Origin of the sequence: Streptomyces sp. NPDC007157 (assembly GCF_040634235.1) — a bacterium.
Lineage (GTDB): Bacteria > Actinomycetota > Actinomycetes > Streptomycetales > Streptomycetaceae > Streptomyces.
The window spans coordinates 1-230,686 of sequence record NZ_JBEYFE010000001.1 but is presented as its reverse complement, the minus strand read 5'-3'; the positions used below and the strand labels follow the sequence as shown (position 1 = coordinate 230,686).

Genomic DNA, 230,686 nt, shown 5'->3' with positions numbered 1-230,686 from the left:
CCGTGGAGTCCGCACTGGTCAACCCGCTCTCCCGGGAGCTTTTCCACCAGCGGGCCCGGCCCGGCGAACACATCGAGATCGAGGCCGTGGACGGTCAGGACGAGGCGTACACGCTGAAGGTACGACGATGGATGTGAGCGACGACGGCCGTACGGGGGCGCGGCCCGCGCCGGAGCCGCCGGGACCCGTGCTGCGGGTGTCCCAGGTGCTCGGGCCCGTCACCGCACTCGGGCCGGGCAGGCGTCTCGGCGTGTGGGTGCAGGGCTGCCCGCTCGCCTGCGCCGGCTGCATGTCCCGGCAGACCTGGGATCCGCGGGGCGGCCATGACGTGGAGGTCGAGTGGCTGGCACGGCTGTGGCGGCGCAGCCTGGCCGAGGGCTACGACGGGCTGACCGTCAGCGGCGGTGAGCCGCTGGAGCAGCCGGCCGCCCTGGCCGCGTTGCTCGACGCGGCCGACCGGGAGCGCCTCGCCGCGGGCCGGGCCGATGCCGACCTGCTCGTCTACACCGGCTGGGAGGACGCCGAGATCGCCGCCTCGCCCGAGGCCACGGCCGTGCTCGACCGCGCGGACGCCGTCATCACCGGGCGGTACCGGGTGGGCGAACCGACCTCACTGGTCTGGCGCGGCTCCGCCAACCAGCGGCTGATCACGCGTACTTCGCTCGGCGGTCGTCGGTACGCTCCCCATCTGCGCCGCACGGCCGACCGGCCGGAACTCCAGATCCAGGTGACGGACCGGGCCGTGCACATCGTCGGCGTGCCGAGACCTGGTGAACTCAGCGCCCTGGAGCGGGACCTGTCCGCACGAGGGGTGACCTTCCGGGAGAACACATGGCGACCGTGACCACCCGCTACCGCTGCCCGGTGACCCCGGACGAGTGCCCGTCGTCGCCCCGGCGCGGCTTCTGCAAGGTCCACGAGTGGGAACAGCTCGTCGCCGAACGGGTGTACGTGACGGCGGAACCGGAAGACGCGCCGGGGAGCAGCGATCCCGCTGGACCCGGCTCGCGTTCCGAGGCGGGTGCGGGTGCGGGTGCGGGTGCGGGTGCGGGTGCGGGTGCGGGTGCGGGTGCGCCGGGCGGCTCGGGCGTCCGTCCCGAGGCGGGCGCCGGTGCGCCGGGGCGATCCCGGGTCCGTCCCGAGGCGCCCGCCGACCGGTCTCGGGACCGCACCCCCCGACCCACGGCCGACGCGAACCCGCGCGCGCCCCGCGACCGCACCGCGGCACCTCCCACCCGGCTGCAGTCACCGCCGGCGTCCGGCCGGGGGGCCGCCTCCGCGCCCGCCGCCCCCTGCCTCGCCCTCGTGCTCGCCGGCGCCCTCGTCCCGGTACGCGCCGAGGGCCAGGGCGCCACCCGGCTGGGGCGGGACGCCCCCGACTGCGCCCATGTGGCCGGCCTGGCCGGCCTCGACCAACTCTCCAGGAATCACGCCGAGTTGACCTGGCGCGCGGGCCGGCTCTACATCACCGACCTGGGCTCGTCCAACGGCACGTACGTCGACGGGCAGCTCGTCACCCGCCCCGCCCAGCTCTGGCCGGGCGGCCACCGTCTCCGGCTGGCCGAGGACGTGGACGTGACCCTCGTGGAACTGGACGAGTACGGCGCCCCCCGGTGACGTGACCCGCCCGCCGCCACCGCACCGGCTCCGAACTCCCCGCACCACCGCCACCCATACGACGCCCGCCTCCGTGGCGGACACCCAGGACGCTTCGAGGACCCCGCATGGCCGACAACCCGACCGAGGAACCCGCGGGCCCCACCGACCCGCCGCGCAAGCCCGCGAGCCCACCGACCCGTAAACAGCGGCGGCCCAGGGCCACCCCGCCGAGCCCGCGGACGCGGGACGAGCGGCAGGATCCGGCTCCGCAGAGTCCTCCGACGCGCCTGCAGCGCCCGAATCCGGCCCATCAGAGTCCGCCGGACCCCGCGGCCACACCCGCGTCCGCGACTTCGCAGAGTCCGCCGGACCCCGCGGCCACGCCCACACCGGCGACGGCGCAGAGCCCGCCCACCCGCGTCCAGCGTAAGGACCCCACACCCCCGCCCCGGACACCGCGAGCCCGGTCCGCGGGGACCCCCTCGGAAGCCCGGACACGCCCCACCCGCCCCGCGGATCCGCCCACCCGCCGCGACCCCACCACCGCCCATGCCGAGTTCCCCCAGGCGCTCCGCGACCGCTACGAGCCGCACGGCATCGCGGGCGCCGGCAGCGAGGGCACGGTCTGGCACGTGCGCAGGCTGGCCGACGGCACCGACGCGGCGGTGAAGATCGCCCACCCGGGCCAGGCCATGGACCTGGACACCCTCGAACACCTCGCCACCCCCGACTTCCGCCGACACGTCCCGGGCATCCACGAGTTCGGGGACATCGCGGTCGGCGGGACGGTGTGCGGCTGGGTGGCGATGGAGTACCTGCCGACCACGCTGGAGGACCACCTCAGCCGCAGGCTCCGCGACGGAAAGCCGCGCGAGGAAAGGGCGCAGACGGAGCGGACCGTACGCGAACTCGCCGATCTGCTCGACTTCTGGCAGACCCGGATCGACCGCAACCCGCTGGACCTGAAGCCCGCCAACATCCTCGTCAGGCAGAGCCACGGCGGCACCAGGAAGGACAACAACGGCCAGTTCCAGCTGGTCGTGGCGGACTTCGGCGGCGTGGCCAAGTTCACCGCCAGCCAGAGCTACCGCGACTTCCAGATCACCGCGCTCTACATGGCGCCCGAGCAGATCGTGAACCAGAACCTCAAGGCCACCCCGTGGTGGACCATCGGCCTTGTCCTGTACCAGGTGTTCACCGGGCGCCCGCTGTACGTCCTCGGCGACGACGCCCGCATCACCGACGAGGCGTGGACCCGCGCCCTGATCGTCAACCACGAGGTCGATCTCTCCGCCGTCACGGACGCGCGGCAGAACCTGCTGCTCCAGGGCCTGCTCACCAAGGACCCCGACGACCGCTGGACCGCGGCCGAGGTGCGCCGCTGGCTCAAGGGCGACACTCCGCAGGTCGTCCGACCCGCGGCACCGGACGCCGCGCCCGCCGCCGCCCGGCACGCCAACAGCCCCATCACCTTCCGCGGCATCGCCCACCACGAGGCGGAGAGCCTCGCCGCGGCGATGGCCCAGCACTCCCAGGAGGCGGCGGACTGGCTCGCCGCGGAGGGCGGGCAGCGGCTGGCGACCTGGCTGCGCAAGGACCTCAAGGACACCTCGTACGACAGCGGGCAGCTGCTCGACCTCCAGCGCGGACAGGACCGGCCGGTCCGCGCCGCGGTGGCCGCGCTCGCCTTCGTCGCCGTGTTCGCGCCGACCGCGACACCGCAGTACCGGGGTCGGCGCGTGGACGCGGACGGCATCGCCCGGATCGCCCAGGGGCAGGGCGCGGTCGCCTTCATCGACGAGCTGCTGAAGGCGAACGTGCCGACGGTGGCGGCCGGCTTCCACTGTGAGCACGACGAGTGCGCGGACGGGCGCTGCGAGGTGCTGCTCGCGCTGGCCGAGCAACTCCCGCGCACGATCGAGGACGTGCGCGCCCGGGCGCGCACGCTGGGCCGGCGCACCGGAAACAACGGTGGCAGCGGTGGCAGCCTCGACAAGCGGGAGACGAACGCCGCCTACGGTCTGGCCGCCGCGCTCGTCGTGCACCCGGAACAGCGCGGGCGGGCCCTGCTTCCGCTCGCGGGACTGCCCGGTCCGCTGGCCACGTTCCTCGCGAAGGCCCCCGTGGGCGTGCTCGCCGTGCTGGCCCAACTGGGCGCGCTGCGCCACCGGGTGGGCGCGTTCCTGCGCAGCCGGGGCGCGGACGCCGGATTCCTGCGGCGCTGGGCGGAACTGCACCGCCGGGCGGCCGCCGGTGATGTGCGGACAGTCACCGGGCGGGCGGCCCTGGTCGCCGCGGCCGTGCTGCTGCCGCGGGCGCTGCGCGCCGACGCGATCGGGCAGGACCACGCGGTCACCCTCGCCGAGTGGTGGTCCACGGCCTGGCGCCCGCTGGCCCGTCGGCTGGCCGCGGGGGCCGCCCTGTTCCTGGCGTTCTGGCTGCTGATCTGGTCCGGCGCGATGCTTCGCTTCGTGCACGACGGCGGGCTCGGCGGCGATGCCCTCGACCCCGCCGACCGGCTCGTCGCCCCGCTCGCCCACGCCGCCGACCTCGCGTCCGCGGCCCAGGCCGGGCTGTGCGCGGTCGCCCTGGTCGGCGCGGTGGCGTTCGCGGCGGCCACCACCCGGATCTCCGGGTGGCTGCTGGTCGCGGGGGCTGCCCTGGCGTCGTACGTCGGCTACGCGCGCTCCGACCTTCCGCCGCTGGACCCGATGCACGCTCCCGACTGGGCGACCGAGCGCATGCGTTACTTCCTGGGTGGCTGGAAGAGCTGGAACGGTGTCACAGGCCTGGTGCTCGTCCCGCTGCTCTGTGTGCTGCTGATGGTCCTGGCCCGCCGGCAGCTGGGCCGGGCCCGTGCCGCCGAGGAGGAACAGGCCCGGCTGCGGAGCGAGCGGGCCGAGCAGCGCCGGGTCGCGGCCGGGCTGCCCAGGCGCCCGTACGAGAACCCGACGCGCTGGCGCACCGGCCCGCGCGGCACCCGCGACCGCGCGCTGTTCGCCGGGTCCGCCCTGCTCATGCTGCTCACCTTGCTGTGGGCGGCGGTGGAGGTCCGGGTCGCGCTCGACGGCGACCATCCGACGCTCGCCTCGTGGGGGACCGGGCAGCAGGGTGCCTCCTACCAGTCGCAGTACGCCCTGGCCTGCGCGGCGGTCTGCGCGCTGGCCGCGCTCGCCTCGCCGGCGCTCGCCCGCCGGGTACTGGGGTGGGCGGCGGCCGCGGTGATCGCGCTCGGTCTGTGGCCCCCGCCCGTGGAGCCCGCCCGCGCGCTGAGCCTGCCCGTGGCGCCCGACCTGTTCACCGGGTTCGCGGAGACCTGGGGGCACGCGGCCTTCTGGGCCGCGCTGCTGCTCGCCCTGCCGCTGAGCCTGTACGCCGCGGGGTTCGCCGTGCGCCGGACCCGGCGCGCCGCGCGATGACGGCCCCCGCCGCCGCACCCGACGCAGGACCGCTCGAACTCCTCGACCACGCCGAGGACCTGCTCGAACAGCACGACGAGCAGGACCGGCCCGAGGAGGCGGGCGACTCCTGGCAGCGCTGCCGTGACGTCCTGCTGCGCGCCCGCGACCTCCTGGAGGACCGGGCCGCGGAGGCCGACCCGGCGGCCCTGGCCCACGCCCGGTTCCTGCTGGGCCTCACCCTGTCGGTGGGCTACTGGCAGGCCGTGGCGGGCCACGGGCGGGCATACGGCGTCCAGGACCCGCACGGCCTCCGCGACCGGGCGGCACCCCTGCTCGCCCTGGCCCGCGCGACCCTGCCCCAGGACACGGAGGCGTACGCGACCGCCTGCGTCCGCCTGGGCCTCCTGCTGCACGCCCGGCACGAGGACGCACAGACGGCCGAGGAGGAGGGCGAGGGCCCTGCCGCCGACGAGGACGAGGCGGCAGCCGGAGCCGACAACCTGGGCGGCGCCCGTGCCGATGCCGTCGGCGGTGTCCGTGCCGGTGTGTCTGGCGGCGTCCCTGACAGCGCCCGTGCGGGTGACCTCGACGAAGCGCTCGCCGCCTTCGACGACGGGCTGCCGCTGCTCGGCGACGACGTCCACCTCGGTCTCTTCGTCAGCTACGGCTGCGCGCTCGCCGACCGCTACGACCGCGACCGGGCTGCCGACGATCTGCGGGAGGCGGCCGCGGCGCTGGAGGCGGTGCTGGAGGCCCTGCGGCCCTTGGGGTGGGAGCCCGCGGAGGACGGCGGGGGCTCCTGGGCGGACGAGGCCGACGAGATCGAGACCGAGGCCCGGGTCCGGCTGGCCCGGTTGTTCCTGGAGCGCTCCGACACCCCGGAACTCGCCCACCCACACCTGGAGTTGCTCGCCGCGACCCTGCCGGAGGAGCACGGCTCAAGGATCTTCGCCGCCGCGCACCTCGTCGACGTCTACCGCGAGCGCGGCGACGGCCGGGTCGGTCCCGAGGACCGGCCCTCCTACCTCGCCCGGCTGCGTGACCTGTACCGGCTGCTCGACTCCGGGAGCCCGTACCACGCTCAGGCGACCTCGATGCTCGGCGCGGCGCTCGCGGAGCGGGACGAGTCCGCCGGACCCGGGACGGCACCGACCGCGGAGAACGAGGAGGCGGTCGGGCTGCTGCGCGAGGCGCTCGACACCCTCGCCGAGGACGACGACCGGCGTCCGCCGACCCACGCCGTCCTCGGCTGTCTCCTGAACTCCCTGCGCGAACGCCATCCCGAGCGGTACGACAACGACGAGGCCCTGCGTCATCTGGAGCGGGCCGTCGAGCTGTACCCGCCCGACGACCCGATGCGCAGCGACCTGCTCAACCAGCTCGCCCACGCGGCGATCGTCCGGGACGACCGGCGCCGCGGCGACCTCGAAGGCGTCGACCGCACGATCGCGCTGCTCAACGAGTCGATGCGGGTGCCCTCGCACACCCCGGGCTTCGGTTCGCAGGCCCATGGCGCGTACGCCGCCGCGCTCAGCCAGCGCCACGCGCTGTCCAACTCCGCCGACGACCTGGACGAGGCGATCCGCCATCTCACGACGGCGTTCCGCCAGACCGCACTCGACGACGTGAACCGGGTCGTGTACCTCCAGAACCTGGCCGTCAGCCTCTACCAGCGCTACCAGACGGGCGGCGACCTCCAGGACCTGGAGACCGCGGCCCGTTACATGAAGGAGGTCAGCGCCGTCCTGGACGGCGGCGACACCGGCGTGTCCATCGACCTGTACCTGATCGAGCGGGACCGGCCCCACCTCGAACACGCCCTGGCACAGCTCCAGTTCATGCTCGCCATCACCTCCCGGTCCGAGCTCGCGATGGCGGCGGCCGTCGACTCGATGCGCCGACTGCGGGACTCCGTCCACGAGGACGACCCCGAACGCCTGACGCTGGACGCGGACTTCGGCCTGATGCTGATGGTGCGGTCCTTCTACGGCGGCAGCCTTCAGGAGCGCATGGAGGGCCTGGTCCTCATGTCGGAGACCGTGGACGCACTGCCCGAGGACCATCCCGAGCGGCCCCGGCTGCTGCTGCGCACGGCGGGCGCGGTGCTGATGACGTCGTTCTCGCCGTACAACAGACGGGGCGTCGAGTCGGCCGAGAAGATGCTCCGGAACGTCCTCGACACCGTGCCGCCGGAGAGCCAGGAGGGCCTCAGGGCAAGCGCGTTGACCGCGATGCTGAACCACAACCGCTTCCTGCACGGGCGCGCCCCCGCCGACGCCGACCGGGCGGTCGAGGTGGCTCGGGCCGCACGCGAGCACCTCGCCGACCGGCCCCCGTCCCCGGTGGGCGCCCTCCTCACCAACGTCCTCGCCGACTCCCTGCGGCTGCGCTCGGGCCCCGGCGACGACGCGGACGGGCGGCGCACGGGCATCGCCGGGCTGCGCGAGGCGGCGACCGTCGTGCTGCTCCAGGCCGCCGCGGAACCGGCGCTCCAGATGGCCCGCACCGCCGCCGACCGGGCGTTGCACATTGCGCGCTGGTGTCTGGCGGACGGCGATCTGGCCGCCGCTGTGGAGGCGTTGGAGCTGGGGCGCGGGCAGGTGCTGCACGCCTCCACGACCACCGCCGACGTGCCCGCGCTGCTGCGTGAGGCCGACCGGGCGGACCTCGCCGAGGAGTGGGAGGGCGGCGGCAGCCGCGGGGCACCGGTTCCGGCCGACCTGGCGGCGCTGCTCGACGGCCCCGGCTCGCTGCTCGGCACGCTCGGCGAGGGCGCCGAACTCCCGCTCCCCGACGATCTGCGCCGGCGCACGCTCACCGCGCTGGCCCGCTCCCGGGCGGGCACGGCCCTGATGACCCCGCCCACGGTCGACGAGATCGCCGCCGCCCTTCGAAAGGCCGGCGCGCACGCGCTGGTCTACCTGCTTCCGCCGGGCGGCCCGGGCGCCGGCACGGCTGTGCTGGTGACCCATGAATCCCGCCTGGACACCGTCGAGTTCGGCCTTCTTCGGCGCGACGGCCTGGACGTTCTCACGACCTACCGGGCAGCCCACCGCAACCGCCAGGAGGCACTGGACACCTCCACCGACCCGGACGTCCACGAGGCCGCGCACACGCGCTGGCGTGCCGCGCTCGCCGAACTCTGCGACTGGGCGGGCCCGGTGGTGATGGCCCCGCTCATCCGCTCACCCCTCATCCGCGCGGCGGCCCCCGAACCCCACCTGGTCCTGGTGCCGTTCGGCGACCTCGGCGGCATCCCCTGGCACGCGGCCCTGCTCAGCAGCGGCCTGCGCGACGGCGGCCGGCCGGTGCGCGCGCTGGAGCGCCTGACTCTGTCGTACGCGGCCTCGGGCCGCCAGCTGCACGAGGTACTGGGCCGCCCGCGCCTGCCGTTCGACGCCCGCCCGGTGATCGTCGGCAACCCCGACGGCACGCTGCCGGGCGCGACCACGGAGGCTCGCCAGATCCACACCGCGTTCTACCCGTCGGGCCGGCTCCTCGGCAAGGTGCGCCGAGCGGCCGGTCCGGGTACGCCCGCCGAGGTCCTGGCTGCGCTCCCGGGCGCGGCGGGAACGGGAGCCTCGGTGCTCCATCTCGCGTGCCACGCCCGCCCGTCGGGCAACTCCCCGCTGGACGCGTGCCTGTTGCTCGCCTCACCATCGGCCGGGGGGACGGGACGGCTGCCGGTCCGCGAGATCCTCCGGCAGGCCCGTGGCCGTCCGCCCGGCGCGCCCGGTGGCCTGGTCGTGCTCGACGCCTGCGTCAGCGACCACACCACGGGAGACTTCGACGAGGCGCTCACGCTCTCCACGGCGTTCCTCGCCGCCGGGGCGACGGGGGTCGTCGGCTCCCGCTGGGAGGTCCCGGACGGCCTGACGGGCCTCATGATGTACGTCTTCCACGACCGCCTCCGCACCGGCGCGACGCCTGTACGGGCCCTGCGCGAGGCCCAGTTGTGGCTCCTGGACCCGGACCGCGTGCTCCCCGACGGCATGCCCCGCCCGATCGCGGACATACTGCACGACGGGGATCCTTCGGCCCTGGACATGTGGGCGGCCTTCGCCTGCCAGGGGCACTGAGCTCAAGGGGCGGGACGGGGGAGGGCGCGCGATGGACTCGGCCGTGACGGGCCTGCTGGCGGCGGTGGTCGGCGTGGGCGGCACGCTCGGCTCCGCCTGGCTGACCCAGCGCCGCGGTGACACCCTGCGGCGCGAGGAGTGGGACCGGCTCGAACGTGCCCGGATGGCCGAACTCGCCGCCCAGCGGCAGCAGTCGGGACGCGAGGCCCGCCAGGCGGCGTACACGGAGTTCAACGCCGCGGCCCGCCACTACCTGGCGACGCTCAACGACCACGCGCATGTGCTGCGCATCGGGGGCGACCCGGGGGAGTCCCTGCAGGCGGTGGAGGCGGCCCGGGTGGACTACCGCCGCCGGTATGCCGAGGCCCAGATGATCGTGCCGGACATGGTGCTGGCCGAGGTGAGAAAGGTCGACAGGGGACTGGGCTCGGTCTACGGCAGCCTGGCCCGCGTCACCCGCGACAGGGCCCGCGACGGCGACGACCTGGACAGCGTCCGCACGGTGATCAAACAGGGCTGGCGGGACCTGTCGGGCACCCGGGCGGCCATGCGAACGGACCTGGACGTGACGGGCCCGACGTACGACTGAGCCCGGCGAACGCCTCCCGGGCGACGGCCTCGACGAGGATGACAGGCGACCTGCTGGGCCGGGCCGTCCGTGGGTAGTCTGCTGCGTGATCAGGGCGATCGGAGCCGAGCTGAAACCTCCCGGACCCTCCCCGCGGCGGGTCCGGAGGACTGTCCGGCCCGGCCTACGCGCGCACCCACCGAGGTGAGAGATGCACTTCACCACCCGACCCACGCTTCAGGGATCCTTCGGCATGGTGTCGTCCACGCACTGGCTGGCCTCCCAGTCGGCGATGGCGGTCCTGGAGAACGGCGGCAACGCGTACGACGCGGCCGTCGCCGGCGCGTTCGTGCTGCACGTGGTCGAGCCGCACCTCAACGGACCCGCCGGGGAGGTACCGATCCTGCTCGCCCCGGCCGGCGGCGAGGCGCGGGTGCTGTGCGGGCAGGGAGTGGCCCCGGCCGGTGCCACGGTCGCCCACTACCGGGGGCTCGGCCTCGACCTGGTCCCCGGCACCGGCCCGCTGGCCGCGGCCGTCCCCGGCGCCTTCGACGCCTGGCTGCTCCTGCTCCGCGACCACGGCACCAAGCCGCTGGACGAGATCCTGGCGTACGCCGTCGGATACGCCGAGCACGGGCACCCACCCGTGGAGAACGTCGGCGCGACCGTGGCAAGCGTACGGAAGCTGTTCGAGACCGAGTGGACCTCGTCGGCGGAGCTGTACCTGCCCGGCGGCCGTGCGCCCCGGCCCGGCGAGTTGTTCCGCAACCCGGCCCTCGCAGCCACCTGGCAGCGGCTGCTCGCCGAGACCGCGGGCGCCGGGGACCGGGAGGCGCGGATCGACGCGGCCCGGGAGGTGTGGCGCACCGGCTTCATCGCCGAGGCCCTGGTCAGGCAGGCCGCCCGCCCCACCATGGACACCAGCGGCGAGCGGCACACCGGCACCCTCACCGCAGCCGACCTGGCCGGCTGGTCCGCGAGCTACGAGGCCCCGGTGTCGTACGACTGGAACGGCTGGACCGTGTGCAAGGCGGGCCCCTGGAGCCAGGGCCCGGCCTTCCTCCAGCAGCTGGCCCTGCTGCCGCCCGAGCTGTCCGAGCTGCCCGAGTACGGCTCCGCCGACTACATGCACCTCCTGATCGAGGACTGCAAGCTCGCCATGGCCGACCGCGAGGCCTGGTACGGGGACGCGGCCGAGGTACCGCTCGCCGAACTGCTCTCCGACGCGTACAACGCCGGGCGGCGCGGCCTGGTCGGCGCCAAGGCCTCCGAGGAACTGCGGCCCGGCAGCCCAGGCGGACGCGTGCCCCGGCTGCCCGGGTACGCAAGCGTGGAGGCCGCGCGGAGCGGCGCCTTCGACCCGCTGGGCGCCGGTGAGCCGACGGTCGCGCAGGTCGCCGCCGACGGCACCACCCGGGGCGACACCTGCCACCTGGACGTCGTCGACCGCTGGGGCAACATGGTCGCGGCCACCCCCAGCGGCGGCTGGCTCCAGTCCAACCCCGTCGTCCCCGAGCTGGGCTTCCCGCTGGGCACCCGGCTCCAGATGGCCTGGCTGGAGGAGGGCCTGCCGAACTCCCTCACCCCCGGCCGCCGCCCCCGCACCACGCTCACCCCCTCGATCGCCCTGCGCGACGGCGTCCCGGTGCTGGCCTTCGGCACGCCCGGCGGCGACCAGCAGGACCAGTGGCAGCTGCACTTCTTCCTCGCCGTCGCGCTGCGCGGCGAGGTGCGCGGCGGCCTCGACCTCCAGGGCGCGATCGACGCCCCGAACTGGCACAACGACAGCTTCCCCAGCTCCTTCTACCCGCGGGGGAGCCGCCCCGCGAGCGTGACCGTCGAGTCGCGGACGGACCCCGAAGTGGTGGCCGAGCTACGGCGGCGCGGCCATGACGTGACGGTCGGGCCGGGCTGGTCGGAGGGGCGGCTGTGCGCGGTGGCCAGGGACCCGCGGACCGGGGTGCTGTCGGCGGCGGCGAATCCGCGCGGGATGCAGGGCTACGCGGTGGGGCGCTGACGCCGACGTGCTGATGTCAGAGCGCTGACCTGGTACGTCCGTCGACGGCCTGCTGATCGTCGGCACCGGTTGTTCGTCCGTATTCCATGTCCCGTACATCCGGGCGGCGGGGATTGTCAGCGGCGCGTGCTCTCATGGAGGCATGATCGAAGCAACGGAGACCATCGACGAGTTTCTCCTCCAGCACGCCGGTGACGTCGAGGACGCCCTCCGCAAGGCCGCCCGGACCGAGATCCTGCCCCGCTGGCGCCGGCTCGCCGACCACGAGGTCGACCAGAAGAGCGGGCCGCACGACCTGGTGACGGACGCCGACCGGCTCGCCGAGAGGTACCTCACCGGGGCGCTGGGCGCCCTGCTGCCGGGTTCCGTCGTGGTCGGCGAGGAAGCGGTGCACGCGGACCCGGAGACGTACGAGGCGCTCCAGGGCGACGCGCCGGTGTGGATCGTCGACCCGGTCGACGGCACCCGCCAGTTCGTGCGCGGCGAGGACGGCTTCTGCACGCTGGTCGCGCTCGCCCACCGGGGCGTCCTGCTCGCCTCCTGGACCTTCGCCCCGGCTCGCGGCCAACTCGCCACGGCGGTACGGGGGAAGGGCGCCTTCCTGGACGGCGTACGGCTGCACGCCGGACCGCCCGCCGCCGACCGTGACCTGCGGGTGGCCACCTCCCACCCGGACTACACGACGGACGCCCAGAAGCGCGCGCTGTTCGCCCTGTGGGTCGACGGCGTCGCACCGCGCGCGTGCGGCTCGGCGGGCCTGGAGTATCTGGCCGTCGCCCGGGGCGAGTTGGACGCGACGGCGTTCTCCTGGGAGGCCGCGTGGGACCACGCGGCCGGACTGCTGCTGGTCGAGGAGGCGGGCGGCGCCCACCTCACGCTCGCGGGCGAGCCGTTCCGGATCACGGGGGACAACGTCCTGCCGTTCACCGCGGCCCGCGACGCGGCCACCGCCCACCGGGTGGTGGACCTGCTGCGAAACCCGCACTGGTAACCCCGGACGAGGGGGATGTCAGTCCTGCGGCATATCCTGAACCCGAGTGGCCAATCGGCTGACGAAGGGGTGCGAAGGTGCCGTCGATGCTCGATGCGGTCGTGGTGGGGGCGGGGCCGAACGGCCTGACGGCCGCCGTGGAGCTGGCCCGGCGCGGCTTCTCCGTCGCCGTTTTCGAGGCGCGCGACACCGTGGGCGGCGGCGCCCGCACCGAGGAGCTCACGCTGCCGGGCTTCCGGCACGACCCGTGCTCCGCGGCGCACCCGCTCGGGATCAACTCGCCCGCGTTCCGCGCCCTGCCCCTGGAGCGCTACGGCCTGGAGTGGCTGCACCCCGAGCTGCCGATGGCCCACCCCTTCCCGGACGGCGGGGCCGCCGTACTGGCCCGCTCGGTCGCCGAGACGGCGGCCTCCTTCGGACCGCGCGACGCCGGCACCTACCGCAGGCTGGTCTCGCCGTTCCTGCCCAAGTGGGACACCTTGGCGCGGGACTTCATGTCCCTGCCCATGACCGCGCTGCCCCGCGACCCGGTCACTCTCGCCCGCTTCGGCCTGGTCGGTCTGCCGCCCGCCTCCCTGCTGCTGCACCGCTTCCGCGACGAGCGGGCCAGAACCCTCTTCGCCGGTCTGGTCGCCCATGTCATGGCCCCGCTCAGCGGGATCGGGACCGGTGCCGTCGGCCTGGTCTTCGCGCTCGCCGCGCACGCCCGCGGCTGGCCGGTGGCCCGGGGCGGCTCGCAGGCCATCTCCGACGCCCTCGCCGCCTACCTCAAGGACCTCGGCGGCGCGATCCACACCGACTACGAGGTCAAGCGGCTGGACGACCTGCCGCCCGCGCGGTCGTACGTCTTCGACACCTCGCCGACCGCCCTGGCCCGCATCGCCGGCCTCGGCAACTACTACCAGGACTACCGGTACGGCCCGGGCGTCTTCAAGATCGACTACGCGCTGGACGGGCCGGTCCCCTGGACCGCCCCGGAGGCCCGCCGCGCCGGGACCGTGCAGATCGGCGCGGACAGCGCGGAGATCGGCACCGCCCTGCGCGCCGCCTCCCGCCAGGGTCGCGCCCCCGACCGGCCGTTCATGATCACCGTGCAGCCCGGGGTCGTGGACCCCTCCCGCGCCCCCGAGGGCAAGCAGGTCTTCTGGGCGTACGCCCATGTCCCCAGCGGCTGGACGGGTGACCTCACCGACGTGATGGAGCGTCAACTGGAGCGCTTCGCGCCGGGGTTCCGCGACCGCGTGCTGGCCCGTGCCACCGCGGGACCCGCCGAACTCGCCGCCCGCAACGCCAACTACGTCGGCGGCGACATCGGCACCGGCGCGGTCTCCGGCCTGCAGATCCTGCTGCGGCCCAAGCTCTCCCTGTTCCCGTACGGCACCCCGCATCCGGCCGTCTTCATCTGCTCGTCGGCCACCCCGCCCGGCCCGGGCGTACACGGCATGTCGGGGCACAACGCGGCCAAGGCCGTGTGGAGGAGGCTGAGACAGCCATGACCCGCATCACGCTCGTCCAGGGTGACATCACCCGGCAGACCGCCGACGCGATCGTCAACGCGGCCAACTCCTCGCTGCTCGGCGGCGGAGGCGTCGACGGCGCCATCCACCGGCGCGGCGGCCCCGCGATCCTGGAGGACTGCCGCAAGCTCCGCGCCGGGCACTACGGCAAGGGCCTGCCCACCGGCCAGGCCGTCGCCACCACCGCCGGCGAACTCGACGCCCGGTGGGTCATCCACACCGTCGGACCCGTCCACTCCACGAGCGAGGACCGCTCCGAGCTGCTGGCCTCCTGCTATCGCGAGTCCCTGAAGCGCGCCGACGAACTCGGCGCCCGCACGGTCGCGTTCCCCGCCGTCTCCACCGGGATCTACGGCTGGCCGCTGGACGACGGTGCCCGGATCGCCGTGGCGACCGTCCGGGAGGCGGACACGGCCGTCGAGGAGGTCCGGTTCGTGCTCTTCGACGAGCGGGCCTACGAGGCGTTCGCCGCACAGCTGACCTGACCGCGGCTGCGCATACCGGCTCCCGGGATCGGGTCGTCTGCTCGGGTGCTCATACCGGCGCCCGCGTCGGGTCGTTCGCGCGGCTGCTCATACCGGCGCCCACGCTCGGGTCGTCCGCGCGGCTGCGCACACCGGCGCCCACGCTCCGGTCGTCCGCGCGGCTGCTCATACCGACTGACTCCCTGACGATGATCCGCGCCGGGACCGGTACCAGGCCCGCCGAGTCGAGCCCCGGCGCGGTGCGCGCCGCCCGCCGGCCATGGGCCTCCGCGTCGGTGCGCACCGTGGTCAGGGCAGGGCTTCCGGCCGCTCGGTCCGGGCAGCGCCGACCGGGACCAGATGGGCCTCGGCCGCGCGCCGGAACGCCGGCAGCAGGGGATGGCGGTCGCCGGCCCGGGTGGCCAGGACGACCTGGAGGGGATCCCCGTCCACGACCGGTACGGCGACGATGTCCGGTCGCAGGTTGCCCCGGAAGCCGGCCGGCGCCAGCGACACCACCTCACCGCTCGCCACCAGCTCCAGCTTGTCCTCCAGCGTGTCCACCAGGGCGCCCAGGTTGGTGTGACCGGCGGGATTCGCGCCGATCCGGTCGGCGCCGGTGAAGCGGGGCAGCGGCTCGTCGGCGAAGTCGGCGAGCGTGACCGACTCCTTGCCCGCCAGCCGGTGGCCGAGCGGGACCAGCAGCACGCGCGGCTCGTCGTACAGCACCGTGATGTCCAAGCCGTCGGCGGTGAACAGGAACCGGGTCACCACCACGTCGACCCGGTGGTCGAGCAGCGCGTCGCGCGGTTCGTTCCAGTCCACGTGCAGGGTGCGGACGTCGGCCTCCGGGTGGCGGTGGCGGACGTCCCGGACGGCCGGGGTGACGATCTGATGGGTGGTGTACCCGACCGTGAACGGGCCCTGCGCGGCGGCCGAGCGCGCGCTCGCGGCGGCCCGGGCGGCGCTCCGCAGCAGCTCCCTGGCCTGCGGCAGAAAGGTCTCGCCGGCCTCGGTGAGCCGGGTGCCGCGCGGCGTGCGGTCCAGCAGCCGGACGCCCAGCTCCCGCTCCAGACGCCGGATCTGCCGGCTCAGCGACGGCTGGGCCAGATGCAGCGCGTCGGCCGCCCGGCCGAAGTGCAACTCCTCGGCGACCACGGTGAAGTAGCGCACCAGACGGAGCTCCAGGTCCACCGGCGGTACGAAGGAATCGGGCACCTCTCGACTCTACTCCCGCCGCCGTGAGCTGCGGTCATGACCGGACAGGCATCGCCGGGTGCGGAACGGGTCTTGGACCCGGCTGCCGGGCCGGACGCAGGCTGGAGTCGTCCCAGCCATTCACTCTCCGTGAGGTGATCTGTCATGCGTGTGTTCGTCACCGGCGCCACCGGGTTCATCGGCAGCGCGGTGGTCCGCGAACTGCTCGGCGCCGGGCACCACGTGCTCGGCCTGGCCCGCTCGGACGCGGCCGAGGCGGCCCTGAAGGAGGTGGGAGCGGAGGTGCACCGCGGCGACCTGAACGACGTCGACGGCCTGCGGGTCGCGGCGGGAGCGGTGGACGGGGTGGTCCACACGGGGTACAACCACGACTTCTCCGACATGCCCGGCGCTCTCCGTACCGAACTCGACGTGCTGAAGGCCCTCGGTGACGCGCTCGCCGAGTCCGGCCGGCCCCTGGTCGTCACCTCCGTGACCGGCCTCCTCGCCCCGGGCCGCCTCGGCACCGAGGAGGACGCGCCCGACCTCGCGGGCCCCGGCGGCCACCGGGCCGAGGCGGAACGCTCCGCCCTGGCCCTGGCCGACCGCGGGGTGCGGGTGTCGGCGATCCGGCTCCCTCAGGTGCACGGAGCAGGCGACCACGCCTTCGTCCCGTTCCTGATCGGCGTCGCCCGCGACAAGGGTGTCGCCGCCTACGTGGGGGACGGCACCAACCGCTGGTCGTCCGTGCACCGTCTTGACGCCGCCACCCTCTACCGCAAGGCCATCGAGACGGCCCCGGCCGGGGCCGTGCTGCACGCGGTCGCCGACGAGGGCGTCCCGGTCCGCGGCATCACCGAGGTCATCGGCCGCCGCCTCGACGTGCCGGTCGTGTCCCTCGCACGGGAGGAGGCGTCCGACCACTTCGGCTGGATGGTGGCCTTCGTCGCCAACGACAACCCCACATCCGGCGCCGCCACCCGCGAGCGGTACGACTGGCGGCCCGCTCAGCCTGGCCTGCTGGCCGACCTCGACCAGGACCACTACTTCGGCTGACGGCCGTGAGGGGCCGGACCTTGGAGCCCTGAAGGTCAGCCCACCCTCGTGTCGGATTTCCGCCAGCATCGGCCCCGCCCGGGGGCCGATGCTGGACCCATGCAGAAAGGGACGAACCTCGACCGCGAGCACTGTGTACGGGCCGTGCAGTCCAAGGACGCACGGTTCGACGGCTGGTTCTTCACGGCCGTCCTGACCACCCGCATCTACTGCCGGCCCAGCTGCCCGGTGGTGCCGCCCAAGCCCGAGAACATGACGTTCTATCCGAGCGCGGCCGCCTGCCAGCAGGCCGGCTTCCGGGCCTGCAAGCGCTGCCGCCCCGACACCAGCCCCGGTTCCCCGGAGTGGAACCAGCGCGCCGACCTGGTCGCCCGCGCCATGCGGCTGATCGCCGACGGGGTCGTGGACCGCGAGGGCGTGCCCGGCCTCGCCGCCCGCCTCGGCTACAGCCCCCGGCAGGTCGAACGCCAGCTCCTCGCCGAACTCGGCGCCGGCCCGCTGGCCCTCGCCCGCGCCCAGCGCGCCCAGACCGCCCGCCTGCTGGTCGAGACGACCGCCCTGCCGATGGCGGAGATCGCCTTCGCAGCCGGTTTCTCCTCGATCCGCACCTTCAACGACACCGTCCGCGAGGTCTTCGCGCTGTCCCCGAGCGAGTTGCGCGCGCGGGCCCCGAAGAGCGCGTCGAGCGCTCCCGGAGCGCTGTCCCTCCGGCTGCCCTTCCGCGCCCCCCTCAACCCCGACAACCTCTTCGGGCACCTCGCGGCCACCGCCGTACCCGGCGTCGAGGAGTGGCGGGACGGCGCCTACCGGCGGACCCTGCGGCTGCCGTACGGCCACGGCATCGTGGCCCTCGCCCCGAAGCCCGACCACATCGCCTGCCGGCTCACCCTCAGCGACCTGCGGGACCTGCCGGTGGCCATCAGCCGCTGCCGGCGGATGCTCGATCTGGACGCCGACCCGGTCGCGGTCGACGACCAGCTGCGCACCGACCCCGTGCTGGCTCCGCTGGTGGACAAGGCGCCCGGACGCCGGGTGCCCCGCACGGTCGACGAGGCGGAGTTCGCGGTGCGGGCCGTGCTCGGCCAGCAGGTCTCCACGGCCGCCGCCCGCACTCACGCGGCCCGCCTGGTGACCGCCCACGGCACCCCGGTCGACGACCCGGAGGGCGGCCTCACCCACCTCTTCCCGACCCCCGAGGGGCTGGCCGAACTGGCCCCCGACTCCCTGGCGATGCCCCGCACCCGCCGTACCACCTTCACCACCCTGGTCGGCCGACTCGCCGACGGCACCCTCCACCTGGGCGTGGAGAGCGACTGGGCGCAGGCCCGCGCCAGGCTCCTGGAACTCCCCGGCTTCGGGCCCTGGACCGTCGACGTCATCGCCATGCGTGCCCTCGGCGACCCCGACGCCTTCCTCCCCACCGACCTCGGCATCCGCCGCGCCGCCCTGGACCTGGGCCTGCCCGGCACCCCGGCCGCCCTCACCGCCCGCGCGGCCGCCTGGCGCCCCTGGCGGGCCTACGCGGTCCAGTACCTGTGGGCGACCGACAGCCACCCGATCAACTTCCTTCCCGTGTAAGGACCCTGCCGTGAAGAACCACACCGTCTCTGACAGCCCCTACGGCCCCCTCACCCTGGTCGCCGAGGACGGCACCCTCTGCGGCCTCTACATGGAGGACCAACGCCACCGCCCGCCCGAGGAGACCTTCGGCGCCCGCGACGACGACCTCTTCACCGAGGCCGAAGAACAGCTGACCGCCTATTTCGCGGGCGAGTTGAAGGAGTTCACCGTCGAACTGCGCCTGAACGGCACCCCGTTCCAGCGCAGTGTCTGGGAACAGCTGCGCCGGATCCCCTACGGCGAGACCCGCTCGTACGGCGAACTCGCCGACGCCCTCGGCAACCCCCAGGCCTCCCGCGCGGTCGGCCTCGCCAACGGGAGGAACCCGGTCGGCATCATCGTCCCCTGCCACCGCGTCATCGGCGCGAGCGGCAGCCTCACCGGTTACGGCGGCGGCCTGCCCCGCAAGCAGCGCCTGCTGGACTTCGAGCGGGGCGCGGGCCTCTTCTGACCGCCCTCGCCGGCGTCCGGCCACGGGCCGCTAGCCGGCCCGCAGCTCCGCGAGGAGCTTCGGCAGCGCGGTTCCGATCGGCTCGCGGACGATCTCGTCGGCCCGGTCGTCGTACGGCGTCGGGTCGGCGTTGACGATGACGAGCCGGGCGCCGTGGTCGGCGGCGACTCCGGCGAGGCCGGCGGCCGGCTGGACCTGGAGGCTGCTGCCGACGGCGATGAAGACGGTGCAGGCCTTGCTGATGGCGAGGGCCTGGCCGAGGACGACGGGGTCGAGGTTCTCGCCGAACATCACGGTCGCCGACTTGAGAATGCCGCCGCACTCCAGGCACAGCGGGTCCTCCTCGCCGGCCTCGACGCGGGCGATCGCGTCCACCATCGGCCCTCGCGTATGGCACTTGGTGCACACCACGCTGCGTGCCGAGCCGTGCAGTTCGAGCACCTTCCGGGCGGGCATCCCGGCGAGCTGGTGCAGACCGTCCACGTTCTGCGTGATGACCCGCACGGGGATCCCGGACCTGTCGAGCTCGGCGACGGCGAGATGGGCGGCGTTGGGCTCGGCCTTCAGCGTCCGGTTCGTGCGCCGCATCTGCCAGGACCGGCGCCGAATCTCCGGGTCGCCCATGTAGTAGTCGTAGGTCACGAGCTTCTCGGCCTCGGGATCCCGCCGCCACAGACCGTTGGGCCCGCGGTAGTCGGGGATCCCGGAGTCGGTCGAGATGCCGGCGCCGCTGAGGACGGCGACGAGGGGCTTGGTCATGTGTTCGAGGGTAGGGCGGCCCCGGTGCGGGCGGCGAACGGTTATCGACCGCCTCCGGGATCACCCCGCGCGGTTGCCGTTCTCCAGTTCCGCCGTGCCCGTGCCCTCTCCCAGTACGTCCAGCGCGGCCAGCACGCGGCGGCCCAGCGAGCCCGGCAGATACGTGGCGAGTTCGGCGCGTGGGACCAGCCGCCAGGAGAGCAGTTCCTCCTCCTGGAGCCGGATCGCCCCGAGGTCGGCGTCGGTGACGACACCGCCGTCGTACAGATAGGCGACGATCGGCGGCCGGCCGGTGCCGTGTACCCAGTCCACCGCGAGCAGCCGGCCCATCTCCCGGTCCAGGCCGATCTCCTCCAGGGTCTCCCGGCGGGCGCCCTGACGCGGGGTCTCCCCGTCGTCGGACTCGACGGTCCCGCCGGGCAGCGCCCAGCCCTCCCGGTAGTTGGGTTCCACGAGCAGCACCCGTCCCTCGGCGTCCCGGAAGAGCGCGGCCGCCCCGGCGAGGATCCGGGGGAGGCTCGCGATGTACGTGGCGTAGTCGTCAGTCGTGGTCATCCAGGAAGGGTAACCAGCGCGGGCTCGGGGCCCGTCCGGGCGAGCCGCACGGTGCGCTCCGCCAGGTCGCTGATGCGGGCCCCGTCGAAGCCGAAGACCGCGCTGCGGACCGTGTCCTCCAGCGGGTCCTTCCACTGGTCCGGGATGGCGGCCGCGCCGGTCAGCACCCCGGCCACCGAGCCCGCCGTCGCGCCGTTGGAGTCGGTGTCCAGGCCGCCGCGCACGGTGAGGGCGACGGTCCGGGTGAAGTCGCCGTCGCCGTAGAGCAGCCCCGCGGTGAGCACGGCCACGTTCGGGACGGTGTGGATCCAGCCCAGGCCCGCGGTCTCCCCGGACACGGTGGCGAGGGTGTCCTCCCAGCTCAGCCGGGTCTCGTGCAGGGAGACGACCCGGCGTACGGTCCGCGCGAGGCGGCAGCTCGCCGGTACGACGGTGAGCGCGCTGTCGATCGCCTGCCGTACGGTCGGCGCGGTGAACGCCGCCGAGATCAGCGCGGCGGCCCACATCGCGCCGTAGACCCCGTTCCCCGCATGGGAGAGCACCGCGTCCCGGCGGGCCAGGGCGGCGGCCCGGTGCGGGTCGTCCGGGCAGGTCCAGCCGAAGATGTCGGCGCGGATCAGGGCGCCGATCCACTCCTGGTAGGGGTTGTCGTAGGTGGCGGTGAGGGGCGGTTTGAGGCCGTCCGCGAGGTTGCGGTAGGCGGCCCGTTCCGCCGTGAAGGTCTGGAGGTACGGCAGCCGCAGCAGCCACAGCTCGCCGACCTGCTCGGTGCTGAAACCGAAGCCGTGGGTCTCCAGGAGGTCCAGGCCGAGGATGGCGTAGTCGACGTCGTCGTCACGGCAGCTGCCGTGGATCCGGCCGCGCACGCACCGGCGCCACTCGGGGCGCAGCGCGAGCGCGTCGCTCTCGTCCGCGGGCTCGGGGAGGTAGTCGGTGAGCGGCAGGGCGGCGGCCCGCCGCAGATAGCCGTCGATGCGTTCCCTGGTCCACACGTCGCCCCGCTCGACCGGCTTGCCGAGCATGTTGCCCGCGATCCGGCCGAGCCAGCCGCCGAGCACGCGGTCGGCGAGGTCCGGACCGGCGGTGCCGTCGTTGCCCATGGCTGTGGTGTACCCGATTTCCCAGGCGGCTCCCAGGCCTTTCCCAGGCTTCGGTCGGGGAATGACGGCGAGGGTGTCCTCCGGTTAAGGTCACAGCGGCGCGACTGGCCTTGACATGCGCGAGGCCCGGAGAGCAAGGGGATACAGGTGACACAGCGCGTGCTCATCGCCGCGGACAAGTTCAAGGGCTCGCTGACGGCCGTGGAGGTCGCCGAGCGGGTCACTGCGGGGCTCCGGCGGGTCGTGCCCGGCCTGGAGGTGGCGGCGCTGCCCGTCGCGGACGGCGGGGACGGCACGGTTGCCGCGGCGGTCGCCGCCGGCTTCGAACGCCACGAAAGGCTGGTCGCCGGGCCGCTGGGGCAGGAGGTCGGCGCCGCGTTCGCGCTGCGCGGCGACACCGCGGTGGTGGAGATGGCCGAGGCGAGCGGACTGCAACGGCTGCCGGCCGGTGTCTTCGCGCCCCTGACGGCCTCCACGTACGGCTCGGGAGAGCTGCTGCGGGCCGCGTTGGACGCGGGCGCCCGCACGATCGTCTTCGGCGTCGGAGGCAGCGCCACCACCGACGGCGGCGCCGGAATGCTGTCGGCGCTCGGGGCACGGTTCCTGGACGAGGACGGCGAACCGGTACCGCCGGGCGGCGGCGGCCTCACCGACGTGGCCCGCGCGGACCTGTCCGGCCTGGACCCGCGGCTGTCCTCGGTCGACCTGGTTCTCGCCAGCGACGTCGACAACCCGCTGACCGGCCCCAAGGGCGCACCGGCCGTGTACGGCCCGCAGAAGGGCGCCTCGCCGGACGACGTGGAGGTCCTGGACGCCGCTCTCGCCCACTTCGCGAAGGTCCTGGAGGCCGAGGTCGGCCCGCGCGCGGCGGAGTACGCGGTGGCGCCGGGCGCCGGGGCCGCCGGTGGCATCGGATACGGCGCGCTGCTGCTCGGCGCCCGCTTCCGCCCCGGCATCGAGGTCATGCTCGACGTCCTCGGCTTCGCGCCCGCCGTGGAGCGGGCGTCGCTGGTCATCACCGGCGAGGGCTCGCTGGACGAGCAGACGCTGCACGGGAAGGCGCCGGCGGGGGTGGCCGCGGCCGCGCGTGCCGCCGGCAAGGAGGTCGTGGCGGTGTGCGGGCGCCTGGCCCTGCCGCCGGCGGCGCTCGGCGGGGCGGGGATCCGGCGGGCGTATCCGCTGACGTCCGTGGAGCCGGACGTGGCGAAGTGCATCGCGGACGCCGGACCGATCCTGGAGCGTGTCGCGGAACAGATCGCCCGGGATTTCCTGACCTGAGCCGCCGCCCGTGGGCTCCGCCCTGGGCGTGGGTACAGCAGAGGGCCCCGGACCGAGGTCGGTCCGGGGCCCTCTGGCGTCGTGGTTACGGCAGCTGCGCCGCCCTCGCCTCGCGGCGGTTGTCGCGGATGTTGTTCACCCGGCGGGCCGTGGCGAACAGGGGGATCACCGCGCCCATGACCAGCTGCAGCGCACAGCCGGTCTGGAGCAGGAGCTGGCCGCCGGGGGCGTCGAAGGCCCAGGCCGCCAGGAGCCCCATCGAGAGGACGATCCAGCCCAGCATCGCCCCGGCGAGGCGGCCGCGCGGCTTCGGGTACTCGACCCGGCTCACCATCAGCCAGGCCGTGCCGAGGATCGCAAGGAGCGTCGCGAAGAAGGGCAGCTCCAGGAGCACGATCGAGACGACCGTGAGCGCACCGAACGGCGACGGCATGCCCTGGAACATGCCGTTCGGTGGGGTCACGCAGCTGAAGCGGGCCAGCCGCAGCACCACCGCCAGCAGCACGACCACCGCTCCGACCGCGGCCACCTTCTGGTACGCGTCGTCGGCCACCATGCCGTAGACGAGCACGAAGTACGCGGGGGCCAGGCCGAAGCTGACCAGGTCCGAGAGGTTGTCCAGCTCGGCGCCCATGGGGGAGGAGCGCAGCTTGCGCGCCACGAGGCCGTCGAACAGGTCGAAGACCGCCGCGCAGAGCATGAGGATGACCGCGGTGGCGGCGCTGTGCCGCGCCATGCCCGCCGACTGGTCGTCCCCGGTGAGGTGCGGGATGAGGATGCCGGTGGTGGTGAAGTACACCGCCATGAAGCCACACGTGGCGTTGCCCAGCGTGAGGGTGTCCGCTATCGAGAGGCGGAGAGAGAGCGGCATCTCCTCCTCGTCGTCGCCGGCCTCGTCGGCCTCGGGCACCCAGCCCGCCTGGGTCTCCGGATCAATCACGGTCAATGCGAGTCACCCCAGCCACGGTCTTCTGCCCGACCTCGACCGCGACCTCCACGCCCTCGGGCAGGTAGACGTCGACGCGCGAGCCGAAGCGGATCAGACCGATGCGGTCGCCCTGCTCGACCTTCGTGCCCTGCGGGATGTAGGGGACGATGCGACGGGCCACCGCGCCGGCGATCTGGATCATCTCGATGTCGCCGAGTTCGGTGTCGAAATGCCAGACTACGCGCTCGTTGTTCTCGCTCTCCTTGTTGAAGGCGGGAACGAAGCCACCGGGGATGTGCTCCACCGACGTCACGGTGCCGGACAGCGGCGCCCGGTTGACGTGGACGTTGAGCGGGCTCATGAAGATCGCGACGCGGGTGCGGCCGTCCTTCCACGGCATGATGCTCTGCACCACACCGTCGGCGGGGGAGATGACACGGCCCTGGGCGATCTCACGCTCGGGGTCGCGGAAGAACCACAGCATGCCCGCCGCGAGCGCGGTGGCGGGCACGGCGACGGCCTTCGCGGCGCCGGAGCGACGGGCGCGCAGGAGGCTGACGGCTGCGGTGGCGACGGTCGGGAGAAGCCACGGCGATGCTCCGCGCGCGAGGCGTACGCCGGCCAGGCTGTCTCGATGTGCAGAGGTTTGGCTGTGGGGCATGGATGACCTTCGTAGCGGATGATGCCGCGCGGGAATTGGGGACGGCGGCTTTCCGGGATCGTACCGGGCGCGGGCCACAACTGGGCAAGCCAGGATACCGAGTCGGCGGCCGAAGACCGTTGACGGGGTGTGATCTTCTTCTCGAAGAAAACACCCCGCACCCGGACAATCAGCCCTGGAACCGATACTCTTCGAGCAACCTTCGCCCGATGATCATTTTCTGGATCTCGGCGGTACCTTCGCCGATCAGCAACATGGGCGCCTCACGGTAGAGACGTTCGATCTCGTACTCCTTGGAGAATCCGTAGCCGCCGTGGATCCGGAAGGAGTCCTCCACGACCTCCTTGCAGTACTCGGAGGCGAGGTACTTCGCCATCCCGGCCTCAAGGTCGTTTCGTTCCCCGGAGTCCTTTTTGCGTGCCGCGTTGACCATCATGGCATGCGCGGCCTCGACCTTGGTGGCCATCTCCGCGAGCTTGAACTGGATGGCCTGGTGCTGGGCGATCGGCTTGCCGAAAGTGTGACGCTGCTGGGCGTACCGGACACCCAGTTCGAACGCACGCTGCGCGACACCGCAGCCACGCGCCGCCACGTTGACCCGGCCGACCTCGACTCCGTCCATCATTTGGTAAAAACCTCGGCCGGTGACCCCGCCGAGCACCCGATCGGCCGGAATCCGGAGCCCGTCCATGATCAGCTCGGTGGTGTCGACGCCCTTGTAGCCCATCTTGTCGATCTTGCCCGGGATGGTGAGGCCGGGGCGGACCTCTCCGAAGCCGGGCTCCTTTTCGACCAGGAAGGTCGTCATCGACTTGTGGGGCGCGGTGCCCTCGGGATGGCCTTCGTCACTTCGCACGAGGACGGCGACGAGGGACGACGTGCCGCCGTTCGTCAGCCACATCTTCTGGCCGTTCAGGACGTACTCCTCGCCGTCCTTCACCGCCTTCGAGGTGATCGCGGACACGTCGGAGCCGAGCCCCGGCTCCGACATCGAGAACGCGCCCCGGATGTCGCCGGCCGCCATGCGCGGCAGGAAGTGGTCCCTCTGCTCCTGCGTGCCGTGCTGCTTGAGCATGTACGCCACGATGAAGTGCGTGTTGATGATCCCGGAGACGGACATCCAGCCCCGGGCGATCTCCTCGACGCAGAGCGCGTACGTCAGGAGGGACTCGCCCAGGCCGCCGTACTCCTCGGGAATCATCAGGCCGAACAGGCCGAGTTCCTTGAGACCGTCGACGATCGCCTGCGGGTACTCGTCGCGGTGCTCCAGCTCGGTGGCGACCGGGATGATCTCCTTGTCCACGAAGTCGCGGACGGTGGAGAGGATCTCCTGCTGGACGTCGGTCAGACCGGCGGTCTGGGCGAGACGGGCCATGGCTACTTCTCCTGCTCCCTGAGCTCCGGGCGGCCCGGCTGCTCGCCGCCGCGCTCCTTGATGTACGTCTCGGTCGGCACCATCACCTTGCGGCGGAAGATGCACACCAGCGTGCCGTCCTGCTTGTAGCCCTTGGTCTCGACGTAGACGATCCCGCGGTCGTTCTTCGACTTGGAGGGCCACTTGTCCAGCACGGTCGTCTGGCCGTAGATCGTGTCGCCGTGGAAGGTCGGCGCCACGTGCTTGAGCGACTCGATCTCCAGGTTGGCGATCGCCTTGCCCGAGATGTCCGGCACGGACATGCCCAGCAGCAGCGAGTAGATGTAGTTCCCGACCACCACGTTCTTGCCGAAGTCCGTCGTCTTCTCGGCGTAGTTCGTGTCCATGTGGAGCGGGTGGTGGTTCATGGTGAGGAGACAGAACAGGTGGTCGTCGTACTCCGTGACCGTCTTCCCGGGCCAGTGCTTGTACGTCGCGCCGACCTCGAACTCCTCGTACGTGCGTCCGAACTGCATCGCGCTCAGGCCTCCGGGATCTCGAACTTCGACGTGCGCCGCATACCGGCGGCCCGGCCCTTGCCGGAGATGACCAGGGCCATCTTGCGGCTGGCCTCGTCGATCATCTCGTCGCCGAGCATCGCGGAGCCCTTCCTGCCGCCCGCCTCGGACGTGTAGTAGTCGTACGCGTCCAGGATCAGCTCGGCGTGGTCGTAGTCCTCCTGGGACGGCGAGAAGATCTCGTTGGACGCCTCGACCTGACCCGGGTGCAGCACCCACTTGCCGTCGAAGCCGAGGGCCGCGGCACGCTGGGCGACCTCGCGGTAGCCCTCGACGTTGCGGATCTGGAGGTAGGGGCCGTCGATCGCCTGGAGGTTGTTGGCGCGGGCGGCCATCAGGATCTTCATCAGGATGTAGTGGTAGGCGTCCGCCGGGTAGCCGGGCGGCTGCTCGCCCACGACCAGCGACTTCATGTTGATGGACGCCATGAAGTCGGCCGGGCCGAAGATGATGGTCTCGACACGCTGGGACGCGGTGGCGATCTCGTTGACGTTGTTGAGGCCCTGCGCGTTCTCGATCTGCGCCTCGATGCCGATCTTGCCGACCTCGAAGCCCATGGTCTTCTCGATCTGGGTGAGGAGCAGGTCCAGCGCGACGACCTGCTGGGCCGTCTGCACCTTCGGCAGCATGATGCAGTCGAGGTTCTGGCCGGCGCCCTCCACGACCGTGACGACATCACGGTACGTCCACTCGGTCGTCCAGTCGTTGACACGCACCACCCGTGTCTTGCCCGTCCAGTCACCCTCGTTGAGGAACTTCACGATGGTGTGCCGCGCCTCGGGCTTGGCGAGCGGCGCGCACGCGTCCTCCAGGTCCAGGAAGACCTGGTCCGCCGGGAGACCCTGGGCCTTCTCCAGGAAGCGGGGGTTCGAGCCGGGCACAGCCAGGCAGGAGCGCCGCGGGCGGAGCCGGTTGACGGGCGTGGTCATGCGGGGACCTCCAGGGGGTCGAGCTTGTTCGCTTTCCGGATCTCGTCGACGATGCGGCCGATGATTCCGGTGATGTCGAAGTCCTTCGGGGTGAAGACCGCGGCCACGCCGGCTTTCCTGAGCTGCTCGGCGTCACCATTCGGGATGATGCCACCGGCGATGACGGGTATATCTGTGGCACCGGCCACACGGAGTCGTTCCAGGACGTCCGGGACCAGCTGGGCGTGCGAGCCGGACAGGATCGACAGGCCCACCGCGTGCACGTCCTCGGCGAGGGCCGCGTCCACGATCTGCTCGGGTGTCAGCCGGATGCCCTGGTACACCACTTCGAAGCCGGCGTCCCGGGCCCGTACGGCGATCTGCTCGGCCCCGTTGGAGTGCCCGTCAAGTCCCGGCTTGCCCACCAGGAACCTCAGCTTGCCGCTGCCCAGGTCGCGGGCGGTGGCGTCCACCCTGGCCCGCACCTCGGCCATCGCCGACCCGGCTTCGGCGGGCACGGCCACCGGTGCCGAAGAGACCCCGGTGGGCGCCCGGAACTCGCCGAACACCTCCCGCAGCGCGCCCGCCCACTCGCCGGTCGTGACCCCGGCGCGGGCACACTCCAGGGTGGCCTCCATGAGGTTGCCGGTGCCCTTGGCGGCCTCCTTCAGGCGCTCCAGCGCCTTGCAGGGGCGCGGGTGGTTGAACGGCGGCTGGTAGCGCGTGTCGCGCCAGCGGCCGATCGCCGCCACCACCCGGGCCTCGACCGCCGGGTCGACGGTCTGGATCGCGGTGTCCAGGTCGGCCGTGAGCGGGTTGGGTTCGGTCGTCTCGAAGATGTTGACGCCGACGATCTTCTCCCGCCCGGACTCGATCCGGCCCCGGCGCTCCGCGTGCGAGGCGACCAGCTGCGACTTCAGATAGCCGGACTCGACGGCGGCCATCGCGCCGCCCATCTCCTGGATCCGGTCGATCTCGGCCAGGGAGTCCTCGACCAGCTGGCCGACCTTCGCCTCGATGACGTGCGAGCCCTCGAAGATGTCCTCGTACTCCAGCAGGTCGCTCTCGTGGGCGAGCACCTGCTGGATACGCAGTGACCACTGCTGGTCCCAGGGCCGGGGCAGGCCGAGGGCCTCGTTCCACGCGGGCAGCTGAACGGCACGCGCGCGGGCGTCCTTGGACAGCGTCACGGCGAGCATCTCGAGGACGATCCGCTGGACGTTGTTCTCCGGCTGCGCCTCGGTCAGACCCAGCGAGTTGACCTGGACGCCGTACCGGAAACGGCGCTGCTTGGCGTTCTCGATGCCGTACCGCTCACGGGTGACCTTGTCCCAGATGCGGCCGAACGCGCGCATCTTGCACATCTCCTCGACGAAGCGGACGCCCGCGTTCACGAAGAAGGAGATCCGCGCGACCACATCGCCCATCCGCTCCTGCGGCACCTGGCCGGAGTCACGGACGGCGTCCAGGACCGCGATGGCCGTGGACATCGCGTACGCGATCTCCTGGACCGGCGTGGCGCCCGCCTCCTGCAGGTGGTAGCTGCAGATGTTGATCGGGTTCCACTTCGGCAGGTGGGAGACCGTGTAGGCGATCATGTCCGTCGTCAGCCGGAGCGACGGTCCCGGCGGGAAGACATGCGTCCCCCGGGACAGGTACTCCTTGACGATGTCGTTCTGGGTCGTGCCCTGGAGCTTGGTGATGTCGGCGCCCTGCTCCTCGGCGACGACCTGGTAGAGCGCCAGCAGCCACATGGCGGTGGCGTTGATCGTCATCGAGGTGTTCATCTGCTCCAGGGGGATGTCCTGGAACAGCCGGCGCATGTCACCGAGGTGCGAGACGGGTACGCCCACCCGGCCGACCTCGCCGCGGGCGAGGATGTGGTCGGGGTCGTAGCCGGTCTGCGTCGGCAGGTCGAACGCCACCGACAGGCCGGTCTGGCCCTTGTCGAGGTTGCGCCGGTACAGCTCGTTGGACGCCTCGGCCGTGGAGTGCCCGGCATACGTGCGCATGAGCCACGGCCGGTCCTTCTCCCTCGGCGCCTGCGGCACGGAATCCCGCCCGCCGTCGGCGATCTGACGCTCAGTCATCTATGACCTCGGGTGTCTCAGACGTTGCGGAAGCGGTTGATGGCGTCGAGGTGCTTGGCGCGCGTCTCCTCGTCGCGCACGCCCAGGCCCTCCTCGGGGGCCAGGCACAGGACGCCGACCTTGCCCTGGTGGAGGTTGCGGTGCACGTCGTAGGCGGCCTGGCCGGTCTCCTCCAGGGAGTAGACCTTCGACAGCGTGGGGTGGATCTTGCCCTTCGCGATCAGCCGGTTGGCCTCCCAGGCCTCGCGGTAGTTGGCGAAGTGCGAGCCGATGATCCGCTTCAGGGACATCCACAGGTAGCGGTTGTCGTACTCGTGGTTGTAGCCCGAGGTGGAGGCGCAGGTGACGATCGTGCCGCCCTTGCGGGTGACGTAGACCGAGGCGCCGAAGGTCTCGCGGCCGGGGTGCTCGAAGACGATGTCGACGTCCTCGCCGCCGGTCAGCTCGCGGATGCGCTTGCCGAAGCGCTTCCACTCCTTCGGGTCCTGCTCGTGCTCGTTCTTCCAGAACTTGTAGTCCTCGGCGTTGCGGTCGATGATCGCCTCGGCGCCCATGGACCGGCAGATCTCCGCCTTCTGCGGGCTGCTCACCACGCAGATCGGGTTGGCGCCGCCGGCCAGCGCGAACTGGGTGGCGTAGGAGCCGAGCCCGCCGCTGGCGCCCCAGATGAGCACGTTGTCGCCCTGCTTCATGCCGGCGCCGTTGCGGGAGACCAGCTGCCGGTAGGCGGTGGAGTTGACCAGACCCGGAGCGGCGGCCTCCTCCCAGCTGAGGTGGTTCGGCTTCGGCATCAGCTGGTTGGACTTGACCAGCGCGATCTCGGCGAGGCCGCCGAAGTTGGTCTCGAAGCCCCAGATGCGCTGCTCGGGGTCGAGCATGGTGTCGTTGTGGCCGTCGGAGGACTCCAGCTCCACGCTCAGGCAGTGCGCGACGACCTCGTCACCGGGCTTCCAGGCGTTGACGCCCGGGCCGGTGCGCAGGACGACGCCCGCGAGGTCGGAGCCGATGATGTGGTACGGCAGGTCGTGCCGCTTGGTCAGCTCGGAGAGCCTGCCGTACCGCTCCAGGAAGCCGAAGGTGGACAGCGGCTCGAAGATCGACGTCCAGACCGAGTTGTAGTTGACGCTCGACGCCATGACGGCGACCAGGGCCTCGCCCGGGCCCAGCTCGGGCAGGGCCACCTCGTCGAGGTGGGTGGACTTGCGCGGGTCCTTGTCGCGGGTCTCCAGGCCCGCGAACATCTCCGTCTCGTCCTTGTGCACGGTGATCGCGCGGTACGACTCGGGCAGCGACAGGGCGGCGAAGTCGGCCGGCGTCGAGTCCGGCGACTGGATCGCGTCGAGAATGGCCTGAGTGGTCACGGTGTTGCCTCCGGCGGTCGGCGCCCCTTGAGGGAAGGGGCGCTGAGGGTTACGTCGGTGCTGCTGAGGGTTTTGGGAGGGTGCCGTCGGTTCGGCGTGGGTGGTGCTTCGGCAGCGCTTTGTGGCGCGGGAGGTTGCCTGTGACGCAGGCGTCCGGCGGGCGGGCTGGTGGGCTCGCCGGGACAGGCCGGACACCCATCAACGTATGACACCGCGTGTCAGGTGGCAAGGCACTGAGTGCCAGAACTTGCTCTCAGATGAAATCTTTACGTAACAAATGAGCGATGATCGATCAAAGCTACTGACGGGTAGGCCAAGGTGTGCCGAGTTGCGGGGCTCGTCCCGATGTCGGAGCCGCCACCCGGCACGCAGTGCCATCGCGCCGGGAAAAACCCGCGGTGCCATTGCGCCGACAAAAACAACGACGCGCCCCCGGGAGGGGGCGCGTCGGCTGTATCCGCCTGCGGCTCGCGCTCAGCGCTCCTTGAGCGCCTGCTCGATGGTCCGCATCACCTCGTCGAGCGGGGCGTCGGTCCGGGCCACCGTCACCAGCACCTCGCCCTGGGAGGCCACGGTGGCCGGCGCGGTGGACCGGGGCGGGGTCTCCCGGCCCGCACCGATGCCCGTCCCGAACGTCTTGCGGACGATCGCGAAGGCGTGGTCCAGCTGTGTCTCCACATCCCCCTGCCCGCCGGCCCGCAGCCAGCGCCGCAGCACGTGGTTGTGGGCGGTGACCACCGCAGACGCGGCGACCTCGGCCAGCAGCGGGTCGTCGTTCGCGTCGTCCGCGTGCGCGTGCTCGTCGAAGTGGCCGAGGAGGTAGCGGGTGAAGAGACGCTCGTAGCGGGCCACCGAGGCGATCTCGGCCTCGCGGAGGGTGGGTACCTCACGGGTGAGCTTGTAGCGGGCGACCGAGATGTCCGGCCGGGCCGCGTACATCTTCATGACTTCCTTGATGCCGCGGCACACGGTGTCGAGCGGGTGCTCGTGCGCCGGGGCCGCGTTGAGCACGGCCTCCGCGCGGATCAGCGTGTCGTCGTGGTCCGGGAAGATCGCCTCTTCCTTGGAACGGAAGTGGCGGAAGAAGGTGCGACGGGCAACCCCGGCCGCGGCCGCGATCTCGTCGACGGTGGTCGCCTCGTACCCCTTGGTCGCGAACAGCTCCATCGCCGCGGCCGCCAGTTCTCGGCGCATCTTGAGCCGCTGGGCGGCCGCGCGACTGCCCGCGGCACTTTCCGGCGCGTCGGACGTGGCGGGTGTACGTGAGGACCTGGCGGGCTGGGGCATGCCCCGAACGTACTGCATGTGCGCAGCTTGAGGGGCATGACCGGGGTTTCCCCCGCCTGTGAAGGGCGGGGGACCGCCGGGCCGGGTGGGCGGGGGAGGGCTGTGCCGGGTGGGCGGGGGACCGCCGCCCGGGTCGAGCAGCCCGCCCCAGTCCCGCTCGTCCCGGTACCAGTCGCCGACGCCCTCAGCGGCGGGCATATTCGCGGAAGCCACGGCCGGTCTTGCGGCCGAGGCAGCCCGCGGCCACCAGGTGCTCGAGGAGTGGCGAGGGCGCCAGCCCCGGGTCGCGGAACTCCCGGTGCAGGACCTTTTCGATCGCGAGCGAGACGTCCAGGCCGACCACGTCCAGCAGCTCGAACGGGCCCATCGGGTAGCCGCCGCCGAGCTTCATCGCCGCGTCGATGTCGTCCAGTGAGGCGTAGTGCTCCTCGACCATCTTGATCGCGTTGTTGAGGTACGGGAACAGCAGCGCGTTCACGATGAAGCCGGCCCGGTCACCGCAGTCGACGGCGTGCTTCCGGATGTTCGCGCAGACCTCGCGGACGGTCGCGTGGACGTCCTCGCCGGTCAGCACGGTACGGACGACCTCGACCAGCTTCATCGCCGGCGCCGGGTTGAAGAAGTGCATGCCGATCACGTCCTGCGGACGCGACGTGGCCCGGGCGCAGGCCACGACCGGCAGTGAGGAGGTCGTGGTGGCCAGGACCGCGCCGGGCTTGCAGACCTTGTCCAGCGTGGCGAACAGCTGCTGCTTGATCTCCAGGTCCTCGGCGACCGCCTCGACGGCCAGGTCGACGTCGGCGAAGGCGTCGTAGGAACCCGCGGCGCTGATCAGGTCCAGGGTCTGTGCGGCGGCCTCGGCGGTCATCCGCCCCTTGCCGACCGAGCGGTCGAGCGACTTGCCGATACGGGCCTTGGCGGCCTGCGCCTTCTCCTCGCTGCGGGCGGCCAGGACGACCTGGTAGCCGGCCTTGGCGAAGACCTCGGCGATGCCGGAGGCCATGGTGCCGGAACCGGCCACCCCGACCGAGCGGACCGGGCGGCCCTGGGTGAGGGCGGCGCCGTCCAGCGGGGTCAGCGCGTCCCGGACGACGGTGGCGCTGCCCGGGGCCTCGTAGGTGTAGAAGCCGCGCCCGGACTTGCGGCCGGTCAGGCCCGCCTCGCTGAGCTGCTTGAGGACGGGGGCCGGGGCGTGCAGCCGGTCGCGGGACTCGGCGTACATGGCCTCCAGGACCGTCCGCGCGGTGTCGATGCCGATCAGGTCGAGCAGGGCGAGCGGACCCATCGGCAGGCCGCAGCCGAGCCGCATGGCCGCGTCGATGTCCTCACGGGAGGCGTACTTCGCCTCGTACATCGCGGCGGCCTGGTTGAGGTAACCGAACAGCAGGCCGTCCGCGACGAAGCCGGGGCGGTCGCCGACCGCGACCGGTTCCTTGCCCAGTTCCAGCGCGAGGTCGGTGACCGCGGCGACCGCGCTCGGGGCGGTGAGCACCGAGGAGACGACCTCGACCAGCTTCATCGCCGGGGCCGGGTTGAAGAAGTGCAGGCCGAGGACGCGCTCGGGACGCGCCGAGTCGGCGGCCAGCCGGGTCACGGAGAGCGCGTTGGTACCGGTGGCCAGGATGGTCCCGGGGCGGACTATGCGGTCCAGCTCGCGGAAGATCTGGTGCTTGATGTCGTACGACTCCGGGACCACCTCGATGACGAGGTCGGCGTCGGCCGCGGCCGTGAGGTCGGTGCCGGTGCGGACCCGGGCGAGAACGTCGGTGCGTTCCTGCTCGGTCAGCCTGCCGCGGGCCACGGCACGGGCCGTGGAGGCCTCCAGGGCGGCGAGGGAGCCGGCGGCCTGGGCCTCGCTGACGTCGATGCCGATCACCTCGCGGCCGGCCCTCGCGAGGACCTCGGTGATACCGGTGCCCATGGTGCCGAGGCCGACCACGGCGACGGTCCTGAGCGGGGACAGGGAGGGGTCGGACTGGGGAGTGGCCATCGCGGGACTCCAGGAATGAGGGTGACGACTGGAAACGCCCCCGGGTGCGCCGAAGGGGCGCACCGGGTGCGGAGAGCTGCATGAGAGCTGCGTGATTGCGGGTGTTGCCGGGCTGCTGGCGCACACGCCCGGTGCCGTCGCCGCAGGCGTGCACACGCCTGGGAGCGGCTGATCCCGACCGGCCCTGTCCCGGAGCCGAGTCGTACGTACGGTACGAGGTACCGAACCGACCTGATGCTCACGACGGCTGCGTCACCAAACCGGAATGAGCGTTACTGCGAGTGGGTGACTCGCTCGATTGAGCTTAACCGGCGGGTAACGAGCGCGCCAGCCCCCCGACTTTGTGATGTACGTCCCTCCGCTACCGCAACCCCTCTACGCTGGGCTTCGTGGACGAAGAGTTGCGATCGCTCACGGAGCGTCTGCGGCAGGAGTCGCAGGGAACGGCCGCCTACGACCGGCTCCTGACGACCGAGGACCCCGACGAGCTGGCGGAGGTGCTCACCGCCGCCGGACAGCCCCTGTGGGCCAGGGAGTTGGCGGCGTACCGCCTGGGGACGGCCGGCGACCGGCGCGCCTTCGAGACCCTGGTCCTCCTCCTGAACCACCGTGACCCACCCCGCTGCGCCTCCGCCGCGCACGCCCTCGCCCGCCTGCAGGACCCGCGCACCGCCCGCGCGGCCGCCGCCCTCGCCACCAACGAACTCCGGGTCGCCTACGCCCTGCACCCGGTCCGTCTCCTGGTCGTGCTCCGCGCCCCGGAGTCCGTGCCGGCCCTCATCACCACCCTGGAGCGCCGACTGCGCCCCCACGACCCCTACCGCAAGGTCGCCCTCGCCTGTGTGGAGGGCCTCGGCACCCTGGGCGACACCCGCGCCCGCCGCGTCCTGAGCGAGGCGCTGGCCCACCCCAACCTCGCCGAGGCCGCGGTCCAGGCCCTGTCCCACATCCCTAGGCCGAGGTGAGGCCGCGGTCCTTGACGTACCGCACCTCGGGCACGGGCACCCCGTCGACCTCGTAGGGCTCCTCGGCGCCGTCGGGCCGGAAGCCCGCCGTCTCGTAGAACCGGCGAGCGCGGGCGTTCCCCTTCAGTACCCACAGGTACACGCGTGCGTACCGGGCGCACTGCTTGAGCACCGTGTCCAGGAGCCGCCGCCCGGCCCCGGTCCCGACATGCGCCGGGTCGAGGTAGATCGCGTACAACTCGGCGTCCTCGGTGCGTACTTCCCCGTCCCGGTACGGCCCGTGCGACGCCCAGCCGACTATCTCGCCGCCGCGCTCGGCGACCAGGTCCGTCACCCCGTCCTCGCCGTCCCGGAACCGGGCCCGCCGCCGCTCGGCGTCCCGTTCGACACTGAGCCCGTCCAGGAACGGCTGCGGCATGAGCCCCCGGTAGGCGTACTGCCAGCCCCGGACGCGTATCTGCGAGACCCGGTCGCAGTCGTCGAGGGCCATGGGGCGGATGCGGAGGGAGTCGTCGGTCATGACGGCACCTTAGGAAGCCGACGGCCCGGCCCGCCCGGGATTTCGCTCAGTCCGCCACCACCGCGAAGGCCTCGATCTCCATCAGGAACTGGGGCGCGACGAGTGCGGCCACCTGGATCGCGGACGACGCCGGGAGGCGGTCGTCGGGTATGTGGGCGGCGCGCGCCTCGCGGACGGCCGGCAGATGGGCCATGTCCGTGACGAAGTAGGTGAGCTTGACGACGTCCTCGAAGCCGGCGCCGGCCGCCGCCAGGCAGCGACGCAGGTTCTCGAAGACCTGGCGGGCCTGGGCGGCCGGGTCGCCCTCGCCGACGAGCCTGCCGTCCTCGTCCAGCGGCAGCTGGCCGGAGACGGCGACGAACCGGCCGGAGGCCGCCACCACATGGCTGTACTGGGCGGCCGGGACGACGCCGTCGGGGGCGGTGATGCGGGTCGGGTCGGTCATGCGTCCATGGTGGACCATGGGTCCGACAACGCCCCCGACGGTTGGTCAGGACCGGTTCAGCCGCGGAACCCCAGCAGCCCGTGCAGGGTCGAGCCGCGGGACGACGTCGACGCCGCCTTCGTACTCAGGGGCTTCGGGTCCGGGGTCTTCCGGCAGACCGCGTCGGCGGTGCCGTCGCCGTGCGGGACCCTGCCGTCGGTCAGGTAGGCGGCGAGGTGGTCGTCCAGGCAGCTGTTGCCGCTCAGCGTGATGCCGTGGTTGCCGCCGCCCTGTTCGACGACCAGGCTGGAGCCGGCCAGCAGCCGGTGGGCCGTGACGCCGCCCTGGTAGGGCGTGGCCGCGTCGTCCGTGGCCTGGAAGAGAAGGGTCGGCGGGAGCTTGCCGTTGGCGATGTCCGGCGGTTTCAGGGCGGACGTCGGCCAGGAGGTGCACGCCGCGTTGTACCAGGCGTTGTTCCAGACCATGAACGGTGCCTTCTCGTACGCCGCCCAGTTGTCCTTGCGCCACTGGTTCCAGTCCCGCGGCCAGGAGACGTCCCGGCACTGGACGGCCGCGTAGACGCTGTAGCCGTTCTCGCCCGAGGCGTCGACGGCCCCGAAGTTCTGGTACGCCTCGACCAGCGCCGCCGTCTTCTTGCCGTTGACGTAGGCCGAGAACGCCTCCGCCAGGTAGGGCCAGTAGCCGTTGTAGTAGCCGCCCGGGATGAAGGTGTCCTCCAGTTCGGCGGCGCCCACCTTGCCGCCCGCCGGCTTCTTCGCCAGCGCCGCCCGCATGGCGTACCACCTGGCCTCGACCTTCTGCGGGTCGGTGCCGAGCTTGTAGGTGGAGTCGTACTTCGCGATCCACGCCATCAGGGCGCGGTGGCGGTCGTTGAACGCGTGGTCCTGGCCGAGGTTGTCGTCGTACCAGACACCCGTCGGGTCCACGATCGAGTCCAGGACCAGGCGGTGGATCCGCTCCGGGTGCAGCTTCGCGTAGACGGCGCCCAGGTAGGTGCCGTACGAGTAGCCGAAGTAGCTGATCCGGCCGGCCCCGAGGGCCTGGCGGATGGTGTCCATGTCCTGTGCGGCGCTGACCGTGTCGAGGTACGGGAGCAGGCTCGCGTACTTCTTGCCGCAGGCCGCCGCGAAGGACTGCACGCGCTTGAGGTTCGCCTGTTCCAGGGCGGGCGTGGCCGGAACCGAGTCGGGGCGCACCGGGTCGAAGTAGCCCGGCGCGCAGTCGATCGCCGGGCTGCTCCTGCCCACGCCCCGCGGGTCGAAGCCGATGACGTCGTACTGGGCCGCCACCTTCTTCGGCAGCGTGGAGGCGACGAAGCCCGCGAGGCTCAGCCCGCTGCCGCCGGGGCCGCCGGGGTTGACCAGCAGCGGGCCCTGGTACGTGGCCGCGGTGTGCGGCACCCGGGAGACGGCGAGGGTGATCTGCTTCCCGCCCGGGTTCCGGTGGTCGAGGGGCGCCTTGACGGTGCCGCACTGCAGCGTCGGATAGTCGGTGGTGCCGCACTTTTTCCAGGCCACCGAGGGCGCCTGGACGGCGGCTCGGGCGGTGGCGCTCGCGGGCAGGGCGGTGAACGACCCGGCCACGACGACAGCGGCGGCGGCGCACAGCACGGCTGCGCGTGTTCGCATGGGGTCCTCCCAGGACGGAGGTGTCGCGGACCGCACGTGTCACGGTCCTCGCCGCATCGTCCCGGGAACAGCACCCGGAAGAACCTGTTCTGACGATTATTGACCCAATTGGGCCGAGGGTTGCCCTCGAACGCTCCCAGCTGTGAGCGCCCCGGACGCGAACGCTCTCAGAGCAGCGTCAGTTGCGTCGGCTCCGGCAGCGCGGGCTCCTCCTCCGCCGTCGGCAGCGGCATCCGGCGGGGGGTGCCGGCGCGGTTCGGCCCGATGCCGTACTCCTCGGCCAGCTCGTGCACCTGACGGGTGATCCGGCGCTGGTACCACTTGGGCGCGTAGGCGCCCTCCGCGTACAGCCGCTCGTAGCGCCGGACGAGGTGCGGGTGGTGGGCCGCGAGCCAGCTCATGAACCACTCGCGGGCGCCGGGGCGCAGATGCAGCACCAGGGGTGTCACGGAGGTGGCCCCGGCGGCCGCGATCGCCCGCACGGTGGCCCGCAGTTGGGCCGGGTGGTCGCCCAGGAAGGGGATCACGGGCGCCATCAGGACCCCGCACCCGATGCCGGCCTCGGCGAGGGCCCGCACCACGTCCAGGCGGCGCTCGGGGGCCGGGGTGCCCGGCTCCACGGTGCGCCAGAGCTCGGGGTCGACGAAGCCGACCGAGACCGAGATGCCGACGTCCGTGACGTCGGCCGCGCGTCGCAGCAGGTCGAGGTCGCGCAGGATCAGCGTGCCCTTGGTGAGGATCGAGAAGGGGTTCGCGTGGTCGGCGAGGGCCGAGATGATCCCCGGCATCAGCCGGTAGCGGCCCTCCGCGCGCTGGTAGCAGTCGACGTTGGTGCCCATCGCGATGTGGTCGCCCGGCCAGCGCCGTGAGCCCAGCTGGCGGCGGAGCAGATCGGGGGCGTTCACCTTGACCACGATCTGGGTGTCGAAGCCGATCCCGGTGTCCAGGTCCAGATAGCTGTGCGTCTTGCGCGCGAAGCAGTACACGCACGCGTGCGTGCAGCCCCGGTACGGGTTCACCGTCCATTCGAACGGCATCCGCGAGGCGCCCGGCACCCGGTTGATGATCGACCGCGCCCGTACCTCGTGGAACGTGATTCCCCGGAACTCGGGCGTGTCGAACGTGCGGGTCGTGACCGCGTCCGCGCCGAACAGCGCGGTGTCGGCCCGGCCGTGTTCGGCCTCCTCGGTGAGGTTCTCCCAGCGCATGACGCCTCCTCGGTAGCACTGCCCCCAGAATAGAACATCTGTTCCCATGATCGTGCGAACGATCCGTGGAGACCGCGCGCACACCGTTTCCGACCGCTTCCGGCACCCCGATTTGGGCGGCCGGGCGCCGGGGTGGTTGGCTTGCCCAAACCCCGAGAACTCAGGTGCTGGAGGAAGTCAATGGCGCAGGTCGAGGCCACTACGGAGCGAGTCGTCGCGGCGGACGCGGAGACGGTGTTCGACGCGCTCGCCGACTACAGCGGCACACGCGCGAAGCTGCTGCCCCAGCACTTCAGCGAGTACGAGGTGCGCGAGGGCGGCGACGGCGAGGGCACCCTGGTCCACTGGAAGCTCCAGGCCACCAGCAAGCGCGTGCGCGACTGCCTCCTGGAGGTCAGCGAGCCCACCGACGGCGAGCTGGTCGAGAAGGACCGCAACTCCTCCATGGTCACCACCTGGCGCGTCACCCCGGCCGGCGAGGGCAGCTCCAGGGTCGTGGTCCACACCACCTGGCAGGGCGCCGGCGGCGTCGGCGGCTTCTTCGAGAAGACCTTCGCCCCCAAGGGCCTCGGCCGGATCTACGACGAGGTGCTCGACAAGCTCGCCACCGAGGTCGAGAAGTAGTCCCGATCCCACGCCGGTGGGTAACCGCCGGATGGACAGGGGGCGTTGAACCCCCTCACCGGTTCGAGTGGATCTCCGGCCCGACCGGTCTCGTGCCGTAACTCGTCGTGCTTGCCCACAGTTGTCGCCCTACGGGACATAAGGCGGCAACTGTGCGCAGGCGCGACGAGGGGAGCGGTACGTGGGGACGACTCTGGTGCAGTACGAGGAGCCGGCCGCGGCACCTGCCGACGCCCCCGTGCCCGAACCCGCCCCGGCCTCCGGACTCGGGCCGCGCCGCACCCGGTTGGTGTTCTGCGGGCTGATGCTCGCCCTGCTCCTGGCCGCCCTGGACCAGATGATCGTCGCCACCGCGCTCCCGAGGATCGTCGGCGAGCTGCACGGCCTGGACCGGATGTCCTGGGCGATCACCGCCTACCTGCTCACCTCCACCGTCGGCCTCCCGGTCTACGGCAAGCTCGGCGACCTCATCGGCCGCAAGAGCGTCTTCCAGTTCGCGATCCTGGTCTTCGTCGTCGGCTCCGCGCTGGCCGGACGGGCGCAGAGCATGGACCAGCTGATCGCCTACCGCGCGGTGCAGGGCGTCGGCGCCGGCGGACTGATGATCGGTGTTCAGGCGATCATCGCCGACATCGTGCCGCCCCGGCAGCGCGGCCGCTTCATGGGCCTGATCGGCGCCGCCTTCGGCCTCGCCTCCGTCGCCGGGCCGCTGCTCGGCGGCTACTTCACCGACCACCTCTCCTGGCGCTGGTGCTTCTACGTCAACGTGCCCTTCGGCCTGGTCACCCTGGCCGTCGTCACGGCCGTACTGAAGCTGCCGAAGCCCCGGGCCCGTGCCCGTTTCGACGTCCTGGGCGCCCTGTTGCTGGCCGCCGCCTCCACCTGCGTCGTTCTGCTGACCAGTTGGGGCGGCACGGAGTACGAGTGGGGCTCGCGGGTCATCCTCGGGCTCGGCGCCGGTGCCGTGGTCGCCACCGTGCTGTTCCTGATCGCCGAGCACCACGCGGTCGAACCCCTCATCCCGCTGCGGCTCTTCCGGGACTCCGTCTTCAACGTGACCGGACTCGTCGGACTGGTCGTCGGCGTCGCGCTGTTCGGCGCCGCCAGCTACCTGCCGACCTTCCTGCAGATGGTCGACGGCGCCTCGGCCACCGAGTCCGGGCTGCTGATGCTGCCGATGATGGGCGGGATCGTCGGCGCCTCGATCGTCTCCGGGCAGCTCATCAGCCACACCGGGCACTACCGGATCTACCCGGTGCTCGGCGGCGGACTGTCGGTGGTCGGCATGTGGCTCCTCTCCCGGCTCGAAGTCGACACCCCGCGCTGGCAGTACAGCATCTGGATGGCCGTGCTCGGCGCCGGCATCGGCATGGTGATGCCGGTGCTCGTCCTCGCCGTGCAGAACTCCGTACGGCCCGCCGACCTCGGCACCGCCACCAGCGCCAACAACTACTTCCGCCAGATCGGCGGCAGCGTCGGCGCCGCCGTCTTCGGCACCCTCTTCGCCGACCGGCTCACCGACGCCCTGCACAAACGTCTCCCCGCCCGCGCCGGCGCCCGGCTGCCCGACCCCGAGTCCCTCACCCCGCAGCTCGTCCACGCGCTGCCCCCGGCACTGCGCGACGCCTACATCCGCGCCTACGCCGACGCGATGCCCAGGATCTTCCTCTACCTGGTCCCGATGCTCGTGCTCGGTCTGCTCATCGCCTGCTTCCTCAAGGAGAAACCGCTGGTGTCCCACCACACCGCCGAAACCGAGTCCGTCCCCGTGAACACCCCGGTGAACAGCCCGATCCCGCAAGCGCGCTCGCCGTACCCCGGTGCCGGGATCCCGGTCTGCGGCACGGTGCAGCACCCCGACGGGACCGTGGTGCCCCGCGCCGCGCTCACCCTCATCGACGCCGTCGGCCGGCAGATCGGCCGGGGCGCCAGCGGCGACGACGGACGGTACGCCCTGTCCACGCCGGGCTCCGGGGCGTACGTCCTGATCGCCGCCGCCGGCGGCCACCAGCCGCAGGCGGTCACCGTGACCGTCGGCGAGCGGCCCGTCGAACTCGACGTCGTCCTCGGCGGCGCCGGACGCCTCGCGGGAACCGTCCGCACCGCCGACGGCACGCCCGTCCGCGACGCCACCGTCACGCTCACCAACGTGCAGGGCGAGGTCGTCGCCAGCACCCGCAGCGGACGCGAGGGCGGCTATGTCATCACCGAGCTGGTGGCCGGCGAGTACACCCTCGCCGGCAGCGCCCCCGCCTTCCGCCCGGCCGCCCTCCCGGTCACCGTGCAGGCATCGCGGGAGACCCGGCAGGACGTCGAACTCGCGGGCGGCGCCGTGCTGAAGGGCACCGTCAGGGCCGGGGGCGGGCGGCCCGTCGAGGACGCGCGCGTGACCCTCCTCGACGCCGCCGGGAACGTCGTGGACACCCTCACCACCGGCGCCGACGGAACGTTCCGGTTCGTCGACCTCTCCTCCGGCGAGTACACCGTCATCGCCGCCGGTTACCCGCCGGTCGCCACGGTGCTCCAGGTCGCGGGCGGCGGCCGCACCGAACGCGATCTCCAACTGGGGCACGAGGACTGAGCGGACGGGGCGCGAGGACCGGCCGGACGGGGCGCGAGGGCGCGGACCTGCGCGCCGGTGCGCTCCGGTGAAACCAATTCCAGAAATGCCACACATCGCGACCGGTGGCCACCGTACGGTAGTGGCGGGCGGCGTAGATCTTTCGCGGAGCCGTGGGGAGAGAGGGCCTGGGCCATGGACCATGGCAGCGAGCGGGACACGCCTCCCGGCCTCGATGCCGGGGAGGGCGCGGCAGGCCGTATCCCGCTTGCCGTGGTCGTCGTCGACCGCGACGGGCGGGTCTCCCACTGGAGCACCGGCGCGCGCCGGCTGTTCGGCGCCGCCAGGGAACAGGCGATCGGCCGCTCCGCCCTCGACCTGCTGCCGGTCTCCGGGGCGCTCCCCGAGGACGACGAGATCACCCCGTACGGCGCCTACGCGGCCTACGACGGACTCGGCCCCGACCTTGAGTCCTCGCTCGACGGACGGCTGAACTTCCCCGCCGCGGGCCGCGCCCGGCTCACCGTGGCGGACCGCGACCGCGTCGACGTGCTGTGGTGGGCGTATCCGCTGGTCGGTCCCGGCGAGGAGCGGCTGCTGGTGCTCGCCGCCGACGCCGAGCGGCTGCGCCGGTCCGACCGCGCCGAGGACGTGGCCTTCGAGCGCATCGCGCCCGGATTCGCCCTGCACACCGACTTCCCCGGCGCCGAGGAACTCGCCCGCCGGCTCCCCGAGATCCTGCCCAGCATGAGCGTCGACGAGAGCGCCCGGATCGTCGCCCAGGTTCTGGAACTCGGCTATCCGATCCTGGAGTTCAGCCAGAACGACCGGGTGCCCGTCACCCCCGACTGGGGCGTCGCCCGGCGCGCGGAACGCAAGGCCCGCCGCGAGCGCGCCGCCCGGGCGGCCGCCCAGGGCCTGCCGGTACCCGCCGACCTCACCGACGACGAGGGCGAGGACCTGGAGTACGCGGCCGTCCGTGAGCGCCTCGAATTCCTCAACGAGGTCAGCGGGAAGATCGGCACCTCGCTCGACCTGTCCCGGACCATCGTCGAGGTCAGCAGGGCCGTCGTACCCCGCTTCACCGATGTCGCCGGCACCTATCTGCGCGAACAGGTCGTCGCCGGCGAGGGGTTCCCGGACGGCGTGCCCGACACCACCACCATGTGGCACCGGGTGGCCCTGGAACACACCGACGAACCCGGCCGCTGGGACGACGTCGTCCCGGTCGGCGAGGCCATGCCGTTCCCCGCGCACACCCCGTTCTTCCAGTGCATGACCAGCGGCGAGCCGGTCCTGGTGCCGCGCATCAGCGTGGAGATGGGCCACGCCATCGCCTCGCAGTTCGAGAAGCGCGACATCCGGCCCCTGATCACCGGCCGCTCGATGCTGGTCGTCCCCCTCAAGGCCCGCAACGTGGTGCTCGGCTTCATGATCCTGCTGCGCCACCCCGAGCGCGAGATGTTCGACGACATGGACCGGGTCACCGGCGCCGAACTCGCCGCCCGCGCGGGCCTCGTGCTCGACAACGCCCGCATGTACACCTTCCAGGAGAGCGTCGCCGAGACCCTCCAGGACAGCATGCTGCCGCACATACCGCCGCGCATGGCGGGCTGTGACATCGCCACCCGGTATCTCCCGGGCACCCTGCTCGGACGCATCGGCGGCGACTGGTTCGACTCCGTGAAACTCCCCGGCGCCCGCACCGCCCTGGTCGTCGGCGACGTCATGGGCCACGGCCTCAACTCGGCCGCCATGATGGGGCAGTTGCGGACGGCCGTGCAGACCATGGCGGCCCTGGACCTGCCGCCCGCCCAACTCCTGCGCAACCTCGACGACCTGGCCCAGCGCCTCGGCGACGGCTACCTCGCCACCTGCCTCTACGCCGTCTACGACCCGATCGAGAGCGAACTCCACCTCGCCAACGCGGGCCACATCCCGCCCGTGCTGGTCCGTGCCGTCGGCGGCCGCAGCGAACTCCTCGACCTGCCCACCGGGGCGCCCATCGGCGTCGGCGGGGTCGCCTTCGAGTCGCTTCGGGTGCCCGTGGAACCCGGCGACCGGCTGGTGATGTGCACCGACGGACTCGTCGAGATGCGCGGCGAGGACATCGGTGTCGGCCTCGCCGCCCTCTGCGAGTCCGCCGCCCATCCGGCCGCCTCCATGGACGACGCCTGCGACACCATCATCCGAGCCCTCGCCGCGACCTTCTCAAAAGCGGGCCACGGCGACCGCAAGGACGACGTCGCCCTGCTGATGGCCCGCCTCAACGGCATCGAGCCGGACGACGTCGCCGAATGGCGGCTCGCCCTCGACCCGGCCGAGGTCCGCCGGGCCCGCACCGCCGTCCGCGAACAACTCCACGACTGGGGCCTGGCCCGGCTCGCCGACCCCGCCGCACTGATGGTCAGCGAGATCGTCACCAACGCCATCCGGCACTCCCACAGCCGTCCGGTCCAGCTCCGGCTGATCCGCGGCGAGACCCTGCTGTGCGAGGTCGATGACGACGACCACACCCTGCCGACCCTGCTCAGTGTGGATCCCGGCGCCGGGACCGGGCGCGGACTGCGGGTGGTGAGCACACTGGCCCGGGAGTGGGGCACCAGCCGTACGACCGCCGGCAAGACCGTCTGGTTCGAGCTCACCTCGCGCCGCCGCTGACCGAGGGGCGCGCACGTTCGTCGAAAGTGGGGTGAAGGAACGCGCCGGGTGCTTGTGGCCGAAACCGGCGCAGGGTAGACCGTACTGGCCCGTCACATACGGCGGCCTTCTGCGGTCACACCCTGGGGAGTTGGGCATGAGCGTGACGAGTGGATACCGGGACGCCTGGGAGGGCTTCTGGCGCGAAGCGCCCGAGGAGACGGGGGCGGTGTTCTGGGACGCCGAGCCGGGCGTGACCGCGTCGGTCCATGTCTCCCTCTTCGAGCCCCATCTCACCGACCCCGGCCTGCCGCTGGTCGACCTCGGCTGCGGCAACGGCACCCAGACCCGCTTCCTCGCCGGCCGCTTCCCGCGGGTGCTGGGCACCGACATCGCCGAGGCCGCCCTGGAACACGCCCGGCGTGCCGACCCGGCCGGACTGGCCCGCTACCGGCAGCTGGACGCGACCGAGAAGACCGAGGCCGAGGCCCTGCACGCCGAACTCGGCGACGCCAACGTCTATGTGCGGGGCGTGCTGCACCAGTGCGAACCCGACGACCGGCAGCCGTTGACCGACACCGTCGCCACGCTCGTCGGCGATCGCGGCCGGGCCTTCCTCGTCGAGCTCTCCCAGGCCGCCCGCCCCATCCTCGGCGGCCTCGCCCAGAGCCCGTCGGGCCCGCCGCCCAAGCTCGTCCCGGTCTTCCGGCACGGCATCGCCCCCGGCGAGGTCGCCGACGACGCGGTACCCGAGTACCTGCGCAACGCCGGTCTCACGGTCCTCGCGAGCGGCGAACTGCCCCTGACGACAACAGAGGTCACCCCGGACGGCGAGCTGATCGTGCTGCCGTCGAAGTGGCTGGTGGCGGGGCGCGTGAACTGACCACCACGGACAGCGCCAGACCGTCCCCCGGCATGGCGCCGGCCGAGGGGCGGACGGCTGTGCCGGGCCGGTCGGGTGCGGGGGAGGACGACGGCTTGCTTCCTGGCCGGTGGCCGCCCGGACGCGTAACGTGGCGCACCATGAAGATCCTCATCAGCGCCGACATGGAGGGCGCCACCGGGGTGACCTGGCCCGGCGACGTACTGCCCGGCACGCCGCAGTGGGAGCGGTGCCGGTCGATGTTCACCTCGGACGTCAACGCCGCCGTCCTCGGCTTCCTGGACGGCGGTGCCGACGAGGTACTCATCAACGAAGCCCACTGGAGCATGCGCAACCTGCTCCTGGAGCAGCTCGACGACCGCGCCGAGATGATCACCGGCCGCCACAAGACCCTCTCCATGGTCGAGGGCGTCCAGCACGGCGACGTCGACGGCATCGCCTTCGTCGGCTACCACACCGGCGCCGGCATGGAGGGCGTCCTCGCCCACACCTACCTCGCCAACTCCATCACCGGCGTCTGGCTCAACGACGTCCGCGCCAGCGAGGGCCTGCTCAACGCCCACGTGGCCGCCGAGTACGGCGTCCCGGTCGTCCTCGTCACCGGCGATGACCTGGCCTGCGAGGACGCCCTCGGCTACGCGCCCGAGGCCCTCAAGGTCGCCGTCAAGGACCACGTGTCGAGGTACGCGGCCAAGTGCCGCACGCCCGCCAGGACCGCCGCCGACATCCGTGCCGCCGCCAAGGACGCGGCCGGGCTCGCGGTGCGTCACGAACCCGTCATCGGCGGGCCGTTCACCGTCGCCCTGGAGTTCGACGCCGAGCACCTCGCCCTCTCCGCCACCGTCGTCCCCGGCGTGGAGCGGATCGGCGAGCGGAAGGTGGCGTACACCGAGGGGACCATGTACGACGGCATCCGCACCTTCAAGGCGGTCACCACGATCGTCTCGGCCGCGGTGGAGGAGCAGTATGGCTGACGAGCAGGCGCTGGACGAGGTGGTCCGGTTCACCTCCGAGCTGATCAGGATCGACACCAGCAACTTCGGCGGCGGCGACTGCCGGGAGCGGCCCGCCGCCGAGTACGCGGCCGAGCGGCTGGCGGGAGCGGGTCTGGAGCCGATCCTCCTGGAGCGGACCGAGGGCCGCACCAACGTCGTCGCCCGCATCGAGGGCACCGACCCGTCGGCGGACGCGCTGCTTGTCCACGGGCACCTCGACGTGGTGCCCGCACAGCCCGCCGACTGGAGCGTCGACCCCTTCTCCGGGGAGATCCGCGACGGGGTCGTGTGGGGCCGGGGCGCCGTCGACATGAAGAACATGGACGCGATGATCCTGGCCGTGGCGCGGTCCTGGGCCCGCGAGGGGGTACGGCCGCGCCGGGACATCGTCGTCGCCTTCACCGCCGACGAGGAGGCCAGCGCCGAGGACGGCTCCGGTTTCCTCGCCGACCACCACCCCGAGCTGTTCGAGGGCTGCACCGAGGGCGTCAGCGAGTCGGGCGCCTTCACCTTCCACGACGGCACCGGACGGCAGCTCTACCCCATCGCGGCGGGCGAGCGCGGCACCGGCTGGCTGAAGCTCACCGCGCGCGGCCGCGCCGGACACGGCTCCAAGGTCAACAAGGAGAACGCGGTCACCCGGCTCGCCGCCGCCGTCACCCGTATCGGCGAGCACACCTGGCCGCTCCGGCTCACCCCGACGGTCACCGCCGCGCTCACCGAACTCGCCGCCCTCTACGGCGTCGAACCCGACCTCACCGAGGTCGACCTGCTGCTCGACAAGCTCGGCCCGGCCGCCAAGCTCGTCGAGGCGACCGTCCGCAACAGCGCCAACCCGACCATGCTGAACGCCGGTTACAAGGTCAACGTCATCCCCGGCGAAGCCGTCGCCTTCGTCGACGGACGTCATCTGCACGGCACCGAGGACGAGTTCCGCGCCACCCTGGACCGGCTCACGGGACCCGACGTCGACTGGGAGTTCCACCACCGCGAGGTCGCCCTCCAGGCGCCGCTCGACTCACCGACGTACGCCCGGATGCGCGCCGCCGTCGAGGAGTTCGCGCCCGAGGGGCATGTGGTGCCGTACTGCATGTCGGGCGGCACCGACGCCAAGCAGTTCTCCCGGCTCGGTATCACCGGTTACGGTTTCACACCGCTCCGGCTGCCCGAGGGCTACGACTACCAGGCCATGTTCCACGGCGTGGACGAACGCGTCCCCGTCGAGGCCCTGCACTTCGGCGTCCGGGTCCTGGACCGCTTCCTGCGCACGGCATAGGAGACATCGTGGAGACGAAGCCGTACGGCTCCTGGCCCTCGCCCATCGACGCGGCCCTGGCCGCCGCGCACGACGGCAGCCCCGAGTGGGTGGGCTTCGTCGGCGACGAGACCTGGTGGACCGAACCCCGCCCGGAGGAGGGCGGCCGCCGGACCCTGGTGCGGGGCGGCACCCGGGAGTCCGTGCTGCCCGCGCCGTGGAACGTCCGCAGCCGGGTCATCGAGTACGGCGGACAGCCCTGGGCCGGTGCCGTGCCCGCGGCCGGCGGCGAACCGCTGCTGGTCTTCGTCCACTTCGACGACCAGCGGCTGTACCGCTACGAGCCGGGCGCCGAGCCGCGCCCGCTGACACCGCCCGGACTCCGCTGGGCCGAACCGCGGTTGCTGCTGGACCGGGGCGAAGTCTGGTGCGTCCTTGAGGAGTTCACCGGGGGCCGCCCCGGCGACGTGCGACGGGTGCCCGCCGCCGTACCGCTGGACGGCTCGGCCGCCGAGGACCGGACCGCGGTACGCGAACTCACCGCCGAGCGGCACCGGTTCGTGACCGGACCGCGCCTCTCGCCCGACGGGCGGCGGGCCGCCTGGCTCGCCTGGGACCATCCGCGGATGCCGTGGGACGGCACGGAACTGCTGGTCGGTGAGGTCGGCGAAGACGGTCTGCTGCACGGGGTCCGCACGGTCGCGGGCGGGCCCGAGGAGTCCGTCGCCCAGGTCGAATGGTCGACGGACGGCCGTCTCCTGTACGCGAGCGACCGCAGCGGCTGGTGGAACCTCTACCGCGAAGGCACCCCTTCCCCACCCTTCGGGCGGGGGGACCCCCAGCTCGCTTCGCTCGCCCCGCGCGAGGAGGAGTTCGCCGGGCCGCTCTGGAAGCTGGGTCAGCGCTGGTTCGCCCCGCTGGACAACGGGCTGATCGCCGTCGTCCACGGCCGGGGGGCGACCGCGCTCGGGATACTCGACCCGGAATCCGGTGACCTCGCCGACGCCGCCGGCCCCTGGACCGAGTTCGCCCCCACCCTCGCGGCGCACGGCAGCCGAGTCGTCGCGGTCGGCGCGAGCCCGCGCACCGCCTACGAGGTGATCGAACTCGACACCGCGAGCGGCCGCGCCCGGGTCGTCGGCGCCGCCCACCGCGACCCGGTCGACCCCGCCCACTACCCCGAGCCGCGGGTCCGCACCTTCACCGGCCCGGACGGCCGCGAGGTGCACGCCCACATCTACCCGCCCCACCACCCCGGCCACACCGCCCCCGACGGCGAGCTGCCGCCGTACGTCGTCTGGGCACACGGCGGCCCCACCAGTCGGGCGCCCCTCGTCCTCGACCTGGCCATCGGCTACTTCACCTCCCGGGGCATCGGCGTCGCCGAGGTCAACTACGGCGGCTCCACCGGGTACGGGCGGGAGTACCGCAACCGGCTGCGCGAGCAGTGGGGCGTGGTCGACGTCGAGGACTGCGCGGCCGTCGCCCTCGCCCTCGCCGAGGAGGGCACCGCCGACCGCGCCCGGCTGGCGATCCGGGGCGGCAGCGCCGGCGGCTGGACCGCCGCCGCCTCGCTGACCGGCACCGACCTCTACGCCTGCGGCACCATCGCCTACCCCGTCCTCGACCTCACCACCTGGGGCTCGGGAGAGACCCACGACTTCGAGTCCCGGTACCTGGAGTCGCTGATCGGGCCGCTGGCCGAGGTGCCCGAGCGATATGTGGAACGCTCGCCCAGCGAGCACGCCGACCGGCTCACCGCGCCCTTCCTGCTGCTCCAGGGCCTGGACGACGTGATCTGCCCGCCCGCGCAGTGCGAACGCTTCCTCGCCAACCTCGACGGACGGCGCGTTCCGCACGCCTACCTCACCTTCGCGGGCGAGGGCCACGGTTTCCGTCGCGCCGAGACCATGGTTCGCGCCCTGGAGGCCGAACTCGCCCTGTATGCACAGGTGTTCGGGCTGAACGTGCCCGGCATTCCCGAGTTGGAGCTGGTGAAGTGAGAGAGCTGGTACGGCCGTCGAGGCTCGTCCCCGGAGCGCGGGTCGCCGTGGTCGCGCCGAGCGGGCCGGTGGTGGAGGAGCGGCTCCAGGCGGGCCTCGACATCCTGCGCGGCTGGGATCTCGACCCCGTGGTGGCACCCCATGTGCTCGCCAAGGAGAAGGAGCTGGGCTACCTCGCGGGCTCCGACGCCGACCGGGCCGCCGACCTCCAGCGGGCCTGGTGCGACCCGTCCGTGTCCGCCGTGCTCTGCGCGCGCGGCGGTTACGGCGCCCAGCGCCTGGTCGACCTGCTCGACTGGGAGGCGATGCGGGCCGCCGGGCCGAAGGCGTTCGTCGGCTTCAGCGACGGGACCGTGCTGCACGAGGCGTTCGCCACCCGGCTCGGGCTCGCCACCCTGTACGGGCCGGTGGCCACGGGTGCCGACTTCGTCAAGAGCACCGAGGCACAGCAGCACCTGCGGGCCACCCTGTTCGCCCCGGAGACGGTCCGCACGATCACCGGCCGGGGCCGCCGCTCGCTGGTGCCCGGCCGGGCCCGGGGCGTCACGATCGGCGGCTGCCTGCGCCTGCTGGCGACCGGCATCGGCACCCCGCACACCCACCCCGGCGCGCGCGGCGGGCTGCTCCTGCTGGAAGACGTGGGCGAGCAGCCGTACAGCCTCGACCGGAGCCTCACCCAGCTGCTGCGCTCCGGGCGGCTCGACGGCGTCGCCGGGATCCTGCTCGGGTCCTGGGACCGGTGCGGGCCGTACGAGGGTGTGCGGGCGGTGCTCGCCGACCGGCTCGGCGGGCTGGGGGTGCCGGTGGTGGAGGAGTTCGGCTTCGGGCACTGCGAATCCGCCCTGACCATGCCGCTCGGCGTCGCGGCGGAGCTGGACGCCGACGCGGGCACGCTGACGCTGCTGGAACCGGCGCTGCGCTGAGACCGCCCGGCCGGCCGCGCTCGCCGTGCGGGGCGGGGCCCGCGGGCGCACCCTGGCCGCATGAGCCCGAAGACCTCGGAGCGCGGGGTTTCGACCGGCGACAGGCGCGCCGCGGCCGGCTTTGCGTAGGGTGGCGGGATGCCGCACATCGCTTCCCGCTACCTCGCCGAGGGCCCTCGCGTGGGCATCCGCCACTTCACCTACGAGGACGGCGCCGAGTTCATCTCCCGGGCCCGGGAGAGCAAGGACCTCCACCAGCCCTGGCTGTTCCCGCCCACCACGGACGCGGCCTACGCCGGGTACGCGGGCCGGCTGATCGAGGACCGCAGCAAGGCCGGGTTCCTGGTCTGCGAGAAGGACAGCGGAGAGCGCGATGGGGCGATCGCCGGGTTCATCAACATCAACAACATCGTCGAGGGCGGCTTCCAGTGCGGTGCCCTCGGCTACGGGGTGTTCGCGCACGCGGCCGGGCGCGGGCTGATGCGGGAGGCGATGGGACTGGTCGTGGACCACGCCTTCGGGCCGATGCGGCTGCACCGGCTGGAGATCAACGCCCAGCCCGGCAACGCCGCCTCCATCGCGCTCGCGCGCGGCGCCGGGTTCCGCCTCGAGGGCTTCTCGCCGAACATGATCTACATCGACGGGGCCTGGCGGGACCACGAGCGGTGGGCGATCACGGCCGAGATGCGCTGATCCGGGGCAGCGGCCCGGCCTTTGCGGAATCCTGACCGGCAGCTCCCCTGGGCAGTTCGTCCCGCGCCGGGTTCCATGGCGATCGTGACCAGGATCCGACGTGAGGTACTGACCCTGCCCGCGGCGGAGTTGGGCCCGGACAACCCGCTGCCCCCGCTCCGCCCGCTCGACGAGATACACGGCGTCGACCCGCGCGACCGGGACGAACTGCCCGCGGAGATGGCCCGGCGGCTCGGCAACGAGCCGCTCCGCAGCCTCCTCCCGCTACGGATCCGCGACGGCTACGGCAGAACCCGCGCGCCCCGCGCCCTGGACGCGCTGGTGATCGAGAACGACCGGCTGCGCGCCACCGTCCTGCCCGGCCTCGGCGGCCGCGTCGCCTCCCTCGTCCACCTGCCCACCGGCCGTGAACTCCTCTACCGCAACCCGGTGTTCCAGCCCGCCAACCTCGCCCTCAACGGTGCCTGGTACGCCGGTGGCATCGAATGGAACATCGGTGCCACCGGCCACACCACCCTGTCCTGCGCCCCGCTGCACGCGGCCCGTGTCGCCGCCCCCGACGGCGGGGAGATGCTGCGGCTGTGGGAGTGGGAGCGGCTGCGCGACCTGCCCTTCCAGGTCGACCTGTGGCTGCCGGACGGCTCCGACTTCCTGTACGTCGGCGTCCGCGTCCGCAACCCGCACGAACACCCGGTGCCGCTCTACTGGTGGTCCAACACGGCCGTGCCCGAGGACCGCCGGGTCGTGGTGCAGGCAGAGGAGGCCTGGGAGTTCGGGCCCGAACGCCGGCTGCGCCGGGTGCCCGTTCCGCCGTACGACACCCGACACCGCCATGCCACCGACTACTTCTACGACCTGCCGGACGGCCGGCGCCGCTGGATCGCCGCGCTGGACGCGGCCGGGCACGGGCTGGTGCAGACCTCGACCGACGGGCTGCGCGGCCGGAAGCTGTTCGTATGGGGCTCGGGCCCCGGCGGCCGGCGCTGGCAGGAATGGCTCGGCGGACCCGGCACCGGCGGCTACCGCGAGATCCAGGCCGGACTGGCCCGCACCCAGCTGGAGCACGTCCGGCTGGAGGAGGAAAGCGAGGCCTCCTGGCTGGAGGCGTACGGGCCGTTGTCCGCGTCGCCGGACACGGCGGCGGCGACAGTGGCAGCGGTGGCGGCGGTGGTGGCGGAGCGGCTGGAGGACGCCCTGCCCCGTACCGCGCTCGACGCCGCGTACGCGGCCTGGCAGCCGTACGCCGACACCGCACCCGGCGAGATCCTCGCCACCGGTTCCGGCTGGGGCGCCCTGGAAGTCCTGCGGACGGACCGGAAACTGCCCGGCACGCCGTTCGCGGAGTCGACGCTCGGCGAGGAGCAGGCGCCCTGGCGGGAACTGCTGCACACCGGCACGCTGCCCGAACCCCGCCGGGAACGGCCGCCGGGACCCACCCTGGTCGCCCCGCACTGGCGGGACATGCTGGAGACGGCCCCCGCGACCCCGCACACCGAATACCACCTCGGCGTCGCCCAGTGGCACGCCGGCGACCGGGCCCAGGCCGTCCGCAGCTGGGAGCGGGCCCTCCGGCTCGCACCGTCCCGGTGGCCGCTGCTGCGCTGTCTCGCGGTCGCCGACCAGGAGTACGGGCACCACGAACGGGCCGCCGAGCGGTACGCCGACGCCTTCGACGACCTGTGCCGGGAACTTTCCCACCGCCTGCACGGCGTGGGAGATACCCCCAGCGACGACGGCGAGGCCTGGACGGCGGCCGCCGCCGCGCTGGGCCGGGAGGCACTCGAAGCGCTGCTGCGGGCACGCCGGGCCGCGGACGCCCGCACCGTCTGGGAGGCGCTGCCCCCCGCCATCCGGGAGCGTGGCCGGTTCCGGCTCCTGGAGGCGGAGTTGCTGCTCGCCGAGGGGCGGCGGGCGGCGGCCCGGGCCGTGTTCGAGGACGGGTTCGAGGTCGCCGACCTGCGGGAAGGAGCCGATGTCGTCGGCCGGTTGTGGGCGCGGCTCGGTGACGAGCCGCTGCCCGCTCGGTACGACTTCCGGATGCGGCCGCGGAACCCCTGATCAGGCCGGTCGCTGATCGACGTACTCGAAGACCGAGCCGTCGGGGTGCATCGCGAGCAGATTGCGGCCGGCCGGGGTGGGCACCGGCCCGGCGAGGATGCGGGCGCCGAGGTCGTCCAGCAACCGGTGGGCCGCGTCGACGTCCTGCACCGCGATCGTCGCGGTCACCTTGCGCAGCACCTCCAGCTCCGCCTCCGGGCCGCTCATCAGAAGGAAGGAGCCGACCGCGGCGACCTGGACGCCCCCGCGTTCGAAACGGAGGGCTCTGCCGCCGGAGAGGCGTTCGTAGAACGGGATCGCGGTTTCGAGGTCGTCGACGCAGATGCGCAGGGAGGCGCCCAGAATCTCCATGCGACGAGCCTAGTTGGCGCCGGGCGGGAAGACGCCGGCTCCCGCGATCTCCTGTTACGGCTTCTCGTGGCCGGGTACCCGGCCCGAATGGAACATCTCGATCATCTCGAACATCTGGACAAGGACCTCGTCGACGAACTGGCCCAGGTCGCACGCGAGACCGTACGGGATGAGCTGCGCCAGCAGAGCCGCAAACGGCGGCGGGCCGCTCTGCTGTACGGCGCCTCCGGTGCGGTCGCCCTGTACGCCGGGGCGGCGGTGGCGTCGGCCGTGGGCCTGGCGCTGGCGATCGTGCTGCCGGGGTGGGCCGCGGCGCTGGTCACCGCGGGGATCCTGGGTACGGTCGCCTACCTGCTGCGGGAGGCCGGCCGGCCCAGTCGGCCGCACGCTCCCCGGCGGGTCATCGGCGGAACGGCGCCCGCGGGGCCGCCCAGCGGGCTGGGGCTGCCGTACCCGCCCATGCCGGCGCAGCCGCCGGTGCCGCCGATCACGCCGGTCATACCGGTCACTCCCGACGCCGGCCAGGACGTGCCGCCTCGTCGTGCCTGACGTCGCCCGGGAGGCGGCACCGCACGGTGTGCAGGTCGCGCGGTGCCTCGCGCCCTTCGCGGGGCGCTCTCGGCGGGCGGCGTTCGACGGGCCCGCCTACGGTTACGTGGGAAGCCTCGGAACCCAGACGCATTCCCGGAGGCGCACCGTGAGACGTCGACCCCGGATCGTGACCACCGGCGCCGGGTCCGCCGGGGGCCGCGCGGGCCGTACCCCCGCGTGGCCGGCCCGGAACCGCGCCGACGTCACGCTGCCCCACCCCGTCGGCCGCTCCCCGTATCCGCATCGCAGGCCCCCGGCGCGGTCGGGTCCCGTACGGCCCTGGCCGGCGCCGCCGGACACGCCGGACACGCCGGACACGGACGCGCCGGAGGCGCCGAACGCCCCCGGAACCGCTACGGACACGGACGCGCCGGAGCTGTCGAACGCCCCCGGAACCGCTACGGACACGGACGCGCCGGAGCTGTCGAACGCCCCCGGAACCGCTACGGACACTCCCTTCGAAGGAGTCTCATGAACACCGCCGAACTCGTCGAACTCGCCCAGCAGTTGCGCGTGGACAGCGTGCGGGCGGCCGCCGCGGCCGAGTCCGGGCATCCGACCTCGTCGATGTCCGCCGCCGATCTGATGGCCGTCATGCTCGCCCGGCATCTGCGCTACGACTTCGACCGGCCCGCCCACCCCGGCAACGACCGCTTCATCCTCTCCAAGGGCCACGCCTCGCCCCTGCTGTACGCCGCCTACAAGGCGGTCGGCGCCATCGACGACGCCGAACTGCTCACCTTCCGCAGGCTCGGCTCCCATCTGGAGGGGCACCCCACCCCGCGCCGGCTGCCCTGGGTCGAGACCGCCACCGGCTCGCTGGGCCAGGGCCTGCCGGTCGGCGTCGGTATCGCGCTGTCCGGGAAGCGGCTGGAACACGGCCCGTACCGGGTCTGGGTGCTGTGCGGGGACAGCGAGCTGGCCGAGGGCTCCGTGTGGGAGGCCGCCGAGCATGCCGGGTACGAGCATCTCGACAACCTCATCGCGATCGTCGACGTCAACCGGCTCGGCCAGCGCGGCCCCACCCGGCACGGCCACGACCTGGACGCCTACGCCCGCCGCTTCCAGGCCTTCGGCTGGCACACCGTGCAGATCGACGGCCATGACGTGGACGCCGTCGACCGCGCCTGCGCCGAGGCCACGGCCACCGCGGGGCAGCCCACCGTGATCCTCGCCCGCACCCGCAAGGGCCGGGGCGTCGCCGCCGTCGAGGACCGCGAGGGCATGCACGGCAAGCCGCTGCCCGACGCCGAGGAGGCCATCGCCGAACTGGGTGGAATGCGGGACCTCCGCGTTCATGTGCAGGAACCTCCGGCGGCCCGTGCCCTGCACTCCGTGCCCACCGGCGCGCTCGAACTCCCGCGCTACGACAAGGGGGACGAGGTCCCCACCCGGGACGCCTTCGGCGAGGCGCTGGCCGCGCTCGGCACCGCCCGCACCGACGTCGTCGCCCTGGACGGCGAGGTCGGCGACTCCACCCGTACCGAGTTCTTCGGCAAGGAACACCCCGACCGGTACTTCGAGTTCTACATCGCGGAACAGCAACTCGTCGCCGGTGCCGTCGGCATGGCCACCCGAGGCTGGGTGCCGTACGCGGCCACCTTCGCCGCCTTCCTCACCCGGGCCCACGACTTCGTCCGCATGGCCGCGATCAGCGGCAGCGGGATCAACCTGGTCGGCTCGCACGCGGGTGTCGCGATCGGCCAGGACGGGCCCTCCCAGATGGGCCTGGAGGACCTGGCGATGTTCCGCTCGGTGTACGGCTCGACCGTGCTCTACCCCTGTGACGCCAACCAGACCGCCAAGCTCGTGGCGACCATGGCCGGGCTCGACGGCGTCCGCTATCTGCGCACCTCGCGCGGTGCGGCCCCGGTGATCTACGGACCGGACGAGGAGTTCCCGGTGGGCGGAGCCAAGGTGCTGCGCTCCTCCGACGCGGACCGGCTGACCGTGGTCGCCGCCGGGGTCACCCTGCACGAGGCGCTGAAGGCCGCCGACGCGCTCGCCGAGGACGGCATCCGGATCCGGGTCATCGACCTGTACTCCGTCAAGCCCGTCGACCGGCAGACCCTGCGCCTGGCCGCCGAGGAGACCGGCTGTCTGCTCACCGTCGAGGACCATCACGAGGAGGGCGGGCTCGGCGACGCGGTCGCCGAGGCCTTCGCGGACGGCCGGCCGGTACCGCGCCTGATTCGGCTCGCCGTGCGGACCATGCCGGGCTCGGCCGCGCCCGACCAGCAACTGCACGCGGCGGGCATCGACAGCGAGGCGATCGCGGCGGCCGGCCGGCTGCTGGTCGAGGAGGCGATCGTGCGATGACCGGTGACGAGACGGTCGTGGCGCCGGCGGCCCGGCGCGGACCGCGACGGGAGGAGGGGCCATGACCGGACAGGCCGGACTCCGGTACGTGTACGCAGTCTGCCGTCCCTTCGAGGCGGCCCTGCAGTCCCAGCTCACCGGCGTGGCCGGCGCCCCGCCCGGGCTGCTCAGGCACCATGGTCTGGTCGCCGTCGTCAGCACGGTCCCGGAGGGTGACTTCGCCGAGGCGCCCCTGCGGGACCATCTGGCGGACCGGGACTGGCTGGCCGCGACCGCCCGCGCCCATCAGGGCGTGGTCGACGCGCTCACCACGGTCACCACCCCACTGCCGCTGCGGCCGGGCACGGTCTTCCGGGACGACAGCGGTGTACGGACCATGATGGAGGCCTGCGAGGCCGACTTCCGGTACGCCCTCGACCGGCTCGACGGCATGGTCGAGTGGGGCGTCACGCTCTACGCCGGCCCCGACTCGCCCGAGACGGATCCGGCACGCGCCGGGGAATTCGCCCGTACGCTGCACGAGCGGCTTTCCCGGCGCGCCGAGGATTTCCGGCTGCACCCTCCGCAGGACGCGGCGCCGGCCGGAGTTCAGGAGAGGAATCTGCTCGACGTCGCCTATCTGGTGGCGCGTGCGCATTGCGAGGAATTCGTGGAACTGGTGGACCGTACGAAGGGTGAGGTGCCGGGAATACGCGTGGAACTCAGCGGACCCTGGGCGGCCTACTCGTTCTACTCGTTCACCGGCGACCTCGCCCTGCACGAGCGCCCCGATCCGCCGGACCTCTTGGCGCGGCCCGGCTCCGGTACCGCGACGGGCAGCGGCCCGAGGTCCTGAATCCGGACCCCGGGCCACTGCCACCGCTGTTGCCGCGCGAGCGGATCGGCCACCGGCGGTGGTCTCACCACCTGTACCAGCGACCCCTGCCGCCGGTGGCGTTCGTGCCTCGGACCAGGAATCCGAGAAGCCACAGCACCAGCACGACGAGCGCGATCCACCAGAGCAGTTTCACCGCGAATCCGGCACCGAAAAGTATCAGCACCAGAAGCAGTACCAGCAGAATGGGAACCATAGTCTGACCTCCTGGCGATCCGTGTTTCCCGAATTCCGCGGATCAGACTCACTTACGGCAGAGAATTTCTCCGTGCAGAACGGCGAACCAGCCGTCGTCCTGTGCCGCCCACTCCCGCCAGGCCCCCGCGACGGCCCGCAGTTCCCCGATGGTCGCGTGGCCGCCCTCCGTGGCCCGCTCGGCATAGGACGAGGCGACGGTACGGTCCGCCCACAGTCCGCCCCACCACGCCCGCTCCTCGGCCGTGCTGTAGGTCCAGGTGCCGGAGGTGGCGGTGATGTCGGTCAGTCCCGCGGCCAGGGCCCAGGACTTCAGCCGCCGCCCGGCATCCGGCTCGCCCCCGTTGGCCCGGGCCACCCGCCGGTACAGCTCCAGCCAGTCGTCCAGGCCCGGCACCGCCGGGTACCAGGTCATCGCCGCGTAGTCCGAGTCCCGTACGGCGATGAAGCCGCCCGGCTTGGTGACCCGGCGCATCTCGCGCAGCGCCTGCACCGGATCGCCCACGTGCTGGAGCACCTGGTGGGCGTGGACCACGCAGAAGGTGTCGTCCGGGTAGTCCAGCGCATGCACGTCGGCGACCGTGAAGTCCACGTTCGTCAGCCCGCGCCCGGCGGCGGTCCGCCGGGCCTGCTCCAGGATGTCCGGCGCCTGGTCGGCGCCGGTGACCCGGCCGTCGGGGACCAGTTCCGCCAGATCGGCGGTGATCGTGCCGGGGCCGCAGCCGATGTCCAGGATCCTCATGTGGGGCTTGAGCGAACCCAGCAGATAGGCCGCGGAGTTGGCGGCGGTGCGCCAGGTGTGGGAACGCAGCACCGACTCGTGGTGCCCGTGCGTGTAGACGGCGGTCTCCTGTGGTTTCGACATGGCTCAGCCCCTTCGCTTCACACCAGGCGGACGGGGCCGGACGGCCCCGTCCCGCGGTATCCGCGACGCTACGCCCGCGTGCCGGATAATGAGATACGCGTTTTGCGATGTGGACTGACGCTCTGTCAGAGCGGCCGGTAGACCGTCAGCGCCTCCGGCAGCTTGTCCACCGTCACCTCGCCCTTCACGTCGGTGACCTCACCGTCGTAGGCGAGCGGGGTACCGGTCTTGAGGCCGGTGAGACGCAGTCGGCTCACCCGCACCTCCGCGTGTGCGGGGGAGCGGGAGAGCGGGCCCGCGACGGCGGCGGAGAACAGGCGCAGCGCGGGATGCCGGCCGCCGTGCACCACCCGTACGTCCAGCTGCCCGTCCGCCAGGTCGGTACGGCGGCCCGGTGTCAGGCCCATCCGGTGGTAGACGCAGTTGCCGACGAACAGCAGCCACAACGGGTGCGCCGAGCCGCCGAGTTCGACCTCCAGCGGATGCTGGTCCGTGCGCAGCACGCGCAGTGCCGCCAGTACCTCGGCGGGTCGGCCGCCGATGCGGTGGGCCCAGCGGTCCCGTTCGCGCACCAGCTCCGGATACACCCCTAGGCTCAGCGTGTTGAGAAATATGCCCTCCTGGCCGTCGCAGGCGAAGCGGCCGACGTCCACCCGGACCGCCTCGCCGTCGCGCACCGCACGGCCCAGACCGCGGCCGTCCTCCACAGTCAGGTCGTAGGCGAAGTGGTTGAGGGTGCCGCCGGGCAGCACCGCGAGCGGCAGGCCGTGCCGCAGCGCGACCTGGGCGGCCGCGTTCACGGTGCCGTCGCCGCCGCACACTCCGAGCGCCCGCGCCCGCAGTGCCGCCTTCTCCAACTCGGCCCGCACCTCGCCCGGTTCGCACTCCACCAGTTCGGCCTTCGGCAACTCGTCGTGCAGCGCCCGGACCCGGTCGGAGCTGCCCGAGGCCTGGTTGGCCACCACCACCAGGCCCTCCCCGTCGGGCAGCGCCGGGGCCTCCGCGCGCGGCCGGGGCGGCGGCCCGATCTGGCCCCGGGTCGGCACCAGCCGGCGGATCGCGAACGCGGCGCCCACACCCAGGGCCGCACCCGCGATCACGTCGCTCGGGAAGTGCACGCCCGTGTAGACCCGGGACATCGCCACGGAGAACGCCACCGGCGCCACCACCGCGCCCCACCCCGGCGACTCCAGGGCGACCCCGGCCGCGAACGCCGCCGCCGACGCGGCGTGACCGGAGGGGAACGAGGTGGTGATCGGCTGCCGCTTCAGATGCCGTACCGCCGGCACCGGGTCCAGGACCGGCCGGGACCGGCGCACCGAGCGCTTGCCGAGGGTGTTGATGGTCAGGGAGGCAAGGCTGAGCGAGGCCAGGCCGCGGACGGCCGCGCGGCGGGCCCGGGGGGTGCGGGACGCCGCCACCGCGGCCGCCGCCGCGAACCACAGCACGCCGTGGTTGGCACTGCGGCTCAGCCGGGGCAGCACCGGGGCGGCGAACGGCCAGTTCCGCTCGGCGGCCACCTCGAACAGCCGCAGGTCGAGAGCGAGCAGCCGGTCACGCAGCGCGTGCCGGCCGGGCTTCAGGACGGTCAGGTCAACATCTGGGCTCATGCGGGTCCGGTTACCCTGAAGTGGCTGTTTCGTGCCGGTACCCGACGCGGTCGAGTGAGAGGACCCTCTGGATGCGCCTGCTCCTCATACGTCACGGGCAGACCCCGACCAACGTCGACTTCCTGCTCGACACCGGCGTACCGGGCCCCGGTCTGACCGCGCTCGGCGAGCGGCAGGCGGCGGCCCTGCCCGAGGCCCTCGCCGGCGAGGACATCGAGGTTCTCTACGTCTCCACGCTGACCCGCACCCAGCTCACCGCCGCGCCACTGGCCGCCGCCCGCGGCCTGGCCCCGATCGTCCGCGACGGCATCCGCGAGGTCTCCGCCGGCGACCTGGAGCTGCTGCCCGGCCACTCCGAGCGCGGCCAGGAGTACATGCGGACCGTGTTCGCCTGGGCGGCCGGGGACACCGCGCTGCGCATGCCCGGCGGGGAGACCGGGGACGAGGCGCTGGCCCGCTACGACGCGGTGATCGCCGAGGCCGCGGCGAGCGGCGCCCGGACGGTCGCCGCGGTCAGCCACGGTGCCGCGATCCGCCTGTGGACGACGGCCCGCGCCGACAACGTCGACGTCGCCTTCGCGGCCGCCCGCCCCCTCGAGAACACCGGCGTGGTCATCCTGGAGGGCTCACCGGCCGACGGCTGGAAGGCGGTGTCCTGGGAGGGCGCGGTCGTGGAACCGGCGGGGGAGAGCGGGCCGGCGGGGGAGCGGTTGGAGTCCGCCGCGGAGTGACTGCGTCGCGGGGGCCGACGTCTTCGGCTGCCGGCGCGTCGTGGTTGCTCGCGCGGTTCCCCGCGCCCCTGAAGGGGCGCCGAGTGGACGCCCCTGAAGGGGCGCGGGGAACTGCGCGACCAGCCCCCACCGGACCCGCAGTCGAAGACGTCGGGCCGATAACGGTTTGCCCTATCTCAGGCGTGCCGCGCAGAATCCCTGACCATGGGACACCTGGAAGCCGCGCACCTCGAGTACTACCTCCCCGACGGGAGGGCCCTGCTCGGCGATGTGTCGTTCCGGGTCGGTGAGGGGGCCGCCGTCGCGCTGGTCGGCCCCAACGGCGCCGGCAAGACCACCCTGCTGCGGCTGATCTCCGGCGAGCTGAAGCCGCACGGCGGCACCGTGACCGTGAGCGGCGGCCTCGGCGTGATGCGCCAGTTCGTGGGCTCCGTGCGGGACGAGACGACCGTGCGTGATCTGCTGGTGTCGGTGGCGCCCCCCGGGATCCGGGAGGCCGCCCAGGCCGCGGACCGGGCCGAGCACGGCATCATGACCGTCGACGACGAAGCCGCCCAGCTCCGCTACGCGCAGGCGCTGGCCGACTGGGCCGAGGTGCGCGGCTACGAGCACGAGACGCTCTGGGACATGTGCACGACGGCCGCGCTCGGCGTGCCGTACGACAAGGCCCAGTGGCGGGAGGTGCGCACCCTCTCCGGCGGTGAGCAGAAGCGGCTGGTGCTGGAGGCCCTGTTCCGGGGCACCGACGAGGTGCTGCTGCTCGACGAGCCGGACAACTACCTCGACGTCCCCGGCAAGCGCTGGCTGGAGGCGCAGCTGGGGGAGACCCGCAAGACGGTCCTGTTCGTCTCCCACGACCGGGAACTCCTCGCCCGCGCCGCCGAGAAGATCGTCTCCGTGGAGCCCTCGCCCACCGGCGCCGACGCCTGGGTGCACGGCGGCGGCTTCGCCGACTACCACGACGCCCGCCGCGAACGCTTCGCCCGCTTCGAGGAACTGCGCCGCCGCTGGGACGAGAAGCACGCCCAGCTGAAGAAGCTGGTGCTGAACCTCCGCCAGGCCGCCGCCGTCTCGCACGAGATGGCGTCCCGGTACGCGGCCGCGCAGACCCGGCTGCGCAAGTTCGAGGAGGCCGGCCCGCCCCCGGAGCCGCCGCGCGACCAGGACATCCGGATGCGGCTGCGCGGCGGCCGTACCGGCGTGCGGGCCGTCACCTGCGCGGGACTCGAACTCACCGGCCTGATGAAACCCTTCGACCTGGAGGTCTTCTACGGCGAACGGGTCGCCGTCCTCGGCTCCAACGGCTCCGGCAAGTCGCACTTCCTGCGGCTGCTGGCCGGGGAGGAGGTGGCGCACACGGGTCAGTGGAAGCTGGGCGCCCGGGTGGTACCCGGGCACTTCGCCCAGACCCACGCCCACCCCGAGCTGCAGGGCCGTACCCTCCTCGACATCCTGTGGACGCAGCACTCCCAGGACCGGGGCGCCGCGATGTCCCGGCTGCGCCGCTACGAGCTGACCAACCAGGCGGAACAGACCTTCGAGCGGCTCTCCGGCGGCCAGCAGGCCCGGTTCCAGATCCTCTTGCTGGAGCTGCAGGGTGTCACGGCACTGCTGCTCGACGAGCCGACCGACAACCTCGACCTGGAGTCCGCGGAAGCACTCCAGGAGGGTCTGGAGGCCTTCGACGGTACGGTGCTCGCCGTCACCCACGACCGCTGGTTCGCCCGCTCCTTCGACCGCTACCTGGTCTTCGGCACCGACGGCCGGGTCCGTGAGACCCCGGAGCCGGTGTGGGACGAGCGCCGGGTGGAGCGCGCCCGCTAGACAGGCCCGGCGGCCCGGACCTTCGTACAGTGGATGCAGGGATCCGGACCGCCGGGACGGACACGACGAGCGGGGTACCACCATGACCGGAGTCGACCCCAGCCGGCTGGACGACCAGCAGCTCATGAAGGAGCTGGAGACCATCCACCGGACGCGCCACGACACCCTGCTGTACGGCTCCAACGACGCGCTGCGCGCCCACAACGAGCGCATGGCCCAGCTGGAGGGCGAGTACCTGCGCCGCAACCCGCGCCGCATCGTCGCCGCCGGCCGCACCCGGGAGGGCGCCCGGGAGCGCAGCTGCGCGGAGACGGCGACACCGCGCGCCTCCGCGAGCTGAGACCGGCGCCCTGCTCGGGCTCAGGCCTCGCGCAGCGCGTCGAGGAAGGCCTCGCAGAAGGCCTTGAGGTCGTCCGGCTTACGGCTGGTGACCAGTGTGCCGGGACCGGCTTCGCAGACCTGGACCTGCTCGTCGACCCAGGTGCCGCCGGCGTTGCGGATGTCGGTGCGCAGGCTGGGCCAGGACGTCAGGGTCCGGCCGCGCACGACATCCGCCTCGACCAGCGTCCAGGGCGCGTGACAGATCGCCGCGACCGGCCGGCCCGCCTCGAAGAAGCCCTTCACGAACGCCACCGCCTGCTCGTCCGTCCGCAGAATGTCCGGATTGGCGACCCCGCCGGGCAGTACCAGCGCCCCGAACGAGTCCGCCGAGGTGTCGCCGACCACCTCGTCCACGGGGAACGTGTCCGCCTTGTCGAGATGGTCGAAGCCCTGGACCCGCCCCGGCTCCGTCGACACCAGCACCGGCTCGTGCCCGGCGTCGGAGACCGCCTTCCACGGCTCGGTCAGCTCCACCTGCTCGACACCCTCGGGCGCGGTCAGAAACGCGATACGCATGACGTTCACTCCTTGCTTTCTCGGCTTCGCGGCCGCGTCGTCGGCGGGCCGCCTCACTCCTCGCCGGTCACGGCCTCGGCGAGTGCCAGCAGGTTGCGGTAGCGCGTCGACCGCGGCAACCGGGACACCCGGTGGACGAGGGCGTCGGAGGCGTGGCCACGACGCAGCACCCGTACCAGTTCGCTCGGCTGCGCCGGGAAGTCGTGTTGCCGGGTCAGGGACCGGGCCAGTTCCAGCCGGACGGTCGCCAGTGACGGCCGGTCGCTGGTCCACGGCAGCATCGGGGCGCGGTACACCTCCGGGTCGTCCTCGGCGGGTGGCTCGGGGTCGTTCCACTCCTCGGTGCGTGTCGGATGCCCGGACCTGAGCAGGTCCCGCAGCTCGTGCTTCATTTCCTCGTCCCGGTGAACACTCAACCGGTCGCTGCCTCGCTGCATGTCTCCCTCCAGGTGCTTCAGGGGTGCGGGACGCGTACCCGGTGGCACGGGGCCGACACGCCGGAATCGGCCCGTGCCGTTCACCCGAAAGGACCGGCGTGTCCCGCGAATGGGGGTCGGCCGCGCGCGGCACGGCGTGGGGCGGGCTGTGATGGCTGCGGGGGCACCGACCGCGTGTCCCCGGAGTCGTACGTTCCGAGGAGTCACCCCATGCGCCGTACCGCTCGCGCCCTGTCCGTCGCCGTCCTGGCGGGTGCCGCGTTCGGCGTCGCCGGTACGGCCGCCGCGGCCGGCGACGCCGGGGCGAACCCCGGCGGCGTGCGGCCCGGGACCACCGTCTCCGTGACCTGCGGGACGACCGGGGTGAACTGCCCGGTGGTGAGCGGGGCGCAGGGACAGCTCCGGATTCCGGACGCCACGGCCGCCGGGGGTGAAGGGGGCGCCGTTCCCCCGGCCGACGGCGGGGCGGCCCGGGGCGAGAACAGCGGGGTGCCCCATGGAAACGGGGGCGCGGTGCCCGGCGGGGGCAGTGGGGTGCCCCATGGGAACGCGGGCGCGGTGCCCGGCGGGGACAGCGGGGTCTCTCTCGGGGATGACGGCACGGTCTCTCGGGGGGATGACGGCACGGTCCCGCAAGGCGACGATGCCACCGCGCCTTGGGGCGACAGCGGTGCGGGTGTACGGGGTGACGACAGCGGTGCGGGTGTACGGGGTGACGACGGCGGGACGGCTGGTCGAGGCGACGACGGCGGGACGGGTGTGCGAGGCGACGACGGCGGCACTGCTGGTCGGGGGGACGCGGGCACGGGTGCGCGGGGTGACGATGCGACGGGTTCTCGGGGGGACGTCGGGGGCGCCGCGGCGACCGGGGGCAGTGGAGAGCGGCCCTGCTCCGCGGGGCAGAAGTCGTGCGGCGAGGGCGGACACGAGTGTGCCTCCTCCGGTTCCTCTCGTCCCTTCGGCTCCTCCGGCGGATCCGGCGGATCCGGCTTCTCCGGCTCGTCCGGCTCCTGCGACGGCGAGCACGCGTGTGACGAGCCGCGCGGCGGGGACTCGTCCTGCGCTCCGTCGACCATGGAGCACGGGGTGGAGGCCGGGGAAGGCGGCGCGTTCACGGACTCGGTTCCCGCACTGGTCGCGGGCGGCCTGCTGATCGCGGCCGCGTGCGGCGGCGCGGTGTACCGGCTCTCCGGCGGGAGGTCACGCGCGCACGGATGAGACGGCCGCCACCGGGTACCCCGGGGCGACCACCCCGGCACCGTTCCGGCACCCTACGCACCACCCGACGACCAGCACGGTCCGGACCGGACGGCACACGGCACCACGGACTGCGCGGAGGCGGACATGCGGCGGACGGATCCCGAGGGGCAGGGCCCGGCCCGGGACACGCCCGCGCGGGGCCACGGACCCGTCCGGTACGGGCCGCAGCTGCCCGACGACGGACTGCCCGTCCTGCCGGCACTGTCCACCGTGCTGGCCGCCGCCGCGAGCCGGGGCGGGGAGGAACCGGTCGGCGGCGGTCCGGCGCTGCTCGACGCGGCCCGCGGCTACTGGGAGCGCCGCGGGCTGCCCGCCCCGCCCGGCCGGGTGACCGCCGGCCCCGGCGCCCCCGCCCTCCTGCTGGCGCTCACTGCCGCGCTCGGCGGCGACGTCCTGGTGCCGCGCCCCTGCGCCGCCTGGTGGGCGCCGTACGCCCGGCTCCTCGGCCGGCCCGTCTTCCACGTGGCCACCCCGGCCGAGTCCGGGGGCGTGCCCGACCCCTACGCGCTCCTGGAGACCGTGCGCCGGGTCCGGGACGAGGGCGGTGACCCCCGGCTCCTGGTGCTCTCCGTCGCCGACGACCCGACCGCCACCGTCGCCGCGCCCGAACTGCTGCACGCGACCGTCGAGGCGGCCACCGGCGAGGGACTCCACCTGGTCAGCGACGAGACCTGGCGCGACACCCTGCACGCCCCGCACGCCACCGTGCTGCTCAGCCCCGCAGAGATGCTCCCGGACCGGGTCACCGTCGTCACCGACCTGGCCGGCGCCCTGCTGCCGGCCGGCTGGCCCGCCGCCGTCGCCCGGTTCCCCGAGGGCGACACCGGTACGTCCCTGCACGCACGCGTGCTCGACGTCCTCACCGCGCTCGGCGCCCGCCTCGCCGGACCGGTCGCGGTCGCGGCCGCCCACGCGCTGGACGAGCCCGAACCCGTCACCACGCGGCGGGAGGCAGCCGTCCGCCTGCACGCGCGCGTGGCCGCCGCCCTGCACGCCGCGGTGGTCGACGTCGGCGGCGTGGCCCGGCCCCCACAGGCCGGCCGTCACCTGTACGCCGACCTGGAGCCCCTGCGCGCCGCGCTCGGCGGCCAGGGGGTCGGCGACGCACAGGAGTTGGAGGACTTCCTCACCACCCGGCTCGGCATGCCCGCACCCGGCGGCCACCGCTTCGGCGACGACCTCCAGGCGCTGCGCGTACGGCTCGCCACCGGGCCGCTGCTGGGCGGCACCGACGCGGAACGCCTGGAATGCCTCACGTCACCCACACCGTTGGAACTGCCACACGTGCAACGCGCGTTGATGTCCTTGAGGTCGGTACTCGACGATCTCCGCGACGACGCTCAGCGATGGGAGCCTCCTCGATGACGCAGCAGACGCATGAGTCAGGGTCCGCCACGACGACCGCCCCCACGACGACCGCCCCCACGACGACTTCCGACCCGACTGCCACGACGACGCGGGACGCCCTTTCCACCTCCCCCGCCACCCCCGTGGCCCCGACTCCCGGCGCGCCGCCCTTTCCGCCGCTCGCCGAACCCCGCCCGCTGGGCGAACTCCGGTTCTGGCCGCGGACCTTCCACGACCGTCTGACCGCACCCCTGCCCGGCCTCAAGGCCATGGCCCGGTTCGCCCGCGAGGGCTCCGTCCGCCCCGGACGCGAGGGCCTCGCCGACATCCCCCGGCTGCCGTACAAGCCGGGCCCGCTGCCCCGCGTCGACACCGACACGGTCGCCGTCACCTGGGCGGGGCATGCGAGTTGGGTCGTCCGGATCGGCGGTCTGACCGTCCTCACCGACCCCGTCTGGTCCCGCCGGATCATCGGCACCCCGGCCCGGGTCACCCCGGTCGGCGTCGACTGGGAGACCCTGCCGCGCGTCGACGCGGTCGTCATCAGCCACAACCACTACGACCACCTGGACGCCCCCACCCTGCGCCGTCTCCCGCGCGACACCCCGGTGTTCGTACCGGCCGGCCTGGGCCGCTGGTTCCGGCGCCGCCGCTTCACGACCGTCACCGAGCTGGACTGGTGGGAGGCGGCCGAACTGTCCGGTGTCCGTTTCGACTTCGTCCCCGCCCACCACTGGTCCAAGCGCACCCTCACCGACACCTGTCACAGCCTCTGGGGCGGCTGGGTCCTCACCGCCGCCGACGGGCAGCGCGTCTACTTCGCCGGCGACACGGGTTACGGCCACTGGTTCTCCCGCATCGGCGGCCGCTACCCCGGTATCGACCTCGCCCTGATGCCCATCGGCGCCTACGACCCCCGCTGGTGGCTCAGCGACGTCCACCTCGACCCGGAGGAGGCGGTCCGGGCGACGGGGGACCTGGGGGCGAGGCGGATGGCCCCCATGCACTGGGGCACCTTCATCCTCTCGGCAGAGCCGGTGCTGGAGCCGTTGGGGCGGGTACGGGCGGCCTGGAAGAAGGCGGGGCTGGACCGGGAGAACCTGTGGGATCTGCCGGTGGGGGGTTCAAGGGTGTTGGAGTTGAGCGTCCCCTAGGGGCGCGGCGCTGTGACATTCTGTGGCTCCGCCGCGTGGGCGCGCTCAGCCTCCACGCACCCGCGGTCAGCCACGCACCGCACCACCCCGGACTCGCCGCACCATCCCCGGCATCGCGCTGATCACCACGGTCAGCGCGACCGCCAGCACAACCCCCTCCCACGGCTCCGGAAACAACGACCCACCCAGAATCCCGATCAACTGATAGGTCACGGCCCAGGCCACACAGGCCGGCGCGTTCCCCCGCGCGAACCGTCGCAACGGCCACTGCGCCAGCAGACATGCCAGCATCACCGGTATCCGTCCCGCCGGCACCAGGCGCGACAGCACCAGCACCGTCACCCCGCGCTCGGCCAACTTCTCCTGCGCCTGCTCCAGCCGGTCCTGCGGCGCCCGCGTCCGGATCGCCGCCAGCCACCGCGACCCGTTCTTCGATCCCATCCCGCGCCGCCCCAGCCAGTACAGCGCCGCGTCCCCCAGGAAGGCGGCCAGCGACGCCGTCACCAGCACCAGCGCCAGCGCGAACGGCGCCGTCTGGTGAAAGGCCACCACCGCCGCCGAACTCACCAGCGCCCCCGTCGGCACCACCGGCACCAGCGCTCCGATCAGCACCAGCAGAAACAGCGTCGGATAGCCGATCGCCTGCTGCGTGGACTCGGTCGACGAGGTCGACGCCGTCGCGCCGGCGGCCGCCATCACCAGCAGCAGTCTCACCGCGCGACCTCCAGCCGCACGCTCTCCCCGTGGCCGAGCTTGTGCACCGCGACCTGCGGCGCGTACTCCGCGGCGAGGCGCACGAACTCGTCGCCCGGCGCGTGGAACTCGTGCGGGCGCACCCCGTCCATACCGATCGGCCAGTACGTCCCGTAGTGCACCGGCACCGCGCTGCGCGGTGCCAGCCGGGCCAGCGCCCGCGCCGCCCGCCCGGCGTCGAGATGCCCCTCCCCGAGGTAGGGCCCCCAGCCGCCGACCGGCAGCAGGGCCACGTCCACCGGTCCGACCGCCTCGGCCATCTCGTCGAACAGCCCGGTGTCCCCGGCGAAGTACGTGCGGGCCGCGCCCTCGACGACATATCCGAGGGCGGGGGAGCGGTGCGGGCCGACCGGCAGCCGGCGTCCGTCGTGACGTGCGGGCACGACGCGTACGACCAGCGGGCCGACGGGTATCTCGTCGCCGACGCCGACCTCGGTGATCCGCAGCTGCCGGAGTCGACGGAGCGCGGGTACCGCGCGTGGTGCGCCCCGGGGCACAAGCAGGCGCGTGCCCGGGGCGAGCCCGGCCAGCGAGGGGACGTGCAGATGGTCGGCGTGCAGGTGGGAGACGAGCGCGAGGTCCGCACGACGGGCCTCGGGCGGCGGCGGGGCGCCCCGGCGGCGGCGCAGGTGCGCGAGCCGGCGCCCGAACAGAGGATCGGTGAGCAGTCGTACGCCCGAATCCTCGATCGTGCAGGTGGCGTGACCCCACCAGGTGATCTCCACCGGCACCTCTTTGCCTCCTTCGCGCGACTCCCCGAAGCCTACGTGCAGGAGTAGGGTCGGCGGCGAAACCCGGAGGTGAGGGGGGACGCCATGGGACAGGCACGGGGTGCCTACGGCGGGCTCGTGCCGGTGCGGGTCACCGCCATCGCGAGTCTGACGCCCCTGGAGGAACTGGAGATCGACCCCTTCCTGGTCGACTCCCGCAGCCAGCACGCGATGTGCGCGCGCTGGGCCGTGGAGCACGGGTACGTCATCGCCCGGGAACTCCTGGTCCGCGGGCTGCGTCACGACCACAGCGCCCTGTGGGCGGGTGTCCGGCCCGGCCTCGACGTCTTCGTCGCACCGAGCAGACGGGTGCTGGAGAGCGCGCTGTCGTCGGTCGAGGACTTCACGGCGGAGTGCGCGAGACGCGGGGTGCGGGTGGAGACGGTGGGGCGGGCCGAGCCCTGCTACGACGCCCAGATGAAGGCGCGGGTCCACCGGAGGCTGTCGATGCCGACGGCGGGGTACGACGGGAGGTGAGCCCGCTCGCGTCCACGGCCGTGTGACAGTGTGGGCGGCGGCAGACCCGCGGCGGAGGCGGGTCGCGGACGTGAGGTCGGTGGGGCGTGCGGTGGCGGCGGGTCGTCAGTCAGATCGGGCGGAGCGTCGTGGTGTGGGCGGTGTCCACCGTGACCATGCTGGTCCTCGCCGGGATCCTGCCCGACTTCCAGCTCCAGTCCGCCGACGGTGACAGCGCCACCCGTGTCGCGGTGACCGCGGCACTCGGTGCCGGTGCCTTCGGTGTGCTGTCGGCCGTCGTGTGGCCCCTTCTGGTACGACTGCTGCTGCTGGTGCCCGCCCTCGTCCTCGGCCTGCTGGTCTTCTTCCTCAACGGCTCCCTCCTCCTCGTCGCCCTGCGCATCAACCCCTCGGGACAGAGCGAGGCCGCCCCGGAGACCGCCGTGATCGTGGCCGCCGTGATGTCCGCCGTCGCCTCCGCCACCGGCGGTGCCCTCGCCGTCCGTGACGACGACGCCTACCGGCGCCGGCTCTCCCGCCTGGCCACCCGCCGCCGCGGTTCTAGGCCGCCCTGCCCGGCCACCCCCGGCACCGTCTTCCTCCAGCTCGACGGCGTCGGCCACGACGTGCTCACCGCCGCCGTCGCCAAGGGACTGATGCCGACGGTCGCCGCCTGGCTGGACGACACCCACCGGCTCACCCCCTGGCGCACCGACTGGTCCAGCCAGACCGGCGCCAGCCAGCTGGGCATCCTGCACGGCTCCACCTTCGACGTCCCGGCCTTCCGCTGGTACGAGAAGGACACCCGGGAGGTGATGGTCTGCAACCGGCCGACCAGCGCCGCCGAACTCCAGCGCCGTGCCGTCGAGCGCACCGCCGACGGGGGACTGCTCACCCTGGACGGCGCCAGCCGCGGCAACCTCTTCAGCGGCGGCGCCGACGAACAGGCGCTCGTGCTGTCCATAGCCACCCGGCGCCGAGGCCGGGAGAACCGTTCCCGCGCCGGCTACTTCGCCTACTTCTCCGACCCGGCCAACGCCGTCCGCACCGCGCTCTCCTTCGTCGCCGAGGTCGGCCGCGAGCTCGGCCAGTCGACGGCGGCCCGGATGCGCAAGCAGCGGCCCCGCGTGGGGCGCGGCGGCCTCTATCCCTTCGTGCGCGCCTTCGCCACCGTCGTCGAACGGGACGTCGTCGTCGCCGCGGTCATGGGCGACCTGCTCGCCGGCCGCACCGCCGTCTACGCCGACCTCGTCGCCTACGACGAGGTCGCCCACCACTCGGGGCCGCACAGCCGCGACGCCGAGAAGGTGCTGCAACGCCTGGACCGGGCCCTCGCGCTGATCGGGAAGGTCGCCGAGCACGCTCCACGGCAGTACCGGATCGTCGTCCTCTCCGACCACGGGCAGAGCCCCGGCGAGACCTTCCACTCCCGGTACGGCCTCACCCTCGGCGACCTGGTCCGGGCCGGCTGCGGGCTGCCCGTGCCGCGCCGCGCCGAGCGAACGCACAGCGGCACCGAGGCCCGGGCCGCCGTCCGCGCGGCCCTGCGCAGGCCGGTCGAGGAGGGCGGCGACAAGCACCGGCCCACCCGGCACTCGGAACCGGTCGTGCTCGCCTCCGGCAACCTCGGGCTGGTCTCCTTCCCGGACGTGCCGCACCGCATGACCAAGGAGGAGATCGACGCCCGGTACCCGGCGCTGCTCACCACTCTCGCCAACCACCCCGGCATCGGGTTCCTGCTGGTGCGCAGCGAGGAACACGGCGGGGTGGTGCTCGGGGCGTACGGCGCGGAGATACCGCTGGACCGGCTCGACGGGCATCCGGGGCCGCTGGCCGTCTTCGGGGCGGGCGCGGCGGACGCCGTCCGGCGCACGCACTCCTTTCCGCACACCGCCGACATCATGGTGAACTCGTCGTACGACCCGGAGGGCGGCGACGTCCTCGCGTTCGAGGAGCAGATCGGGTCGCACGGGGGGCTGGGGGGCGCGCAGGGGAGGCCGTTCCTGTTGTCGCCGGTCTGCGTCTCGGCGCCGGTGGCGCAGGGGGAGACGCTGGTGGGGGCCGAGGCCGTGCACGGGGTGCTGCGGCGGTGGCTTCGGGAGGCGGACGGGCCGCAGGTGCCGTTGCCCGCCGGCGAGGAGACGGCGGCGTAGTTCGTTCCGCGCGGGCCGGTGGGGGCTGGTCGCGCCCGCGCGGCGGAGCCGCACATTGACACAGCCCCGCGCCCCTGACGGGGCGCTACCGCTCGGCCCCGGATAAATCGGCTGCGTTCCTCTCGGCCCCGGCTCACACTGTTCGAGTCGCGAACCTCTCGAACATCCCCCAAGGAGCTGCTTCTTGCAGGCTGCCGTCACTGTCACGCCCTCCCGTCTCCCCGAGCTTCTCCTCGGCCTCGCCACCGTGCGGCCCGTGTTCATCTGGGGGGCGCCCGGGATCGGGAAGTCCTCGCTGGTGCGGGCGTTCGCCGAGTCGCTGGGGCTCGACTGCGTGAGTCTGCTCGGTACGCAGCTCGCGCCCGAGGACCTGATCGGCGTCCCGCAGATCCGTGACGGGCGGTCGGTGTTCTGCCCGCCCGAGGTGATCGCCCGGGACGAGCCGTACTGTCTCTTCCTCGACGAGCTGAACGCGGCCACCCCGGATGTGCAGAAGGCGTTCTACTCGCTGATCCTCGACCGCCGGATCGGCAGCTACGAGCTGCCGAAGGGGTCGATCGTCATCGGCGCCGGCAACCGGGCCACCGACAACGCCCTCGCCCGGCCCATCGCCTCCGCGCTCGTCAACCGGCTGGCCCACGTCCACCTGGAGGCCTCGGCCCACGACTGGCTCGCCTGGGCCGCGGACAACGGCATCCACCCGTGGATCCTGGACCACCTCACCGACCGGCCCGACCATCTGTGGTCCAGGCCGCCGAAGACCGAGGAGCCGTTCTCCACCCCGCGTTCCTGGCACATGCTCTCCGACGCCCTGCACTCCTTCGGGCGCGACCTCGACGAGGAGACCCTGAAGGTTCTCGCGCACGGCACGCTCACCCCGGCCCACGCCACCGCGTTCGGCGGATACGTCAAGATCGTGCGCAGCCGGTTCGGGATCGAGGCGATCCTGAGGGGCGACGCCGGCTGGCCGCACCGGATCGAGGACCGGGACCTGCTGTACTACCTCGCCGAGTCGTTCCGGGGGCGGCTGGTCAAGGAGCTGCCCGCCGCAAAGGAGCACATGTCGGCGAACGGCCGGCAGACCGCGTACCGCGCCAAGTCGCTGCTCGTGCAGCTCGCCGAGATCTCCGTCGAGGTCGCCCAGACCGTCATCGCCTCCGACGCCGACGGCAACCCCGTGCTGCCCTCCTGGTTCCTGATCGAGGCCGCCCGGGACATGCCCCGGCTGGTGGAGGCCCGACGATGAGCCCCAGCGGCCGCAAGGACCAGAAGAAGGTACAGAAGAAGGATCCGGCCGCGGAGAACTTCGCGGCCGGGGTCGAGCTGCTGCGCGCCAACCCGGCCCTGCGGGCCGTCGAGTTCACTCTCTGCCGGCACGAGAAGTGCGAACTGGCGCCCCATGAAGGGCTGGTACGGGCCGACTCCAACGGCGTCCTGCACGCGCACGCCACCCGCCGTGCCGAACCGGCCGAGTGGGCCTGGGCGTTGGCCCACTGCACCATCCATCTCGGCTTCGGTCACCTGCCCGCCGCCACCGGGCCGCGGACCGAGCCCGACCGGTACGACCTCGCCGCCCGCTGCACCGTCGTCAACCGCTTCCTGGGGACCTTCCCGGTCGGTGAGGCACCGGACCACCTGCCCGCGTCCTATCCGGAGGGTGACGAGGACCGGCTGGCCGCCGGCTGGCGCCGCGTCGGCAGTGTCCCGGCCGCCTACGAGCACGGCGGCACCAGCGGCGGTGAACCCGACCAGCTCCTCCTGTCCTGGGACAAGTGGGCCGGCCAGATCCCCGACTGGCAGGTCGCGTTCGCCCACGCGCTGACCCGGACCATGTCCCGGGCGATGGACCTGGCCGGCGGCCGCCGCACCTCCATGACCGGGCCGCCGACCCCGCTGCGCCCCTGGGAACAGGCGCTGAGCTGGTTCGTCTCCTCCTATCCGCTGCTCGGCGGTATCGCGGCCGGCATCAAACTGGTCGCCGACGCGGAGCTGGCCCGCGCCCATGACATCGCGATCGCCGCCGTCAACCCCGAGGCCGGCGAGATCTACGTCAACCCGCTGCGCACCCTGGACGACGAGGAGTGGCGGTTCGTCCTCGCCCACGAGATGCTGCACGCCGCCCTGCGTCACGGCGACCGCCTCGGCGGCCGCGACCCCTACCTCTTCAACGTCGCCTGCGACTACGTCATCAACGGCTGGCTGGTCGAGATGCGCGTCGGCACCATGCCCGAAGGGCTCTTGCACGACCCGGAGTTGAAGGACCTTTCGGCGGAGGAGGTGTACGACCGGATCGCCGTCGACCTGCGCCGGATGCGGCGCCTGGCCACCCTGCGCGGCAAGGGGCGCGGCGATGTGCTGGGCGCGCCGCTCGGGCCCCCCGGCGTCAGTGTCGACCTCGACGAGTTCTACCGCCGGGGCCTCGGCCAGGGACTCGACCTGCACCAGACGCAGGACCGCGGGTTCCTGCCCGGCGGCCTGGTCGAGGAGATCCGCGCCCTCAGTCATCCACCGCTGCCCTGGGATGCCCAACTGGCCCGCTGGTTCGACGAGTTCGTGCCCCGACCGGAAGCCGTACGGTCGTACGCCCGGCCTTCCCGTCGGCAGTCGTCCACCCCGGACATCCCGCGCGCCGGCCGCTACTTCCCGCCGGAGGAGGTCGCCCGCTGCACCTTCGGCGTGGTCCTGGACACCTCCGGCTCCATGGATCGCACCCTGCTCGGCAAGGCCCTCGGTGCGATCGCCTCCTACGCCGAGGCCCGTGACGTACCGGCGGCCCGGGTGGTGTTCTGCGACGCCGCCCCGCACGACGCCGGGTACCTGCCGACGACCGAGATCGCCGGGCGGGTCCGGGTGCACGGCCGCGGCGGTACCGTCCTCCAGCCCGGGATCGACCTGTTGCACCGCGCGGACGACTTCCCGCCGAACGCACCGGTCCTGGTGATCACCGACGGCTGGTGCGACGTGCTGCGGGTGCGGCGCGAGCACGCGTACCTCGTCCCCGACGGCCGTCGCCTGCCGTTCACTCCCCGTGGGCCGGTCTTCCGCGTGCGGTGAGCCCGGATGTGATCGGATGGGAGGCAGCGAAACCGGTTCATTCGCCTTCGTACGCCGAAAGGAACAACCGTGGCCACCACGCGCACCGCACACACCGTTTGGGAAGGCAACCTCCTCGAGGGCAACGGTGTCATCGACTTCGACTCCTCCGGTATCGGCCAGCAGCCGGTCACGTGGGCCTCGCGTTCCCAGGAGGCGAACGGCAAGACCAGCCCGGAGGAGCTGATCGCCGGCGCCCACTCCAGCTGCTTCTCCATGGCCCTCTCGCACGCCCTGGCCGGGGCCGGCACCCCGCCCACCAGGCTGGTGACGACCGCCGACGTCAAGTTCCAGCCGGGTGAGGGCATCACCGGGATCCACCTGACCGTCGAGGGCACGGTGCCCGGCCTGGACGAGGCCGGCTTCGCCGCCGCCGCCGAGGACGCCAAGAAGAACTGTCCGGTCAGCCAGGCCCTGGCCGGCACCACCATCACCCTGGACGCGAAGCTCGCCTGACCGTCGTACCCCTTCGGATGCCGCGCCCCTGTCACGGGCGCGGCATCGTCGTTCCCGGCGCACCCGGCATTGACAACGGCCCGCTCAAGTTTTGTGCTGGAGTCGGGGAAGTGGCCGGGCGGAAGGGGACGGACATGGCACGTGCGGTCGGGATCGACCTCGGTACGACGAACTCGGTGGTGGCCGTCCTGGAGGGCGGTGAGCCCACCGTCGTCGCCAACGCCGAGGGGGCGCGCACCACCCCGTCGGTGGTGGCCTTCGCGAAGAACGGGGACGTGCTGGTCGGCGAGGTCGCCAAGCGGCAGGCGGTGACCAACGTGGACCGCACCGCGCGCTCGGTGAAGCGGCACATGGGCGACGGCGCCTGGCGGTTCCCGCAGAGCGGGAGCGTGGACGGCACGCGGTACCGGGCCCAGGAGCTGTCGGCGCGGGTGCTGCAGAAGCTCAAGCGGGACACCGAGGCGTACCTCGGCGAGGACGTCACCGACGCGGTGATCACCGTACCCGCGTACTTCGACGACTCGCAGCGGCAGGCCACCAAGGAGGCCGGGGAGATCGCCGGCCTGAAGGTGCTGCGGATCATCAACGAGCCGACCGCCGCCGCCCTCGCCTACGGCCTCGACCGGGGCGAGGAGCAGACGGTCCTCGTCTTCGACCTCGGCGGCGGCACCTTCGACGTCTCCCTCCTTGAGATCGGCGACGGCGTGATCGAGGTCAAGGCCACCAACGGCGACACGCGTCTCGGCGGCGACGACTGGGACCAGCGGGTCGTCGAGCACCTGGTCAAACGCTTCAAGGGGCAGTACGGCATCGATCTCGGCAACGACAGGATGGCGCTGCAACGGCTGCGCGAGGGCGCCGAGAAGGCGAAGGTGGAGCTGTCCTCGTCCACGGAGACCTCGGTCAACCTGCCGTACATCACGGCCTCCGCCGAGGGCCCGCTGCACCTGGAGGAGAAGCTGACGCGGGCCCAGTTCCAGGAGCTGACGGCGGACCTGCTGGACCGCTGCAGGAAGCCGTTCCACCAGGCCGTCAAGGACGCGGGCGTGGAACTGTCCGCGATCGACCATGTGATCCTGGTCGGCGGCTCGACCCGGATGCCCGCCGTCACCGACCTGGTCAAGGAGCTCACCGGCAAGGACCCGCACAAGGGCGTCAACCCGGACGAGGTGGTGGCGGTCGGCGCCGCCCTCCAGGCGGGCGTGATCCGCGGTGACGTCAAGGACGTCCTGCTGCTGGACGTCACCCCGCTGTCCCTGGGCATCGAGACCAAGGGCGGCATCATGACGAAGCTGATCGAGCGCAACACCACGATCCCGACCCGGCGTTCGGAGATCTTCACGACCGCCGCCGACAACCAGCCCTCGGTGGGCATCCAGGTCTACCAGGGCGAACGGGAGATCGCGGCCTACAACAAGAAGCTCGGCGTCTTCGACCTCACCGGTCTGCCGCCGGCCCCGCGTGGCGTCCCGCAGATCGAGGTCGCCTTCGACATCGACGCCAACGGGATCATGCACGTCTCGGCGAAGGACCTGGCGACCGGCCGCGAGCAGAAGATGACCGTGACCGGCGGCTCCGCCCTCCCCAAGGACGACATAGACCGCATGATGCGGGAGGCCGAGCAGTACGCCGAGGAGGACCGCAAACGCCGCGAGGCCGCCGAGACCCGCAACCAGGCCGAGCAACTCGTCTACCAGACCGAGAAGTTCATACGCGAGAACGAGGACCGCGTGCCGGCCGACACGAAGACCGACGTGCGGTCGGCGATCACCGAACTCAGGGCCCTGCTGGACCGCGACGCCGACACCACGGAGCTGCGCCAGGGCGTGGACAACCTGGCGACCGTCAGCCAGCGCATGGGGCAGGCCATGTACGCGGGCGCCTCCGGCGGTCCGGCCGAGGAACAGCGGCCGCCCGCGGCGGACGAAGAAGGAGTGGTGGACGCGGAGATCGTGGACGACGAGAGGGGTACGGCTGGGTGAGGCACCGCCAAAATCCGCCGTCGTGGCCGGTCCCCGTCGCGGCGGGAAAAGGCCGAGCGACGGCTCGGAGTCAGCGGCGGGTGATCTCCCAGCCCCGGCGTGTCGGCAGGGCCGCGCAGACCGCCTCCAGCACGCACGCGTACGGCGTGCCGAAGTCGTTGAGTCGCCGCCGCAGTTGCTCCAGACAGTCACGGTGTTCGGTGAGCAGGTCCGTGTTGCCGGTGCGCGCCGTGAACTCCAGGACGGCGGGCAGGAAGTCCGGCAGCTCCTCGCCGGTGAACTCCATCCCGTACGCCTGGTAGACCTCCTTGAAGCGGACCAGGGACATGCCCCGGCGGCGGGTGTCGCCGTCGTGCCACCAACTGAGATAGAGACTGTGCCGGTCCTTGAAGTCGAAGACCTGCACATAGTGCGCAGCCAGCTCCTGCGGTGGGGTCACCGCGGCATGGTCGGTGAACTCCCGCAGTTGCGGGGCCGCTTCGCGCAGCAGCGGCAGCCGGGCGACGAAGTCGTCGTCCGGGTAGGTGAGGCAGAGCGCCGCCGCCTGGTAGAACACCGCGTCCGTGGACATCAGGTCTCCTTCGCCTCGTCCGGGGTGTCGGCGGTCTGCCGTTCGCGCAGCAGGTGGAAGTTCTCCACCGACACCAGGGGGAGCAGTTTTCGGCCCGGGTCCTGGCCGAAGGGCCCGTCGCCGCCCATGCCGGGGCCGCCGTCGTAGTCGAGGCTGCACCCTTCCGGGAGCGCGGACTCCTCCAGCCGGCGGGCGTCGCCGACCGCCGCGGTCGGGATCACATACCGGTCCTCGTACTCGGCGATCGCCAGCAGCCGGTACATCGCCTCGATCTCCGCCGCGGTCATCCCCACCGCGGCGGCGATCCCCGCGTCCGGCTCCTCGTCGAGGTTGAGCGCCCGCATATGGGAGCGCATCGCGGCCAGCTTCTCCAGGGACGCCCGCACCGGTGCGGTGTCGCCCGCCGCGAACAGCTCGGCCAGGTAGGCGAGGGGGATGCGCAGGGTGTCGATCGCGGCGAAGAGGTTCTGGGCGTCCTCGCCGTCGTGGCCCGTCTCGGACAGGGCGTCCACGACGGGGGACAGCGGCGGGATGTACCAGACCATCGGCATGGTGCGGTACTCCGGATGCAGGGGCAGCGCCACCCGGTAGGTGTGGATCAGCCGGTACACGGGGGATCGGCGGGCCGCCTCCAGCCAGTCGTACGGGATGCCCGCCTCCTCGCAGGCGCGCCGCACCGCCGGATCCTCCGGATCGAGGAAGACGCCCAACTGGGCCTCGTACAGCGCCTTCTCGTCCTTGGTCTCGGCCGCCGCGGTCACCCGGTCGGCGTCGTAGAGGATCACCCCGAGATAGCGCAGCCGGCCCACGCAGGTCTCCGAGCAGACCGTCGGCTGCCCCAGCTCCAGGCGCGGAGAGCACAGGGTGCACTTCTCGGCCTTGCCGGTGGCGTGGTTGAAGTAGACCTTCTTGTACGGGCATCCCGTCACGCACATCTGCCGGCCCCGGCACCGGTCCTGGTCGACCAGCACGATGCCGTCCTCGGCCCGCTTGTACATCGCGCCCGACGGGCAGGAGGCCACGCAGGACGGGTTGAGGCAGTGCTCGCAGATGCGCGGCAGATAGAACTTGAACGCCTGCTCGAACTCGAACCTGACCTTGTCCGAGGCTTGTCGGCGGGCGCGCTCGACCAGCGGGTCCAGGTCGCCGTGGGCGGGGGCGCCGGCCAGGTCGTCGTCCCGGTTCGACGACCACTCGGTCTTCATCGGCTTGCCGTCGAGCCGGGAGACCGGACGGGCGACCGGGTGGTCGTCGCCGAGCGGGGCGTCGGTGGGGTTCTGGTAGTCGTACGTCCAGGGCTCGTAGTAGTCCTTGATCTCCGGGAGCCTGGGGTCGGAGAAGATCCCGGCGAGCCTGTGCAGCCGGCCGCCCGCCTTGAGCTTCAGCGCGCCCCGCCGGTTCAGCTCCCAGCCGCCCCGCCAGGTCTCCTGGTCCTCGTAACGGCGCGGATAGCCCTGGCCGGGCCGGGTCTCGACGTTGTTGAACCAGACGTGCTCCATGCCCCGCCGGTCGGTCCACGCCTGCTTGCAGGTGACCGAGCAGGTGTGGCAGCCGATGCACTTGTCGAGGTTCATGACCATCGCGATCTGGGCCATGGGGCGCATCAGTGCTCGACCTCCTGGCCGCGGCGGCGGATCACCGTCACCTCGTCGCGCCGGCTGCCGGTCGGGCCCAGGTGGTCGAAGGCCCACGAGAGCTGCGCGTAACCGCCGATCAGATGGGACGGCTTGAGGATCAGCCGGGTGAGCGTGTCGTGGATGCCGCCGCGCCTGCCGGTGGTCTCGGTGCTCGGGACGGCGACCGTGCGTTCCCGCGCGTGGGGCAGGTGGACCGTGCCGGGCGGCATCCGGTGCGAGACGACCGCACGGGCCGCGACCACGCCGTTGCGGTTGACCGCCTCGACCCACTCGTTGTCCTGCACCCCGATCGCCTCCGCGTCCTGCGGGGACAGCCAGATGTTCTGGCCGCCCCGGGAGAGCGCGAGCATGAACAGGTCGTCCTGGTACTCGGAGTGGATCGACCACTTGTCGTGCGCGGTGAGGTGACGGACCGTCATCTCCCGCTGCCCGTCCGGGCCGAGGCGCGGCTCGCCGAGGAGCCGGTTCATGTCCAGCGGTGGCCGGTAGACCGGGAGCGCCTCGCCCAGTTCGTGGATCCAGTCGTGGTCGAGGAAGAAGTGCTGGCGGCCGGTGAGCGTGTGCCAGGGCCTGAGATGCTGGGTGTTGAGGGTGAACGCGGTGTAGCGGCGGCCGCCGGACCCGCTGCCCGACCACTCCGGAGAGGTGATCACCGGGACCGGCGCCGCCCGGGTGTCGGCGTAGGTGACCCGCCTGCCCTCGTGCTCGGCTGCCAGGTGGGCCATCTCCTGCCCGGTGCGCTGCTCCAGGGTGCGGAAACCCTGGATGGCGAGCCGGCCGTTGGTGGTGCCGGACAGCGCCAGGATGGCGTTCGCCGCCTTGACCGCCGTGTCGAGGGAGGGGCGGCCCTGGTAACCGGTGCCGTTCGACCTCCGCAGCTCCTCCACCTCCTGGTCCGGCCTGAGGGCGATGCCTTTGGCGGACAGGCCCACTTGCTCCACCAGGGGGCCAAGTGTCGCGAACTTGGCGCCGACCGCCGTGTAGTCCCGTTCGACCACGACCAGGTTCGGCATGGTCCGCCCGGGCACCGGCTCGCACTCCCCGCGCTTCCAGTCCCGCACCACCCCGCCCGGCTGGGCGGTCTCGCCGGGGGTGTCGTGCTGGAGGGGAACGGCCACCAGGTCCCTGCGCACCCCGAGACGGTCCACGGCCAGCTCGCTCAGCCGCTCCGCCAGTGCCTTGAAGGTGTCGAAGTCGGTGCGCGCCTGCCAGGGCGGGTCCACGGCCGGGGTGAAGGAGTGCACACAGGGGTGCGTGTCGGTGGACGACAGGTCGTGCTTCTCGTACCAGGTGGCGGCCGGCAGCACGACGTCGGACAGCAGGGTGGACGAGGTCTGCCGGAAGTCCAGTGAGAGCAGCAGGTCCAGCTTCCCCTCGGGCGCCTCCTCCCGCCAGGTCACGTCACGGGGCCGTTCGCCCGGGGCCGCCTCCTCGGCGCGCGGCGAGGAGTGCGTGCCCAGCAGGTGCTTGGTGAAGTACTCGGCACCCTTCGCCGACGAGTCCAGCAGGTTCGCCCGCCAAAGGGTGAGAACCCGCGGCCAGTTCTCCGGGGCGTCGGGGTCCTCGCACGCGAACTTCAAGGTCCCCGACCGGAGTTCCGCCACCGCCTTGGCCACCGGGTCACCGAACACACCGCCCAGTTCGAGGGGGTTGCGGTCGAAGGTCGGGTACGACGGCATCCAGCCCGCGCGGGCCGACAGCGCCAGGCAGTCCGCGCCGGTCATCCCGGCGAACCTGCCCTCGCCGAGCGGCGAGGCCAGCACGTCGGCGCCGAAACGGTCGTAACGCCACTGGTCGGTGTTGAGGAACCAGTAGGCCGTGCCGATCATCTGGCGCGGCGGCCGGGACCAGTCGTCGGCGGAGGCCAGACAGGCCCAGCCGGTGACTGGGAGGCACTTCTCCCGGCCGCCGTAGTGCGCCCAGCCGCCGCCGTTGCGGCCCTGGCAGCCGGTGAGCTGGAGCAGGGCCAGGAAGGTGCGGTAGATGGTCTCGGAGTGGAACCAGTGGTTGGTGCCGGCGCCCGTCACGATCATGCAGCGGCCCTTGGAGCGTTCCGCGGTCTGCGCGAACTCCCGGGCGATCTTGATGCACCTGGCGGCCGGGACCGAGGTGTGCCGCTCCTGCCAGGCGGGGGTGCCCGGGGTACCCGCGTCCGCGTAGCTCGCGGGCCAGGCACCGGGCAGACCGTGCCGCCACACCCCGTACTGCGCCACCAGCAGGTCGAACACCGTCGTCACGAGCGGGCCGTCCGCGCCGCCCAGCCGGGTCGCCGGCACCCCGCGCCGCAGTACCTCCCCGCGACCCTGCCCGTGCTCGCCGCCGTCCGTGTCGAAGCGTGGGAGCAGCACCTCGACCGGGCTCGCGACCTCCGTGTCGTACAGGCTCAACCGCGGTTCGATGTCACCGAGTTCGAGGTTCCAGCGGCCCTTGCCGGTGTCGGTCCAGCGGAAGCCCAGGGAGCCGTTCGGGACGACCGCGCGGCCGGACGCCGCGTCCAGGACGACCGTCTTCCACTCCGCGCCCTCGGCCTGCTGCCCGATGTCGGTGGCGCGCAGGAACTTGCCGGGCACGTACGCGCCGTCCCGTTCGGTGAGCGTGACCAGGAACGGCAGGTCGGTGAACTTCCTTACGTAGTCGGTGAAGAGCGGGGTCTCCCGGTCGACGAAGAACTCCTTCAGGACGACGTGGCCCATCGCGAGGGCCAGGGCACCGTCCGTCCCCGGGTGCGGGTGCAGCCACTCGTCGGCGAACTTGGCGTTGTCCGCGTTGTCTGCGTCGTCCGGGGCGACCACCACCACCTTCTGGCCCCGATACCGGGCCTCCGCCATCCGGTGGGCGTCCGGGGTGCGGGCCATCGGGATGTTCGAGCCCCACATCATCAGATAGGCCGCGTCCCACCAGTCGCCCGACTCCGGGACGTCCGTCTGGTCGCCGAAGACCTGCGGCGAGGCCACCGGGAGGTCGGCGTACCCGTCGTGGAACGACAGCATCGGGGCGCCGATGAGGGAGTGGTAGCGGGCGCCGGCCGCGTGGGACACCATCGACATCGCCGGAACGGGGGAGAAGCCGGCGATCCGGTCCGGGCCGTGGGCCGCGATGGTGTGCACCTGGGCGGCGGCGACGATCTCCACCGCCTCGTCCCAAGTGGCCCGTACCTGACCACCCTTGCCGCGTGCGCGCTGGTAACGGCGGCGCCGCTCCGGGTCGTTCTGGATGTCCGCCCAGGCGGCCACCGGATCCCGCAGCCGGCTCTTCGCCTCCCGGTACATCTCCAGCAGCACGCCCCGGACATACGGATACCGCACCCGGGTCGGCGAGTACGTGTACCAGGAGAACGCGGCGCCGCGCGGGCAGCCGCAGGGCCCGTACTCGGGGCGGTCGGGGCCGGCCGACGGATAGTCCGTCTCCTGGGTCTCCCAGGTGATGATCCCGTCCTTGACGTACACCTTCCAGCGGCAGGAGCCGGTGCAGTTCACGCCGTGCGTGGAGCGCACCACCCTGTCGTGGCTCCAGCGGTCCCGGTGGAAGGCGTCCGCCTCCCGGCCGCCGGGCAGGGCCACGCTGTGCGGATCGGGCGCGGGCGTGCCGGAGCGGAAGAACCGGGCGGCACCGAGCAGCGCCGCTCCGGGCTCCCTGGGAGGTGTCTGCGTGTCGGTCACCTGCGCTCCCTTGCTCACCCTTCGCTTCGACGCTAGGGGCGGGCACGGGATGGCACCTGTCCAGACGATCCGAACGGGTCACCGGCCGAGCCGTACGGGGTCGGCTGTCCAGGACATCCGGACGTGTCGCCGGTCGGGACACCCGAACGGGTCAGGCCTTGCGGGCGACAGCTCCGTACACCGGCACGATGCCCTCCTGCTGGAGTGCCACGTCCTCGGGGTCCGGGCGCCAGCCGGAGACCGGGATCACTCCGGGGCCGAGCAGCTCCAGGCCGTCGAAGAAGCGGTGGAAGCCGGTCAGCGGACGCGGATGGAACGGCGTCCCGCTGCGCCGGAAGTGGTCGGCCGCCTGCGCGACGGCCTCGGGGCTGAGATCCGGGGTGACCTGGGACAGGATCAGATGGCTGCCCGGGGCCAGCGCGTCGACATAGGTCTTCAGCAGGCCGTGGACGTCGTCGCCGTCCGGGTCGTCGTCGAGGTAGTGGGTCAGGGCCACCAGCGACAGGGCGATCGGCTCCGCGAAGTCCAGGGTCTCGGCGGCGTGGGCCAGCAGGGTGCCGGGATCGCGGACGTCGGCGTGGACGTAGGCGGTGCTGCCCTCGGGCGTGCCGCGCAGCAGGGCCTCCGCGTGCCGCAGCACGATCGGGTCGTTGTCCGCGTACACCACCCTCGACTCCGGTGCGACGCCCTGGGCCACCTGGTGCAGATTCGGTTCCGTGGGGATGCCGGTGCCGATGTCCAGGAACTGGCGGGTCCCGGACTCGGCGACGACGCGCACGGCCCGCTGCATGAACCGGCGGTTGGCACGCGCCCCGCGCAGCACCGTGCCGTCCACGGCGAGGATCCGCCGGGCGAGTTCCTCGTCCACCGGGTAGTTGTCCTTGCCGCCCAGCCACCAGTCGTACACCCGCGCCGGATGCGGCCGGCCGGTGTCGACGGCGGTGGGTGCGGGCTCGGATGCGGTCACGGTCTCTGCTCCTCAGAGGTTGTCACGGTACTCCCGCAGCAGCTCCTCGGTCCGCTGCGCCGAGGCGGCCCGGGCCGTCATGTGGTCCAGCACCTCCAGATGGGCGCCGACCTCGTCCCGGGAGTCCAGGTACAGGGCGCCGGTCAGGTACTCGGTGAAGACCATGTCGGGCAGTTCGGGCTCGGCGAACCGGAACAGCGTGAACGGCGCGTACGTCCCCGGGTGCGGGCCGCTCGCGAACTCGGCGATCTGGAGCGTGATCCGGTCCCGTTCGACGAAGGCGAGAAGCTTGTCGACCTGCTCGCGCATCATCTCGCAGTCGGCGCTGACCGGGCGCCGCAGCACCGTCTCGTCCATGATCACCCACAGGTGGGGCGGATCGTCCTGCTCCAGCAGCCGTTGCCGGGTCAGGCGCAGCGACACATGCCGCTCCACGGCCGCGGGGTCGCTGTGGCCTATCGTCCCGGCCTCCAGCACGGCCCGCGCATAAGCCTCGGTCTGCAACAGGCCGGGCAGGAAGTGCGGTTCGTAGGAGCGGATGACCCGGGCCGCGCCCTCCAGGCTCACGTACAGGCTGAACCAGTCCGGCAGCACGTCGTGGAACCGCTGCCACCAGCCCGGCTGGTTGGCCTCCTCGGCCAGCCGCACGAACGCGGCGTGCTCCTCCTCGGGCACCCCGTACGTCTCCAGCAGCACCTGGACGTACGGGATCTTCAGCGCGACCTCGGCCATCTCCATCCGCCGCACGGTCGCCTGGGCCACCCGCAACACCCGCGCCGCCTCGTCCCGGCCGAGGCCCGAGGCCTCCCGCAGTTCCTGCAACCGCTTGCCGAGCACGACCTGACCTACGGTGGGCGCAGCACGCCGCTCACTCACGCCACGCCTCCCCTACGCGCACAAGTACGGGGAGCAGTGTGTCACGCGATGCCGCGTCGCACACCTGGTCGAGGCAACCTCTTACATCAACTTGCCAGCGAGTGGAGGTACTTGGCGGTCGCCGGGTCGGCCGGCAGGAACGTCTCGACGGCCAGTTCGGCGACCGTCACATCCATCGGTGTGTTGAACGTCGAGATCGACGACACGAACGACAGCACCCGACCCTCGTGCTCGATCCGCATCGGCAGCGCGAACCAGGCCACCGGCTCGGCGGGTCGACCGTCGTCCACGCCCGCCGGCGCCGGATAGCCGGCGACCTCCTCGTACAACTCCCGCAGCGCGTCCGAGCGGTGCAGCGCGATCTGCCGTTCCATCTGCTGCAGCAGATGCCCGCGCCACTCGCGCAGATTGCGGATGCGCGGCGCCAGTCCCTCCGGGTGCAGGGTCAGCCGCATCGCGTTCGGCGCGGGCGCGAGCAACGACTCCGGCACGCCCTCCAGCAGCATCGCGATGCCCCGGTTGGCGGCGACCACCGTGTACGTGGCGTCCACCACCAGCGCGGGGTACGGCTCGTAGCCCTGGATCAGCCGCTCCATGCCGTCACGCAGCGCGTCCAGGGCGGGGTCGTCCAGCGGGGTCTCCGGGTAGTGCGGGGCGTAACCGGCCGCCAGCAGCAGGGCGTTGCGCTCCCGGACCGGCACGTCCAGGTGCTCGGCGAGCCGCAGCACCATCTCCTCGCTGGGCCGCGACCGGCCGGTCTCGACGAAGCTGATGTGCCGGGCGCTCGACTCGGCGCGCAGTGCCAGTTCCAGCTGGCTGACCCGCCGCCGCTCCCGCCACGCGCGCAGCAGCGGGCCGACGCCCTTCCCGTCGGGGGCGGGCGGGGAGGCAGCGGCGCCGGACGCGACAGTGGTCATGCAGACGACGGTAGTCGAGGAGGGCGTGGGCGACCGTGGCCGAGGTGTGTGCGGGGGCAGTCGGGTTGGTGGGGGGTGCGGGGGGTTGGGGCGAGTCGGGTTGGTGGTGGGTGCGGTCGCTGGGTCGAGTCGGTGGTGTGTGCGGGTCGCTGGGTCGAGTCGGGTCGGTGGTGTGTGCGGGTCGCTGGGGCGAGTCGGGTCGGTGGTGCGTGCGGGTCGCTGGGCGAGTCGGCAGCCCGCGTCGAGGGGCCGGTCACGCGGCGACGCGCAGCGCCGCGCGTACGCGCCCTCCAGGCCCGGTCGTGGCAGGCTGAACCCACGTACGCCTCCGGGCACCCCAGGGAAGGAAGCCGCACCATGGCCGTCGAACCGCTGGCGCAGCAGGAGATCGAGGACCGGCTGGCCGAGTTGCCGGGCTGGTCGCTGGACGGCGACCGGCTCGCCCGCGTCTACCGTCTCGACTCGCACTTCGCCGCCGCCGCACTCGTCGTGCACATCGCCCGGATCCAGGACGAGCTCGACCACCACTCCGACCTCACCCTCGGCTATCACACGGTCACCCTCACCGTGAACACCCACAGCGTGGGCGGCGCCGTCACCGGCCTGGACGTCGAACTCGCCCGCAGGGTGGAGGACATCGCCCCAGGCCACGGCGCACACTGAGCCATGTGCTCGACTACGACAAGGAAGCCGGGGCCTACGACGCGACGCGCGGCGGCGAAGCGCGCGCCGAGGCGGCCGCCGACGCCGTCCTCGGCCTGATACCCGACCCCCCGGACCGCCCCGCCCGGCTCCTCGACCTCGCCTGCGGCACCGGCATCGTCACCCGCCGCCTCGCCGCCGCCCGCCCCGCGCTCCAGGTGACCGGGGCGGACCGTGCACCCGGCATGGCGCGGCTGGCGGCGGCCCGGCTGCCGGGTTCGGTCCTGCTGGCCGACAGCCGCCGACTCCCCTTCCCCGACGCGACGTTCGACGCCGTGACCACCCTCTGGCTGCTCCACCTCATAGCGGACACCGCCGAGGTCCGCGCCGTCGTCGCCGAGTGCGCACGGGTGCTGCGGCCCGGCGGGGTGTACGTGACCACCGTGGACAAGGCCGCCGCGCACGACGTCGGCAGCGACATCGACGCGGTCCTCGCACCGCGCCCGCGCCGCCCGGCCTCGGACGCGGCCGCCGTCGTCACGGCGTACGCCGTGGACAGCGGGCTGTCTCCCGCCGGACAGGCGGCCTTCCGCGGTCACGGCCAGGGCCGCACCCCTCGCTCCACCATCGCCGACCTGCGGCGCGGCTGGTTCACGGTGCTACGGCCCGACGACCCCCGCGTCGAGGAGTTCGCCGCGCGACTGGCGGCCCTGCCCGACCAGGACCGCCGCCGTCCCGACCCCCGTTTCGGCGTCCGGGCGTTCCGGAAACCGGCGGACAGCCGAAGTCCGTCGAAGCCTGTGGACGGCCGAAGTTCATCGAAGCCGGCGGACGGCTGAAGTCCATCGTCCAGTTGGTCACCCCGGTCTCCTCACCGTCCACCGAGAACGCCTGCTCCCAGCGCGCGCCGGCGGGGAAGACCTCCGACCACACGAACCGGCCCCGCGGGGGAGCGTGTCGTCGCCGTACAACTCCCCGCGGTCCCCGTCGAACCGCCCGACGACCGGCGGGAACAGCTGCCCGCTCCGGCTCGCCGCCCGGTTCGGCGACCACTGGCCGGTCTCCCGGTCGAAGAGCCGCAGGGCGGCGCCTTCGCCCGCACCTGCGGCATGTCGATCTCGTCGACTTGCGTGTCGCCGCGTCGCACCGGTCGCGGTCGGTGACTCGGCGCGCGCTCCGTCATGTGCGCCGGACGGAATGCTTGACTGACCCGACCAATTGGACATTCGGTAACCACTCCACATCAAGGTGCGAAATCGTGCAGACGATCATGACCGAATCCCCGAACCTCCGATCCGACGCGTTCGACGCGTTGATCCGTGACATCGTCGGGCCGCTCGCCGACGACGTGGACCGGACCGGCCGCTTCCCGCGGGAGGGGATCCGGGCGCTGGGCGAGGCCGGGCTGCTCGGGCTGCTCAGCGCGCGGGAGAACGGCGGTGCGGGCGCGGGGCTGCGCGAGGCCGCCCAGGTGATCGAACGGCTCGCAGGTGCCTGCGGGTCGACGGCCATGGTGCTGCTCATGCACTACTCGGCCGTCACCGTCCTCGACCGGCACGCCCCCGAGGACGTCCGGCGCGAGATCGCCGCCGGCCGCCATCTGACCACTCTGGCGTTCTCCGAGCGCGGCTCCCGCAGCCACTTCTGGGCCCCGGTGAGCACCGCCGAGCCCCAGGGCGCCGACGCGGTGCGCCTGGACGCGCAGAAGTCCTGGATCACCTCGGCCGGCGAGGCCGACAGCTACGTCTGGTCCAGCAGGCCGCTGCGGGCGGACGGCCCGATGTCGCTGTGGCTGGTCCCCGCAGGCAGCGCCGGACTCGAAGTACAGGGCGACTACGACGGGTTCGGCCTGCGCGGCAACGCGTCCAGCCCCGTGTCGGCGACGGCCGTCGCCGTGCCCCGGTCCGCGCTGCTGGGCGCCGACGGGGAGGGACTGAGCACCGCTCTCGAAGTGGTGCTGCCGCACTTCCTCGTGCTGAGCGCGGCCTTCTCGCTCGGCGTGACCGAAGCACTGCTCGGCCTCACCGCCGCGCACCTTCGCAACACCCGCCTGGCGCACCTGGACCAGACGCTGGCCCAACAGCCGATGACCCGCAACCAGTTCGCGGGGCTGCGACTGCGGGCCGACGCGCTGCGCGCCCTGCTGGAGGAGACGCTCACCGCGACGGAGAGCGGACGACCCGAGGCGACGCTGCGGGTCCTGCAGATCAAGGCCCTCGCCGCGGAGACCGCCGCCGAGGTGGCGGACGGCGCGATGCGCCTGTGCGGCGGCGCCGCCTTCCGCCGTGAGACGGGCGTGGAGCGACGGTTCCGGGACGCCCTCGCGGCCCGTGTGATGGCACCCACCACCGAGGCGCTGCACGACTTCTGCGGCCGCGTGGAGCTGGGCCTGCCGCTCTTCGAGGAGGCCTGATGCCGGAGCTGGTCCTCGGCGCCGTCGCCTACGACCCGAAGGTCGTGACCATCTGGTCCGGCTTCCGGTCCTGGCTTCTCGCACAGGGTCTGCCCTTCGACTTCGTGCTCTACGCCCACTACGAGCGGCAGGCACAGGACCTGGTCGACGGGCGGATCGACGCGGCCTGGCACTCGCCGCTGGCCTGGCTGCGCACCCGCAGGCTGGCCGCCGCGGCGGGCGCGGAGGTGACGCCGCTCGTGATGCGGGACACCGACCGCGACCTGACCTCCGTGGTGGTGGTCCGGGCGGACGGCGAGATCCGCTCGACGGCCGATCTGAAAGGCCGGACGGTTGCCGTCGGCGCGGTCGACTCGCCCCAGTCGACCCTGATCCCCCTGCACCACCTGGCCGATCTCGGCCTGGTCGCGGGCACCGACTTCGAGGTACGCCGCCATGACACCGGGGTGGGCCTGCACGGCGACCACATCGGCGGCGAACGGGACGCGGCCCGCGCGCTGATGGCGGGGGAGGCGGACGCCGCCTGCATGATCGACGCCGGCCACCTGCTGTTCGGGCAGGAGGGCACCCTGCCGCCCGGTGGCACCCGGCTGCTGTCGCGCACCGATCCCTACGACCACTGCGTACTGGCGGCCGGGCCGTCCCTGGACAAGGAGCTCGGCGACCGGTTCACGGCGCTGCTGCTCTCCATGTCGTACAGCGATCCCGAGGTGCGCCGGCTCCTGGACCTGGAAGGGCTCACCCGGTGGCTGCCCGGCCGGGAGACCGGTTTCGGCCAGCTGATCGCGGCCGTCGACGCCACCGGCTTCTACGACGCGAGCGGCCGGATCACCGCGGCCGACTACCGGCCGTGACAGCCGCCGGCGCGGTCTCGGCCGACCTCGGCACGCTCGGCTTCGAGCAGGGCGCGCGGCTGCTGCTGAGCCGCGCACTGCGGCAGGCACCGCCCGGAACCCCGGTCGAGGTGCTCGGGACGGACCCGGCGCTGCTGCCCCATCTGGCCGTCTGGTGCCGCCATGAGGGGCACGAGCTGGAGGCCGCGGACCCGTCGGAAGCGCCGGTGGTCGCGCGGGTGCGGGCGGGGCCCGTCGCGGGCGCCCGCCTGCACGGGGCGGAACGCGCCGGTGGCGTGTCGGCCGGGGGGATCGCGGACCGGGCGTCCCTGCACTGGGGCCTGGCCGCGCGCGGCGCGCTGGTGGAGGCGGGCGGACCGGACGTGCCCTTCGCCGTCGTCGACAGGGACGTCGCGTGGACCGATCTCGCGCCCCGTCTGTACCGGCAGGCGGTCACCTCGCAGTGGGACCCCTACCGCGCGGTGGAGTGGGACGAGGCCTTCACCCTGCCCGACGAGATCGAGACCGCCGTCGTCCAGGTGATGACCTACCTGGTGGAGAACGAGCAGGCCGCCCTGGTGGTGCCGGGGCGGCTGCTGGTCCAGGTCCATCCGCACTTCCGCGAGGTGCTCCAGCTGCTCGCGGTGCAGGCGGCCGACGAGGCCAGGCACGTGGAGGTCTTCACCCGGCGGGCGCTGCTGCGCGGCGGCGAGATGGGCACCTCCTCGGTGGGCGGCCGGGCGTCCCTGGCGACCCTGCTGACCGAACCGGACTTCTCCATCGCGTCCTTCCTGCTGTCCGTGCTCGGGGAGGGCAGCTTCCTCAACCTCCTGTCCTTCCTGGAGCGGCACGCCCCCGACCCGGTCACCCGCCGCATCAGCCATCTGGTCCGCCAGGACGAGGCACGGCACGTGGCGTTCGGCGTCGGGCATCTGGAACACCGGGCCACGGTCGACCCGCTGCTGCACGGCCGGCTGCGTGCCGCGGTGGAGCGCCGGCACGACGCGCTGACCGGCACCGCGGGACTCAACGAGGACGTCTTCGACTCCCTGGTGCTGCTCGCCGCCGGCTCCTGGGCGCCGCGGGACATCGCCCGCGGCTGGCAGGCGGTGCGGCACCTGCAGAAGGAGATGGACGAAGGGCGCCGCCACCGCCTGGCCCGCCTGGGGTTCCCCGACGACGAGGCGGCGGCCCTGTCCGCACTGCACACCCGCAACTTCATGTGACGCTCCGGGGCGGCGCGCCTACATCAGGACCCGGCTCCGTGAACCCGGTTCCGTCCGCGAACGAACGAATGCGCAGGGACCATGACGAACATGCCGGAGCCTCCGGGCCAGGAGGACGCTCCCATCTACCTGGACCACAACGCCACCACCCCCGTCGACCCCCGGGTGGTGCAGGCGATGCTGCCCTTCCTGGCCGACGGCTTCGGCAACCCGTCCAGCGCACACGCCTACGCGCGGGCACCGCGCACCGCGCTGTCCCGGGCCCGACGGCAGATCGCCGCACTCGTCGGAGCCGAGCCCCGGGAGGTCGTGCTCACCGGCTCCGGATCCGAGGCGAACAACCTCGCGTTGCGCGGCGCCGTCCTCGCCTCCGCCGCCGGCAGACGGCGAGTGATCACGCAGGTCACCGAGCACCCGGCGGTGCTGGAGACCTGCCGTGCCCTGCACCGGCTGCACGGCGTGGACGTGACGTACCTGCCCGTCGACGGGCAGGGCCTGGTCGATCCCGCCGACCTGGCGGCGACGCTGGACGAGCGCACCGCGGTGGTCTCGGTCATGGCCGCCAACAACGAGACCGGCACCCTGCAACCGGTCGCCGAACTGGCCCGGCTCGCCCACGACCACGGCGCGCTGTTCCACTGCGACGCCGCCCAGGCCGCCGGCAAGGTTCCGGTGGACGTACGGACGCTCGGCGCCGACCTGCTGACCGTCGTGGGCCACAAGATGTACGCCCCGAAGGGCGTGGCCGCGCTGCGCGTACGGGCGGGCGTCCGCCTCGAACCCCTGGTCTACGGCGGCGGCCAGGAGGGCGGGCGCCGCGCCGGAACCGAGAACGTCGCCCTCGCCGTGGCGCTGGGCACCGCCGCCGAACTGGCCGCCGCCGAACTCGCCGAGGGCGGTGCCCGGCGCGTCGAGGCACTGCGCGACCGCCTGCACCGCGGGCTCACCGAGGCGCTCCCCGGCCGGGTGCACCTGAACGGAAGCGCCCGTCGCCTGCCCGGCACCCTGAACGTCAGCGTCGACGGCACCACGGGCCATGAACTTCTCGCCGCCGTGCCGAACCTCGCGGCCTCCACCGGCTCGGCGTGCCACAGCGGCACGCACACGCCGTCACCGGTACTGCGCGCGATGGGCCTGGACGACACCCGGGCGCTGGCCGCCGTACGGCTGTCGCCGGGCCGCTGGACCACACCGGCGGACGTGGACCGGGCGGCCGGGATGCTGGCCGACGCCGTTCGCTCGCTCGCCGCCGCGGGGCCGGTCGGGTCCCGGCCCGCGGCGCCCTGAACTTGCCGCGGCCCGCCCCACGGGTAGCGTGGAGACGAGGTCGGGGGCCCTGACGCGAAGGAGCGGGCGGATGGGCGTGAAGCGGTGGGCGGACCTGTGGCCGGTGTACCGGCAGATCACCGGAGCCGACCCGCTGGGCCGGGGCAGGGCGGTCCAGTCGAAGCGGTCGAGGACCCTCACACCCCACACCGAGGACGCCGACCGGATCGTGCACTCGGTGTGCCCCTTCTGCGCCGTCGGCTGCGCCCAGAACGTCTACGTCCGGGACGAGCACGTCACCCAGATCGAGGGCAACCCGAACAGCCCGGTCTCCCGCGGCCGCCTGTGCCCCAAGGGCTCCTCCAGCAAGCAGCTGGTCACCGGACCGCAGCGCGAGGACAAGGTGCGCTACCGGGCCCCGTACGCCACCGAGTGGCAGGACCTGGACCTGGAGACGGCCCTCGACATGGTGGCCGACCGGGTCCTCGACGCCCGCCGCCGGGGCTGGCAGGACACCGACGAGCACGGCAACCCACTGCGCCGCACCATGGGCTTCGCCAGCCTGGGCGGCGCGGCGCTGGACAACGAGGAGAACTACCTCATCAAGAAGCTGTTCACCGCCCTGGGCGCCCTGCAGATCGAGAACCAGGCGCGCATTTGACACTCCGCCACGGTTCCCGGTCTGGGAACCTCGCTCGGCCGTGGCGGTGCCACGGACACCCCGGAGAGCCTGACGGACGCCGACTGCGTCGTCATCATGGGCTCCAACATGGCCGAGGCCCATCCGGTCGCCTTCCAGTGGGTCATCGAGGCCAAGAAGCTCGGTACCCGGGTGATCCACATCGACCCCCGGTTCACCCGCACCAGCGCCCACGCGGACCAGCACGTGCGGATCAGGGTGGGCAGTGACATCGCCTTCCTCGGCGGTGTCGTCAACCACATCCTCTCCAACGACCTGCAATTCGATGAGTACGTACGGGCCTACACCAACGCCACGTTCCTGGTGCGCGAGGACTTCCAGGACACCGAGGACCTGGACGGCCTGTTCAGCGGCTATAACCCGGAGACCGGCAAGTACGACAGCAGCAGCTGGGCCTACGAGTGCGTCGGCGGCGAGGGCGACGGCAGGCAGGGCAGCACACTCATCTCCGCCACCCCCGCCCAGTCGGCCGGCGGACACGAGGACCTGCCCGGCACCGCCGGCCGGATCGCGACGGACCCCACCATGCGGCACCCGCGCTGCGTGCTCCAGATCCTGAAACGGCACTTCTCCCGGTACACCCCGGAGATGGTGGAACGGGTCTGCGGCATCACCCGGCGGCAGTTCCTCGACGTGTGCCGGGCCTGGACCGAGAACTCCGGCCGGGAACGGACCACCTCGCTCGTCTACAGCGTGGGCTGGACACAGCACTCCGTCGGCGCCCAGTACATCCGGGCCGGCGCCATCGTCCAGCTCCTCCTGGGCAACATGGGGCGGCCCGGCGGCAGCATCCTGGCGCTGCGCGGCCACGCCAGCATCCAGGGCTCCACGGACATCCCGACCCTGTACAACCTGCTGCCCGGCTACCTGCCGATGCCCAACGTCACCCACACCAGCCTGACCAAGTTCGTGGACGACGTACGCCACGTGATGCGCAAGGGGTACTTCGCGAACGCCAGGACCTACATGGTCTCCATGCTGAAGGAGTACTGGGGTGACGCGGCCACCCCGGAGAACGACTTCTGCTACGACTGGCTGCCCCGGATCAACGGCGACCACGGCACCTACCGCACCGCGATGGACATGATCGCCGGCACGGTGTACGGCTTCTTCCTGGTCGGGCAGAACCCGGCGGTGGGCTCGGCCCACGGACGGCTCCAGCGGCTCGGCATCGCCAACCTGGAGTGGCTGGTCGTCCGCGACCTCGCGATGATCGAGAGCGCGACGGTGTGGAAGGACGCGCCCGAGATCGAGACGGGCGAGATCTCCACCGAGACCTGCAGGACCGAGGTGTTCTTCTTCCCCGCCGCCTCGCACGTCGAGAAGTGCGGCACGTTCACCCAGACCCAGCGCATGATCCAGTGGCGCGACCAGGCGCTCGAACCGATCGGCGACCGCCGCTCCGACCTGTGGTTCTTCTACCACCTCGGGCGGATCGTCCGGGAGAAGCTGGAGGGGTCGGAGGACGAACGCGACCGGCCGGTCCTCGATCTGGCCTGGGACTACGCGGTGGAGCAGGGGGACGAACCGTCCGCCGAGGACGTCCTGCGCCACATCAACGGCATCGACCTCACCACCGGACGCACCGTCAACTCCTACGAGGAGCTCAGGGACGACGGGACCACCGCGTGCGGCTGCTGGATCTACAGCGGCGTCTTCGCCGACGAGACGAACCAGGCCCGGCGCCGCAGCTCGCGGTTCGAGCACCCGATCACGGACAACCAGTGGGGCTTCGTGTGGCCGCTCAACCGCAGGGTCCTCTACAACCGGGCGTCCGCGGACCTCGACGGGCGGCCGTGGAGCGAGCGCAAGGCTCTCGTCTGGTGGGACGAGGAACGCGGTGAGTGGACCGGCCACGACATCCCCGACTTCCAGCGGCACAAGCCGCCGCACCACCAGCCGCCGCCGGAGGCGACCGGTACGGACGCGCTGACCGGGGACGACGCGTTCATCATGATGGGCGACGGGAAGGCGGCGCTGTTCGCACCGACCGGCCTGGTCGACGGGCCGTTGCCCACCCACTACGAGCCCGAAGAGTCCCCGGTGCGCAACGCGCTCTACACGCAGCAGTCCAACCCGACCCGGCTGACCTACGCGCGCACCGACAACCCGTACAACCCCTCGCCTCCCGAGTCCCACACCGATGTGTTCCCGTACGTGTTCACCGCCTCCCGGTACACCGAGCACCACACGGCCGGCGCGATGAGCCGTCAGCTCCCCTACCTCTCGGAGCTCCAGCCGGGACTGACGGTGGAGGTGTCCCCGGAACTCGCCGCCGAGCGCGGACTGCACCACATGGACTGGGCACACGTGATCACCAGCCGGACGGCGGTGGAGGCCAAGGTGGTCGTCACCGACCGGCTGGCCCCGCTGCGGCTCGACGGCCACACGATCCACCAGATCTGGATGCCGTACCACTGGGGCAGCCGCGGCATCACCACCGGCGACGTCGTCAACGACCTGATCGGCGTGGTGGCCGACGCCAACGTGCTGATCCAGGAGAGCAAGGTGCTCACCTGCGACATCCGGCCCGGGCGGCGCCCGCGCGGCCCCGCACTCCTCGCCTACGTCGAGGACTACCGGCGCCGCGCGGGGATCACCACGAGGACCGGCACCAGCGAGGTGACGGCCCACGGCCACCGGACGGACGGGCCTGCCGAGGACGGCCGCCCGGCCACCACTGAAGGGCCGGAGGAACCCTGATGAGCGAGCACGAGAACAGCTTCTTCGGCCCGCTGGCGGACCCGGCCGGGGACGCCGGCTACCCCGAGGACCACCCGCCCCGGGTCGGTTTCTTCACCGACACCTCCGTCTGCATCGGCTGCAAGGCGTGCGAGGTGGCCTGCAAGGAGTGGAACGACGTCCCGACGGACGGCTTCGACCTGCTCGGCATGTCCTACGACAACACCGGCTCGCTCGGCGCGAGCACCTGGCGGCACGTCGCCTTCATCGAGCAGGACCTGCGGCTCGGCGACCAGGACTCCGGTCTGGTCGGCCTGCCCACCGGACCGTCCGGGACGGAGACCACCCGGGAGGTGGTCGCGGAGGCGCTGCACGACGCGGGCGACCGGGCCGGCGCCGAACTCGGCACGGAACCCGTCGACCTGGGCTTCCCCAGCTTCGACCTGCCCGGTGCCGGGAGCGGCGCGGAGACCCGTACGGACTTCCGCTGGCTGATGTCGTCGGACGTGTGCAAGCACTGCACCCATGCCGCGTGCCTGGACGTCTGCCCCACCGGGGCGCTCTTCCGCACCGAGTTCGGCACCGTCGTCGTCCAGCCCGACATCTGCAACGGCTGCGGCTACTGCGTCTCCGCCTGTCCCTACGGCGTCATCGACCGCCGCCCCGACGACGGCCGGGCCTGGAAGTGCACCATGTGCTACGACCGGCTCAAGGGCGGTCTGGAACCGGCCTGCGCCAAGGCCTGCCCGACCGACTCCATCCAGTTCGGCGTGCTCGACGAACTGCGCGAGCGCGCCGACGCCCGCCTGGAACAGCTCCACGAGGCGGGCGTGCCCGAGGCCCGGCTGTACGGCCGCGACCCCGACGACGGGGTCGGCGGCGACGGCGCGTTCTTCCTGCTCCTCGACGAGCCGGAGGTCTACGGGCTGCCACCGGACCCGGTCGTCACCACCCGAGACCTGGGTTCCATGTGGAAGCACGCGGCCGTGGCGGCCGGGATGATGGTGGCCGCGTCCGCCGCGGTGTTCGTCAAGGGAGGCCGTCGATGACCGGACGCGACGGGGACGGGAAGCACCGCAGGGGCGGCAGTGGCGAGGAGTCCATGGTCCCGCGCGCGGAGTTCCGGTCCTACTACGGACGCCCGGTGCTGAAGCCGCCGGTATGGGAGTGGAAGGTTCCCGCCTACCTCCTCACCGGCGGGCTCTCGGCGGGCGCCGCCCTGCTGGCCGTCGGCGCCGACCTGACCGGGCGGCCCGACATGCGCAGGTCCTGCCGCGTCGGCAGCTTCGGGGCACTGCTCGCCAGCAGCTACCTCCTCATCGGCGACCTCGGCCGGCCGCTGCGCTTCCACCACATGATGCGGGTGGCGAAGCCGAGTTCCCCGATGTCGGTGGGCACCTGGATCCTGATGTCCTACGGCCCCGGCTGTTCCCTGGCCGGCATCGCCGAACTCGTGCCGAAGCCCTGGCTGGACCGGGCCGGGCTCACCACCGCCGTGAAGTGGGCCGCCCGGCTCGGCGGGATCTCCGCGGCCGCGATCGCTCCCGCGCTGGCCTCGTACACGGCCGTTCTGCTCTCCCAGACGGCGGTGCCGGCCTGGCACGAGGCCCACAAGGAGCTGCCGTTCGTCTTCACGGGGTCCGCGGCGGCGAGCGGCGCCGGGCTGGCGATGATCTGCGCCCCGCCGGCGGAGGCGGGTCCGGCCCGCCGGCTGGCTCTCCTCGGGGCGTCGATGGAGATCGTGGCGGCCCATCTCATCGACCGCAAACCGCAGTTCGAGACCTCGGCGTTCACCCATGGCGCCGCCCACCGGATGCGCAAGGCGTCGGAGTACCTGACCATCGGCGGGGCATGCGCCGCCCTCACCTTCGCCCGCCGCAGCCGGGTCGCCGCCACACTGGGGGGCCTCGCGCTCCTGGTGGGCAGCGGATTCCAGCGGTTCGGGACCTTCGAGGCGGGCGTGGCGTCCACGAAGGACCCGGCGTACGTGGTGAAGCCGCAGCGCGAACGCCTCGACGCCCGGCGCGAGGCCGAGCGCGGCACGTGACCTCGCCACGGCGCCCGCCCGGCGCGCGGAGGCGTGGACGACCGGGGCGAGGCGGTGTGGCCGTCCGGTGTGAGGCGGTGTGGCCGTCCGGCGCGAGGCAGCCCTGCCGCTCGCGGTCGTCACGGCCCACTTAGGCCCGCGTGTCCTCGTCGCGGTTCGCGTCAGGCCCGTGTGCGCTGGTCGCGGTTCGCGTCAGGCCCGCGTGTCCTCGTCGCGGTCCGCACCGGATCAGCGCACCGGATCCGCGCACCGGATCCGCACACCGGATCCGCGCACCGAGCCCCGCCCCGGCCGGGGCCATGAGCCGTACCGGTCCGGGCCGGAGCGTGCACGGTGCGGCGCGGGCTCCGGGAGCGGCCGCCGACCTAGCCTGGCCGGGTTGCCGTCGGCAGGGCCGGAGCGGAGGTGCACGAGATGGCGCGCGACCACGCCGGCGCGGCGGACGCCGGCCCGCCCGTCGACGGACGGCGGCGGCTGCCGCGCACCGATGTGCTGCTGGCCGATCCCCGGCTGACCGCGGCGGCGCGGCGGCTCGGGCGGGAGCTGGTCAAGGACGTGGTCGCGGGAGTGCAGTCCCGGGCCCGGGCGGGCGAGGTACCCGTCGACGAGATCGCCGACCGTGCCGTGGCCGCCCTGCCCGCCACCGCCTGCGCCCTGCGCCCGGTCGTCAACGCCACCGGCGTACTGCTCCACACCAACCTGGGCCGGGCCGCCCTCTCGCCGGCCGCCCGGGACGCCGTGCTGGCCGCGTCCGGCACCACGGACGTCGAACTCGACCTCGCCACCGGGACCCGTTCCCGGCGGGGGAGGGCCGCGCTCGACGCCCTGCTGCGTGCCGTGCCGGCCGCCGAGGCCGCCCATGTGGTCAACAACGGCGCGGCGGCGCTCGTCCTGGCCGCGACCGCGCTCGCCCAGGGACGGGAGATCGTCGTCAGCCGGGGCGAGATGGTGGAGATCGGGGACGGCTTCCGCCTGCCCGACCTGCTGGTCTCCACCGGCGCCCGGCTGCGCGAGGTCGGCACCACCAACCGCACGACACCCGCCGACTACGCCGCGGCCGTGGGCCCGGACACCGGCTTCGTCCTGAAGGTCCACCCCTCCAACTTCCGCGTCACCGGCTTCACCCGGGAGGCGTCCGTCGCCGAACTGGCCCCGCTGGGCGCGCCCGTGGTGGCCGACATCGGCTCGGGCCTGCTCGCCCCGGAGCCCGCACTGCCCGGGGAGCCCGACGCGACGACCTGGCTGCGGGCCGGGGCGTCCCTGGTCACCGCCAGCGGCGACAAGCTGCTCGGCGGACCGCAGTGCGGGCTGCTGCTGGGCGACGCGGAACTGGTACGGCGGCTGGCCCGGCACCCGCTGGCCCGTGCCCTGCGCGTGGACAAGCTGACCCTGGCCGCCCTGGAGGCGACCGTGCGCGGCCCCGTCCCGCCGACCGTCACCGCGCTGCGCGCCGATCCCGTACGGCTGCGGGAACGCGCCCGGGACCTCGCCGCGGAACTGCGCGCGGACGGGTTCGACAGCCGTGCCGTCGACACCGAGGCGGTGGTCGGCGGCGGCGGCGCGCCGGGCGTGACGCTGCCGAGCGCCGCCGTCTCGCTGCCCGCCGCCTACGCAGCCCCGCTGCGCGCGACCGACCCCGCCGTCATGGGCCGGGTGGAGGACGGCCGCTGCCTGCTGGACCTGCGGGCGCTGCCGCCGGAGGCCGACGCGCTCCTGGCCCGGGCGGTGCGCCTGGCGGACGTCCCGCCCGGGGCGGCCGGGCCGGGAACGGGGAGCTGATCCGTGCACGTCGTCGCCACCGCGGGACACGTCGACCACGGCAAGTCCGCGCTGCTGCGCGCCCTGACGGGGATGGAGCCCGACCGCTGGGCGGAGGAACGGCGCCGGGGCATGACCCTGGACCTGGGCTTCGTGTGGACGCGGCTGCCCGGCGCGGGCGACGTGGCCTTCGTGGACGTACCGGGGCACGAACGTCTCGTGGGCAACATGCTGGCCGGGGTCGGCCCGGTCCCCGCAGTCCTCTTCGTCGTCGCCGCCGACCAGGGCTGGCAACCGCAGTCCGAGGAGCATCTGTCCGTCCTGGACGCGCTCGGGGTACGGCACGGCGTCCTCGCCGTCACCCGCTGCGACCTGGCCGGACCGGACGCGGCCCGCGCCGAGGCGCTCGCCCGGATCGCCCGCTCGTCCCTGGGCGACGTGCCCGGCGTGGCCGTCAGCGCGGTGACGGGTACCGGCCTCGACGCGCTGCGCGCCGCCCTGGTCCGGATGACCGGCGGCCTGCCCGCCCCGGACCTAGCCGCGGACGTACGGCTGTGGGTGGACCGGGAGTTCACGGTGCGCGGGCACGGGACGGTAGTCACCGGCACCCTCGGCGCGGGGACCGTGCGCGTCGGTGACCGGCTCCGGCTCGCCCGCGACGGGCGGACGCTGCGGGTACGCGGGCTGGAGTGCCTCAAGGAGCCGTGCCAGGAGGCCGGGGCGGTCGCGCGGGTGGCGGTCAACGTGACCGGACCGGGCGCCGGGGAACTGCGCCGCGGGGACGCGTTGGTCACCCCGGACCGATGGCTGACCACCGATGTCGTGGACGTACGGCTGCACGGCGACGCGGCCCGCGAGCTGCCGCGCGACCTCACCCTGCACGCGGGCTCCGCGGCGGTGCCGGTGACGGTCCGTCCGCTCGGCACGGACACCGCGCGCCTGCGGCTGGCCGCACCGCTGCCGCTGCGCGTCGGCGACGGCGCGCTGCTGCGCGACCCCGGACCGCATCGCGTCCCGGCGGGGATCACCGTGCTCGACGTCCGCCCGCCGCGGCTGACCCGGCGCGGTGCGGCGGCGGCCCGGGCCCGGGAACTGGCGGCGGCGCCGGGACCCGCCGACGGAGCCGAGGAACTGCGCCGGCGCGGTCTGATCCGCCGCTCGGAGCTGCTCGCCATGGGCGTGGAACCGCCGCTGGAGCCGGTCGCGGGAGAGTGGCTGGCGGACCCGGCCCACTGGGCGGCGCTGCGCGAGCGCCTGGCCGAGGCGGTCGAGGAGCACGCCGCCCGCAATCCCCTCGAACCCGGCATGCCCCTGGAGGCGGCCCGGCAGACGCTCGGACTGCCGGAGCGCGGCCTCGTCGACGCGCTCCGGGCACAGTCGCCCGGCCTGCGGTACAGCGACGGTCGGCTCCACGGCAGCCACGCCGGCCCCACGCTGCCACCCGCGATCGAGGCCGCGGTGGCAGCCGTACGCGCGGACCTCGCCCGTGCGCCGTTCCACGCCCCGGACGCCGGGCGGCTGCACGAACTCGGCCTCACTCCCAAGCTGCTGGCGGCCGCCGAGGCGGCGGGAACCCTGCTGCGGATCGGCCAGGGGATCGTGCTGCTTCCGGACGCGGACGTACGGGCCGCGGCCGTCCTCGCCCGGCTGGAGCAGCCGTTCACCACCAGCCAGGCACGCCAGGCGCTGGACACCACGCGCCGGGTCGCCGTCCCGCTGCTGGAATACCTGGACCGGCACGGCCACACCGTACGGGTGGACGCCGCGCTGCGTCGCTGCCCCGCCACAGGCCTGGACGGCCGGTGACGCGGACAGCACGCGCTGATCTGCGGAGACGGACAGGAATCGAACCTGCCTGCCCGAGTTGCTCGGACACCTCGGTTTTGAAGACCGGGAGGGCCACCAGGCACCCTTACGCCTCCCCGCAGGGCCATCGAACCGTCGCATTCCCGGGCAAGTCAACGCGCCACACGGCGCTCCCCTTCACCCGCAAGGATTGATGCAGCCATGACTGGCACACGAACCGGCATCCACGAGCCACAGAAGCAGGGGACCGTCCGGCTCACGCAGTACGCGCACGGTGGCGGCTGCGCCTGCAAGATTCCCCCCGGCGAACTCGAGGAGCTCGTCGCCGGACTGACGGCCCCGGGGACGCCCGGCGTCGCCACGGGCGACCTGCTCGTGGGCCTCGAAGCCGGCGACGACGCGGCCGTCATGCGGCTGCCGGGCGCCGCCGGCGCGACCGTCGCCGCCGTCGCCACGGCGGACTTCTTCACACCGGTGGTCGACGACCCCTACGACTGGGGCCGCATCGCCGCCGCCAACGCGCTCTCCGACGTCTACGCCATGGGCGGCACCCCGCTCGTGGCGGTCAACCTGCTGTGCTGGCCCCGCGACGTGCTGCCGTTCGATCTGGCACGAGAAGTACTGCGCGGCGGAATGGACATCGCCGCGGCGGCGGGCTGCGTCGTGGCGGGCGGCCACAGCGTGGACGACCCCGAGCCCAAGTACGGCATGGCGGTGACCGGCACCGTCGACCCGGACCACCTCCTGCGCAACGACGCGGGACGGCCGGGGACGCCCCTGTCACTGACCAAGCCGCTGGGCCTGGGAGTCCTCAACAACCTGCACAAGACGACCGGAGAGGTCTTCCCGCAGGCGATCGAGACGATGGTGGCGCTCAACCGCGACGCGGCGCGCGCCGCGGTGGCCGCGGGGGCGGTCTGTGCCACCGACGTCACCGGCTTCGGCCTGCTGGGCCACCTGTACAAGCTGGCCCGCGCGTCGGACGTGACCGCCGTCGTCGACTCCGCCGCGGTGCCGTTCCTCGACGGCGCCCGGGAGGCCGCCCGCACCGGGCACATCAGCGGCGGCACCCGCCGCAACCTCGCATGGGTCACCCCGCACACCGACTTCGGCGCCGCCGACGACCTGACCCGGCTCCTCCTCGCCGACGCCCAGACCTCCGGCGGCCTCCTCGTCGCCGGCGAGGTCCCGGGCGCTCCCGTCATCGGCGAACTGGTCCCGGCGGGTCCACACCGACTGGTCGTGCGCTGACCGGATCCGTCGAGCGGCCGAGCGAGCGCGTGCCCGGTGCGGCACGCGCTCTCGGTCCGTCAGGCGACCGCGCAGGTCTGGTCGCCCAGTCTGAAGGACGTGGGTTCGGTGTTCGCCCCCGTCCAGGTACCCGTGAAGCCGAAGGACACCGAGGAGCCGGCGGCGACCGTGCCGTTCCAGCTGACGTTCTTCGCTGTCACGGTCGCGCCGGTCTGGGTCCAGTCGGCGTTCCAGAGCCGGCCGACGGTCTGGCCGTCGGGGAAGGACCAGCCGAGGGACCAGCCGCTCCACGCCGTCGAGCCCGTGTCGGTGAGTCGGACGTCCGCCTGGAAGCCGCCCGTCCACTGGTTGGTGATGGTGTAGGCGACCGTGCAGGCGCCGGCCGGGGTGGGATCCGTGCCGCCGCCGCCGCCGCCGCCGTCGTCACCGCCGCCGGCCGTGTCGCCGTAGATCACGCCCCGGCCGTTCGTGGAGACGTACACCCGGCCGTACACCCGCGGGTCGCCCGTGATCGCCGCGCCGGTCCAACCCCACTGGTCCGCATCGTCGTTGATACGCGTCCAGGTCGTCCCCTCGTCCGTGGAGCGGAAGATGCCGCGTACCCCGCCGATCTTCGCGCTGGTGTAGAGGGTCTGGTACGAGGCACCGGTGGCGGCCTTGCCGAAGCCGATCGTGTCGGCCTGGTCGACGTTCGAGAGCCTGGCGAAGCTCGCGCCGCCGTCCGTGGAGTGCCACAGCCCGTACGCGCCGTCCGTGGCGCCGCCGGCCAGCCACACATCGCCCTTCGTCCCGGGCAGCGCCTTGAAGCGCACGCTGTCGCCGCTCGGGAGGCCGCCCGCGGCGGACGCCGTGAAGGTCGCGCCGCCGTCCGTACTGACATAGAACTTCCCGGACTTGAAGCCGTAGAAGGTCCTCGGGTCGACGCGGTCCGACTCGACGGCCGCCCCGGCCGGGATCCCGCTCGACGCCGACCAGGACGAGCCGAAGCCCGTCGTGTACTGGACGCCGGTGCCCGCCGGGCTCCAGACGAACCGGCTGCCGTCGGCGGCCGCCGCGACCGTACCGCCGCCGCTCACCCCCGAAGGGTCCGTCCCCGCGAACCAGTTGGCCCCGTTGTCCGTCGAGAACGCGATGTGCGGGCCGGAGTCGAGATTGCCGACCCTGACCACGGTGTCGGGGTTCGTCTCCGCGAAGTCCAGGCTCGTCGTGGTGGTGAAGGTGGGGGACGTGTACATCAGCGAGGGGACCTTGGTCAGATCCGTGTGGCGGAAGCCGCCGATGTCACCCAGCGCGCTGAAGAGCCGGGCCCCGCCCGACGGGGGCGCGGCCAGGTCGTCGACCGCCGTCTCCTCCAGGCCCCGCACCATCGGCTTGATCGTGAACTGGCCGCCGGAGTCCCAGTTGCCCAGGTTCTCGGTGCCGTAGAGCGTCGCTCCCGTCCCGTACATCATCCGGTTCGAGTCGAACGGGTCGATCTCCAGCGCCTCCGTCATCCAGCCCAGTTTCGGGGTCTGTTCGGGCGGCGACGGGTTCGCGCCGAAGGTGAGCCAAGGGCTGGACGAGACGTCCATCGTGTAGCGGTTCGAGCGGTTGGGGTAGGACGTGTAGTCCCACGCCTTCGTCCAGGTCGCGCCGCTGTCCGTGGAGCGGAAGAGCTGGGTGTCCGGCCACCAGGAGCTGTACGCCGTCGCCATCACCGTGCCGGGGTGCTGCCGGTCCACCGTCAGGCCGGAGAAGCCGTAGTAGGTGTCGGCCTCCGCCACCGGGCTGATGTCGGTCCAGGTGCCGGTCGCGGTCGCGTACCTCCACAGCCGGCCCTTTCCGCCGTCGTACGGGCCGCCCTTGTCGCTGTAGGAGAGATACAGGTAGCCGTTGACGGCGTCCAGGACGCCCTTGTGCGCGAGGTATCCGGTCGGCTGGCCGGCGAGCCGGGTCCAGGTGGCGCCCGCGTCCGTCGAGCGGTACACCGAGTTCTGCGGGTCGGCGACCCCGACGTAGACCGTCTTCGTCGCCGTGCCGGCCGTACCGGTCGACTCGTCGAAGGTGACCCAGGTGATGCCCTGGTTGTCGGAGGCGTAGCCGCTGGTGTCGGTCGGATCCTGGGCGTAGTCACCGACGTTGGGGAAGTCGGTCACCTGCGCCCAGGTCGCCCCGGAGTCGGTCGACCGCCACAGCCCCTTGCCGCTGGGCGCGCCCAGGTACAGCACGCTGTCCTTGTGCGGGTCGATCGCCAGCCGCTCGCCCATGCCCCGGCCGGGCATGTTGCCGCCCAGCTTGAACGGCAGATCGGTCTTCTGCCAGCTGGCGCCCCGGTCGGCGGAGCGCAGCACGGCCCCGTTCGTCGGGTCCCAGCTGTTGGTGTAAGTCCCGACGGCCGCGTACACCCGGTCCGGGTCGGCCGAGTCCGAGGCCAGGCTGACCACGCCCGTGTGGCCCCACTCGTCCCAGCCGACCGAGTCCAGCAAGGGCGTCCAGGTCTTCGTCGACTCCTGCCAGCGGTAGGCGCCGCCGATGTCGGTACGGGCGTAGACGAGGTTCTTCTCGCTGCGGTTGAAGACGATGCCGGGGACGAAACCACCGCCGTCGATCCGGGCGTTGTGCCAGGTGTAGCTGTCGGCGGCGAGCGTGACCTTCGATGTCTCGTGGGCGGCGAGCGCGGGCGGGGTGCCCGCGAGCAACCCGGCGGCGAGGGCCAGGACAGCGGTGATGATGCGCGTTCTTCGCAAGGGAAGTCCCTTCCGCGAGAGGCGGGTAAGCGCATTCTGAATAGGGTGGGAGTTGCCGGGCCACCCCCGTGCAGGTGGGGATGACCCGGCAAGCGCGGCCGGCTGCAGCGCCCCTTCAGGGGCACGGGGAATTGCGTGATCAGCCACAACGAAACCCGCAGCCGACCACCTCGATCACCGGAACTACTCCAGCAGCTCCGCGTACGACCCCATGGCCAGCGCGATGTCCGCCTGGGCCCAGAACCGGTGATACGTGAACACCGGCGCGGCCCCGCCCGCCAGATAGCTCTCGATCTTCGACCAAGCCGGGTCGTCCTGGTAGAAGGACCGCAGCGAGGCGAACGTGGACGACGAGTTGATCGTGTCGCCGTCAGGCATCTTCCCGGACCACCCGCTCGGCACGTACACGCTGTCGTCGAAGCGGCTGTAGTCGGCCCGCGTCTCCGGTACCGCGATCCCCAGGCTGTCCTGGTAGTTGGCCCACATGCCGTCGAGCAGCGCCTTGGCCGTCGACTTCGCCGTCGCGTTGCCGGACTTGGCGGCGTAGTAGGTCAACGTCTTGGCGTACGCGGCCGCCACGCCCACGTCGTTCGTGTAGTCGGCGACGGTGACGTGAAGTCCGCTGTTCGATCCGGGACTTGAGGCGTTCCAGGTGTCGGGCTGGCCCGACCACTGGAGCGTCGAGGGGATCTGGTAGGTGCCGTCCGGGTTGATCGTGGTCCTGGACAGCGCCCACGCCACCCACTTGTCGAGGATCGCCTTGGCCGTGGCGTTCCCGGTCTGCTGGTAGTACTCGGCGACCCGCTCCATCGACCAGGCCTGGAAGCCGAACCACTGGTTGGACGGCGGGTCGTGGTAGACCGGCTCCCAGTCGTAGTACATGCCGTAGAACGTCGACGTACCGGCCGGCGGACTCGCGTACCGGCCCTGCCAGCTGTTCGTCGCACCGCCCGCGATGGCGCCCTCGGAGGACTGCAGCCAGCGGTAGAACTCCAGCTGCCGGGTCAGGGACGTGCCCCAGTCCGTCGCCCCGGTCGCCGACTTGGGCTTCAGGTCGGCGTTCGAGCTGAGCGCGTACGCGGCCAGCGGGTTCTGGTAGCCGCCGTGCACATGGCTGGAGCCGATCCGCCACGCCCAGCCCGCACTGGTGTCGGTCGCCCCGCCCCAGGCGTAGTACCAGGACAGCAGGTAGTCCGACGCGTCCTTGCCGGTGCCGGCCGGGCAGGTCGACGGGCCGACACAGTTGCCGATCTTCTTGAAGTACTTGTCGTACATGGCGTAGCGCAGATAGTCGCCCATCTTCGCCGCCTTGCCGACGGTGGCGGAGACGTCGGCGCCCTTGCCCTGCGCCTTCGCCCACACGTCCGCCCAGTACGCGGCCTGCACCGCACGCGCGTCGGCGTCCGGGGCGTCCGTGTACTTCCACTGCTTGGCGTAGGACGAGTCACCGGTGAACAGGTCCAGGTACCCGTTCGTGCCGCCGTACTTGAAGGCGTCGCAGGTCGGCTGCGGAACCGTCTCCCACACCGACTCCTGCACGCCGCGCTGGAAGGTGTTGATGTACGACGGCCCGTCGGCCGTCGGGCCCGCCTCGCAGCCGCCGCCCGGAGTGTCTCCGTAGCCGTAGACGTTGTCGACGTCCTCCAGCCAGTGCATGCCGTAGACGTCGTCCGTGCCGTAGGCGGTCTTCAGTTCGGCGGCGATCGGGTCCGAGCCCACCGACACCGAGGTGTCCAGTTTCGCCGGGTACTCGTTCGGGGTGTCCAGTTCCGGGGCGTAGGTGGCCGGTTTGGACGCGTTGTAGAAGGAGTTCGTCGGCTGGTCGGCGTGGGTCGGGATCATGTACTTCTCCATGAGCGCCCACGCGCCGTTGAACTTGGACCAGTCACCGGTGACCTTGCCGTACATGGCCTGCAGCCAGAGAAGGTAACTGTAGGCCTCCGACGTGGTCTCATGACCCTGGTCCGGGGCCTCGACGATCAGCGTCTCGACCGAGTGGTACGGGATGCCCTCGGGGGAGAAGTAGCCGTTCGCCGGGTTGGTGATCTTCCCGTAGAGGTCCAGGAAGCGTGCGTCGTACGCCTTCGACGCGGCCAGCTCCGTCACGGTGACCGCGGCGCTCGTGTAGCCGGTCGCGGACGCGGTGAAGGTCGCGGTGCCGGTGCCGGCGGAGTCCGCGGCGACGGTCACCTTCTGCGCGGTGCTCCAGTTGGACGGGGTGAAGGTCAGCGACGTTCCGTCGCTCACCGACAGCCCGGTGTTCCCGGCCGTCCGGGCCACCGACACCGTCACGTTGCCGCTCGGCTGCTTGGACAGGCTCACCCCGAAAGTGCCCGTCGCGCCCTGCTGGATGCCCAGTTGGGTCGGCGAGGCGACCACGGCGGGACCGGCGGCGACCGTGATGCCGACCGGCGTCGAGGAGGCGGACGCGCCCAGGCTGTCGTACGCCTTCGCCACCAGCGAGTGGCTGCCCACGGTCAGACCGGTGACCGAGAGCGAGTACGGCGACGAGGTGTCCGTCCCCAGCAGGGTGGTGTCGTCATAGAACTCGATCTTGCTGATCGTCGCGCCGTCGGCCGCCGCGGCGGTCGCCGCCAGCGGCACCGCGTCGCCCTGTGTGTAGACCGCGCCCGCGCTCGGGCTGGTCAGCACGGCGACCGGCGGCTGGTGCGCGCCGGCGCAGGTCGTGCCGTTGACCGCGAATCCGGTGGGCGCCGCGTTGCTGCCGGTGTACGAGAACTGGGCGCCCGTCGACACCGCCGCGCCCGCCGCGATCGTGCCGTTGTACGACGCGTTCTGCACGGTGACCGAGGTGCCGGACTGGGACCAGGTGCCGTTCCAGCCGTTCGTCAGCTTCTGGTTGCCCGTGTACGCGTAGGTCAGCGTCCAGCCGTTGATGGCATCGGTGCCGCGGTTGGTGAGGGTCAGGTCGGCGGTGAAGCCGGTGCCCCAGTCGTTGGTCTTGTAGTCGACGCTGCACTGGACCGTCGCCGCGTGGGCGGGAGTCGTGCCGGTGGCGAGCATCGACAGGGGCAGGGCGAGGGCAGCGACGACGGCCGTCCACAACCGTCGTACGGCTCCGCGTCTCCGCCCGGGGTGCGGGGGGTGTGCGGGATGCATGTGCTGGTTCCTCCTTGCGCTTGCGGCTCGGGAAGGAGTCAAGGCTTGAACCAGTGGGAGCGCTCCCATAGTGGAGACGTGACATGGGTCGGTCAAGGCCGTTGAAGAGTCGAAAAGATTCGACGGACGCCGCTGAGGAAAAGTCAGGCAACTCCCCTGTTCTTCGCCGCTACTTGGCGCTACCTTCCTTCGCACCAGTGGGAGCGATTCCGTTCAGTCGACGCGTCCGTCACGACGCGCCCGAGCTGCAAGGAGTCGCTCATGCGACACCCCCCGCGTTCAGTTCTTTTAGCCGTTGCCGGTGCGGTGGCCCTCGTCGGGTCCGCGCTGGTGCCGGTGGTTTCGGCGTCCGGAGCGACGCCGGCGTGCACGGTGCAGTACACGGTCACCGGCCAGTGGGACACCGGCTTCCAGGCCTCCGTGACCATCACCAACAACATGGCGGCCATGAGCGGTTGGAGCCTCGGCTTCGGCTTCGCGAACGGTCAGAAGGTCACCCAGGGCTGGAGCGCCAAGTGGTCCCAGTCCGGTACGACGGTCACCGCCGCGAACGAGAGCTGGAACGGCGTGCTGGCCACCGGCGCCAGTGTCAGCGCCGGGTTCCTCGGCTCCTGGTCGGGGAGCAACGCCGTACCGACGGCGTTCAAGCTCAACGGCACGACCTGCAACGTCGATTCTGAACCCACGCCCACGCCCACTCCGACCCCGACCGGGCCGCCCGGCACCGGCACGGCGCCCGCCCTGCACGTCTTGGGCACCAAGCTCGTGGACGCCGGCGGCACGGCCCACCGGCTGCTCGGTGTGAACCGCTCCGGCGGCGAGTTCATGTGCGTGCAGGGCTACGGGATCTGGGACGGCCCGGTGGACGACGCGGCGATCAAGGCGATCGCCGACTGGAAGGCGAACGCGGTCCGCATCCCGCTCAACGAGGAGTGCTGGCTGGGCCTGTCCAACGTCAAGTCCGAGTACGCGGGCGCCAACTACATCAACGCGGTCAAGGACCTGGTGGCCCGCGTCGAGTCGTTCGGCATGACACCGATCCTCGATCTGCACTGGTCCTACGGCCAGTACACCGGCAACTCGGCCGGCTGCTCCGACGTGCACGCCACCTGCCAGAAGCCGATGCCGGACGCGCAGTACAGCCCGTCCTTCTGGTCCTCGGTGGCCGGTACCTTCAAGGACGACCCGGCGGCGGTGTTCGACCTGTTCAACGAGCCGTACCCGGACCGGGCCACCTCCACCGCCGCCCAGGCCTGGGCCTGCTGGCGGGACGGCGGCACCTGCCCGGGGATCGGGTACGAGGTGGCCGGCATGCAGGATCTGGTGGACGCCGTCCGGTCGGCGGGCGCACAGAACGTCATCATGATCGGCGGGCTCGCGTACTCCAACGACCTCAGCCAGTGGCCGGCGTACCGGCCCACCGACCCGGCCGGCAATCTCGTCGCCGCCTACCACGTCTACAACTTCAACACCTGTGCCAGTGAGAGCTGCTGGAACTCCACCCTCGCCCCGGTCGCGGCCCAGGTGCCGCTGGTCGCCGGGGAGATCGGTGAGAACACCTGCTCGCACGCCTTCGTGGACCAGGTCATGAAGTGGTTCGACGACCGCGGCCTGTCCTACCTGGGCTGGACCTGGAACACCTGGGACTGCTCCTCCGGCCCGTCCCTGATCTCCGACTACAGCGGTACGCCGACGGCGTACGGCACCGGTCTGCGCGACCACCTCCAGGCCGTCAACTCCTAGCCCACCCACCGAAGAAGAAGGAAACCCGCACTCATGAGTCGTACCAGAACAGCGGTACTCGCCGCCCTGGCGCTCGTCGCCGGGGTGTCCGGGCCGGCGGTCGCCGTGACCCCCTCCTCGGAGGCGGCGATCTCCGCGATTCCCTGCACCGTCGACTACAAGATCCAGAACGACTGGGGCGCCGGCTTCACCGCCGCCGTGACCGTCACCAACAACTCGGCGGCGAAGTCGAGTTGGGCGGTGAAATGGTCGTACGCCGGGAACCAGAAGGTGACCAGCTACTGGAACAGCAAGATCACCCAGAGCGGCACCGCCGTCACCGCGGCCAACGAGACCTACAACGGCACCCTGGCGACCGGCGGTTCGGTCAGCTTCGGCTTCAACGGGTCCTACAGCGGCACCAACGCGCTCCCGACCGCTTTCACCCTCGACGGCGTCACCTGCAACGTCGACGACGGCAGCGGCGGGGGCGGCGGAGACGACGGGGGCGGTGGCAGCGGCACCCGTGTCGACAACCCGTACTCCGGCGCCAAGGTGTACGTGAACCCCGAGTGGTCCGCGAAGGCCGCCGCCGAACCGGGCGGCAGCCGGGTCTCCAACCAGCCCACCGGGGTCTGGCTCGACCGCATCGCCGCCATCGCGGGCGTGAACGGCGGCATGGGCCTGCGCGACCACCTCGACGCGGCCCTCGCCCAGAAGGGCAGCGGCGAGGAGGTCGTCCAGCTGGTCGTCTACGACCTGCCCGGACGGGACTGCGCGGCTCTCGCGTCCAACGGCGAGCTCGGCCCGACGGAGATCGACAAGTACAAGACGCAGTTCATCGACCCGATCGCGACGATCCTCGCCGACCCCAAGTACGCCTCGCTGCGGATCGTCACCACCATCGAGATCGACTCGCTGCCCAACCTGGTGACCAACACCGGCAGCCGGGCCACCGCCACCGCCAACTGCGACACCATGCTGGCCAACGGCAACTACGTGAAGGGCGTCGGCTACGCGCTCGCCAAGCTCGGCGCGATCCCGAACGTCTACAACTACCTGGACGCCGGCCACCACGGCTGGATCGGCTGGGACGACAACTTCGCACCGGCGGCCAACGTGTTCAAGCAGGCGGCCACCAGCGAGGGCGCGACCGTCGACGACGTGGCCGGGTTCATCACCAACACGGCCAACTACAGCGCCCTGAAGGAGAACAACTTCACCGTCAACGACACGGTGAACGGCACCTCCGTGCGCCAGTCCAAGTGGGTCGACTGGAACCGGTACGTCGACGAACTGTCCTTCGCCCAGGCCTTCCGCACCCAGCTGGTCTCGGTCGGCTTCAACTCCGGCATCGGCATGCTGATCGACACCTCCCGCAACGGCTGGGGCGGCAGCGCCCGCCCGACCGGCCCCGGCGCGACGACCAGCGTGGACACCTACGTCGACGGCGGCCGCTACGACCGCCGGATCCACATCGGCAACTGGTGCAACCAGTCCGGTGCCGGCCTCGGCGAGCGCCCGCAGGCGAGCCCGGCCACCGGGATCGACGCCTACGTCTGGATGAAGCCTCCGGGCGAGTCCGACGGCTCCAGCACCGCCATCCCGAACGACGAGGGCAAGGGCTTCGACCAGATGTGCGACCCGACGTACACGGGCAACGCCCGCAACGGCAACAGCATGTCCGGCGCCCTGCCGAACGCGCCGCTGTCCGGGCACTGGTTCTCCGCCCAGTTCCAGCAACTGATGACGAACGCCTACCCGCCGCTGTCGTAGGACGGTGACCGTCCGCCGGGGTCAGCCCTGCGCAGAGCCCAGGGCCAGGCCCCGGCGGACCGCGCGTTCGACCGGCGAGTAGGCCCCGTCGGGGCGGTCCAGCTCCAGGGGCGCGTTCAGGTACAGCGGCGGCTGGGCCAGGAAGCGCGGACGGGTGCCGTGGTTCGGCTGGGCGGCATGGACCAGGAACGGGTGGCACAGGTAGACGTCGCCCGGCCGGCCGGTGGCGAGGGCGACCGGGCGGTGCGCGGAGGCCGCCGCCACCTGCGGGCCGAGCTCGCCCAGCGTGGCACCCTCGGCGCCGTACGGCTCCAGGATCCGGGGCACGTCCAGGTGCGAGCCGACCCGGATGCGGGTCGGGGCGTCCTCCTCGGTCACCTCACTGAACAGGAACAGCATCAGCAGGGCGCGCTCCCTGGACCACACGTTGGCGTACCAGTCGGTGGCGCCCTCCGGCATGAAGCTCGTGTCGATGTGCCAGCCCGCGTCGTCCGGCTCCTCCCGGTGCGGGAACCTCAGCGGGAAGGCGCCCAGCGAGTAGCGCGGGTCCCAGCGCCGCTCACCGACCAGCAGGTCGAACGCCTCGTGCAGCACAGGGGAGTTGGGGGCGGCGGCGAAGGGGCCGTCGGCCAGGCCGGCCACCCAGACCACCGGGTCCTTCCAGGTGCCCGGGTCCTCGGGGTCGTACCCCGTCTCCTGCCACAGCCGCCGGGCGCAGCCCTCGGCGACCCGGGGTGCGACGGCCCCCTCGATCCTGACGAAGCCGTCGGTCAGGAAACGCTCCACCAACTCGTCGTCCATCCGCCCATCGTGGCCCGCCGGGCTTGCCGTCCGCATCCTCTTTTTTGCCGCACCGGCAACAGGACTGGCCTCCGGGCGGTGCGTCGGCGCACCCTGGCGGCACCCGGACGAGAGGCTGCTCCCATGGCGCACGATCACCACCACCAGCACACCGACACCCACACGCACGCGCACACCGACATCGACTGGGCCGAGATGGCCCCGCACCTGGAATCGCAGGCCGAGCTGTTCGCGCCGCTCTACGAGAACGCCCTGGGCTGGCTCGGCAAGGAGGTCACCGAGCCGGGGCTGATCGTCGACGTGGGCAGCGGGCCGGGCGTGGTGTCGTGTCTGTTCGCCGAGGCCTTCCCGGGTGCGCGGGTGCTGGCGGTGGACGGCAGCGAACCTCTCCTCGACCGGGCCAGGACCCGCGCCGAGCGGCTCGGTGTGGGAGACCGCTTCGACGTCCTCGCCGGTGAACTCCCGGGCGTCCTGGACAAGCTGGACTTCCCGGCGGACCTCCTGTGGGCCGGACACAGCCTGCACCACCTCGGCGACCAGCGGGCCGCGCTCACCGCCTTCGGCGAGCGGTTGGCCCCCGGCGGCACCCTGGCCATCCTCGAAGGCGGCCTGCCCAGCCGCTTCCTGCCCCGGGACATCGGCATCGGCCGGGCCGGGCTCCAGGCACGGCTGGACGCGCTGCAGGAGGAGTGGTTCGCGCAGATGCGCACCGACCTGCCCGGAGCCGTCGCCGAGCCCGAGGACTGGCCCGCGCTGCTCAACTCCGCCGGCCTCAGGTACGCCCGCAGCCGCAGCTTCCTCATCGACCTGCCCGCCCCGGCCCCCGACCGGGCCCGCGCCTACGTCACCGAGATCCTCTCCCGGCTGCGTGACAGCGTCGGCGCCGCTCTGGACGCCGACGACCGCACCACCCTGGACCGCCTCCTCGACCCGGCCGACCCGGCGAGCGTGCACCGCAGGCCCGACGTGTTCGTCCTCGGCGCCCGCACCGTGCACACGGCCGTACGGCCCGTCTAGCAGCGGCGCGCGTACACACTCACCCGCGCTCCGCGCACGGTCCGCGTCCCCCACTCCTCGAACCGCGCGGCGAGCGCCCTGCGCCTGGCGACCTCACCGGGCGCGGGATCCTGCGGCTGTCCCACCGGATCCCGCAGTACGACGACGCGGTGCGCGGTGAGCAGCCGGGCCCGGATCACGGACGGGCCGGCCTCCGTGCCGCACCGCCCCACCTGCGGGCCTTGACATCGAGAGCGCTCGAAGTGATGGACTCCGGCCGATCACCAACCGCAGGGGGAACCATGAACGACTCTCCGGTCGCGCTCATCACCGGTGGCGGCAGCGGCATCGGTGCCGCCGTCGCACGGCAACTGCTGGACGCGGGCCACCGGGTGGCCGTCACCGGGCGGGGCGCGGAACGGCTGGCGGCCTTCGCCCGCGAACTCGGAGAACCGGCCGGGCTGTTGACCGTCGTGGGGGACACCGCCGAGTACGCCGACGTGCAGGCGGCGGTCGACAGCACGCTCAAGGCGTACGGGCGGCTCGACACCGTCGTCGCCAACGCCGGTTTCGCCACCCACGACACCGTCGCCGACGGCGACCCGGCGGGCTGGGCCGAGATGGTCCTCACCAACGTCCTCGGCCCCGCCCTGCTGATCCGCGCCTCCGTCGACGCCCTGAAGGCGAGCCGGGGGCGGATCGTGCTGGTCGGCAGCGTCGCCGGGTTCGTGAACACGCCCGGCAACCTGTACGGGGCGACCAAGTGGGCGGTCACCGGGCTCGCGGAGAACACCCGCCGCCAGGTGACCGAGTTCGGCATCGGCGTCACGCTGGTCGCGCCGGGCCGGGTGGAGACCCCGTTCTGGGACGCCAACGGCAGCCTGCCGCCCGGCCTGCTGCTGACCGCCGACCAGATCGCCGACTCGGTGGTGTGGGCGATCCGGCAGCCGGCCGGCGTGGACGTCAACACCCTCGTCGTACGCCCGCTGGGGCAGCCCAACTGACGTGCCCCGACGGCCCGGTACCGCGAGGTACCGGGCCGCCCGCCCTCCCCGGGTCAGTTGTTGGCCAGGAACTGCTTCGCCAGCTGGTCGCCGAGGGACACCGCCGCGCTGTGGCTCTCGATGGGGGAGACCTTGGAGTTCTTGAACAGGATGTAGGTGACGCCGGAGTCGGCACCGCCGGTCGCCGGGTCGGGGTCGATGCCGAGCGCCTTGGCGGTGGCGTACGACGCCTCGCCGATGATCTTCGTGGGGCCGGTGTCGCCGACCACCGCGTACTCGACCTTGTTGTTGTAGACGACGGCGACCACGCCGCCGCCCTTTATGCCGGCACCGGAGTAGTTCCAGATGCTGCTGGAGCTGGGCACCACGACGTACGGCAGCGACTCGGCCTTGAGCGGCTTGCCGTCGGACTGGTGGAACGCGGTGTCGTCCTGGTACCAGGGGTCGCGGTCCTCGTTGCAGTTGGTGGTGCGCTGGCCGTCGCAGTCGATGTCCATGTCGGACTTCCAGAACACCGCGCCGTTCTTCCCGCACACGGGGATCGTGGCCGAGGTCTCGTCGTCGGTCTTGTACTTGCCGCTGGAGATCTGGGAGCAGGAGGTCACCTTGGCGAGCAGGTCGGCCGCGCTGACCGAGCCCTCCTGAGCGGACTTCGGGACGGTGGTGCCGGACGCGCTCGCGGGAAGCACTCCGGCGGCCAGCAGTGCGGCCCCGGAGGCCGCGGCGAGGGTCAGTGTTCGGATGCGCACTGTGGGGGGTCCCCTTCTGTTAGGAAAGTTTCCTGACCGGGTGCCGTACAAGGTGGCGCGGGCTGCATGTCCGCGTCAACCCCTGAGTGTGAACTCGGCGAATTGTCATGCATTGCGGGGGAATGGGCCACGGGGAACACTGGTGGGGCAGGGCATTCCGAAGATTTACGCAGGAGCCGTGCGGGGGTTGAGCAGTGGCTCCGGTGGCTCCTGGGAGGCGAGGGGTCATGTTCGTACGCACGGTGTACGCCACCGGCGATCCGGCGCAGATCGAGTCCGCCATCCGGGCGCTGAACAGCGAAGGGCGCAGTCTGCTGGAGGAACGTCCCGAGTACCGGGGTGCGGGCGTCTTCGTCGACCGGGATCTGGGCAAACTGCTCGCGGTGAGCTGGTGGGGCTCCGAGGAGGCCCGGCGCAACAGCGACCAGGTGATGCGCGAGCGGCGTGGGCCGATGCTGGAGCCGTTCGCGGGCACCGTCGCCGTCGAGAACTACGAGGTGGCCGTCTTCCACACGGTGCAGCTGCCGAGGGTGGGCGGCGGGGTGCGGATGACCAGGGTGGAGTTCGACCCGGCCGACACGGACCTGTTCATCGAGACGTTCCGCTCCTCGGGTGTACCCCGCCTGGAGACGCTGCCCGGCTTCGCGCGGTGTGCCCTGTGCGTCGACCGGCAGCGGGGCCGGGGCACGGTCGGCGTGCTCTTCGTCGACCGCGCCTCGATGGCCGCGTCCCGCGGCGGCCAGGCGGCGGCCCGGCGCCAGGACGTCGCCAAGGCGCGCGTGACCGTGGTCGCCCTGGAGGAGTTCGAGGTCGTCCACGCGGACGTGCACACCGTCCAGGCGGACGTGCACGCCGGCTGAGGCGCCCCGCAGTTGAGTCGGGGAACGCGAGCGGCCGTCCCACCGTGACCTCGGTGGGACGGCCGATGTGCGCCGGGCCGCCGCTCAGTCGACGTCGGTTACCCGGCCCATGTGCGCTCGCCCAATGTGCGGTCGGCCCATGTGCGCTCGCCCTATGTGCGGTCGGCCCATGTGCGCTCGCTCCATGTGGGGCCAGCCCATGTGGGCTCAGCCCATGTCGAAGGTGGCCGGGTCCGGGCCGATGCGGCGGTCCTCGTTGAGCGCGCTGATCGCCGCGAGGTCCTCGGTGTCCAGGCTGAAGTCGAACACCTCGATGTTCTCCTTGATCCGGGACGGTGTGACCGACTTCGGGATCACCACGTTGCCCAGCTGGATGTGCCAGCGCAGCACGACCTGGGCCGGGGTGCGGTTGTGCTTCTGTGCGATGGCGACGATCGCCGGCACCTCCAGCAGGCCCTTGCCCTGGCCGAGCGGGGACCAGGCCTCGGTGGCGATGCCCTGCTCGGCGTGGAACTCCCGGGCCGCGTGCTGCTGCAGGTGCGGGTGCAGTTCGATCTGGTTGACCGCCGGGATGACCGACGTCTCCTCGATCAGCCGCTCCAGGTGCTCCGGGAGGAAGTTGGAGACGCCGATCGCCTTGACGAGGCCGTCGGTCAGCAGCTGCTCGAACGCCTTGTAGGAGTCGATGTACTTGCCCCGGGCCGGCAGCGGCCAGTGGATGAGGTACAGGTCCAGGTGGTCCAGACCCAGCTTCGCCAGCGACGCGTCGAAGGCGCGCAGCGTGGCGTCGTACCCCTGGTCGGCGTTCCAGAGCTTGGTGGTGACGAACAAGTCCTCGCGGGGGATACCGGAGGCGGCGATGGCCTTGCCGGTGCCCTCTTCGTTGCCGTAGATCGCCGCTGTGTCGATGCTGCGGTACCCGGCCTCCAGTGCCGTGGCGACGGCCCGCTCGGCCTCGTCGTCCGGCACCTGCCACACACCGAAGCCCAGCTGGGGCATCTCGACGCCGTTGTTGAGGATTTTCGGGGGGACCTTGCTGCTCACGAGCTCTCGATCCTTAGGTTGTCGACAGGTGGTACACCCATCGTCAACGATCATCGGCCGTGATGCATTCCTGAGTCCGGAATCCGCCGGAACCGAGCGGTGAGTCAGCCTCTCGGTACGGAGAATGGCCGGAAATGCATCCGACCTTATGGGTCCGGACCATTGACCGCGGCCCGTTCCTGCCGGGACTCTGGTTCGCACCGTCGGACGTATCGCTGAACCCGGTACAGGGATGTGAACCACCCTGTGGGTTTTCCAGCGGATCCCTGTGAACGCGACTCCCTGTCTGCGCTCTGAGACCCCCAACCTCAGGAAAGCAGGTACGTACCCATGAACGAGACGACCTCGGAAGACCGCCAGGCGGAACCCACCGCTCTGCAGACATCCGATGAAAAGGTCTGGCGAAGCCCTGGTTATCAGGTCGTGGAGACTGCCCTGGAAGTGACCGGCTACGCCCTCGGCGACCGCTGACCCGCACCATGACCGTCACGAGCGTCCACGCCGGGACGACCGCCGGCCCCTGGCCGGTCACGGAGTTCACCGAACGGCTGCGGGCCGTCACCGCCGACCGTTACCACGACCGGCACCCCTTCAACCAGCGCATGCACCGCGGCGAACTGACCCCGACCGAGCTGCGCCGCTGGATCACCAACCGCTTCCACTATCAGCGGCACATCCCCGTCAAGGACGCCCTGATCCTCGCCAAACTGGACCGGCCGGCGCTGCGCCGCTCCTGGCTGCGCCGCGTCCGCGACCACGACGGCGCCGCGGAGGGCGAGGGCGGTATCGAACGCTGGCTGCGCCTCGGTGAGGCGGCCGGCCTCGCCCGTGACCAGTTGTGGGACACCTCCCGGGTGCTGCCCGGGGTGCGCTTCGCGGTCGAGGGGTACGTCACCTTCTGCCGGGTACGCCCCGCGCTGGACGCGGTCGCCGCCTCCCTCACGGAGCTGTCCGCGCCCGGCCTGATGCGCACCCGCATCGCCGCCTTCGAACGCCACTACCCGTGGATCGACCCGGCCGGACTCGCCTACTTCCGCGGCCGCGTCGACCAGGGTGCCCGGGACGGCGAGGAGGCGCTCGCCCTGGTCCTGGGGTGGGCCCGCACCCGTGAGCAGCAGCAGCGCGCCGTCGCCGCGCTCGCCTACAAGTGCGAGGTGCTGTGGGCGCTGCTCGACGCCGTGGACCGAGGGGACACCGCGGGCTGGGGCGGGTCATGACCTGGCGGCCCGCGCTCGCCCGCGCGGTCGTGCTGCGCCACGACCGGGTGCGCGGCACCGACCTGTTGCTGCTGCCCGAGCGGGTGGTCGTCCTGCACGGCCGGGCGGGCGGGGTGCTGCGCCTGTGCGACGGCAGCCGGGCGGTGGCGGACATCGTCACCGAACTGTCCAGGACGTTCCCGAACGCCCCGGTCGCCACCGAAGTTCCCGAGTTCCTCACGGCGTTACGGAGAGAGGGGTGGCTGAAATGACCACGGCCCGCCCGGACAGGGATCCACCTGCGGCGAACACCGCCGAGCGGGGTGCGGGACGGCATCCACCGATCCCGGCCGATCCCGGCGGAAGGCGAGCTTCGCCGCCCCCCGTCGGGCCGGGCGGGGGACACGCTTCGTCGGCTTTCGCCGAGTCGGCCGGAGGGCGGGTCTCGTCGGCTCCCGCCGGGTCGGGTGGCGCGCCGGAGTCACGGACCCCCGTCGAACCCGGCGGAGGATCAGGCTCGCCTGCTCCCGTCGCGTCCGGCGATGGACCGGCCGATCCACCCCCCGTCGCACCGCCCTGGGCGTTGCCGGCCGAGCTCACTCATGCCTGTCCCTTGCGCTGCGGGTATTGTTCTAACCCGGTCCGACTGACCGGTCGGTCAGCTGAGTACGGGACCGGACAGTGGGCGGAGGTGTTCCGGCAGGCCGGTGAGTTGGGCGTGGTGCAGACCCATCTGTCCGGCGGTGAGCCGCTGCTGAGGCGGGATCTGCCCGAGCTGGTCGCCGCCGCCGACACCGCCGGCCTCTACACCCAGCTCGTCACCAGCGGGCTCGGACTGAGCGAGCACCGGCTGGCCGGGCTGGCGGGCGCCGGGCTGCGCAGTGTGCAGCTGTCCGTGCAGCACCCGGAACCGACGGCCGCCGAACGCATCGCCGGCGCCCGCTCGTTCGCGGCCAAGGAACGCGCGGCCCGGCTGGTCCGGGCGGCGGGCCTGCCCCTCGGTCTCAACGTCGTCCTGCACCGGGGCAACCTGGACGCCGTCGAGGATCTGATCGCACTCGCCGTGGCATGGGGCGCGGACCGGATCGAGCTGGCCAACACCCAGTACCACGGGTGGGCGGCCCGCAACCGTGCCGCCCTGCTGCCGCTCCCCGGCCAGGTCGAGCGGGCCCGGGAGACGGTCCTTCGATGGCGCCGGCGCCTGGACGAACCCGAGCTGGTCTGGGTCGCCCCGGATCTGGTGGGCGGCACGGCGAAGCCCTGCATGGGCGGCTGGGGCCGGATCTCGCTCACCGTGGCCCCCGACGGCACCGTCCTGCCCTGCCCGGCCGCGGCCACCCTGCCGGGCCTGGACCCGCCGACGGTCCGGGAGCGCGAACTCGCCTGGATCTGGCGGGAGTCGAAGGCCTTCAACGCCTACCGGGGTGAGTCCTGGATGCGCGAGCCCTGTCGGGGCTGCGCCCTGCGCACCGCCGACTTCGGCGGCTGCCGCTGCCAGGCGTACGCGCTCACCGGAGACGCCCGCAACACCGACCCGGCCTGCCGCCACGCGCCAGGCCACCGTGCCGTACCCCTCCGGCGGACCACCGCGGCCGCCGCCTACCGAGAAGGAGGACCATGAAACGCCTACGAGCCGCCCTGGTGGCTGTCGCGCTCACCACCGCCGCGGCGGCGACGCTCCCCGCCGCGGTGTCCCCGCCCGCCACCGCGGCCACCGCGACCAGGCCCGCCACCGCTCCCGACTGGTCCACCGCGGTCGTCGACTCCACCATGGCCCGCTACACCCCGAGCACCATCGGCGGCTGGTCCTACCCGGTCGGCCTCTACCTCTACGGCCAGTACCTCACCTACCGGCGCACCCACGACCCCCGCTACCTCGCGTACCTCAAGAGCTACGTCGACCGGTTCGTGAGGAGCGACGGCTCGATCGACCAGTCGTTCAACAGCCTGGACAGCATGCAGGCGGGCCGGCTCCTGGTCATCCTCCATCACGAGACCGGCCAGGACCGCTACCGCAAGGCCGCCAAGAAGATCCGCGACCGCCTGAACACCTACCCGCGCACCGGCGACGGCGGCTTCTGGCACGCGGACAACTCCAGCCGCGCGCACCAACTGTGGGCGGACGGCGTCTACATGGTGAACCCGTTCCTCGTCGAGTACGGCAAGGAGTTCGGGGACAGCGCGTACGCCGACGACGAGGCGGCGAAGCAGCTCGCCGTCTACGGCGGCCACCTCCAGGTCGCGAACGGACTACTCAAGCACGCCTACGACGAGTCGAAGAGCGTGAGTTGGGCGGATCCGGCGACCGGGCTCGCGCCCGAGCACTGGTGCCGTGCCGTCGGCTGGTACGCGATGGCGATCGTCAACGTGCTGGACGCCGTCCCGGCGGACCAGTCGCGCCGACCCCAGCTGCTCACCATCTTCCGGAAACTGGCGGCGGGGTTGGAGAAGTACCAGGATCCGGCGACCGGACGCTGGTTCCAGGTGATGGACAAGGGCGGGCGCGGCGACAACTGGACCGAGACGTCCTGCTCCAGCATGTTCACCTACGCCCTGTCCCGCGGCGTCCAGCAGCACTACCTCGACCCGCACTACGAGGATGTCGCCCGCCGCGGCTACCAGGGCGTGCTCGCCGAGCTGTCCGTCGGCGCTGACGGCCGCACCGACCTCGCCGGCATCTCCATCGGCACGAACGTCGGCGACTACGCGTACTACGTCGCCCGCACCCGGGCCACGAACGACTTCCACGGCCTCGGGGCCTTCCTGATCATGAACGAGCAACTGCGAGGTGATTCCGTGTCATGAGCACAACACTCAGAGCTGCTGTCGCGCGGCACAGGGCTGCCGCGACCGTCCTCTCGGTTCTCGCCGTCGTCCTCGGGCTCTCCCGACCCGCGGCCCTGGCATCCCCGCACACCGCGCCCCGCGCCGCCGTCTACGACGTACGTGACTACGGTGCCAAGGGCGACGGCTCGGCCAACGACACCCCGGCCATCGACAAGGCCGTGGACGCGGCCGGTTCGGCGGGCGGCGGCACCGTCCGCTTCACCGCCGGCACCTACAAGTCCAAGAACACCATCCACATGAAGAGCCATGTGACGCTCCAGCTCGACAAGGGCGCCACCCTCCAGGGCTCCAGTGCCGACAGCTACGACAAGGCCGAGTCCAACCCGAACGACGCCTACCAGGACTACGGCCACAGCCACTTCCACGACGCGATGATCTACGGCGACAAGCTCACCGACATCGGTTTCGTCGGCCAGGGCGTCATCGACGGCGCCGGCAACCTGATCACCGGCAACCCGAAGTCCGGCGAGGCCGACAAGATCATTTCGCTGACCCGGTGTGACGGACTCGGGATCGGCGACGGCCTCACCCTGCGTCGCGGCGGCCACTTCGCGGCCCTGATCAACGGCTGCACGAACGTCAGGTCCGACCACCTGACCATCGACACCGCGAGCGACCGCGACGGCTGGAACATCATCTCCACCACGAACGTCACGGTCACCGACGCGAACATCAAGGCCAACGACGACGCCCTGGTCTTCAAGAGCGACTACGCCCTGGGCGCGAAACTTCCCAACGGGCACGTCCGGGTGAGTGATTCCTCCCTGTCGGCCAAGTGCTGCAACGCCCTGATGTTCGGCTCCGAGACCTGCGGGGACTTCTCGGACTACCAGTTCGAGAACATCCGCATCGAGGGCGCGGACAAGTCCGGGCTCGGCATGGTCTCCATGGACGGCGCGAAGATCTCCGACGTCCACTACAAGGACATCACCATGACCGGAGTGCACTCCCCGATCATGGAGAAGATCGGCACCCGCAGGCGCTGCGGAAACAGCCCGGGCATCGGCTCGATCAGCGATGTGACGTACGAGAACATCACCGCCACCGGCGCCACCCCGTCCTTCAGCCCGACCCTGTGGGGCGAGAGCGGCCACCGGATCCACGGGGTGACCTTCACCGACGTCGACATCACCGTGCCCGGTGGCAACGGCACCATGTCGGCCGGTGTGCCGGGCAACGACCCCAAGGACTACAACCCCAAGGCCATCGGCACCCGGCCGGCCTACGGCTGGTACCTGCACAACGCCGACGACATCCAGTTCACCGACAGCTCCGTGAAGTTCGCGGCGGACGACGGACGACCGGCGGTCATCGCCAACGCGGCGAGCGGCATCCGCCTCACCCGCTTCACCGCGCAGAAGGGCGGCGACTCCCCGTACGACATCGGACTCCAGGACGTCACGGGCGCCTGCCTGACCGACAGCCACAACACCTCCGGCGGTGCCCTCCGCGTCTCGGGCGGCCAGGACTGCGGTACGGCCGCGAACCCGCTCGACCTGGAGAATCCCCGGCAGGACTTCCTCCGGGGCTCCGTCGGCGGCCTCTTCCTGCACTGGGGTCTGCGCACGGCCCCCGCCCACACCAGCTGCACCGCCTGGGAGAACGACGTCACCAGCGGCGGCTGGACCCCCGACTACTGGGTGAAGGAGGCCCAGAAGCTGCACACCCAGTACCTGGTCCTCGCCACCTTCCACAGCCGCCTCGGCTACGCCCGCCCCTGGCCCTCGAAGATCCCCGGCTCCTGCGCCACCAAACGGGACTTCCTCGGCGAGCTGATCACCGCCGCCAAGGCCAAGGGCATGAAGGTCATCCTCTACATGACCGACGACCCCCAGTGGCACGACGAGGGCGGCCACGAGTGGCTCGACTCGGCCGCCTACTCCGCCTACAAGGGCAAGGAGGTCGACCTCACCACCCGCGACGGCTTCGGCCAGTTCAGCTACGACAACTTCTTCGAGGTCATGGACCGCTATCCCGACCTCGGCGGCTTCTGGATCGACAACGACAACGCGTACTGGGAGAGCCACGACCTGTACGCACAGATCCAGCAGAAGCGCCCCGCGTACACGCTCAGCAACAACAACGAAGACACGCCGATCATGGACATGATCAGCAATGAGCAGAAGACCGGGATGACCCCGTCCTACGACTACCCGCAGGCGGTCTACACGGCCCAACCCCGCCTGACCGAGGCCGATTTCAAGCTGCCCTCGACGGGAGCCTGGTGGTACGACGGCTCGGACCCGACCGTCGACCGCACACTCACCCTGGGCCGGCTGGTCACCAACGCCGGCTCCTCGGTGAAGGCTCTGATGGCCGAGACCGCCCAGGTCAACGGCAGGTTCCCGGCCAACCAGGCGAGCTTCAACACCTTCGCCGACTCCTATCTCGACCCCATCTGGGAGTCCCTGCACGGCACCGAGGGCGGCGGCTACCTGTACGGCGGCCTCAAGCCCGGCTTCTGGAACGACGGGGCGCACGGCGTCACCACCATCGCCAAGGGCGACTCCGCCCGCCAGTACATCCACGTCCTGACCCCACCCTCGACCAGCACCCTGCGGATCCGCGACAACGGCTACCGCATCGCCTCCGTCACCAACCTCCGCACGGGCAAGGCAGTCTCCTGGTCGCAGTCCGGCGGTGTGCTGACCCTGACCGGGCTCGGCGACTGGGATCCGTACGACACCGTCTTCAAGGTCATGACCGCCGGCCGTCAGGGCATCCTGTCCGGAGTCAAGGTCACCGCGAGCGCCTCGGCGAGCGGTCACGCGGGCTCCGCCGCCGGTGACAGCGACTACCTCACCTACTGGGACAGCAACAAGACGCTGCCCGTGAACCTGACCTTCGACCTCGGCTCGGCCAAGAAGATCCAGTACATCGGCCTCAACCAGCGCGAGGACTCGGTCGCCTACGCTCGCTCCGGCACCGAGCAGTCGGCGCGCATCAAGGCGTACAAGGTGTTCCTCAGCGACGACGGCACGAACTGGGGGAGCGCCGTCAAGTCCGGGGAGCTGCCCAGCCGACGCGGTATCCAGGGCATCGACCTGACCGCCGCCACCGCCCGCCATGTCCGCCTGGAGGTGGACTCCACCTGGGCCGCCGCCACCGACACCACGCGCTACAAGCGGCTGCGCGTCGACGAGGCCTGGATCGGCACGGCCTACGCGACGCCCGTGAACGGAGGACGCCCGTGATCCGGATCAGAACACTGACGGCAGCGGTCGCCGGACTGCTGGTCGCCGCGGCGGTACCGCTCGTGGGCACCGCCCACCCGGCCGCCGCCTCCGACAACGGTCAGTCCGTCCGGCCCGCCATGGGCTGGAGCAGCTGGAGTTATGTGCGCCGCCAGCCCACCGAGGCCAAGATCAAGGCCCAGGCCGACGCGCTGGTCGCGAGCGGGCTGAAGGACCACGGCTTCGTCCACGTCAACCTCGACGACTTCTGGCAGAAGTGCGACTCGAACGGCTTCACCGTCGACTCGTACGGCCGCTGGGCCGTCGACACCGCCAAGTTCCCCGGCGGCATCAAGGCCGTCGCCGACTACGTCCACTCCAAGGGCCTGAAGTTCGGCTTCTACGTCACCCCTGGCATCGCCAAGAACGCCGTCACCAAGAACACCCCGATCGAGGGCACGTCGTACCACGCGAAGGACATCGCGGACACCTCGAAGAGCGAGAAGAACTACAACTGCAAGAACATGTACTACATCGACTACTCCAAGCCGGGCGCGCAGGAGTTCGTGAACTCCTGGGCGAACCAGTTCGCCTCCTGGGGAGTCGACTACCTGAAAATCGACGGGGTGGGCAGTCAGGACGTCCCGGACGTGAAGGCCTGGTCCCAGGCGCTGCGCGGCACCGGAAGGCCCATCACCTTCGGGCTCTCCAACAACCTTCCGATCGCCGACGCCCCGACCTGGCGGCAGCTCGCGAACAGCTGGCGCACCCAGGGCGACGTCGAGTGCTACTGCGGTCCCGGCGACCACGGCAGCGGCTATCCGCTCACCGACTGGTCGCATGTCTCCGCCCGCTTCGACACGGCCGCGAACTGGCAGCCGTACGCCGGTCCCGGCGGCTGGAACGACCTGGACTCCCTGGAGATCGGCAACGGCGACCAGGCCGGCCTCACCGCCGACCAGCGGCGCTCCCACTTCACCCTGTGGGCGATGGCCGCGGCCCCGCTGCTCCTCGGCACCGACCTGACCCGTCTCGACACCGTCGACAAGGCCATGCTCACCAACGACCGGCTCATCGGCGTCGACCAGGACGGGGTCGCCGCGAAGCGGATCGTGAACAGCGGGGTCAAACAGGTGTGGAGCAAGAAGGAGAGCGACGGCCAGTACGTCGTCGCCCTCTTCAACACCGGCACCTCCGGCAGCTCCACGGTCTCGGTGAACTGGACCCAGGTCGGCTTCTCCGGCTCCGGCGACGTCACCGACCTGTGGTCCGGCTCCCACAAGGGCGTGACGGCCGGCTCCTACAGCGCCGACCTGCGGCCGGGCGAGACCCGTCTGATCCGCGTCAGACCGGTCGACTCGCTCAAGGCGGCGGCTGCACCGGGCTTCGCCGTCGCCCCCTACGAATACCTCGGCTGGGGCAGCCCGCAGAATCCCGCGTCGGTGATGTCGGCGACCGGCGTCAAGTGGTTCACCCTTGCCTTCGTCCTCTCCGACGGCACCTGCAACCCCAAGTGGGACGGCTCGCGCCCGCTCACCGGCGGCGACGACCAGGCGAAGATCAACGCGATCCGGGCGGCCGGCGGAGACGTCGTCGTCTCCGTCGGCGGCTGGAGCGGGAACAAGCTCGGCGAGAAGTGTTCCAGTGCGAGCGCACTCGCCGGCGCCTACCAAAAGGTCATCAACGCCTACCGGTTGAAGGCCCTCGACATCGACATCGAGAACACCGAGTGGTCCAACCCGACCGTACGGCAGCGGGTGGTGGACGCGCTGAAGACGGTCAAGGCGAACAACCCCGGTCTCAGGACCGTCATCACCTTCGGCACCACGACCGGCGGCCCCGACTCCACCGGCGTCGACATGATCAAGCGGGCCGCGAACTCCGGTCTGTCGAACGACGTCTGGTGCATCATGCCGTTCGACTTCGGCGGGGGCGCCACGAACATGGGCACCCTCACCACCCAGGCCATGGAAGGTCTCAAGGCCCGGGTCAAGTCCGCCTACGGCTACAGCGACGCCACCGCCTACGCCCACATCGGCCTGTCCTCGATGAACGGCACGACCGACGACTCCGGGGAACGGGTCCGCGTCGCCGACTTCAGGACCATGCTCGGCTACGCCCAGCAGCACCACATCGGCCGCCTCACCTACTGGTCCGTCAACCGCGACCGGGCCTGTGGCTCCGGCACCGACGGGGACTCCTGCAGCGGTGTCTCGCAGCAGCCGTACGACTACCTCAAGGTCTTCGCCCAGTACACGGGCTGAGAGGGAGCAACCTCCATGAACCTCAAGAGAGTTCTGCCCTACGGGCTGGCCGCGGTGCTCGCGCTGCCGCTGGCCGGGCTGAGCCAGGGCACCGCCCTCGCGGCCACCGACTACCAGGCCGAGAGTGCGACGATCTCCCAGGGCACGGTCGCCACCAACCACACCGGCTACACAGGCACCGGCTTCGTCGACTACACCAACATCAAGGGCTCGTCCGTGGAGTTCACGGTGAGCGCGACCGCCGCGGGCACCTCGGCGCTCACCTTCCGCTTCGCCAACGGCACCGCCGTCGACCGGCCGATGGACATCTCCGTGGGCGGCACGGTCGTCGCGTCCGGCGTCTCCTTCCCGGCCACCGCCGACTGGAACACGTGGACCACGAAGACCGTCGACGTCCCCCTGGCGGCGGGCTCCAACAAGATCCGCGCCACCGCGACCACCGCCAACGGCGGTCCCAACCTCGACAAGGTCAGCCTCGACACGGCCGCCGACACCCAGGCCCCCACCAGGCCCGGCCAGCCGTCCTGCTCCGACATCGGCGAGGACGGGCTGACCCTCGGCTGGGGCGCGGCCACCGACAACGTGGGTGTGACGGCGTACGACCTCTACGAGCACGGCAACAAGATCGGTGAGGCGCCCGGGAGTTCGTCCTCCAAGGCGCTCACCGGCCTCACCCCGGACACCACCTACGACCTCACCGTCATCGCCCGCGACGCGGCCGGCAACACCTCACCGGCCAGCCCGGTCGTCGACTGCACCACCGAACCGAGCTCCGACACCACACCGCCCACCAAACCCGGCACCCTGTCCGCGGCCGGCATCACGGCGAACACCGTCGACCTCTCCTGGGGCGCGTCCACCGACGACCGGGCGGTGACCGCGTACGACATCCGCAGCGGGTCGACGGTCTACCGGACGGTCACCGGCGCCACCACCAGTACCCTCACGGGCCTCGCCTGCGACAGCCCGTACACCCTGGACGTCGTTGCCCGGGACGCGGCCGGCAACGTCTCCGAGCCGAGCAACAGCGTCACCTTCACCACCAAGGCCTGCGCCACCGACGGTGGCGTCCCCTCCTCCGTCGCCACCCTCTCCTCCGGCTGGACGATCCCCTGGGGCACCTACTGGATGCCCGACGGCAAGACCGCCCTGGTCACGGAGCGGGACGACTTCCGGGTCTGGAAGGTGACCGAGGACGGTACGAGGACCCAGGTCGGGACCGTCCCGAACGCCGTCACCACCAACGGGGAGGGCGGGCTGCTCGGGGTCGCGGTCGACCCCAAGTGGGTGACGAACCACTACGTCTACTTCATGCACACCGCGTCCGAGGGCAACCGGGTCGTGCGCATGACCTACGACGGCAGCAAGCTCAGCGACTACAAGGTGCTGCTCCAGGGCATCAAGAAGAACCGCTACCACAACGGCGGACGGCTCCTCTTCGGCCCCGACGGCTATCTCTACGTCTCCACCGGTGAGGCCCAGACACCCGACCTCGCCCAGGACAAGAACTCCCTGAACGGAAAGATCCTGCGGATGACGACGGACGGAAAGGCGGCCCCGGGCAACCCGTTCGGGAACTACGTCTACAGCCTTGGCCACCGCAACCCGCAGGGCCTCGCCTTCGACCGCAACGGGCGGCTGTGGGAGGCCGAGTTCGGCAACAGTTCCAAGGACGAGCTGAACCTGATCAAGCCGGGCGCCAACTACGGCTGGCCGACCTGCGAGGGCACCTGCTCGGTCGCGGGAATGACCAACCCGAAGGCCACCTGGAACGTGTCAGAGGCCTCGCCGAGCGGTATCGCCATTGTCCGCAACGTCGTCTACATGGCGTCCCTGCGCGGCGAACGGCTGTGGCGCATCCCGATCAACGGCAACGCCGAGAGCGTCGGCACGCCGACGGCGTACTACGTGGGCACCTACGGTCGCCTGCGGACCGTGACCAAGGTGCCGGGCGCCGACCAGCTGTGGCTGTCCACCACCAACTGCGACAACAACGGCAACGAGCCCGACGGATCCGACAAGGTCTTCCGGATCGACATCAAGTGACGGGCTGACGGGTCGTCAGGCCCGGTAGAGGGCCTCGACCTCGTTGGCGTAGGCGTTCTCGATCGCCTTGCGCTTCAGCTTCAACGACGGGGTCAGCAAGCCGTGTTCCTCGGTGAACGGCTGGGCGAGGATACGGAAGGTACGGATCGACTCGGCCTGTGAGACCAGGGTGTTGGCGGCCACCACCGCGCGCCGCACCTCGGTCTCCAGGTCGGCGTCGCGCACCAACTGGGCCTCGGACATCCGGGGCTTGCCGCGCATCTGCAGCCAGTGCTCGACGGACTCGGTGTCCAGCGTGACCAGGGCCGCGATGTAGGGGCGGTCGTTGCCGACGACGATGCACTGGTTGACCAGCGGATGGTCGCGCACCCGCTCCTCCAGGACACCGGGGGAGACGCTCTTGCCGCCGGAGGTCACCAGGATCTCCTTCTTGCGGCCGGTGATGGTGAGATAGCCGTCCTCGTCCAGGGAGCCCAGGTCGCCGGTGGCCAGCCAGCCGTCGTGCAGGCAGGCGTCGGTGGCCTTCTGGTTGTTGAGGTAGCCCTGGAAGACGTTGCCGCCGTGCAGCCAGACCTCGCCGTCGTCCGCGATGTGCACGGTGGTGCCCGGGACGGCCTGGCCGACCGTGCCGTAGCGGGTGTGCTCGGGCGGGTTGGCGGTGGCGGCCGCCGTCGACTCGGTCAGGCCGTAGCCCTCGTAGATCTGCACGCCCGCGCCGGCGAAGAACAGGCCGAGCCTGCGGTCCATGGCCGAGCCGCCGGACATGGCGTTGCGGATCCGGCCGCCCATCGCCGCCCGCACCTTGGAGTAGACGAGCTTGTCGAAGAGCTGGTGCTGCACGCGCAGCGACGCCGACGGGCCGGCCCCGGTGCCCCACGCCTTCGCCTCGACGGCGTCCGCGTACTTCACCGCGATCTCCACCGCCTTCTCGAACGGGCCGCCCTTGCCCTCCTTCTCCGCCTTCCGCCGGGCCGCGTTGAACACCTTCTCGAAGATGTACGGCACCGCCAGGATGAACGTCGGCCGGAAGGCGGCCAGATCGGGCAGCAGCGCGGCCGCGTTCAGCTGCGGCTGGTGGCCGAAGCGCACGCCGTGCCGGACCGCGGCGACCTCCACCATGCGGCCGAAGACGTGCGCGAGCGGCAGGAAGAGCAGGGTGGAGACCTCCTCGCCCTTCTTCGCGCGGAACACCGACTCCCAGCGGCCGACGACCGCGTCCGCCTCGTACATGAAGTTCCCGTGCGACAGCACACAGCCCTTCGGGCGGCCGGTGGTGCCCGAGGTGTAGATGATCGTGGCGACCGACTCCGGGGTGACCGCCTGCCGGTGCCGGTGCACGACCTCGTCCTCCAGGTGCGCGCCCGCGTCGTACAGCTCCTGCACCGCGCCGGAGTCCAGCTGCCACAGCTGGCGCAGCTGCGGCAGCCGGTCGATGACGGTGGCGATCGTCATCGCGTGGTCCTCGTGCTCCACGATCGCGGCCGTGCACTCGGCGTCGTACAGCATCCAGAAGCACTGTTCGGCCGACGACGTGGGATAGACCGGCACCACCTGGGCACCGATCGTCCACAGGGCGAAGTCGAACAGCGTCCACTCGTAACGCGTGCGGGACATGATCGCGACCCGGTCGCCGAACCGGATGCCACGAGCCAGCAGCCCCTTGGCGAGGGCCAGGACCTCGTCGCGGAACTCGGCGGAGGTCACCTCACGCCACTGGCCGAGGTCGTCCTTGCGGCCCAGGGCGATGTGCAGCGGGTCCGCCAGGGCATGCTCGAACACGCAGTCGGCCAGACCGCCGACCGGCGGTGCCGACGCCAACGGCGGGTTGGTGAACTCGCGCAAACCCCGCTCCCGCTTCTCGCTCCCCAGTCACGCTCCGCACAGCGCCGTGAAAGCTACCCCACCGGCAGACCGTTCGGGAGGGGGTGCGAAAACGAGCATTGCTCTCGTATGTGCCCGTCAGGGCCCGGAAAATACCCTCACATGGGGAAGGGTCGGACAGAATCCTTACGGTTGAGTAAGTTCCGCCTCCGTAATCTCCACTGAATCTGTACGACCCGATTACCGCCCCCGGCCGGTTACCGGCCGGTCAGGCAGCCGGCAGTGCCGTCTCCTCCGAGGACTGCGCCGTCGGCGCCGTTTTCGTCACCGGGCCGTCCGTGCGCGGGGCCCGTACCAGCGCCAGGACCAGGGCGCCCGCCACCACCGAGGCGCCGCCCAGCACCAGCAGGGCGCCGTTCAGCCCGGAGGCGAAGGCCGTACGCAGGGTGTGCTCGGCGAAGGTGCCGCGCAGCGCTCCGGCGCCGCCGCCCGCCAGCCTGTGTGCCGCGTCGTGCGGCAGCGTGCCGGTCATCCGGGAGGTCACCACGGTCCCGGAGACGGCCACTCCGAGCGCGTACCCCAACTGCCGGACCGTGTTCACCGCACCGCCCGCCATCCCGGCCCGCTCCGCGGGCACCGCGGCCAGCGCCGCGCCCGCGACCGTCGGCGACACGAGCCCGGTGCCGACCCCCACCAGCACGAACCCCGGTATCAGCGCGGTCCAGGAGGAGCCCGCGCCCAGCACCGCCTGGCAGAGGTCGCCCGCGCCGATCAGCAGCAGCCCGCCGCCGACCGTCAGCCGGGCCGGCGCCCCGTGCAGCAGCCGTCCCACCAGCACCGCGACCACCATCGCCGCCACCGTCATCGGCAGCAGGGTCAGCCCGCTCCGCACCGGGGTCATCCCGAGCAGCGTCTGCATCCAGATCGACACGTACGGCAGCGCCCCGAACGCGACCCCGCTGAAGGCGAACGCCCCCACCATGACTCCGGTGAACGACCGCCCGCGCAGCAGCGACAGCTCGAGCAGCGGATGCGCGGCCCGCCGTTCCACCAGCACGAACACCAGCAGCCCCAGGGCCGCCGCGGCGAACGCGCCGAGCGCCGCCGACGCCGTCCAGCCGTCCTCCCCGGCCCGTACGACCCCGTAGGTCACGCCACCGGCGAACAGCGCGAACGCGACCGTGCCCGCCCAGTCCACGCGCATCCCGCGCGGCCCCCGAGACTCCGGTACGACCCGTAGCGTCAGCCACACCGCGACCACACTGACCGGCAGGTTCACCAGGAAGATCCACCGCCAGCCGGGCCCCGCCGTCAGCAGTCCGCCGACCACAGGACCGACCGCCGCGGCCCCGCCGCTCACCGCACCCCACACGCCGAGCGCCGCCGACCGCTGCCGCCCCTGGTAGACCGAGCCGAGCAGCGGCAGTGTCGTCGCGAACATCGCGGCCGCGCCCACCCCCTGCACGGCCCGCGCCGCCACCAGCGTCCCCGGCCCCGGCGCCAGCCCGCACAGCAGGCTCGCCGCGGCGAACAGCACGACACCGGCCACGTGCACCCGGCGCCGGCCGAGGATGTCGGCCGCCGCCCCCGCCCCCAGCAGCAGCGCGGCGAGCGCCAGGGCGTACCCGTCCACCACCCACTGCAGGTCGCTCAGCGACGCGTGCAGTGCCGCCGCCATGTCCGGCAGCGCCACCACCACGATCGTCACGTCGAGCAACAACATGAACGTTCCCAGACACACCGCGATCAGCGGCCCCCACCTGCGCATCTCTTCACTCCTCGGCCGAACGGCTTGCTGTCACTCCGTACCATGGGGCCGGTCCGGCCGATCGGGGCGGGGGAACCGGGATGTTCGGCGGAATCCGATGGGAGAGACCGTGCTGGCACTGGAATCCGACACGTTCGACGAACTGGACCTGCGACTGCTCAGCGCGCTGGAGGTCGACGGCCGGGCCTCCTTCAGCCGGATCGGGGCGGTGCTCGGCGTCTCCGACCAGACGATCGCCCGCCGCTACCGCAGACTGTGTGCCGAGGCCGGGCTGCGGGTGGTCGCGGTCCGGGACGCCGAACGGCTCGGCCAGGACCAGTGGATGCTCCGGCTGCGCTGCGCGCCCGACGGCGCCACCGTCATCGCCGAGGCCCTCGCCAAGCGCCCCGACACCGCCTGGATCGGGCTGGCCTCCGGCGGCACCGAGATCGCCTGTATGACCCGGCCGCGCCACCCCGGCGACCACGACGACCTGCTGCTCGGCAAACTTCCACGAACCCCCAGCGTGGTGGAGATCCGCGCCCAGCAGCTCCTGCACCGGTTCTACGGCGGGCCGTCCGGGTGGGTGCGGAAGTTCAGGGCGCTCACGGACGACCAGGTGGCCGCGTTGCGCCCGGCGGAGCCGGAGGCCGACGGGCCGGTGCGGCTGGACCCCGAGGACGCTCCGCTGCTCGCCGCGCTGGAGCGGGACGGGCGCGCGACCTACCCGGAGTTGCAGCGGGCAACGGGCCGGTCCGAGTCTTCGGTGAAGCGCCGGCTGGCCGCGCTGCTCGCCTCCGGAGCGGTGTACATCGACGTCGAGTACCGGTGCGAGGTTCTGGGATTCTCGAAGTCCGCGGTGCTGTGGATCACCACCACGCCGGCCGCGATGCACTCCGTGGGGGTGGCGCTGGCGGGGCATGACGAGGTGGCGTTCGCCGCGGCCACCGCCGGGCCGTCGCATGTCGTCGTGACGGCGGTGCTGCGCGACACGGCGCACCTGTACGCGTACCTGAGCGGGCCGGTGGGGCGGCTGGAGGGGGTCCAGCATGTGGAGTCCATGCCGTTCTTGCGGAGTGTGAAGCAGCTGACGTATCAGGGCTTGTGGTGAGTCCGCGGGGCGGTGGGGTCTGGCCGCGCCCACGCGGCGGTAGCCGCACATCCGAGGAGCGGTGGGGTCTGGCCGCGCCCACGCCACGCGGCGCTATCCGCACATCCGACTCAGCCCCGCGCCCTCGCCGGGCGCAACCGCTCGCCTCCTTTCAGGATCGCGGCTGCCAGCGCATCCGCCGCTGCCTGTGCCGGTGTGCGTCTCGGGCCGTGTACGACGACGAAGTCGACCTTGCCCAGTTCCGGTAGGCCCGTCCGGTCCGGGACGCGGAACAGGCCCGGCGGGATCAGGCCCTTCGAGTGGGCCATCACGCCCAGGCCCGCCCGGGCCGCCGCGATCAGCCCGTTGAGGCTGCCGCTGGTGCACACGATGCGCCATTCGCGGCCCTGGCGTTCCAGCGCCTCCAGGGCCAGGGCGCGGGTGATGCCCGGCGGGGGATAGACGATCAGCGGGACCGGGCGGTCGGGGTCCAGACGGAGCCGCTCCGCGCCGATCCACACCAGGTCGTCGTGCCAGACCAGCTCGCCCAGCGGATCCTCCGCGCGCCGCTTCGCAAGCACCAGGTCCAGCTTCCCGGCGGCCAGCTGCTCGTGCAGGGTGCCCGACAGCTCCACGGTCAGCTCCAGGTCGACCTCGGGATGGTCGTAGCGGAAGCCCTCCAGGATCTCCGGCAGCCGGGTGACGACGAAGTCCTCCGACGCGCCGAACCGGAGCCGGCCCCGCACCCTGGTCCCGGTGAAGAAGGCCGCCGCCTGCTCGTGCACCTCCAGGATCCGGCGGGCGAAGCCGAGCATCGCCTCGCCGTCCTCGGTCAGTTCCACCGAGTGGGTGTCCCGGGAGAACAGCTGGCGCCCGGCCGCGTCCTCCAGCCGGCGCACGTGCTGGCTGACGGTCGACTGGCGCAGTCCCAGGCGGCGGGCCGCCTGGGTGAAGCTGAGGGTCTGGGCCACCGCGAGGAAGGTCCGCAGCTGCGAAGGGTCATACACTCGAACATGTTATCGCGGAACGCGATAGCAGTCAGAGCGGTATGCCGGATTCCCGATCACCTCCCGGAGGAGGACGATGGGGAGGGGCCTTCCGGCCACCGGGAGAGCCCCCGGCGAGAGCCCGGCGTACGCGCCGGCCCGACAGCATGGACCGACCGCAAGTGGAGCACCGTGAAACGCCTCAGCTGGCCCAGTTGGATGCCGATCGACCCGTACGTCCTGCTGTTGCTCGGGACGGTATGCATCGCCGCGCTCCTCCCGGCCCGGGGCACCGCCGCCGACGTGGCCTCCGGCGCCTCCACGGCCGCGATCGCCTTCCTCTTCTTCCTGTACGGCGTCCGCCTGTCCACCCGCGAGGCCGTCGACGGACTACGCCACTGGCGGCTCCATGTCACGGTCCTGGTCTGCACCTTCGTGGTCTTCCCGGCGCTCGGCCTGGCCGCCCGCGGCCTGGTGCCCGTGCTGCTCACCCATCCGCTCTACCAAGGGTTCCTCTTTCTCACCCTGGTGCCCTCGACCATCCAGTCGTCGATCGCCTTCACCTCGATCGCCCGGGGCAACGTGCCGGCCGCGATCTGCGCCGGTTCCTTCTCCTCGCTGATCGGCATCGTCCTCACCCCGTTGCTCGCCGCCGCGCTGCTCGGCAGCAGCGGGGGCGGCTTCTCGGCCGACTCGATCGTCAAGATCGTCCTCCAACTGCTGGTGCCGTTCGTCGCCGGACAGCTGCTGCGCCGGTGGATCGGGGAGTTCATCGCCCGGCACAAGAAGATCCTCGGCGTGGTCGACCGCGGCTCGATCCTGCTGGTCGTCTACACCGCGTTCAGCGAGGGCATGGTCCGGGGCATATGGCACCAGGTCAGCGCCGTCCGGCTGGCCGGGCTGCTCGCCGTCGAGGCCGTGCTGCTCGCCGTGATGCTCCTCCTGACCTGGTACGGCGCCAAGGCGCTCGGCTTCGGCCGCGGCGACCGCATCGCCATCCAGTTCGCCGGATCGAAGAAGTCCCTCGCCTCCGGGCTGCCCATGGCCAGCGTCCTGTTCGGCGCCCATGCCTCGTTGGCCGTGCTGCCGCTGATGCTCTTCCACCAGATGCAGCTCATGGTGTGCGCGGTCATCGCCAAGCGCCGCGCCCACGACCCGGAGGCCCAGGAGTCTCAGGAGTCCCAGGACGAGGACGCCGTGCCCCCGGCCGCCCCCGCGGCGGAGTCACGGTCGGCCGTCGGCACCGGGACCTCCGGCCGCTGAGCCGCCGGCGAGGGGCGCGGCCTCTGCGAGGTCGGCCCGGGACCCGATCGCCGGTGTCGTCGGCTGCCGAACGCGACCAGTTCACGGGCCTGTTGATCCGGATTTCCGGTACGGACGGCTGATGACGGCTAACGTTCCGTCATGACCGCACCCCTGGCGCTCGACCCGGCGCGCACCGCTCTCGTCCTCGTCGACCTGATGGACCGCATCGTCGCGTTGCCCCTGGAGCCCCGCAAGGGCACCGAAGTCCTGCACACCGCCGAGCAGCTGGCCCACTCCTTCCGCGCGGCCGGCGCACCCGTGGTACTGCTCCGCGTGGAACGGCCCGCGCTCGCCGAGCAGCCGCCGGGCAGCGGGCTGGTGGCCGGACTCCGCAGAGAAGGGGACGTGGAGATCGTCAAGCGCACGATCGGCGGCTTCCAGGGCACGGAACTCGACGCCCGGCTGCGCCGGCTCGGCGTCACCCGTCTGGTGTTCGGCGGCATCGCCACCAACCTGGGCGTCGAATCCACCGCCCGCGCCGCCGCCGACCTCGGCTACGACCTCGTCTTCGTGTCGGACGCCATGGCCGCCTTCACCGCCGCCGAGCACGAGGCGTCCGTCCGGCTCGACTTCCCGCGCCTGGGCACGGTCGTGACCGCCGCCGACGTACGCCTCACCCCCGCCTGACCGCTCAGACCAGCGACCCGCCGCCGTCCACGACCACCACCGACCCGGTGCTGTACCCCCCACGCATCAGGTACAGGTACGCCTCCGCCACATCCGCCGGCTCGCCGACCCGCCCCACCGGCAGCGAATCGGCGGACGACCGGAACAGACCGTCCCGGTCCGCCTCCGGCAGCTCCCGCCACAGCTCGGTGCGCACCACTCCCGGCGAGACCACGTTGAACCGCACCGGCGCCAGCTCCACGGCCAGCGCCCGGGTCAGCGACTCCATCGCCCCGCACAGCGCCGACGCGACGCTCGAACCAGGCATCGGCCGCTGTCCCGCCGTACCCGTGGTCAGCACCACCGAACCGCCCGGGCGGATCGTTGCGACGCCGTACTTGACCGCCGTGTACGCGCCGAACAGCCGGGTGTCCAGGAAACGCCGGGCCGCCTCGACACTCGTTTCGGCCACGGTCTCCAGCAGCAGCGACTCACCCGCCGTGAAGACCAGGTGGTCGTATCCGCCGAGCCGCGCGAAGAAGCCGCGCACCGCCTCCTCGTCGGTGGCGTCCAGCACCTGGCCCTCGGCGTCCTCGGGCAGCACCTTCAGCGCCGCGTCCACGCTCTCCTGCCGGCGCGAGGCGACGACCACCCGCGCGCCCTCCCGCGCCGCGCCCTCCGCGACCGCGAGCCCGATGCCCGACGTACCTCCGATGACGACGACACGCTGTCCCTGCAGACCCATGGCCGGCTCCTCTCCGAGCTGCTGTTCCGTCCCGTTCGGACGCTTCCAGCCTGCGGCCCGGCGGCGTCCGCCGTCCAAGACCTCTTCCGGCGGTGGCGATACCCTGAAGGCATCGCCGTCACTGGCCAGGAGGTGCGGGCATGGATCTGGATCTGCGGAAGATCCGTTACTTCGTGGCGGTCGCCGAGCTCCTGCACTTCGGCCGGGCGGCCGAGCAGCTGCACATCGCCCAGCCGGTGCTCAGCCGCCAGATCCGCGCGCTGGAGAAGGACCTCGGCGCCGACCTGTTCGTACGGGACAGCCACGGCGTGACCCTGACCGACGCCGGTCGCCAACTCCTCGACGACGCACGCCAGTTGCTGGCCACCGCGGACGGCACCCGGCGCCGTGTCGTGCAGGCCGCGCGCGGCCGGCGGCGGCTCGTCGTCGGCTTCCGCGCCGGTGTCGTGGTCACCGCCGCGCTGCGCGCCTTCGCCGCGACCCACCCGGACGTCGAGGCGAGCGCCCGCCGGGTCGAGTGGGACGACCAGGAGCGGCTCGTCCTCGACGGCAGCGTCGACATCGCCTACGTACGGCGGCCGGTCCGCGAGGACGGACTCGAACTGCGTCCCCTGTACAGCGAACCCCGCGTCGCCATGCTCCCCGGCGAGCACCGGCTGGCCGGGAAACCGGAGATCTCGCTCACCGACCTCGACGGCGAGCGATGGCTGCGCTACAACGACCCCCTCCCCGGCGACCTGCCGCTGCGTACGATCGAGGAGAAGTTCGAGTGCGTGGCCGCGGGCACCGGCATCACCCTGGTGCCGCACTCGGTCGCCGAGCAGTACTCCCGCCCGGACATCGCCTACGTCCCGGTCTGCGACGCCGATCCCGACCGGGTGCTGCTGGCCTGGGCGGCCGGCCGCCGCTCCCCGCTGGTCGCCGCGTTCGCCGAGGCCGCGGCGGGCGTCGCGGTGCCCGGCTGAGGCGGGGCCCCTGCGGCGCAGGGGGCGCTCCCCGCCGGTCGGGGCCCCGCCGCCGTGCCGCGGGGAGCCGGTCAGCCCTGGGCGGCCGCGGCCCGCAGGGCGATGCGGTCCTCGCCCGCGTACACGTTCATGTTGGGGCCCCGCAGGAAGCCGACCAGGGTCAGCCCGGTCTCCGCCGCCAGGTCCACCGCCAGCGAGGACGGCGCGGAGACCGCCGCCAGCAGCGGGATGCCCGCCATCACCGCCTTCTGCGCCAGCTCGAAGGAGGCCCGTCCGGAGACCAGCAGGATCGCCCGGGACAGCGGCAGCCGCCCGTTCTGCAGGGCCCGCCCGACCAGTTTGTCGACCGCGTTGTGCCGGCCGACGTCCTCCCGGATGTCCAGCAGCTCCCCGTCCTCGGAGAACAGGGCCGCCGCGTGCAGCCCCCCGGTCCGGTCGAACACCTGCTGGGACGCGCGGAGCCGGTCGGGGAGGCTCGCGAGCAGCTGGGGTTCGACCCGGACCGGGGGAGTGTCGGCTATCGGCCAGCGCGCCGTCGTACGCACCGCGTCGAGGCTCGCCTTGCCGCACAGCCCGCAGGACGAGGAGGTGTAGACGTTCCGCTCCAGGGTGAAGTCGGGGAGCTCGACGCCCGGCGTGGTCCGTACGTCGACCACGTTGTAGGTGTTGGAGCCGTCCACCGTCGCTCCCGCGCAGTAGACGATGTTCTGCAGATCGTCGGCGGTCGCCAGGACGCCCTCGCTCACCAGGAACCCGGCCGCCAGCGCGAAGTCGTCGCCGGGTGTGCGCATCGTGATGGCCAGGGGTTTCCCGTTGAGTCTGATCTCCAGCGGTTCCTCGGCGACGAGCGTGTCCGGCCGGGCGGAGACCGCTCCGTCCCGGATGCGGAGGACCTTGCGTCGTTCCGTGACTCGTCCCATGGTCTGATCAGCCCCGGTTCTGTACGTGCTGGTAGCCGAAACGGCCCTTGATGCAGAGGTTGCCGTGGGTCACCGGGTTGTCGTGCGGCGAGGTGACCTTGACTATCTCATTGTCCTGCACATGGAGCGTGAGGTTGCAGCCCACACCGCAGTACGCGCACACGGTGGTCGTCTCCGTCTGCCGCGACTCGTCCCAGGCACCCGCCGCCCGCATGTCGAACTCCGACTTGAACGACAGCGCCCCGGTGGGGCACACCTCGACACAGTTCCCGCAGTAGACACAGGCCGAGTCGGTCAGCGGGGCATCGTGCTCCACGGCGATCCGGGCGTCGAAACCGCGCCCGGCGACCGAGATCGCGAAGCTGTTCTGCCACTGGTCACCACAGGCGTCGACACACTTGTAGCAGAGGATGCACTTGTCGTAGTCGCGCACATACAGATCGTTGTCGACCCTGGGCTCCTCGCTCAGACGGGCCGCGTCGGGGCCGAAGCGGTCCGGTTTCGCCTCGTACTCCTTGAGCCACTCGGCGACCCGCGGGGTCGTCGACAGGTCCACCGAGGAGGCCAGCAGTTCCAGGACGATCCTGCGGCTGTGCCGGACGCGCTCGGTGCCGGTGCGCACCACCATCCCCGGCTCGGCCTTCCGGGAGCAGGCGGGCACCAGGGTCCGGGCCCCCTCCACCTCGACCACGCAGACCCGGCAGGCGTTCTTCGGGCGCAGGGTGTCGCCCTCGCACAGCGTCGGGACGTCCGTCCCGGCCGCCCGGCAGGCGTCCAGGACCGTCGAGCCCTCCGGGACCCGGACCTCCTCGCCGTCGATCGTGAACTCCAGCAGCCGGCGCGGGATCCCCAGCGGTGTGACGGTCATCGGTACGCCCCCAGACGGTCGATGGCGGATTCCACGGCGTTCCAGGCGGTCTGGCCCAGACCGCAGATGGAGGCGTCCCGCATCGCCCGGCCGACCTCGCGCAGCAGCGCGATGTCGTCGGCCGCGCCGGGGCCGGTGCGCTCGGCGATCCGGTGCAGCGCCTCCTGCTGCCGGACCGTGCCCACCCGGCACGGCACGCACTGGCCGCAGGACTCGTCCCGGAAGAACTCGGCGATACGGAGCAGGAGTCGAGGCAGCGGCACGGTGCCGTCGAAGGCCATGACCACACCCGAGCCGAGCGTGGTACCCGCCTCCCTGGTGCCCTCGAAGGTGAGCGGGATGCCGAGTTCGTCCGGCCGGACGAAGCCGCCGGCGGCCCCGCCGAGCAGCACCGCCCGCAAGCCGTCCCGGACTCCGGCGAGTCGCAGCAGCTCGCCGAGCGTGGCACCGAAGGGGAGTTCGTAGACACCGGGGCGGGCCACGCTCCCCGACACGCAGAACAGCTTGGGTCCGGTGGACCCGGCGGTCCCGGTCGCCGCGTAGGCCGGGGCGCCCATGGTCAGGATCGGCAGGACGTTGACCAGCGTCTCCACGTTGTTCTCGACCGTCGGCCTGCCGAACAGCCCCTTCTCCACCGGGAACGGCGGCTTCGAGCGCGGCTCGCCCCGGTACCCCTCGATGGAGTTGAACAGGGCCGTCTCCTCACCGCAGATGTACGCCCCCGCCCCGCGCCGGATCTCGATGTCGAAGGCGAAGCCCTGGCCGAGGACGTCGTCGCCGAGGAGGCCACGGGCGCGTGCCTGGTCGACCGCGTGCTGTATCCGCCGTGTCGCGCGCGGATATTCGCCGCGGATGTACAGGAAACCCCGGTGCGCGCCGATCGCGTACGCCGCGACGGTCATCGCCTCCACCAACGCGTACGGGTCGCCCTCCATGAGGACGCGGTCCTTGAAGGTGCCCGGCTCGGATTCGTCGGCGTTGCAGACGAGGTGGTGCGGACGGTCCGGCTGGGACGCCGTGGCCTGCCACTTGCGGCCGGTGGGGAAGGCGGCGCCGCCGCGCCCGACCAGACCGGAGTCGGTGACCTCGCGGATGACCCCGGCGGGCCCGAGGGCGAAGGCCCGGCGCAGGGCGGTGTAGCCGCCGTGGGCGCGGTAGTCGTCGAGGGACGCCGGGTCGACCACACCCACCCGCCGGAGCAGGACGAGACCCTCCTGGCCTGCCTGGGGGACGGCCGCCGCGGCCGGCGGCTCCTCGGGCGCAGAGTCGGGCGCGGTGGCCGCGAGGACGGCCCCGGCCACCGTCGCCGGCGCCGACACCGCGGTACGCGCCGGGTCCCCGGCCCGGATCGCGAGGGCGGCCGGGGCGCGCTCGCACAGGCCCAGGCAGGGACTGCGTTCCAGGTGCACCCCCGGGCCGAGACCCGCTTCGACGCCCGCGCACAGTTCCGGCGCCCCGGCCGCCGTGCACGCCAGGTCGGTGCAGACGTGCAGGACGGTCGCCGGGCGCGGCTCGACGGAGAACATCGCGTAGAAGGTGGCCACGCCGTAGGCCTCGGCCGGGGGCACCGTGAGGCGGCGGCACAGGTAGCCGAGGGCGCCCTCGCTGATCCAGCCGACCCGGTCGTTGATCGCGTGCAGCCCCGGCAACAGCAGGTCGCGGCGGTCCCGGGCCGCCCGGCCGCCGCGCGCCCACCTCAGGTCCGCGTCGGCACGGTCGGCGCCCTCCCAGGAGGACTCCGGAGGGCCCAACAGGGCGTCCACGGCCGCCCGTTCCTCGTCCGTCGGTTTGCTGTCGCCGAAGTGCAGGTCCACCTGGGTCACCTCACGATGGTCGCGACCGGGAGCTTCTCGATACGGATCGCCGACGCCTTGAACTCCGCCGTCCCCGCGATCGGGCAGTTGGCCTCGATCGTCAGCTGGTTGGTGTCCACCTCGTCGGGAAAGTGCATGGTCATGAAGGCGAGACCGGGGCGCAGGGCGGTGTCGATCCAGACGGGGGCCACGACCGAGCCCCGCCGCGAGGACACCTGGACCTCCTCGCCGACGACGACCCCGTACCGCTCGGCGTCCTCCGGGCACAGCTCGATGTACTCGCCGCGCCGCAGCGGGGAGGCGTAACCACCGCTCTGCACCCCGGTGTTGTAGGAGTCCAGCCGCCGCCCGGTGGTGAGCCGGACGGGGTACTCCTCGTCGGTGAGGTCGACCGGCGGGTCGTGCCGGACCAGCCCGAAGGGGGCCGGCAGGCCACGCCGCGCCGGGTCCTTCTCCCACAACCTGCCGTGCAGATAGGCCGGTTCGAGACGTTCCGTGCTCGGGCACGGCCACTGGATGCCCTGGTGCTCGGCGAGCCGGTCGTACGTCATCCCGTAGTGGTCCGGGGAGACCGACCTCAGCTCGTTCCAGACGGCCTGGGCGTCGGCGTACTTCCAGTCGTGGCCGAGGCGGGTGGCGAGGTCGCAGAGGATGTCGATGTCCTCGCGGGCCTCGCCGGGCGGGGTCACGGCCCGGCGCACCCGCTGCACCCGCCGTTCGCTGTTGGTGGTGGTGCCCTCGGTCTCCGCCCAGCCGGCGGTCGCGGGCAGCACCACGTCCGCCAACTCGGCCGTCCTGGTGAGGAAGATGTCCTGGACGACCAGGAAGTCGAGGGCGCTCAGCCGGCGGATCGCCTGCTCGCTGTCGGCCTCCGACTGGGCCGGGTTCTCGCCGATGCAGTAGACCGCCCTGAGCGTGCCCTCCTCCATGGCCTCGAACATCTCGGTGAGGTTCAGCCCGTAGTGCGGCTCGATGACCGTGTCCCAGGCCGACTCGAACTTCAGCCGGGCGTCCGGGTCGAGGATGTCCTGGAAGCCGGGGAGGCGGTTGGGGATCGCGCCCATGTCGCCGCCGCCCTGCACGTTGTTCTGGCCGCGCAGCGGCTGCAACCCGGCACCGTAGCGGCCCACTTGGCCGGTGAGCAGAGACAGGTTGATCAGGGCGCGGACGTTGTCGGTGCCGTTGTGGTGCTCGGTGATGCCGAGGGTCCAGCACAGCTGGGCGCGCTCGGCGCGGGCGTAGGCGTGCGCCAGCTCCCTTATCGCGGCGGCCGGGACGCCCGTCACCTTCTCCGCCAGCGACAGCGTCCAGGGTTCGACGAGCGCCCGGTACTCCTCGAAGCCGGTCGTCGCCCGCCCGACGAACGCCTCGTTGGCCAGCCCCGCGTGGATGATCTCCCGGCCGATCGCGTGCGCCATCGGGATGTCCGTGCCGACGTTCAGCCCGAGCCAGCTCTCCGCCCACTCGGCGGTGGAGGTACGGCGCGGGTCGACGGCGTACATCCGGGCGCCGTTCCTGATGCCCTTCAGCACGTGCTGGAAGAAGATCGGGTGCGCGAAGCGGGCGTTGGAGCCCCACATCACGATGACGTCGGTGTGCTCGATCTCCTCGTACGACGACGTGCCGCCGCCGGAGCCGAAGGCGGCGCTCAGGCCGGCCACGCTCGGGGCGTGACAGGTCCGGTTGCAGGAGTCGACGTTGTTGGTGCCCATCACCACCCGGGCGAACTTCTGGGCCACGTAGTTCATCTCGTTGGTGGCGCGGGCACAGGAGAACAGCCCGAACGCCCCGCGGTTGCGGTCCAGGCCGCGGGCCACGCGGTCCAGGGCCTCCTGCCAGCTCGCCCGCCGGAACGGCTCGTCGCGGAAGTCCCGTACCAGGGGGTGGGTGAGCCGGGTGTAGGTCTTCTGCTGCCGTTTCCTCATGCGGCGCTCCCCAGCGCGAGCAGGTCCGAGATGGCGTGCACGGTGCGCAGGGTGGGCACCTGCACGCCGGTGATCTCCGCGAGTTCGACGACCGCCGCGAGGAGCACGTCGAGTTCCAGCGGTTTGCCGCGCTCCAGGTCCTGGAGCGTGGAGGTGCGGTGGTCGCCGACCTTCTCGGCGCCCGCGAGCCGGCGTTCGATGGAGACACCGACCTCGCAGCCGAGCGCCTCGGCGACCGAGAGCGTCTCGCGCATCATGATCTCGATGACCCGGCGGGTGCCGCCGTGCAGGCACATCTGCCGCATGGTGGCCCGGGCCAGCGCGCTGATCGGGTTGAAGGAGATGTTGCCGAGCAGCTTGAGCCAGATGTCGTTGCGCAGTTCCGGCTCCACCGGGCACTTCAGCCCGCCGGTCTGCATGGCCTCGCTGAACCGCAGGCAGCGCTCGGAGACACTGCGGTCGGGCTCGCCGATCGAGAACCGGGTGCCTTCCAGGTGCCGTACCACGCCCGGGGCTTCGAGCTCGGTGGCCGCGTAGACCACACAGCCGACGGCGCGTTCGGGGGCGAGTACGGCGCTGACCGCGCCGCCCGGGTCGACGCTCTCGACGCGGTGGCCGTCGTGGGGGCCGCCGTGCCGGTGGAAGTACCACCAGGGGATGCCGTTCTGGGCCGCGACCACCGCCGTGCGCTCGTGCAGCAGCGGCTCGATCAGCGGCCCGCACGCCGCGTACGAGTTGGCCTTCAGCCCGAGGAAGACGTAGTCGACCGGGCCGACCTCGGCCGGGTCGTCGGTGGCGTGCGCATGCGCGGTGAAGTCGCCGCGCGGGCTCAGCACCCGTACTCCGTACTGCCTCATGGCCGCCAGATGGGGTCCACGGGCGACGAGATGCACATCGGCGCCCGCGCGGTGGAGCGCGGCACCGACATAGGCGCCGATCGCACCGGCGCCGAGGACTGCGACTTTCACGGAACACTCCGTTCGGTTTGAGGGATACCGCGGAGGCGGCCTCGGGGAGACCGGGTCGTGGGTCGTCGTGTGAAGCGGTCCGGCCGTCGGCCGAATCATGTCGACGAAATATTGTCTACAGTATGGAGTCGGACCCGACAAGGGTTCGGACAGCGACCGTTCGGCGCATTCTGGATACCGCTCATCGCATACGATCCAGCCGTCGGGTTCTCAACCACCGCGGCCCGGCCCTACCGTTCGGGACTCATGAGCAGCCCCCCTGTAGCACCGCCGGGCTGGAGCCGCTGGCTCGTCCCGCCCGCCGCCCTCTCCGTCCACCTCTCCATCGGCCAGGCCTACGCCTGGAGCGTCTTCAAACCGCCGCTCGAATCCGCGCTGAACCTCAGCGGCACCGAGAGCGCGCTGCCCTTCCAGCTCGCGATCGTGATGCTCGGTCTGTCGGCCGCGTTCGGCGGCACCCTCGTCGAACGCAACGGACCGCGCTGGGCCATGACGGTGGCCCTGATCTGCTTCTCCACCGGCTTCCTGATCTCCGCGCTCGGCGCCGAGACCAAGCAGTACTGGCTGATCGTCCTCGGCTACGGCTTCGTCGGCGGCATCGGCCTCGGCATCGGCTACATCTCGCCCGTCTCCACCCTGATCAAGTGGTTCCCGGACCGGCCCGGCATGGCCACCGGCATCGCCATCATGGGCTTCGGCGGCGGCGCGCTGATCGCCTCGCCCTGGTCCGCGCAGATGCTCTCGTCCTTCGGCGGCGACAACGATGGCATCGCCCTCGCCTTCCTGGTGCACGGGCTGGCGTACGCCGTCTTCATGACCCTCGGCGTGCTGCTGATCCGGGTGCCGCGCAGCGAGAAGCCGGTCGCGGACGCGCCGAGCGCCTTCGAGGGCGCGCAGGTCTCGGCGAACACCGCGATCCGTACCCCGCAGTTCTGGTGCCTGTGGGTCGTGCTCTGCATGAACGTGACCGCGGGCATCGGCATCCTGGAGAAGGCCGCCCCGATGATCACGGACTTCTTCGCCGACAGCTCCACCCCGGTCACGGTGTCCGCGGCGGCCGGGTTCGTCGCCCTGCTGTCCGCCGCCAACATGGCGGGCCGCATCGGCTGGTCGTCCACCTCCGACCTGATCGGCCGCAAGAACATCTACCGCGTCTACCTCGGTGTCGGCGCGCTGATGTACCTACTCATCACGTTGTTCGGGGACTCGTCCAAGCCGCTGTTCATCCTCTGCGCGCTGGTGATCCTCTCCTTCTACGGCGGCGGCTTCGCCACCGTCCCCGCCTATCTGAAGGACCTGTTCGGCACCTACCAGGTCGGTGCGATCCACGGCCGGCTGCTCACCGCCTGGTCCCTCGCCGGTGTGCTCGGGCCGCTGATCGTCAACTGGATCGCCGACCACCAGAAGGACGCCGGCAAGCACGGCGGCGACCTCTACACGCTGTCCTTCGGCATCATGATCGGACTGCTCGTCATCGGGTTCGTCGCCAACGAGCTGATCCGGCCCGTCAACGTCCGCCACCACATCCCCGCCCCCAGGGAGGCCGTCGATGTCGAACGAGAGCAGCCCGCCTGAGACCGACCGCCGCTGGCTGATCGCCGTCGCCTGGCTCTGGGTGGGCGCGCCCTTCGCCTACGGCGTGTATGAACTCGTGCAGAAGGCGACACAGCTGTTCAGCGGGTGAACCGGGAGAATGCTCGGGCGTCCGAGGGTCTGCAAGAAGCCGACAACTCGGGCGCCCGTTTCCTGTGGCCTTACGTGCCGTCGTACCCGTGAGTCACTGAACAGACTGGGGGGCCCACACCGAGGCAACGAGGGGGACCCACCACCCATGAACGGCTCGCGCATCGCCGCCGTCGGCCACTACCAGCCCGCCAAGGTGCTCACCAACGAGGACCTGGCGGGTCTGGTGGACACCAGTGACGAGTGGATCCGCAGCCGGGTGGGCATCCGCACCCGGCACATCGCGGGGCCCGACGAACCCGTCGACGAGCTGGCCGCGCACGCCGCGGCCAAGGCCCTCGCCGCGGCCGGCCTCACCCCCGCCGACATCGACCTGGTCCTGGTCGCCACCTCCACCGCGATCGACCGCTCCCCGAACATGGCCGCTCGCGTCGCCGCCCGGCTCGGGATCCCGCAGCCCGCCGCGATGGACGTCAATGTCGTGTGCGCCGGTTTCACCCACGCACTCGCCACCGCCGACCACACCGTCCGGGCGGGCGCGGCCACCCGTGCGCTCGTCATCGGCGCCGACAAGATGTCCGAGGTGACGGACTGGACCGACCGCACGACGTGTGTCCTGGTCGGCGACGGGGCGGGTGCGGCCGTGGTCGAGGCCTGCGGGCCCGGTGAGCAGCCCGGGATCGGGCCGGTGCTGTGGGGTTCCGTCCCCGAGATGAGTCACGCCGTACGCATCGAGGGCACCCCGCCGCGGTTCGCGCAGGAGGGGCAGAGCGTCTACCGCTGGGCCACCACCCAGCTGCCGCCCATCGCCCGGCGCGCCTGCGAGAAGGCCGGGGTCACCCCCGCCGACCTCGCGGCGGTCGTGCTGCACCAGGCGAACCTGCGGATCATCGAGCCGCTCGCGCAGAAGATCGGCGCGGTCAACGCGGTGGTCGCGAGGGACGTCACCGAATCGGGCAACACCTCGGCCGCGAGCATCCCGCTCGCGCTGTCCAAGCTGGTCGAGCAGGGGCGCGTCTCCAGCGGCGACGCGGTCCTGCTGTTCGGCTTCGGCGGCAACCTGTCGTACGCGGGGCAGGTCGTGCGGTGTCCCTGAGGGGCGCGTTCCGTGGTGTGACGTGGTCAACTCCCGCTTCCCCTGGCAGTTGTGCGCCGTAGACTGTAGACGAAAGACAATCGATACTGAGTGTCCGCTCGTAACGGGTGTCTGCCGAAGGGGGACCCGATGTTGTCAGCCGGACTGCCGCAGGGCGCGGTGCCCAAGCTCGAACGCCCCGGCCCGCTCCGCGACCGCGTCTACGAGGCACTGCTGGAACTCATCACCACCCGCGCCCTCCAGCCCGGCCAGCACCTCGTCGAGAGCGAACTCGCCGGCCACCTGGGCGTCTCCCGGCAGCCGGTGCGCGAGGCGCTCCAGCGGCTGAACACCGAGGGCTGGGTCGACCTCCGGCCCGCGCAGGGCGCGTTCGTCCACGAGCCCACGGAGGACGAGGCCGACCAACTCCTCACGGTCCGCACCCTGTTGGAGGCCGAAGCGGCGCGGCTGGCGGCGGCCGAGGCGGGCAGCGCGGGAGTGGCCGCGCTGGAATCCCTGTGCGCCGAGGGCGAGAAGGCCGTCGCCGCGGACGACGTGGACGGGGCCGTCGCGCTGAACGCCGCGTTCCACGCCAAGATCATGGACCTGGCCGGCAACACGGTCCTCGCCGAACTCGCCGCCCAGGTGGACCGCAGGGTCCGCTGGTACTACACGCCGGTGGCCCGGCAGCGCGGCCACCAGTCCTGGATCGAACACCGCGAACTGATCGCGGCGATCACGGCCCGCGACGAACAACTGGCGACCCGCCTGATGCGCGAACACACCGAGCACACCCGGCGGTCGTACCACGAGCGCGCGAAGCCCTGACCAAGCCGCAGGCAAGGCCGAGGCCAAGGACCGGAGCCGCTGCCTGGCCAAGTGGTACGCCCGTCGGCCGCCCCACACCCCCGGGTGCGAGGACATCCTTACGGCACGCGGGCGACGCCGACGTAGAAGCCGCTCAGCTCCTGGGCGGGAGCCGGTGAATCCTTGTACCACCTGGTCGCTGTGACCAGCCCTGGAGCCACCAGTTCCAGGCCCTCGAAGAACGGCTCGATCTCGGCCCGCGTACGCATGCGCAGGGGGATCTCGCCCTTGCGGTAGGTCGTGGTCACCGACTTGACGAGGTGGGGGTGCTCGTCCGTGGTGCCGTGGGAGAACATGAAGTAACTGCCCGAGGGCAGCGCGTCGAGAATTGTCCGCGTAAGACCGTAGGGGTTTTCGTCGTCGGTGATGAAGTGCATCAGCGCGATCATCGACAGCGCGACGGGCCGGGTGAAGTCCAGAAACGTACGGGCGTGGTCGAGGATGGTTCCCGGCTTCCGTACGTCGGCCTCGATGTAGTCGGTGCTTCCCTCGGGACTGCTGATGAGCAGAGCCTCCGCGTGCCGCAGCACGATGGGGTCGTTGTCGGCGTAGGCGATCCGCGCCGACGGCACTATGCCCTGCACGATCTGATGCAGGTTCGGCCGGGTCGGGATGCCCGTACCGATATCGAGGAACTGGTCGATGCCGTTGCCGGCCAGCCAGGCCGCCGCGCGGTGCATGAACGCCCTGTTGCGCATGGCGTTGAGACGCGCTTCCGGTGGCAGCTTCGACGCCACCTCCTCGTCAACCGGATAGTTGTCCTTGCCGCCCAGCAGCCAGTCGTAGACGCGTGCCGGGTGGGGCCGGCTCGTGTCGATACGACTTCCGCGGGTGGGGTCTGCCGTCATGCATGACTCCAGCGTGTACTAGATCGCTGACCGACTCACCGAGGTCGCTTCGTGCGCCGTGGAGGAGGCGGTGGAGGGCATTGCGATTGTGCCATTGGCCCAGCCCTCACGCGGAGTTGCCGTTCGATGCTCGGTACGCGCACAGGCGCGACGCGCTGCCCCTGCAGGAGCGACCGGTCGCGCCGGGGCGCTGGCCTCGCGCTTGCGCGTGAGAGCTCCGGACCATCGGCCCTGGATCAGCTCGGCAAGCTCTTCGGGAGGTTCCAACACAGTGCGTGGCACCTGGGGACGCGAGGGTGCTGTGCGTCCGACGAACTAACCGACACCTACGCTCACTTCGTCCGGGGCGAGACGCCCACCTGGGATCTCGACCCCCCGGGGAGCCACACGATCCGCGCGAAGACCGATGACGGTGCCTACGTCGGCCGGGTCCGGATCGTCGACAGCCCGCCGACCACCGGCCAGCTGTACCTCCTGGCGCACGGCGACAAGAACGCGGCGCTGGGGGAGGACGTCCGCAGCATGTGGCGCGAGGACGCCCGGTGGGCCAACCTTCCCGATGAGGACTTCTGGATCTTCGACTCGCACCTCGTCGCCATTCTCGTCTTCGACGATGATGACAATCTCACGGGCGCCGAGTTCGTCACGGAACCGGCGGCCGTGAACCAGTGCAACCGACTGCGGGACGTCGCGCAGCATTACGCCGTTCCGTACAAGCAGTTCGCCGCGGAGATGGCCGCGAAGGAGGCGTAGAGCAGGTGTGGTTCGGTGAGCACGGACTATCAGCAGGCCCGCGAAACCCTCGGTGCACGCCCGAGAGAACTGCGGTTCTCCGGCCCTGACGGCCGTCTCGCCGGCACCGCCCTCGCCAAGAGACTGGGCTGGCCCGGCTCCAAGGTCTCGAAGCTGGAGCGCGTACGACGAACTGCGTGCCCGGCTGGCGGGGTTCGAGGCACACATCCGCTCATGGCGCCGGCAACTGGTCGGCGGTCACAAGCCGGTGCAGGATGCCCACAACGAGGCACAGGCTAGCTCGAAGGTGCTGCGGGCCTGGGAGTCTTCGTGGGGCGTCGGCGTTCTGCAGACTCCCGACTACGCCCGTGCCGTCCTCACCCGGTCGGCCGAACTCCACCGGTCGCCGCGTGACATCGAGGCCGCCGTACCTTCCCGCATGAAGCGGCAGGAACTGCTCTACGCCGGGGGCCGCCGATACCACGTCATCATGTGGGAGCCCGTCCTTCGATCACTGATCTACCCGCCCTCGGTCCTCACCGCCCAGCTTGACCGGCTCATGGGCGTCATCAACATGGACACCGTGGAGCTGGGCATCGTGCCGCTCACCGCGTCGCTGAAGGCTCCGCCCGGTCTGGGCTTCTGGATCTACGACGACCGCCAGGTGGTCACCGAGACGTGGACGCGGAGCTCGGCTGGATTATGCGGACACCCTCGCTCGTTACCTCCGCACCTGGCGCACGCTCCGCGAGTCCGCCGTCTACGGAGCCGACGCCCACAACGTCATCAACGCCGCCCGCCGCGCCTCAACCCCTGGACCTGACGCAGAGCACCGGCCACCGCCATCACTCACCATGAGGTACGAGGCCGCCGCGTGGCTTGAGCAGACCGAAGCCGCCGAGCAGCGGGCCAGTGACCTCGTCGCCCTGGCCACCCGCGCCCGTGAGCGGCCGGCCGATATGACCTCGGCCGAACAGTCCGAGGTGCCGGCGCTGCTGGACGTGAAGGTCACGACCACGGGTGCGGTCACCGAAACCAGGGTCGGCCTGGTCTACTCGATGGCCGAGTGGTTCAAGCAGAACGAGCGGCTCTTGCCGGACGAGCTGAGCGACGAGGCGTGAGAGCCGCCCAACCTCAGGTGCCGGCCAGGTGGCACGATGCTCGACGCGATGTTTTACAAGGCGCGCACCGGTTGCCTCTGGGAGGAGCTGCCCGAGCGGTTCGGTCCCTGGAAGGGCATCCCCTCCCGGTGGAGGACGTCCCCAACCTTGTACCGGCGTTGCGCATTGAGGGGAGGGTTAGCCCTCGCCTCCTGGCCCAGGAAGGAGCGGTACCCCCGGCAATGGGCGTGCCCACTCCTCTTGCGGGGGGTACCGCCTCTTCCTTGATCCCCTTCGTGATCACTCTGGCCGCCTGACCCCCTGCGAGCCCCGGAGGGGCTTCTCCGGGCTCGCAGGGAGTCAGAGCACTCCGAGGGCCGACAACACGGCCAGACAGAGCAGGAGGCAACCAGCGAACGCACCCCCGCCATACAGGACGGCCTGACCGATGGCAGAGCCGGGGGAGTGGCTGATGAGGCCAGCCACTATGGCCACGATGACCGAGAACAAGACGCAGATGACGACGACGAGCACCTTGACGCCGAACGAGAGATTCAATGGTCCGATTACCTTTCCCGGGTGAATCGGACCTTGGGGACAGACCTCAGCCCGACCACCACGTGAATAACGTGAGGTCTTGCTGAGGCCCACCGACGTTGGGCTCATACGGGTGGCCTGGCTAGGGCCGTCTGTCGCCATCCTCGCTTTTAGCACTGGCACGCCGAACGAAGGATGTACCCATCCCGCACCTGAAGCGTCGGGCCCCAGGATCGCAGCGTGAGCGACCGCGCCTTGCCGCGAGGATCGCGGTAAGGCCTGCCAACTGGAAGCAATTAGCACCCAGTTGACTACTCCCATGGTACAAGCCCTGGCGGTCTCTGTGGCCGCTTGGGGCTCTCTCGTGGGTCGGGCGGTGCCGGGCGGTCCCGGCGGGCTCTCAGCCCCTCCGTGGCCCCGCCGGAGCCCGGAAGGTCCACACGAAAAGCCGGAGCCGACTGTCAGTCCCCGTCAGTACGATGTTCGTCACCTTCATGGCACTTGTGATCGGATGACCGGTGACTAACCTGCTTGCCCCACTCAACCCCCACCAGTCCAGACTGCTCGCCACGATGGTGGAACCCTTTGCTCGGACGAGGGAGTGGCCAGTGTGGCACTACGTCCGGGAGACGCTCAGCCGCGACGGTCTGGACGCCGACGAGCTGATCCGGTCTCTACCCCAAGTGGGACCCCCGCCGGGTATGGGCGTGTCCTATGGGCTGGCCTGGTACCCGCGCGTCGGCCATATCCAGGACGAGGATAAGCCGACGCTGACCGTCGCAGCTGCGATTCATCTTCCAATTCTCCTACCCGCGATGGCGCACCCGTTTCTCGCAGTCCTGCAGAGGCTGGTCGAGTTCCACCGTGAGGTGCGCCTGGAGCCAGACAAGGTCGTACGCGTAACCTACACGGCCAAGAGGATCAGGCAGGCATTGCCCGGGGTAAGTGGCAATTTCATAGTTCGGTTGCCCGAGATCCTGAACCACGAGCCCCCCACGTGGGGCGGCTCGAAGTGGAACGAGGATGGGGAGTGGATTCGAGAACTGAGCCGTGAAATCTACCGTTACGCCGACTGCGGCGATGTGAAGTCGTACGTGAGCCTGCTGAATACGCTGATGTTGCAACCGGCGAAGACTGATGTTGAGTCGGTGCAGGTTCCCAGCCATATCTTTTCTCGACCGCGTATTGTTCGCCAGCTACCCATCTCGGTCACGGGTAACTCTGCTGCGGAGTACCAGCCTGTTCCTGATCCGCAACCTAAGACGCCGGTGTACGTCAAGGAAGCGCTGATCAAGGAGCTGGGGGACAAGAACGCCAGCTCGCAGTGGGACGTCAGCAAGGTGGTCCAGCTTGCGCGAGAGCTGAACAGCAACTTCGCGCTCGACAACCCTTACGCATGCCATGCGCTGATTCGCGCGATCCTCGACCACACGGCGCCCGTGTTCAACCAGAAGACCTTCGAGCAGGTGGCCAGTCAGCCACTTCAGGCGTGGACCAAGACCGACAAGGACTACGTGCGGAAGCTGCTGGACTTCAAGCCGCAGGGACACGACGCCCTGCACCGCCACATCCGGAAGTCGGCAGACCTGATCGACATGCACGACGTGCCGTCGAGTGCCTGGCTGAACGCGTTCCTCCGCCTCGTGATCGACGCCTTGTGAACGTCTCCCGCCCGTCTAGGGCGGGAGACCTCACGACGAGCTATGCGGCAGCGGGCGGCTCCTCGTTGTCCGCCGTAGGGACGGTCACCGGGGGCGGCTGCCCCTCGGTCTCGTCCTTCTTCTTGGTCAGCTGCTCCCATGCCTCACGCGCCCGGCGTGCGGACTCGAAGAGGTCGGGGAGCTGGTCGAGTACGCCCTTCAGGACGTAGATCGCCAGAGTGACCACGCCAGCGATGGCGAGAATGATGATGGTGATGGCGGTGCCGTCCACCGATCCTTACCTTCCCTGATCATGGGTCGGATCGGGTGCGCAGGCAGCCTCGATCCGAACCCTCACGGTTCGGGTCGAGACACCCACGCTGACGCTCACGCGAATGTTCTCAGGTGTTGGGGACGCTCTCCACGTCCACAACGGGTCTTGCTCGGTTCATCGACAACTTCTGTCCGCGCACGAAGCAGCCTTCCCGTGGCCTTGCGTCGGGTCATGTCGAGTCGAAATCTGTGACCGGCCCGGCTGCGCGTGCAGTCCTGGTCCACATCTCCTGTGTAACCAGGGGGCCCTTACGGTGCCCTCAGGGATCAGGGTAACGCATACCGGCGCGATCTTGGTCAAGACGCAACTAAGCCCCACCCCGGTCGAGTTGGGGTGAGGCTCAGGTGCTGGTCACAAGGTTTTGAGGGGGCGTCACCCGGCCGAGGTGTAGCGGTGGTGGGGGCAGGTGCAACGGCGGATCAGGAGGATCCCGCGACTGTGGGGGAGCGGGATGTCCTGGGTCTGGCTGCACTTCGAGTGCCACCCCGAGTAGCCGGGACGCTGGGCCAGCGCGCACTCCGCGGACATCGAGGTCGTCGGTCGTGGTCACCGGAAGTACCCACCGCTGCTGAACGAGTTCAGGGCGCGGGTCCGCTCGGCCACGGCCCGCAAGCGCTCCTCGTCGGTGGCGCGCCGGACCTGAGCGGGGTCTGCGTCCCACTCCCGTCCTCCGGCCACGGGGCGCAACTGGACGTACGGCCCCTCCCGCCCCATGACGTAGCCGAGCCGGTCGCTGGCGGTGTCGATGACCAAGGTTGCCGGCTGGTGGGTCGACCTCCTCGGCGGTCACTCGCGGGGATCCTTCGCAAGCGCCCTGGCGAGGCGGGCGGCGACGTCGGCGCGTACCCGGCCCAGCTCGACCAGCTGCAACGCGGGTGAAGCCTGGTCGACCCGCAGCGAGGGGAACTCGATCCCCACGCCATCCAGGGCGGCTCTCAGTGCCTCGACCGCCGCTTGTGTCTCGGTGACGTCCTGCGCTTTCTTCGGTGCCATGAACTGGACGCTAGGAACCGGGCAGGGCTGGCCGCTACGGGAGTTGCGCGAAGTTGCTTGACGGCTTCACCGGGTTGCGGAAGGTTGCTGATAAGGCCCTGCGGAAGCCCATCCGTTGCGCACCGGACTCAGGAAGGCTTGAGGGATCAGTCCTCTGACGAAAGGAACTGGTCATGGCGCGTCGACTGCGCTTCAACGGCACGGGCAGCGGCGTCAACGGGTGCCCAGCAGTGCATGAAGATCTCGACACGGGTGAGGTCATCGTGCACGGCCCGGCTCTCACCGACCCTGACGACATCGGCCAGCTTCGGCACCTGAACGAGGGCGAGGTGCCCATCGTGGTGCCGCGCCCACTGCTGGTCGACTTCGGCCCGAAGGAGGTCACCCGGGTGCCGGACATCATTGGGCTGGACGAGTTCGACCAGCTCTTCACCCAGTTCAAGCACACGGCCTGGCGGCTGGAGATGCGGCGCCGGTACGCCTCCGACGAGACCACCCGCACCTACGCCCAGTTCACCCGTGGCGAGCCCGTGGACTGGGTGGGCGTGGACGCGGAGTGGTGCGCCGAACGACAGGAGCAGACCGCGCTGGGTAAGCGGTTCGAGCGCGCCCGCGCGGTCGACAACCCACCGACGACCGGTCAGCTCTACCTGCTCGACAACGCCCGCCGGAACAGCGCGGTCGGCGAGCGGATCTTCAGCCTGTGGCGCGAGGACGCCGACCGTCTGGGTCTGCCCGCGCAGGACTTCTGGATCTTCGATTCGCGGCTGGTCGCCCTCCTGAACTTCGACGACGCCGACAACCTGCTGAACGTTGAGTTGATCACCGAGCCCGCAGCGGTACTGCGGTATGTCCAGGCGCGGGACGCTGCCATGCACAGCGCCATCCCGTACGACCAGTTCGCGGCACAGCTGGCCGCGAAGGAGTAAGGCAGGTTGCTGACCGGTGAGTACGGACTACCAGCAGGCGCGCGAGGCCCTGGGCATGCGGTTGCGCGAACTCAGGTTCTCCAGCCTCGGGTGCCGGCTCACCGGTCAGCAGCTCGCCGAGAGGTACGGCTGGAACAAGTCCAAGGTCAGCAAGCTGGAGAACGGCAGGCAGACCCCGACCGCCGACGACCTGCGGAAGTGGGCCGAAGCGTGCGGCCAGCCCGAGGCGTACGACGAGCTGTTGGCCAGGCTCCGGGGGTTCGAGTCACACATCCGGTCGTGGCGTCGGCAGCTGGCTTCCGGGCACAAGCCGGTCCAGGACACCCACCTCGGCGCGCACGCCGACGCCTCAGTGTTCCGGGGCTGGGAGTCCTCCATGATCTACGGGATTCTGCAGACGCCGGACTACGCCCGGTCGATCTTCACCCGGTACGCGGAGCTACAGCGGTCGCCGCGTGACACCGAGGAGGCCGTCCGCTCCCGCATGAAGCGGCAGGAAGCCCTGTACGACTCCTCGAAGCGGTTCCACCTCGTCCTGTGGGAGGCCGCCCTCCGCGCCCTGATCTGTCCACCATCTGTGCTGGCCGCCCAGCTGGACCGCCTCTCGGGGGCTGTCGGCCTGGACACCGTCGAGCTGGGCATCGTTCCCCTGTCAGCCTCTCTGAAGATCCCCCCGGCCACCGCCTTCTGGATCTACGACGACCGCCAGGTGATCGTGGAGAACTGGCACGCCGATCTCTGGATCGATGACGAGGCCAGCGTGAGCACTTACCTGCGCACCTGGCGCACCCTCCGTGAGTCCGCCGTCTACGGCTCTGACGCCCACGCCGTCATCAGTTCGGCCAGGCGTGCCCTCAACCCTCGTTGACTTCCAAGGCTCACCCGTTGTCGTCACGCGGCGTTACCCTGAACTGAGTTGGCGAAGCGCCGGGCGGTGCGATCGGGGGCCGAGGAATGGCGACGACGACAGACGGCGGGGAAGACCGCCCCGAAGTAAGGTCGGGTGACGCCAACCTCGCCGGAAGAGTCGTCTTCCAGGCGGCGGGCGAGGTCAACAACGTCTTTGTTGTGGGAGACGGCAATTCGGTCCACGCTTCACAGCAGCCGACCCTTGCCGAGCGGCGTCTGGAGTTTCACTTCGACGTCCTGAAGCTCAAGATGAAGCACGCCCAGTGGATGCAGTTCTTCAGCGTCCTTGCCGTGGTGGTCGGTCTTGTGGCGCTGCTCGGCGGAATTGTCTGGGCGTTCATAGACAGAGGCAGCTCCCACGGCTACGTGGCCGGAGCGTCAGGGCTCGTCGCCAGCCTGGGCGGTGGCGCCTGGCACCGTCAGGCGAAGCGCGCGTTGGACGACCTGACGAAGGCCGCCGAGCGCAATGAGGACAAGGTCGACGCCGACTATGAGCTTGAAGCCGCCACGACCTTCATCGACCGGGTGCAGGACCCGACGATCAAGGACCGTCTGAACACGACGGCGGCCCTGAAGGCGCTGAACATCCACCCGAACGCCGACATGATGTTCAACAACCTGCTTCCGGGTGACTCGCCCAAGGGGATCGAGCCGGGCGACTCCGCCGACTAAGACGGCCGCCAGAGGAGTGAGTGACTCGAGCGTCAAGCCGACGCTCCCAAGGAGCCCCCCAAGTGCGAGAAAAGTGATCACACTTGACGCGATGACTTCGAGAGGCCTCGACGGCTTGGATCGCATGGTCGGTCATTCTGCTGACCCGTCGATCGGAGCGCCATCGGATCTCCCAATCCAGTCGCCCTGACAGCAGTTGGCTGTGCCCCACCGGCCGACCTCGTGCACCACGCTCCCGGAGCCCGACGAGGAGGACTAGGACTACTGGAGCTTCAGCGGACGATGTCGGTTGACTGCCTGACAGTTGGGGGGTGGGTCCGGTAGATCTGTGCGGGTGAACGCATCTACGCCCGATGACGACGAGCCCACCTCCTTCGTCGGCAAGACGAAAGCCCTGGTCAAGAAGCACAAGGGGAAGATCGTTGCTGCTGGCACGGTCGCGGTAGCTGTCGTCGGCGTGCTCGCCCGTCTTCATGACGAGATGGAGGCTGCTGAGGAGCGGGATGCCGTTGGCGTCGAGGACTTCTCGGAAGTCCCCTTGGTCGAGGTCCCGAAACGCTCAGCTTCGGGACTGCACCCGGTAAAGGGTTCCCTGGTGGACCTCGGCGGTCGCCAAGCCAGCGCCAGGGCCCAAGAGAATTACCGTCACGATTTTGGAAGCGATCTGCCCCCAGGGAAGACCTACCGGCCGCCGCACTCCCGAGGTTCCGTCAAGGTCTGATGTCGAATAAGGCCGTGATTGCGCTGATACGGCGCTCAATGATTTTCTTGCCCCGGTCGCAACAGAGATTGCGCCAGTTTAGGAGGTCATTGAAAATGAGCGCACCGCAGCAGGTGATCGTGGCCGAGGGGGTCCGGGCCCCGCGAAGTCGAAATTCACATTCGACGGGCAGTGGCTGACGATCGCTGATCCTGCTCTTCGGGCCAGAACAGCCGAGTGCCCCGGGGCCGGAAACGGTTGAGTCCCGGACATCGGTCCGGGACTCAACCGCTGGGGAGACCTCGACGTAAGGTTCCGCGGAACCCGTCAGGTCGCCGTCTGTGGCTGTATCGCCCCCACCTTCGCCCTCGTGCCCGGGCCGCGGCCCGGCTGGCGGAGGAGCAGGGCCACCCCCGCCGCCAGCATCGAGATGCCGCCCGCCAGGGCGTACGCGCCGTTGTAACCCCAGGCGCCGACCACCATGGAGCCGAGACCGCCGCCGAACAGGCCGCTGACGAGCTTGCCGCTGTAGACCAGGCCGTAGTTGGTGGCGTTGTAGTTCTCGCCGAAGTAGTCCGGGGTGAGGGCGGCGAAGAGCGGGTAGAAGGCGCCGCCGCCGAAGCCGGAGAGGAAGGCGAAGAACAGGAACAGCCACTCGCTCTTGACGTCACCGGCCCAGATCACGCCGAACTGGGCCAGGCCCAGCACGACGATGACGAAGACGAGGGTCGGTTTGCGGCCGAGGCGGTCGGAGAGCCAGCCGACCACGCCGCGGCCGATGCCGTTGATGACCGCCATCACGCCCATCGAGGAGGCCGCGACCAGCGGGCCGAAGCCGACGTCCTTGGCGAAGTCCACCTGGAAGGAGATGCCGAAGATCGAGACGCCGGCCGTCATCACGATGGAGATCCACATCAGCGGGAGCATGCCGGTGCGGATCGCCTCCTTCGGCGTGAACTGCCGTACCGCAGGCGGGTTCTTGGCGAGAGCCGTGGCGCTCTTGGCGTCGCCCGACGGGGCGAGCGGGTCGATGTCGGCCGGCCACCAGTTCTTCGGCGGGTCCTTGAAGAAGAACGCGGTGACCAGGACCACGACCATCACGTAGGCGCCGATGAGGTCCAGGACGCGGTGGTAGTTGGCCGTGTCGAAGGCGTAGTTGAAGATGAAGATGAAGGGGAGCGAGCCGTAGGCGAAGCCGCCGTTGACGAATCCCGTGCGGGCGCCCCGGCGTTCGGGGAACCACTTGCCGACCATGTTGATGCAGGTCGCGTAGACCAGGCCGGAGCCGAGGCCGCCGATCACGCCGAAGCCGATGATCGCCAGCCAGATCTCGCTGATGTGCGACAGGGCCAGGAACCCGATCAGGCACATCACGGATCCGGTGTACATGGCCCGGCGTGCGGTCAGGACGCCCTTCTCCCGTAGCCAGCCCGCCGGGAAGGCGATGCCGGCCTGGAAGAACACCCAGATGCTCAGGATCCAGAAGGTGTTGGACTGCGTCCAGCCGTGCGCGTGGGACAGGGTGTCCTCCGCCGAGCCGTACGCGTACTCGAAGACGCTGATGGCCATCATGGCCACCCACGGGAGGTACACCATGAAGTTGCGGGAGTGGCCGAGGATGTCCCGGTCGGTCTCCCCGATCCGGTACACCCGGCCGCGGGCGTCCGTCACCTCACGGTACGGACGCCGTTCGGCACCTGTGCTGTTCGTGGCTACAGGGTCTGCCGTCATGTCACGCCATCTCCTCGCCGAGCGGATGCGGGTTGGGGACGATGCGCCGGGCGCTGGGCCTGCCCGGTGCCTTGAGGAAGAGGGCCAGCACTGCGGAGGCCAGGCCGACGGAGCCCGCGAGCACGAACGCGCCGTGGTAGTCCCACTCACCCACGACGACCGCGCCCAGGCCGGAGCCCACCAGGCCGGAGATCAGCTTGGAGCTGTAGACCATCCCGTAGTTGGTGGCGTTGTTGTTCTCACCGAAGTAGTCCGCCGTCATGGCCGCGAAGAGCGGGAAGATCGCCCCGCCGCCGAACCCGGAGACCATGGAGCAGAACAGGAAGAACGGCATGCTGTGCATCTGGCCGGAGACCAGCACTCCGAACTGTGCCGTGCCCAGCACGATGCAGACGATGATCAGGGTGTTGCGCCGGCCGTAGCGGTCGGAGATCCAGCCGATGACCCCGCGGCCGGTGCCGTTGACGATCGCCTTCAGGGACATGGCCGTGGCCACGATCCCGCCCGCGAACCCCATGTCCTTGCCGAACGGCACCTGGAAGGCGATGCCGAAGATGTTGATCCCGGCCGTGCACAGCAGGCAGAACCACATCATCCACAGGACGGGCGTACGGGCCGCCTCCTTCGGGGTGTACTGCTTGACGGCGGGCGGGTTCTTCTCCAACGCCCTTCGTATGCGCGGATCCTGAGTTGCCTTCAGCGGATTGACGTGCGGAGGCCACCAGTTCTTCGGCGGGTCCTTGAAGAACCAGCCGGCCGACGCCACCACCAGACAGAGCCCGATGCCGACCGAGGTGAGCAGGACCTTGTAGTTGCTCAGGTCCAGGACGGAGGTGAACAGGAACACGAACGGCACGGACCCGTAGGCGAAACCGCCGTTCACGAAGCCCGTCTTGCCGCCCTTGCGCTCCGGATACCACTTGCCGACCATGTTCACGCAGGTCGCGTAGACGAGACCGGCGCCGATGCCGCTGCACATGCCGAAGCCGAGATAGGCGACGATCACGTTCGGCGCGAACGCCAGCGCCACATAGCCCAGCAGCGTGCCGACCGCGCCGATCAGCATGGCCGTCCGGGCGGGGAGCCGTCCGCTCTCCCGCAGTTGCCCGGCCGGGAAGGCCACGGCCGCCTGGAAGAACACCCAGACGCCCATCAGCCAGAAGATGTGCCCGCTGCTCCACAGATGTGCCTCGTGGAGCGTGTCCTCCGCCGACGTGAACGCGTACTCGGCGGAACTGATGCCCATCATGCCCACCCAGGGCAGGAGGACCATCCACTTGCGTGTCCGGCCCATCAGATCGACGTCACTCTCGCCGATCCGGTATGTGCGGCCGTTGCGGTCCGTCACCTCCCTGAAGGGGACGGACGCCGTTAGATCGATGGATGACATGTTCGTTCAGCACCCCTTGCGTCGAAAGCTCTGGCCAGCGCCCCCTGTCCAATGCCTTTCGTGCGCGCACGGGTCCCGGGGCCGGCCGCAGCGCACCGCCGGCCGGCCCCCTCCTCGGCTAGGTCATGAGCCGCCCCCCAGCAGTCCGGCCGCCCGCGCCCAGCGGTACTTGGCGCCGAGCACGGCCACCGGCCGTTCGGTCGTGTACGGGTACGCCACGACCCCCCGCTCGTACAGGTACTGGCAGGCCTCCTCGACCTCGACGTCCCCCGCGAGCGAGGCGACGACCGGCTTCTCGATGCCCCGCTCCCGGAACTCCGCGACCACCCGCGCGGTCAGCTCCGCGAACACCATCGGCGGGGTGACGATGGTGTGCCAGTAGCCGAGGACCAGGGCGTGGATGCGCGGGTCCTCAAGGCCGAGCCGGATCGTCGCCTCGTACGTCGACGGCGGCTCGCCGCCCGTGATGTCCACCGGGTTGCCCGCGGCTCCGAACGGCGGGATGAAGCGGCGGAACGCCTCGTCCAGGTCCGGCGGTATCTCCATCAGGGACAGGCCGTTGTCGGTGACGGCGTCGGACAGCAGCACACCGCTGCCGCCCGCGCCGGTGATGATCACGACGTTGTCGCCCTGCGGGGCCGGCAGCACCGGCAGGCCGCGCGCGTACTCCAGCATGTCGTTCAGGCCCGGCGCCCGGATCACGCCCGCCTGCCGCAGGATGTCGTCGTAGACCGCGTCGTCACCCGCGAGGGCTCCCGTGTGTGAACCGGCCGCCTTGGCACCGGCCGCCGTACGGCCCGCCTTGAGGACCACAACAGGCTTCTTGGGCACGGTGTTTCGCGCCGCGTCGACGAAGGCGCGGCCGTCCTTGAGGTCCTCCAGGTGCATCGCGATGCACTCGGTGTGCGGGTCCTCGCCGAACCAGGTCAGCAGGTCGTCCTCGTCCAGGTCCGACTTGTTGCCGAGGCCCACGATCGCCGACACACCCGTCTTGGTGGTGCGGGCGAAGCCGAGGATCGCCATCCCGATGCCGCCCGACTGGGACGTCAGCGCCACGCCGCCCTTCACGTCGTACGGCGTGCAGAACGTGGCGCACAGGTCCTGCCAGGTGGAGTAGTAGCCGTAGATGTTCGGGCCGAGGAGCCGGATGCCGTGGCGCTCGCCGATCGCGACGATCTCGTCCTGGAGTTCGTGCTCGCCGGTCTCCGCGAAACCGGAGGGGATCAGGACGGCGTTGGGGATCTTCTTCCGGCCCACCTCCTCCAGCGCCGCTGCCACGAACTTGGCGGGAATGGCGAAGACTGCCACGTCCACCTCACCGGGAACGTCCGTGACACTCTTGTACGCCTTGCGGCCCAGAATGTCATCGGCCCTGGGGTTCACCGGATGGATCTCCCCGGCGAAACCGCCGTCGACCAGGTTGCGCATCACCGAGTTGCCGATCTTGCCCGGCTCGTTGGAGGCGCCGATCACGGCGACCGAGCGGGGCTGCATCAGCCGGCGCATGGAGGTGAGGATCTCCTCGCGCCCGTACTTCCGGCGTGGCTGCGGCTGCTTCTCGGCGAGGATGATCCGGATGTCGGCGGCGACCGCGCCCTGTGGGGTGGCGATCACCGGGTTGAGGTCCACCTCGGCGATCTCCGGGAAGTCCGCGACCAGTTGGGAGACCCGCCGGATCTGCTCGGCGACCGCCCACCGGTCCACGCCGGCCTGCCCGCGCACCCCGCGCAGCACCTCGGCCGCCTTGATGGAGTCCAGCATGGACAGCGCCTCGTCGGCGGAGACGGGCGCCAGCCGGAAGGTCACGTCCTTCAGCACCTCGACCAGCACCCCGCCGAGCCCGAAGGCGACGACCTTCCCGAACGTCGGGTCGGTCACCGCGCCCACGATGACCTCCTGCCCCTGCGGGAGCAGCTCCTGCACCTGTACGCCCTCGATGCGGGCGTCGGCGTCGTAGGCCTTGGCGTTCCCGACGATCCGGTGGAAGGCCGCGCGCACGTCCGCCGCGCCCTCGACCCCTACGATCACCCCGCCGGCGTCGGTCTTGTGCAGGATGTCCGGCGAGACGATCTTCATGACGACCGGTCCGCCGAAGCGCGCCGCGTACGCCACCGCCTCCTCGACGTCCCTCGCCAGCTCCTCGCCCGGTACGGCGATCCCGTACGCGTCGGCGATCACCTTGCCCTCGGGCGCGGTGAGCGCGTCACGGCCCTGTGCGCGCACGGAGTCGAGGAGTTCGCGGACCCGCGGCTCCCGGTCCTCTGCCATCACGTCAGATCACTCCGTTCGACTTGAGCAGGCGCAACTCTTCGTCGCCGAGACCGAGTTCGCCGACGTAGACCTCGGCGTTGTGCTCGCCCAGCAGCGGTGAACTCGTCACGTCCACGGGGGAGTCGGAGAGCTTGAGCGGGCTGCCGACGGTGACGAACTCGCCGCGCTCGGGGTGCGGGACGGTGACCACCATCTCGTTGGCGACCAGCGACTCGTCCTCGATGATCTCCTTGGTGGAGAGGATCGGCCCGCACGGGATGTTGTGGGCGTTGAGCCTCTCCAGCACCTCCCACTTGGGGAGCGTCGAGGACCACTCCTCGATCAGCTGGAACATCTTGTTGAGCTTGGGCAGGCGGGCCTCCGGGGTCGCCCACTCCGGGTCCTCCGCCAGCTCCGGCCGGCCGATCAGCCGGGTGATCGGCTGCCAGCCGACGGGCTGCACGATGACGTACACGTAGTCGTTCGGGCCGCCCGGCGCGCACTGGACCGCCCAGCCGGGCTGACCGCCGCCTGAGGCGTTGCCGGAGCGGGGCACCTGGTCGCCGAAGTCCTCGTTGGGGTACTCGGCGAGCGGCCCGTGCACGAGGCGCTGCTGGTCGCGCAGCTTGACCCGGCAGAGGTTGAGCACGGCGTGCTGCATGGCGACGTTGACCCGCTGGCCGCGGCCGGTGCGCTCACGCTGGAAGAGTGCCGCCAGTATCCCGGCCACGGTATGCACCCCCGTGCCCGAGTCGCCGATCTGCGCGCCCGTGGCCAGCGGTGGCCCGTCCTCGAAGCCGGTGGTGGCCATCGAGCCGCCCATCGCCTGGGCGACGACCTCGTACGCCTTGAAGTCGGTGTACGGGCCCTCCCCGAACCCCTTGATGGAGGCGTACACGATCCGGGGGTTGATCTCCCTGATGCGGTCCCAGGTGAAGCCCATCCGGTCGACCGCGCCCGGCCCGAAGTTCTCGACCATCACGTCCGAGCGGCGTATCAGCTCGGTGAGGAGCTCCTTGCCGCGCTCGGTCTTGGTGTTGAGGGTGATGCTCCGCTTGTTGCAGTTGAGCATCGTGAAGTAGAGGGAGTCGACGTCCGGGAGGTCACGCAGCTGCTTGCGCGTGATGTCACCGGTCGGCGCCTCCAGCTTGACGACGTCCGCGCCGAGCCAGGCGAGCAGCTGGGTCGCGGAGGGGCCCGACTGGACATGGGTCATGTCGAGGACGCGAATGCCCTCAAGTGCCTTGGTGGTCATGGGCGTTCCACCTCACTTGTACATGGTCTGGTTCATGGTTCCGGGGGCGTACGCGTCCGGGTCGACCCAGACGTTGATCAGCGACGGCTTGCCCGACTCCCGGGCCCGGCGCAGGGCGGGGCCGATGTCGGCGGGGTCGCGGACCTCCTCGCCGTAACCACCCAGCATCTGGGCGAACTTGTCGTAGTGGACGTCCCCGAGGGTGTTGCCGACCCGCTCGCGCTCCTTGCCGTACTTGGCGGCCTGGCCGTAACGGATCTGGTTCATCGAGGAGTTGTTGCCGACGATCCCGACGAAGGGGAGGTCGTAGCGGACCAGGGTCTCGAAGTCCCAGCCGGTGAGGGAGAACGCGCCGTCGCCGAAGAGGGCGACGACCTCCTTGTCGGGCCGCGCCTGCTTGGCGGCGAGCACGAAGGGGACGCCGACGCCGAGGGTGCCGAGCGGGCCCGGATCCATCCAGTGCCCAGGCGACTTGGGCTGCACGACCTGTCCGGAGAAGGTGACGATGTCGCCGCCGTCGCCGATGTAGATCGAGTCCTCGGTGAGGAAGTCGTTGATCTCGCTGACCAGGCGGTACGGGTGGATGGGGGAGGCGTCCGACCGCAGCTGCGGCAACCGCTTCTCGATCGCGGTCTGTTCGGCGGCCCGCAGCTCGTCGAGCCACTCCTTGCGCCGGGAAGCACCACCGTTGACGCGGCCCGAGGCGGCCTCGGTCACGGACTTCAGGACCAGCCCCGCGTCGCCGACGATCCCGAGGTCGATGTCCCGGTTCTTGCCGACCGTGCGGTAGTCGAGGTCGATCTGGACGACGGTGGCGGCGGGGGAGAGGCGCTTGCCGTAGCCCATCCGGAAGTCGAACGGGGTGCCGACGATCACGATGACGTCGGCGTGGGAGAACGCGTACCGGCGGGAGAGCTGGAAGTGGTGCGGGTCGCCGGGCGGCAGGGTGCCGCGTCCGGCGCCGTTCATGTACGCCGGGACGTTGAGGGTCCTGACCAGCTCGATGGCGGCCGCGGTGCCCCGGGTCGTCCAGACCTGGCTGCCCAGCAGGATGGCCGGTTTCTCCGCGTGCACGAGGAGGTCGGCGAGCTTCTCGATCGCCTCGGGGTCGCCGGCCGAGCGGGTGGAGGCCCGGTAGGCGCCGGACCTGGGGACGCGCGCCTTCTCCGCCGGGACCTTGGTGTCCAGGACGTCGCGCGGTATCTCCAGGAAGGAGGGGCCGGGGGCGCCGTGGTAGCACTCACGGAATGCCATCGAGACCATGTCGGCGGCGCGGGCGGTGTCCGGGACGGTCGCCGCGAACTTGGTGATCGGCGCCATCATGTCGACGTGCGGAAGGTCCTGCAGGGACCCCATCTTGTGCTGGGTGAGCGCCCCCTGGCCGCCGATCAGCAGCATCGGGGACTCGGCGCGGAAGGCGTTGGCGACACCGGTGACGGCGTCGGTCGTCCCCGGCCCCGCGGTGACCACCGCGCAGCCCGGCCTGCCGGTGATGCGTGCGTAGCCGTCGGCGGCGTGGGCGGCCACCTGCTCGTGGCGGACGTCGACGACTTCTATGCCCTCGTCTACGCAGCCGTCGTAGATGTCGATGATGTGGCCGCCGCAGAGGGTGTAGATGCGGTCGACCCCCTCGGCTTTCAGCGCCTTGGCAACGAGATGACCACCGGAAATCACGTCCTGGGTGTCGTCGGGCATGGCGAAGTCCTGTCCCTTCGTAGGGGGTGGGATGCCGTCTTCGTACATTGCATACAGTCGACGAATACTGTATGAAGCTTGTTATCCCGCATCCGGTGGGTGGTGTCCAGGGGGCGTGCGGCACTTTTCAGTCATCGGAGTTCGGCCTCGCGATGACTTCTGGATGACTTCGCAGACAGGAGCCGGAATGGACCTGTACGAACACCAGGCAAGGGAACTCTTCGAGGAACACGGCATCGTGGTGCCGAGGGCCGAGGTCACCGACTCGCCCAAGGAGGCCCGCGAGATCGCCCGCAGGCTCGGCGGCCGGGTCGTAGTGAAGGCGCAGGTCAAGACCGGTGGCCGGGGCAAGGCGGGCGGAGTCAAGCTCGCCGCCGACCCGGCCGCCGCGGAACTGACAGCCCGGCAGATCCTGGGCATGGACATCAAGGGCCACCCGGTCGGCAAGGTGATGCTGGCCCAACCCGTCGACATCGAGAGCGAGTTCTACGTCTCCTACGTCCTCGACCGGGCGGCCGGCGGCTTCCTGGCGATCGCCTCCGCCGAGGGCGGCATGGAGATCGAGGAGGTGGCCGCGACCCGGCCGGAGGCGGTGGCCCGCATCCCCGTCGACCCCGCGGTCGGCGTCACCTCCGCCAAGGCCCAGGAGATCGCCGGCGCCGCCGGACTGCCGCCGCAGACGGTCGACGTCCTGGTACGGCTCTGGCAGGTGCTGGTCCGCGAGGACGCCCTGCTCGTCGAAGTGAACCCGCTCGTGCGGACCAAGGAGGGGCGGATCCTGGCGCTCGACGGCAAGGTCACCCTCGACGACAACGCCCGCTTCCGGCAGGCCCGTTGGGGCACGGAGGAGAGCGGGCACCAGGACCCGCTGGAGGCGGTGGCCGCCGCCCGCGGTCTCAACTACGTCAAGCTGGACGGTGAGGTCGGCATCATCGGCAACGGCGCCGGCCTGGTGATGTCCACCCTGGACGTGGTGGCCGGCTGCGGCGCGAGCCCCGCCAACTTCCTGGACATCGGCGGCGGGGCCTCCGCCCAGATCATGGCCGACGGACTCTCGGTGATCCTCTCCGACCCGGCCGTGAAGTCGGTCTTCGTCAACGTCTTCGGCGGGATCACGGCGTGCGACGCGGTCGCCGACGGGATCGTACAGGCCCTGGAGACCGTCCGGCTGACCAAGCCGCTGGTGGTCCGACTCGACGGCAACAACGCGGCCCGCGGCCGGGCGATCCTCGACGGCCGTGCGCACCCCCTGGTCGAACAGGCCACCACCATGGACGGCGCCGCCCGCCGCGCCGCCGAACTCGCCAACGCTGCCTGAGGAGCTGGGACATGGCGATCTATCTGACCAAGGAGAGCAAGGTCCTCGTCCAGGGCATGACCGGCGGCGAGGGCATGAAGCACACCCGGCGGATGCTCGCCGCCGGGACGGACGTCGTCGGCGGGGTGAACCCGCGGAAGGCGGGTCAGAGCGTCGACTTCGACGAGCGGGCGGTCCCGGTCTTCGGCACGGTCGCCGAGGGCATGGCCGCGACCGGCGCCGACGTCACGGTCGTCTTCGTGCCGCCCGCCTTCGCCAAGGCGGCGGTGCTGGAGGCCGCCGACGCCGGTATCGGCCTCGCGGTGGTGATCACGGAGGGCATACCGGTCCACGACTCCGTCGCCTTCACCTCGTACGCCCGCGGCAGGGGCACCCGGATCATCGGACCCAACTGCCCCGGTCTGATCACCCCCGGCCAGTCCAACGCGGGCATCATCCCCGCCGACATCACCAAGCCGGGCCGGATCGGTCTCGTCTCCAAGTCGGGCACCCTGACCTACCAACTCATGTACGAACTGCGGGACATCGGCTTCTCCACCGGCGTGGGCATCGGCGGTGACCCGGTCGTCGGCACGAGTCACATCGACTGCCTGGCCGCCTTCCAGGACGACCCCGACACCGAACTCGTCGTCCTCATAGGGGAGATCGGCGGCGACGCGGAGGAACGGGCCGCCGCCTACATCCGGGACCACGTCACCAAGCCGGTCGTCGGCTACATCGCCGGGTTCACCGCACCCGAGGGCCGGACCATGGGCCACGCGGGCGCCATCGTCTCCGGATCGGCCGGCACCGCGCGGGCCAAGCAGGAGGCGCTGGAGGCGGTCGGGGTGCGGGTGGGGAGCACGCCGACCGAGACCGCCCGGCTGGTCCTCGACCTGCTGGACGCGCGACAGCCGGAAGGGAGCTGAGCCATGACCCTCGGCACTCTGGTCCACAAGCCCGGCACCGGGTGGAGCGACGCCTGGGCGCGCTGTCTCGCCCTCGCCCCCGAGGCCTTCCGGGACGACCGTGTCCTCAACCTCCACGCCGGCACCTGGCAGCCCGACGGACGGCCGCTGCCCGCGACCAGCCCCGTGGACGGGAGCCCCATCGCCGGCGCCCCACGGCTCGACCGCGGCACCGCCCACCGGGCCGTCCGCGCCTGCCTCGACCAGCACCGGGCCTGGCGGCACGTCCCGCTGGACGAGCGCCGGGCCAGGGTGGCCGCCACCCTGGACGCCCTGACCGAACACCGCGAACTGCTCGCCCTGCTCCTGGTCTGGGAGATCGGCAAGCCCTGGCGGCTGGCCCAGGCGGACGTGGACCGGGCGATCGACGGGGTGCGCTGGTACGTCGACGGCATCGAGCCGATGCTCGCGGGGCGCGCCCCGCTGGACGGACCGGTGTCCAACATCGCCAGCTGGAACTACCCGATGAGCGTGCTCGTTCACGCGGTACTGGTCCAGGCTCTGGCGGGCAACGCGGTGGTGGCGAAGACCCCGACCGACGGCGGCGTCGCCTGTCTCACCCTGGCCTGCGCGCTGGCCGCCCGGGAGGGCCTGCCGGTGACGCTGCTGAGCGGCAGCGGGGGCGAGTTGTCCGAGGTGCTGGTGCGGGCGCCGGAGATCGGCTGTGTCTCCTTCGTCGGAGGCCGGGACACGGGCGCCGCGGTGGCCACCGCCGTCGCCGACCTCGGCAAGCGGCACGTACTCGAACAGGAGGGGCTCAACACCTGGGGCATCTGGAACTTCACCGGCTGGGAGGCGTTCACCGCCGTCGTCCCCAAGCTCTTCGACTACGGCAAACAGCGCTGCACCGCCTACCCGCGCTTCGTCGTCCAGCGCGAGCTGTTCGACGAGTTCCTGACCGCCTACCTCCCGGCGGTGCGGGGGCTGCGGGTGGGCCACCCCCTTGCGGTCAGCGACCCCGCCGACCCGCCGCCCGAGCTGGACTTCGGGCCGGTGATCAACGCGGCCAAGGCCAAGGACCTGACCGACCAGGTGGCCGAGGCCGTCGACCGCGGCGCCGTCCCACTGCACCGCGGCCGCCCGGCCGACGCGCGCTTCCTGCCCGGCCAGGACACGTCGTCGTACGTCCACCCGGTCACCCTCCTCAACCCGCCCCGGTCCTCCCCCCTCCACCACGCGGAACCGTTCGGCCCGGTCGACACGATCGTCCTGGTCGACACCGAGGCGGAACTGCTGGCCGCCATGAACGCGTCCAACGGCGCGCTGGTCGCCACGCTCTCCACCGACGACGAGGCCACCTTCGCGCGGCTGGCCCCGCAGATCCGTGCCTTCAAGGTCGGCCACGGCAAGCCACGCTCCCGCGGCGACCGGGACGAACTGTTCGGCGGCTTCGGCGCGTCCTGGCGGGGCGCCTTCGTCGGCGGCGAACTGCTGGTGCGCGCGGTGACCCAGGGACCGGCGGGGGAGCGGCTGCCGGGGAACTTCCCGGAGTACCAGCTCATGCCGTGACGCACGCACGGGCCGCGGCACGGTGCGGCGGCCCCTGCGCTCTCCCTACGTCGGCGGGCCCCGGAGCGCCCGAGCCGGTAGCGGGTCGGGTACGGACGGTGAGGGGGTGCCGACCTGCGGATATGGCGACGGAAACGCAGGTGAAGGGCACTCCGAAAGCTTGGTATTGTTGTCCATGTCGCCGCGGGGAGCACCCCCGGTCAGGTGGCAGACACCTAGTCCGGGTGGCGGAATGGCAGACGCGCTAGCTTGAGGTGCTAGTGCCCTTTATCGGGCGTGGGGGTTCAAGTCCCCCCTCGGACACAACCACTGACGATACGGTGATGAGGGCCTCGACCTTACGGTCGCGGTCCTCTTTGCGTGTTCGTAGCCGATGGTGATGCCCAGGGCTTCGTAGGGGGCCTTTCTTGTCGGCGTCGGTCGTGTGGATGCGCTGTGCAATGTCTTCCAGACTGTGAGTGATCTTCGGATCTGCTGGGCGTCGAGTGGGGTTTGCTTCTTCCGAGTGAGGGTGGGGAGCGCGTCGAGTTTCTTCTGCGCTGCCTCTTTGTCTTGCTGCGCTGTGTTGATCCACTGGGTGACGACGGCTGGGTCTGCTCCGGCTTCGAGGGCTGCTTGGTAGCGGGCGAGTCGTCGCTCGCAGTCCTTGATCGCCTGGCGTGCTTGGGCCTGCTCGGGTGTGTGGGTCTCTGCGGTGCTCGCTGCGGCGCTGGCGTGGGTGAGGGCGGCGAGGGTGGTGGCGAGCCGGTCGGGGGTGAAGGCCCGGGCGATCCACTGGTCCAGGGCGCGGCACACAACGTCTTCGCGTAGGTTGACGGTCCGCGGGTGGGTGAGGTCGGGGTAGAGGGCTTGTTCCTGGTCTTTGAATTCGCAGCGGTAGTAGACGTGGTTGCGGATGGTGGCGGGCTGCATCTTGCGTCCGCACAGGCTGTATCGGACCCGTCCGCGCAGGGCGTAGGGGCGTCCGCCTTCCTTTCCGGCTCGTTCCTGGCGTCCCTGGTTGCGGGCACCCAGCAGATCGACGGCTACACCTACGCGTCCGACAACCCCGTCACCGGCAGCGACCCGACGGGCCTCATGAACGTGATGGACCCCGGGGGCGACGGGGGCTGCCCGTCCACCGGATGCACATCCCCCTCCACCACCAGTGACGGCGACGGAGGCGGAACCCACCACGGCGGCAGCGGCAGCGGCAGCGGAGGCAGCTCCCACCACAGCTGCGGCTGGTCCTTCATCTGCTATGCCAAGAAGGCCTACCACGTCGTCCAGCGGCACCCGGTGATCGCGGCCGTGGTCGCCACGGCGGTGGTGGTCGGCGCGGTCGCCTGCGTGGTGGCCACAGCAGGAGGTTGCGGTGCTGTCCTGCTCGCAGGTGCGACGGGCTTCACCGAAGGTGCCGAGGCAGGCAGCCTCGCTGCTGCCGTGGCCGGTGCCGCAACCGGAGTTGCGGCTGAGGGCGGCGCTGTCGTAGCAGGATCGGCCGGTATAGCCAGTGCCGGGGCCGCAGTGATTGAGAAGAGCGTGGACACCGGCGCCAAGGAGGAAGCCGCAGCGTCGGCGGGTGCCAAGGCATCCGAGTCCGCCGCGGTGACCAGAAGCGACGTGCAGGGTGAGTTTCCACGGAGGATGAGAGTGGCGCGCGACGGCAGACCGATGGCACGGCGTGCCGCGGGCACGCAGACCACGTTGGACGTGCTGTTGCGCTGGACATGGATCAGACGCCGCCGCCCGCGCGGGACATCGAGGACTTCGAGAACGGCCAGGTGTTGCGGGTCGTGGGGTTCACGAAGAACATCGGCGGGGCAGTAACGCGCTCCGTCGGCAAGAGTGGGAGCATCACCCGGCTGCGGCAGGGGTACCTGCGGCTCGCCCTCGGCGAGGCGCCGGTCTGGAGCGACCGGCGGGGCGACCGCACCGCGACCCTGTACCCGCCGTTCCGTCTGAAGCTCATGGCCGGGAAGGTGCCGATGGCACGCAAGTTCGACCGCTATGAACTTGTCGCCGCCGACGGGACATACGACCTGATGGTGCCAAAGATGGACGGGGAGCTGATGCGGCACGCGTTTGCCTCGGCAGCGGGAGGTTGATTCCCTCGGCCGGCGCCATGAACCGGCGGTCCTCGCGGCGGGTGTGTCTGTCCGGGGCCTCGGTAAAGGGCGTCGCCGTCATCGGGGCTGTCGTCAGAGTCATTGTCGAAGACGGCAACCGAGTCCGACCCGCTGGCGGACGTGGCAGCCGCCGCGCATGACTACCTAGTGGTCCCTCTCACGTTCCGGCGCGTACGGCAACCCGCCGCTAAGTGTCCCGAGCAGAGCCGTGCGAACCAGCGGGAGCCCGTGCCGTGCGTGGCGCGGGAAGCGGCTGACCGGGCCTTCGCCGGACGTGCGTTGGGCCCGGCCCTTTTGCTCGGGTGAGCGCCGTGCGAGTCCGGCTTGCGCTAAGGCCTGTCCGGCGGATCATGAGTGTTTCGGCTTGCGGAGCCGTGTAGTTGGTCGTGGGCCGTGGCGATCTGATGAACGAGGAATGGCGCCGCCTGGAGCCGCATCTGCCCGTCCGCGGACGGCGTGGTGGGCGGTGGGCCAGTCACCGCAGGGTGATCAACGGGATCTTCTTCCGTGAGCGGACCGGGATCCCGTGGCGGGATCTGCCGGAGAGGTTCGGCAGGTGGAAAACCGTCTATGAACGGCACAGACGCTGGTCCGCGGACAGTACCTGGGACCGGATCCTCCAGGCCGTCCGGGCTGACGCCGACGCCGAGGGCCGGATCGACTTGAGCATGGTGGGCTGGATGGGCCGCTTCCTCGACTACGCCACCGTCCAACCGGGGATGGCCGAGGCACTGCGCGCCGTCGTCGACTCCGGCGTCGGTCCCTGCGTCAGCCGCGAGCTGATGACGACCGCCCTCACCTCGCTCCTGGACACCGCGGCCGCCGAAGGCACCATCCGGTCGGACATCGGCGCGCCCGACCTGTTCGCCGCCCTGACCGGCGTCGCCCTTGCCGCCGGAAAGCCCGGACAACGCGAGCAGGCCGAACGCCTCCTCGACCTCATCCTGGGCGGTTGCGCTGCGGCACAGCAGTGAGGGGCCGGCCGACGGGGTGGGTCCCCGGGCTGGCCGGCCCTCTGTCCTGCGTGCCGTCAGGACCGTGCCGGACTCACGGGTAGCTGACCAGGTAGGCCACGTTGCTGCTGGGGGTGACCTGGTTGCCGGTGCCGTCGATGATGTGGTTGATGGTGCCGGCGCCGCCCAGGACCGTGGTGACCATGCTGTGGAACTTCACCGTGGACGTGGTGGGCACCTCGATGGCATGGCCGAGCACCACGGAGGGGTTGTCGCGGAGATAGGCGTAGACGCCCACACCCCATGCCTCGTGGGAGGTCACCGAGTTGGCGACCTTGTATGAGGCGTAGCCGAGGTCGCCTCCACTGGTGGTCCAACTGGACTGGTTGGGCACGTCGTAGGGGGTCTCGCTCTGGTAGAAGTAGGTGCGGCCGCCGTTGCCGTTCCAGGTGGTCTGGTACTTCTGGTAGTGCTCGACCGCCAGGCCGTACATGGTGACGTTGTTGCCGTTGACGATTAGTCCGTTGGCGGCCGGGTTGGTCGTCCAGCCGACGCCGTTGGTGTGGTCCGCCCGCCACAGCCACAGGTCGTCGCCGATGACGTCGTTGCTGTTGATGACCAGTGACTGGGTGGCCTTGCCGGCGACGTCGCCGCCGATGCGGAAGAACACGTCGTGCAGCACGATCGGGTCGGCGCTGTGCCCGGCGCTCGAGCCGGCCGGGCCGACCTGCATCAGCACGTTCGAGTTGGTGGTGTTCGCGCTGATCAGCAGCCCGGCGATGTCGATGCCGTCGACGTCGGCGGTGGTGATCGCGGTGACGCCGTTGTCCGGCACGAGGGTGGCCAGGCCCAGTCCCAGGACCACCGTGTCGGGGCGGGTGATGTTCAGCGGGGCGGACAGGTGGTAGACGCCCGGGGTGACGATCAGGTTCCGGCCCGTGGCGAGCGCGTTGTTGATCGTCGTGGCGGTGTCACCGGGCTTGACGATGTAGAACTGGCTGATCGGCAGCGAGGTGCCCGGAGCAGTGCCGTTGATCCAGTCGGGGCCTTGCACATTGGTGCGCACCGACGGGACGAACACCTGCCAGTTCCCTGAGCCGTCGACGTAGATGAACGGCTTCTCGCGCATCACCGGGCTCTGGGCGACGGTGGTGTACTGCGGGTTGGGGAAGCTGGTCGCCGGGGCGCCGGTGTCGCCGACGAACACCATGTTCCAGTTGTGCCCGGTCCAGCCGCCGTCCATGGCGGTGTTCTGGGTGAGGAACTGCTGCTGGGTACCGGAGTTGATCTGGCTGGAGACCCGGGAGTTGCCGATGTAGCCGCCGCTGGACCAGTTGGTGGTGGTGCCGTGGGTGTCGTCCCACAGCTTCATGCTGCCGTGCACATCCATCCGCCGGAACGGGTCGGCCTGCGAGACGGCCCACATGGTGCTGCCCGAGCTGGGGCTCACGGACATGTTCTCGACGTCGCGCCAGAAGTTCTGGGTGGCGTTGCCGTCGCTGGTGTGACCCTCGACGTGCACGCCGCCGCCGTTGATCGACACCTGGTCCGGTGACAGGCCCAGCCCGGAGACCTGGGTGTAGTAGCCGACGGGGATGTCGACGTTGTACGTGCCGGGAGTGAACAGCAGGGCGTTGCGCTGGGTGCCGAACTCGTTGGTCTGCTGCGTGCTGTAGACCGAGTTGATCTTCGACTGGATGGTGGACGTCGACATCGACGGGTCGAACACCGTCACGTTGGGGCCGAAGTCCGGGGTGTTGGCCGGCGGGGTGATGCCGCCGGAGATCGTGAACGACTGGGCGCCCGTGCCGTTGCAGGTGTACTGCTGCAACTGGACGCTGTCGGCGGTGGACGCCGACGGCACATCGAGACACTTGCCGCTGTTGCGGTTGACGAAGTGGTAGGTGCCGGAGGCCTCGGCGACCGGCAGCCACTGCTGGTTGGTGCCGCCGCCGTAGAGCCACAGCTGGGTCAGCGCGCCGTCGGCGGTGGAGACGTCGGTCTCGTCCCAGACCTGATTCGGCGCGGAGGCCACGCCGATGCGGTAGTAGCCGCTGTCGGTGGCGGTGAACTGCCAGGACTGGCTGCCGGTGCCGTTGCAGGTGTACTGCTGCACGGCGGTGCCGTTGGCGGTGGCCGCGGCACGCGCGTCCACGCACTTGCCGCTGTTGGCGTTGACGACGGTCGTGGGAGCGGTGGGGATGGTCGCGGCACCGGCAGCGGGGGCGGAGACCAGCACGATACCGGCGGCCGGCAGCAGAAGGGCGGTCGTGAAGGCGGCTGTGCGTCTGCGGTGACGGGTGGCTCTTACGAGCCCGGCGAGAGAGTTGATCACGCGTGTCTCCTCGGTCGCGGATGCGGGGCGCGATGCGGATCGGACGCTAAGCGCCGCCCGACGGGCCGTCAATACTCATCAAAAAATAAGCCATGAACTAAGCCCTCAGAGAAGGGAGATGAGCGGGAACGGCCCTGATGTCGAGGAGACCGCGTCGACGACGTTCACGGCGGCACGGTGCTGGCCGCACCGGCTGCGACCAGCGGCGGCGGCCATGGAACACGTACGGCCGCCTCCCCGTCGGGGGCGCGGCGGGGAGGCGGCCGATGAGAGGTTGTTTGTTCCAGATCTCGTAGCCGGTGTAGCGGGGGTTGATGAGGATTGCTCTGACGGCTCCGGCCTGCCATGCGGTCTTCTTGCGGTGGGGGTTGCGGGCCGCGTCATGGGCGGAGGGGCAGGGGATGCCTTCCCGGGTGACCTGGGCGGCGATGGCCTTGTCGCTCATGCCGTCGACGTACATCTGGAAGATCCGGGCCACGGTGGGGGCCACGGCGGGGTCGGGCTCCAGGCGGTGGATCCGCTGTCCCGTCGCGGCCTTGGCCGGGTTCGGGTGCGGCCCCGCGTCGCCGATCAGGTACCCGTACGGGGGGCGTCCGCCGAGGTAGCGGCCTTGGAGCTGGGCATGGGAGCTCATGGCGGTCCGTACCCGGATCTTGATGCGGTTGCGTTCTCCCTTGCTCATGCCTGTAAGGCTCCAGGAGTGACGTACAGCGTCTGACCAGGCACTTTGCGACTCCGGGCGATCACGGCAAGCTCGCACCCCATGGCACTGCGCATGCTCTACCTGGTCTTCCTCCGACTCCTTGGACTGCTCCTGCTGCTCTCCCGCTCGCAGCAGACCAAGGACGCCGAGCTGCTCGCGCTGCGCCACGAGAACGCGGTGCTGCGCCGCCAGCTCTGCGTCCGGCCACACCTCCCCTGGCCGGAGCGCGCCGTGCTCGCCGCCCTCGCCCGGCACCTACCCTCCCGGCTGCGCCGACACCGCCTGTTCACACCCGGCACCCTGCTCACCTGGCACCGCCGCCTACTGCGGTGGAAGTGGAAGCAGAAACCCGCCCGGGTCGGACGGCCGCCGATCTTCGAGGAACACCGCCCTGATCCTGCGCAGCGCCGGCCTCGGCCCCGCACCCAGACGAAGCCGCGGCGCCCCGACCTGGCGCGAGTTCGTACGCGCCCAGGCCTCCGGCCTGCTCGCCGCCGACTTCTTCCACGTGGACACCGCCGCGCTGACCAGGCTGTACGCCTTCGTGGTCATGGAGGTCGGCACCCGCACCGTGCACATCCTCGGCGTCACCGCCCACCCGACCGCAGCCTGGGTCACCCAGCTCTCGAGGAACCTCCTCGCCAACCTCGCAGACCGCGCCGCCGGCTTCCGCTACCTGCTACGCGACCGCGACAGCCGCTACACCCAGGCTTTCGATGCCGTCTTCACCGCCGACGGCATCGAGATCCTGAAGAGCGCGCCACAGACACCGCGGATGAACGCCCACGTGGAGAGGTTCATCCGCAGCGTGCGGGCCGAGTGCACCGACCGGATGCTGATCTACAACGAGCAACACGCACGGCGTGTCCTCGCCGAATACGCCGAGCACTACAACTCCGGAACCAGCACCTGGCACTATGACGCGGCCGGCAACTGCATCGAACGGACCAGCGCGGGCCGTACGATCAGCTACGACCGCGATCTGGCCGGCCGGGAACTGAACCGGCACATCGGTAACGCCCTCACGCTGGCGAACACGTTCGATGACCTCGGCCGACTCCGCACCCAGTCGGCGATGAACCGCGCCACAGGTGCCAGCCTCCAGAGGCGCGACTACACCTACCGCGCCGACGGCCTGCTCACCGGCATCGACGACCAACTCAACGGTCGGCACGGTTTCGACCTTGACTCCCTCGGCCGCGTGCTCACTGTCCAGGCGGCCGACTGGACCGAGCGGTACGCCTACGACAAGACAGGTAACCAGACCGAAGCCTCCTGGCCCGCCGCACACCCGGGTCACGAGGCCACCGGCCCGCGCACCTACACGGGCACGAGTCTCGTCCGGGCGGGCAACACGCGCTTCGAACACGACGCGGCCGGCCGCATCACCGTTCGACGCAAGACCCGCCTGTCGCACAAGCCCGACGCCTGGCACTACTCGTGGGACGCCGAAGACCGCCTCACATCAGTCGTTACACCAGATGGCACCCGCTGGCGCTACATCTACGACGCCCTCGGCCGCCGCATCGCCAAGCAGCGTCTGGCAGCCGACAACGAAACCATCCTCGAACAGACCACGTTCACCTGGGACGGCGCCACCCTCTGCGAGCAGACCACCCTCACACCAGAGGCACCCCATCCCGTCGTTCTCACCTGGGATCACGACGGCCTGCGCCCCATCGCCCAGACCGAACGCCGCACGACCCTCGACGCGCCGCAGGAGGAGATCGATTCCCGCTTCTTCGCGATCGTCACCGATCTCGTCGGAGCACCAACAGAACTCGTCGACGAATCCGGGGGCATCGTCTGGCGCACACGTTCCACCCTGTGGGGCAGGACCTCCTGGGGCGCCGGCAGCGCGACCTACACGCCTCTGCGCTTCCCCGGCCAGTACTACGACCCCGAAACCGAGCTCCACTACAACTACTTCCGCCACTACGACCCGGAAACCGGCCGCTACCTCACACTCGATCCCCTCGGGCTCGCCCCAGCCCCCAACCCCGTCGCCTACGTGACGGACCCCCGGTCCTGGGCCGACCCGCTCGGACTCGCCCCCTGCGAGACCGGCGCCCTGGATCCCTACGCCGGAACCAGGGAGGCGGCACAACTCCTCCGCGACGCCGGCGTCCCCCGCAATTTCCGCATCCAGGTCATGGAGTCGTTCGAGGAGGGCACGATCACGGTGCGCCGGGCCGGCGACAACGACTACGGAATGCGCTTCTACGACGGCAAGAACGCGTGGGCACGCGGGCGTTATCTGACAACACAGTGGCCAGCCACTCGCGAGGAAATCGCCGTCAAGGCGTCCTGGAACCAGTTCACCTTCCTCAAACAATGGAAGATTCGCCCGGGTGCGCCCATCATCGAGGGCCGGGTCGCGGAGCAGGGCATCGGCTACCCTGGCGGCGGAAAACAGACGTATGTATTGGACCCCGACAGGGACTTGCTGGAGCCATAGTGTCCGAATCAACCGCACAAAAAGCCCTCGCAGCGACCCGACAGGCCCTGTCGGAAATCGATGAGGAACTACAACGGCACACCGAGGGCCACGGACGAGTGAGCAGCGCCCAGCAATTGACATCTCTCCGCGAGCAGTTGGAGCAGGTCGCCGTACAGCTCTCCACCCCCCCGCTCCCGCCCAAGCCGCAGCGGCTGCGCGGCATCGGCCGTGTCATCACCGACTCCTGGCCCTACGACAATCCACTGGGAAGCCTCATCCTCGAAGCCGAGCAGCTCTACCTCAGGGCATAGCGTTCCGGGCGGCTTCGAGGCTGCCAGCGCCGCTCCCTCCATAGCATCAGGGAAACGCGCGGCGGGGTATTGGCCCGGCATCTTCATTGTGCTGCGGCGGACACGCACGGAGCGTGGAGCCCACCGCGCACGGTCCACAGGGGCACAAGCAGGGCAGGACCGAAGTCGTCCGCTATGAGGAACAGGCTCGCGATCGCGGCGAGGACGTAGCAGCCGATGCCGACGGCCAGGTAGACGCGGTATCGCGGGCGCGGCGCCGACGTCATTCTAGGTCGGCGAGGAGGTTGCGGGCGAGCTGGGTGGCCCAGGCCGCGGTGGGGTGCTTGGTGACGCCGAGGATGTACACGGTGCGGGTGCCGACCTCCATGAGGACGAACGCATACAGTCTGGTCAACCCGGCGGTGTCGATGTGAAAGAAGTCGGCGGCGAGCAGGCCGGAGGCCTGGGCGCGTACGAACTCGCGCCACGTCGGGCCGGTATCGGGGCCGCGCCGGGGTGCGGGGCCGAGGCCGGCGCTGCGCAGGGTGTGACGGATGGTCGAGGCGCCGACGCGGTGCCCGAGGCGCCGCAGCTCGCCCTGGATGCGGGTCGAGCCCCAGGTCGGGTTCTCCCGGGCCAGGCGCAGGATGAGTGCAGTGAGTTCCTCGGAGATCGGCGGGCGACCGGTCCGTGCTGGCTGCCGCTGCCACTTCCAGCGGACAAGTCGGCGGTGCCAGGCGAGCAGGGTGCTGGGGGTGACCAGGCGGTGTCGGCGCAGCCGGCCTGCAGGTGCCGAGCGAGGGCGGCGAGGACGGCGCGCTCGGGCCAGGTCAGCCAGGACCGGGTGCCGAGCCGGCGGCGCAGCACCGTGTTCTCATGGCGCAACGCGAGCAGCTCGGCGTCCTTCGCCTCCTCCGACCGCGACAACAGAAGAAGTAGTCCGAGAAGCCTCAGGAAGATCAGGCAGAGCATGCGCAACGCCATGCAGTCCGAGCGTGCCTTAGCCGCACCCGGCTGCAAAGCGCCTGGTCAGAGGTAGCGCGTGAGTTATGGAACCCTACAGGCGCTCTTGCGGGTCGTTGCGCCTGGCGCGGCCCACGGTGGCCGCGGGCGTCGGTGTCCGGGCGTCCGTGGAGGTGGCTGTCCTTGAGTGCTCGATCGCGTGGCTCATCGGCGTCTCGATTCCTCGAGAACACTGCGTGGCGACGCGGGGTACCGGTTCGCGATGCGCCCGGTGGCGAACCAGCCGAGACCGGCCAGGAGCACACCGGCCAGGGCGCTGGGAAGGTGTCTGCTCAGCAGCATCGCTGCGGCTGCCGTGTCCAGGCCCACCGCAAGGAGGACGAACCCGGCGCGCTGCCATGCCTCGCGCGGCGCGGTGGCCGCCATCGGACGGTCGGGCCAGCTGCGGAAGATTCCCGGAGTGAGGTGGCTCATCGCGGTTCCCCCTCCTGACCCCTATGACGGTTGTCCATATCAACCTCCAGAACGCCCCCGGATGTGAGCAACAACTGGAGAAAGATCTGCTGATATTTCCGGGGAGACCATCGAAGGGCCGACATCCCGGGTGACATGAGGCACACAAGGTGCAGGTCCGGGCGTGGGTCGCGCGCACGAGACGCACAGGCGACGCGCCGACACGCAGCAGGCGACGCAGCCTGCTGTATCGATACCCGCAGGCCACCTGTCCACCGCCGCGAAGCAGGGGAAGAACCTGTTCGACGCGGTGGTCACCCGGCTCTTCGACGGCCGAGGCGCTCGGATACCCACCCCGTTCCGACCTGCAGATCAGTCACATGGACGGATGGCTCGCCAGAACCGGGCTGTCCCACACGCCGAAGACAAGCCGAGTTGCCGTACGGGCTATGACCGGGATCACAGCGCTGCTCGGGCAGGCCGGGAATGCATGCGCCGTCATGTTGTTTGGAATGCATGCGAAGTCATGTATCAGCGAGGAGTGCGCCATGCAGTTCGGCATCTTCGGTGTCGGAGACGTCTCGGCCGACCCCACGACGGGTTACACCCAGAGCGAGGCGGAGCGGATCAGCAACATGATCAAGGTCGCCCGGCGGGCCGACGAGGTCGGCCTCGACGTCTTCGCGCTGGGTGAGCATCACAACCCACCCTTCGTGCCGTCCTCGCCGCCGGCGCTGCTCGCTCACATCGCGGCGCTGACGGAGCGGATCATCCTCAGCACATCCGTGACCCTGATCACGACCAATGACCCGGTGAAGCTCGCCGAGGACTATGCGATGGTGCAGCATCTCGCCAAGGGGCGGCTGGACCTGATGCTCGGACGCGGGAACACCGTCCCGGTCTACTCGTGGTTCGGCAAGGACATCCGCCAGGGCGTCGCACTCTCCCTGGAGAACTACAACCTGCTCCACCGGTTGTGGCGCGAGGACGTGGTCGACTGGGAAGGCCAGTTCCGCACCCCGCTGCAGGGCTTCACTTCCACCCCGCGTCCGCTGGACGACGTCCCGCCGTTCGTGTGGCACGGCTCGATCCGTACCCCTGAGACCGCGGAGCAGGCGGCGTACTACGGCAACGGGTTCTTCGCCAACCACATCCTGGCCCCGAACTTCCACTTCAAACCGCTCGTCGACCTCTACCGGCGGCGGTTCGAGCACTACGGACACGGAACCGCCGAGCAGGCCGTCGTCGGGCTGGGCGGCCAGGCGTTCATCGCCAAGCGTTCCCAGGACGCGGTCAACACCTACCGGCCCTACTTCGAGAACTTCCCGATGTTCCGCGGCTCGAAGCTGGAGGACTACATGGCCGGCACGCCGCTGACGGTGGGCAGCCCGCAAGAGGTCATCGAGAAGGTGCTCACCTTCCAAGAGGGATTCGGTGACTACCAGCGCCAGCTCTTCAACATCGACGCGCTCGGCCTCCCGCTCGACATGGCGCTGGAACAGGTCGAGCTGCTGGGCACCGAGGTGGTCCCGGTACTGCGCAAGGAGATGGAGGGGCGCCGCAAGCCCGGTGTCCCGGACGCGCCGACGCACGCTTCGCTGGTCAAGGCCAAGTACGGTGACGCCGAACCGCGCCAGCTGCGGCCGAACCCCAACCGGGGCGACAACCTCTCGGGTACCTCGCCCTACCAGGACAGTGACCCGAACACGGCGGCTCGCCTCCCGGTGGGGCCGTGATGGAGGCAACCAGGGGCTTGACCAGGTTGGCGAACGAGGCCTGGGAAGCGATGTTCAGGGCGCAGGCGACACTCGCGCGTGAGTTCGAGTTCTGCGGCGACTGGGGCGACTTCCAGCCCCGGGAGTACGGCGTGCTCTATGCCCTTTCCGATGCCGAGGACGGTTTGCGCATCACCGATCTCATCGACGACGTCCTGCTGACTCAGGCGGGGGTCTCCCGGCTGGTGGCGCGGCTGGAGAAGCGCGGCCTTGTCGAGCGTCTCGCGGATCCCGACGACGGCCGTGCCTGCCGCATCGTCCTGACCAGTGAGGGACGCGATGTTCAGCGGCGCCTCGGTCGCGCACACGCGCGAGACGTCGCGACGGCGATGACCCGCGCGCTCACCCCGTCACAACTGACAACGCTGCGCGAGCTCGGGAAGGCGCTTACCGCCGCAGCCCCGCCGACAACCTCGCAGCACTCGAAGCCGGACCCAGGGAACATCGCATGAACAACCCGCCCGTCGTCCCCCGACAAGGCCTCATCCTCACGGTCGTCAATGCCGGGGTGAGTGATCCGTCCTCGACCCGGCTGCTGGCCGACCGGATCGCCCAGAAGAGCATCGACGCCCTCCGTGACATCGGCATTGCCGCGACCGTGCGCTCGATCGATCTGGGACCTATCGGCGTCGAAATCGCACGGTCGATCGTCTCGGGGCTGCTCGACCCGAAGGTGCGGGACGCCATCGCACAGCTCGCCGAGTCGGACGCGATCATCGCCGCGGCCCCGGTCTACAAGGCGGGGATCAGCGGCCTGTTCAAGTCGTTTGCCGACCTGATCGACAACGACCTGCTCATAGCCAAACCGGTCGTCCTCGCCGCCACCGGCGGCTCGGCCAGGCACAGCATGGTCGTCGACGAACACCTCCGGCCGCTGTTCGCGTTCCTGCGGGCGATCCCGATGCCGACCTCCCTGTACGCCGCACCGGAGGACTGGGGCTCGACCGACCTCGGCAAGCGCATCGCCCGCGCGGCCGGCGAACTCGCCGCCGTCCTGCGCACCGGCGTCGGCCGCGACATCGCCGACGGCAACTGGGCGGGCTACCAGCACGCGTTCGGCGGCAACGCCACCCGCGCCGAACGCAGCATCGAGGACGTCGACTTCGACACCGATCTCATGCGCCTGGCCACCGGCAGAACCGCGCGCCCCCAGGCCGGTGACCGGGCCGATGTACGCTGACGTATCCACCCCGGCACGGGAATCAGCGGGGCCCGAGCGAGCCGGTGGGCACGCGACGGTGGTGGTCATAGGCGGAGGGCAGTCGGGGCTATCGGCTGCCTACCACCTGAAGCGGCGCGGTTTCACCAGCGCCCTGACCGGCACGGACGGCCCTGACAGCGACCGGACCTTCGTGGTGCTCGATGCCGAACCGGCAGCCGGTGGGGCCTGGCGGCACCGGTGGGAGTCGCTGCGGATGGCGACCGTGAATGGCATCTTCGACCTGCCCGACTTCCCGCAACCGCCCGTCGACCCCGACGAGCCCAGTCGTACAGCGGTGCCGCGCTACTTCGCTGCCTTCGAGCACGCGACCGATCTGCCGATCCTGCGGCCGGTGACCGTCACCGCCGTACGGCGTGTGGACGCCCGGCCCGACGGGGAGCTGGTGGTCGACTCCAGCGCAGGGCAATGGACCGCCCGGGCCATCATCAACGCCACCGGGACCTGGACCAACCCCGTCCGTCCCCGCTACCCGGGGCAGGAGCGTTTCACCGGCATCCAGCTGCACACCCACGACTACGTCTCGGCCGACCAGCTCGCAGGGCTGCGGGTCGCCGTCGTCGGCGGTGGCATCTCGGCAGTCCAGCAGCTGGAGGAGATCTCACGGGCGGCCACCGCGTTCTGGTACACGCGTCGCGAACCCGTCTTCCGTGACGGTGAGTTCGAGGCCGAGGTCGCCGGCCGTGAGATCGTCGCCAAGGTCGCCGTCGATGTCGAAGCAGGCAGGCCCACCGGCAGCGTCGTCTCCTACACCCAACTGGCCTGGACTCCGTACGCGTTGGCGGCGAAGGAACGCGGGGCTCTGCAGCGTCGCCCCATGTTCACCGCCATCGAACCCAGCGGCGTCCGAGAGGCGGACGGTTCCTTCACCCCGGTGGACGCGATCTTGTGGGCCACAGGGTTCAAGGCCGCCCTGGCGCACCTGGAACCTCTGGGGCTGCGCAACGAGTCCGGTGGGATCACGATGCGGGGCACCCAGGTGGCCGGCGAACCGCGCGTGCACTTGGTCGGCTTCGGACCGTTTCAGTCCACCGTCGGTTCCAACCGTTCCGGCCGTCAGGCGGTCAACAACCTGTTGCGGCAGTGGAACGCTGCTTCGAACGGTACGTCGAGCGGCTCAGGTTTCGCGACACGTGCATACGCCGGGGGTGGCGCCGCGGCCGGTGAGTGACCGTTCCTGCAACAGGCTGCGGGACCAAATGCGCAGTGATGTCGTTGCGCCCGTTGGGCAACGCGCATACCAGCAAGGAGCATCGCCATGGATCCCGATCCAACCGCGGCCCCGACCCCGCGCCGTCCCCGACCTCGACCAACCGCTTCGAGCTCGGCCTGGCTTCGCGCGATGACCGGCCGCTTCCCACCTCCGACCGCGGCCGCGCCGTGATCAGGGCACGAGCATGACCGAAGCCTGAACCAGCACTGCCTCAGCTCGGCCAGACAAGCAGTCCAGCAAAAGGACCAGGGAATATCTCATGAAGTTTCAAGTCCTCGACATCCTGCCGAACCTCACGAACCCCGTGACCGGGCGTGAAGTCCGCACCGACGAGCGGTACTCTCAGGCGCTGACCTCGGCACGCTACGCCGAGGAGTTCGGGTATGACGCGGTCGCGTTGGGCGAGCGGCACGCCGGCGCCTTCCTTTCCAGCGGCGTCACGGTCCTGCTCGGTGCGATCGCCGCGACCACCAGCCGGGTCCGGATCCAGACAGGTGTCTCGGTCCTGTCGATCCAGGACCCGCTGCGCGTCGCCGAGGACTACGCCACGATCGATCAGCTCTCCCGCGGCCGGCTCGAACTCGTCATCGGCAAGGGCAACGAGCTGCGTCAGCTGCCTATGTTCGGTATCGAAAACGGCGACCAGTGGGATGCGCTGGAGGAGAAGTACGAGCTGCTCCACCGGCTGTGGCGCGAGGAGAACCTCACCTGGCAGGGTCGCTTTCGCGGACCGCTGAACGAGGTCACCAGCCTGCCGCGTCCCTTCGCCGGCGCTCCTCGCGTGTGGCACGGGTCAGCGACCACGCTGACCTCGGCGAGCCTCGCGGCGAAGTGGGGCGACCCGCTCTTCTCCGCCAACGCCATCCAGCCCCGTGACAACTACACCGTACTCATCGACCACTACCGCACGGAGTACGCCAAGCATGGACACGACCCCCGGTTCGCCTATGTCGGCGCGGGTGCGGGCTTCCTCTACCTGGCCGACACGACCCAGGAGGCGCGGGAGGCCTTCGGGCCGATGTACGAGCAGATCGTGGCCTACTTCAACCGGCCCGGGAACCACACGCCCGGCAACGAGATGACCTTCGCGACCATCGATGACGCCATCGAGCGCGGCCCTGTCCTGGTCGGGTCGCCGCAGCAGATCGCCGAGAAGATCCTCTGGTTCCACGAGGGGTTCGGACACGATCTGCAGTCCTTCAGCCTCCCGACGGTGATCCCGCACGAGCAGCAGCTCAACATGCTCGAACGGTTCGCCAGTGAGGTCATACCGGTGGTCCGCAAGGCTGCCCCGACGACACTGTGGAGCGATGAGGACCCTTACGGCGGGCGCCCCGCCGTCCATGGCCGAACTGTCGCCGACGCCGCCACGAAGATCGAGCGGGCGCAGCACGCCGGGTGACCTGCGGCGAAGACTTTTTTCTGCACCGAGGCGAAATTGAACGCGTTCAAGCGTGCAGTCGTTACGTGTTGAACATGTTTAGATCCAACCCGCTCGGCGGAACGTCATAAGACCGCTGACCTGCGCGGACGTAATTATCGGCACCCACAGCGTCATTCGGGTTCCGGCCGCGAGCCGTTCGACGACGTATCCCGGTCGTCGGCCGGCGCAGCCTCGTCCGGCCTTTCCCAGACCAGCCTGAGGCGGAAGTTCCCCTCGCCCGATGTCTTCGCGATGATGGCGCCCGCCTCCGCGCTGATCTTCACGCCCAGCTCCAGTTCGATCGTCTTGGGCCGCACCGGGAGCATGGTGAGCCGCCCCACCAGTGACTCCGCCGTGGCGCGGACGTGGTCGAAGCTTTCGTCCAGCGTATGGGCGGCCGTCGCCACGACGTCACCGGGGCGCGCCGCCCGAACGATGCCTGAGCTGGAGGGGTCCGTCTCCAGCAACACCTCGATGCCGTCGCCATTCACGGAGGCGTCGAGCGGAACGCGAATGAGCTGGGTGTCCTGGGGCATGTATCCCTCTCTCGTGGTCGGGTGACTGACGGGGCATCCCTACGGGTGTGGACACAAAGGCTTACGGTAGGCCGCAGGAGGCAGCTTCTGTACGGCGGCGGGCGGCAGCGTCTCGTCGCCCAGGATCTGGCAGAACCGCTCCATCAAGCGTCGGGCCCGGTCTGCCGGTACGGGTGCGGCGGAACCAGTGGCGGGTACGGGGATCTTGCCGACCGGGTCGCCGCCGGCCGGGGTTATGAAGCCGTTCATGCTCTGCCCGTCGGTGAGGAACACCGTGGGGCGGCTGTCCGCACCGAGCAGTGTGACGTCCCGCCAGGGAGTGGACACCTGGACGATGCCGGGCTTCGCCGAGCCCCGACCGCCGAGTGGGATGTCGCCGATGGCCTGGTAGGCCACGGTGCGCGAGCCCCGCGCGGTGACGGCGACACCGGTGACGGTCTGATCGTCGGGCAGGTGCCGCTGCGCCAGCCGTCTGCCGCCGGGCAGCGCGTACGTGGTGACGGTGGTGTGCGTGTGGAACCCCTGCGTGTGAGTGGTGGCCGTGGTCAGGACGGCTCCGTCCGGGCTGATGTCGTAAGGGGCTGCGCCATCCAGTCCGTCCAGTGTGAACAGCGTCCGGCCCGGCGAGGGCGGCTTGTTCAGATCCCACGAGCGAACCGACATGACCAGCGAACCGGACATGCCCTCCGTGAGGTCCTGGCCGACGACGACGAGGCCCTGTCCGTCCGAGGTGAAGGAGAGCCGGCTGACCTGTGTGTCAGGGCCCGGCAGAATCTTCTCGATCTTGCCGCTGGGCACGTCCCACACGATGAGGCGGCCGCCCAACCCCATGACTCCCGTCAGTGCCACCATCCGCTTGCCCGTGGGGTCGAAGGCGAACTGCGCGTACTGGGTCGGGATACGGGTCCCGGTCGGTACGGGGACGCTCGGCAGTGAGGGCCCGCCCGATGGCATGGTCGGCCACGGATCACCCTGGTAGGGGCGTTCCAGCAGGCGCACGACCCGCCCGGCCCGTACGTCGTACAGTTCCACGCTCGGCCCCCTTGGGTCCGGCGGGCCGGTGGGGGTGGACGTCAGGGAGAGGGGTCCCGCCACCATCGCGATCAGTGATCCGTCGGGGCTGACGGCCATGGTGTCGGCCCGTTTGCCGATGGCCTCCCTCTCGGCGGTGTTCCCGATACCTGTCCACACAGTCGGCTTGCCGTCGGCCGCCCACGAGGCGACCACCCGGCCGTCGGCGCTCACGGCCGGCCGGCCGTTCGCCGTGATCGACGTCCCCGACGGTGTGTATAACGGCACCAGAAGATCGGCGGAACCGAATCGCCGGTACATCTCGCCGAGCAGCGCACGCGTGTCGGGGTTGTCCTGGGTGCGGTAGGCGCGCAGGGCGAGCAGCAGCGCGGTGTACCGGTCGCCGTGGTCCGGGTTGGACTCCAGATCCCGCGACTGCTGTGCCAGGACGCCCGCGGCCACGGCCGCCGACTGCCGTGCCGTGTGCGCCTCCGCCCCGTATCGCCACGCCCAGGTGCCCACACCCGCCGTCAGCATCATGACCACGGCGACCCCGGCAGCGATGATCCGGCGATGGCGGGCACCGGAGATGCTCGCGGTGATGAAGTCGATCTCCGCGGAGCCGAGTTCGTCGGCTCGGGCCCGCCGCCAGTTCCGGGCGTCCCGCAGGTCGGCGCCGCGCAGCAGGCGCGTACCGGTACGCTCGTCCCCCTGCCACAGCCCTACCCGGCGTCGCAGGTCCTCCTGCCAGCGGCGGAACCCCTGGTCCGCCGCGGCGAACTCGGCCAGTCGTGCCCAGCGGGACAACAGCGCCTCGTGCGCCAGTTCCACGGTCTCCACGGGCTGCGCACCGCCCGTACGCAGCTCCTCACCCGGCACGAGAAGACGCGTGGTGAGCAGGCGTTGGGCGATCCGCCACTGAGCCGGGGGCAGTTCGGTACGGGCGACCACTCGCCGGGTCGGGGAGGTGCGGGCGCCTCCGGGAAGGACGAGCTGGACCAGCAGGGCGCGCGCCTTGCGCCGCTCCTCCTCGTTGAGTGCCGTCCATACCTGCTCGGCGTGGTTCGCCAGGGCCGCGCCGACCCCGCCCAGTGACTGGTAGTGGGCGTGGCCGATGACGCCGTGTTCCTTGCGCTCCCAGAGTTTGGTGAGGGTGAACTCCAGCAGCGGCAGTCTGCTGGGGTCCGGGCCCAGGTCGGTGAGGAGCCGGTTGACCAGCCCCTTCTCGTAGCGCACACCGACGCCGCTGAGCGGCTGTTCGACGGCGGCGCGCACTTCGTCGTCGCGCATCGGTCCCAGCATAAACAGCCGGCTGTCGTCGAGCAGCGGTGCCAGTGCCGGGTGGTTGAGGGCGGGGGCGAGGAAGTCGGCGCGCAGGGCGATGACGGTCTGCAGGCCGGCTCCGGGATCCAGGCAATGGCCCAGTGCGGCGGCGAACGCGTCGAGATCCGTGTCCTGCTGTCCGTTGACCGTGCGGACCAGCGCTTCCTCGAACTGGTCGGCGATGACCAGGAGCTTGCTCTTGCCCTGCTGTTGCAGGATCCGCTCCACCACGGCCGGCATCCGGCCGTCGCGCAGCAGCTGTGTCAGCTGGGGCACCTGGGCCATGCGGGCGGTCTCGCCCAACCGCGGTTCGAATGACGGGAGAAGGGCCACCGCGAGCGCCTCGAGCGGGGCCTTGCCGGGCCGGAACCGCACGATCAGGAGGTCCTCGCGGGCCCGGAGGCGGGGTAGTACACCGGCGTTCAGCAGTGAGGACTTGCCGCACCCGGAGGCGCCCACCAGCGTGACCCCCGTGGCGACATCCAGCCGGTCCACGATCCGGCCGGCGGGCTCGTCCCGCCCGTGGAACAGCTCCGCGTCGCCCTCCTGGAAGGGGCGCAAATCCCGGAAGGGGCACGGTCCCTGTGCCGCCTCGCGCAGGGGCGGCCAACACTCGTGAAGCCTCTCGGTGGGGATCAGGTACGCGGCGCGCCGGCCGGGCCGCTCGTCGGCGGTGACGACCATCCCGACCACACCGCCGAGGGCCAGGTCCCAGACCGGGGCCCCGGAGAATCCGCGTCCGACCTCGTACTGGCTCGCCGGGTCCGTGTCGTATTGGAGCCACCCGGTTGCCTGCCGGCCCTGCAACACGCCGACGCTCCAGACACCGGCGTCGTAGTCCGCCGGGAAGCCGAAGGTGCGCACCTGGCGGCCTGGTGCGGCTCCGTCCTCGACCAGCGATGCCGCCACCGCGCCGGGCGGGGGTGCGGTGAGCAGCCGGAGGACCGCGATGTCCCCGGACTCGTCCGGCTGTGTGGGCGTCCACTGCTCGACCCGGGCCTTGAGGACCCTGCCGCGTGCCACCAGCGGGAAGTCGAGCCTGACAGGGGCGTCCGGAGGCTCCACGGCGTCCTCGGGTAACCTCAGGGCGGCGGCGACCACGTGGGCGCATGTCAGCACATCACGTTCCGCCGTCAGAAATCCGGAACCGACCGGCTGGCCCTGCGCGTCGAGGATCCGGACCACCGCCGCGTCCGTGGGCACCGCACTGTCCGCCTCCACCGGCACCCCCGCCTCTGCCTCACCGCAGCCAACTCCTTTTGAATCTACACGAGTTCAGAAGTGGACGGATGGGGCTGGAGCGCTGGTCCACCGTGTCTTCACAGCTCTGAGGTTCCTCAAGAACGAGCCCGGCGCCGCGGATTTCTACTACGGCGAGATGCAGACGCTCCGCCTGGACACACGACATCCCCTTCGGCGAACGTATCCTGCTGCACGCCTCCTGGCTCGTCTCCGGCTACGACCTGCGCGCCTCCCGCGGCCAGGCCTGTGGGGTTCAGAAGTGACGTACAGTATCTGACCAGGCAATTTGCGACTCCTGGCGATCATGACAGGCTCGGACCGCAGGGCACTGCGCATGCTCTACCCGGTCTTCCTCCGACTTCTCGGACTGTTCCTGCTGCCCTGCCGCTCGCAGCAGACCGAGGACGCCGAGCTGCTCGCGCTGCGCCACGAGAACGCGGTGCTGTGCCGCCTGCTCGGCGTCCGGCCACTCCTCGCCTGGCCGGACCGCGCCGTGCTCGCCGTCCTCGCCCGGCACCTGCCCTCCCTGCTGCGTCGATACCTGTGGGGCTCGGAAAGTCATCGCCGCAGGTCAAGTGGCGAACCGGTACTCGTTGATGGCGCCACCGAGGATGCGGGTGCGCAGGAGTCTGGGGCCGTCGAGGTCGTGGACGGTGGCGGGCTGCCCGGAAGAGTGAGGGGGTCGTTGATCTCGGGCCCGGTGAGGTCGGTGCGTGTTGTAGTGCTGTTCGAAGTCGGCCAGGACTTGCCGGGCGTGGGCCTCGTTCATGAGCAGGACGTGATCGAGCGTCTCGCGGCGGACAGTGCCGATCACCCGCTCGCAGTGCGCGTTCATCCGGGGCGCCCGTGGCGCGCTGAGCAGCACCTCCATGTCCTCGGTTTCGAAAACGGCGTCGAAGGACTGGTCGTACTTGGCGTCGCGGTCACGTAGCACGAAGCGCAGCGACTCCACGCGCGTGTCGAGTTGGTCTGCCAGATTGCGGGCCTGTTGCGTCGCCCAGGCCCGAGTGGGGTGGGCGGTGAGGCCGGTGATGTGCAGCTTTCGGGTGCCGTGTTCCAGGAAGGCCATGGCGTACAGGCGCTTTCCAAGCATGGTGTCCACGTGGAAGAGGTCGGCTGCGATGATCCCTTGGGCTTGGGTGGTCAGGAACTCACGCCAAGTGGGGCCGGGCTGGCGTGGCGCCGGGTCTATGCCCGCGGCGTTCAGGATCCCCCAGACCGTGGACGGTGCGAGGAGATACGACCTCAAGGGGCCCAACGGGACCCCGAGAATTGAGTTCACCATTCCAGTCGACAAACTTGAAAGATTCAATGAGTTGACCCTGAACAAGACATGGATCGCCATTAACGGGGGTGGGTGACGCGATGATCCGGGACCACGAAGAACTCGACGTCACCATCACACTGGTCAGCCCGGTCGGTGTGATGGTGGACATGGGAGATGCCGAGGGGTTCATTGATCTCAGAAAGCATCCCTCTTGGTGGGGTGACGCGGATTCCCCCAAGATCGGCGATCGACTGCACGTAGTCGTGCTGGACGATTCCAGAACCCCACCCCGCCTGAGCGCACTCAAGGATGACATCGAGATTGCAAGGCGCATCCGATCCGAAGGCTCGTGACCCCGCACGAAATCCTGGAAGGTGGTGGACTGGATGTACGACTTTCAGTCCGAGCCGATCAGATTTACAGCGAGATCGGCGATAGCGGATCCGAAGTCCGAAAGGTGCAGGAATTCCTCGAAGGCGTAGGCGGCGCGAGACAGGCCAGGCGCAGCAGCACGACAGATCATGATGCCGCTGATGCCTGGTGCCGGCGAAGCCTCTGACATGGTCGGAGCATGGGGATCGGGTCCCGATGGGGATGACTTGTCGGCACCGACAGTGTGGCTCACGGCCTCTCACGTGCCCTGCTCAGTCGTGCGGGACTTCCTCGATCACGGTCTCCTTGAAGCGCCATGAGCCTCGGCTGCCCGCCGCACCGCGCGCAGGCCCATCTCCCAGGCGATCCGCGCGGCTCGGCGCTGCGTCAGGTCGGGGTAGGCCTCGGGCTGCGCCTTGATGTAGCCGCGGCGGTCGGCGGGACACGTGTGCAGGGCCTCGCGGAGCTTCTCCTCCTGCTCTTCCTGTGTGGTGGTGTTGCCGGTGACGGCCTTGTACGCCTTGCGCATGCCGGCCGACGGCCTTCCGTCGTCCCGCCGCCTCGTGGCGTCCGATCCCCGCCATGTCATCCAGCCGACGGCACGGAGTGCGGCAAGCGCGAACGCTGCGCCTGACGAAAATCCCGTCCATACAGAGCCAAGGATGCGGATGCGGCGGGTGGCGTGTTCGATGGCGGCGAGGATGTACTGGTGCTGCCCGGTCAGGGTGACGGTCTCGATGAAGTCGATGGCCGGCAGCGCGTCGGCCTGGGGGCGCAGGAAGGCGGCCCAGGTGGTGGAGGCTCGGTCGGGTGCGGGGTCGATGCCCTCCTGGTTGAGGATCTCCCTGACGGTCACTGGCCAGGTGAATCAAAGATCTGGACATCGCCGAGTGGGATCACCGCACCTCGTCGCTCCTCGAGGACAAGGGCGCCCAGGTGTACCGGATGCGCACTCCGTGGTCGTGGAGCCAGGTGGTCTCGCGGTTCCGGAGTTCGTGCGCGGACTCCGGGGCGATGGCGCTGGGCCAGCGGACGAGTACCGCGGAGACGTGGCCTGTCTGTACCAGCTCCCTCACACGCTGCCACCCTCTGCGCTGGGCCGGGTCGGGCTCACCGTACGTGTCGGTGACGACCTCGGCGATCGTCAGTCCGCGCTCCTGGGCGAACGCGTGGCCTTCTGTCTGAGCGCACTGTGTGGCCGCCCCGCGCGCACCCGGTGCTCGGTCCGCGCATACGTACAGCACGACGGGAGGAGCGGTTTCGCTGTGGGGGGTCATGGGCGCCTTCTGTAGGTCGATCGAGGAGAAGGGGTTCCTCGCCGCGTGAAGGGGACGTAACGGGGCCGTGCGGTGCCGACGGCGGTCTCTGCCGTTGGACGGGGGAACTGCTGACCTGCTGCGCAGCAGGCCGGGCCTGGCCACGCCGCATCCGGGCTGTCGCTGCCGGGGTTGGCGCCACATGCGGCGCCGGCCGGTGCCCATGGCGTCAGGGGCAGGTCGTCAACTCTGCCCGGACGACCTTGCCTTCGGCTCGCGTCGAGCGTGCGGAGCCCCAGCGGTCCGCGAGTTGCCGGACGAGTAACAGGCCTCGCCCGCTCTCCTCGCCGGGGTCCGCATGGTGCTCGTGCGGGCGGACCGGGGTGCGGCCGTCGTCGTGGAGTTCGATACGCAGGCGCCGCTCGTCGGCGGTCAGCGTGAGGCCAGAGGCGGGAGTCAAGGCCGGGGCTGAGGGTGTGGGCAGAGTCACGGATGTCGCCTTCCAGTGCCGTCCGGGGGGCGGGCGCGCTGTGGGGACGCGGGCCGCAGCTCGAGCGGTGAGAGGCAGGCGCTGTGCGGTGGGGTGCCGACGACGGCATCAGCAGCACGCGTCCCGTCCGGGCCGGATGCTGCGTCAGAGCTGTGACTTGACCGCTCACATGTCAACTATGCGCGTGGTCGTGCTCACGCTGCAACCGACTCCCTGATAATTTCAGAAGTCGGTTATCACCCTGGCGTCCTCATCAAGTCACTGCAAGAATGGTGTTGTTGGTGATCCCTCAGGAGGTTGGGCGTGAGTGAGGCCCGTTCCGGCACCAGCGCGCCGACAGTCCTGCGCATGATCCTCGGCCGCCGGCTGCAGGACCTGCGGCTCGGTGCCGGTGTCTCGCTGGAGGACGCGGCAAAAGCACTGCGCGTGAAGACTCTGACGATCCGTCGGCTGGAAAAGGCCGAGGTCGCGCTGAAGCCTCTCTACGTGGAGAAGCTCCTGGAGACCTTCGGCGCGGACCGCCAGGAGATCGACGAGTTCGTCGACCTGGCCGAGCAGGCCAACGAGCCCGGCTGGTGGCACTCCTACCGTGACGTCGTCCCCAGCTGGTTCACTGCCTACGTCAGCCTGGAGACCAGCGCCCAGACCCTGCGCACCTATGAACCCCAGTACGTCACCGGCCTTCTGCAGACTCCCGACTACGCGCGCGCCGTGCTGCGCGGCGGGTTGCCGAACGGCAGCGAGGAGGAGCTCGTGCGCCGCGTGGAGCTGCGGCTGCGCCGCCAGAGCCTGCTGGAGCGGGAGGACGCCCCCACGTTGTGGGTGGTCATGGAGGAAGCTGTCCTGCACCGGGCGGTGGGCAGCCCTGACGTGATGCGGGAGCAGATCGAGCGGCTCCTGGACGTGTCCCAGCTCGCGCATGTCAGCCTCGACATCGTGCCCTTCACCGCGGGTGCGCACGTCGGGGCGTGTGCTCCGTTCACGTATTTCCGGTTCGAGGAACCCGAGCTGCCCGACATCGTCTACAGCGAACTCCTGTCCGCCTCCGTCTACCTGGACCAGCGCGCGGACGTCGGCGCCCATCTCGAGGCGCATTCCCGTATGGCGCTGCTGACGTCGTCCGAGGACAGCAGGGCGCTCTTGAACCGCATGCGCAAGGAGTACTCATGACGATCGCCGACGAGGGCATCTACAACGGGATGCCGGCCCGCAGTCTCGGGGAACAGGGCTGGGAGCGGCCTTGGAGCGGGCCGAACGGCGGTCTGTGCGTCGAGGCGAAACAACTCGCCGACGGCCGCGTGGCCGTACGGCACTCGACCGACCCGGCCGGACCGGCGCGGATCTACACGCCGCAGGAGATCGCCGCGTTCGTCCGCGGGGTCACAGAGGGCCTGGCCGATCACTTGGCCGCCGGGTGAACCGGCGGCGGGCAGAAGGGACGACGACACCGGTCCCGTTCCTGGCCTGCGGGCCGACAGACACACGCATGAAGGGGAGAACATGACCACCAGTCAGGCCAGCCGGAATCTCGACACGAGCAGGGCGCACTCGGCCCGGATGTACGACTACTTCCTCGGCGGCAAGGACCACTTCGAGGTCGACAAGGAGGCCGCCCTGGTCGCCGCCAAGGCCCACCCCGGCCTCCCCGTGACCGCGCGCGAGAACCGGGCGTTCATGCACCGGGCTACCCGCGTGCTGGCGCAGGAGTACGGCATCCGCCAGTGGCTCGACATCGGCACGGGCATCCCGACCGAGCCCAACCTGCACCAGGTCGCCCAGTCCGTCGCGCTCGACGCCCGCGTCGTGTACGCCGACAACGACCCCCTCGTCCTCAAGTACGCCGAACGCCTCATGCGCAGCACGACGCAGGGACGCACGGCCTACATCGAAGCCGACGTCACCGACCCCGATGCGCTGATGAGCGCCGTGGAGGACTCCGACATCCTGGACTTCGACCAGCCCATCGCCCTCTCCCTCAACGCGCTCATGCACTTCGTCACAGACCCGAACGACCCGTACGCCATCGTCCACCGGCTGCTCGACCCGCTCCCGACGGGCAGCGCCCTTGCCATGAACCACTGCACGCCCGACTTCGATCCCGTCACCTGGAACAAGGTCGCGGAGGCCTACACCAACGCCGGGTCTCCGGTGCAGTTCCGTTCGCACAGCGACGTCCGCCGTTTCTTCGACGGGCTCGACCTGATCGAACCCGGCATCGTCTGCTGTCACCGCTGGCGGCCCGCCGGACCCGCCGACGGTACGGAGATCGCGGACGCCGAGATCAGCCTGTTGGCGGGCGTAGGCATCAAACGCTGACCGGGGTCAGGCCGACAGTCCGGCCGGCTGGGCACTCGCGCCCGCAGCGCAGTTGACCAGGGGCAGCTATGGGAGCTGAGGGAGCTCGAGACTCACAAGGTTGTCCTCGAGGGCAGCGCGTAGTTCCTCGGGCCGCTGGGCGAGCCGCGTCGGGTGCGGCCCAGGGCTCCCCGGAGGCGTGAGGGGGTCTCTGATCTCAGGCCCGTGGGGTCGATGCGCGTTGTAGTGCCGTTCGAAGTCGGCGAGGACTTGCCGGGCGTGGGCCTCGTCACGAGCAGGACGTGGCCGAGGGATGCGGCGGCATGCTCACGACTACCGCTTGCGGCCTGGCCGGCACGGATGAGGTACTCGGCAAGCGTAAGGTCAGGACTTCCGTCGGACCGGCAGCTGACGTGGGCCGCGGATGAGCATGCCGTGGCGCCAGGTCAGGGCGGCCGGGTGGGTGTCGAGGGCGAGGTCGGGGCAGCGCTCCAGCGCGGCTCGGATCGCGACCCGAGCCTCCGTGCGGGCGAGCGGCGCTCCGAGGCAGTCTGTCGATCCCCCTCGGTCCTTGCGACTTCCGTACTGGCCCATACGAATGATTCACCGGCGCCGCCGGGTGAACGATGGCACTGTGTGCCCCAAGTCGGCGCCAGGCAGCCGCTCGCGACCATACGTTGACTCGTGTGTCGCTGAGCTACGCCTTTGTGAACCTGAAGCCCGGAGTGGGAAAGACGACCAGCGCAGTCTGGTTGGCCCACGCGCTTCACGAGTCGGGTATCCCACCGCTACTGGTCGACAGCGACCCCGCTTCCTCCGCGCTGCGCTGGAGCGAATTGGCAGGTGGCTTCCCGTTTCCTGTGGTCGCTCTTCCGGTGGGTGATGTGCACCGGCGCGTGAACGACTTCCTGGGCGACCGGCAGGCCGTCGTATTCGACGCTCCGCAGCTGGAGGACCATGCGCATATCGCCCGCAGCATCATGAGGTACGCAAGCGAATGGATCGTGCCGGTGACTCCGGCTCCCATCGAGCTGGATCGCATGGCGCCCATCGGTGGGGAGATGGGCGACGTACAGTCCTTGCGCGTCCAGCCGGCCCACGCCGCCGTTCTGCTGAACCGAACGAATCGTGCCGAAGCCACGCGTACCGGCCCTGACGCCGATGCCCGGGAAGCTCTCACCGAGCGGGGATTCGACGTGTTGTCCACCCACATTCCGCGGCTCGACTTGTACGCCCAGTCATTCGGAATTCCGGTGGAGGTCAAAGGCTCGGCGTACATGGACCTCGCAGACGAACTCATCAAGCGACAGGACAAGGCATGAATCAGCGGAAGGACACCTACCGAGCCGCATTGCAGCGCGGACCGGACGCCGTCGTACCGCGTCCCGTCAAAGTCACTCAGCTGCACACCCGATACGTGCGGGTGACCATCGAGCTCGACTCCGGCTTGCCGCGTGACCTCGTGCAATGGGCAGGGTCAACGGTGTCCGTGATGGTGCGGGCCGGCGCCGCTGTCCTGCGACCCCCGAGAAGCGCCCCGTAAACCGGGTGACGCAGTCGTGCGTGAACCGGCCTCCGCTCGCCCACTGGCTTGACTGCGCCGGGTGATCTCGCTGGGTGGCGGAGGCCCGGAAATATGCGCCCCCTGGATGCCGGTTCTCATGGGGAGGCAGCGAGGGCACCCGGCGGATCTTGGAGCTTGAGTCGCCCCTGCGCGAGTACGAGCGTATCGTCAGCGATCAACTCGCCCTTCGGACACAAACCATGAACACCACCTTGTGCGGGTCGAGCTGAGTCTCGGCCCGCACAAGCTTGTTGTGCGGGGTGGTCAGGTCTCGTGGCCGAGGGCGACGCGGTCGACATGGATTGCTGTCCTCCACCGACCCAGGGCTGTCCGGGTAGCTGATCCCGGCACGGCGACGGCGGGCTCTTCGCCCTCGCTGAGCGGCTGTTCGCCGACTGGGCGGAACCCCGCTCCGGCCGGGTGGCCGACACGGATCAGGGCGCGACCCCGGATCCGGCCGTTGACGGGCTGGATCCGGGGGCCTGGTGCGACGGTGGTCAGGCGATCTGCAGCAGCTGCGGGACGATCACCTGTCGGACGTGGTCCTGGACGGTCTGCATCGGGATGCGCTGCGCTTCGAGGACCACGGTGCCGTGCGGAGCGGCGTGCTGACGCACCGGCGGACGGGACTCCCACTCGACGCCGCTGCCGACCAGGACGGCGATGAACCGGCCGGTATCCAGCAGTGAGAAGGCCTCCTCGTCGCGGGTCACGCCGACCGCGTTGAAGCCGTTTGCCTCGATGATGTCAGTGGAGGCGTCGACCAGATGCCGCTCGCGGCCGAGCACCAGGACGTTCTTCTCGTTGCTCATGCCGTCACCTCGGTGGGCTCGGTGCTCACGGCGGCAGTGTCGGCGGGCCGCGAGTGCTTGGGCAGGGTCAGGAAGCCGGCGGCGGCGATCACCAGGATGCCGGCGTCCAGTAGCAGGACGGTCCGGAAGCCCGAGGAGTAGCTGACCGAGTCGGCGCGGGCGATGGCCTCGCCGAACGCGGCGGCGGCCTTCGGGTCGCTCTTCAGGCAGCTGGCCGGGACTTTGCTCGGGTCGACGGAGTCGGCGCGCTCCCGCACGCAGGTGCGGAAGTCGCCGAGCAGCTGGTCCTGAGAGGCGACGCCGGCACCGCTGAGGGCGGACTTCAGTACCGGGGTGGCCTCGGCGGTGGCGTCGCCGGCCGAGGTGCCGACCTGGGCGAAGAAGATCACGCCGGTCAGGGCCACGCCGAGCGCCATGCCGAGCTGCTGGACGGTGTTCAGCAGGCCGGAGGCGTTGCCCGCCTGCTCACCGGGGACCTGGCCGAGGAGCAGATCCAGGGTCGGCGCGACGATCAGGCCGAAGCCGATTCCGGAGACGACGTGCACCGGGATGATCTGCCAGGACGCCAGGCTGTGGCCGTAGTGGGCGACCAGGACGGCGAAGGCGATGAAGCCGATCGCGTTGACGATGCCGCCGGCCACCAACACGTTGCGGCCGAACTTGGGGACCAGCTTGTCGGGGGCGTTGCCGGCGCCGATGCCGACACCGATGGCGAAGGTGGCGGCGGTCAGGCCGGCGTGCATCGGCGTCCAGCCGAGGCCCTGCTGCAGGAAGAGCGTCCAGACGAAGAAGAACCCGCCGACCGCGATCCAGAACAGGAACCACATCGCCATGCCGACCGAGAACGACCGGGAGCGGAACACCCCGAACTCGACCAGTGCGGAGCCGACCTTGGCGAAGCGGCGCCTCTCGTAGGCGAGGAAGACCGCGAGCAGCACGAGGGCACCGGCGAGCATGCCGTAGGTCCAGGCCGGCCAGCCCAGGCGGCGGCCCTCGGTGAGCGGGTAGACCAGCAGCACCACGGCGGCGAGGGCCAGCGGCATGCCGAGCAGGTCGAGCTTGGGGCGCTGCGGGGCGCGGGACTCGCGGATCACCAGGGCGCCGGCGATCAGCGCGGCGATCCCGACCGGGACGTTGACCAGGAAGATCGGGCGCCACTCCCAGCCGAACAGGTCCCACTGCACGAGCAGCCCGCCGAGGGCGAGGCCGAAGACGGCCGAGGAGCCGGTGACAGCGCCGAAGATGGCGACCGCCTTGCCCCGCTCCCTCGGCGGGAAGACCACGTGCAGGATCGCCAGGATCTGGGTGACCATCAGGCCGGCCGCAGCACCCTGGAGGAACCGGGAGACGATCAGCATCTCGGGATTGACCGCGACGCCGCACAGCAGTGAGGCGACGGTGAAGCCGGCCATGCCGATCAGGAAGACGCGCTTGCGTCCGAAGATGTCGCCGAGCCGGCCGCTGAGGATCAGCAGGGCGGCGAAGGAGAGCACGTACGCCGCGATCACCCACTCGATCTGGGCGTAGTCGGCGTGCAGGTCGTGCTGGATGCTCGGGACCGTGACGTTGACGACCGTCGTGTCGACCAGGTCCATGAATCCTGCGATCAGGACGACCGCGAAGGCCAGCCGGCGCTTCGGGTCGGGTGCGGCGCCACCCGGAGTTTCCTGCGGCGGGGCGCCGGGCGTGGTTGCGGAGATGTCTTGAGTCACGGAGACCAGTATGCACTTCGAGTGACTATCCCTCAAGGTGATAATTCAGCGGGGGTATCATGGTGCCCGTGAGTACCCAATTGCTGTTCGACCACCCCGCCTGCGTGATGACCCACCTCAGCGCCCACGTGCAGGAGCAACTAGTCGACGTGCTCGCGCCGCTGGGCATCCACCCCCGCCAGTTCGGCCTGCTCAACCTGCTGATCGAGGAGGACGGCCTCAGTCAGCACCAGCTCGCCGGCCCGCTGAACGTGCACCGCAACGTGATGGTCGGCCTGGTCGACGAGTTGGAGCGGCGCGGACTGGTGGAACGCCGTCGGCATCCCACCGACCGCCGCGCCCACGCCGTCCACGTGCTCCCGGCCGGCCGCAGCCTGCACGCCGACGCCGAGGCCCTGGTCAGCGGCTTCGAGGACCGGCTGCTCGGCGGGCTGGAGCCGGACGAGGCGCAGACCTTCGTCACCCTGCTCAAGCGGGTCTTCATGCACGCCGGACTCGACCACGACCTGCACCCCGGACTCGTCGCGTCTGGTCCGTCCCTCACCGAGCGCCGCTGACGTCACCGGTTCCCGGGCCCGGTGGTGCCCGGACGAACGCGAAGGGCCTGCCCGGCGGATCGCCGGACAAGCCCTTCTCCCGGTCAGGCGCGGCCGGTCAGCCGGTCGGTGACCAGGTCGGCGGTGCGCAGGGTGTAGGAGTTGATCAGGTTGAGGCTGGTGTGCGCCTCCCTGGGGTGCACCTCCAGCGTGTGCCGGCCCGACCAGGCCCTGTCGAGGTCGTACAGCCCCTCGATCGGGAAGATGTCGTCCAGCGCGCCGGACACGCTCAGCACCTCGGTGGCGGGCGCCGGACCGGGCTCGATCGCCAGCTCGTCGAAGCGCGGCTGCAGGTCGGTGCCCCGCCCGACGCCGAAGGCGAACCGGAAGTTGTCCTTCAGTCGACGCGGCAGGCCGTCGAACTTGGCGAGCGCGGGCCCGCCGCCGAAGTTGACGACGCACCGGAAGTGCTCGCCGAGTTCCCGGGCCACCCGCAGCGCCAGGTAGCCGCCGAAGCTGATGCCGGCGAAGGCCAGCCTGTCGGCGGCGATCCCCGGCTCACTGCGCAGCTTCTGCAGCAACTCGGCGACCACCCGCTCCATCTCGACCAGCACCGGGGTGCGGCCCAGCCACAACCCCTGGCCCGGTCCTTCGAAGAGCACCGCGGCGATGCCGCGCTCCAGATAGGCCTCGGCCAGCGCCACCACCTCGACCTCGGTGGCCGAGTCCAGGCCGTTCGAGAGCACCACCGCGGGCAGCGGCTCGCCCGATGCGCGCATTGCCTCGGTGCGCAGCACCCAGTAGCTCGCGCCGGTGCCGGGCAGCGACCCCTCGGTGACCTCGAGGTCGGTGCCCGCCAGACTGCCCAGAAAGCAGTCCCGGATGCGCTGCCGCAACCGCTGCTTGACGACCCGGTCGTCGAAGTACTGGAACTCCGCCCAGTGGTAGGCCGCCGCGGCGCCGCGCAGTGCGCGGCCGCGTCCGGCCACCGTGCCGGATCCCTCGGCGAGGGCGGTGTAGCCCTCGGCCCGGGCGGTCCAGCGCTCGCGCCAGAGGTTCCAGAACCCGGCAGAGGCGAGGTCCAGGTCGTCGGCGGGGAAGTCGTCCAGGGCCGCCGCGATGTCGCCCCAGTGCACCTGCGGGGCGTAGCGCGCGTTGAGGAACATCAGCCGCGGGAAGAGGTAGCCGAGCGCCCGGTACACGTGCTCGGGTACCCGAAGGCGCTCCGTGGTCTCATTCATCGGAGCCGCCCTTCAGCAGCACGACCCGGGCCGGGTCGACGGCGGCGGCAACCTCGCCGCGCATGATCTTGCCGTTGGCGCTGCGGGCGAACGGCTCGGGGGTGGCCCAGATCCGGTCCGGCCACTTCTCCGGTGCCAGCACGCCACGCAGTGCGGCGGCGACCAACTCGCGCAGCTCCTCGTCGCCGCGCAGGCCGATCGGACCGCACAGGCAGACGACCGGCAGCTCGTGCGGGCCGTTCGGGTTCGGCAGGCCTGCCAGCACCACCTCGTCCGCGCCCGGCGTGCCGGCCAGCACCGCCTCGATCTCCTCGGCGTAGATGCGGTGGCCGTTCTCGCTGAGCAGTACCCCGGCGAGCCGGCCCTTGAGGACCAGGTCGCCGTCGGGGCTCCACTCGGCGAGATCGCCGGTGCGCAGCCACCCGCCGACCGGCTGGACCACACCGGTGGCGACGTCCACGTAGCCCTCCATCACCGAGTCACCGCGGACCAGGATCTCGCCGACGCCGTCCGGGTGGCCGGCCACCGGCTCCAGGCGCACCTCCAGGGAGTCGTCGGGCCGGCCGATGCAGTAGACGTGCTTGAGGTAGCGCGCCTCGGCATGACCCTGCTCGGCCAGGAAGCAGAACGGGCCGTAGGTCTCGGTCAGCCCGTAGCCCTGGATCCAGTCGCAGCGCGCCAGTTCGCGGCCCTGTTCGAGCACCGCCCGGGGAACGGCAGCCCCGCCGTAGGAGACCACCCGCAGACAGGACAGATCGTCCTCGCCCGAGGCCGCCGCGGACACGAACTGCTTGAGCGCCACCGGGCGCAGCGCCAGGTGCGTAGCCCGGTGACGGGCCACCTGGGCCGGCCACTGCCCGGGGTCCGGGGTCTCCGGGAAGACCACGGTGCCGTCGTGCAGCAGCGCACCGAAGGAGTTGATCACACCGGTGGTGTTGTTCATCAGGCCGGTCATGAAGATCCGGGCGGTCGGGCTGTAGCCCATGGTCCGGGTGACCCAGCCGATCCGGGCGCAGATGTGCGCCTCACTGATGCTGATCGCCTTCGGCCTGCCGGTGGTACCACTGGTGAACAGCACCAGGAAGTGCTCCACCGGCTCGGGGTGGAGCAGTTCCGCCTCCGCCTCGGGCGCCTCGCCGGTGGGCAACGGCAGCTCCACTACGGTGGCGCAGCGCTCACGCAGCACGTCCAGTCCGGCCCGGTCGCGCTTGAAGTGCAGCACCACGTCGGGCTCGGCGGCGTCCGCGATGGACAGCCATTCGGACAGCGCCGCCGCGTGCAGGCCGTACGGCATCAGCAGGTGCAGACCGAGCGAGCTGGCTGCGGCGAGGAAGAACACCGCCTCCGGCCCGTGGTCGAGCAGCGCCAGCACCCGCCGGCCCGGGACCAGGCCTCGATCGAGGAGTTCGGCCTGGGCCCGGGCCACCTCGTTGCGGACCTGGCGCCGGGTCAGCGAGCGCTCACCCGCGACCATGCACACCCGGTCGGGCTCGGCGTCCGGCGCGAGGGCGAGGCCGGCCAGCTTCCGCGTCGGGTTCATCGGCGCCGCACCACCGATGCCGCGTACGCGCACGACGCCTCCATGGTGGCTCGGCTGTTGGCGCCCAAGGTGTCGCGGACGTGCGCGCATGCCTGCTCGAAGGTGGTGCCCGCGCCGAGCGTGACCGGAACCGCGGCCGGGTCGACCGCCACGGTGTGGTGGGAGACGATCGCGGTGCCGCCGGCTGACCTCTCGAACTCCCACAGACCGCTGTGCCCGGACAGCAGGGCGGGCAGCACGGTCTGCTTGTAGGAGATCCGCTCGCCGGGCACGCACAGTCGGATCGAAGCGGTGGTGTGGGTGCGGCCGTCGGAGGTGAGGGTGTCCATCTCCATCACCTGCGCGCCCGCCGGGTCCTCGGTGAGGTCGACCCGGCCGACGTGCGGCAGCCGCTCGGGCCACAGGTCGCAGCGGTGCACGAAGTCGTACACGTCGGCGGGGTCCGCGCCGGGCGCCACCACCCGGTCGCTGAAGGAGAAGACCAACTGGTCCAGCGGATGCGGGCGTTCGGCGAAGTCGCCGAGCGCGGTCAGCTCCTCGACGCTGTTGCGGTCCACCGCCCGGGCGATCCACTCGAGCGCCTGAGGGTCGTCGTCCACGGCGCTGAAGGCGTGGGTCAGCACGATCCGGGTCCGGCCGTCGTCGGCCGGGCGGAAGGACCAGTCGCCGGACATCGCGGCGACCGGCGCGGTGGACTGGTCCTGCCGGAAGGAGATCCGCAGGGCCCGGGGGTCCAGGGAGCGGCGGGAGGTCCAGGTCGCCATCGTGCCGTTGGTCCGCGCCCACAGCTCGATCCGCTCGTCGGCGCCGTGCTGCTCGATCTGCCGGGCCCGCACGCACGGACCGAGCAGCACCGGCCAGCGGCTGACGTCCGCGACCAGCGCGTACAGCCGGTCGGCGGGGGCGCGCACCACCCTGCTGTGCTCCATCTCTCGGGTGAGCGGGCTCATGCGGCCGCGGCCTCCTTCGCGGAGCGGACCAGTTCGGCCAGCTCGCGTGGTGTGCGGGCGCCGAAGAGCAGTTCGTCCGGTATCAACACGCCGAACTCGCTCTCGATCGCGGTGGCGGTCTCCATCAGGGCCAGCGACTCGTAGCCGAGCGCGTCGAAGGAGGTGTCGGCGAAGTCGGCCTCGGAGACCCCGGATTCGGAGGCGCCGGCGCTGGCGACGATGACACGGCGGATTTCGTCCACGGTGATGTTCACAACTGTCTCCTCAGGCAAGGTCGTTGGTGGCATCGGCGTCCCAGGCGCGGACGACGACAGCCGAGTTGAAGCCCCACAGGCCGCGGGCGACCACGAGCACGGTGCGCACGTTCGCCTCTCGGGCCCGGTCGCGGACCAGGTCGATGCCGTACTCGGCGGGCACCTCGCGGGTGCCGGCGGTGGGCGGGATCACGCTGTCGCGGATCGCCAGCAGGGCGATGGCGGCGTCCAGCGAGCCACCGCCCGCGTAGGTGCGGCCGGACGCGGCCTTCGGCGCGGTCACCGGCACTGAGCCTGGGCCGAACACCTCGCACAGCGCGTCCGCCTCCGCGCGGTCCAGCTCGGGCACACCGACCGCGTCGGCGAGGACCAGGTCGACCTGATCGGCTGTCACCCTGGCGTCGGCGAGCGCCGCCTCGATGGTGCGGCGCAGCGCCGGTGGACGGCCGGAGCCCGGCGCGGGGTCGAAGCCGCTGGCGTAGCCGGCGATCTCGCCGAGGATGTCCGGGGCGCCGCGACGCAGCGCCGCCTCGGAGTCCTCCAGCACCAGCAGCGCGCCGCCCTCGCCGGGGACGTAACCGTCGGCTTCCCGGTCGAAGGGCAGGTAGGCGCGGCCCGGATCGGTGCTGGTGGACAGCCGGTGGCTGGCGATCTGCGAGGCCCATCCCCAGGGGTCGAGCGCGGAGTCGACGCCACCCGCGACCACGAGCGGGGTGCCGCGGCGCACGGTCCGCCGGGCATGGCCGATCGCGTCCAGGCCGCCGGCCTGCTCGGTGACCAGGGCGCTGGAGGGGCCGCGCATGCCGTGCCGGATGGATATCTGACCGGTGTTCACCGCGTAGAACCAGGCGAAGGATTCGTAGACGCTGACCGTCTGCGGGCCTCGGGTCCACAGCTTGTGGAACTCCCGGTGGGTGAACTCGAAGCCGCCGAGGGCGTTGGCGGTGACCACGCCCATGTCATAGTCGACCAGACTGGCCGGGTCGACCTTGGCGTCCTCCAGCGCCCAGCCGGCCGCGACCAGCGCGTACCGGGTGGAGACGTCGGTCTGCGGGAGCAGCCGGTCCGGCAGGTGGTCGGCGACGTCGAACCCGCGGATCTCGCCGGCCAGCTTGGCCGGGTACTTCGTCACGTCGAACCGGGTGAGCTCGGCGAGGCCGTGCCGGCCCTCCCGGGTGGCGGCCCAGAAGTCCTGGGTGCCGAGGCCGTTGGCGGCGAGCGCGCCAATGCCGGTGACTACGGTCCTGGTCATTCCTTCTCCCCGGTCGGGTGCTGCAACACCATCGCGGTCTGGAAGCCGCCGAAGCCGCTGCCGACCGTCAGCACAGTCCGCACGTCCAGTTCGCGCGCGGTCAGCGGCACATAGTCGAGGTCGCACTCGGGGTCGGCCTCGTGCAGGTTGGCGGTGGGCGGCACCACGCCGTTCTTGATGGCGAGCGCGCAGGCGGCGATCTCCACCGAGCCGATGGCGCCCAGCGAGTGGCCGACCATCGACTTGATCGAGCTGACCGGCGTGCGATACGCGTGGTCGCCGAGGGCGCGCTTGACCGCGGCGGTCTCGTGCCGGTCGTTCTGCTTGGTGCCGGAGCCGTGGGCGTTGATGTAGTCCACGGCGGTCGGGTTGACGCGGGCCTGGTCCAAGGCGACCCGGATCGCCTCGGCCATCTCCCGGCCGTCCGGCTTGAGGCCGGTCATGTGGTACGCGTTGCAGCGGGTGCCGTAGCCGGAGACCTCGGCGTAGACCGGGGCGCCGCGGCGCCGCGCCGACTCGAGCGTCTCCAGGACGAACATCGCGGCGCCCTCGGCGAGCACGAAGCCGGTGCGGGAGCGGTCGAACGGGCGGGAAGCGGTCTCCGGCTCGTCGTTGCGGGCGGTGGTCGCCTTGATCGCGTCGAAGCAGGCCACCACGATCGGGGTGATCGGGGTATCGGTGGCGCCCGCCACGATGACGTCGGCGGAGCCCTCCTGGATCAGCTGCAGGGCGTGGCCGACCGCGTCCAGGCCCGAGGTGCAGCCGTTGGAGACCAGCGACACCGGTCCCTCCGCGCCGACCTGCCACGCCACCTCGGCCGGCATCACGCTCGGCGCCAGGTAGTCGAACATGTACGGCGACAGCCACTCCTCGCTGTCCACCAGCCAGTCGCGGCCGGAGTCGGACAGCACCAGGTACTCGCGCTCCAGGCTGGTCGCCGCGGCCACCGCGCTGCCCAGGGTGACTCCGATTCGCGCCGGGTCGATGCCCGCGAAGTCCAGGCCGCTGTCCCGTACGGCCTCCTGGGCACAGACCACGGCGAACTGGGTGGCCCGGTCCATGCGGCGGATCTCCCGCTGGCTCAGGCCCTCCCACACCGGATCGAAGTCCGCCTCGCCGGCGATCTGCGACCGGTAGGACGACGGGTCGAAGAAGCTGATCCGCCGGGTCGCGGTACGGCCTGCGGTGAGCAGGTCCCAGAACTCCTTGCTGCCTCGGCTGCCCGGAGCACGCACGCCGATGCCGGTGATGACCACTCGTCGGCTCATCACAACCACCTCTCTCAGAAACCGTCGTGGTCGACGAGCCGCTCCTGGTTGTGCAGCCGCCCGTCCTCGCGGACCAGGACGTCGCGCACCACGCAACTGCGGACCATCTCCGGACCGTTGCCCGGCCGGGTGGTCAGCACCAGCGCGTAGCAGGTACTGCGGAGCCTGCCGTCCGCCAGTCGCTCGACGTCGACCATCGTGAACATGTGGCGCCGCTGCTGCGGATCGGCGGTGAACCGCTCGCGCACCTCATAAAGGTCGGACAGGATGCCGGCTCGGGTGCGCGCCGGCTCACGGCCGGGCGTGTGGCCGAATACCGCGTCCTCGGTGAAGGTGGCGGCGTACTCCTCCACCTTGCCCGCGTCCAGCGCCTGCATCTGGCGCGCGTAGTACTGAAGAACCTCTGCGTACAACTCGGCGCTGATGCCGGTCGACTCCATCTCCTCGGACTCCTTCACGCGGCCGTTGAATGCGCTCAGTCTTCAATCGCGTCCAAGAGCCGTGGTCGAGGCAGGCTCAACGCCCGCGCCGCGGGGCTGGAGCGGGGCTCGACCGGGGCGCGAGCCGCCGCGGCGACGGTGGTGTGCATGAACACATCCACTTCCACCGAAACCGAGCGCAGGGTCGCGCTGGTCACCGGTGCCACCAGCGGCATAGGCCACGAGATCGCCCGTACGCTGGCCCGCCAGGGCTACGCCGTCTACTTGTGCGCCCGCACCGGCAAGACCCTCGAGGACACCCTCGCCGAGCTGCGCGCCGAGGGCCTGGACGTCGACGGCAGCACCTGCGACGTCACGTCGTCCGAGCAGGTGCGGGCGCTGGTCGCCGCCACCGTCGAGCGCTACGGGCGGCTCGACGTGCTGGTCAACAACGCCGGCCGGCCGGGCGGTGGCGCCACCGCCGAGGTCCCCGACGAGCTGTGGCTCGACGTCATCAACACCAACCTGAACAGCGTCTTCCTGGTCACCAAGGCGGCACTGACCGACGGCGGCATGCTGGAGCGGGGTACCGGACGGATCATCAACATCGCTTCGACCGGGGGCAAGCAGGGCGTGGTGCACGCCGCGCCCTACACCGCCTCCAAGCACGGCGTGGTCGGATTCTCCAAGTCCCTGGGCCTGGAGCTGGCCAGGACCGGCATCACCGTCAACGCGGTCTGCCCGGGCTTCGTGGAGACCCCGATGGCCGAGCGGGTGCGCGAGCACTACGCCGGGATCTGGGGCGTGGACGAGCAGGAGGCGCACAGCCGGATCACCACCCGGGTGCCGCTCGGCCGCTACGTGGAGCCGAGCGAGGTGGCCGCGATGGTCTCCTACCTGGTCTCCCAGGGCGCCGCGGCGGTCACCGCACAGGCGCTGAACGTCTGCGGAGGCCTGGGCAACTACTGATCGCCCCTGCCCCGTCCTTCTGCGTTCTTCTCCGTTCTTCTCCATGTACGACGTCAGGGCGCCGGAACCTCGAGCGAGGTTCCGGCGCCCTGACGTCGTACGGTCGACCGGGGTCAGGCCTTGAGTACCTGGTCGACCCAGCCGCGGGCGGCCGGCTCGAACTGCAGCGCCACGTGGGTGGAGATGGCGGTGACGTCCCGCCAGAGCCGCTGCATCGAACCGGAGACCGCCTGCCCGCGGGTGCCGGACTGGCGGAACAGCCGGTCCACCGCGGTCACCGACAGATCGACGGCGAGGGCGCAGTCCCGCAGGTTGCGGGTGGTGTCCAGCGGGTGGGTGGCGGCGCCCTCGTCAGCGAGCCGGGCGGCGCGCTCCAGCAACAGCCGGGCCGCGTCCACCTCGCCGGCCGAGCGGGCCAAGGCCTGCTCGGCGGAGCCCCGAACGCCCTGCACCCCGGTGGTGCCGGGCAGTTGCGGGGCGTGGCCGACCTTCTCGGCGAAGTACGCCGAGAAGGCGCGGACCATGCCGAGCGCGGCGCCGACCGCCGGCGCGGCGAACATCAGACCGTTGACCGCCTGGAGCGGGGCGCGATGGCAGGGCGCCGCCACCCCGCCCCAGGCCTCGCTGGTGCGCCCGGCGAACAGGTCGGCCCGGTCGAAGGAGAGGTGCTCGGGCACGAACACCTCGTCAAGGACCAGGGTGTTGCTGCCGGTGGCGGCCATGCCGACGCTGTGCCAGGTGTCCTCGATCCGGTACGCGGGGCGTGGCAGGGCGAACAGCCGTGCCTCGCTGCCCGTCCCGGACTCCACCAGGCCGCACATCAGCGCCCAGTCCGAGTGGGCGACGCCGCTGATGTACGGCCAGCGGCCGGCGACCAGCCAGCCGCCGGGGGCCGGCCGGGCGGTGCCGAACGGTGTCACGGACCCCACCAGCACCGCGTCCGGGCCGGCCGCCCAGATCTTCGCCTGGCCCTGCTCGGGCAGGAACGCCCCCGCCATCCGGGCGATCGAGGCGATCAGCGAGGCGCACCAAGAGCTGGCGGGGCACTCCTCGGCGATCACTTGGACGGCCTCCACCAGTTCGGTGAAGGAACCAGCGGTGCCGCCGACCGCTGCGGGGGCGAAGTGCCGGGCGAAACCCGCCCGGACGATCTCCTCCAGCACGGCGGGGTCGAGTTCGCGGGCCCGTTCGGCGGCCTCGGCACGGTGGCCCGCGGTCGCGGCGATCGCGGTCGCGGCGGTGCACAACCCGGCGGTGGGCATCTGTCTTCTCCTCACTACTCCGGTACTGCTCGGGTGCTGTCAGGAGGCGGCCGGCAGCCGGTGGAAGGTGTTGCGGAAGAAGGTCAGCGGCCCCTCCTCGCGCTGCACGGCCAGGTCGATCACCTCGCCGATGACGATCACGTGGTCGCCGCCGTCCACCTCGCGGTCGATCCGGCACTCCAGGTAGGCCAGTGCGTCGGGGATCACGGGCACGCCGGTGATCCCCGGCCGGGTGTCGGCCTTCGCGGTGTGCCGGGTGTGCCGGCTGGCGAAGGACCGGCACAGCTCCTCCTGGTCGGCGGCCAGGATGTTCACCGCGAAGGCGCCGGTCCGCCGCAGGACCGGCAGTTCGCCCGAGTCGTTGTGGATGCAGACCAGGATCAGGGCCGGGTCGAGCGAGACCGACGTGAAGGAGTTCACGGTCAGTCCTGCGGCGCGCTCCGTGCTGCCGCTGGTGATCACGGTGACGCCGGTGGCCCAGTTGGCGCAGACGCTGCGGAGCGCCTGCGGGTCCACCAGGGCCGGGTCCGGCTGCAGCAGGCTTGCCGCGCGACGCTCGCTCATGCCGCACCGTTGAGCAGCGGGTCGACGAACAGGCCCTGGCTGCCCTCGGAGATGTCCTCCGCCTGAGCCAGCGTCAGCAGTACCTGCCCGGTGTGCAGGCCGTCGCTCTGCCAGTCGTCGGGACGCAGGCTGATCGCGTACGGGTTGACCGGCAGCTCCGGATCCGGGGTGACGCCGAGTCCGCGGGCGGCCCGGTGGAAGATGGCGACCGCCAGCGCTTCGGCGACCCTGACATCGCGGGAGATCTCGGCGGCCAGTTCGTCGTCGGTATAGTCGACGACCAGGGTGGCGTGGCTGTCCTTGATCGCCTTGGCCGGCACATAGGCGTTGGCCGGGCCGTCGGTGACCACCTTCTCCAGCTCGCTCCAGTCGCGGAAGATCTGCTGGATCCGGTCGTTGACCGCGTACAGCTTCTCGATGTCGTCGCGCACCCGCCGCATGAACGCGTAGTCCAGGAAGCGGTCCTTGACGAAGACCAGCACCACGCCGACGTGGTTGAGCATGGCGTCCCAGCACAGCTTCGGCACCATCACCGCGGGGTTGCCGAAGGCCGGGTAGTGGTCCTCGACCTTGGAGAGCACGAACTGGAAGGTACGCAGGTGGAAGTCGTTGTAGAACTCCAGCCGCTCGGCGATCTCCTCGCCGGCGAAGTCCCTGGTGACCAGGTCGGTGGTGACGCTGTTGCCGTAGCCGATCATGTCCGAGCCGGGGGAGTAGAAGGCGTCCACGAAGGCGCCGGCCTCGCCGACCAGCATCCACCGATCCGGCGAGTACACCCGCTCGGTGCTGAAGGCGAAGTCCTTCAGGGTGATGAAGTCCGCGATGTCGCCGGTGCGGCCGTCGACCACCTCGGCCAGTTGCGGCTCGTTGGCGCGCAGCCACTCCTGGACCTTCTCGAAGGTCTGGATCTCCTCGTACGGGTGGATCCGCGGGTCGGCGCAGACACCGACCGAGATGTGGTCCGAGCCCAGCGGGATCAGCCACACCCAGTAGCCCTCACCCATCAGGTGGTTGGTGGAGAACTTGCGGATGCCGGTGCGGTTCATCCGCTCCATCCACCCCGGGTCGTCCTTGCCCCACTCCTCCAGGTCGATGCCGCCGGTGAGGCGGAACCAGGAGGCGTTGATGGTGTGCGACACCTCGCGGGACAGGCCCAGCTTGCGCTTGACGAAGTGGGCACGGCCGGCCGCGTCGACGAGCCAGCGGGCGGTGATCGAGCGCCGCTTGCCGCCCTGCGCGTAGGACACCGTGTGGTCCTCGTCGCCCTCGCGTAGTTCCACGTCGGTGATCGAGGCGCCCTGGCGCAGGTCCACGCCGGCGTCCAGCGCCATCCGGGTCAGTTCGTTCTCGAAGCGGCCGCGGTCGATCTGGTAGTTGTTGTGCGCCGGGAAATCCCGCGGGCCGAGCTCGATCCGCTTGGTGAGGTCCTGGTTGCCGCCCGCGGGCTGGAAGAACCGCAGGCCGTTCTTCTTCAGGTGGAACTTCTCCAAGTGCTCCTTCATCGCGACGACCTCGGCGAAATAGTGCGCGCCCGCCGGCACCGTCGACTCGCCGACCTTGAACGCCGCCTCCGGCGCCAGGCCCTCCCGTTTGTCGAGGATCACCACGTCCGTCTCCGGACGGGCGTTCTTGAGCTGGACCGCGAGCGTGAGACCCGCGAGCCCGCCGCCGAGGATCACCACATCGGTCGTAGCCTGATCCACCATCGCTCCTCCTGCTGGTAACAAGTCGTCAAGAAGTCTGTGGGGGCGCTCTCGCGGCCCGCTCAAGCCCGCGTGGAAGCGGCCGGCCGAGGGTCAGAGCACCTCGGCGACCACCTCGAACAGGCCAGGATTGGCCGTGGCGTACGGCGGGTTGACGGCCTTTCGGGCCTGGAACTCCGGGTCGGCCTGCAACGCCTTCCACACCTCGGCACTGGCGTAGTGCGCGACGTTCACCAGCGGCAGCGAGGCATCGGCGACCGCCCGGTGCATGCGGAAGTCGACGAAGCCCGGCGACTCGCTGGCCCGCTGCGCCCGGGGCCGCCAGGCGCCCAGGAACTCCTCGACCCGCTCGTTCGGCAGCTCGAAGGCGTTGACCATGGTTACGCCCGCGCCGTCCGGCCGCTGCTCGGACGCGGCTTCGGCGATCACTCGGTACACCCCCCGGTGGACGGTCCTGGCGTACTTCTCCGCACCCGGGCCGTCCTGCTCGCGGGCCGCCGCGGCGGCCAGGTCCGCGGCCGTCGCCCAGTCGGCCACCGCGACCAACTGGAAGCGGTGCTCGGCGCGCAGCGCCCGGTGCAGGCGGGCACCACGGAAGCCGGGCGCGGTGCGCAGCAGCTCCAGGTGGGCGCGCCAGTCCTCGATGAACACCTCGGTGTTCTCGACCGGCGCTTCGAGTACCGCGATCAGGGTGACCGGGCCGCTCTCGTGTTCCGTGCTCACGTGTCCGTCCTCTCCCCGTGGGACATCCCGCGGGAATCGCTGTGTATGTCGTCAGGCGTGACAGGCGGGGAAGCCGCCGTGCAGCTCCGCCATGCCGCGGACCATCTCGTCGACGCCGGCGAAGTCTTCCGGGCGTCCGCCGCGCAGTTCGCCGTAGGCGCGGTACAGGTTGGGCACCAGCCGTTCGGCGTCCAGGAACCCGGCGAACTCGCCGAGGTCGGCGGCGCGGGCCGCCGCCAGCGGGTCCAGCCTCTCGGCGAGGCCGGCCTTCGCCAGGTCGAGCAGCCCGGCCAGGTAGCGCTCGGTGGTCGCCAGCAGCTCCGGGCCGCCGACCGGGCCGTGTCCGGGCACCACGGTGGCCGGTTCGAGGGCCTGCAGCCGGGCCACCGCGTCGCGCAGGCCGCTGACCGAGCCGGTCAGCACGAACGGGGTGACCGCGTTCATCACCAGGTCGCCGGCGAACAGCACCCGACGCTCCGGCAGCCACACCACCGTGTCGCAGGAGCTGTGCGCCGGGCCGAAGGCGCGCAGCCGCGCCTCCTGCTCGCCGATGCGGAGCGTGAGTTCCTCGGCGAAGGTGATCTGGGGCGCCGCCGGTTCGACCGCGCCCCAGTCCACGTCGGGCCACAGGGTGGTCAGATGCAGTCCGGTGCGGACTGCCTCCTGCCGGGTCCGCTCGGCGGTCACCACCACCGCTTCCGGGAAGAGGTGGTTGCCGAAGGTGTGGTCGCCGTGCGCGTGGGTGTTGACCAGCAGCCGCGGGAGCCGCGGCGCGGTGTCCGCGACCAACTCGCGCAGCCGCCTGGCCCGGGCCTCGGTGGCGGCGGTGTCGATCAGCAGCGCGGTGCCGCCGTCGACCACCAGCCCCGCGTTGTTGAGGCACCATCCGCCGTCGGGTTGCAGGAAGGCGTGGACCCCTTCGGCGATCTCTTCGAGTCTCGGTGCACCGGTGAAAGCTGCCATACGGCCACTGTCATCCGGTGCGCTCGACGGCCGCTCGAAGCGGCCCTGATCACGGGGCGGGGCGCCGTCGGTGTTCGGGCCGGGCATCACCGGGATCTGCGGGATCAACCCGCCGGCGCGGGTGTTGCGCTGGAGATCCCGCGCCCCCGGTTCTCATTGCTGACGGGTCCCGGCCGTTTCCTGGGCCTGGGTGGGGACTTCGACCGGGGACAAGCCGCCTCCGAGGGGCTGCGAGAGCCGGTCGAGCCGCAGCAGACGCAGCAGCGGATCGGTCGCCACGGTGGTCACGAGGGTCATCACCACCAGCACCGCGAAGAGCCGGGAGTCGATCACTCCGAGCGACAGGCCCACATTGAGCACCACCAGCTCCGTCAGGCCGCGGCAGTTCATCATCACGCCGAGCCCCAGGGACTCCCGGTGGCCCTCACCGGCCAGCCGGGCCGCCGCGAACGTCCCCCCGATCTTGCCTGCCACCGCCACCAGCAGCACGAGCGACAGCACACCCAGCGCAGACAGCGAGAAGACCGACTGCAGCCGGGTCTGCAGGCCCACCGCGGCGAAGAAGAACGGCAGCAGCAGCCACAGCGCCAGGCCCTCGGTCTTGTGTGCGAAGTCCATCACCGTCCGGGAGGATCGCGGCATCACCACGCCCGCCAGGAAGGCGCCGAAGATCGCGTGCACCCCGAGCATGTTGGTGACCACCGCGCAGATCAGCACGAAAGCGGTGATCAGCGTGCCGATCGGCAGCACTCCGCCGCGTCTGCTCTCCAGCAGCCGCAGCACCTGCGCCAGCGCCGGACGCACCACGAACCACAGCACCGATGTGAAGGCCACCACCTCGGCCACGGCGACCAGCACGCCCAGCGGCGAGTCGCTGCGCACCTCGGCGACCACCACGCCCAGCGCGCACCAGGCGGTGACGTCGCCGACGCCGGCCATCGCCAGGCCCATCGCGCCCAGCCGGGTGCCGATCAGCTCGCGGTCGGACAGGATCCGGGCCAGCACCGGGAACGCGGTGACCGACACCGACAGCGCCACGAACAGCAGGAACGGTGCGGTGCGCACGCCGTCGGGCTGGTAGTCGCCGCGCAGCCGCAGGGCGACGAACATGCCCAGCAGGAACGGCACCGCGAGCGCCGCGTGCCCGGCGGAGAGCACCTTGCCACCGAGCCTGCGCAGCATGGTCAGAGGCATCTCCAGCCCGATCAGGAACATGAAGAAGACCACGCCGACCTGCGCCAGGTTGTTCATGACCGGTGTCACCGCCGCGGGGAACACCTCTTTGGAGACACCGGGTGCCAGTGCCCCGAACACCGAAGGACCGAGCAGCAGGCCCGCCAGGATCTCGCCGACCACGGGCGACTGGCCGACCGCCCGGGCCACCAGGCCCAGCAGACCCGCCGCCGCGACCACCACGGCCCCGGCCACCAGCACCTGGCCGACCAGGTCGGCCGGCTCGGTCGGCTGCGGTGCTCCGGCGGTCTCTTTCACCGGGTGACTGACGCCGAATCTCAGCAGCAGGAGCGCCAGCGCCACCGGCACCAGGACCAGGAGGCCGTAGACGACCACCGAGCGTGCCGTGCCGCGCGAGCGGGGCGGGCCGCCCTCCGGTTCTCCCGCGACGGACAAGGATGGATCATGCGCCATTGCCAGGGTTCTCCTCACAGGACGATGACTGTGTCGCCGCCCGGGAAGAGGGCGGCGCGGCGGGTCCGCGGGCAGCCGCGGGCGGCCCGGGACGGAGGGGTCGCTCCGTCCCGGACCTGTCGGGTGGGTGACGGCGGGTCAGCCGGTGCGCAGCAGGGCGGTCACCGAGCCGCCGTGTACGCCGTTGAGCACCTCGGCCTGCAGCCGCTGCACGTCCGGGGTCGGCTCCAGGCCCAGCTCGGTCTTGAGTACCTTGCGCAGGTCCTGGTACGCCCGTAGCGCCTCGGCGCGGTAGCCCGCCGCGCGCAGCGAGTCGATCAACTGGGCGTGCAGCCGCTCGTTGAGCCGGTGCTCAGCGACCAGCGACCGCAGTTCGGGGATCAGCTCCTGGTGCCGACCGAGCCGGGCGTCCGCCTGGATGCGCAGCTCCAGCACGCGCAGCCGCAGCTCGCACAGGTGCGCTTTGTGCTGGGTCAGCTCCGGCCCGAGGTTGATGTCGGCCAGCGCCTCGCCGCGCCACAGGCCGAGTGCCTGCCGCAGCCGTTCGGCGGCCTCGGCGACGTGGCCCTGGCGCCACAGGCAGCGGCCCTGTTCGGCCAGGGTCAGGAAGCGCTCGGCGTCGGTCCGCACTGTGCGCAGTTCGTAGCCCGGTGCCTTGGTGACGATGTCGGAGCGCCGCTCACCCCGCGGAACGGAGTCCAGGATCCGGCGCAGCTGGTAGACGTAGGTCTGCAGGGTGGTGGCCGCACTGCGCGGCGGCCGGTCGTCCCATAGTTCGGCGAACAGAGTGTCGGTGCTGACCACCCGGTTCGCGTTGAGCGCCAGCAGCGCCAGCACCGCCTTCACCCGTGGTGCGGTCGGTGCCAGGTCGCGCCCGTCGGCGATGACCTCCAATTGCCCGAGCACATTGAACGTGATCACGATCTTTTCCCCCGTTCACAGTTTTCCCGTTCACCTCGAGGCGGAATCGATTCACTTTCAACAACTTGCCTACCGAGTCCGCGGAGACAACAATGCCCTTCTGGTGAGCCGCGCACCACAATCTCCCAAGCCCCCCTCGAGCCTTGCTTGAGTCCTCAGGAACACCGAAAGGAGTAGGTCGAATACTCCTTTGGATATCACGGTCGCGAAGCCCCACCATGAGCAAGTAAAATCAGGTACACCAATTGTGAATTCCTTATTACCGACCCGTCCACCCGGCAGAAAAATCAGCTAAAGGGGCAATATGGGGTGGCATGTCGAAATTGCACCGAGAGTTGACGTGTAGGGACTCCCTGTCTGTCGTCGATACGCAGTGGTGCCTCTTTGGGAGCAGTGTTCAGGCCACCCGTGGCGGTTCACCGGCCGCGCCGCGCCGCCGGGGGCTGGATGACCAGAGCGTTGATCGCCTTGTTGACTGCGTCGATGCGCGAGGTGGCGCCCAGCTTCGTGAAGATGTTGCGCAGGTGACGCTTGACCGTGGCCTCGGTGATGCCCATCCTGGCCGCGACCTGACGGTTGGTCAGCGCCTCGGCCACCAGGGTCAGCACCGCCAGTTCCCGCGCCGACAGCAGGTCGGAAGGGGGCACGTCCCGGGCCGGCTCCGCGCTCCGCTGCGACACCGCGGCCTCCGCCCGTGCGGAGCCCGACGGCACGGTGATGGTGACCGTTTGCTGCTTGGTGCCCGCGATGTCGCGGACGGTCGACAGCAGCAGGCCCTGGCTGACGCTCTTGTGCAGGTAGGCGCGCACGCCCAGGTCCAGCAGTCGCTGCATCAGCAGCAGGTCGCTCTGCGTGTGCAGTACGACGATGCCCACCGGGTGGCCGCAGTCCAGCAGTTCACGCACCGTCGACGTCGGGTCCGGGCCAGGCGTCCCGATGTCCAGCAGCACGACGTCCGGCCGGTGCTCGGCGACCGCCCGCACCGCGGACGGGCCGGAGTCGACGCCGTGCGCTTCCAGGTCCGGCTCGGAGGCCAGGACGTGGCAGAGGGCTTCGCGTGGCAGGCGATGGTCGTCTACGACGACTATGCGCACAGGTTCCGGAGTCACCTAACCTCCGAAGGTGTCCTCGGTGAACCGGTGAGCGCCCGGAATCCGCACCGGCCTTGACACCCGGAAAAACGGAAAGGTGAATTCCACCTCGGCCGGCGATTGCCCGTTGTGCCATTGACTTTCACATCTCCCCCTGGATTCCGGTAATCCGGGTTTCAAAGTCTACTGCAGTCGCAACTAGGGGAGCCTGCAGCCACAGTCACGGCAGCCGGTGGGCCGCGCGGTGGACCGGCCTACGACGAGCGGTATGAACAGGTGCTGGATCCCGTGGCAGGACAGCGGGACCAGCGCGTTCGCGGCGGAGCTGCCGGCGTGTTTCCACGACTGGGCCGTCATCGCCCTGGCCGGGCCCGGCCAGGGCTGCCACGGGCCGCTGACCCTCCGGACCGCTTCTCCGGCGAACTCGCCCGGCGCCGCCGCTCATCATCCCAACGGATGCCGTTGACCAGGCTGGTGCAGGTCGCTGGATGCGGACGGCGGATGGAAGAAACCTGGCTCTGCGCCTTCGTGCCGCGTCCGGCCAGAGCTGCGCGCAGCTTCGGGGTGCTGCCGTGGACCTCGTCCCCGGCGCGGCCGACGTGGGGTCCGACCCCGTGCCGGGCGACGGTGCCCGCGGCGCCGAGTTCGGTCGTGCGCGGAGTGATCGAGGCCCGATCGACCTGCCGGCCGCACGGTGCGCCGGTCCGTCCGGGCCGCTCTTCGAACAGCGTGTACTCGGTGTGGGCGCCGGTCCAGGCGTCCGTCAACGGTCGTCCGTCAACGCCAAGTGCCAGGCGCGGGACTGGATGATCTCCGTATCACCGGACCCCCAGCAGGTGACCGCCGTACGCGCTGCCCGCGGTGTCCAAGCGCAGAGCGGTATGGCTCGCCGCGCAGTGCACGTCACGCCAGATGCGCTGGAGCGGGTCGTCCTGCGCCTGCGCGCCGCAGCCGGCCGAGCGGAACAGCCGCTCCACCGCGTCGACCAACTGGTCCGCGGCCAGCGCGCAGTCCCGCGGCGCACGAGCCGGTTCGCCCTCGTCGCCGAGCCCGTCGTCGCCGGTCTGCGCCACCCGGCGCAGCAGCAGGGCCGCGCTCTCGATCTCGCCCTCGGCCCGTGCCAGCACGCCCCGCACCATCGGGTTGTCCCTGGGAGCGAGCGGCCCCCGGGCGGCCTTGCCGGCCAGCCGCGCCGACCAGGCCCGCACGGCCGCACGCGCCGCTCCGAGCGCGGGGGCGGCAAACAACGTGCCGCTGATCGTGCGCAGCCGGGCGGTGTGGCACGGTGCGTCGGACCCGACGGCCCGGCCCTGCCAGATGTCGCCGCGCGCGACGGTCCGGTGCTCGGGGACGAACACCCCGTCCGCGACCAGGGTGTTGCTGCCCGTGGCCCGCAGACCGACGTTGAACCACGTGTCCACGACCCGGTAGTCCCGGCGTGGCACGGCGAAGAACCTGGCCACCGTCCGCTCCCCTCGGGGCACCAGCGCGCACACCAGCGTCCAGTCGGCGAAGTCCAGACCGCTGACCAGCGGCCACTCCCCGGTGAGCCGCCAGCCACCGGCGTCGGGGGTGGCGTGCCCACTGGGATTGAGCGCGCCCGCGATCACGGTCTCGGGGCCGGCGGACCACAGCTCGCGCTGCCCTTCTTCCGGGAGGTACACGCCCATCCGGGCGGCACCGGCGATGACCGCGGCGATCCAGGCGGCGGAGGTGCAGCCCTCGCCCACCGTGGACACCGTGTGCAGGAGTTCCCCGAAGCCGCCCGCCCGGCCGCCCCAGCGAACCGGCACGAAGTGCCGTGAGAAGCCCGCCGCGACCAGAGCGGCCACGACCTCGCCGGGCAGCCGCCGCGCGCGGTCCGCGGCCACGGCGTGCCGGGCGGCCAGTTCGGCGGCCTCCCGCACCTCGCTGGCCGTGTCGGTGGGGGTGAGTACGAAGCCGGACATGGGCGCTGCCTCCTTGCCGCTGGGCTTTGGTGTGACACCTCAACCTCGCTGGAGGCGCTGGAGGAGGCTTAGGGAACTCCTGGAGCGACCCGGTTGGAATGGGCTCGGACGGACTCGACGTCGCAGTCCTGTTCGGCCGCGTGCGGCCGCGCCGCTCCGGTGACACGGCTGCCCGCTGGATCACCGGGCGGCCGGACTGGCGAGACCGGGGCCCCACTGAGGATCGCGTGGTGCGGTTGCTGCGGTCGGGACGTGCTCTGGACACCGAGTTCGTCGCTGAGCCTGCCGTGGACCTGGCGGAACACCTCCAGCGCCCGCCGGGCGCGGCCGCCCGCAGAGGTGTCCGGTTCCGTGCTCAGCGGCGCGATGAGCGCCATCCGGATCAGGTGCCGCCCGTCGGCCGGCAACACCCGTGTCAGCCGATCCACTTCCCATGGGCAGTCACCGCGGTATCCGGAGTTCCACCGGTCGCGTCCGGGGACGGGTCAGCGACAGAGGGTTGACTCTCGGGCCTGTCGCCCGCTCGAACGGGCCTCCGTCCGGACAGTTGACGATGGGTGAGATCGAAGATGCTCCCGAGAAGGTCGGTCAAGGAGGTGTGCTCGCCCATGTCCAGCCCGACGGAGGCCGGTGTCCCGACAACGCGGGCTTGATCGTCTCGGGCGTCCGGTCCGCGCGGGTGGACACCGCCGCGACCGAGTTCCGTGCCCGGGCGCCGCGCGCCGTGACGGGCCCCGTCTTCGGCGGCGGCCCGTAGTCCGTGGTCAACGCCCAAAGACACGGGGGACACCGGAACCGCACCTTCGGCAGGTTCGTCTTCCCCGAGCCGGTGGTCGTCGGACACGAGGAGGTGCACGCGGAGAAGGCGACGATCGGCACGCGTCCGACCGTCCTGTGGCCGGATGTCCGCTCGGGCGACCTCGAACTGCGCCTGACCGAAACCGACTTCGGCGGTCGGCCCATCCCGGTCGCAGACTCCCCGCACGCACTGACGGCATTGCGTGCGCTCGGTCCCCGCAAGGTCCGCACCGGCCACGGGCCGGTGGCGGGGCCGGAGGCCGCCGACGAGACCGAGGAGGGCCTGCGCCTGCTCCGGCGCCCGGCCCGGGCGGGCCTCGCCGCCGCCGTACCCACCCCGCTGGGCATCGCCCGCGCGAGGCCCCTCGGCCCCGAGGCCGGCCGGCTCGACTCCGAAGGCCTGATGCCGAATCGGCACCGTACCTGTGCGGAACTCCGGGGAGCGGTCCCCGGCAGCCCCGTCGGCATGGACGCACCCTTCGCCGGCATGGTGGCGTTCCACGGACGGCTGCCGGTCCACCCCGCCCGACCCGCCCGTCGTACCCGCGGCGAAGGACTGACTCCGCTTCATGCGCGCGCCGCCGGCTCAACGGCGCTGTCCGAGGCATCGAACACTCCCCGCGGGTCCAGCAGCGGGCGCCGGGGGCCGACCCCGACCCGTTCCGTCCGTCCCAGGAGACACATCGACAACAGGGGCGGGTCGGCACAGACCGTGCTGAGCGCGTTGGGGAGGAAGTCCTGCGGTTCCCCGCCACGGCTGGCCGCCGTCACCACCGCCACACCGGGCGTCACCGATCCGAGGAATTCCTGGAACGCCGTCACGCCCATGGGCATGCCACCTCCGCAGCATCGCGTCCGCCGGGCCACCCCCGGTGGCCTCAGATACTCGTCCCGGATGCTGGAGGGCGGCTTGATCTGCGGTCGACTCGCCCTGCGCGCTCAGCGGAACCGCCCCCGCCACCTCCTGCCTCCCCGGTGTCCGCCACGGGTTCCTGGACGGGAGGTCGGGTCCGACGGTCCCGTAAGGTCGTGCAGCTCACCCAAGGTGGTCGAGAAGCGTCCGGGCGTGCCGCGAGTCGGCCGGTGCGATCGGTACGCGGACCATCGCCGAGTTCGGTATGGACGTGTCCCGGAGCCACCCGCCGAGCACGCTCCGCCGACAGCAGCAGAACGGCGAGCCCAACTTGTGCAGAGTCGTAGGCGAGTCTCCCACTCGGCGATCACCTGGGCTGCTTCGCCGTCAGGCCTGGCGGGCGTAGGACGCGAGGCGATCGGCGAGCGCGGCGACGAGGTGGCGCAGTTCGTCCGGACGCTCCACGACGAACGGCCGGTCGAGCGAGGCGAGTACCGGAGGCAGCCAGTCGAGCCGCTCCGCCCGCAGCTCGACGCGCAGCCAGCGCTCGGCCGTACGGTCCTGGTCCGCCACAGGCTCGTGCTCCTCCAGGCTCGCGACGCCGGCGGGAAGGCGGGCGCGGATCTGCTCGACCGTCCCGTGGATCCGCAAGGTCACCTCGTGCCGGTACTCGGCCGTCGCGAACCCGGACAGCACGCGCTGCGCCGGACCTGGACCCGGGGGCGCCTCGAAAGAGCCGGGCAGGGTCCTCGCGTCCGCGATGCGATCGAGCCGGAAGGTCCGGTCCTCACCGATCCCCGCGTCCTGGCCCGTGACGTACCAGCGGCCCGAGTGGGCGACGATCCCGTACGCGTGCAGCGTGCGTTCGCTGCGCTGTCCGTCGCGGTCGGTGTAGCGGATCGAGACGGGTCGACGGTGGCGCACCGCATCGGCGACGGTCAGCAGGACACCGGCGTCCGGGGTGTCGAAACCGCCGGGCCGCTCCGTGAACGCGAGCGTCTCCAGGAGCGCGTCTAGTCGACGGGCGAGGTGCCGGGGCAGTACCCGCCGGATCTTCGCCGAGGCCGTCTCGTTCGCCGTGCGCTCCGCCGTCGTCAGCCCCGCCCTGCGGCCGGAGACCAGGCCGAGCAGCACGGCCAGCGCCTCGTCGTCACCGAGCATGAGCGGAGGCAGGCGGTACCCGGGGCCGAGCCGGTACCCGCCGTAGCGGCCGCGCACCGATTCCACGGGCACGTCCAGGTCGATCAGCTGGTCCACGTACCGCCGCACGGTGCGCCCTTCGACGCCGAGCCGGTCGGCGAGTTCGGCCACGGTCCGGGTGCCGCCCGACTGCAGCAGCTCCAGGAGGGTCAGTACACGGCCGGTGGGGCGGGACATGTGCACAATCTAGCGCGAATACCGGACCGATTCTGTCCGCTATTCCTCCTAGCCTGCGGAGCACACGCCTTCAGCACGGCCAAGGAGATCCCATGGACTTCGTCTCGATCCGCATCATCACCGGCGACGTGGCGCGCCTCGTCGAGTTCTACGAGCGAGCCACCGGGGCACGGGCGACGTGGGCCACCGCGGACTTCGCCGAACTCCGGACCGCGGGCGCGACCCTCGCGATCGCCGGCACCCGCACGGTCCCGTTGTTCGCCCCGGGGTCCGCCCGCCCGGCGGACAACCACAGCGTGATCACCGAGTTCCTCGTCGACGACGTGGACCGCGTGCACCGGGACCTGACCGGCTTCGTCACCGATTTCGTCACCGAGCCCACCACGATGCCCTGGGGCAACCGGTCGCTGCTGTTCCGCGACCCTGACGGCAACCTCGTCAACTTCTTCACCCCCGTCACCCAGGCCGCCGTCGAGAAGTTCGCACGCTGACGCCACGCCACGCCAACGGCTCACGGGGGAGCCCTGGGTCCCAGGGCACCCGATATGCGGCCCTTATGGTGAGTTTTCGTGTCATGTCTCGCGTGTCGAGGGACGGGATGGAGTGAGGATCGTGGCGTTCGCGGAACCCGCCCCGGAGTCCGCACGCCGGTCCTGGGCGCCGCTGCTTGCGGTGTGCGCCGGGTACTTCATGGTGATCCTGGACGTGACGGCCATCAACGTCGCGGTGCCGGTGATCGGCCGGGAGCTGTCGGCCTCGCTCACCGGCATCCAGTGGATCACCGACGGTTACACCCTGGTCTTCGCCGGGTTCCTGCTGACCGGCGGCGCGCTGGGCGACCGGCTGGGCAACCGCCGGGTCTTCTGCTCGGGCGTCGCCCTGTTCACGCTCTCCTCGGCCGCGTGCGCGCTCGCGGCGAGCACCCCGTTCCTGGTCGCGGCCCGGCTGGCGGAGGGACTCGGCGCGGCTCTGATCGTGCCCGGTTCCCTGGCCCTGCTCCAGCAGGCCTACCCGGCGCCGGCCGAACGCTCGCGGGCCTTCGGGCTGTGGGGTTCGATGGCGGGCATCGCGGCCGCCGCGGGCCCGCTGCTCGGCGGGCTGCTCGTCTCCACGGTGGGCTGGCGCTGGGTGTTCCTCATCAACCTGCCCGTCGGCGTGGCCTGCCTGGTGCTGACGCTGCGGCACGTGGCGCGCTCGCCCCGGCGCGCCGACCGGGCCCTGGACTGGCCGGCGCAGTGTGCGGTGGTGGCGGCCGTGGCGCTGCTGACCGCGGCGCTCAACGAGGCCGGACGGCGGGGCTGGTCCGATCCGGCCGTTCTCGCCGGGGTGGTCCTGGCCGTGCTGGCCGCCGTGGCGTTCGCGGTGCGTGAGCGGCTGGCCCGCTCTCCTGTCCTTCCGCCGAGCCTGCTGCGGTCCCGTGCGATGAGCGGTGGCGCCGCCATCGGCCTGCTGTTCAACTTCGGCTTCTACGGCATGGTGTTCACCGCCAGCCTGGAGTTCCAGCACCAGCGCGGCTTCAGCGCCCTCGGCACCGGGCTGGCGCTGTTCCCGGCGGTGGTGATGACCATGTTCGCCTCCGTCCTGTCCGGGCGGCTGACCCGCCGTACCGGCGACCGTCCGCTGGTGGTCGCCGGCATGCTCGTGGCCGCCCTGGGGCTGGCCGGCTGGGCCGCGGCGGGAGCCGACCCCGGCTACCCGCTGCTGGTGGCCCCGATGATGGCCGCGGGGTTCGGCACCTCCTTCGCCCTCACCGGTTCGACCGCCACCGTGATGGGTGCCGCGCCTGCGGCGTACTCGGGCGCCGCCTCCGCCCTGTTCAACACCACCCGCCAGGTCGGCAGCGCCACCGGCGTCGCGCTCGGCGGCAGCCTGCTCGCCACGGCCACCGACTACGACACCGGGCTGCGCACCAGCATGGCCATCGGCGCGCTCGCCTACCTGGCCGCCGCGTGCCTCGCGTGGCGGTGCGTGCCGGCGCCGTCGAAACGGCCCTGAGAACGAAGCGTCGACAACCGCCTCATCCGGAATTTGCAGACCTTGACAAGATACTTGCATTGATTTGCGCAATTAATTCTTTGCTTCGTTGGAATCTAGCGCGACGGATGGCTGCTCTGTACGGTCGGGGCCGTTTCCTCCCCTTCCCTGAAGGAGCATCAGATGCTGACGATCCTCAGACCCCGGCGACTGGCGGTGGCCGCCGTTGCCGCCGTCGGCGCGCTGTGTGCGTCCGTCTTACCTGCTGCCGCGGCCCCGGCCCCGCGGCCGGCGCAGGCGCAGGCGGCGGCGGTGGGCGCTGCGACGCCGTTCTCGGTCTACGAGGCCGAGGCGGGAACGCCGGCCGGGGGTGCGGCCGTCCGGTCGCTGACCTCGGCGCCGACGACGCAGTATTCGAGCGCCGCCCTGGAGGCTTCCGGCCATTCCTATGTCCACCTGGACGACACGGGCCAGTCCGTGCAGTGGACGAACACCACCGGGCAGCCGATCTCCTTCCTCAACGTCCGCGCCAGCATCCCGGATTCGGCGTCCGGCGGTGGTGTCACCGGGACGCTGGACCTGTACGTCGACGGGGTGTTCCGGCAGGCCCTGAACCTCAACTCGCGGCAGAGCTGGGTGTACGAGGGCAACGGCAACTACAACACGAGCGACAACCAGAACCCGGCCGACGGCGACCCGAGGGTCTTCTGGGACGAGTCGCACACCTTCGTCACCGGGGCCCCGATCCCGGCGGGCGCCACCTTCTCGCTGCGGAAGGACTCCGCCAACGGCGCGTCCTTCTACGACGTGGACTCCGTCGACGTGGAGAACCCGCCGGCGCCGCTGACACAGCCGGCCGACTCGATATCGATCACGAGCTGCGGCGCGGTGGCGGACGACAACCCGACCAACGGCGCGGCCGACGGCCAGTCGGTGGACAGCCGGGGCGCCATCCAGAACTGCATCGACCAGGCCCAGCAGCAGGGAAAGACCCTCTGGATCCCCCAGGGCACCTTCTACGTGAAGGGCACCGCCGGGCTGAACGCGCGGGGGATCACCATCGCGGGCGCGGGCCTGTGGTACAGCACGGTCTACCGTGACGTCCCGGTCCCCAACAGCACACCGCTGGCCGCACTGTTCGACCTGACCTCCTGCACCGTGCGGAACTTCCACATCGACGCCAACGCCGTCAGCCGGAGCACCATCGGCGGGGACGGCGGCGCGATGGACACCACCGGTACCGACTGGCTGGCCGACGGGATCTGGACCCAGCACACCATGTCGGGCTTCTGGGCCTCCGGCACCGGCGGGACGGTGAAGAACAGCAGGCTGACGTCGATCTGGGCGGACGGGATCAACGTCAACAACGTGTCGCTGGGCGCGGACACCGGCAACGACCTGACGGTCACCGACAACTTCGTCCGCGGCACCGGGGACGACGCGATCGCCATCAACTCGGTGAACTACAACACCAACAGCGACGGTTCCCAGACCTTCTACCATCCGATGACCGATGTCACCGTCAGTGACAACACCTCGATCGCGCCGTGGGGCGGCAAGGGTGTCGGGATCTACGGGGGCAGCGGCCACCAGGTCAGGAACAACTACATCAGCGACACCGCCCGCTACATCGGTCTGGGCGCCGGCCGCTTCGGCGTCAACGGCAGCGACCTGCTGTCCGCGACCGTGACGGGCAACACCGTGGTCCGCTCCGGCGGCAACGCCTACAGCCAGGGCCAGCCCGCCCTGCACATCGGCAACGGCGGCGACGGACAGAACACCGGGATCGTCGACAAGGTCACGGTGACCGGCAACACCGTCACCGACTCGCTCTACGACGGGATCGCCTTCTCCACCTCGACCAACACCCTGCTGCAGGACAACACAGTCAGCGATCCCGGCCGCAACGGCATCGCGATCTCGCCGTCGTTCTACCCCGCGCCCACCGGTTCGGCGACGATCACCGGCAACACGGTCACCGGGCTCGGCGCCGCCGCCTCGGCCTTCGTCAACAACTCCAGCGGGTTCGTCGCCACGCTGAGCGACAACCACTGGCCGCCGGCCGCTCCCGAGGGCCCCTACGGGGGCACCCCGGCCGCCGTGCCCGGCACGGTGCAGGCGGAGGACTACGACACCGGCGGCCAGGGGGTGGCCTACAACGTCACCTCCGTCAACGGCAATGCCAACGCCTACCGCGCCGACGGGGTGGACCTGGACAACACCTCGGACACCGGCGGCGGCTACAACCTGGGCTGGACCGGTGGTGGACAGTGGTTCCGCTACACCGTGGACGTCGCCGCGGCCGGCACCTACTCCCTCGGCCTCCGCGTCGCGGCCCCGTCCGCGGTGACCGGCGCGCTGCACCTGTCGAACGCCGCAGGCGCCGATCTCACCGGAGCCGTCGACCTGCCCGCCACCGGCGACTGGCAGACCTGGGCCACCGTGACCGCCCACGTGACCCTGCCCGCCGGCCGGCAGACTCTGACACTCGACCAGGACACCGGCGGCTGGAACATCAACCGCCTGGACTTCGCCGCGACGACCGGCACCCCCGGGACCGACCTCGCCGCCGGCAGGCCCACCAGCGAGTCCAGCCACACCGACGTGTACCCGTCGTCGAACGTGACGGACGGTAACCAGGGCTCCTACTGGGAGAGCGCCAACAACACGTTTCCGCAGTGGGTCCAGGTCGACCTGGGCGCGGCCCGGACCGCCTCCCGGGTGGTCCTGCAACTGCCCGCCGCATGGGGCGCCCGTACCCAGACCCTGACCCTCGGCGGCAGCACCGACGGCACCGCCTTCACCACCCTGAAGTCCTCGGCCGCCTACACCTTCGACCCGGGCACCAGGAACACCGTCACGCTCACCTTCCCCGCCACCACCCGGCGCTACTTCCGCGTCACCGTCACCGCCAACAACGGCTGGCCAGCGGGCCAGGTGTCCGAGTTCCAGATCTGGAGCTCCTGACCTCGCGTCTCCCGCCGGTGCCGCCGGACACCCCGTCCGGCGGCACCGGCATGTGCACGGCCCGGTGCCGGACGCGGCCTCAAGACGGCACATTAGATCTTGCAGGCAGAATTTTTATTGTTGCAATGCTCTGTCTAGTTCTTGCGCGTACATGTCGAGGATATTACGGTCCCACACGCGTCGTTACCGCCTCCTGTCTCCCCCCTCTCTCCTTGCGTCCCGTCCCTCCCTCTCTGGCGGTGTCAGCGGCACAGTTCCGGCATTTCGTGATCAAAGGAGTGGCAAGTGCTCCATTCCATCCGAGATCTGAGACGAGCCCTCGTCTGGGCGGTCAGCACCGCGATGTTGACGGTCGGCGGCGTCTTCGCGCTGGCCGTCCCACCGGCCGCGGCGGCGACCGCCGCCACCGGTGGCAGCGGTGCGAGCCTGCCGTACGTCGAGGTGCAGGCGGAGAACTCCGCCAGCAACGGCACGCCCATCGGACCGAGTTACACCCAGGGCCAGCTGGCCGACGAGGCGTCGTACCGCAAGGCGACGACGCTGCAGGGCACCGGCCAGTACGTCACCTTCACCACGCCGGTGGCGACCAACTCGATCAACTTCCGGTACAGCATCCCCGACACCTCGGGCGGCTCGGTCTACACAGCCGCGCTGTCGCTGTACATCAACGGCGTCAAGCAGCCCGACTTCACCCTGACCAACGCCTACAGCTGGTACTACGGCAGCTACCCCTTCACCAATACACCGGGCAGCAACCCGCACCACTTCTACGACGAGGCCCACCGCCTGTTCTCCACCACCTATCCGGCGGGCACGACCTTCAAGCTCCAGGTCGACGCGGGCGACACCGCCTCCTCGTACACGATCGACTTCGCCGACTTCGAGCAGGTCGGCGCCGCCCTGACCGCGCCCTCGGGGGCGGTGTCGGTGACCAGCAAGGGCGCCGACTCCACCGGTGTGAGCGACGCGACCAGCGCGTTCAACGCCGCGATCAGCGCGGCAGGACCCGGCGGCACCGTCTGGATCCCGCCGGGCACCTACAACATCCCCGGGCACATCAGCGTCAACAACGTCACGATCGCCGGCGCCGGCATGTGGTACTCGACCGTCACCGGCACGGCACCCGGCTTCTACGGCAACTCCGCACCCTCGGCCAGCACCGGCGTGCGTCTCCAGAACTTCGCCATCTTCGGCAACGTGCAGGAGCGCAACGACAGCGCCCAGGTCAACGGCATCGGCGGCGCGATGAGCGACTCGACCGTCTCCAACCTGTGGATCGATCACATGAAGGTCGGCGCCTGGATGGACGGGCCGATGGACGGGCTGACGTTCACCGGCCTGCGCATCCGTGACACCACCGCCGACGGCATCAACTTCCACGGCGGCGTCACCAACTCCAAGGTGACCAACAGCGACATCCGCAACACCGGCGACGACGGCATCGCCACCTGGGCGGACTCCGCCATCGGTGCCGACGCCAACGACACGATCTCCAACAACACCGTGTCCCTGCAGATCCTCGCCAACGGCATCGCGATCTACGGCGGCCACGACAACACCGTCAGCGGCAACCGGGTGGTGGACTCCGGTATCGCCCAGGGCGGCGGCATCCACGTGGGGCAGCGGTTCACGTCGACGCCGGTCGGCACCACCACGATCTCCGACAACACCATGATCCGGGACGGCAGCCTCGACCCGAACTGGCAGTTCGGCGTGGGGGCGTTGTGGTTCGACGGCAGCCAGGGCGCGATCACCGGCCCGATCAACGTGACCAACGCGCTGATCCAGCAGAGCCCGTACGAAGCGGTCCAGTGGGTCGAGGGCACCATCAGCGGGGTCAACCTCAACAACGTGACCATCGCCGGCACCGGAACCTTCGCCCTCCAGGAACAGACCGGCGGCGCAGCGAAGTTCACCAACGTCACGGCCACCGGCGTCGGTTACTCGTCCCCGGTGTACAACTGCTCGGGCGGCAACTTCGTCATCACCGACGGCGGCGGCAACTCCGGTATCAGCGGCACGCCGTACTGCGGCGGCTGGCCCGCTCCGGTCTACCCGCCCTACCCGTCCGAGGGCGTGACGGCCACCCCCGGCGCGCTCAACTTCGGTTCGGTGGCCACCGGTTCGACGAGCGCCGCGCAGACGGTGACGGTCTCCAACCCGACCAACACCGCCGCGTCGGTCTCGTCGATCTCGGCCGGCGGCGACTACTCCCAGACCAACACGTGCGGCTCGTCGATCCCGGCGAACGGCTCGTGCACCGTCAGCGTGAAGTTCGCGCCGACCGCGACCGGCAGCCGTAGCGGCACTCTGACCGTCAACGCGGGCGGGAACACCAACACGGTCAGCCTCTCCGGTACCGGCACCGCGCCGGGCCCGGTGCTGAACACCGACCCGGCGAGCCTGTCCTTCGAGAGTACGGTGGTCGGCTCGTCGGCCACCGCGCAGACGGTGAAGGTGACGAACTCGGGCACCGCGTCGGCGACCGTCTCGGCCGTCTCGGCGAGCGGGGACTTCAGCCAGACCAACAACTGCTCCACCCTCGCGGTCGGCGCGTCCTGCACGGTGAGTGTCGGGTTCAAGCCCACCACGGGCGGCTCGCGCACGGGCAACCTGACCGTCACCAGCAACGCCAACAACAGCCCGACCGTCGTCTCCCTGACCGGCAGCGGCATCGACAGCACCACCAACGTCGCCGCCGGGCGGCCGGCGACGGCGAGTTCCAGCTCCAGTCCGTACGTCGCCTCGAACCTCACCGACCCGGACGCCGCCACGTACTGGGAGGGCACCAACGGCTCGTTCCCGCAGTGGGCCCAGGTCGACCTCGGCCAGAACTACAGCGTCGGCAAGGTCGTGCTCAAGCTCCCGCCGGCGACGGCATGGTCGGCCCGCACGCAGACACTGTCGGTGCAGGGTTCCACGGACGGCTCCAGCTTCTCCACGATCAAGGCATCGGCCGGGTACACCTTCGACCCGAACGCCAACAACAACACGGTGACCATCACGTTCAACGCCGCCACGGCGAGATACGTGCGGGTGAACATCACCGCCAACACGGGCTGGAACGCCGCCCAGTTGTCGGACTTCGAGGTGTTCCCCAGCGGCGGCGGATCCTCGCCGGCGACCTTGTCGGCCAGCCCGACGTCGTTGTCGTATCCCACCCAGGCGCTCAACACCTCCAGCAGTGCGCAGACGGTCACGGTGACCAACACCGGAACCGCGGCCGCCACCGTCTCGGGCATCACCGTCACGGGCGACTTCTCGCAGACCAACAACTGCGGTACGTCGATCGCGGCGAACGCCTCCTGCACGGTCGACGTCACCTTCAGGCCCACCGCGTCCGGCACCCGCACCGGCGACCTCAGCATCGCCAGCAACGCGTCGAACGGCACGACCACGGTCGCGCTGACCGGCACCGGTGCGGGCGCGACCAGCCGGAACCTGGCAGCCGGCGCGGCCACCACCGAGTCCAGCCACACCGACGTCTACGCGTCGTCGAACGTGACGGACGGCAACCAGGGCACCTACTGGGAGAGCGCCAACAACGCCTTCCCGCAGTGGGTCCAGGTCGACCTCGGTTCCGCGCAGAGTGCGAGCCGCGTCGTCCTCCAGCTCCCCGCAGGCTGGGGCGCCCGTAACCAGACGCTCTCCCTGTCGGGCAGCACCGACGGCTCCTCCTTCTCCACCATCAAGTCGTCGGCCACGTACACCTTCGACCCCGCCACCAACAACACGGTCACCCTCACGTTCACCGCGACCACCCAGCGCTACGTCCGGGTGAACATCACGGCGAACAACGGCTGGCCGGCCGGTCAGATCTCCGAGTTCCAGGTCTGGAACACCTGACCCGACCTGACGGGGGAGGCCGGCGGGCACCAGGGCACCCACCGGGACGTGCCGGAGAACGACGGCTCCGGGATCGGCCTGCTGTCGC

General features: G+C 71.2%; 194 protein-coding genes, 2 tRNA genes and 6 pseudogenes (1 of these 202 cut by a window edge). 108 read left to right on the top strand and 94 right to left on the bottom strand.

The genetic code is table 11. The features are described 5' to 3' along the window. The 10 genes from ABZ642_RS01010 to ABZ642_RS00965 all read left to right on the top strand — a co-directional run. Positions 1-137 carry the 3' portion of an AAA family ATPase gene (locus tag ABZ642_RS01010; RefSeq protein ID WP_360474976.1) on the top strand. The gene continues 1,987 nt to the left of window position 1, outside the view, so the window shows 137 of its 2,124 coding nt (coding positions 1,988-2,124); its start codon lies beyond the left edge, outside the window; the stop codon is at positions 135-137. Next, entirely contained in the window at positions 128-844 is a 717-nt protein-coding gene (locus ABZ642_RS01005; RefSeq protein ID WP_360474973.1) for a 4Fe-4S single cluster domain-containing protein, read from the top strand. The genes ABZ642_RS01010 and ABZ642_RS01005 overlap by 10 nt, the downstream gene beginning before the upstream one ends. Next, positions 832-1,617 (top strand): FHA domain-containing protein, encoded by a 786-nt coding sequence (locus ABZ642_RS01000; RefSeq protein ID WP_360474970.1) that lies wholly within the window; start codon positions 832-834, stop codon positions 1,615-1,617. Before ABZ642_RS01005 ends, ABZ642_RS01000 begins: the two co-directional genes overlap by 13 nt. Positions 1,618-1,724: 107 nt before the next feature. Beyond that, the gene (locus ABZ642_RS00995; RefSeq protein WP_360474967.1) at positions 1,725-5,018 is read left to right on the top strand and encodes a hypothetical protein; all 3,294 of its coding nucleotides are present in this window, start codon (positions 1,725-1,727) and stop codon (positions 5,016-5,018) included. Beyond that, complete coding sequence (locus ABZ642_RS00990) at positions 5,015-9,079, top strand: CHAT domain-containing protein (RefSeq protein WP_360474964.1); 4,065 nt, start codon at positions 5,015-5,017, stop codon at positions 9,077-9,079. The genes ABZ642_RS00995 and ABZ642_RS00990 overlap by 4 nt, the downstream gene beginning before the upstream one ends. 31 nt (positions 9,080-9,110) lie before the next feature. Then, the gene (locus tag ABZ642_RS00985) at positions 9,111-9,668 is read left to right on the top strand and encodes a hypothetical protein (protein WP_360474961.1); all 558 of its coding nucleotides are present in this window, start codon (positions 9,111-9,113) and stop codon (positions 9,666-9,668) included. 190 nt (positions 9,669-9,858) lie between these two features. Beyond that, positions 9,859-11,664, top strand: coding sequence for a gamma-glutamyltransferase (locus ABZ642_RS00980; protein ID WP_360474958.1), 1,806 nt, complete (start codon positions 9,859-9,861; stop codon positions 11,662-11,664). 142 nt (positions 11,665-11,806) lie between these two features. Beyond that, the gene (locus ABZ642_RS00975) at positions 11,807-12,655 is read left to right on the top strand and encodes an inositol monophosphatase family protein (RefSeq protein ID WP_360474955.1); all 849 of its coding nucleotides are present in this window, start codon (positions 11,807-11,809) and stop codon (positions 12,653-12,655) included. Between the two features lie 86 nt (positions 12,656-12,741). Beyond that, positions 12,742-14,151, top strand: a complete 1,410-nt coding sequence (locus ABZ642_RS00970) for an NAD(P)/FAD-dependent oxidoreductase (RefSeq protein WP_360474952.1) — start codon at positions 12,742-12,744, stop codon at positions 14,149-14,151. After that, positions 14,148-14,657 (top strand): O-acetyl-ADP-ribose deacetylase, encoded by a 510-nt coding sequence (locus tag ABZ642_RS00965; RefSeq protein WP_360474949.1) that lies wholly within the window; start codon positions 14,148-14,150, stop codon positions 14,655-14,657. The genes ABZ642_RS00970 and ABZ642_RS00965 overlap by 4 nt, the downstream gene beginning before the upstream one ends. A 49-nt stretch (positions 14,658-14,706) precedes the next feature. Here the strand turns inward: ABZ642_RS00965 and ABZ642_RS00960 are convergent, their stop codons facing one another. Both ABZ642_RS00960 and ABZ642_RS00955 read right to left on the bottom strand, forming a co-directional pair. Further along, positions 14,707-14,940, bottom strand: coding sequence for a hypothetical protein (locus ABZ642_RS00960; protein ID WP_360474946.1), 234 nt, complete (start codon positions 14,938-14,940; stop codon positions 14,707-14,709). A gap of 5 nt (positions 14,941-14,945) precedes the next feature. Then, positions 14,946-15,854, bottom strand: a complete 909-nt coding sequence (locus tag ABZ642_RS00955) for a LysR substrate-binding domain-containing protein (RefSeq protein ID WP_360474943.1) — start codon at positions 15,852-15,854, stop codon at positions 14,946-14,948. 144 nt (positions 15,855-15,998) lie between these two features. Here ABZ642_RS00955 and ABZ642_RS00950 point away from each other — a divergent pair, with 144 nt between their 5' ends. From ABZ642_RS00950 to ABZ642_RS00940, 3 genes are all read left to right on the top strand, one after another. Continuing rightward, a complete protein-coding gene (locus ABZ642_RS00950; RefSeq protein WP_360474940.1) occupies positions 15,999-16,889 on the top strand; it encodes an SDR family oxidoreductase in 891 nt (296 codons plus the stop codon). Positions 16,890-16,988: 99 nt separating this feature from the next. Further along, positions 16,989-18,467 (top strand): AlkA N-terminal domain-containing protein, encoded by a 1,479-nt coding sequence (locus ABZ642_RS00945; RefSeq protein WP_360474937.1) that lies wholly within the window; start codon positions 16,989-16,991, stop codon positions 18,465-18,467. 10 nt (positions 18,468-18,477) lie between these two features. Further along, complete coding sequence (locus tag ABZ642_RS00940; protein WP_360474934.1) at positions 18,478-18,960, top strand: methylated-DNA--[protein]-cysteine S-methyltransferase; 483 nt, start codon at positions 18,478-18,480, stop codon at positions 18,958-18,960. Between the two features lie 30 nt (positions 18,961-18,990). Here ABZ642_RS00940 and ABZ642_RS00935 read toward each other — a convergent pair whose 3' ends face one another. The 3 genes from ABZ642_RS00935 to ABZ642_RS00925 are packed head-to-tail and all read right to left on the bottom strand — an operon-like array spanning position 18,991 to position 21,374. Continuing rightward, complete coding sequence (locus tag ABZ642_RS00935; RefSeq protein ID WP_360474931.1) at positions 18,991-19,719, bottom strand: Sir2 family NAD-dependent protein deacetylase; 729 nt, start codon at positions 19,717-19,719, stop codon at positions 18,991-18,993. A gap of 60 nt (positions 19,720-19,779) precedes the next feature. Then, positions 19,780-20,274, bottom strand: coding sequence for an NUDIX hydrolase (locus ABZ642_RS00930; RefSeq protein WP_360474928.1), 495 nt, complete (start codon positions 20,272-20,274; stop codon positions 19,780-19,782). Beyond that, on the bottom strand, positions 20,271-21,374 hold the full coding sequence (locus ABZ642_RS00925; RefSeq protein WP_360474925.1) for an ADP-ribosylglycohydrolase family protein: 1,104 nt from the start codon (positions 21,372-21,374) through the stop codon (positions 20,271-20,273). Before ABZ642_RS00925 ends, ABZ642_RS00930 begins: the two co-directional genes overlap by 4 nt. Before the next feature lie 159 nt (positions 21,375-21,533). Between ABZ642_RS00925 and ABZ642_RS00920 the strand changes: the two genes are divergently transcribed. Beyond that, a complete protein-coding gene (locus ABZ642_RS00920) occupies positions 21,534-22,652 on the top strand; it encodes a glycerate kinase (protein ID WP_360476049.1) in 1,119 nt (372 codons plus the stop codon). A gap of 85 nt (positions 22,653-22,737) precedes the next feature. Here ABZ642_RS00920 and pssA read toward each other — a convergent pair whose 3' ends face one another. The 9 genes from pssA to ABZ642_RS00875 all read right to left on the bottom strand — a co-directional run bounded on the left by pssA (position 22,738) and on the right by ABZ642_RS00875 (position 33,809). Next, on the bottom strand, positions 22,738-23,562 hold the full coding sequence (pssA, locus tag ABZ642_RS00915; protein WP_360476046.1) for a CDP-diacylglycerol--serine O-phosphatidyltransferase: 825 nt from the start codon (positions 23,560-23,562) through the stop codon (positions 22,738-22,740). Between the two features lie 22 nt (positions 23,563-23,584). Further along, positions 23,585-24,241, bottom strand: coding sequence for a phosphatidylserine decarboxylase (locus tag ABZ642_RS00910; protein WP_360474923.1), 657 nt, complete (start codon positions 24,239-24,241; stop codon positions 23,585-23,587). Positions 24,242-24,410: 169 nt separating this feature from the next. Further along, on the bottom strand, positions 24,411-25,616 hold the full coding sequence (locus ABZ642_RS00905; RefSeq protein ID WP_360474920.1) for an acyl-CoA dehydrogenase family protein: 1,206 nt from the start codon (positions 25,614-25,616) through the stop codon (positions 24,411-24,413). Between the two features lie 2 nt (positions 25,617-25,618). Further along, entirely contained in the window at positions 25,619-26,131 is a 513-nt protein-coding gene (locus tag ABZ642_RS00900) for a MaoC family dehydratase (protein WP_360474917.1), read from the bottom strand. Positions 26,132-26,136: 5 nt separating this feature from the next. Continuing rightward, the gene (locus ABZ642_RS00895) at positions 26,137-27,102 is read right to left on the bottom strand and encodes a CoA ester lyase (protein ID WP_360474915.1); all 966 of its coding nucleotides are present in this window, start codon (positions 27,100-27,102) and stop codon (positions 26,137-26,139) included. Continuing rightward, positions 27,099-29,171, bottom strand: coding sequence for a protein meaA (locus ABZ642_RS00890; protein ID WP_360474912.1), 2,073 nt, complete (start codon positions 29,169-29,171; stop codon positions 27,099-27,101). The genes ABZ642_RS00895 and ABZ642_RS00890 overlap by 4 nt, the downstream gene beginning before the upstream one ends. 17 nt (positions 29,172-29,188) lie before the next feature. Further along, complete coding sequence (gene ccrA / locus ABZ642_RS00885) at positions 29,189-30,532, bottom strand: crotonyl-CoA carboxylase/reductase (protein WP_360474909.1); 1,344 nt, start codon at positions 30,530-30,532, stop codon at positions 29,189-29,191. Positions 30,533-31,006: 474 nt separating this feature from the next. Then, positions 31,007-31,837: a TetR family transcriptional regulator gene (locus tag ABZ642_RS00880; protein ID WP_360474906.1), complete on the bottom strand. Its 831-nt coding sequence runs from the start codon at positions 31,835-31,837 to the stop codon at positions 31,007-31,009. 166 nt (positions 31,838-32,003) lie between these two features. After that, complete coding sequence (locus ABZ642_RS00875; RefSeq protein ID WP_360474903.1) at positions 32,004-33,809, bottom strand: 3-hydroxyacyl-CoA dehydrogenase family protein; 1,806 nt, start codon at positions 33,807-33,809, stop codon at positions 32,004-32,006. A gap of 389 nt (positions 33,810-34,198) precedes the next feature. On the opposite strand from ABZ642_RS00875, the gene ABZ642_RS00870 reads away from it, so the two are divergent. Then, entirely contained in the window at positions 34,199-34,774 is a 576-nt protein-coding gene (locus ABZ642_RS00870; protein WP_360474900.1) for an adenylosuccinate lyase, read from the top strand. On the opposite strand, the gene ABZ642_RS00865 is transcribed toward ABZ642_RS00870, so the two are convergent. The 4 genes from ABZ642_RS00865 to ABZ642_RS00850 form a co-directional block, all read right to left on the bottom strand. Next, positions 34,761-35,294: a GNAT family N-acetyltransferase gene (locus ABZ642_RS00865; RefSeq protein ID WP_360474898.1), complete on the bottom strand. Its 534-nt coding sequence runs from the start codon at positions 35,292-35,294 to the stop codon at positions 34,761-34,763. The genes ABZ642_RS00870 and ABZ642_RS00865 overlap by 14 nt on opposite strands. Positions 35,295-35,340: 46 nt before the next feature. Next, positions 35,341-35,739 (bottom strand): RidA family protein, encoded by a 399-nt coding sequence (locus ABZ642_RS00860; RefSeq protein WP_360474895.1) that lies wholly within the window; start codon positions 35,737-35,739, stop codon positions 35,341-35,343. Between the two features lie 56 nt (positions 35,740-35,795). Continuing rightward, positions 35,796-37,367, bottom strand: a complete 1,572-nt coding sequence (locus ABZ642_RS00855; protein WP_360474892.1) for an alpha/beta hydrolase — start codon at positions 37,365-37,367, stop codon at positions 35,796-35,798. A gap of 167 nt (positions 37,368-37,534) precedes the next feature. Continuing rightward, positions 37,535-38,575: an Rv2578c family radical SAM protein gene (locus tag ABZ642_RS00850; RefSeq protein WP_360474889.1), complete on the bottom strand. Its 1,041-nt coding sequence runs from the start codon at positions 38,573-38,575 to the stop codon at positions 37,535-37,537. A 180-nt stretch (positions 38,576-38,755) separates the two neighbouring features. On the opposite strand from ABZ642_RS00850, the gene ABZ642_RS00845 reads away from it, so the two are divergent. From ABZ642_RS00845 to ABZ642_RS00800, 10 genes are all read left to right on the top strand, one after another. Continuing rightward, complete coding sequence (locus ABZ642_RS00845; RefSeq protein WP_360474886.1) at positions 38,756-39,199, top strand: SRPBCC family protein; 444 nt, start codon at positions 38,756-38,758, stop codon at positions 39,197-39,199. A 238-nt stretch (positions 39,200-39,437) separates the two neighbouring features. After that, positions 39,438-41,780 (top strand): MFS transporter, encoded by a 2,343-nt coding sequence (locus tag ABZ642_RS00840; RefSeq protein ID WP_360476043.1) that lies wholly within the window; start codon positions 39,438-39,440, stop codon positions 41,778-41,780. A 174-nt stretch (positions 41,781-41,954) separates the two neighbouring features. Continuing rightward, positions 41,955-44,420, top strand: coding sequence for a SpoIIE family protein phosphatase (locus ABZ642_RS00835; RefSeq protein WP_360474883.1), 2,466 nt, complete (start codon positions 41,955-41,957; stop codon positions 44,418-44,420). Positions 44,421-44,556: 136 nt separating this feature from the next. Continuing rightward, entirely contained in the window at positions 44,557-45,282 is a 726-nt protein-coding gene (locus ABZ642_RS00830) for a class I SAM-dependent methyltransferase (protein WP_360474880.1), read from the top strand. 140 nt (positions 45,283-45,422) lie between these two features. Then, on the top strand, positions 45,423-46,256 hold the full coding sequence (locus ABZ642_RS00825) for a M55 family metallopeptidase (RefSeq protein WP_360474877.1): 834 nt from the start codon (positions 45,423-45,425) through the stop codon (positions 46,254-46,256). Further along, the gene (locus ABZ642_RS00820) at positions 46,249-47,553 is read left to right on the top strand and encodes a M20/M25/M40 family metallo-hydrolase (protein WP_360474874.1); all 1,305 of its coding nucleotides are present in this window, start codon (positions 46,249-46,251) and stop codon (positions 47,551-47,553) included. Before ABZ642_RS00825 ends, ABZ642_RS00820 begins: the two co-directional genes overlap by 8 nt. Next, complete coding sequence (locus tag ABZ642_RS00815; RefSeq protein WP_360476040.1) at positions 47,550-49,535, top strand: LpqB family beta-propeller domain-containing protein; 1,986 nt, start codon at positions 47,550-47,552, stop codon at positions 49,533-49,535. The genes ABZ642_RS00820 and ABZ642_RS00815 overlap by 4 nt, the downstream gene beginning before the upstream one ends. Further along, positions 49,532-50,458 carry an LD-carboxypeptidase gene (locus ABZ642_RS00810; RefSeq protein ID WP_360474871.1) on the top strand — a complete coding sequence of 309 codons (927 nt, stop codon included), beginning with the start codon at positions 49,532-49,534 and terminating at the stop codon, positions 50,456-50,458. Before ABZ642_RS00815 ends, ABZ642_RS00810 begins: the two co-directional genes overlap by 4 nt. Positions 50,459-50,596: 138 nt before the next feature. Then, positions 50,597-51,151 carry a GNAT family protein gene (locus tag ABZ642_RS00805; RefSeq protein WP_360474868.1) on the top strand — a complete coding sequence of 185 codons (555 nt, stop codon included), beginning with the start codon at positions 50,597-50,599 and terminating at the stop codon, positions 51,149-51,151. Positions 51,152-51,226: 75 nt separating this feature from the next. Continuing rightward, positions 51,227-53,209 carry a DUF5107 domain-containing protein gene (locus ABZ642_RS00800; protein WP_360474865.1) on the top strand — a complete coding sequence of 661 codons (1,983 nt, stop codon included), beginning with the start codon at positions 51,227-51,229 and terminating at the stop codon, positions 53,207-53,209. Here ABZ642_RS00800 and ABZ642_RS00795 read toward each other — a convergent pair whose 3' ends face one another. Further along, the gene (locus ABZ642_RS00795; RefSeq protein WP_360474862.1) at positions 53,210-53,560 is read right to left on the bottom strand and encodes a VOC family protein; all 351 of its coding nucleotides are present in this window, start codon (positions 53,558-53,560) and stop codon (positions 53,210-53,212) included. Positions 53,561-53,647: 87 nt separating this feature from the next. Between ABZ642_RS00795 and ABZ642_RS00790 the strand changes: the two genes are divergently transcribed. The 3 genes from ABZ642_RS00790 (at position 53,648) to ABZ642_RS00780 (ending at position 57,305) form a co-directional block, all read left to right on the top strand. Further along, positions 53,648-54,109 (top strand): phage holin family protein, encoded by a 462-nt coding sequence (locus ABZ642_RS00790; protein ID WP_360474859.1) that lies wholly within the window; start codon positions 53,648-53,650, stop codon positions 54,107-54,109. Between the two features lie 513 nt (positions 54,110-54,622). Further along, positions 54,623-56,470, top strand: a complete 1,848-nt coding sequence (locus tag ABZ642_RS00785) for a transketolase (protein ID WP_360474856.1) — start codon at positions 54,623-54,625, stop codon at positions 56,468-56,470. A gap of 61 nt (positions 56,471-56,531) precedes the next feature. Next, the gene (locus ABZ642_RS00780) at positions 56,532-57,305 is read left to right on the top strand and encodes a GvpL/GvpF family gas vesicle protein (RefSeq protein ID WP_360474853.1); all 774 of its coding nucleotides are present in this window, start codon (positions 56,532-56,534) and stop codon (positions 57,303-57,305) included. A 64-nt stretch (positions 57,306-57,369) separates the two neighbouring features. Here ABZ642_RS00780 and ABZ642_RS00775 read toward each other — a convergent pair whose 3' ends face one another. The 3 genes from ABZ642_RS00775 to ABZ642_RS00765 form a co-directional block, all read right to left on the bottom strand. Beyond that, positions 57,370-57,540, bottom strand: coding sequence for a hydrophobic protein (locus ABZ642_RS00775; RefSeq protein WP_360474850.1), 171 nt, complete (start codon positions 57,538-57,540; stop codon positions 57,370-57,372). 48 nt (positions 57,541-57,588) lie between these two features. Further along, positions 57,589-58,404 (bottom strand): class I SAM-dependent methyltransferase, encoded by an 816-nt coding sequence (locus ABZ642_RS00770; protein ID WP_360474847.1) that lies wholly within the window; start codon positions 58,402-58,404, stop codon positions 57,589-57,591. A gap of 125 nt (positions 58,405-58,529) precedes the next feature. Next, positions 58,530-60,014 (bottom strand): phosphatase PAP2 family protein, encoded by a 1,485-nt coding sequence (locus tag ABZ642_RS00765; protein ID WP_360474845.1) that lies wholly within the window; start codon positions 60,012-60,014, stop codon positions 58,530-58,532. A gap of 71 nt (positions 60,015-60,085) precedes the next feature. Between ABZ642_RS00765 and ABZ642_RS00760 the strand changes: the two genes are divergently transcribed. The 3 genes from ABZ642_RS00760 to ABZ642_RS00750 all read left to right on the top strand — a co-directional run bounded on the left by ABZ642_RS00760 (position 60,086) and on the right by ABZ642_RS00750 (position 62,909). Next, positions 60,086-60,745 carry a histidine phosphatase family protein gene (locus ABZ642_RS00760; protein WP_360474842.1) on the top strand — a complete coding sequence of 220 codons (660 nt, stop codon included), beginning with the start codon at positions 60,086-60,088 and terminating at the stop codon, positions 60,743-60,745. Between the two features lie 204 nt (positions 60,746-60,949). Beyond that, on the top strand, positions 60,950-62,569 hold the full coding sequence (locus ABZ642_RS00755) for an ATP-binding cassette domain-containing protein (protein WP_360474840.1): 1,620 nt from the start codon (positions 60,950-60,952) through the stop codon (positions 62,567-62,569). Positions 62,570-62,651: 82 nt separating this feature from the next. Further along, positions 62,652-62,909 (top strand): DUF6158 family protein, encoded by a 258-nt coding sequence (locus ABZ642_RS00750; protein ID WP_360474837.1) that lies wholly within the window; start codon positions 62,652-62,654, stop codon positions 62,907-62,909. A 20-nt stretch (positions 62,910-62,929) separates the two neighbouring features. On the opposite strand, the gene ABZ642_RS00745 is transcribed toward ABZ642_RS00750, so the two are convergent. After that, entirely contained in the window at positions 62,930-63,466 is a 537-nt protein-coding gene (locus ABZ642_RS00745) for a type 1 glutamine amidotransferase domain-containing protein (protein WP_360474834.1), read from the bottom strand. 53 nt (positions 63,467-63,519) lie between these two features. Then, positions 63,520-63,903, bottom strand: a complete 384-nt coding sequence (locus ABZ642_RS00740) for a DUF2795 domain-containing protein (RefSeq protein WP_360474831.1) — start codon at positions 63,901-63,903, stop codon at positions 63,520-63,522. Positions 63,904-64,113: 210 nt separating this feature from the next. On the opposite strand from ABZ642_RS00740, the gene ABZ642_RS00735 reads away from it, so the two are divergent. From ABZ642_RS00735 to ABZ642_RS00725, 3 genes are all read left to right on the top strand, one after another. Next, a complete protein-coding gene (locus tag ABZ642_RS00735) occupies positions 64,114-65,121 on the top strand; it encodes a hypothetical protein (protein WP_360474828.1) in 1,008 nt (335 codons plus the stop codon). 126 nt (positions 65,122-65,247) lie between these two features. Further along, the gene (locus tag ABZ642_RS00730; protein ID WP_360474825.1) at positions 65,248-66,528 is read left to right on the top strand and encodes an aminotransferase class I/II-fold pyridoxal phosphate-dependent enzyme; all 1,281 of its coding nucleotides are present in this window, start codon (positions 65,248-65,250) and stop codon (positions 66,526-66,528) included. Next, positions 66,525-67,664: an MBL fold metallo-hydrolase gene (locus ABZ642_RS00725; RefSeq protein WP_360474822.1), complete on the top strand. Its 1,140-nt coding sequence runs from the start codon at positions 66,525-66,527 to the stop codon at positions 67,662-67,664. Before ABZ642_RS00730 ends, ABZ642_RS00725 begins: the two co-directional genes overlap by 4 nt. A gap of 66 nt (positions 67,665-67,730) precedes the next feature. On the opposite strand, the gene ABZ642_RS00720 is transcribed toward ABZ642_RS00725, so the two are convergent. Both ABZ642_RS00720 and ABZ642_RS00715 read right to left on the bottom strand, forming a co-directional pair. Continuing rightward, positions 67,731-68,360 carry a VTT domain-containing protein gene (locus ABZ642_RS00720; RefSeq protein ID WP_360476037.1) on the bottom strand — a complete coding sequence of 210 codons (630 nt, stop codon included), beginning with the start codon at positions 68,358-68,360 and terminating at the stop codon, positions 67,731-67,733. A gap of 14 nt (positions 68,361-68,374) precedes the next feature. After that, complete coding sequence (locus ABZ642_RS00715; protein WP_360474820.1) at positions 68,375-69,148, bottom strand: MBL fold metallo-hydrolase; 774 nt, start codon at positions 69,146-69,148, stop codon at positions 68,375-68,377. Positions 69,149-69,232: 84 nt separating this feature from the next. Here ABZ642_RS00715 and ABZ642_RS00710 point away from each other — a divergent pair, with 84 nt between their 5' ends. From ABZ642_RS00710 to dnaK, 6 genes are all read left to right on the top strand, one after another. After that, on the top strand, positions 69,233-69,664 hold the full coding sequence (locus tag ABZ642_RS00710) for a hypothetical protein (protein WP_360474817.1): 432 nt from the start codon (positions 69,233-69,235) through the stop codon (positions 69,662-69,664). A 131-nt stretch (positions 69,665-69,795) separates the two neighbouring features. Next, positions 69,796-71,796, top strand: a complete 2,001-nt coding sequence (locus ABZ642_RS00705; RefSeq protein WP_360476034.1) for an alkaline phosphatase family protein — start codon at positions 69,796-69,798, stop codon at positions 71,794-71,796. A gap of 184 nt (positions 71,797-71,980) precedes the next feature. Then, positions 71,981-73,042: a MoxR family ATPase gene (locus ABZ642_RS00700; RefSeq protein WP_360474814.1), complete on the top strand. Its 1,062-nt coding sequence runs from the start codon at positions 71,981-71,983 to the stop codon at positions 73,040-73,042. Continuing rightward, on the top strand, positions 73,039-74,850 hold the full coding sequence (locus ABZ642_RS00695) for a hypothetical protein (RefSeq protein ID WP_360474811.1): 1,812 nt from the start codon (positions 73,039-73,041) through the stop codon (positions 74,848-74,850). Before ABZ642_RS00700 ends, ABZ642_RS00695 begins: the two co-directional genes overlap by 4 nt. Before the next feature lie 69 nt (positions 74,851-74,919). Beyond that, positions 74,920-75,345 (top strand): OsmC family peroxiredoxin, encoded by a 426-nt coding sequence (locus ABZ642_RS00690; RefSeq protein ID WP_360474807.1) that lies wholly within the window; start codon positions 74,920-74,922, stop codon positions 75,343-75,345. Between the two features lie 134 nt (positions 75,346-75,479). Beyond that, a complete protein-coding gene (gene dnaK, locus ABZ642_RS00685) occupies positions 75,480-77,327 on the top strand; it encodes a molecular chaperone DnaK (RefSeq protein WP_360474804.1) in 1,848 nt (615 codons plus the stop codon). Positions 77,328-77,397: 70 nt separating this feature from the next. On the opposite strand, the gene narJ is transcribed toward dnaK, so the two are convergent. From narJ to ABZ642_RS00655, 6 genes are all read right to left on the bottom strand, one after another. Beyond that, the gene (gene narJ, locus ABZ642_RS00680) at positions 77,398-77,898 is read right to left on the bottom strand and encodes a nitrate reductase molybdenum cofactor assembly chaperone (RefSeq protein WP_360474801.1); all 501 of its coding nucleotides are present in this window, start codon (positions 77,896-77,898) and stop codon (positions 77,398-77,400) included. Then, positions 77,898-79,502, bottom strand: a complete 1,605-nt coding sequence (gene narH, locus ABZ642_RS00675) for a nitrate reductase subunit beta (RefSeq protein ID WP_360474797.1) — start codon at positions 79,500-79,502, stop codon at positions 77,898-77,900. The genes narJ and narH overlap by 1 nt, the downstream gene beginning before the upstream one ends. Next, a complete protein-coding gene (locus ABZ642_RS00670) occupies positions 79,502-83,194 on the bottom strand; it encodes a nitrate reductase subunit alpha (RefSeq protein WP_360474794.1) in 3,693 nt (1,230 codons plus the stop codon). Before ABZ642_RS00670 ends, narH begins: the two co-directional genes overlap by 1 nt. 151 nt (positions 83,195-83,345) lie before the next feature. Next, the gene (locus ABZ642_RS00665) at positions 83,346-84,161 is read right to left on the bottom strand and encodes an SAM-dependent methyltransferase (RefSeq protein ID WP_360474791.1); all 816 of its coding nucleotides are present in this window, start codon (positions 84,159-84,161) and stop codon (positions 83,346-83,348) included. Positions 84,162-84,173: 12 nt separating this feature from the next. Next, a complete protein-coding gene (locus ABZ642_RS00660; protein ID WP_360474788.1) occupies positions 84,174-85,037 on the bottom strand; it encodes a helix-turn-helix transcriptional regulator in 864 nt (287 codons plus the stop codon). Positions 85,038-85,123: 86 nt separating this feature from the next. Beyond that, positions 85,124-85,954 (bottom strand): helix-turn-helix transcriptional regulator, encoded by an 831-nt coding sequence (locus ABZ642_RS00655; RefSeq protein WP_360474785.1) that lies wholly within the window; start codon positions 85,952-85,954, stop codon positions 85,124-85,126. A 357-nt stretch (positions 85,955-86,311) separates the two neighbouring features. Here ABZ642_RS00655 and ABZ642_RS00650 point away from each other — a divergent pair, with 357 nt between their 5' ends. From ABZ642_RS00650 to ABZ642_RS00600, 11 genes are all read left to right on the top strand, one after another. Then, positions 86,312-86,617 (top strand): 4a-hydroxytetrahydrobiopterin dehydratase, encoded by a 306-nt coding sequence (locus ABZ642_RS00650; RefSeq protein WP_360474783.1) that lies wholly within the window; start codon positions 86,312-86,314, stop codon positions 86,615-86,617. Between the two features lie 5 nt (positions 86,618-86,622). Further along, entirely contained in the window at positions 86,623-87,435 is an 813-nt protein-coding gene (locus tag ABZ642_RS00645; RefSeq protein ID WP_360474780.1) for a class I SAM-dependent methyltransferase, read from the top strand. Between the two features lie 419 nt (positions 87,436-87,854). After that, positions 87,855-89,009, top strand: a complete 1,155-nt coding sequence (locus ABZ642_RS00640) for an acyl-CoA dehydrogenase family protein (protein WP_360474777.1) — start codon at positions 87,855-87,857, stop codon at positions 89,007-89,009. Continuing rightward, positions 89,009-89,863, top strand: a complete 855-nt coding sequence (locus tag ABZ642_RS00635) for a phosphate/phosphite/phosphonate ABC transporter substrate-binding protein (RefSeq protein ID WP_360474775.1) — start codon at positions 89,009-89,011, stop codon at positions 89,861-89,863. The genes ABZ642_RS00640 and ABZ642_RS00635 overlap by 1 nt, the downstream gene beginning before the upstream one ends. Next, entirely contained in the window at positions 89,860-91,068 is a 1,209-nt protein-coding gene (locus ABZ642_RS00630) for a ferritin-like domain-containing protein (RefSeq protein ID WP_360474772.1), read from the top strand. The genes ABZ642_RS00635 and ABZ642_RS00630 overlap by 4 nt, the downstream gene beginning before the upstream one ends. A 90-nt stretch (positions 91,069-91,158) precedes the next feature. Next, a complete protein-coding gene (locus ABZ642_RS00625; protein ID WP_360474769.1) occupies positions 91,159-92,355 on the top strand; it encodes a cysteine desulfurase family protein in 1,197 nt (398 codons plus the stop codon). Positions 92,356-92,425: 70 nt separating this feature from the next. After that, the gene (gene fdh, locus ABZ642_RS00620; RefSeq protein ID WP_360474766.1) at positions 92,426-95,737 is read left to right on the top strand and encodes a formate dehydrogenase; all 3,312 of its coding nucleotides are present in this window, start codon (positions 92,426-92,428) and stop codon (positions 95,735-95,737) included. Beyond that, positions 95,737-96,765 carry a 4Fe-4S dicluster domain-containing protein gene (locus ABZ642_RS00615; RefSeq protein WP_360474763.1) on the top strand — a complete coding sequence of 343 codons (1,029 nt, stop codon included), beginning with the start codon at positions 95,737-95,739 and terminating at the stop codon, positions 96,763-96,765. Before fdh ends, ABZ642_RS00615 begins: the two co-directional genes overlap by 1 nt. Continuing rightward, positions 96,762-97,763 carry an NrfD/PsrC family molybdoenzyme membrane anchor subunit gene (gene nrfD / locus ABZ642_RS00610; RefSeq protein ID WP_360474760.1) on the top strand — a complete coding sequence of 334 codons (1,002 nt, stop codon included), beginning with the start codon at positions 96,762-96,764 and terminating at the stop codon, positions 97,761-97,763. Before ABZ642_RS00615 ends, nrfD begins: the two co-directional genes overlap by 4 nt. A 414-nt stretch (positions 97,764-98,177) precedes the next feature. Beyond that, a complete protein-coding gene (selA, locus tag ABZ642_RS00605) occupies positions 98,178-99,542 on the top strand; it encodes an L-seryl-tRNA(Sec) selenium transferase (RefSeq protein WP_360474758.1) in 1,365 nt (454 codons plus the stop codon). Positions 99,543-99,545: 3 nt separating this feature from the next. After that, complete coding sequence (locus ABZ642_RS00600) at positions 99,546-101,327, top strand: SelB C-terminal domain-containing protein (RefSeq protein ID WP_360474755.1); 1,782 nt, start codon at positions 99,546-99,548, stop codon at positions 101,325-101,327. Positions 101,328-101,348: 21 nt separating this feature from the next. On the opposite strand, the gene ABZ642_RS00595 is transcribed toward ABZ642_RS00600, so the two are convergent. Next, positions 101,349-101,443 (bottom strand) — tRNA-Sec (locus ABZ642_RS00595). Between the two features lie 85 nt (positions 101,444-101,528). Between ABZ642_RS00595 and selD the strand changes: the two genes are divergently transcribed. Continuing rightward, positions 101,529-102,578, top strand: a complete 1,050-nt coding sequence (gene selD / locus ABZ642_RS00590; RefSeq protein WP_360474752.1) for a selenide, water dikinase SelD — start codon at positions 101,529-101,531, stop codon at positions 102,576-102,578. Between the two features lie 59 nt (positions 102,579-102,637). Here selD and ABZ642_RS00585 read toward each other — a convergent pair whose 3' ends face one another. Continuing rightward, on the bottom strand, positions 102,638-105,304 hold the full coding sequence (locus ABZ642_RS00585; RefSeq protein ID WP_360474749.1) for a cellulose binding domain-containing protein: 2,667 nt from the start codon (positions 105,302-105,304) through the stop codon (positions 102,638-102,640). A gap of 183 nt (positions 105,305-105,487) precedes the next feature. Beyond that, complete coding sequence (locus ABZ642_RS00580; RefSeq protein ID WP_360474746.1) at positions 105,488-108,424, bottom strand: glycoside hydrolase family 48 protein; 2,937 nt, start codon at positions 108,422-108,424, stop codon at positions 105,488-105,490. Positions 108,425-108,685: 261 nt separating this feature from the next. Between ABZ642_RS00580 and ABZ642_RS00575 the strand changes: the two genes are divergently transcribed. Both ABZ642_RS00575 and ABZ642_RS00570 read left to right on the top strand, forming a co-directional pair. Next, positions 108,686-110,167 carry a cellulase family glycosylhydrolase gene (locus ABZ642_RS00575; protein WP_360474744.1) on the top strand — a complete coding sequence of 494 codons (1,482 nt, stop codon included), beginning with the start codon at positions 108,686-108,688 and terminating at the stop codon, positions 110,165-110,167. A gap of 33 nt (positions 110,168-110,200) precedes the next feature. Next, a complete protein-coding gene (locus tag ABZ642_RS00570; protein WP_360474741.1) occupies positions 110,201-111,922 on the top strand; it encodes a glycoside hydrolase family 6 protein in 1,722 nt (573 codons plus the stop codon). Positions 111,923-111,943: 21 nt separating this feature from the next. On the opposite strand, the gene ABZ642_RS00565 is transcribed toward ABZ642_RS00570, so the two are convergent. Then, positions 111,944-112,723, bottom strand: a complete 780-nt coding sequence (locus ABZ642_RS00565; protein ID WP_360474738.1) for a phytanoyl-CoA dioxygenase family protein — start codon at positions 112,721-112,723, stop codon at positions 111,944-111,946. A gap of 123 nt (positions 112,724-112,846) precedes the next feature. Here ABZ642_RS00565 and ABZ642_RS00560 point away from each other — a divergent pair, with 123 nt between their 5' ends. Next, positions 112,847-113,740 (top strand): methyltransferase, encoded by an 894-nt coding sequence (locus ABZ642_RS00560; RefSeq protein ID WP_360474735.1) that lies wholly within the window; start codon positions 112,847-112,849, stop codon positions 113,738-113,740. Here ABZ642_RS00560 and ABZ642_RS00555 read toward each other — a convergent pair. Continuing rightward, complete coding sequence (locus ABZ642_RS00555; protein ID WP_360474732.1) at positions 113,737-113,919, bottom strand: hypothetical protein; 183 nt, start codon at positions 113,917-113,919, stop codon at positions 113,737-113,739. The genes ABZ642_RS00560 and ABZ642_RS00555 overlap by 4 nt on opposite strands. Before the next feature lie 102 nt (positions 113,920-114,021). Between ABZ642_RS00555 and ABZ642_RS00550 the strand changes: the two genes are divergently transcribed. Continuing rightward, positions 114,022-114,723 (top strand): SDR family oxidoreductase, encoded by a 702-nt coding sequence (locus tag ABZ642_RS00550; RefSeq protein WP_360474729.1) that lies wholly within the window; start codon positions 114,022-114,024, stop codon positions 114,721-114,723. A 53-nt stretch (positions 114,724-114,776) separates the two neighbouring features. Here ABZ642_RS00550 and ABZ642_RS00545 read toward each other — a convergent pair whose 3' ends face one another. After that, positions 114,777-115,472: a glycoside hydrolase family 75 protein gene (locus tag ABZ642_RS00545; RefSeq protein WP_360474726.1), complete on the bottom strand. Its 696-nt coding sequence runs from the start codon at positions 115,470-115,472 to the stop codon at positions 114,777-114,779. A 227-nt stretch (positions 115,473-115,699) separates the two neighbouring features. Between ABZ642_RS00545 and ABZ642_RS00540 the strand changes: the two genes are divergently transcribed. Then, entirely contained in the window at positions 115,700-116,332 is a 633-nt protein-coding gene (locus tag ABZ642_RS00540) for a hypothetical protein (RefSeq protein ID WP_360474723.1), read from the top strand. A gap of 207 nt (positions 116,333-116,539) precedes the next feature. Here the strand turns inward: ABZ642_RS00540 and ABZ642_RS00535 are convergent, their stop codons facing one another. Further along, entirely contained in the window at positions 116,540-117,376 is an 837-nt protein-coding gene (locus tag ABZ642_RS00535; protein ID WP_360474720.1) for an aldo/keto reductase, read from the bottom strand. A 330-nt stretch (positions 117,377-117,706) separates the two neighbouring features. Between ABZ642_RS00535 and ABZ642_RS00530 the strand changes: the two genes are divergently transcribed. The 8 genes and pseudogenes from ABZ642_RS00530 to ABZ642_RS00495 all read left to right on the top strand — a co-directional run bounded on the left by ABZ642_RS00530 (position 117,707) and on the right by ABZ642_RS00495 (position 128,902). Continuing rightward, entirely contained in the window at positions 117,707-117,847 is a 141-nt protein-coding gene (locus ABZ642_RS00530; RefSeq protein WP_360474717.1) for a pyrroloquinoline quinone precursor peptide PqqA, read from the top strand. A gap of 8 nt (positions 117,848-117,855) precedes the next feature. Beyond that, entirely contained in the window at positions 117,856-118,593 is a 738-nt protein-coding gene (pqqC, locus tag ABZ642_RS00525; RefSeq protein ID WP_360474714.1) for a pyrroloquinoline-quinone synthase PqqC, read from the top strand. Then, entirely contained in the window at positions 118,590-118,844 is a 255-nt protein-coding gene (pqqD, locus tag ABZ642_RS00520; protein ID WP_360474710.1) for a pyrroloquinoline quinone biosynthesis peptide chaperone PqqD, read from the top strand. Before pqqC ends, pqqD begins: the two co-directional genes overlap by 4 nt. A 296-nt stretch (positions 118,845-119,140) precedes the next feature. Beyond that, positions 119,141-120,193: pseudogene (pqqE, locus tag ABZ642_RS00515) on the top strand (pyrroloquinoline quinone biosynthesis protein PqqE); the annotation flags it as partial. After that, positions 120,190-121,377 (top strand): glycoside hydrolase family 88 protein, encoded by a 1,188-nt coding sequence (locus ABZ642_RS00510; protein ID WP_360474707.1) that lies wholly within the window; start codon positions 120,190-120,192, stop codon positions 121,375-121,377. The pseudogene pqqE and the gene ABZ642_RS00510, both read left to right, overlap by 4 nt. Then, the gene (locus tag ABZ642_RS00505) at positions 121,374-124,613 is read left to right on the top strand and encodes a glycosyl hydrolase family 28 protein (RefSeq protein ID WP_360474704.1); all 3,240 of its coding nucleotides are present in this window, start codon (positions 121,374-121,376) and stop codon (positions 124,611-124,613) included. The genes ABZ642_RS00510 and ABZ642_RS00505 overlap by 4 nt, the downstream gene beginning before the upstream one ends. After that, positions 124,610-126,856 (top strand): alpha-galactosidase, encoded by a 2,247-nt coding sequence (locus ABZ642_RS00500; RefSeq protein ID WP_360474701.1) that lies wholly within the window; start codon positions 124,610-124,612, stop codon positions 126,854-126,856. The genes ABZ642_RS00505 and ABZ642_RS00500 overlap by 4 nt, the downstream gene beginning before the upstream one ends. 15 nt (positions 126,857-126,871) lie before the next feature. Continuing rightward, entirely contained in the window at positions 126,872-128,902 is a 2,031-nt protein-coding gene (locus ABZ642_RS00495) for a PQQ-dependent sugar dehydrogenase (RefSeq protein WP_360474698.1), read from the top strand. A 15-nt stretch (positions 128,903-128,917) separates the two neighbouring features. Here ABZ642_RS00495 and ABZ642_RS00490 read toward each other — a convergent pair whose 3' ends face one another. Both ABZ642_RS00490 and ABZ642_RS00485 read right to left on the bottom strand, forming a co-directional pair. Continuing rightward, positions 128,918-130,744, bottom strand: a complete 1,827-nt coding sequence (locus ABZ642_RS00490) for a long-chain fatty acid--CoA ligase (protein ID WP_360474695.1) — start codon at positions 130,742-130,744, stop codon at positions 128,918-128,920. A gap of 247 nt (positions 130,745-130,991) precedes the next feature. Continuing rightward, positions 130,992-132,491, bottom strand: coding sequence for an MFS transporter (locus ABZ642_RS00485; RefSeq protein ID WP_360474692.1), 1,500 nt, complete (start codon positions 132,489-132,491; stop codon positions 130,992-130,994). A gap of 97 nt (positions 132,492-132,588) precedes the next feature. Between ABZ642_RS00485 and ABZ642_RS00480 the strand changes: the two genes are divergently transcribed. Beyond that, positions 132,589-133,581 (top strand): AsnC family transcriptional regulator, encoded by a 993-nt coding sequence (locus ABZ642_RS00480; RefSeq protein WP_360474689.1) that lies wholly within the window; start codon positions 132,589-132,591, stop codon positions 133,579-133,581. A gap of 110 nt (positions 133,582-133,691) precedes the next feature. On the opposite strand, the gene ABZ642_RS00475 is transcribed toward ABZ642_RS00480, so the two are convergent. Then, positions 133,692-134,567, bottom strand: coding sequence for a LysR substrate-binding domain-containing protein (locus ABZ642_RS00475; RefSeq protein WP_360474686.1), 876 nt, complete (start codon positions 134,565-134,567; stop codon positions 133,692-133,694). Between the two features lie 171 nt (positions 134,568-134,738). Between ABZ642_RS00475 and ABZ642_RS00470 the strand changes: the two genes are divergently transcribed. Beyond that, positions 134,739-135,809: a bile acid:sodium symporter family protein gene (locus tag ABZ642_RS00470; protein WP_360474683.1), complete on the top strand. Its 1,071-nt coding sequence runs from the start codon at positions 134,739-134,741 to the stop codon at positions 135,807-135,809. A gap of 141 nt (positions 135,810-135,950) precedes the next feature. Further along, the gene (locus tag ABZ642_RS00465) at positions 135,951-136,478 is read left to right on the top strand and encodes an isochorismatase family protein (protein WP_360474680.1); all 528 of its coding nucleotides are present in this window, start codon (positions 135,951-135,953) and stop codon (positions 136,476-136,478) included. A gap of 4 nt (positions 136,479-136,482) precedes the next feature. On the opposite strand, the gene ABZ642_RS00460 is transcribed toward ABZ642_RS00465, so the two are convergent. Continuing rightward, entirely contained in the window at positions 136,483-137,202 is a 720-nt protein-coding gene (locus tag ABZ642_RS00460) for an SDR family oxidoreductase (RefSeq protein WP_360474677.1), read from the bottom strand. 140 nt (positions 137,203-137,342) lie between these two features. Between ABZ642_RS00460 and ABZ642_RS00455 the strand changes: the two genes are divergently transcribed. Further along, positions 137,343-138,167: a LysR substrate-binding domain-containing protein gene (locus ABZ642_RS00455; protein ID WP_360474674.1), complete on the top strand. Its 825-nt coding sequence runs from the start codon at positions 137,343-137,345 to the stop codon at positions 138,165-138,167. Positions 138,168-138,238: 71 nt separating this feature from the next. On the opposite strand, the gene fdhD is transcribed toward ABZ642_RS00455, so the two are convergent. The 5 genes from fdhD to ABZ642_RS00430 are packed head-to-tail and all read right to left on the bottom strand — an operon-like array spanning position 138,239 to position 144,662. Further along, entirely contained in the window at positions 138,239-139,087 is an 849-nt protein-coding gene (gene fdhD, locus ABZ642_RS00450) for a formate dehydrogenase accessory sulfurtransferase FdhD (protein ID WP_360474671.1), read from the bottom strand. Between the two features lie 7 nt (positions 139,088-139,094). After that, the gene (locus ABZ642_RS00445) at positions 139,095-139,955 is read right to left on the bottom strand and encodes a 2Fe-2S iron-sulfur cluster-binding protein (protein WP_360474668.1); all 861 of its coding nucleotides are present in this window, start codon (positions 139,953-139,955) and stop codon (positions 139,095-139,097) included. Then, positions 139,952-141,769 carry an NADH-ubiquinone oxidoreductase-F iron-sulfur binding region domain-containing protein gene (locus ABZ642_RS00440; protein WP_360476031.1) on the bottom strand — a complete coding sequence of 606 codons (1,818 nt, stop codon included), beginning with the start codon at positions 141,767-141,769 and terminating at the stop codon, positions 139,952-139,954. Before ABZ642_RS00440 ends, ABZ642_RS00445 begins: the two co-directional genes overlap by 4 nt. A gap of 5 nt (positions 141,770-141,774) precedes the next feature. Then, positions 141,775-143,694, bottom strand: coding sequence for a molybdopterin-dependent oxidoreductase (locus ABZ642_RS00435; protein WP_360474665.1), 1,920 nt, complete (start codon positions 143,692-143,694; stop codon positions 141,775-141,777). Next, positions 143,691-144,662 carry a 2-dehydropantoate 2-reductase gene (locus ABZ642_RS00430; RefSeq protein WP_360474662.1) on the bottom strand — a complete coding sequence of 324 codons (972 nt, stop codon included), beginning with the start codon at positions 144,660-144,662 and terminating at the stop codon, positions 143,691-143,693. Before ABZ642_RS00430 ends, ABZ642_RS00435 begins: the two co-directional genes overlap by 4 nt. A gap of 246 nt (positions 144,663-144,908) precedes the next feature. Here ABZ642_RS00430 and ABZ642_RS00425 point away from each other — a divergent pair, with 246 nt between their 5' ends. From ABZ642_RS00425 to ABZ642_RS00410, 4 genes are all read left to right on the top strand, one after another. Continuing rightward, on the top strand, positions 144,909-146,237 hold the full coding sequence (locus ABZ642_RS00425) for an OFA family MFS transporter (protein WP_360474659.1): 1,329 nt from the start codon (positions 144,909-144,911) through the stop codon (positions 146,235-146,237). Then, entirely contained in the window at positions 146,212-146,346 is a 135-nt protein-coding gene (locus ABZ642_RS00420) for a hypothetical protein (RefSeq protein ID WP_360474656.1), read from the top strand. The genes ABZ642_RS00425 and ABZ642_RS00420 overlap by 26 nt, the downstream gene beginning before the upstream one ends. Before the next feature lie 147 nt (positions 146,347-146,493). Continuing rightward, positions 146,494-147,441: a beta-ketoacyl-ACP synthase III gene (locus ABZ642_RS00415; RefSeq protein ID WP_360474653.1), complete on the top strand. Its 948-nt coding sequence runs from the start codon at positions 146,494-146,496 to the stop codon at positions 147,439-147,441. Between the two features lie 129 nt (positions 147,442-147,570). Beyond that, positions 147,571-148,248: a GntR family transcriptional regulator gene (locus ABZ642_RS00410; RefSeq protein WP_360474650.1), complete on the top strand. Its 678-nt coding sequence runs from the start codon at positions 147,571-147,573 to the stop codon at positions 148,246-148,248. Between the two features lie 98 nt (positions 148,249-148,346). On the opposite strand, the gene ABZ642_RS00405 is transcribed toward ABZ642_RS00410, so the two are convergent. Next, positions 148,347-149,135 carry an SAM-dependent methyltransferase gene (locus tag ABZ642_RS00405; RefSeq protein WP_360474647.1) on the bottom strand — a complete coding sequence of 263 codons (789 nt, stop codon included), beginning with the start codon at positions 149,133-149,135 and terminating at the stop codon, positions 148,347-148,349. Between the two features lie 126 nt (positions 149,136-149,261). On the opposite strand from ABZ642_RS00405, the gene ABZ642_RS00400 reads away from it, so the two are divergent. The 4 genes and pseudogenes from ABZ642_RS00400 (at position 149,262) to ABZ642_RS00385 (ending at position 151,255) form a co-directional block, all read left to right on the top strand. Beyond that, on the top strand, positions 149,262-149,888 hold the full coding sequence (locus ABZ642_RS00400; protein WP_360474645.1) for a DUF6879 family protein: 627 nt from the start codon (positions 149,262-149,264) through the stop codon (positions 149,886-149,888). A 15-nt stretch (positions 149,889-149,903) separates the two neighbouring features. Beyond that, a pseudogene (locus tag ABZ642_RS00395) lies at positions 149,904-150,673 on the top strand (Scr1 family TA system antitoxin-like transcriptional regulator); the annotation flags it as partial. Positions 150,674-150,721: 48 nt separating this feature from the next. Continuing rightward, the gene (locus ABZ642_RS00390) at positions 150,722-150,988 is read left to right on the top strand and encodes a hypothetical protein (protein ID WP_360476092.1); all 267 of its coding nucleotides are present in this window, start codon (positions 150,722-150,724) and stop codon (positions 150,986-150,988) included. 36 nt (positions 150,989-151,024) lie between these two features. Next, entirely contained in the window at positions 151,025-151,255 is a 231-nt protein-coding gene (locus ABZ642_RS00385; RefSeq protein WP_360474642.1) for a transposase, read from the top strand. A 72-nt stretch (positions 151,256-151,327) separates the two neighbouring features. Here ABZ642_RS00385 and ABZ642_RS00380 read toward each other — a convergent pair whose 3' ends face one another. Then, on the bottom strand, positions 151,328-151,525 hold the full coding sequence (locus ABZ642_RS00380; protein ID WP_360474639.1) for a hypothetical protein: 198 nt from the start codon (positions 151,523-151,525) through the stop codon (positions 151,328-151,330). A gap of 587 nt (positions 151,526-152,112) precedes the next feature. Here ABZ642_RS00380 and ABZ642_RS00375 point away from each other — a divergent pair. Beyond that, positions 152,113-153,165 carry a hypothetical protein gene (locus ABZ642_RS00375; RefSeq protein WP_360474636.1) on the top strand — a complete coding sequence of 351 codons (1,053 nt, stop codon included), beginning with the start codon at positions 152,113-152,115 and terminating at the stop codon, positions 153,163-153,165. 40 nt (positions 153,166-153,205) lie between these two features. On the opposite strand, the gene ABZ642_RS00370 is transcribed toward ABZ642_RS00375, so the two are convergent. The 3 genes from ABZ642_RS00370 to ABZ642_RS00360 all read right to left on the bottom strand — a co-directional run bounded on the left by ABZ642_RS00370 (position 153,206) and on the right by ABZ642_RS00360 (position 154,471). Continuing rightward, positions 153,206-153,436, bottom strand: coding sequence for a hypothetical protein (locus ABZ642_RS00370; RefSeq protein WP_360474633.1), 231 nt, complete (start codon positions 153,434-153,436; stop codon positions 153,206-153,208). 588 nt (positions 153,437-154,024) lie between these two features. Next, positions 154,025-154,231 (bottom strand): hypothetical protein, encoded by a 207-nt coding sequence (locus tag ABZ642_RS00365; RefSeq protein WP_360476089.1) that lies wholly within the window; start codon positions 154,229-154,231, stop codon positions 154,025-154,027. A gap of 33 nt (positions 154,232-154,264) precedes the next feature. Next, positions 154,265-154,471: a hypothetical protein gene (locus tag ABZ642_RS00360; protein WP_360474630.1), complete on the bottom strand. Its 207-nt coding sequence runs from the start codon at positions 154,469-154,471 to the stop codon at positions 154,265-154,267. 173 nt (positions 154,472-154,644) lie between these two features. Between ABZ642_RS00360 and ABZ642_RS00355 the strand changes: the two genes are divergently transcribed. The 4 genes from ABZ642_RS00355 to ABZ642_RS00340 all read left to right on the top strand — a co-directional run bounded on the left by ABZ642_RS00355 (position 154,645) and on the right by ABZ642_RS00340 (position 157,702). Then, complete coding sequence (locus ABZ642_RS00355; RefSeq protein WP_360474627.1) at positions 154,645-155,400, top strand: DUF6879 family protein; 756 nt, start codon at positions 154,645-154,647, stop codon at positions 155,398-155,400. Between the two features lie 16 nt (positions 155,401-155,416). Then, positions 155,417-156,268 (top strand): helix-turn-helix transcriptional regulator, encoded by an 852-nt coding sequence (locus tag ABZ642_RS00350; RefSeq protein WP_360474624.1) that lies wholly within the window; start codon positions 155,417-155,419, stop codon positions 156,266-156,268. Positions 156,269-156,354: 86 nt separating this feature from the next. Beyond that, complete coding sequence (locus ABZ642_RS00345; protein WP_360474621.1) at positions 156,355-156,981, top strand: hypothetical protein; 627 nt, start codon at positions 156,355-156,357, stop codon at positions 156,979-156,981. Between the two features lie 334 nt (positions 156,982-157,315). Then, positions 157,316-157,702, top strand: coding sequence for a hypothetical protein (locus tag ABZ642_RS00340; protein ID WP_360474618.1), 387 nt, complete (start codon positions 157,316-157,318; stop codon positions 157,700-157,702). 306 nt (positions 157,703-158,008) lie between these two features. Here ABZ642_RS00340 and ABZ642_RS00335 read toward each other — a convergent pair whose 3' ends face one another. From ABZ642_RS00335 to ABZ642_RS00315, 5 genes are all read right to left on the bottom strand, one after another. Next, positions 158,009-159,412 carry an OFA family MFS transporter gene (locus tag ABZ642_RS00335; protein WP_360474615.1) on the bottom strand — a complete coding sequence of 468 codons (1,404 nt, stop codon included), beginning with the start codon at positions 159,410-159,412 and terminating at the stop codon, positions 158,009-158,011. 1 nt (position 159,413) lies between these two features. Continuing rightward, positions 159,414-160,802 carry an OFA family MFS transporter gene (locus ABZ642_RS00330; RefSeq protein ID WP_360474612.1) on the bottom strand — a complete coding sequence of 463 codons (1,389 nt, stop codon included), beginning with the start codon at positions 160,800-160,802 and terminating at the stop codon, positions 159,414-159,416. A gap of 123 nt (positions 160,803-160,925) precedes the next feature. Further along, the gene (locus tag ABZ642_RS00325; protein ID WP_360474609.1) at positions 160,926-163,070 is read right to left on the bottom strand and encodes an acetate--CoA ligase family protein; all 2,145 of its coding nucleotides are present in this window, start codon (positions 163,068-163,070) and stop codon (positions 160,926-160,928) included. 4 nt (positions 163,071-163,074) lie between these two features. Then, on the bottom strand, positions 163,075-164,307 hold the full coding sequence (gene frc / locus ABZ642_RS00320) for a formyl-CoA transferase (protein ID WP_360474606.1): 1,233 nt from the start codon (positions 164,305-164,307) through the stop codon (positions 163,075-163,077). A gap of 12 nt (positions 164,308-164,319) precedes the next feature. Next, entirely contained in the window at positions 164,320-166,002 is a 1,683-nt protein-coding gene (locus ABZ642_RS00315; protein ID WP_360474603.1) for a thiamine pyrophosphate-binding protein, read from the bottom strand. Positions 166,003-166,189: 187 nt separating this feature from the next. Between ABZ642_RS00315 and sucC the strand changes: the two genes are divergently transcribed. The 4 genes from sucC (at position 166,190) to ABZ642_RS00295 (ending at position 170,079) form a co-directional block, all read left to right on the top strand. Then, positions 166,190-167,320: an ADP-forming succinate--CoA ligase subunit beta gene (gene sucC / locus ABZ642_RS00310; protein WP_360474600.1), complete on the top strand. Its 1,131-nt coding sequence runs from the start codon at positions 166,190-166,192 to the stop codon at positions 167,318-167,320. 11 nt (positions 167,321-167,331) lie between these two features. After that, the gene (sucD, locus tag ABZ642_RS00305; RefSeq protein WP_360474598.1) at positions 167,332-168,228 is read left to right on the top strand and encodes a succinate--CoA ligase subunit alpha; all 897 of its coding nucleotides are present in this window, start codon (positions 167,332-167,334) and stop codon (positions 168,226-168,228) included. Positions 168,229-168,231: 3 nt separating this feature from the next. After that, positions 168,232-169,776 (top strand): aldehyde dehydrogenase family protein, encoded by a 1,545-nt coding sequence (locus ABZ642_RS00300; RefSeq protein ID WP_360474595.1) that lies wholly within the window; start codon positions 168,232-168,234, stop codon positions 169,774-169,776. Positions 169,777-169,994: 218 nt separating this feature from the next. Then, positions 169,995-170,079: transfer RNA gene (locus ABZ642_RS00295), tRNA-Leu, on the top strand. Here the strand turns inward: ABZ642_RS00295 and ABZ642_RS00290 are convergent. Beyond that, on the bottom strand, positions 170,044-170,688 hold the full coding sequence (locus ABZ642_RS00290) for a hypothetical protein (RefSeq protein WP_360474592.1): 645 nt from the start codon (positions 170,686-170,688) through the stop codon (positions 170,044-170,046). The two genes, ABZ642_RS00295 and ABZ642_RS00290, sit on opposite strands and share 36 nt — an antisense overlap. 797 nt (positions 170,689-171,485) lie before the next feature. Here ABZ642_RS00290 and ABZ642_RS00285 point away from each other — a divergent pair. The 3 genes and pseudogenes from ABZ642_RS00285 (at position 171,486) to ABZ642_RS00275 (ending at position 172,858) form a co-directional block, all read left to right on the top strand. Further along, complete coding sequence (locus tag ABZ642_RS00285; RefSeq protein WP_360474589.1) at positions 171,486-171,863, top strand: hypothetical protein; 378 nt, start codon at positions 171,486-171,488, stop codon at positions 171,861-171,863. A 407-nt stretch (positions 171,864-172,270) separates the two neighbouring features. Further along, a pseudogene (locus tag ABZ642_RS00280) lies at positions 172,271-172,561 on the top strand (transposase); the annotation flags it as partial. A 3-nt stretch (positions 172,562-172,564) separates the two neighbouring features. Then, entirely contained in the window at positions 172,565-172,858 is a 294-nt protein-coding gene (locus ABZ642_RS00275) for a hypothetical protein (protein ID WP_360476028.1), read from the top strand. Positions 172,859-172,931: 73 nt separating this feature from the next. Here ABZ642_RS00275 and ABZ642_RS00270 read toward each other — a convergent pair whose 3' ends face one another. Both ABZ642_RS00270 and ABZ642_RS00265 read right to left on the bottom strand, forming a co-directional pair. Further along, complete coding sequence (locus tag ABZ642_RS00270; RefSeq protein ID WP_360476025.1) at positions 172,932-175,076, bottom strand: RICIN domain-containing protein; 2,145 nt, start codon at positions 175,074-175,076, stop codon at positions 172,932-172,934. Positions 175,077-175,269: 193 nt separating this feature from the next. Beyond that, entirely contained in the window at positions 175,270-175,854 is a 585-nt protein-coding gene (locus ABZ642_RS00265) for a recombinase family protein (protein ID WP_360474586.1), read from the bottom strand. 664 nt (positions 175,855-176,518) lie between these two features. Here ABZ642_RS00265 and ABZ642_RS00260 point away from each other — a divergent pair. Beyond that, a pseudogene (locus ABZ642_RS00260) lies at positions 176,519-177,931 on the top strand (RHS repeat-associated core domain-containing protein); the annotation flags it as partial. 518 nt (positions 177,932-178,449) lie between these two features. Then, positions 178,450-178,626, top strand: coding sequence for a hypothetical protein (locus ABZ642_RS00255; RefSeq protein WP_360474583.1), 177 nt, complete (start codon positions 178,450-178,452; stop codon positions 178,624-178,626). A gap of 83 nt (positions 178,627-178,709) precedes the next feature. Here the strand turns inward: ABZ642_RS00255 and ABZ642_RS00250 are convergent, their stop codons facing one another. The 4 genes and pseudogenes from ABZ642_RS00250 to ABZ642_RS00235 all read right to left on the bottom strand — a co-directional run bounded on the left by ABZ642_RS00250 (position 178,710) and on the right by ABZ642_RS00235 (position 180,042). Then, entirely contained in the window at positions 178,710-178,892 is a 183-nt protein-coding gene (locus ABZ642_RS00250; protein WP_360474580.1) for a hypothetical protein, read from the bottom strand. Continuing rightward, the gene (locus ABZ642_RS00245) at positions 178,889-179,020 is read right to left on the bottom strand and encodes a hypothetical protein (RefSeq protein WP_360474577.1); all 132 of its coding nucleotides are present in this window, start codon (positions 179,018-179,020) and stop codon (positions 178,889-178,891) included. Before ABZ642_RS00245 ends, ABZ642_RS00250 begins: the two co-directional genes overlap by 4 nt. A 153-nt stretch (positions 179,021-179,173) precedes the next feature. Then, positions 179,174-179,245: pseudogene (locus ABZ642_RS00240) on the bottom strand (hypothetical protein); the annotation flags it as partial. Positions 179,246-179,772: 527 nt separating this feature from the next. Further along, a complete protein-coding gene (locus tag ABZ642_RS00235) occupies positions 179,773-180,042 on the bottom strand; it encodes a hypothetical protein (protein WP_360474574.1) in 270 nt (89 codons plus the stop codon). 527 nt (positions 180,043-180,569) lie between these two features. Here ABZ642_RS00235 and ABZ642_RS00230 point away from each other — a divergent pair. The 5 genes from ABZ642_RS00230 (at position 180,570) to ABZ642_RS00210 (ending at position 185,630) form a co-directional block, all read left to right on the top strand. After that, positions 180,570-181,757: a CE1758 family FMN-dependent luciferase-like monooxygenase gene (locus tag ABZ642_RS00230; RefSeq protein ID WP_360474571.1), complete on the top strand. Its 1,188-nt coding sequence runs from the start codon at positions 180,570-180,572 to the stop codon at positions 181,755-181,757. A gap of 17 nt (positions 181,758-181,774) precedes the next feature. Further along, complete coding sequence (locus ABZ642_RS00225; RefSeq protein WP_360474568.1) at positions 181,775-182,248, top strand: MarR family transcriptional regulator; 474 nt, start codon at positions 181,775-181,777, stop codon at positions 182,246-182,248. Continuing rightward, positions 182,245-182,976, top strand: a complete 732-nt coding sequence (locus tag ABZ642_RS00220; protein WP_360474565.1) for a CE1759 family FMN reductase — start codon at positions 182,245-182,247, stop codon at positions 182,974-182,976. The genes ABZ642_RS00225 and ABZ642_RS00220 overlap by 4 nt, the downstream gene beginning before the upstream one ends. Then, positions 182,966-184,186: an NAD(P)-binding domain-containing protein gene (locus tag ABZ642_RS00215; protein ID WP_360474562.1), complete on the top strand. Its 1,221-nt coding sequence runs from the start codon at positions 182,966-182,968 to the stop codon at positions 184,184-184,186. The genes ABZ642_RS00220 and ABZ642_RS00215 overlap by 11 nt, the downstream gene beginning before the upstream one ends. A gap of 301 nt (positions 184,187-184,487) precedes the next feature. Beyond that, on the top strand, positions 184,488-185,630 hold the full coding sequence (locus ABZ642_RS00210; RefSeq protein WP_360474559.1) for an LLM class flavin-dependent oxidoreductase: 1,143 nt from the start codon (positions 184,488-184,490) through the stop codon (positions 185,628-185,630). A gap of 152 nt (positions 185,631-185,782) precedes the next feature. Here the strand turns inward: ABZ642_RS00210 and ABZ642_RS00205 are convergent, their stop codons facing one another. From ABZ642_RS00205 to ABZ642_RS00190, 4 genes are all read right to left on the bottom strand, one after another. After that, positions 185,783-186,187 (bottom strand): CU044_2847 family protein, encoded by a 405-nt coding sequence (locus ABZ642_RS00205; protein WP_360474556.1) that lies wholly within the window; start codon positions 186,185-186,187, stop codon positions 185,783-185,785. Between the two features lie 39 nt (positions 186,188-186,226). Then, a complete protein-coding gene (locus ABZ642_RS00200; RefSeq protein ID WP_360474553.1) occupies positions 186,227-189,724 on the bottom strand; it encodes a trypsin-like peptidase domain-containing protein in 3,498 nt (1,165 codons plus the stop codon). A 292-nt stretch (positions 189,725-190,016) separates the two neighbouring features. Beyond that, complete coding sequence (locus ABZ642_RS00195) at positions 190,017-190,280, bottom strand: hypothetical protein (RefSeq protein ID WP_360474550.1); 264 nt, start codon at positions 190,278-190,280, stop codon at positions 190,017-190,019. Positions 190,281-190,334: 54 nt separating this feature from the next. Beyond that, the gene (locus ABZ642_RS00190) at positions 190,335-191,012 is read right to left on the bottom strand and encodes an integrase core domain-containing protein (protein ID WP_360474548.1); all 678 of its coding nucleotides are present in this window, start codon (positions 191,010-191,012) and stop codon (positions 190,335-190,337) included. 116 nt (positions 191,013-191,128) lie between these two features. On the opposite strand from ABZ642_RS00190, the gene ABZ642_RS00185 reads away from it, so the two are divergent. Continuing rightward, positions 191,129-191,383, top strand: coding sequence for a hypothetical protein (locus ABZ642_RS00185; RefSeq protein ID WP_360474545.1), 255 nt, complete (start codon positions 191,129-191,131; stop codon positions 191,381-191,383). Between the two features lie 44 nt (positions 191,384-191,427). Here the strand turns inward: ABZ642_RS00185 and ABZ642_RS00180 are convergent, their stop codons facing one another. The 4 genes from ABZ642_RS00180 to ABZ642_RS00165 form a co-directional block, all read right to left on the bottom strand. Further along, positions 191,428-191,592, bottom strand: coding sequence for a hypothetical protein (locus ABZ642_RS00180; RefSeq protein ID WP_360474542.1), 165 nt, complete (start codon positions 191,590-191,592; stop codon positions 191,428-191,430). A 105-nt stretch (positions 191,593-191,697) separates the two neighbouring features. Continuing rightward, a complete protein-coding gene (locus tag ABZ642_RS00175; protein ID WP_360474539.1) occupies positions 191,698-192,258 on the bottom strand; it encodes a hypothetical protein in 561 nt (186 codons plus the stop codon). Positions 192,259-192,298: 40 nt separating this feature from the next. After that, positions 192,299-192,679, bottom strand: a complete 381-nt coding sequence (locus tag ABZ642_RS00170) for a hypothetical protein (protein ID WP_360474536.1) — start codon at positions 192,677-192,679, stop codon at positions 192,299-192,301. 208 nt (positions 192,680-192,887) lie between these two features. Beyond that, positions 192,888-193,118: an ATP-binding protein gene (locus tag ABZ642_RS00165; protein ID WP_360474534.1), complete on the bottom strand. Its 231-nt coding sequence runs from the start codon at positions 193,116-193,118 to the stop codon at positions 192,888-192,890. A 333-nt stretch (positions 193,119-193,451) separates the two neighbouring features. Between ABZ642_RS00165 and ABZ642_RS00160 the strand changes: the two genes are divergently transcribed. The 3 genes from ABZ642_RS00160 to ABZ642_RS00150 all read left to right on the top strand — a co-directional run bounded on the left by ABZ642_RS00160 (position 193,452) and on the right by ABZ642_RS00150 (position 195,464). Then, positions 193,452-194,318: a helix-turn-helix transcriptional regulator gene (locus tag ABZ642_RS00160; protein ID WP_360474532.1), complete on the top strand. Its 867-nt coding sequence runs from the start codon at positions 193,452-193,454 to the stop codon at positions 194,316-194,318. Further along, a complete protein-coding gene (locus ABZ642_RS00155) occupies positions 194,315-194,566 on the top strand; it encodes a DUF397 domain-containing protein (protein WP_360474529.1) in 252 nt (83 codons plus the stop codon). The genes ABZ642_RS00160 and ABZ642_RS00155 overlap by 4 nt, the downstream gene beginning before the upstream one ends. Before the next feature lie 82 nt (positions 194,567-194,648). Next, positions 194,649-195,464, top strand: a complete 816-nt coding sequence (locus tag ABZ642_RS00150) for an SAM-dependent methyltransferase (RefSeq protein WP_360474522.1) — start codon at positions 194,649-194,651, stop codon at positions 195,462-195,464. Between the two features lie 363 nt (positions 195,465-195,827). On the opposite strand, the pseudogene ABZ642_RS00145 reads toward ABZ642_RS00150, so the two are convergent. Next, positions 195,828-195,992, bottom strand: a pseudogene (locus ABZ642_RS00145) (cytochrome P450); the annotation flags it as partial. 137 nt (positions 195,993-196,129) lie between these two features. Between ABZ642_RS00145 and ABZ642_RS00140 the strand changes: the two are divergent. Continuing rightward, entirely contained in the window at positions 196,130-196,765 is a 636-nt protein-coding gene (locus tag ABZ642_RS00140; RefSeq protein ID WP_360474519.1) for a ParA family protein, read from the top strand. Between the two features lie 739 nt (positions 196,766-197,504). Here the strand turns inward: ABZ642_RS00140 and ABZ642_RS00135 are convergent. Continuing rightward, positions 197,505-197,819, bottom strand: coding sequence for a hypothetical protein (locus ABZ642_RS00135; protein WP_360474516.1), 315 nt, complete (start codon positions 197,817-197,819; stop codon positions 197,505-197,507). Further along, positions 197,816-199,531: an MFS transporter gene (locus ABZ642_RS00130; protein WP_360474513.1), complete on the bottom strand. Its 1,716-nt coding sequence runs from the start codon at positions 199,529-199,531 to the stop codon at positions 197,816-197,818. The genes ABZ642_RS00135 and ABZ642_RS00130 overlap by 4 nt, the downstream gene beginning before the upstream one ends. Positions 199,532-199,599: 68 nt before the next feature. On the opposite strand from ABZ642_RS00130, the gene ABZ642_RS00125 reads away from it, so the two are divergent. Next, complete coding sequence (locus ABZ642_RS00125) at positions 199,600-200,088, top strand: MarR family transcriptional regulator (RefSeq protein WP_360474509.1); 489 nt, start codon at positions 199,600-199,602, stop codon at positions 200,086-200,088. 83 nt (positions 200,089-200,171) lie between these two features. Here ABZ642_RS00125 and ABZ642_RS00120 read toward each other — a convergent pair whose 3' ends face one another. Genes ABZ642_RS00120 through ABZ642_RS00090 form a run of 7 tightly spaced genes read right to left on the bottom strand, consistent with a single transcriptional unit; the run spans position 200,172 to position 207,012 of the window. Continuing rightward, entirely contained in the window at positions 200,172-201,308 is a 1,137-nt protein-coding gene (locus ABZ642_RS00120) for an alpha/beta hydrolase (RefSeq protein ID WP_360474506.1), read from the bottom strand. Then, positions 201,301-202,881, bottom strand: a complete 1,581-nt coding sequence (locus tag ABZ642_RS00115; protein ID WP_360474503.1) for a long-chain fatty acid--CoA ligase — start codon at positions 202,879-202,881, stop codon at positions 201,301-201,303. The genes ABZ642_RS00120 and ABZ642_RS00115 overlap by 8 nt, the downstream gene beginning before the upstream one ends. Continuing rightward, on the bottom strand, positions 202,845-203,798 hold the full coding sequence (locus ABZ642_RS00110) for an aromatase/cyclase (RefSeq protein WP_360474500.1): 954 nt from the start codon (positions 203,796-203,798) through the stop codon (positions 202,845-202,847). The genes ABZ642_RS00115 and ABZ642_RS00110 overlap by 37 nt, the downstream gene beginning before the upstream one ends. Continuing rightward, positions 203,795-204,052 (bottom strand): acyl carrier protein, encoded by a 258-nt coding sequence (locus ABZ642_RS00105; protein ID WP_360474497.1) that lies wholly within the window; start codon positions 204,050-204,052, stop codon positions 203,795-203,797. The genes ABZ642_RS00110 and ABZ642_RS00105 overlap by 4 nt, the downstream gene beginning before the upstream one ends. Before the next feature lie 10 nt (positions 204,053-204,062). After that, positions 204,063-205,304, bottom strand: coding sequence for a ketosynthase chain-length factor (locus ABZ642_RS00100; protein WP_360474493.1), 1,242 nt, complete (start codon positions 205,302-205,304; stop codon positions 204,063-204,065). Next, positions 205,301-206,572: a beta-ketoacyl-[acyl-carrier-protein] synthase family protein gene (locus ABZ642_RS00095; protein ID WP_360474490.1), complete on the bottom strand. Its 1,272-nt coding sequence runs from the start codon at positions 206,570-206,572 to the stop codon at positions 205,301-205,303. The genes ABZ642_RS00100 and ABZ642_RS00095 overlap by 4 nt, the downstream gene beginning before the upstream one ends. Before the next feature lie 14 nt (positions 206,573-206,586). Then, entirely contained in the window at positions 206,587-207,012 is a 426-nt protein-coding gene (locus ABZ642_RS00090; RefSeq protein WP_360474488.1) for a nuclear transport factor 2 family protein, read from the bottom strand. A gap of 147 nt (positions 207,013-207,159) precedes the next feature. Here ABZ642_RS00090 and ABZ642_RS00085 point away from each other — a divergent pair, with 147 nt between their 5' ends. After that, a complete protein-coding gene (locus ABZ642_RS00085; protein ID WP_360474485.1) occupies positions 207,160-207,960 on the top strand; it encodes an SDR family NAD(P)-dependent oxidoreductase in 801 nt (266 codons plus the stop codon). A gap of 113 nt (positions 207,961-208,073) precedes the next feature. On the opposite strand, the gene ABZ642_RS00080 is transcribed toward ABZ642_RS00085, so the two are convergent. From ABZ642_RS00080 to ABZ642_RS00040, 9 genes are all read right to left on the bottom strand, one after another. After that, the gene (locus ABZ642_RS00080) at positions 208,074-209,222 is read right to left on the bottom strand and encodes a hydrolase (protein ID WP_360474482.1); all 1,149 of its coding nucleotides are present in this window, start codon (positions 209,220-209,222) and stop codon (positions 208,074-208,076) included. Positions 209,223-209,261: 39 nt separating this feature from the next. After that, entirely contained in the window at positions 209,262-209,786 is a 525-nt protein-coding gene (locus ABZ642_RS00075; RefSeq protein ID WP_360474479.1) for a flavin reductase family protein, read from the bottom strand. Further along, a complete protein-coding gene (locus ABZ642_RS00070) occupies positions 209,783-211,492 on the bottom strand; it encodes a tryptophan 7-halogenase (protein ID WP_360474476.1) in 1,710 nt (569 codons plus the stop codon). The genes ABZ642_RS00075 and ABZ642_RS00070 overlap by 4 nt, the downstream gene beginning before the upstream one ends. 90 nt (positions 211,493-211,582) lie before the next feature. Continuing rightward, positions 211,583-212,212 (bottom strand): antibiotic biosynthesis monooxygenase, encoded by a 630-nt coding sequence (locus ABZ642_RS00065; RefSeq protein WP_360474473.1) that lies wholly within the window; start codon positions 212,210-212,212, stop codon positions 211,583-211,585. Positions 212,213-212,263: 51 nt separating this feature from the next. Beyond that, positions 212,264-213,175, bottom strand: coding sequence for an MBL fold metallo-hydrolase (locus ABZ642_RS00060; RefSeq protein ID WP_360474470.1), 912 nt, complete (start codon positions 213,173-213,175; stop codon positions 212,264-212,266). A 153-nt stretch (positions 213,176-213,328) separates the two neighbouring features. Beyond that, positions 213,329-214,804, bottom strand: coding sequence for a cation:proton antiporter (locus ABZ642_RS00055; RefSeq protein WP_360474467.1), 1,476 nt, complete (start codon positions 214,802-214,804; stop codon positions 213,329-213,331). Positions 214,805-214,960: 156 nt separating this feature from the next. Further along, a complete protein-coding gene (locus tag ABZ642_RS00050) occupies positions 214,961-215,743 on the bottom strand; it encodes an AfsR/SARP family transcriptional regulator (protein ID WP_360474464.1) in 783 nt (260 codons plus the stop codon). 416 nt (positions 215,744-216,159) lie between these two features. Continuing rightward, positions 216,160-216,852 carry a response regulator transcription factor gene (locus ABZ642_RS00045; protein ID WP_360474461.1) on the bottom strand — a complete coding sequence of 231 codons (693 nt, stop codon included), beginning with the start codon at positions 216,850-216,852 and terminating at the stop codon, positions 216,160-216,162. A gap of 800 nt (positions 216,853-217,652) precedes the next feature. After that, positions 217,653-218,783, bottom strand: a complete 1,131-nt coding sequence (locus tag ABZ642_RS00040) for an acyl-CoA dehydrogenase family protein (protein ID WP_360474458.1) — start codon at positions 218,781-218,783, stop codon at positions 217,653-217,655. A 553-nt stretch (positions 218,784-219,336) separates the two neighbouring features. On the opposite strand from ABZ642_RS00040, the gene ABZ642_RS00035 reads away from it, so the two are divergent. Then, positions 219,337-219,540 (top strand): hypothetical protein, encoded by a 204-nt coding sequence (locus ABZ642_RS00035; RefSeq protein WP_360474455.1) that lies wholly within the window; start codon positions 219,337-219,339, stop codon positions 219,538-219,540. Positions 219,541-220,148: 608 nt separating this feature from the next. Here ABZ642_RS00035 and ABZ642_RS00030 read toward each other — a convergent pair. Both ABZ642_RS00030 and ABZ642_RS00025 read right to left on the bottom strand, forming a co-directional pair. Beyond that, positions 220,149-220,409 (bottom strand): flavin reductase family protein, encoded by a 261-nt coding sequence (locus ABZ642_RS00030; RefSeq protein ID WP_360474452.1) that lies wholly within the window; start codon positions 220,407-220,409, stop codon positions 220,149-220,151. Positions 220,410-220,821: 412 nt separating this feature from the next. Continuing rightward, a complete protein-coding gene (locus tag ABZ642_RS00025; protein WP_360474449.1) occupies positions 220,822-221,811 on the bottom strand; it encodes a YafY family protein in 990 nt (329 codons plus the stop codon). 92 nt (positions 221,812-221,903) lie between these two features. On the opposite strand from ABZ642_RS00025, the gene ABZ642_RS00020 reads away from it, so the two are divergent. The 4 genes from ABZ642_RS00020 to ABZ642_RS00005 all read left to right on the top strand — a co-directional run bounded on the left by ABZ642_RS00020 (position 221,904) and on the right by ABZ642_RS00005 (position 230,598). Next, complete coding sequence (locus tag ABZ642_RS00020; RefSeq protein WP_360474446.1) at positions 221,904-222,302, top strand: VOC family protein; 399 nt, start codon at positions 221,904-221,906, stop codon at positions 222,300-222,302. A 121-nt stretch (positions 222,303-222,423) separates the two neighbouring features. Beyond that, entirely contained in the window at positions 222,424-223,806 is a 1,383-nt protein-coding gene (locus ABZ642_RS00015; RefSeq protein ID WP_360474443.1) for an MFS transporter, read from the top strand. A 162-nt stretch (positions 223,807-223,968) separates the two neighbouring features. Next, complete coding sequence (locus ABZ642_RS00010) at positions 223,969-226,752, top strand: discoidin domain-containing protein (protein ID WP_360474440.1); 2,784 nt, start codon at positions 223,969-223,971, stop codon at positions 226,750-226,752. 285 nt (positions 226,753-227,037) lie between these two features. Then, complete coding sequence (locus ABZ642_RS00005; protein WP_360474437.1) at positions 227,038-230,598, top strand: choice-of-anchor D domain-containing protein; 3,561 nt, start codon at positions 227,038-227,040, stop codon at positions 230,596-230,598. Positions 230,599-230,686 lie beyond the last annotated feature (88 nt).

Excerpts from the sequence above, each read along its gene's own strand:
- ABZ642_RS01005 (WP_360474973.1), top strand. The coding sequence starts at position 128 with ATGGATGTGAGCGACGACGGCCGTACGGGGGCGCGGCCCGCGCCGGAG.
- ABZ642_RS01000 (WP_360474970.1), top strand. The coding sequence starts at position 832 with ATGGCGACCGTGACCACCCGCTACCGCTGCCCGGTGACCCCGGACGAG.
- ABZ642_RS00995 (WP_360474967.1), top strand. The coding sequence starts at position 1,725 with ATGGCCGACAACCCGACCGAGGAACCCGCGGGCCCCACCGACCCGCCG.
- ABZ642_RS00990 (WP_360474964.1), top strand. The coding sequence starts at position 5,015 with ATGACGGCCCCCGCCGCCGCACCCGACGCAGGACCGCTCGAACTCCTC.
- ABZ642_RS00985 (WP_360474961.1), top strand. The coding sequence starts at position 9,111 with ATGGACTCGGCCGTGACGGGCCTGCTGGCGGCGGTGGTCGGCGTGGGC.
- ABZ642_RS00980 (WP_360474958.1), top strand. The coding sequence starts at position 9,859 with ATGCACTTCACCACCCGACCCACGCTTCAGGGATCCTTCGGCATGGTG.
- ABZ642_RS00975 (WP_360474955.1), top strand. The coding sequence starts at position 11,807 with ATGATCGAAGCAACGGAGACCATCGACGAGTTTCTCCTCCAGCACGCC.
- ABZ642_RS00970 (WP_360474952.1), top strand. The coding sequence starts at position 12,742 with ATGCTCGATGCGGTCGTGGTGGGGGCGGGGCCGAACGGCCTGACGGCC.
- ABZ642_RS00965 (WP_360474949.1), top strand. The coding sequence starts at position 14,148 with ATGACCCGCATCACGCTCGTCCAGGGTGACATCACCCGGCAGACCGCC.
- ABZ642_RS00950 (WP_360474940.1), top strand. The coding sequence starts at position 15,999 with ATGCGTGTGTTCGTCACCGGCGCCACCGGGTTCATCGGCAGCGCGGTG.
- ABZ642_RS00945 (WP_360474937.1), top strand. The coding sequence starts at position 16,989 with ATGCAGAAAGGGACGAACCTCGACCGCGAGCACTGTGTACGGGCCGTG.
- ABZ642_RS00935 (WP_360474931.1), bottom strand. The coding sequence starts at position 19,719 with ATGACCAAGCCCCTCGTCGCCGTCCTCAGCGGCGCCGGCATCTCGACC.
- ABZ642_RS00930 (WP_360474928.1), bottom strand. The coding sequence starts at position 20,274 with ATGACCACGACTGACGACTACGCCACGTACATCGCGAGCCTCCCCCGG.
- ABZ642_RS00925 (WP_360474925.1), bottom strand. The coding sequence starts at position 21,374 with ATGGGCAACGACGGCACCGCCGGTCCGGACCTCGCCGACCGCGTGCTC.
- ABZ642_RS00910 (WP_360474923.1), bottom strand. The coding sequence starts at position 24,241 with ATGCCCCACAGCCAAACCTCTGCACATCGAGACAGCCTGGCCGGCGTA.
- ABZ642_RS00905 (WP_360474920.1), bottom strand. The coding sequence starts at position 25,616 with ATGGCCCGTCTCGCCCAGACCGCCGGTCTGACCGACGTCCAGCAGGAG.
- ABZ642_RS00900 (WP_360474917.1), bottom strand. The coding sequence starts at position 26,131 with ATGCAGTTCGGACGCACGTACGAGGAGTTCGAGGTCGGCGCGACGTAC.
- ABZ642_RS00895 (WP_360474915.1), bottom strand. The coding sequence starts at position 27,102 with ATGACCACGCCCGTCAACCGGCTCCGCCCGCGGCGCTCCTGCCTGGCT.
- ABZ642_RS00890 (WP_360474912.1), bottom strand. The coding sequence starts at position 29,171 with ATGACTGAGCGTCAGATCGCCGACGGCGGGCGGGATTCCGTGCCGCAG.
- ABZ642_RS00880 (WP_360474906.1), bottom strand. The coding sequence starts at position 31,837 with ATGCAGTACGTTCGGGGCATGCCCCAGCCCGCCAGGTCCTCACGTACA.
- ABZ642_RS00875 (WP_360474903.1), bottom strand. The coding sequence starts at position 33,809 with ATGGCCACTCCCCAGTCCGACCCCTCCCTGTCCCCGCTCAGGACCGTC.
- ABZ642_RS00865 (WP_360474898.1), bottom strand. The coding sequence starts at position 35,294 with ATGACCGACGACTCCCTCCGCATCCGCCCCATGGCCCTCGACGACTGC.
- ABZ642_RS00860 (WP_360474895.1), bottom strand. The coding sequence starts at position 35,739 with ATGACCGACCCGACCCGCATCACCGCCCCCGACGGCGTCGTCCCGGCC.
- ABZ642_RS00855 (WP_360474892.1), bottom strand. The coding sequence starts at position 37,367 with ATGCGAACACGCGCAGCCGTGCTGTGCGCCGCCGCCGCTGTCGTCGTG.
- ABZ642_RS00850 (WP_360474889.1), bottom strand. The coding sequence starts at position 38,575 with ATGCGCTGGGAGAACCTCACCGAGGAGGCCGAACACGGCCGGGCCGAC.
- ABZ642_RS00845 (WP_360474886.1), top strand. The coding sequence starts at position 38,756 with ATGGCGCAGGTCGAGGCCACTACGGAGCGAGTCGTCGCGGCGGACGCG.
- ABZ642_RS00835 (WP_360474883.1), top strand. The coding sequence starts at position 41,955 with ATGGACCATGGCAGCGAGCGGGACACGCCTCCCGGCCTCGATGCCGGG.
- ABZ642_RS00830 (WP_360474880.1), top strand. The coding sequence starts at position 44,557 with ATGAGCGTGACGAGTGGATACCGGGACGCCTGGGAGGGCTTCTGGCGC.
- ABZ642_RS00825 (WP_360474877.1), top strand. The coding sequence starts at position 45,423 with ATGAAGATCCTCATCAGCGCCGACATGGAGGGCGCCACCGGGGTGACC.
- ABZ642_RS00820 (WP_360474874.1), top strand. The coding sequence starts at position 46,249 with ATGGCTGACGAGCAGGCGCTGGACGAGGTGGTCCGGTTCACCTCCGAG.
- ABZ642_RS00805 (WP_360474868.1), top strand. The coding sequence starts at position 50,597 with ATGCCGCACATCGCTTCCCGCTACCTCGCCGAGGGCCCTCGCGTGGGC.
- ABZ642_RS00800 (WP_360474865.1), top strand. The coding sequence starts at position 51,227 with ATGGCGATCGTGACCAGGATCCGACGTGAGGTACTGACCCTGCCCGCG.
- ABZ642_RS00795 (WP_360474862.1), bottom strand. The coding sequence starts at position 53,560 with ATGGAGATTCTGGGCGCCTCCCTGCGCATCTGCGTCGACGACCTCGAA.
- ABZ642_RS00790 (WP_360474859.1), top strand. The coding sequence starts at position 53,648 with ATGGAACATCTCGATCATCTCGAACATCTGGACAAGGACCTCGTCGAC.
- ABZ642_RS00785 (WP_360474856.1), top strand. The coding sequence starts at position 54,623 with ATGAACACCGCCGAACTCGTCGAACTCGCCCAGCAGTTGCGCGTGGAC.
- ABZ642_RS00780 (WP_360474853.1), top strand. The coding sequence starts at position 56,532 with ATGACCGGACAGGCCGGACTCCGGTACGTGTACGCAGTCTGCCGTCCC.
- ABZ642_RS00775 (WP_360474850.1), bottom strand. The coding sequence starts at position 57,540 with ATGGTTCCCATTCTGCTGGTACTGCTTCTGGTGCTGATACTTTTCGGT.
- ABZ642_RS00770 (WP_360474847.1), bottom strand. The coding sequence starts at position 58,404 with ATGTCGAAACCACAGGAGACCGCCGTCTACACGCACGGGCACCACGAG.
- ABZ642_RS00765 (WP_360474845.1), bottom strand. The coding sequence starts at position 60,014 with ATGAGCCCAGATGTTGACCTGACCGTCCTGAAGCCCGGCCGGCACGCG.
- ABZ642_RS00760 (WP_360474842.1), top strand. The coding sequence starts at position 60,086 with ATGCGCCTGCTCCTCATACGTCACGGGCAGACCCCGACCAACGTCGAC.
- ABZ642_RS00755 (WP_360474840.1), top strand. The coding sequence starts at position 60,950 with ATGGGACACCTGGAAGCCGCGCACCTCGAGTACTACCTCCCCGACGGG.
- ABZ642_RS00750 (WP_360474837.1), top strand. The coding sequence starts at position 62,652 with ATGACCGGAGTCGACCCCAGCCGGCTGGACGACCAGCAGCTCATGAAG.
- ABZ642_RS00745 (WP_360474834.1), bottom strand. The coding sequence starts at position 63,466 with ATGCGTATCGCGTTTCTGACCGCGCCCGAGGGTGTCGAGCAGGTGGAG.
- ABZ642_RS00740 (WP_360474831.1), bottom strand. The coding sequence starts at position 63,903 with ATGCAGCGAGGCAGCGACCGGTTGAGTGTTCACCGGGACGAGGAAATG.
- ABZ642_RS00735 (WP_360474828.1), top strand. The coding sequence starts at position 64,114 with ATGCGCCGTACCGCTCGCGCCCTGTCCGTCGCCGTCCTGGCGGGTGCC.
- ABZ642_RS00730 (WP_360474825.1), top strand. The coding sequence starts at position 65,248 with ATGCGGCGGACGGATCCCGAGGGGCAGGGCCCGGCCCGGGACACGCCC.
- ABZ642_RS00725 (WP_360474822.1), top strand. The coding sequence starts at position 66,525 with ATGACGCAGCAGACGCATGAGTCAGGGTCCGCCACGACGACCGCCCCC.
- ABZ642_RS00720 (WP_360476037.1), bottom strand. The coding sequence starts at position 68,360 with ATGGCGGCCGCCGGCGCGACGGCGTCGACCTCGTCGACCGAGTCCACG.
- ABZ642_RS00710 (WP_360474817.1), top strand. The coding sequence starts at position 69,233 with ATGGGACAGGCACGGGGTGCCTACGGCGGGCTCGTGCCGGTGCGGGTC.
- ABZ642_RS00695 (WP_360474811.1), top strand. The coding sequence starts at position 73,039 with ATGAGCCCCAGCGGCCGCAAGGACCAGAAGAAGGTACAGAAGAAGGAT.
- dnaK (WP_360474804.1), top strand. The coding sequence starts at position 75,480 with ATGGCACGTGCGGTCGGGATCGACCTCGGTACGACGAACTCGGTGGTG.
- narJ (WP_360474801.1), bottom strand. The coding sequence starts at position 77,898 with ATGTCCACGGACGCGGTGTTCTACCAGGCGGCGGCGCTCTGCCTCACC.
- narH (WP_360474797.1), bottom strand. The coding sequence starts at position 79,502 with ATGCGCCCCATGGCCCAGATCGCGATGGTCATGAACCTCGACAAGTGC.
- ABZ642_RS00655 (WP_360474785.1), bottom strand. The coding sequence starts at position 85,954 with ATGACCACTGTCGCGTCCGGCGCCGCTGCCTCCCCGCCCGCCCCCGAC.
- ABZ642_RS00650 (WP_360474783.1), top strand. The coding sequence starts at position 86,312 with ATGGCCGTCGAACCGCTGGCGCAGCAGGAGATCGAGGACCGGCTGGCC.
- ABZ642_RS00635 (WP_360474775.1), top strand. The coding sequence starts at position 89,009 with ATGCCGGAGCTGGTCCTCGGCGCCGTCGCCTACGACCCGAAGGTCGTG.
- ABZ642_RS00625 (WP_360474769.1), top strand. The coding sequence starts at position 91,159 with ATGCCGGAGCCTCCGGGCCAGGAGGACGCTCCCATCTACCTGGACCAC.
- ABZ642_RS00615 (WP_360474763.1), top strand. The coding sequence starts at position 95,737 with ATGAGCGAGCACGAGAACAGCTTCTTCGGCCCGCTGGCGGACCCGGCC.
- nrfD (WP_360474760.1), top strand. The coding sequence starts at position 96,762 with ATGACCGGACGCGACGGGGACGGGAAGCACCGCAGGGGCGGCAGTGGC.
- selA (WP_360474758.1), top strand. The coding sequence starts at position 98,178 with ATGGCGCGCGACCACGCCGGCGCGGCGGACGCCGGCCCGCCCGTCGAC.
- selD (WP_360474752.1), top strand. The coding sequence starts at position 101,529 with ATGACTGGCACACGAACCGGCATCCACGAGCCACAGAAGCAGGGGACC.
- ABZ642_RS00580 (WP_360474746.1), bottom strand. The coding sequence starts at position 108,424 with ATGCATCCCGCACACCCCCCGCACCCCGGGCGGAGACGCGGAGCCGTA.
- ABZ642_RS00575 (WP_360474744.1), top strand. The coding sequence starts at position 108,686 with ATGCGACACCCCCCGCGTTCAGTTCTTTTAGCCGTTGCCGGTGCGGTG.
- ABZ642_RS00570 (WP_360474741.1), top strand. The coding sequence starts at position 110,201 with ATGAGTCGTACCAGAACAGCGGTACTCGCCGCCCTGGCGCTCGTCGCC.
- ABZ642_RS00565 (WP_360474738.1), bottom strand. The coding sequence starts at position 112,723 with ATGGACGACGAGTTGGTGGAGCGTTTCCTGACCGACGGCTTCGTCAGG.
- ABZ642_RS00560 (WP_360474735.1), top strand. The coding sequence starts at position 112,847 with ATGGCGCACGATCACCACCACCAGCACACCGACACCCACACGCACGCG.
- ABZ642_RS00550 (WP_360474729.1), top strand. The coding sequence starts at position 114,022 with ATGAACGACTCTCCGGTCGCGCTCATCACCGGTGGCGGCAGCGGCATC.
- ABZ642_RS00540 (WP_360474723.1), top strand. The coding sequence starts at position 115,700 with ATGTTCGTACGCACGGTGTACGCCACCGGCGATCCGGCGCAGATCGAG.
- ABZ642_RS00530 (WP_360474717.1), top strand. The coding sequence starts at position 117,707 with ATGAACGAGACGACCTCGGAAGACCGCCAGGCGGAACCCACCGCTCTG.
- pqqC (WP_360474714.1), top strand. The coding sequence starts at position 117,856 with ATGACCGTCACGAGCGTCCACGCCGGGACGACCGCCGGCCCCTGGCCG.
- pqqD (WP_360474710.1), top strand. The coding sequence starts at position 118,590 with ATGACCTGGCGGCCCGCGCTCGCCCGCGCGGTCGTGCTGCGCCACGAC.
- ABZ642_RS00510 (WP_360474707.1), top strand. The coding sequence starts at position 120,190 with ATGAAACGCCTACGAGCCGCCCTGGTGGCTGTCGCGCTCACCACCGCC.
- ABZ642_RS00505 (WP_360474704.1), top strand. The coding sequence starts at position 121,374 with ATGAGCACAACACTCAGAGCTGCTGTCGCGCGGCACAGGGCTGCCGCG.
- ABZ642_RS00495 (WP_360474698.1), top strand. The coding sequence starts at position 126,872 with ATGAACCTCAAGAGAGTTCTGCCCTACGGGCTGGCCGCGGTGCTCGCG.
- ABZ642_RS00485 (WP_360474692.1), bottom strand. The coding sequence starts at position 132,491 with ATGCGCAGGTGGGGGCCGCTGATCGCGGTGTGTCTGGGAACGTTCATG.
- ABZ642_RS00480 (WP_360474689.1), top strand. The coding sequence starts at position 132,589 with ATGGGAGAGACCGTGCTGGCACTGGAATCCGACACGTTCGACGAACTG.
- ABZ642_RS00465 (WP_360474680.1), top strand. The coding sequence starts at position 135,951 with ATGACCGCACCCCTGGCGCTCGACCCGGCGCGCACCGCTCTCGTCCTC.
- ABZ642_RS00460 (WP_360474677.1), bottom strand. The coding sequence starts at position 137,202 with ATGGGTCTGCAGGGACAGCGTGTCGTCGTCATCGGAGGTACGTCGGGC.
- ABZ642_RS00455 (WP_360474674.1), top strand. The coding sequence starts at position 137,343 with ATGGATCTGGATCTGCGGAAGATCCGTTACTTCGTGGCGGTCGCCGAG.
- fdhD (WP_360474671.1), bottom strand. The coding sequence starts at position 139,087 with ATGGGACGAGTCACGGAACGACGCAAGGTCCTCCGCATCCGGGACGGA.
- ABZ642_RS00445 (WP_360474668.1), bottom strand. The coding sequence starts at position 139,955 with ATGACCGTCACACCGCTGGGGATCCCGCGCCGGCTGCTGGAGTTCACG.
- ABZ642_RS00435 (WP_360474665.1), bottom strand. The coding sequence starts at position 143,694 with ATGAGGAAACGGCAGCAGAAGACCTACACCCGGCTCACCCACCCCCTG.
- ABZ642_RS00425 (WP_360474659.1), top strand. The coding sequence starts at position 144,909 with ATGAGCAGCCCCCCTGTAGCACCGCCGGGCTGGAGCCGCTGGCTCGTC.
- ABZ642_RS00420 (WP_360474656.1), top strand. The coding sequence starts at position 146,212 with ATGTCGAACGAGAGCAGCCCGCCTGAGACCGACCGCCGCTGGCTGATC.
- ABZ642_RS00415 (WP_360474653.1), top strand. The coding sequence starts at position 146,494 with ATGAACGGCTCGCGCATCGCCGCCGTCGGCCACTACCAGCCCGCCAAG.
- ABZ642_RS00410 (WP_360474650.1), top strand. The coding sequence starts at position 147,571 with ATGTTGTCAGCCGGACTGCCGCAGGGCGCGGTGCCCAAGCTCGAACGC.
- ABZ642_RS00405 (WP_360474647.1), bottom strand. The coding sequence starts at position 149,135 with ATGACGGCAGACCCCACCCGCGGAAGTCGTATCGACACGAGCCGGCCC.
- ABZ642_RS00400 (WP_360474645.1), top strand. The coding sequence starts at position 149,262 with ATGCTCGGTACGCGCACAGGCGCGACGCGCTGCCCCTGCAGGAGCGAC.
- ABZ642_RS00390 (WP_360476092.1), top strand. The coding sequence starts at position 150,722 with ATGAGGTACGAGGCCGCCGCGTGGCTTGAGCAGACCGAAGCCGCCGAG.
- ABZ642_RS00385 (WP_360474642.1), top strand. The coding sequence starts at position 151,025 with ATGCTCGACGCGATGTTTTACAAGGCGCGCACCGGTTGCCTCTGGGAG.
- ABZ642_RS00360 (WP_360474630.1), bottom strand. The coding sequence starts at position 154,471 with ATGGCACCGAAGAAAGCGCAGGACGTCACCGAGACACAAGCGGCGGTC.
- ABZ642_RS00355 (WP_360474627.1), top strand. The coding sequence starts at position 154,645 with ATGGCGCGTCGACTGCGCTTCAACGGCACGGGCAGCGGCGTCAACGGG.
- ABZ642_RS00345 (WP_360474621.1), top strand. The coding sequence starts at position 156,355 with ATGGCGACGACGACAGACGGCGGGGAAGACCGCCCCGAAGTAAGGTCG.
- ABZ642_RS00335 (WP_360474615.1), bottom strand. The coding sequence starts at position 159,412 with ATGACGGCAGACCCTGTAGCCACGAACAGCACAGGTGCCGAACGGCGT.
- ABZ642_RS00330 (WP_360474612.1), bottom strand. The coding sequence starts at position 160,802 with ATGTCATCCATCGATCTAACGGCGTCCGTCCCCTTCAGGGAGGTGACG.
- ABZ642_RS00325 (WP_360474609.1), bottom strand. The coding sequence starts at position 163,070 with ATGGCAGAGGACCGGGAGCCGCGGGTCCGCGAACTCCTCGACTCCGTG.
- frc (WP_360474606.1), bottom strand. The coding sequence starts at position 164,307 with ATGACCACCAAGGCACTTGAGGGCATTCGCGTCCTCGACATGACCCAT.
- ABZ642_RS00315 (WP_360474603.1), bottom strand. The coding sequence starts at position 166,002 with ATGCCCGACGACACCCAGGACGTGATTTCCGGTGGTCATCTCGTTGCC.
- sucC (WP_360474600.1), top strand. The coding sequence starts at position 166,190 with ATGGACCTGTACGAACACCAGGCAAGGGAACTCTTCGAGGAACACGGC.
- sucD (WP_360474598.1), top strand. The coding sequence starts at position 167,332 with ATGGCGATCTATCTGACCAAGGAGAGCAAGGTCCTCGTCCAGGGCATG.
- ABZ642_RS00300 (WP_360474595.1), top strand. The coding sequence starts at position 168,232 with ATGACCCTCGGCACTCTGGTCCACAAGCCCGGCACCGGGTGGAGCGAC.
- ABZ642_RS00290 (WP_360474592.1), bottom strand. The coding sequence starts at position 170,688 with ATGCAGCCCGCCACCATCCGCAACCACGTCTACTACCGCTGCGAATTC.
- ABZ642_RS00285 (WP_360474589.1), top strand. The coding sequence starts at position 171,486 with ATGGATCAGACGCCGCCGCCCGCGCGGGACATCGAGGACTTCGAGAAC.
- ABZ642_RS00275 (WP_360476028.1), top strand. The coding sequence starts at position 172,565 with ATGGGCCGCTTCCTCGACTACGCCACCGTCCAACCGGGGATGGCCGAG.
- ABZ642_RS00265 (WP_360474586.1), bottom strand. The coding sequence starts at position 175,854 with ATGAGCAAGGGAGAACGCAACCGCATCAAGATCCGGGTACGGACCGCC.
- ABZ642_RS00250 (WP_360474580.1), bottom strand. The coding sequence starts at position 178,892 with ATGACGTCGGCGCCGCGCCCGCGATACCGCGTCTACCTGGCCGTCGGC.
- ABZ642_RS00235 (WP_360474574.1), bottom strand. The coding sequence starts at position 180,042 with ATGAGCCACCTCACTCCGGGAATCTTCCGCAGCTGGCCCGACCGTCCG.
- ABZ642_RS00230 (WP_360474571.1), top strand. The coding sequence starts at position 180,570 with ATGCAGTTCGGCATCTTCGGTGTCGGAGACGTCTCGGCCGACCCCACG.
- ABZ642_RS00220 (WP_360474565.1), top strand. The coding sequence starts at position 182,245 with ATGAACAACCCGCCCGTCGTCCCCCGACAAGGCCTCATCCTCACGGTC.
- ABZ642_RS00215 (WP_360474562.1), top strand. The coding sequence starts at position 182,966 with ATGTACGCTGACGTATCCACCCCGGCACGGGAATCAGCGGGGCCCGAG.
- ABZ642_RS00210 (WP_360474559.1), top strand. The coding sequence starts at position 184,488 with ATGAAGTTTCAAGTCCTCGACATCCTGCCGAACCTCACGAACCCCGTG.
- ABZ642_RS00205 (WP_360474556.1), bottom strand. The coding sequence starts at position 186,187 with ATGCCCCAGGACACCCAGCTCATTCGCGTTCCGCTCGACGCCTCCGTG.
- ABZ642_RS00185 (WP_360474545.1), top strand. The coding sequence starts at position 191,129 with ATGATCCGGGACCACGAAGAACTCGACGTCACCATCACACTGGTCAGC.
- ABZ642_RS00180 (WP_360474542.1), bottom strand. The coding sequence starts at position 191,592 with ATGTCAGAGGCTTCGCCGGCACCAGGCATCAGCGGCATCATGATCTGT.
- ABZ642_RS00170 (WP_360474536.1), bottom strand. The coding sequence starts at position 192,679 with ATGACCCCCCACAGCGAAACCGCTCCTCCCGTCGTGCTGTACGTATGC.
- ABZ642_RS00155 (WP_360474529.1), top strand. The coding sequence starts at position 194,315 with ATGACGATCGCCGACGAGGGCATCTACAACGGGATGCCGGCCCGCAGT.
- ABZ642_RS00150 (WP_360474522.1), top strand. The coding sequence starts at position 194,649 with ATGACCACCAGTCAGGCCAGCCGGAATCTCGACACGAGCAGGGCGCAC.
- ABZ642_RS00135 (WP_360474516.1), bottom strand. The coding sequence starts at position 197,819 with ATGAGCAACGAGAAGAACGTCCTGGTGCTCGGCCGCGAGCGGCATCTG.
- ABZ642_RS00120 (WP_360474506.1), bottom strand. The coding sequence starts at position 201,308 with ATGAATGAGACCACGGAGCGCCTTCGGGTACCCGAGCACGTGTACCGG.
- ABZ642_RS00110 (WP_360474500.1), bottom strand. The coding sequence starts at position 203,798 with ATGAGCCCGCTCACCCGAGAGATGGAGCACAGCAGGGTGGTGCGCGCC.
- ABZ642_RS00100 (WP_360474493.1), bottom strand. The coding sequence starts at position 205,304 with ATGACCAGGACCGTAGTCACCGGCATTGGCGCGCTCGCCGCCAACGGC.
- ABZ642_RS00095 (WP_360474490.1), bottom strand. The coding sequence starts at position 206,572 with ATGAGCCGACGAGTGGTCATCACCGGCATCGGCGTGCGTGCTCCGGGC.
- ABZ642_RS00090 (WP_360474488.1), bottom strand. The coding sequence starts at position 207,012 with ATGGAGTCGACCGGCATCAGCGCCGAGTTGTACGCAGAGGTTCTTCAG.
- ABZ642_RS00085 (WP_360474485.1), top strand. The coding sequence starts at position 207,160 with ATGAACACATCCACTTCCACCGAAACCGAGCGCAGGGTCGCGCTGGTC.
- ABZ642_RS00080 (WP_360474482.1), bottom strand. The coding sequence starts at position 209,222 with ATGCCCACCGCCGGGTTGTGCACCGCCGCGACCGCGATCGCCGCGACC.
- ABZ642_RS00075 (WP_360474479.1), bottom strand. The coding sequence starts at position 209,786 with ATGAGCGAGCGTCGCGCGGCAAGCCTGCTGCAGCCGGACCCGGCCCTG.
- ABZ642_RS00070 (WP_360474476.1), bottom strand. The coding sequence starts at position 211,492 with ATGGTGGATCAGGCTACGACCGATGTGGTGATCCTCGGCGGCGGGCTC.
- ABZ642_RS00060 (WP_360474470.1), bottom strand. The coding sequence starts at position 213,175 with ATGGCAGCTTTCACCGGTGCACCGAGACTCGAAGAGATCGCCGAAGGG.
- ABZ642_RS00040 (WP_360474458.1), bottom strand. The coding sequence starts at position 218,783 with ATGTCCGGCTTCGTACTCACCCCCACCGACACGGCCAGCGAGGTGCGG.
- ABZ642_RS00035 (WP_360474455.1), top strand. The coding sequence starts at position 219,337 with ATGGGTGAGATCGAAGATGCTCCCGAGAAGGTCGGTCAAGGAGGTGTG.
- ABZ642_RS00030 (WP_360474452.1), bottom strand. The coding sequence starts at position 220,409 with ATGGGCGTGACGGCGTTCCAGGAATTCCTCGGATCGGTGACGCCCGGT.
- ABZ642_RS00025 (WP_360474449.1), bottom strand. The coding sequence starts at position 221,811 with ATGTCCCGCCCCACCGGCCGTGTACTGACCCTCCTGGAGCTGCTGCAG.
- ABZ642_RS00020 (WP_360474446.1), top strand. The coding sequence starts at position 221,904 with ATGGACTTCGTCTCGATCCGCATCATCACCGGCGACGTGGCGCGCCTC.
- ABZ642_RS00010 (WP_360474440.1), top strand. The coding sequence starts at position 223,969 with ATGCTGACGATCCTCAGACCCCGGCGACTGGCGGTGGCCGCCGTTGCC.